Here is a 225570-nt window from a genome sequence, read left to right on the forward strand (position 1 = left end):
CTGCTCCATGTCGCGGGCTCGTACGGCGACGACTACAAGGTCCAGCTCACCAACGCCACCAGCATCTGGAAGCTGCGCCCCACCACCGCGGACGTGATCGAGGCCGGGGACGGGATGTACGCGCGCGGCGTTCCGATGCCCGACGGCACCATCGCGGCGGACGCGGTCTGGGTGAACATCGTCAACCTCGACTGCGTCATCCGCGGCCTCGGCAAGGACCGTATCGACCTCGCCCACAACAATCACGCGGTGCACGGACGCATCGTCAGGGACACCACCGCGGCCTCGTACCAGGGCAGCGCGCTCACCTCGGACCTGTCCCGGCTGCGCATCGGCCAGGCGGTCCAGGTGCTGGGCGCCTGGCGGCCGCACGACGGTTCGGTGGACATCGCCCGCGTGACGGCCGGGCACTGAGGCGGGAGGCCGGATGATCTCACTCGCCTGGAACCTCGCACCGGTGGCGGTCGGGGGCCTGCTCGCCTGGACCGGCGCGGCCAAGCTGCGCAGCCGGTCACTTCAGCGGCAGGCCGCCGACACGGCCCTGGCCCGCGTCCTGAACGACGTCCAACGCGCCGTGCTGGTGCTGCGGGCCGTCGGCACGCTCGAACTGCTCCTCGCCGCAGGGCTGTTGCTGCTTCCGGCAGCGGCGTTTCCCGGGTGGGCGACAGCGGCGCTCGGGACGGGCTTCCTCGGCTATCTCGCCCACGCCAAGGCGACGATGCCGGAGTCCTCGTGCGGTTGCAGCGCCAAGGACGACGACCGCATCACCTGGCGCTCGTTCGCACGGGCGGGCCTGGTGGTCCTCGGCGGCCTCGCCGCGCTCGCCTCGTCCACCCCGTGGTGGTCGCAGGCCGGCCGGCAGCCTCTGGCCTCGGTGGCCTTCCTCGCCGCCTGGGCGGCCGTGGTGACGGCGCTCAGCAGCGAGGTGGAACGCCGGCTGCTGATGCCGGTGCGCAGGCTCCGGGTACGGATCTTCGGCCACCCGCTCGTCGCGTACGGGGACCAGGTACCGGTCGCCGCGTCCGTCGAGCTGCTGGAGAACTCCCTGGCCTGGGAGGCCGCTTCGCCCGTCGTCCGGTCGGCGCTGGTCGACCACTGGGACGACGGCGGCTGGCGCATCCTGCGGTTCACGGGCGTGCACGGATCGGGGGCCAAGGCCCGCCCCGTCTCCGTCCTGTTCGCCCTGGACGCGAGCTCCTCGATGGACACCACCGACAACCCGGCGGTACGGGTCACCGTCGTCGACGACGACACCGACGAGGTGGTGGCGGCGGACCTCCTCACCGGCCGCCCGTCCCGCCCGGCACTCCCCCTGGTGACCTGAGCCAAGGCACGGCCCTCGCAGGGACGGACACGGGTCCGCCCCTGCGAGGCCGGAACGTCACGCCATGCCGTCGGCCCCGCCTGGGCTCTCTGCGACACCGAGGATGTGCGTGGAAGCGGGCGACGGAATCCGTGTCACCGGAAAAGCGAACTTCTCGACCTCCCGGATCCTCAACCCGGCCCGGACAATGGCGGCTTGGGTGTCATTACCGGTATGGCACCCCCCACGGAGCACCGGCCACAGCGTGGCATCGACCAACCGCTGCACCCGCCGCATGCCCGGACTGTCCGCCCGCCCACCGATCACCTCGACCGGCGCGGCCACCTCCCGAGCGGCCTCCTCGGCAAACCCCCGCAACCGCGCCTCCGGCTCCACGGCCACCACCTGCGTCACTTCAGCCGGCTAACGCGCGAAGTTCAATCCGTTCCCCGCCCCGACCTCCACCACCCGCCCCGCCAACCCGGCCAACAGCCGCTTCCGGTACGCCACTATCCCGGCCTTCTCGAGCGCGGGGCCGGCGACCTTGGCGTAGAAGGACGCGAAGACGGGATGACGTACGGGCTTTTGTGCCATGCGGGCCACCGGCTTTCCTCGCGGCGGATGTCCTGCGAATGTCCTGGGGTCCTGCTCCGATTATGGAGTCCCGCACAGACATCGACGGGACCACGCCCGACACGACGTATAGCCCCTCCCCATCACCACACCACCCGAAGCCCCGATAAACGCGTCGACACCGCCCCACCCCGCCCGGCAGAGTGGCCGTCCATGACGAGCAGCGAGCTGTGGGGCCGTGCGACTGCCGAGCGCTATGACGACGAGGTGACCGAGCGGTCCTCGGCCGCTTTTCTCGAACCGACTCTCGCCTTCCTCTCCGAACTGGCCGGGGACGGCAAGGCGCTGGAGTTCGCCATCGGGACCGGCCGTGTCGGCGTGCCGCTGCGGGAACGCGGGGTGCCCGTCGTGGGCATCGAACTGTCCGAACACATGGCGGCCGTGCTGCGCCGCAAGGCCGACGCCGACACGCTCCCGGTCACCCTCGGAGACATGGCCACGACGATCATCCCGGGCGAGTTCACGCTGGTCTACCTGGTCTACAACACGATCTCGAACCTGCTCACTCAGGACGAGCAGGTCGAGTGCTTCCGCAACGCGGCCCGCCATCTGGCACCTGGCGGCCGCTTCGTCATCGAGCTGGAGGTCCCGCCGCTACGTTCCCTGCCGCCCGGTCAGAGCGCGGTCCCGTTCGATGTGTCAGACCATCATCTCGGCTTCGACACCTTCGACCTGGTCGAGCAGATCCTCGTCTCGAACCACTTCACCCGCGACGGCACCGACGGCCGTTACCGCCGCGGCAACTCCCGTCACCGGTACGCCTGGCCGGCAGAGCTCGACCTGATGGCCCGCATCGCCGGACTCGAACTGGAACGACGGGTCGCGGACTGGGACGGCACACCGTTCACGCAGGACTCCACGCAACACATCTCCGTGTGGCGCAAGCCGGTCTGAGAAGCGGCCGGACAGGATGCGGGCGGGGCGTCCCTGGCGATAATGACGAGGTCTGGCGTCCCCGGTCGGCACAATGCCCGCCAGGACCGCCGCGGCAGGACACCCATGGCTTACGGCTCCTCGGGCGCCGCCACCTCCGCGGGCTCCTCCCGCGCCATGGCCACCCTCAGCACCGCGCACGTGACGATTTCGGCCACGAGGCCGCAGGTAAGGGCTGCCGGGACGCCGTTGCCGAGGTTCATGGACGCGTACAGGAGACCTCCGCTTCGAGCCACTGGGTCCACCGCGATCCGCACCAACTGGCACACCAGCAGGCCGACGACGGTCGCGCAGACCGTGCCGATCCCCCATCGCCGGGACGGTGGCCCGCGTGTTCCCCGACTCGAGTGAAACCCCGCTGCCGTCCGGACCGGTGCGCCGGGGCGGGGCGGCCGGGTGGGCATAGTGACGGGTCTGTGCACTGGACCCGTGGGAGGACATCGCATGCTCGGCACCGAGTTCCGTACCGGATCACCCAACTGGATCGACCTCGGCAGCCCCGACACGGACGCGGCCGCCGCCTTCTACGGCTCCGTGTTCGGGTGGCAGTTCGTGCCCGCGGGGCCGGAGGCGGGCGGGTACGGCTTCTTCCAGAAGGACGGGAAGACCGTCGCCGCCCTCGGGCCGCTCACCGAGGAGGGTGCCAAGTCGGCCTGGACGACGTACTTCCAGAGCGACGACATCCAGGCCACCGCCCGTGAGGTGGAGACCGGCGGCGGCACGGTGCGCGTGCCTCCGACGGACGTCGGCGACGGGTGGATCGCGCAGTTCACCGATCCGAACGGCGCCCAGTTCGCCGCGCTCCAGCCGGGCAGCGGCCTGGAGAAGACGTCCGAGGACAACACGCTGGTCTGGGTGGAGCTGCACGCCGGTGAGCCGGAGGAGGCCATCGGTTTCTACAACGGCCTGTTCGGCTGGCGGTCCGCGGAGATGCCGGCGCCCGGCATGACGTACAGGGTGCTGAGCATCAAGGACGGCGATCAGCAGGACGGATCCTTCGGCGGCGTGGCTCCGCTGCAGAGCGGGCAGCAAAGCCCCGGCTGGGTACCGTACTTCGCCGTGGCCGACGCCGATGCCACGGTCGAGGCGGCGCAGAGGAGCGGCGGTACGGTGCTGATGCCCGCCGCGGACGTGCCGGACGTCGGGCGCATCGCCTGGCTGGCGGACCCGGGCGGAGCGGCGTTCGCCGTGCTCCAGCCGAACCCTCGACAGGCCTGACGAGTCATCAACTCACGGGCCAAGAGCCCGTATCGGGCTACTTTCGAGGCCAAGTGGTTTTCAAGCGCGGTCGAAGATTGTCAGACTGCTCGCACACAGCAGCGAGCAGAGGAGCGCTCCATGACCGAGTACGTTGCCCGTCCGCTCGACACCAGTCGCCCGCACCCCGCCCGGGTTTACGACTGGCTTCTGGGAGGCAAGGACAACTACCCGGTAGACGAGGAACTCGGGAACCAGCTCACGGCGCTCGAACCGCGGGCGAAGCAACTGGCCACCCAGAACCGGTGGTTCATGCACCGCGCCGTCCGCAAGCTGGTGGGCGGCGAGGGGATCCGTCAGTTCCTCGACATCGGCACCGGCATTCCCACCGAGCCCAACCTCCACCAGATCGCCCAGAAGACGGCGCCCGAGTCGCGCGTGGTCTACGTCGACAACGACCCGATCGTGCTGGCCCACGCCGAGGCGCTGCTGCACGGTACGCCGGAGGGCGTGACGGAGTACGTGCAGGCGGATGTGCGCGAGCCGCACACGATCCTCGAACAGGCCCGAAAGGTCCTCGACTTCGACCGCCCGATCGGCCTCTCTCTCATCGCGCTCCTGCACTTCGTGCCCGACTCCGAAGGCGCGCACGACATCGTCGGGGAGCTCGTGGCGGCGCTTCCGGCGGGCAGCTTCCTGGCCCTGTCGAACGGCACCGCCGACTTCGACCCCGACACGATCGGCCGGGCGGCCGAGGCGTACAAGGCGCGCGGGGTCACCGTCGTGCCGCGCTCGCACGCCGAAGTCAGCCGTTTCTTCACGGGACTTGAGCTGCTGGAGCCCGGTGTCGTCTCCCCGCCCGAGTGGCATCCTGAGCTGGCCACCGGCGAGCCGCTCCTGGAGAGCGGTCAGGTGCCGATCTACTGCGGAGTGGCCCGCAAGCCGTAGCCCCACGAAGCGGGCAGAGCGCTCCGCCTGTTGCCCTACAGCCCCCCCTGCCGCTTCGGTCCGGCAGGGGGCGCGGCGCGCACGGCAGCGGGCACGCCCACCCTCCGAACCGCGCGCCGCGCACCATCACTTGAGGGTGACCACCAACGTCGTACGCCGTTCACCGCTCGGCGCGGAGGCGACGACCTCCTGGCCGCGCGCCGTCGCGACCGTCCTGTACGCCACCGGGTGACCGTCGAGCGTGACCGAACCGATCTCGGCGCCCGTCGGTACGACGTGACCGATGACGAGGTCCGCCTTCAGACGGTCCCGGGTGACCTCGGTTGAGTACTTCCTGCCCTCGTGCCGGGCGCGTACGTCGACGGAGCCCGCCGCCAGCCGGATGTCACGGCCGGCGATCCGCTCCTGGCCCGTCGGCACCTGCGGGACCACCGAGAGCCGGCTGCGGCCCAGGTCGGGCGAGACACCGAGCTGCTGGTGGACGACCGGCCACAGGACGCCGTACGCGCCCCAGGCCTGGAGCGCCATCGACCGCTCGGTCAGCGGGCGTTCGATGTTCGCGGGCGCGTCCGGGCTCGGCGCGGTCTCGGGCATCGCACCCGGCATCTCCCAGGCGGACGGGTCGAGTTGGATGCGGGCGTTCGCCGTGGTGTAGCGCTGCTGCTCGTCGCTGCCCAGGCGGCCGTAGTTCCCTTCGGCGACCGCCATGATCGCGCTGTTGAGGGAGTAGATGACGCGCTCGCTCTGCACGGCGGACACGGCGCTGTCGCAGGCGGCTCCCTTGTTGCCGCCCTCGGCGGAGGTGGGGCCGGTTCCGGTGTGGTAGAGCCCGAACTCGCCCGAGTAGCAGTTCTGTTGCCGCCTCTGCAGCGCGGCTCGGCCGTGTTCTGGGGAGGCCAGGGGGAGGGTGGGGCGGCCGGGGCGGACCAGTTCCGCGTCCATCGGGGTCACGCCGATCCAATGGCGTTGCAGGATGGGGCGGTTGTCGGGGTCGTGCAGCGAGTCACCGTACTGGTCGGTGTCGCCGCCGGCCCACCAGGTGCTCTCGAAGCGCTGCTCCAGCGCCTCGGCGCGCCGCGTCGCCCAGGACTCCGTCGCGGTGTCGTGCCTGCTGCGCGCCATGTCCGCGAGGTCGCGCAGGCCGCGGACGGTGTAGACCGCGTTGTCGAGCTTCTCCTCGCCCATGCCGGTGCGCTCGACGTTGCCCGTGCCCTCGGGCCATCCGTCGCCGTCCTGGTCGAGCGTGCGGTAGACGGACTTCATGTTGCGCACGGTGAAGTCGTACATCTCGTCGCGGAAGGCGTCGTCCCCCGTCCAGCGCCACACCAGGGCGACGGCGCTCGGGAACTTCGCGGTCTCGTCGGTGTTGCCCGGGTCGCCGTTGGCGCCGTAGTAGACCGAGCCGTCCGGCGTCACCTCGTGGACGACCTTGCCGCTGCGCTCGTTGACGACCTCGCTGACGTCGCGCAGCGACCGCAGATGGGTCTTCACGTCCTCGAACCGGCCCGCGGCCAGCGCAGCGAACGCGGTGTACTCGCCGTCGGTCCCGAAGAGCCACGGGTAGTCCGGCCAGCCGGCGCCCAGCCACCGTGCGGACCTCAGCTCGCCGGCCGGCGCGGGATACGCCTTGCCCTCGTCGACGAGCCGCAGGCGCAGGTCATGGGACTCCTGGGCGGAGTCGGCGAGGTTCTGCTTGGACCACTCGACACTGCGCTCCAGCAGCCGGTCGCCCGGCAGTTCGACCGACGTCCGGGCGGCCACGGCGCGACGCTCGGCGATCCTCTTCCGGAGCAGCGCCTCCGGGTCGGCGAGCACCCGCTCGTACTGGGTGCGCGCCTGCCGCGGCCCCTGGTCCGAGCCGGCGACGGCGAACCACAGTGTCATCGGTGTACCGGCCTTGAGCTCGACGCCGTAGTTCAGCCGTCCGCCGGTGCCCTTGCCGAACGCGGTGTCGTCGCACCGCTTCGGCGCGTCACCGGTGGCCGGGCAGATCACGGGATCGCTCTGCGGACCGCGATGGTCCGGACCCAACTCATGGGTGTTCGGAGCGAGTTTGCTGCCGACGACGGCCGCGTAGTCATGGGGGTCGGTGTGAGGGACGTCGGGGGTGCCCTGCTCGCGGAAGACGAGCGCGTCGCCGGAGTAGGAGCCCTTGTCCGGGAGGTTGAACGCGAGTTGGTCCGGCTGCGTCCAGCCCCAGGGGTAGGAGTCCATCAGCTCGGAGTGGGCGTCGAGGGCGAGCTTCACCTTCGTGTCCCGCTGCGCGGTGAGAGTGAGGCCCACCAGCCCGGCACGCAGCCCGTCGGGGGCGAAGTCGGTCCGGCTCGCTCCGACGCCGCCGGTGGCCGCGTAGTCGACACGGGTGTAGCCCCAACCGCTGGTGAACTTCCGCGCCTTGGCCGTCCCGTCCCCCAGCCAGTGGCCGTCCAGGCCGAACCACATGCCGTCGAGCAGCTTGATCGGCTGGGTCCACATGCCGCCCATCTCGCCGCGGATGTGCCAGCCGGCGGCGGGATAGAGGCCGTCCTCGGTGCTCATGGAGTAGAACCGGTCACCGATGCTCACCGCGCGCCGGTCGGCCAGCCGGTTCGTCTCCGACAGCTCGGACAGGCGCGGAAGTTGGGACAGCCGCGACAGTTGAGTGGGGGCCTCGCGATCAGGCTGGGCCTGGGTGGCGGGTGCGCAGAGCATGCCGGACGCGAGGGCCGCGGTGGCCGCCAGGAAAAGTGCTGTTCGTGGCCGCATCATCACCCCGAAGGTCTTCCACTCACCGCCGGCCGCTGTCCTGTGCACCCTGCGGAGGGGTGAGAGGGGAATGGCTGGAACGTCGCGTGAACGCCGGAAGTCAACCAGCGCTGACGTGCACGGGTCAATCACCCTGACCGGATCACTCCCAAGGGCACGAGTGCGGGACGTCTGTCCTGGCGAGGCCTGCTGCTCGCCCCTCCGATGCGCCGAGGCGCCCCCGCTCTAGGATCGACGCCAGTCGCCGCCGGGGGCCGGGTGGTTCCCCGCTACGAGGGAGGGCAACGTGAGGTACGCCGACGGGCCGAGTGTGAGCTGTGACGTGTACGTCGAGGCGGATCCGGAGCGGGTGTGGGAGTTGGTCACCGACATCGGTCTGCCGGCCCGGCTGAGCCCTGAACTCCAGCGCGCGGAATGGCTCGAAGGCGCGGCGGGGCCCGCGGTGGGGGCGCGCTTCGCGGGCTACAACCGCCACCGGATGATCGGCGAGTGGCGGACCGTCTCGCATGTCGTCGAGCTGGTCGAGGGGCGGGTGTTCGGCTGGGCCGTGGTGGATCCGGACGGCCGGTACGGGGACCCGGTGAGCGATCCCGAGAAGCGCATGGCCACGTGGCGCTTCGAGTTGGCGCCCGAGGGGTCGGGCACCACGCTGCGGCAGGTCGCCGAGATCGGGCCGGGGCGCTCCGGGCTCAGCGCGGCGATCGACCGGGCGCCGGAGCGCGAGGAGGAGATCATGGCCTTCCGACTCGGGGAGCTCCGTACGAACATGGAGGCGACGTTGGGCGGCATCAAGTCGCTTGCGGAGGAAGCCGAGTAGCGACGGCGTCGCCGGCACACCCCACGCCGTTGCACCATCAAGGGTGTCGGCGCCGATGGGATGATGATCGAAAGCAAGGCGACGGCGGTCCGAGGAAGCCGGTGTGAATCCGGCGCGGTCCCGCCACTGTGATCGGCTCGTCGCGGCTCGGGCGGCAACTGCCCGAGCCGCGACGAGCCGAGAGCCAGGAGACTCACGCCGTCGCCTCCTCGAAGCGATACCGGGGCGGATCTCCCCGGGAGAGGAGTTGATGGGCATGCCCGAAACGCCGGCGGAAGCAGCGGACGTACCGGATGCGGCGGACGTAGCGAACGTAGCCCTCGCACAAGAGGCCGGGCCGGTGCCGTGCCGGGTCGTCGTGTGCCGGGACTGCTGCTGCGGCAGCCCGAAGGTGCCCGGCGTCGATCACGCCGCGCAGACCGCGCGCCTGCGCGCCGAGGTGCCGGTCCGCATCTCCGAGTGCCTCGACGCGTGCGACCAGGCCAATGTGATCGTCGTCCAGCCGTCGGCTGAGGGCCGGGCCGTGGGTGGCCGACCGGTGTGGCTGGGCCTGGTGAACGATTCCGCGGCGACCGAGGACGTCATGGAGTGGGTACGTGCGGGCGGCCCCGGCATCGCGCCGCTTCCGGAGATCCTGGGGCTGTACGCGTTCACGCCGACGCGGCGGCTCGACCGGCCGGCCGGCTGAGAGTGATGAACGAGAGTGATGTGACGTCGTGTTCTCCTCACCGAGGAGGACGTCGCGGCGTTCGCAGACCTCGTGGGCGACAAGGACCGTCACCACCTGCTGCGGCACGTCTGTGCCGGTTCACATGCCATGCCCCTGCCCCTCCCCCTGCCCCGTCCCGTGTCGCGGGTACCCCACGCGGGCAACATAGCCGTCATGGTGACCTACGACCGTATCGGCGCGACCTACAGCGCCACGAGACGGCCGGATCCGCGGGTCGCCGACCGGATCGAGCGGGCCCTGGGTGATGCCGCGACAGTGGTCAACGTGGGTGGGAGCCGGGTTGGGCCGGACTCGGGGCGTCCGCAGGTCAGTCGCGTCCGCGCCACCGGATGAATTCGAGGGCGGCCGCGACGTCGAGGGTGTGAGCGGCGAGCGGGAGCGGCAGCAGTTGGTCGGCGCGGGCGAGGCGCCGGAGCAGGGTGTTGCGGTGGGTGAAGAGACGGGCGGCGGCGCGGGAGGCGTTGCACTGTTCGGCGACGAAGACACGTACCGTCTCGGTGAGTTCGGCCGGCGCCGACGCCAGGTCGCCGAGAGTGCGGGTGACGAAGCGGTCGGCGCGTTCGGGGTCCTGGGTGAGGAGCGTGACGAGTTCGACCTCGTCGTAGGAGGCCAGGCGCTGCGTGGACGAGAGCCGGGCCAGCATCTGCTGGGTGGTGAGCGCGTCGAGGTGACTGCGGCGGAAGCCGTCGATGCCGGGGGCCGTCGAGCCGAGCGCGACGCGTACGGCTGGCAACCGGTCCAGGCCGACCCGCACTTGGTCCGCGTCGGGGCTACCGTGGACCCACACCCAGCGGGTCGCGGCGCTGGCGATGACGCTCAACGGCCGTGACTGGTCAGCCGCGTTGGCGAGGGAGTCGGCGGCACGGTCGAGTTGATGGAGATCGGTGTCGGGATCGTCGGTCCACACGACGGCCGCGGTGTGCGTCGGGTCCAGCGCGTAGCCCAGCCGGTTCTCGGCATGCTGCCGGGTGATCGGTGCGCCGTCCAGGAGGAGGGTGACGATCTCGCGGCGTTCGGCGTGGGTGCCGCGGGTGAGCTCGCCGCGCTCGATGTGCATCCGCGCGGCGAGGGCGGCCACGGTGTCGTCGACGAAGGCGGAGATGGAGCGCAGCGACACGTCGAGCAGTTCGCGCAGCTCCTCGGTGTCGTCGGTGAGCGAGCAGGCGATCTGGGTCCACAGGCGCACGGCGACGCCCTGGCCGACCCGATAGGTGTCGAGGGCGGATTCGTCGAGGCCACGCCGCACGAGGTCCCGGGCGATGGCCAAGGGCGCGTCTCCCACGTTCGCCGGCACCGGTTCACCCGGGGCGCGGACGTTGGACGCGGCCCAGAACAGCAGGTTGGACCGGTTGGTCCGACGCGTCCCGGCGGCGAGCACGGGGTCGGCGGCGATCGTTTGCTGCGCGTCGCCGGCGAGTGTGGCCGCGTCGAGTTCGTCGATCCACTCCTGCCGGGGGTTGAGCGCGATCTCCGCGCCTCGGCGGATCAGTTCCCGTACCCGGGGTGACGGCGGGTTCCACAGCGGCATACGAGGACTGTAGCGGTGCACAGTGCACCATGCACACGCGCATCTGGTGCACACTGCGCCTGGCCGCCCTCTTCGCCACACCTCACCATGGTCGAGCCGCACGTCGCCCTCTGGAGTCGCCGCCCATGTCTGCTGCCTCAGCCTCACCCGCCCCTGCTTCGTCCGCCCCGGCCTCGTCCGCCGTCGAACATCTCGACGTCCTGATCATCGGCGCCGGCATCTCCGGTATCGGGGCCGGTCGCTATCTGAAGACCGAACTGCCGTCGAAGAGCTTCGCGATCCTGGAGGCACGGGAGGCCTCCGGCGGGACCTGGGACCTGTTCCGCTACCCGGGCATCCGGTCCGACTCGGACCTGCACACCTTCGGTTACGAGTTCAAGCCGTGGCGGGACGAGGAGTCCATCGCCTCCGCGCCGCGCATCCTGACGTACCTGCGCGAGACCGCGACCGAGAACGGCCTGGACAGCCACATCCGCTACCACCACAAGGTGGTCTCCGTGTCCTGGTCGACCGACCGGGCGCGGTGGACGGTGCTCGTCGAGCGCGCCGACACCGGCGAGCGGACGACGCTCACGTGCGCCTGGCTCTTCTGCGCCGGCGGCTACTACCGCTACGAGGAGGGATTCACCCCGCACTTCGAGGGCCGCGAACGCTTCCGCGGCACGATCGTGCACCCGCAGCAGTGGCCCGAGGACCTGGACTACGCGGGCAAGCGGGTCCTGGTGATCGGCAGCGGCGCCACAGCCGTCACGCTGCTCCCCGCGATGGCCGAGACCGCCGCGCACGTGACGATGCTCCAGCGGACGCCGTCGTACATCCTGCCGGTCCCGAGGAAGGACGTCGTCGCCAACGCGTTGAAGAAGTTCCTCGGGCAGGAGCGGGGCTACGCGCTCACCCGGCGCAAGAACATCGCCCAGCAGCGCCTCATCTGGGCCCTCTGCCAGCGGTACCCCAAGGCCGCGCGCCGGTTGATCCGGTGGGTCAACGCCCGTCTGCTGCCCGCCGGTTATCCGGTCGACGAGCACTTCAACCCTCCGTACGACCCCTGGGACCAGCGCCTGTGCGCGGTGCCCGACGGTGACCTCTTCAAGACCATCCGCGCCGGAAAGGCCTCGGTCGTCACCGACCGGATCACCACGTTCACCGAGAACGGCGTACGACTCGCATCCGGGCGCAAACTCGACGCCGACATCGTCGTCACCGCGACCGGCCTGAGCGTGCAGGCGTTCGGCGGCATCCAGGTCACCGTCGACGGCGAGGAGATCCGCCTGGCCGACACCGTCGCCTACAAGGGCATGATGCTCTCCGGGATCCCCAACCTGGCCTTCTCGATCGGCTACACCAACAGCTCCTGGACGCTGAAGGTCGGCCTGCTGTGCGAGCACTTCTGCCGGCTGCTCGCCCACATGGACACTCATGGTCACGACATCTGCCGCCCCGAGGTGGCCGATCCGGCGATGCCGACCCGGCCGTTCCTCGACTTCGCCGCCGGGTACATCCAGCGCGCGGTCGACCAGCTGCCCCGCCAGGGCGACCGGATGCCCTGGCTGACGTCGATGGACTACCACTCCGACGTCAAGCTGCTGCGCGCCGACAGCGTCGTCGACCCGGAGCTGCATTTCACCCGGGTCGAGGCCGCTCCGGCTACGGCTACGGAAACGGCGGTCGCGCGGTGAGCGCCGAGAGCGAGCTGACCGGCACGACGCCTCCGGATGCGTCCGAGGACCGGTTCGTCGACCTCCCGGGCGACGTCCGGATCCGCTACCGCGTGAAGGGTCCGGCCGACGGGCCCCCGCTTCTCCTCGTCGCCGGCCTGGGTCTCGACCTCACCTCCTGGCCGCAGCGGATGGTCCGCGGCTTCATCGAGCGCGGTTTCCGGGTGATCCGGTACGACAACCGGGACGCCGGACGCTCCAGCCGGATCGGCACACCGCCTCCGGGACGGCTGCGGCAGCTGCTGGCCCGACCCCGGCCGGACTCCTACGACCTGGGCGACATGGCCACCGACGCCCACGGCCTCCTCGACCACCTCGGCGTCGACCGCGCCCATCTGGTCGGCATGTCCATGGGCGGCATGATCGCGCAGACGGTGGCGGCCCGGCACCCTGACCGCACCGCCACCCTGACCTCGATCTTCTCCACCACCGGCAACCGGCGGGTGGGGCAGCCGGCGCCGTCGACCCTGCTCCGGATGGCTCGGCCGCCCGCCCGCACTGTCGAGGAGTCCGTCGAGCGGCATCTGGCGATGCTCGCGCACGTCGGATCGACGACGTACGCGCCCGACGAGGACCTGGAACGCGCCTGGGCGACCGCCGTATGGCACCGCGGCGGCGTCTCGAAGGGGGCGGCGGTGGCCCGCCAGATCGCTGCCATCCAGGCGTCCGGCGACCGCCCCGCGCGTCCGTGCTCGCGCTACGCGCCCCGGCGTACCCGGGCGGCCTTGCGGGCCTCCGCGATCTGGCGGGCCTCGGCAGAGCGGCGGGACTCGCCGCCGCCGCGACCGGGCTGCCCCCGGCGGGTGCCCATGCCGCGGAAGGGCGCACCGCCGCGCTGGGGGCGCTCCGCGACGGCGCCACTGCCGGCGACGGGGACGTTGGAGGGAGCCTGGGCGCCGGTGATGCGGCTCAACTCGGCCTCGCCGGAGCGGACCTGCGTCACCTGCGGCCTGATGCCCGCGTCGGACAGGAGGCGGGCCATGTCCCTGCGCTGGTCGGGCAGGACCAACGTGACGACACTGCCGGACGCGCCGGCGCGGGCGGTACGGCCGCCGCGGTGCAGGTAGTCCTTGGGATCGCTGGGCGGGTCGACGTTGACGACGAGGTCGAGGTCCTCGACGTGGATACCCCGGGCCGCGACGTTGGTGGCCACCAGCGTCGTGATGTCACCGGTCTTGAACCGGGCCAGGGTGTGGGTGCGCTGGGGCTGCGACTTGCCCCCGTGCAGTGCCGCTGCCTTCACACCGCTGCTCAGCAGGTGCTTGGTGAACCGGTCGACGGCGTGCTTGGTGTCCAGGAACATGAGCACGCGCCCGTCGCGGGCGGCGATCTCGGTTGCGGTGGCGTACTTGTCGGCGCCGTGCACGTGCAGCACGTGATGCTCCATCGTCGCCACCGAGCCTGCCGACGGGTCGACCGAGTGGACCACCGGATCACGGAGGTAACGGCGGACCAGCAGGTCGACGTCGTCGTCCAGCGTGGCCGAGAACAGCATGCGCTGACCGTCGGGGCGTACCTGGTCCAGCAGTTCGGTGACCTGGGGCATGAAGCCCATGTCGGCCATCTGGTCGGCCTCGTCCAGGACGGTGATGTTCACACGGTCCAGGCGGCAGTGCCTGCTCTCGACGAGATCGATGAGGCGACCAGGCGTCGCGACGACCACCTCGGCTCCGTCGCGCAGCACACCGGCCTGCTTGTTGATGGGCATGCCCCCGACCGCGGTGGCCAGCCGCAGCTTCAGCAACCGGGCGTACGGGGTGAGGACATCGGTGACCTGCTGGGCCAGCTCGCGCGTGGGGACGAGGACCAGGGCCAGCGGCTTGCGCGACTCGGCACGCTGCCCGGCCGTGCGTACGAGGAGCGCCAGACCGAAGGCGAGCGTCTTGCCCGATCCGGTGCGCCCGCGTCCCAGGACGTCGCGCCCGGCGAGGGCGTTCGGCAGCGTGGCCGCCTGGATCGGGAACGGCTCGTGCACACCGAGCGTGGGGAGCATCTTCAACAACTCGGCGGGCATGGCCAGTTCGTCGAAGGTCGAGACCGCGGGGAGGACCGGCGTGGCGGTGGACGGCAGCGCGACCTCACCCTGTGGGCGCGAACGGTCGTTCGCGGGAGTTGACTGGTCCATGGAGAACCTTCCTCGAAAGGGCGCGCCTCGAGGAATTCCCGACAGGAACAAGCCGGATAGTCGCAAGAACGAGCCGAACGTAATGTGAAACAAAAATTATCGGAAAGCATAAACAACCGGCTGGGGCCTCACATGGAAAGTGAGACCCCAGCCGACTCATCGACGCGACGTCAGCGCGACATCAGGCGGGAGTGATGTTCTCCGCCTGCGGACCCTTGGGTCCCTGCGTGACGTCGAAATTCACCTTCTGACCTTCCTGGAGCTCACGATAGCCCTGGCTGGCGATGTTGGAGTAGTGGGCGAAGACGTCCGGGCCTCCGCCGTCCTGCTCGATGAAGCCGAAGCCCTTTTCCGCGTTGAACCACTTGACGGTGCCAGTAGCCATTCCATATCCCCTTCGGGGCCGTACCCGGGATCGCATTCTTGCGATCCCCTACGTTGCCACAATGAACCCCGTCCGGATGAGCACCGGAGACACGAAAGCGCCCGACGGTATACGACCGCCAGAGCACTTGAAGTTTCGGGAACCACAACTGCAACTTAGGTCAATTTTAACACGGATCCGCATCTGCGCGACTTTTCCCCCGCGACGGCATCGATCATCTGTTCGCATAAACGCGCCCTTTCATCGCCTTATAAAACCAGTCTCATATTCCGGCCCGAATTCCCGGGGCGCAGCCTCAGCGGTAGGTGAGCAGCCCTGGGGGCAGCAGGGCGCCGCCCGAAGTCACGGCGACGGCACCGTTGCCCCGGCCGAGTGCGGTGGACAGCCCGGTCAGCGCGGCTGCGATCGGTGACAGCGGGCCGCTCCACGACCCGCGCGGGCCCCTCCCCCGCCTTCCGCGACCACCGTCCTCCACCCCTATGCTCTGCTGCCACCCGAAGGCGAAGCCGCCTCCGAGCGTGAAGGAGCCGCACATGCCCACCGTCGACGTCAACGGTGCGTCCATCTTCTACACCGACACCGGCGCTCCTCCCGGAAATCCCGACGCACCCGCCGTCGTCTTCGGCCACGGACTGCTCTTCAGCGGCTGGATGTTCCACCCTCAGGTCGAGGCGCTCCGCCGGGAGTACCGGTGTGTGACCCTGGACTGGCGCGGCCAGGGCGACACACCCGCCACGCGCTCCGGGTACGACATGGACACCCTCACCGCCGACGCCGTCGCACTGATCGGACGTCTCGGCCTCGGGCCGGTCCACTACGTCGGCCTCTCGATGGGCGGTTTCGTGGGCCAACGCATCGCGGCCCGCCACGGCGAACTGCTCCGATCCCTCACCCTGCTCGACACGAGCGCGGACGAGGAGGACCCCGGCAAGGCCGGCGAGTACCGCCTGCTGGCCAACGTCTACCGGATCGCGGGGGTCCGGCCGACCCTGGGGAAGGTGAAGGCCGCCATGTTCGGTCCCGCCTTCCTCGGCTCCGAGGCAAGCGGGACCGTCATCGACGAGTGGATACGACGCCTGCGACGCTGCGAACGGTCAGGCATACGCAAGGCCGTGCTCGGGGTCGTCCACCGCCCGCCCGTCCACGACGAGCTCGCCCGCGTGTCCGTACCCACGCTGGTCGCCGTCGGAGCCGACGACGTGGCCACACCGCACGCCAACGCTGAACGCATCGCAAACGCCATCACCGGGGCCCGCCTGGAGGTCATAGCGGACTCAGGACACAGCAGCACCCTCGAACAGCCGGAAGCCCTGAGCACGTTGATCCGCGGTTTCGTGACATCGGCCGACCACGGCTGAGCGCAGCCGGGGTCGACCGGCCGCCGTCGCCGCGCGCCAGCGAGCCATCGACCTCGCGGGGCGCGAGGGAATGACGCACTGAGTTTCTACTTAGCGTTCGTTAGAATACAGTCCACAACCTGGCGACAGCGGCGGAGGAGCAGGCAAGTGGCGGCGAAAGCGACTGGCGAGGCCAAGCAGCGCGCGACTTCCGACGCCGAGGTGCGGATCGACGACTGGCGCGCGTTCGCACCGCTCGAGCTGCACCCGATCCTGGCGGCCGCCCTGGAGGAGTTCCGTGAGCACGGGTACCACGGGACATCCGTGCGGGACGTCGCACGCCGGGCCGGGGTCAGCCTGCCGATGATCTACTACCGGTTCGACAACAAGCAAGGGCTGCTCGTGGCGCTGCTCGAGGGCGCGATGAGCGAGGTGCTGCGGCGGGCACGACTGGCCGACGCGGAGGCCGAGGGCCGGGTGCTGGAGCGGTTCGCCCATGTCGTCGAGTGCGTCGTGCTGCACATGACCCACCGGGCGGCCACGGCCGGGCTCGACGCCGAACTGCGCTACCTGGAGCCCGGCAACCGGAAGAAGTACGCGGCCCTGCGGAAGAACTGGAGGAACTGCTCCTGGAGATCGTCGAAGAGGGCGTGACCGAGGGACTGTTCGAGGTGGACAGTGCCCCCGACACCACGCGGGCGCTGCTCGGCATGTGTCAGGCGGTGAGCGGCTGGTACCGCACCGACGGATCGCTGCCGCCCGAGGAGATCGCCGATCGCTATGTGGCGATCTCGCTGCGCACCGTCGGGGCGCGGGTCAGGCCCGCTCCGCGCGGCCGGGCGAAGTAAGCCTTCGAGGCATCTCCAGGACACCACTTCGGCGCGGTCAACTCCCCTGCGCCGTGGCCCTGTTCATTCCGGCCAGGATCGTGTCCTCCAGTTCGTTCGAGATAAGTGTCCGCACGGGCGCGGGCCTTCTCCGCATGGAGACCGGCGCCGCGTCGACGACATCGACGGCGGCCCGATCCAACGCGGCCGTCGCACCCAGGCGGAGTGTCAGTTCACGCCCCGTCCGGGCGCGTACCGGGCGCGTTCAGCTCGCCGAGCCGCGCGCGGTACGCGATGCGTCGCAGTACGCGATGCGTCCCGCCCGGCAGTGCTCGCACGCGCCGCAGTGCCGGTAGCTGAGCACCACCCGGCCGCCCCGGTCGGATCCCGGTGACGCCCGGGCCGGTCTCCTCGACGATGCCCGCACCTTCGTGGCCGAGGACATACGGACCGCGCCCGTACGACAGCACGGACCGGTAGTGCGGGTCGGTGTGGCAGACGCCGCTCGCCACCATCCGGACGAGCACTTCGCGCCCGGGCGTGGGGCGGCGAGCGTGACGCGCTCCAGGGCGAACCGCCCGTCGAGAGAGGGCAGCGACGACGTCCCTCATGCCTCCGATTCCTCGGCGGAGACGGCCGCGGCGTTGCCCGCGTGCGGCACCGGGCAGGAACCCGGCGCGAACGTGCCGAGTTCAGCGACGCGGTAACCGTCCTTGTAGCCCCGCACGTTGGGCGACCGACGGGCGGGGAAGGGCTTGCGGCGCGGGGGCAGCAGGCGCACCGCGCGTCCACGCAGGCGCAGTGCGCCGCGCGCCGCCGACCGCAGCAGCCGATGCGGGGGCCGGTAGCCGAAGGCCTTCAGCAGCGCATCGTCCATCAGACAGACCGACACGGCGCGCATGACCTTCCTGAGCGGGCCCGGATACCAGGAGGCGATCAGGACCAGCGTGGCATCGGAGACGGCCACCGCGCCCTCGTCGTAGGTGAAGTGTTCGCGCTCGTAAGCGTCGAGGAAGTACTCGAACTCCTCGTACGTCTCCGGGATGTCCTGGATGTTCATGTGCTTGCCCAGCGCCCGGTAGTAGTTGGTGAGCCCGCTGATCTCCTTCGGGCCGTGGGGGCGCCAGCCGTAGCTGTCCATCCAGCGCTTGGGGACGACGACGAAGGTGGCGAGCACGTAGCGGAAGTCGTCGTTGGAGATGTCGTAGCGGCGGTGCATCTGGTTCATGCGGCGCACCGCCTCACGGCCCTGCTGCGAGGCGAAGCCGTGTTCGACGATGGCGTCGAGGATCAGGACCGTGTCGTCGTACCGCTTCTGCGAGCGCTTCGTCAGTTCCGCGGTCTCGGCGAGGAGCCGGCCGATGCTCGGCACGGCGTAGGTACGGTAGAGGGCGAAGCCGAGGGCCTGGATGGTGTCCCAGGGGAACTCGTGGTAGACGGAGATGCGGTGGATCTCCTCGAAGTCCCTCTCGGGATCGAGGCGTTCGATGTGCCTCAGCCAGTGGTCGCGTTTCATCGGCCTGCCTTTCCGCTGCTCGCCAGGGACCGGCCGATGATCTCCTTCGTGATCTCGGTGGTCCCACCGTAGATGGTCTGGATGCGAGCGTCGAGGTAGGCTCGCCCGATCGGGTATTCCGCCATGTAGCCGTAGCCGCCGTGCAGTTGAAGCAGGCATCGACGGTCTTGGTCTGGAGTTCAATGGCCCACCACTTCGCCTTGGCCGCGTCGACGGCGGTGCGGTCGCCCATCGCCGCACCGCCGCCGCCCGAGACTCCGAGCGTGTGCAGCGCGATCGAACGGTGGCTGTAGGCGACGCCCTTGGGGTCGCCGGTGGTGCCGGTGGTGTAGCACAGGGCGGCGGCGGAACGTTCGTCGACCGTCGACCACGCGAAGCCGGGCCGCTCGTCGGCGACCAGGTCGTCCCAGCGGTGTACGGCGATGTGGTCGGGCAGATCCGGCAGTTCACCGTCACCGCTGACATCGCCGCTGGCGTCGCCGATGACCACGACGTGCCGGACGGTGCCGAGCCGCTCCCGGACCTGGCCGAGCAGGCCCAGCAGGGTGGAGTCCACCAGCAGGACGCGGTCCTCGGCGTGCTCGATGACGTAGCCGAGCTGGTCGGGGTGGAGGCGCAGGTTCAGGGTGTGCAGTACGGCGCCCATGGAGGCTGCACCTTCGCATCACCGATGCGTTCGTATCCAACCTCGAGGCCACCGACAGCGTGCGGAGCACCATCAGGGCCCTGCTGGACGCCCTGGAAGGCGACGCCGGTCTGCTCCGCGTTGTCTACGAGCAGCTGCCTCGCAGCGCCAATCCGCAGCGAGCCGAGTTCGTCCGGCGCATCGACGACCTCGTCACCACCGCGCTCCTGTTCCAGCACCAGCACCGTCCCGCCGCGAGGCCGGTGCATTCGGCCGCCTGGATCCTCGTGCGCACCATCGAGTCCGTGACGGTCGGCTACGTCCTCGATCCCCCACCGCTCGACCGTGAGTCGATCATCGACGAACTCACCCGACTCATCGAGGTGTACCTCACCCCCCTTCCACTCCCTGAGGCTACCTAGCGTTCGTTAGAATGCGGTCAGATGCCCGTCGACAGCGGTGGCGAGGAGTAATGGACTGATGGCGACGAAGGCGCCTCGCGCGGCCAAGCAGAACGCGACTCCCGGTTCCGGGGCACGGATCGACGACTGGCGCGTGTTCGCGCCACTCGACCTGCACCCGATCCTGGCGGCCGCCCTCGAGGAGTTCCGCGAGCACGGCTACCACGGGACGTCGGTGCGGGACGTCGCACGTCGGGCCGGGGTCAGTCTGCCGATGATCTACTACCGCTTCGACAACAAGCAGGGACTGCTCGTGGCGCTGCTCGAGGGCGCGATGGGCGAGGTGCTGCGGCGGGCGCGGGTGGCGGACGCGGAGGCCGAGGGCCGGGTGCTGGAGCGGTTCGCCCGCGTGGTCGAGTGCATCGTGCTGCACATGACTCACCGGGCGGCGACAGCCGTACTCGACGCCGAACTGCGCTATCTGGAACCGGACAACCGGAAACAGTACGCGGCGCTGCGGAAGGAACTGGAGGAGCTGCTCCTGGAGATCGTCGAAGAAGGCGTGACCCAGGGGCTGTTCGAGGTGGACAGCGCTCCCGACACCACACGGGCGCTGCTCGGCATGTGCCAGGCAGTGAGCGGCTGGTACCGCGCCGACGGGTCGCTGTCGCCCGAGGAGATCGCCGACCGCTATGTCGCGATCTCGCTGCGCACCGTGGGGGCTCGGGTGTGGCCCACTCCGCACGGCCGCGTGAAGTGAGCACTCAAGCCCCTCGACCTCCCTGCGCTGTCGCCCTGTTCATGCCGGCCAGGATCGTGTCGACGAGTTCGTCGAGGTAGTCGTCCGCGCGGGCACGGGCCTTGTCGCGCATCGAGACCGGTGTGACCGTGGCATGCATCATCGTGGCTCCGAAGAGGAGGTCCATGAGCACTGTCGGACTGCTTCCGGGTGGCAGGTCGCCCCGGTCCACGGCGTTGTGCACCAGGCGCCGGGCGGCGAGCACCGTCGGGCTGCCCTCGCGATGGCGGAAGCCGAAGACCTCGGGGTGGACGGTGGCGTCCACGACGCGGCGCATGAACGCGAGCCCAATGTCGCTCCAGAACATCTCCAGCATCTGCTGCGCGAGGCGGCGCAGATCGGCCCGTAGGTCCCCGGTGTCGATGTGAGTGTCGAGCACGATGCGCGCGTCGAGCGCCTCCCTCAGCAGGGTCTCCCGGTCGGGCCAGCGCAGGTACAGGGAGGCCTTGCCCACCCGGGCGCGGCGTGCGACGGCTCCGATCGAGAAGCCGTCCAGCCCGGCGTAGCCGTAGACCTGCACCGCCGCGTCGTAGACCCGGTCCTCGAAGTCCGGGTCCCGGGGCCGTCCGCGCTGCGCCCCCTCACCGGTCGTGGCGGCCATGTCCCGCTTCCTCCTGCCGGATAGATGCCTCTTGCACACAGTGGTTGTCCACGCCATCATGGCATCGCGATTTTGAGACCGATGCGGTCTGTATTTCGGGAGGGCTGCTGCCGGCCCTCCTGTCCCCACCTTCGGGAGTACGTCCATGAGCTCATCCGGTGCCGCCTCCACGCCGCCGCCCACGTCACCTCCGCCGCCCGCCGCTCTCACCGAGCGCCACGGGCACACGCTGCTGGTGACGCTGAACCGGCCTCACGTCATGAACGCCGTCGACGCCGCCCTCAGCGCCGCCGTCGGCGGCGCGCTGGAGGAGGCCGAGCACGATCCAGACGTGTGGGCCGTCGTCCTCACCGGCGCCGGGGACCGTGCCTTCTGCGCGGGCGCCGACCTGAAGGCACTGGCCCGCGGCGAGTCTCTGCACGCCCCCGGCCACCCGGAGTGGGGCTTCGCCGGCTATGTACGGCACGCCATCGGCAAGCCCACCATCGCCGCCGTCAACGGCCTCGCCCTCGGCGGAGGAACCGAGCTGACTCTGGCCAGCGATCTGGCCGTCGCCGCCGATACCGCCGCCTTCGGGCTGCCCGAGGTCTCGCGGGGCATCTTCGCCGCGGCGGGTGGCGTCTTCCGCCTCGCCCAGCAGCTGCCGCGCAAGGCCGCCATGGAGATGATCCTCACCGGCGAGCCCGTCACCGCCGCCCGCGCCCTCGAACTCGACCTGGTCAACCGGGTCGTGCCCGCCGCCGAGGTGGTGGACGCGGCCCTCGCCCTCGCCGAGCGGATCTGCGCCAACGCCCCGCTCGCCGTGCAGGCGAGCAAGCGCGTGGCCCTCGGCATCCTCGATGGCCGGATTCCCGACGAGGAGAGCGCGTGGGCGCACAGCGACCGTGAGATCCGCGCGCTCCTCGCCACCCACGACGCCCAAGAGGGCCCGCGCGCCTTCGCCGAGAAGAGGAGCCCGCAGTGGCAGGCCCGCTGACCGCACGTCCCGCACGCCGGCCCGCCATCGCGGGGCTCGGCATCACCGAGATGGGCCGCGTCTACGGCCGTAGCGCCGAGGACTTCGCCGCCGAGGCCGTCCGCCTCGCCGTCGCCGACGCGGGCCTGAGCCTCGCCGACGTCGACGGAATGCTGACCAACACCGGCCTGACCGGTGGCATGGGCCTCGGCCTCCAGCGCCGCCTCCAACTGCGCGACCTGCGGCTGTCGTCCGAGATCCAGGCATACGGCGCCTCGGCGGGCGCCATGGTGAGCTACGCGTCCATGGCAGTCCAGGCGGGCATGGCGGAGACGGTCGTCTGCGTCTTCGCCGACGCGCCCCTGACCGAGGGCAGGCGCAGCTCGGCCGCGTACGCGGGGCGGCGCGCCCCCGTCGGCTTCGACGCTCTGCTCCCGGCCGCCGGGCTCACCAGCGTCAACGCGCTCTACGCCCTCGCCGCCCGCCGCCACATGGAGACGTACGGCACGACCTCCGAGCAGCTCGGCGCCATCGCCGTGGCCCAGCGGCAGTGGGCGGCCAAGAACCCGCGCGCCCAGCTGCGCGACCCGATCACCCTGGACGACCACCAGAACTCCCGGTGGATCGCCGAGCCCCTGCGGCTGCTCGACTGCTGCCTGGTCAGCAACGGGGGCGTGGCCGTCGTCGTCACCACCGCCGAGCGCGCCGCCCACCTACCCAAACCGCCGGTGCACGTGCGCGGTTGGGCGCAGAGCCACCCCGGCTACCCCGAGCACCGCGACAGCGAACTGGGGCTGAGGAGCGGCGCCGCCCAGTCGGGTCCCGCCGCGCTGAAGATGGCGGGGCTGAGCATCGCGGACGTGACCGTGGCAGAACTGTACGACTGCTACACCTTCACCGCGCTGCTCTCGCTGGAGGACTACGGCTTCTGCGAGAAGGGCGAGGGCGGCCCGTTCGCGGCCTCCGGGGCGCTGGCTCCGGGCGGGGGAAGGCTGGCCGTGAACACCGGGGGCGGCCAGCTCTCCTCGTACTACATGTGGGGCATGACCCCGCTCTCCGAGGCCGTCATCCAGGCCCGGGGCAAGGGCGGTGAGCGGCAGGCGCCGGCCAACGACGTGGTTCTGGTCAGCGGCAACGGCGGCATCCTCGACCACCACTCGACGCTCGTCCTCAGCCCCCATGCCGACAACGACTGACCGCCGGGAGGTTCCTGTGCCCACCCACACCGTCACCCGTGACGACGCCTCGGCGCCGTTCTACGACGCCACCGCACGCGGCGAGTTGCTCCTGCGCCGCTGCGCGGACTGCCCCGCCTGGGCCGCGCCGCGCACGCTCACCTGTCCCTCCTGCGGCGGCGACCGGCTGAACTGGCAGGTCGCCTCCGGCTCCGCCGCGCTGGTCAGCTGGACCGTGGTGCACGGCCGTCCGGCCGCCGACGGAGGCGAAGTCCCACAGGCGATCGCCGCGTTGGTGGAGTCGGCGGAGGGGCCGTGGCTGCACGGCCGCCTCGTAGGCGCCGAGCCGGCCTCGCTCGCCGCCGGGCTGCCGCTGTCCCTCGCCTTCGAACGGCCCGGGGACGGTGAAGCCGTCCCTGTCTTCCGTCCCGTCGACTGATCGCCCTGTCGCCTGACCGTCTGCCCACAGGAGAGCCGCATGACCGACCACCCCCGCCCGCTGGACGGCTACCGCGTCCTCGACTTCACCCAGAACGTGGCCGGCCCGCTGGCCGGAACCGTCCTCGCCGACCTCGGCGCCGAGGTCGTCAAGATCGAGGCACCCGGCGGTGAGGCCGCCCGCCGCATCACCTCAACCACGCCCGGCCTGGAGCACATCGCGCCGTACTTCCTGCCGAACAACAGGGGCAAGAAGTCGGTGATGGTGGATTTGCGCACGGACGAGGGCCGGGAGCAGGTCCTCACCCTGGCCGACACCACTGACGTGATCCTCGACGCCTTCCGCCCCGGGGTTCTGGACCGCCTGGGCCTCGGGGCGAAGGCCGTCCAGGCGCGCAATCCGCGATGTGTCTACGCCTCACTCTCGGCGTACGGAGGTGACGGCGAGCAGGGGCGTCGCCCCGGCATCGACATCCTCGTCCAGGCCGAATCGGGCCTGATGACCGGGCTGACCACGGAGGACGGCCGCCCGCTGCCGGTCCGCTCCACCATCGTCGACGCGGCCAGCGGACATGTACTCGCGCAGGCGGTGCTCGCCGCGCTGCTGGGACGGGAGCGACACGGCACGGCGGACGTCGTCCGCGTCGCGATGTACGACGTGGCGTGCAGCCTCCAGTCGAACAGCCTGACCATGGCACTGAACTCCGCCGGCGTGTCCCGGCCGCCGTCCGACGGCCGCACCCCGTACGCCACCGCGCCCTCCGGCGTGTTCCCGGCCGCCGAGGGCACCTACCTGATGGTCGCCGCCTACGTCCCCAAGCACTGGTCGCTGCTCACCGAGCTCCTGGAGCGCCCCGACCTGGCCGCCGACCCGCGCTTCGCCGACCAGGCACAGCGCTCCCTGCACAACGCGGACCTCACCCGGGAACTGAGCGCGACCTTCGCCACCCGCACCGCCGCGGCCTGGGAGAAGCTGCTGCGCGACGCCGGGTTGATGGCGGCCAAGGTCAACAACTGGAGAGAGGCGGTCGCGTCCGAGGTCTTCGCCGAAAGCTCTCTCGCCGTCACGGTCACGGACGGCGCCCGGTCCGAGACAGTGGTGCGCACCCCGGCCCGGTACGCGGGCTTCGGTCCGGCGGGTGTCACACCCACGCCGCTGCCGGGTGAGCACAACGAGGAGCTGCTGAACCTCGGTTGAGCGCACGGCACATGCCGGAGCGGGCCCTGTCCTTGGGGGGACAAGGCCCGCTCTGCGCGCGTGACGCACGTGGCTGTCAGAAGACCAGGACCGGCTTGACCGTGACGCCCGAGTGAGAGTCGGCGACCGCGCGGTCGATGTCCGCGAAGGGGTAGGTCGTGATGATCTCTTCGAGTGGCAGCAGCCCCTTGGCGCGCATCCGGAGCAGGTACGGGATGAACTCCTGGGGGCGGGCATCACCCTCGATGCAGCCGCGCAGCGTCTTGCCGCACCGCATGATGTCATCGACGTCCACGGTGAGTTGGGGCTTGCCGAGGCCCACCAGGACGAGGACGCCGGCCCGGCCGAGAGCGAGGGCCGCATCGGCGATCACCGAGGGTACGCCGGAGGTGTCAAAGGCGTGCGAGGCGCCGCCGCCGGTCAACTCCCGTACCGCTGCGACGATATCGTCGGAGGCCGGGTCGAGTACGGCGGTCGCGCCCAGGCGAAGCGCCAGTTCACGCCGGCCCGGCACCGGGTCCACGGCGACGACGGTGCCCACCTCCTCGGCACGCGCGGCCATCAGCGCCGCGCACCCCACCGCGCCCGCCCCGTACACCACGAGGCTGGAACTCGGCTCCGGGCGCAGCACGTTGAGTACCGCGCCCACCCCCGTCTGCACCCCGCAGCCGAGCGGCGCGGCGGTCAGCAGGTCGGTGTCCGCGTCGACGACCACCGTGTTGTCGGCGGACGCGAGCACGTGCGTGGCGAAGCTGGACTGCCCGAAGAAGCCGCCCGTGACCCGCTTGCCGTCCTGGCGCAGGGTGTACGTGCCGTCCGGGCGCGGGCCCGGCGCGTTCAGCTCGCCGAGACGCGCGCAGTAGGCGGGACGCCCGGCCCGGCACTGGGCGCACGCGCCGCAGTGCCGGTAGCTCAGGACCACCCGGTCGCCTGGCCGGATGCCCGTGACACCGGAGCCGGTCTCCTCCACGATGCCCGTGCCCTCGTGACCGAGGACGTACGGTCCGCCCTCCGGCGGCAGCAGCGACCTGTAGTGCAGGTCGGTATGGCAGATGCCGCTCGCCACCATGCGGACGAGTACCTCGCCCTCGCCCGGGGTGTCGAGCGTGACACGCTCCAGTGCGAACGGCTTGTCCGGGTGATGGGAGAGGGCGGCGGTGATGTCCTTCATGCCTCTGGTCTGCCTTCCTGGGGTTCCTGGAGTTCCCTGGGGGCCCGCTCAGGGTCAGGGCGACGATGAGCTCTGCGGTGTCCTCGCTGGTGATCGTCCCGGTCGGCGGGACACGACCGTGGTTCCACGCGCTCATGTCGGAGTCCACATAACCGGGCAGGATCGCAGTCGCCGACACGCCGCCGGCCGACGCCGTGGTATTGACGGCCTCGCACAGCGCCGGATGCTCGTCACCATCCGCGCCCAAGAGCGGAGAGGCCGGCCCACACCAGCTCCGGCACGGAGTCGCCCGCGCCGGCGAAGCGCTCCCCCACCGTGACGCCTTGCAGATAGCGGGCGTGGACGCCCTCCGCGATCACTGCGATCTTGAAGTAGGCGTTCGACGACGGCGTCGAGGATGAGGACCGTGTCGTCGTACCGCTTCTGCGAACGCCCCGTCAGTTCCGCCGTCCTGGCGAGGAGCCGGCCGATACTGGGCACGGCGTAGGTGCGGTAGAGGGCGAAGCCGAGGGCCTGGACCGTGTCCCAGGGGAACTCGTGGTACACGGAGATGCGGTGTATCTCCTCGAAGTCCCGCGCCGGGTCGAGTCGTTCTATGTGCCTCAGCCAGTGGTCGCGGTTCATCAGCTCGCCTTTCCGCTGGTCCCCAGGGACCGTCCGATGATCTCCTTCATGATCTCGGTGGTCCCGCCGTAGATGGTCTGGATGCGGGCATCGAGGTAGGCGCGCGCGATGGGGTACTCGGTCATGTAGCCGTATCCGCCGTGGAGTTGCAGGCAGCGGTCGACGGTCTTCGTCTGGAGTTCGGTGGTCCACCACTTGGCCTTGGCCGCGTCGACGGCGGTCAGTGTGCCGTCATTGAGTGCTTCGATGGCGCGGTCGATGTAGACGCGGGTGACGTCGGACTGGGTGGTCAGCTCGGCAAGCAGGAACCGGCTGTGCTGGAAGTCGGCGACCGGCTTACCGAAGGCGGTGCGCTCGGTGCAGTACTCCAGGGTCTGTTCCAGTGCCGTCTCGGTGACGCACTGGGCCCACACCGCGATCGCCATGCGCTCGCGCGGCAGCCGCTCCATGAGGTGCATGAAGCCGCGCCCCTCGGTGCCCAGCAGGTTGGTGGCCGGCACGCGCACGGAGTCGAAGAACAGCTCCGCGGTGTCCTGGGCATGCAGGCCGATCTTGTCGAGCTTGCGGCCCCGGGTGAAGCCGGGCATCCCGCGTTCGACGACGAACAGGCTCATGCCGCGCGCCCCGGCGGCCGGGTCGGTGCGGGCGAGGACGATGACCAGGTCGGACTGGATGCCGTTGGTGATGAAGGTCTTGGCACCGTCGAGCACCCAGTGGTCGCCGTCGCGGACGGCCGTGGTGCGGATGCCCTGGAGGTCGCTTCCCGCGCCGGGCTCCGTCATCGCGATGGCGGAGACGGTCTCCCCCGTGCACATGCCGGGCACCCAGCACCGCTTCTGCTCCTCGGTGCCCAGGTCGAGCAGATACGGCAGCACGATGTCGTCGTGGACGCTGATCGCCGACTCCAGCGACGCGGCACCGATCCTGGCGAACTCCTCCATCATCACGGTGCGGTAGCGGAAGTCCGCCTGGCCGCCCCCGCCGTACCCCTCCGGGGCCGCGAGCCCCAGCAGACCCTGCTTGCCGGCGGCGGTCCACACCTCCCGGCCGATGAGGCGATCCGTCTCCCAGCGCTCCTGGTGCGGGACAACCTCGCGGGCGACGAACTCCCGTACGACGTCCCGGAAGTCCTCGTGGTCCTGGTCGTAGAGCGTGCGCTGCACGATGACTCTCCTCGAATGCTCAGATGTTCGCGCGGTCGAGCGCTTCGGCGACGGTGGCGAGCGTGGCCGCCTTCTCCTCGTAGGTGTCGCCGTACGGGATGACGGACAGGGTGGTGACCCCGCTCGCGGCGAAGGCGGCGAGGCGGTCGGCGATCCGGTCCACCGGTCCGAGCAGGCTGGTCTCGTCGATGAACCCGAACGGCATCTCGGTGGCCGCCGCCTTGGGGTCACCGGAGAGGTAGAGGTCCTGGACGGTCCGGACCTCCTTCTCGTAACCGAGCGCGCACGCCTGGGCGTTGTAGAAGTTCGTCTCCCGGCTTCCCATGCCGCCGACGTACAGCGCCGCGTAGTCGCGCACCCGGTCGGCGCAGGCGTCGAGGTCGTCCCCGACCGACACCGGCACGTTCGCGACGACGTCGAAGCCGTCGAGCCCGCGCTCGCCGCGTCCCTCGCGCAGCTGCGCGAGGTTGCCGTCCGCGTGGGACGGCGCGTGGAAGAGGGCCAACCAGCCGTCCGCGATCTCGCCGGCGAGCCGGATGTTGCGCGGCCCGACAGCCGCCAGATAGACGGGGATCTCCGCCCGGACGGGGTGGATGATCAGCTGGAGCGGCTTGCCTGGGCTGCCGTCGGGGCCTGACAGGGGCAGGGGGTAGTGCTCGCCCTCATGACGGAGTCGTTCGCGGTGTACGACGGCTCGTACGACGTCGATGTACTCGCGGGTGCGGGCCAGCGGCTTGGAGAACGCGACGCCGTGCCAGCCGGCCGAGACCTGCGGGCCCGAGACGCCGAGGCCGAGGTGGAAACGGCCCTCCGAGAGGGCGTCCAGGGTCGCGGCCGTCATACCGGTCATCGCCGGGGTGCGGGCCGGGATCTGCATCACCGCCGAGCCGAGGCCGATGCGCGTCGTCCGGGCGGCGAGCCAGGACAGCACGGTGACGGCGTCCGAGCCGTACGCCTCCGCCGCCCACACGACGTCGTAGCCGAGGCGTTCCGCCTCCAGGGCCAGCCGCAGCGGTTCGGCGCCGCCGTCGCGGCCCCAGTGGCCCATGCTCAGGCCCAGTCTCATCGCTTCTCTCCTGTGTTCTCACCGGTGTTCTCGCCTGTGTGCGGGTGCTGGACGACCGCTGCTGCGGCGAGCAGGTAGTCGGCTTCGTTCACGTCGACTCCCCAATCCGCGAGAGCGGTACGGCTGTCCTGCCCCGGCACCGGCGGCGGCCCCTGGATCTCCCCCGGCGTGCGCTCGAAGCGGGGCGCCGGCGCGGGCTGGCGCATCCCTCCCGACTCGGTGAAGACCGAACGGGCCGCGTTGTGCGGGTGGTTGTGGGCTTCCCAGGGACTCAGTACGGGGGCCACGCAGGCGTCGGTGTGCTCGAAGACGGCCGTCCACTCGTCGCGCGTGCGCTCCTTGAACACGGCGGCCAGCCACTGCCGTAGCTCGGGCCAGCGCACGCGGTCGTACTGCGCGGGCAGGTCCGGGTCGTCCGCCAGGCCGAGGCCGTCCAGGAGCTGGGCGTAGAACTTCTCCTCCAGCGGGCCGACCGCCACGTACCCGCCGTCGGCGGTCTCGTACGTCGTGTAGAAGGGCGCCCCGCCGTCGAGGAGGTTCTCGCCCCGGCCGCCCGGCCACTGGCCCGCCGCGCGCAGCCCGTGCAGCGCGGTGGTGAGCAGCGCGGCTCCGTCGGCCATGGCGGCGTCGACGACCTGGCCCCGGCCCGAACGCTCCCGTTCGTACAGCGCGGCGAGGACGCCCACCGCCAGCAGCATCCCTCCCCCGCCGAAGTCCCCGACGAGGTTCACCGGGGGCACCGGCGGCCGGTCGTGCGGGCCGATCAGGCCGAGGGCGCCGGAGACGGCGGCGTAGGTGATGTCGTGCCCGGCGCGCGGGGCGAGCGGTCCGGTCTGCCCCCAGCCGGTCATCCGCCCGTACACCAGACGCCGGTTGACGGCGCGGCAGTCCTCGGGCCCGATGCCCAGGCGCTCGGCGACGCCGGGGCGGAAGCCCTCCACCAGTACGTCCGCGGTGCTGGCGAGCCGTCTGACCAGGGCGGCGCCGTCGGGGTGCTTGAGGTCGACGGCGATCGAGCGCCGCCCGCGCGCCAGGGGGTCGGTGGAGCGGTACGTCTCCGGGTCGACGTCCGAGGCCCGGTCGACGCGCAGTACTTCCGCGCCGAGATCGGCGAGCAGGGTGCAGGCGAAGGGGGCCGGGGCCATGCTGGCGATCTCCAGCACGCGCAGACCGGCCAGCGGGCCGCACGCAGGCTGCCTTCGGGGGGTGCTCACGCGTCCGCCGTCCCATCGCTCTCGATGGGCAGCTCGCCGTCGTGGTACATCCGCCGCACGGCGCGCTTGTCATACTTGCCGACACTGGTCTTGGGGACCGCCTCCAGGAACGTCCAGCGCTCCGGGATCCACCATCGAGCCACCCGTCCCTCCAGGAACTCCCGCAGATCGGCGGGGGTGACGACGGCACCGTCGGCGAGGGCGACGACAGCCAGCGGGCGCTCGTCCCACGTGGGGTCGGGTACACCGACGACGGTGGCCTCGACCACGTCCGGGTGCTCGGCGATGGCGTTCTCCAGCTCGACCGTGGAGATCCACTCGCCGCCGCTCTTGATGCCGTCCTTGAGCCGGTCGCGTACGACGATCCAGCCGCCCGGCTCGATGATGCCGAGGTCTCCGGTGCGCAGCCAGCCGTCGTCGAACCTGTCGGGGGTGTTCTCGGTGTGCAGATAGGAACCGGTCACCCACGGCCCGCGCAGCTGGAGTTCGCCGACCGACTCCCCGTCCCAGGGCTGCTCGGCGCCGTCCATGCCCATGAGGCGGACGTCGACCAGTGGCATGACCCGGCCGCTCTTGACCAGCCAGTCGACGTCGTCGTCCCCGTTCTCGGCCGCCTGGCGCGGCGGGGCCGACCAGCTGGCGAGCGGGCTGGTCTCGGTCATGCCCCAGCCCTGGATGAGCTGGACGCCGTAGCGCTCCTTGAACGCGGCGATCAGGGCGCGTGAGGGGCTGGAGCCGCCGCAGCCGGCCAGCCGGACGGAGGAGAGGTCGAGAGGGTGCTCCTCACCGTGACGGAGGAGGCCGTTCCAGAGGGTGGGGACGGCAGCGACGGCGGTGGGATGTTCCTCGTTGATGATGCGGGCCAAGTCGGGGATGTGCAGGTGACGGCCGTTCATGATGAGGTCGGCACCGGCCAACCAGGCGGCGTACGGCCAGCCCCAGGCGTTGGCGTGGAACATCGGCACGATCGGCAGCACCCGGTCGCGGTCGCCCATCGCGGCGCCACCGCCGCCCGAGATGCCGAGCGTGTGCAGCACGATCGAACGGTGGCTGTACGCAACGCCCTTGGGGTCGCCGGTGGTGCCGGTGGTGTAGCACAGGGCGGCGGCGGAACGTTCGTCGACCGTCGGCCACGCGAAACCGGGCCGCTCGTCGGCGAGCAGGTCGTCCCAGCGGTGTACGGCGATGTGGCCGGGCAGATCCGGCAGTTCACCGTCACCGCTGACATCGCCGCTGACGTCGCCGCTGACATCGCCGCTGACATCGCCGCTGACATCGCCGCTGAAGTCGCCGATGACCACGACGTGCCGGACGGTGCCGAGCCGCTCCCGGACCTGGCCGAGCAGGCCCAGCAGGGTGGAGTCCACCAGCAGGACGCGGTCCTCGGCGTGCTCGATGACGTAGCCGAGCTGGTCGGGGTGGAGGCGCAGGTTCAGGGTGTGCAGGACGGCGCCCATGGAGGGGATCGCGAAGTAGGCGGCCAGGTGCTCGGGGGTGTTCCAGGCCAGGGTGGCGACGCGGTCGCCGCGACCGACGCCGAGCCGGGAGAGGGCGGCGGCCAGCAGCTCGGCCGTCTCGGCGGTCTCGGCGAAGGTTCCGTGCTCCGAGCCGTCCTGCGAGCAGCGCACCACGCGGCTGCTCGCGTGCACCCGCTGCCCGTGCCGCAGCAGGTCGCTGACCTGGAGTTCGCGGTCCATCATCGTGCTCTTCATCGGCCGGCTCCTTCGAATGTGCGCAGCGCCCGGCGGGCGATCGACCAGCGGTGGGTCTCGGACGGACCGTCGTAGATGCGGAAGGGGCGCACCTCGCGCAGGTACGCCGCCAGGGGAAGGTCTCCGGAGATGCCGAGCGCGCCGCACACCTGGACCGCGCGGTCGACGATCCGGCCGACGGCCTCGGCGGTGAAGGTCTTGGCCACGGACGACTCGTGCTTGCCGGAGCGACCCTGGCCTCCCAGGTCGAGGGTCCAGGCGGCCTCGCGGATCAGGGCGCGGGAGGCGGCGAGGTCGATCTCGTTGTCCGCCAACTGCTGCTGGACCATGCCCAGTTCGCCGAGCCGGCTGCCGAAGGCGGTGCGCTCGGCCGCATAGCCGAGGGCGAGGTCGTGCGCCCGGCGGGCGAGGCCGAGCCAGCGCATGCAGTGCGTGAGCCGGGCCGGGGCCAGCCGCACCTGCGCGTAGGCGAAACCCTTGTCGACCTCGCCGAGGACGGCGTCGTCACCGACCTCGCAGCCCTCCAGCTCGATTTCGCAGTGCCCGCCGGTGAATCCCTGGTCGAGACTCGGGACGTGCCGGACGATGCGGAACCCGGGGGTGTCCGCCGGTACGAGAAACATGGTCGCCGTCGGCTCCGTACCCGTGCTGGTCCGCGCCATGACGATGGCGAAGGCGGCTCCGTCGGCGCCGGTGATGAACCACTTGCGGCCGTCCAGCACCCAGCCGACGTCCGTCCGGCGGGCGACGGTGGTCAACTGTGAGGGGTCCGAACCGGCGCCCGGGGCTGGTTCGGTCATCGCGAAGCAGGACCGTACGTCCCCGGCTGCGAGCGGCTTCAGGAAGCGGTCGCGCTGTGTCGCGTCGGCGACCTTCTCCAGCAGCAGCATGTTGCCCTCGTCCGGCGCCGCGCAGTGCAGGGCGAGCGGGCCGAGCAGGCTGTACCCGGCCTCCTGCAGGATCACGGACTGCCCGCGCAGATCGAGGCCGAGGCCCCCGAGCTCCTTCGGGACGGTCGGGGCGAAGACCCCGGCATCACGGGCGCCCCGCTGGAGCGTGCGGCGCAGGGTGTCGTCGGGCGCGCCCGGCCCCCGCAGCATCTCCACCTCGGCGGGGAACACGGTTGCCCGGATGAACTCGGCGGTTCTCTCGCGGAGTTCATCGAGTTCGGGCTCAAGGGTGAAATCGATCGCCATGCGGTCCTCGCGGCTCTGGGAGAGGCGACTACTTAACGCTCGTTAGAAGCTAGGAGTGAGGCTGCATGAGGTCAATACGCCGGGTCTCGATTTTTGGTGTTCGGGTCCGCCCGGCACGCCCGGCGCCCGAAGCGCGACGAAGCGGTTATCCCGCATCACTCAACCGCTTGACGCGCCACCGCCATCGCCCTAACTTTCCTAACGTTCGTTAGATACGGCTGTGAGCAGTGCACAGCAAGCCAGGGAGGCGAGCCCATGCCGGACGGAGCACCGCCGGCCACGCTGGAACGGCGTGGCACCACCGCTCTGATCACCCTCAACCGACCTGATGCCCTGAACGCGGTGAACTCCGAGGTCTCCGCCGCCGTCGGCGCGGCCCTGGAGGAGTTCGCCGCCGACCCGGACCTGCGGGTCGCGGTGGTCACCGGTGCCGGGCGCGCCTTCTGCGCCGGCATGGACCTCAAGGAGGCGGCGGCCGGCCGGGACGTCCTGGATCCACGGCACCCCGAGTGGGGCTTCGCGGGCCTGGTCCGCCATCCGCTCGACAAGCCGCTGATCGCCGCCGTCAACGGCCCGGCGCTCGGCGGCGGCGCCGAGATCGTCCTCGCCTGCGACCTCGTCGTCGCCGACGAGAATGCCACGATCGGCCAGCCCGAGGTGCGCCACGGTCTCTTCCCGGCCGCCGGTGGTGTGCTGCGGCTCCAGCAGCGCGTTCCGCGCAACATCGCCCTGGAGATCGCCCTCACCGGCGCTCCCCTCGACGCCGCCACGGCCGCCCGCTGGGGCCTGGTCAACCGGGTCGCACCGGCCGGCAAGTCGGTCGACGTCGCCCTGGAGCTGGCCGAACAGGTGGCGGCCGGGGCGCCCCTGGCCCTGCGCGCCGTCAAGCACCTCATGACCTACGGCGAGAACGCCGACGAGGCGCGGGCCTGGGCGGAGAACGACCGCGTCTGGCAGGAGATCAGCGCGAGCCACGACGCGCTGGAAGGCCCGCGCGCGTTCACGGAGAAGCGTGCACCGCGCTGGACCGGCCGCTGATTCCGGCCTCACGAGCCCGGTCCCACAGGCCTCTGCCTCGCCAATCCCCTGGTGGCCAGTCGACTTGAGCAGTGAAGGAACCCGCATGCCCAGCATGAACGACGCCGTCATCGTCGACGTGGTGCGCACCGCGTCCGGCAAGGGCAAGCCCGGTGGCGCCCTGTCCGGCCACCACCCCGTCGACCTCCTGGCCACGGTGCTCGCCGCACTCGTCGAGCGCAACGGCCTCGACCCGGCCCTGGTCGACGACGTGATCGGCGGCTGTGTCTCGCAGTCCGGCGAACAGGCCCTCAACATCACCCGTACCGCGCTGCTGGCGGCCGGCTTCCCCGAGTCGGTGCCGGCGACGACCGTCGACCGGCAGTGCGGCTCCAGCCAGCAGGCGGGCCACTTCGCGGCGCAAGGCGTGCTGGCGGGGGCGTACGACATCGTGATCGCCTGCGGAGTGGAGTCGATGAGCCGGGTGCCGCTGGGCGCGAGCGCGGCCGGCGCCGACACCTCCGGTGAGGGGCTGCGCCGCCGTTACCCGGACGGCTTGATCCCGCAGGGGCTGTCCGCCGAACTCCTGGCAGTGCGTTGGAAGTTGGAGCGCGATGAGCTGGACGCCTTCGCCGCCCGCTCCCACCAGCGCGCCTCGGCGACCGCAGAAACGGGCGGCTTCGCGAACGAGATCATCCCGGTCGGCGGCCACACAGCGGACGAGACCGTCCGGGCGACGACCACCGCCGAGGGCCTGGCCGCGCTCAAGCCCGCGTTCACCGGGGTGCCCGGCGCCGAGCGTTTCCCGGAGATCGACTGGCGTATCACGCCCGGCAACTCCTCCCCGCTCACCGACGGCGCCTCCGCCGCCCTCATCATGAGCGCGGCCGCCGCCGAGCGTCTCGGTCTGCGCCCGCGGGCCCGCTTCCACTCCTTCGCGGTCACCGGCTCCGACCCGCTACTGATGCTCGACGGAGTCGTCCCGGCCACCCGCAAGGTCCTCGAACGCTCCGGGCTGTCCCTCGACGCCATAGACGCGTACGAGGTCAACGAGGCCTTCGCCCCCGTACCGCTGGTGTGGCAGCGGGAGTTCGGGGCCGACCCCGAGCGCCTGAACCCGCGCGGCGGCGCCATCGCCCTCGGTCACCCGCTCGGCGCTTCCGGTACGCGACTGCTCGCCACACTCGTGAACCACCTGGAGGCGACGGGCGGACGCTACGGTCTTCAGACCATGTGCGAGGGCGCCGGCATGGCCAACGCCACGATCACCGAACGACTCTGACGCCACGTCACTGATCTGTTTCAGGAGAACGTCAACCATGGACATCGCAGGTAGCGTCGCACTCATCACCGGTGGCGCCTCGGGCCTCGGCCTCGCCACGGCCCGACGGCTGCTCGACGCCGGAGCGTCGGTGGTACTCGCCGACCTTCCCTCCTCCGACGGCAAGGCGGTCGCCGCCGAACTGGGCGACCGGGCCGTCTTCGCACCCACCGACGTCACCTCGGAAGCCGACGTCGCCGCCGCCCTCGACGCGGCGTCGGCACTTGGCGAGCTGCGGATCGCCGTCAACTGCGCCGGCATCGGCACCGCCGCCCGCACCCTCGGCAAGAAGGGCCCCTTCCCCCTGGCCGACTTCACCCGCACCATCCAGATCAACCTCGTCGGCACCTTCAACGTCATCCGGCTGGCGGCTGAGCGCATGGCCGCGCAGGAGCCGGTCGCGGGCGGCGAGGAGCGCGGCATCATCGTCAACACCGCCTCCGTGGCGGCGTACGACGGACAGATCGGGCAGGCCGCGTACTCCGCTTCCAAGGGCGGCGTGGTCGGCCTCACGCTGCCCGTTGCCCGGGACCTGGCGAGCAGCCGCATCCGCGTCATGACCATCGCCCCGGGACTGTTCGAGACGCCGATGCTCGTCGGTCTGCCCGAGGAGGCGAAGGCCTCGCTCGGCGCGCAGGTCCCGCACCCCAGCCGCCTGGGCCGCCCCGCCGAGTACGCCGCCCTCGTCCAGCACATCGCCGAGAACCCGATGCTCAATGGCGAGGTAATCCGGCTCGACGGCGCCATCCGCATGGCTCCCCGCTGACACCCTCCCGCCTCACCGAGCCGACCAACCCCAGGGACACCGACATGGACACGTACACAGAGCACACCTCCCTCTACATCGACGGCGACCAACAACAGCCGCTCAGCACGGACACGTACACCGTCGTCTCGCCCTCCACCGAGGAGGAGATCGGCCGCGTACCCGTGGCGGGCGCGAAGGACGTCGACCTGGCGGTGGCCGCGGCCCGCCGCGCCCTCGACACCCCGGGCGCCGCCTGGGCCGCTTCGACCCCGGCCGAACGCGCTGACGTCATGGAGCGGTTCGCGGCCGCCATCGAGGCCCGCGCCGACGAACTGGGCCGCCTGGTCAGCCGTCAGAACGGCATGCCCATCGCGATGTCCCCGCTGGTCAACGCCTACAGCCCGGCCGCCATCCTGCGCTACTACGCGGGACTCGCCCGGACCCTGGAGTGGGAGGAGCGGCGCCCCTCCTTCACCGGCACCACCACCCTTGTACGCCGTGAACGGGTCGGTGTGGTGGCGGCGATCGTGCCGTGGAACTACCCTCAGGCCCTCGCGATGATGAAGATCGCCCCCGCACTGGCTGCGGGCTGCGCTGTCGTCCTCAAGCCCGCGCTGGAAACTTCCCTGGATGCTTACATCCTCGCCGAGGCCGCCGCCGAGGCGGGCCTTCCGCCCGGTGTGCTGAACATCGTGCCCGGCGGCCTCGAAGCGGGCGAGGCCCTGGTCGCGCACCCCGGTGTCGACAAGGTGGCCTTCACCGGCTCCACCCCGGCCGGCCGCGCCATCGCCGAGGTCTGCGGGCGGCTGCTGCGCCCCGTCACGCTGGAGCTGGGCGGCAAGTCCGCGGCCATCGTCCTGGACGACGCGGATCTCACGGCCGTCGCAGCGGGCCTGGCGGGCGCCTCCTTCGCCAACAACGGCCAGACCTGCTACCTCAGCACCCGCATCCTGGCCCCGGTCAGCCGCTACGACGAGGTCCTCGACGCGGTCTCCACTCTCGCCTCCAACCTCCCGGTCGGCGATCCGCTGGACCCGGCCACCGCCGTCGGCCCACTCGTCTCCGCCCGCCAGCGCGAGCGCGTCGAGGGCTACATCGCCTCCGCCCGTTCAGACGGGGCCCGTCTCACCGCGGGCGGCGGCCGCCCCGCGCACACCGAGCGCGGCTGGTACGTCGAACCGACGGTCTTCGGCGACGTACGCCCGGAGATGACCATCGCCCGCGAGGAAATCTTCGGCCCCGTCCTCACCGTCACTCCGTACGCCTCCGACGACGAGGCGGTGGCCCTCGCCAACGACTCCGAGTTCGGCCTCGGCGGCACCGTCTGGTCCGCCGACGAAGAGCGGGGCACGGCCATCGCCCGCCGGGTCCGCACCGGCACCATCGGCGTCAACGGCTACGGCCTGGACCTCCACTCCCCCTTCGGCGGCCGGGGCGCCAGCGGCCTGGGCCGCGAACTCGGCCCCGAGGGCCTCAGCGCCTACCTGGAGTGGAAGTCGGTCTACCTGCCGTCCTGAGCGGTGACGGCGGTGACGGCGGTGACGGCGGTGACGGCGGTGACGGCTCAACCGATGACGGTCAGCCGAGGAAGCCCAGCCGCACCTGACGGTTCGTATTGTCGACATTCGTGTCCACCAGACACACCGACTGCCACGTCCCCAGCTCCAGTTGCCCGCCCAGGACCGGCAGCGTCGCGTACGGGGGGACGATCGCCGGGAGGACGTGGTCGCGACCGTGGCCGGGGCTGCCGTGGCGGTGTTGCCAGCGGTCGTCGGCCGGGAGCAGGGTGTGCAGGGCGGTCAGGAGGTCGTCGTCGCTGCCGGCGCCGGTTTCGATCACGGCGATTCCGGCCGTCGCGTGCGGGACGAAGATGTTGAGGAGGCCGTCACGGCCGGACGCCGCCTCGCGCAGGAAGGCCTCGCAGTCGGCGGTGATGTCGACGACGCGCTCGCGGGAGCCGGTGGCGACGTTCAGCACTCGGGTGGTGAAGGAATCTGGCATGAGCCCATCCTGAACCATCCGCCCTGCTGAGCGGATCACCCTCCGCCTTCCGCTCCGCTGCCGTCACGCTCCTCGGCGGAGGCGGGAAGAGTGACGGCCACCCCTCTGTTAGTGGAGGCGTGAACAACATGCGCGAGGTCGAGGTGGTCGTCGTCGGCGCCGGGCAGGCAGGGCTGTCCAGCGCCTTTCATCTGCGGCGCGTCGGCTTCCGGCCCGATCGGGACTTCGTCGTGTTCGACCACTCCCCCGGCCCGGGCGGCGCCTGGCAGTTCCGGTGGCCGACGCTGACGTACGGCAAGGTCCACGGGATGCACGCGCTCCCGGGGATGGAGTTGGCCGGCGCCGATCCGGACCGGCCCTCCGCCGAGGTCATCGGCACGTACTTCGACACGTACGAGCGGACCTTCGAGCTGCGGGTACGGCGGCCCGTCGACGTGCGCGCGGTGCGTGAGGGGGAGGGTGGGCGGCTACTCGTGGAGACTTCGGACGGTACGTGGTCGACACGGGCGCTGATCAACGCCACCGGCACCTGGGACCGACCGTTCTGGCCGCGCTATCCGGGCCAGGAGACCTTCCTCGGGCGGCAGTCGCACACGGCCCAGTACGCCGGACCCGGGGAGTTCGCCGGGCAGCGGGTCATCGTGGTGGGCGGGGGCGCGTCCGGCACTCAGCATCTGCTGGAGATCGCCTCGTATGCGGCGCGGACCACCTGGGTCACGAGGCGGCCGCCCGTCTTCCGCGAGGGGCCGTTCGACGAGGGCGCGGGCCGGGCCGCGGTCGCGCTGGTCGAGGAACGGGTGCGGCAGGGACTGCCGCCCAGGAGCGTGGTCTCGGTCACCGGGCTACCCCTCACCGACGCCGTCCGGCAAGGGCTGGAGGACGGCGTGCTCCAGCGGCTGCCGATGTTCGATCGGATCACCCCGTATGGAGTGGAGTGGCGCGGGGTCGAGTCCGGCGGGCGTTCGGTCGAGGCGGGGCGACAGGTGGATGCCGACGTCATCCTCTGGGCAACCGGGTTCCGGGCGGCCCTCGATCACCTGACGCCGATGCGGCTGCGCGAACCGGGCGGGGGCATCCGGGTCGAAAGGACGCGCGTGGTCGCCGATCCGCGAATCCACCTGGTCGGTTACGGCCCCTCGGCGAGCACGGTCGGCGCCAACCGGGCCGGGCGCGCGGCCGTGACGGACATCAGGCGGTTGCTGGACAGGGGCACCGAGGCCGCCGCTGCGTGAGGCCGATGCCCGGTCGGACCGCTTCCGTGCCGCGCCGCACGCCTCACTTCGCCGGCTGAGGCGAACGCGGCGACGTCGACGTCGGGGACTGCGGCGCGGCCCCGCTCGGGCTCTGCTGCTGCGCACTGTTCTTCTGCTGGGCGGCGTTGAACTCCGCCACGTTGCGCTGGTGTTGCGCGTAGTCGGCGGTGAAGCGGGTGTCGCCCGGCTTGACGGTGACGAAGTACAGCCAGTCGCCGGGCGTCGGGTTGAGCGCGGCGTGCATGGCGTCCTCGCCCGGGTTGTCGATCGGGGTGGGCGGCAGCCCCATGCGCTGGTACGAGTTGTAGGGGCTGTCGATCTGTGTGTCGCTCAGGGTCGTTCTGAGGGCGTTGCGGTTGAGGGCGTAGTTGAGGGTGGAGTCCATCTGGAGCGGCATGCCGCGCTCCAGGCGGTTGAGGATGACCCGGGCCACCTTCCCCATCTCGGCCTTCGTGGTGGCCTCGGCCTGGACGACGCTCGCGATGGTGACGGCCTGGTAGGCGTTCATCGCGTCGCGCTGCGCTCCTGCCGCGACGGGAGCTGCGTCGAACTTCTTGTTGGCGGTGTCGACCATGAACTGGAGCACCGACTGCGGAGTCGCCTTCGCGTCGATCGGATACGTCGCCGGGAAGAGGTAACCCTCCGGGTTGCCCTCGGCCTCGTTCGGCAACTTCAGGGGGGACTTGCCGATGGACTTCCTGGTGGTGCCGGCGGGCAGCGCGAGCGCCTTGTCGATGGCGTCGTAGACCTGGCCGGACCGCCAGCCCTCGGGGATCACCAGAGACCTGGTCTCAGCGCCCCGTTCACCGCCCTGGCTCAGCAGTGGCACCGCCACGGCAGTGGCGGCAACGACGGCGCCGGTCACGACGAGGGCGAGCTTGCCCCGACGCGTCAGTCGAATCGTGCTCCGTGGCGGAGTGTTCATCTGCATGCGGGCACGTTAACCCTTTGATCACCTCAATCTCGGCATATCGTCAGCTTGTCTGCTCCAGTCGTGCGTCGCGGCGTACGAGGGCCGCGTACCGTCCGTCCAGCTCCAACAGCTCCTCGTGCGTGCCCCGTTCGGCCACCCGCCCGGAGTCGAGGACCACGATCTGGTCGGCTTCCCGGACCGTGGACAGGCGATGCGCGATGGTGAGCGTCGTCCGGTTGGCCGACAGCGCGTCGATGGCCTTCTGGACGGCCTGTTCCGTCCGGGTGTCGAGGGCGCTGGTCGCCTCGTCGAGGATGAGGACCGGCGGGTCGCGCAGGATCGTACGGGCTATCGCGAGGCGCTGCTTCTCCCCACCGGAGAAGCGGTGGCCGCGTTCGCCGACGACGGTGTCGTAGCCGTCGGGCAGTGCGGCGATGTGGTCGTGGATCTGGGCCGCCTGCGCCGCGGCGTACAGCTCTTCGTCGGTGGCGTCGGGCTTGGCGAAGCGGAGGTTGTCGGCGACCGAGGCGTGGAAGAGGTACGTCTCCTGCGAGACGACGCCGACCGCCCGGGCGAGGGTGTCGAAGTCGAGGTCGCGTACGTCGACGCCGTCGAGGGTGACGCGGCCGCCGGTGACGTCGTACAGCCGGGGCACCAGGCAGCCGAGCGTGGACTTGCCCGCGCCGGTCGTCCCGACGACGGCCAGGCCGGCTCCCGCGGGCACGGTGATGTCGATGCCGTCGAGGACCGGGTCACCCTTGCGGTCGTAGCGGAACTCGACGTCCTCGAAACGGACCTCACCCTTGACACGGTCCAGCCGGACGGGGCGTTCGCGCTCGGTGATGTCGACAGGCAGGTCGAGGTACTCGAAGATGCGCTGGAAGAGGGCGAGCGAGGTCTGGATCTGCACGCCGGTCGCCAGCAGGCTGACGGCGGGCCGGAACAGGCCCTGCTGGAGGGAGACGAAGGCGACCACCGTGCCGAGCGAGACCTCCGGTCCGCCGACCTGGAGGGCCAGTCCCGCGGTCCAGTAGATGACGGCGGGCATGGCGGCCATCACGATGGTGATCACGGCCATGCGCCAGCGGCCGGCCATGCTCGATCTCACTTCCAGGTCGACCAGTCGCTCGGACTCGTCGGCGAAGGATGCGGTGAGCGAGTCGGAGCGGCCCATCGTGCGGCCGAGCAGGATGCCGCTGACGGAGAGCGACTCGGTGACGGTGGCGGCCATCGCGGCCAGCTGTTTCTGGCGCTGGGTGGTGATCTTCTTGCGCTCGTTGCCGACGCGGCGGCTGATCCACACGAACGCCGGCAGCAGGAGCAGTGAGACGACGGTCAGCCGCCAGTCGAGGGCGATCATCGCGACGACGGTGGCGACCACGCTGGTGAGGTTGGAGACCAGGGAGGTGGCGGTGGACGTGACCGTGGCCTGCATGCCGCCGATGTCGTTGGCGATGCGGGACTGTACTTCGCCGGTGCGGGTGCGGGTGAAGAAGGCGAGCGACATGCGCTGGAGGCGCCCGTAGACGGCGGTGCGCAGGTCGTGCATGACGCGCTGGCCGACGGTCGTCGAGATCAGGGTCTGCAACACGCCGAAGACGCTGGTCAGGACGGCGCTCAGGATCATGCCGAGCGCGAGCAGGCTCAGCAGTCCGGTGCGGCCGTCGGGGATCGCGACGTCGAGGATCTCCTTGAGGAGGAACGGCGTGGCGACCGAGGCCAGCGACGAGGCGCCGACCAGCAGGCCGACGAGCGCGAGCCGACCGCGATAGGGGCGGAACAGGCTCAGGATGCGGCGCACCTGCCGGGGCCGCTCCTTGGCGTCGGGAGGCGGGGTCCAGGTGGGCTGGGGATCGGGGTGCATGGGCTCCTACGGATATGGGTGAGGTACGGATGCGAGTCGGCTGTCCGTGGGATACGCGGGCAGGGGCGTCATGAGCGGCAGACCGTGCGAGTGGGCGATACCTGGCGCGTACGCCCCCCGCGCGGCGGCGTGGACATCGAGCCGACGTGCTTCACGGAGCATAGCTCATTGTTACCTATGCTCACAATGAACTGCATCCTGATATTGTTCCGTCATGACCACGCCGGATCCGGACAGTGTGCTCGCCGAGCAGCTGCTGCGCCTCACCCGCCGGGTGCACCGCATTCAGAAGCGTCACCTTCAGCAGCGCGAACTGGGCATAACCCCGGCCCAGTCCCGTCTGCTGCGCACGCTGGTGTGCTACAGCTCGCCGCCGCGCATGGCGGACCTAGCCGAGCGCCTGGAGGTCGTACCGCGCGCCGTGACGACGCTGGTCGACGGGCTGGAGGCGAGCGGGAAGGTGCGTCGGGTGCCCGACCCGACGAACCGCCGGGTGACCCGGATCGAGCTCACCGCCGAGGGGCGCACGACCCTCGGCGAGCTGCGTGACGCGCGCCGGTCGGCCGCCCACGAGATCCTCGCGCCGCTGACCTCCGACCAGCGGGAGGCGTTGGGCGGACTGCTGGACACACTGATCGACGGAACGACGGCCACGCACTGCTGACGCTTCGCCTGCACGGGCGTGCGGCTCTGCGACGGCAGCGCGTGACCGTCGAGGTGGGTCGGAGCCCTGAAGCGCTGACCTCAGCAGCCGTCGGTGTCGTCGGTGAGCGCCCCCTGGACCGTGGTCAGCGTGCGGTCGTAGCAGCCGGTCTCCGAGCCGTGGAGCCGGTAGCGCTCGCTCGTCGTACCGACCGCGTGCCGCTGGTCCCTGGGCACGTTCAGGGTGTAGGCCGCGTCGCCGGTGTACGTGTCGTCGAGCCTCGACCAGGAGGTGCGCCGGCCGTCGCGCAGCTCCGTGACCAGTGCCCGGTCGCCGAGCGTCAGTACGGTGCGCAGCCGGTCGTCCTGGCCGATCGTCGTCGCGCCGTCCATGGTGTACGTCCGGTGCGTCCGCACCGTCCTGGCCGGCCCGTGGCCTTCGGTCGTCACGGACGCGTCGTCCGTCCAGGTGGCGTCGAGTCCGTCCGTCGTCTCACCCTCGGTCCAACGATGCGCCGAGGCGTGCGCGAGCGTCCGCCGGACCGTGGTCGTCACCCGGCCGTGGGAGGTGTCGAGGTATCCGGCGATGGTCAGCCGGTGACCGGCCTTGGTGTCGAGCCGGTCCTCCGGCGAACCGGGCGTGTAGGACGGGGAATTGGTGAGGTCGGTCGCCTGGTGACGGGTGAGGCCGCCGGTCACGTGCGCGCGGTGTGGGTCCTGCCAGACCAGCACGTTCACGGAGGTGCTCCAGCCCGACTGCCCCTCGGGGAGTCCGGCGACCTCGATGTCGACGCGATGCGGACGGCCGTCGTTGAGCAGCCCCGCGTAGGGCGTCAGGTCGTACTCGATCGGCTTGACGTCGAAGGCGCGCGGCGCCGGAAGGACGTACCAGAGGAAGGGGTTGGACCAGCCGCCGGTCCACACGTTGGGGAACGGCGCGGCGATTCCGGCCAGTTGGCCATCGATCTTGACCTGCACCTCGCGGTAGGGGCCTCGGTCGGCCTTGCAGGAGTACGGTGCCGGATCGGGCACGGTCAGGTACCAGAACTCCTCGCAACCGCCACCCGATCCGGTGGCGTACACCTCGGCGACGATGCGCTCGCTGTTGCGTGGGGTGGTCACTGTTGCGCCGGAGGCGGCGGTGGTGACGGGCAGGACGCGGTCGGGCGGTGCGGCCGTCGCCTCGGCGCGGGGATGGGCGGCGTAGAAGGTCAGGGTGGCGCGGACGTCGATCACGCCCGTGTACGTGCCGTCGACGACGTTTCCGATGAACATCTCGACGTCCTGCGGGTCGCGGAGGGTGTCGCTGTAGCGCGTGACGTCCTTCTCGACGGACCACTCGATGCCGTCCGGGGAAGGCTCCGGCGTCGATGTTCGGAGGACTTCGACGCCGCCGACCCGCAGATAGCCGAGCCGGTCGAACTGCCGCCCCTTGACCTTGCCGTCGAGTCGCAGCACGACCTTGCTCCAGCGCTCGCCGCAGCCGTCGGGGGGCGTGTAGGTGCCTTTGTACGGCGTGTAGTCCCGGAACTGGGCAGCGGCGAGGGTGACTTGGCAGGACTTGGTGGCCGGCCCCGGCTTGGCGACGGGCGGCGCGGCGGTCACCGGGTCGTGCCAGTCGGTACCGAACTCGGCGGGAGCGTCGGCGGAAACACCGCTGGCAGCGGCTTCGGCTCGAGCGGGGGCTGGTTGGCCTCCGAGGAGAGCGCTCGCCAGAAGGGTCGCTCCGGCAAGCATGGACATGACTATCCGGCTTCTCATGGCCGCTGTTCTACGTGGAGTTTCCTCTCCCGACAATGGCGCCTCGCTTCGGCCTGACCGCTACGCCGGCCGCTAGGGTCTGTCGTTTGGATCAGGCCGGCTGTGAGGTGCGGTACTTCTCGACCGACCCGAGCGGGGTCTGGTGCGTGCAGCTGCAAGGCGGAGGAGGGCGTCAACGCGATGGGGGTCCCCCCGCGCGAGCGGAGCCGAGCGTGGGGGAGTTGGCAACCGACGACAACGCGGCAGATGTGCGTGCCAGACCCCGCGACACCGGGATGATCCAAACGACAGGCCCTAGGCCTCCAGATCCGCGCGGTCGCCCATGACCACCACGGGGTGCTGGTGCGGGTCGAGCACCCGGAGCAGGTACTCCATGTCCTGCTTGGACATGGACACGCAGGCCGAGGTGCCGCTGCCGTGGTCCATGTGCAGCCAGATGCTGCCGCCCTTCGCGTCGCCCTCGGGGCGCGCCGGGTTGTTGGGCGGGGTGCCCTTGACGCGGTTGTAGTCGATGGCGATGACGTAGTCGAAGTCGTGCCAGTGCGACTTGGCCCACCAGTGGGGTGCGGCGAAGGCGGGGTCCCGCGTGTACGGCAGCTTGGCCCCCGGATCCGGGAGGACGCCGCCCGCGTCCGAGAGCGTGAACACGCCGACGGGGCTGCGCCGGTCGCCGTTGTGGTGGTGGGTGGTCCACCCCTTCTTGCCATTGTGCGCGGCCCAACTGCGCTGCCGCTCCCAAACCTTGCCGCGCTTGGTGTAGAGCACGACCTCGGCATCCGCCGAGTTCCTGTCCGCGCCATAGACCGCGACGACCTGGCCGGACTCGGCTGGAATGCGCCGCTGGAGCCGGTCTCCGACGTCCGGGATGCGGGTCGGGTCTGCGGCAGGCTTGGTGTGTCCTGGCCGCGCGTCGCCGCGCGCCTTGTGGTCGCCGCCGGCGCCGCCCGGGCCACCGCATGAGGACAGGGCCGCCAGGATGGATCCCACGGCCGCCACCGCGACTGTCACACGCCGTACACCTTCTAGCCGAACCCGCCGTACACCTTCTATTCGCACCGGACCATCCTGACACCATCCGACCGATGCCTGAGCACCGGGCGGATCGTTCGAGCCGCGGTTGAACGGCTCGAGTTGCTGCTCAGTGCCGTCGTGCTGGGCGAGTTGACTCCCGGCCGAGCGATGACGGGCGTGAAGTCAGAGATCACTTGCGGTTCTGCGGCAGCCCGGCCACCGGACGCCGAATCGGGGGCCTCCCAGCCAATCTGCCCACCGCGCCGGAAAACCGGTTGAATTCCCCCTCGCTCCGACGTCACCCTTTCACGGCTTGCTGCCGCCGCTCTCCCGTCGACACTGACACGAGCCACTGGGACGTCATGCAGATTCAAGACCTTCCGTATCCCGACCCTGGTGTGCCTGACGCACGTTCGGGTCCTCGCTTCCTGTGGTGGCTGGGGCGGAATCAGCTGGGCGGGCAGATGAAGGCGCTGGCCTGGGGACTGCTGCACTTCGTGTCCGTCTCAGCGCTCCCGTTCTGCGTGGGTCTCGCCGTCCAGGCCGTCTTCGAGCGCTCCGGCACGCGGCTCGCGCTGACCGGGCTGCTGATGGTGGTGTGCGGGATCGGTATCGCGGTGGGTGACACCTACCTGCACCGGGCCGCCGTCACCAACTGGATCACCGCGGCCGCTCGCGTCCAGCAGCTGCTGGCTCGCAAGGCCGCGCACCTGGGGTCGGGGCTGACCCGGCGGGTCGCCGCAGGCGAGGTGGTGGCCGTGTCGACGGGCGACGTCGAGAAGATCGGCTGGATGGTCGAGAGCGTGTCACGCTTCACCTCGGCCGCGGCGGCGGTCGTCGTGGTCTGCGTCAGCCTGCTCGTCTACCAACCGGCCCTCGGTGTGGTCGTGGCGGTCGGCATGCCCCTGCTGGCACTCGCGGTACTGCCGCTGCTGCCCCGGGCGACCCGGCGCGCCGACCACCAGCGCGAGAAGGCCGGCCGCGCCACCGAGCTGGCCTCGGACACCGTCGCCGGTCTGCGCGTGCTGCGCGGCATCGGCGGCGAGGAACTGTTCCTCGACCGCTACCGCCGCGCCTCGCAGGAGGTACGACACGCGGCCGTACGCAGCGCCCGGATGTGGTCCCTGATCTCGGCGATCCAGGTGCTGCTGCCAGGGCTGTTGATGATCGCGGTCGTCTGGCAGGGCGTCCACCTCGCCCGCCAGGGCCGGATCACCGTCGGCGAACTGGTCACCGTCTACAGCGCGGTCATGGTGCTCGCCTATCCGCTGCGGCACTTCGAGGAGATCGCCATGGCGTACTCCTTCTCGCGCCCGTCGGCGAAGCGGGCCGCCCACGTGCTTTCCCTGGAGCGGTCCACGGACGCCGGCGGCTCGCGCGCGACCGACGCGCCGCCGAGCGGTGATCTGTACGACCCGGCGACCGGTCTGCTCGCCCCCGCAGGTTGTCTCACCGCTGTGGTCTGCGGCGACCCGGACGCGGCCGGTCGGCTCGCCGAACGGCTGGGCGGCCACCCCGCCGAGCCCGGTCCGTCCGTGTTGCTCGGTGGCGTGCCGCTGGACGAGTTGCCCCTCGACCACGCCCGCAGCGCCGTCCTCGTCCAGGACAAGGACCCGGTCCTGCTGTCGGGTTCCCTGCGCGAACTCCTCGACGTCCCCGCCTCCGGTGACGTCCACGCGCAGGCGGCGCTCGCGGCCGCGCAGTGCGACGACGTCCTGGAGGCTCTCGTCCAGGGGTCGTTGAGCGCACCGGACCCGATGGAGGCACGGATCACCGAGCGGGGGCGCTCCCTCTCGGGCGGCCAGCGCCAGCGACTGGCCCTGGCCCGATCCCTGATCACCGACCCCGAGGTGCTCGTCCTCGACGGACCGACCTCGGCCGTCGACTCGCACACCGAGGCTCGGATCGCCGAGGGGGTACGGCGGCTGCGGACGGGACGGACGACGGTCGTGTTCACGTCGTCCCCACTGCTTCTGGACCGCGCGGACCGGGTCGTCCTCGTGCACGACAGCGAGGTCGTGGCCGTCGGTGCGCACCGCGAGCTGGTGCACACCGAGCCCCGGTACCGGGCCGTCGTGACCCGGGAGACCGAGGAAGAGACGGCGGCGCGCACCGCGTCGGGCGGCAACGAGGCGGCCGCCTCGCGGGGCACGGGGGACGGCCTCGCCACCACAGCGGACGCCGCGGATGGCATCAATGCCATGACGGACATCGGCGCCCTGGAAGAGATCGACGCCTTGGAAGAGATCGAGGAGAGCGCATGATCGGCGTTGCGCCACCGGCGTACGACCCGGCTGCCCCGACGACGGCGACCACCCTGCCCGTGGGCGCCACCGCGACCGTGCGCGCCTACGTGGCCGAACTGTTCCGCCGGCATCACCGCGCCTTCCTGCTCCTCATCGGCGTCAACACCATGGCCGTCGTCGCCTCCATGGCAGGGCCGTACCTCCTGGGCGGCCTCGTCGACCGCGTGGCCGACGAGGCACGGGATCCGCAACTGGGCCTGACGATCGGCCTGTTCATCGCCGCTCTCCTCGTACAGGCCGTGTTCGTGCGCGAGGTGCGGCTGCGTGGGGCGATGCTCGGCGAACGGATGCTGGCCGATCTGCGCGAGGACTTCCTCGTACGGTCGGTAGGACTGCCCCCGGGCATCCTGGAACGCGCGGGCACGGGCGACCTGCTGTCCCGCATCACCACCGACATCGACCGGCTCTCCAACGCCATGCGCGAGGCGGTGCCGCAGCTGTCGATCGGTGTCGTCTGGGTCGCCCTGCTGCTCGGCGGCCTCGTGATCACCGCTCCCCCGCTGGCGGCTGCCGTGCTGCTTGGCGTACCGCTGCTGGTGGCGGGCTGCCGTTGGTACTTCAAGCGGGCGCCGTCCGGCTACCGCTCCGAGGCCGCGGGGTACGCCGCCGTCGCCGCCGCGCTCGCCGAGACCGTGGACGCCGGACGCACCGTCGAGGCTCACCGTCTCGGCGACCGCCGCGTCGCCCTCTCGGAGCGCCGGATCGAGGAATGGACACGCTGGGAGCGCTACACGCTCTGGCTGCGGTCGGTTCTCTTCCCGGTCATCAACATCACCCATGTCACGGTCCTCGGATCGGTCCTGATGGTCGGCGGTGTCTTCGTCCTGCACGGCTGGATCGACGTCGGGCAACTGACGACGGGCGCGCTCATCGCACAGATGCTCGTCGATCCGGTGAACCTGATCCTGCGCTGGTACGACGAGGCCCAGGTCGCCCAGGTCTCGCTGGCCCGCCTGGTCGGCGTACGCGACATCGAGCCGGACGCCGGGGACGACACACTCGCGCCCGACGGTCACGACGTCCACGCCGACCAGGTGCACTTCGGCTACCGCGAGGGCGTCGACGTGCTGCGCAAGGTGTCGCTCGAGGTCGCACCCGGCACCCGGCTGGCCCTGGTCGGCCCGTCCGGCGCGGGCAAGTCCACGCTGGGCAGGCTGCTCGCCGGTATCTACGCACCCCGGGAAGGTCGGGTCACCCTGGGCGGTGCCGAACTGTCCCGGATGCCCGCGGAGCGCGTCCGCTCCCACGTCGCCCTCGTCAACCAGGAGCACCACGTCTTCGTGGGTTCCCTGCGCGACAACCTCCTGCTCGCCCGCACCGGGGCGCAGGACGCCGAGCTGTGGGCAGCGCTCGCCGCGGTCGACGCGGACGGCTGGGCCCGGGCGCTGGACGACGGCCTGGACACCGAGGTCGGCTCCGGCGCCCTGACGCTCACCCCCGCCCAGGCCCAGCAGATCGCGCTGGCCCGTCTGGTCCTGGCCGATCCGCACACCCTGGTCCTGGACGAGGCGACCTCGCTCCTCGACCCGCGCGCGGCCCGCCACCTCGAGCGCTCCCTGGCCCGCGTCCTCGACGGCCGTACCGTCGTCGCCATCGCCCACCGCCTCCACACCGCCCACGACGCCGACGTCATCGCCGTCGTCGAGAACGGCCGCATCAGCGAGCTGGGCAACCACGATCACCTCGTGGCGGCGAACGGGGCCTATGCGGCGCTCTGGCGGTCCTGGCACGGGTGAGGGGCGGGACGTGCTGCTTGTGCGGGCACCGCCCCGCGTGGCGGCCCGGCTCCGCGCACCCGCAGGCCAGAGGCCGTGGCGTTGCGCGGTCCCGAACCGGGGTGGAAGGCTGGAAAGCGGCACCGGTTCGGGGACTGCCCGCGAGCCGCCTGGCTCGCGCCGGGTGGGAGCTGTGTCCCGCGTGCCGGCGGTCCGCCGCCCGCCGCGGTGAGAGCGGGCCGTGCCCATGACCTGGAGGTACCCGTGAACAGCGCCGACGGATGGGGAGACGACGTCTACCAGCCCGATGGATCCGAGGTTCAGGACGATGCCGGGCTGCTCGACTCCGAGGACACGCTGGTCGACGACGGCGTGAGCGACCCTCTCGACCGGGGCTGGTCGCCTCCGGAGCGGCCATGGGCGGTGGAGCACGAGGGGGTGACGGCGGAAGAGCGCCACCGCGGCGAGACCCTCGACCAGCGGCTCGCCGAGGAGCTGCCCGAGCCGTCCGTCCCCGACGGCGACGGCATCGGCGACTGTCAGGGCACCGATGGTGAGGCACTCGACGACGAGGTCGGCGACCGCCGGTCCGGCCGGCTCGTCGCGCCGGACGAGGGGGCTCACGAGGACCAGGAGAGCGCGCTGGTCGCCACGGACGTGGGCATCGACGGCGCGGGCGCCTCCGCCGAGGAGGCCGCCGTGCACATCGTGGACGAGGACGCCCTGTCCGGCTGACGGCCCGACCGTCCCGGCGCCCCGTGCCCAGCCCCGGCCAGTGCCTCGCACGCACGAGGAGCAGCCATGCAGCAGAACAAGCACCCCGAGTACCGGACTGTGGTTTTCCGCGACCGCGCCGCCGGTTACGCCTTCCTGACCCGGTCCACCGCCACCAGTGACCGGACCATCGACTGGGACGACGGCGGGACGTACCCGGTGATCGATGTCGAGATCTCCTCGGAGAGCCACCCCTTCTACACCGGCAAGGCCCGCACGGTGGACTCGGAGGGCCGCATCGCGCACTTCGAGCGGCGCTACGGTGCGGCCGCGCCGCGATCCGGCAAGGCGACGGGGACCTGACCCGCCGCCCGACCGCGGGCCATCTCGGCCGGTCGTCCCCCGCCGCCCTCCCGGGCCGCCCGCTCGGGTTGCCGCTAGATCATGTTCAGAGCCGCCGCGCAGCCCACTCCCCCGAGGATCATGAAGACGGGCATCAGCACCTTGACCTCGATCCAGCTGCCCGCCCGGAACCGCATGCTCTTCGGCGGCCCCAGCGGGTACCAGCGCTTGCGGCCCACCGGGATGGGCCACAGGATGGGGCAGCCGGAGACGGTCAACGCGTCCCCGATGCAGTGCACGAGCGCGCCCAGCACGATCGGGAGACCCAGCCACAGGTACCCCTGGCCGGGCTCGGTGAACAGCCAGTGAGAGCCGTTGCCGGGCTTGTCCAGTACACCCGCGATGATCCACGAGCTGGTCGCGGCCAGCAGCCAGACCAGGACGTCGCTGCTGGAACCGCGAGCCGCCCGCCACAGCAGTCCTTCGATCGCCAGCACCATGTGCGCGAAAAGGATCGCCAGCACCGCCCAGCGGCCACCGGCGACGGCCAGGGCGGATGCGCCCGCGCCGATCACCACCGCCCACACCCAGGTGTGCGTCAGCGTGCGGTGTCCGCCGGAGCGACGCGGGTCGCCCGGCTTCCTGGTCCCCTTGTAGACGGCGTAGGACAAGGAGTCCACGAACTCGCACAGCCATCGCGACAGCGGGCCGAAGGCGCGCGAGATGGTGGCCGCCTTGTGGTCCAGGTCCGGGGCGAGGGCGGCGCCGGCGCAGATCAGTGCGCCGGTCAGGACGACCGGCCAGGGCATCGGGCTGCCGGCTGCGGCGGCGGCCGCTCCGACCCCGAGCCAGGCAGCGGCCCCCGACAGTGAGTGTGCTGGTCCCATCATGGCCGTAGCCCGCCCCATTCCTCGTATACCGCAGTCCAGTTGACCAGGTGCGTTGACGTTCTGTCGGCGACACAGCGTAGCGGTCGTGATCTTCGGATCCACAGCCGATTCCCGGATCGACCAGGAGGCCAGGCAAGATGGGTGCGTGACCCTCATCGATCAGCTGCCGCCGACCGCCGACCCCGACGCCCTCTACGAAGCCTTCGAGTCGTGGGCCGAGGATCGCGGTCTCACGCTCTACTCCCACCAGGAGGAGGCGCTGATCGAGGTGGTCTCCGGTGCGAACGTGATCGTGTCGACGCCCACCGGCTCCGGCAAGAGCATGATCGCGGCGGGCGCCCACTTCGCCGCGCTGGCCCGCGACGAGGTCACCTTCTACACCGCCCCGATCAAGGCACTGGTCTCCGAGAAGTTCTTCGAACTGTGCAAGATCTTCGGCACCGAGAACGTCGGCATGCTGACCGGCGACGCCTCCGTCAACGCCGATGCCCCGGTGATCTGCTGCACCGCCGAGGTGCTCGCGTCCATCGCGCTGCGCGACGGCAAGGACGCGGACATCGGCCAGGTGGTCATGGACGAGTTCCACTTCTACGCGGAGGGCGACCGCGGCTGGGCCTGGCAGATCCCGTTGCTCGAACTGCCCCAGGCGCAGTTCATCCTGATGTCGGCCACGCTCGGCGACGTCACCTTCTTCGAGGAGGACCTCACCCGGCGCACCCAGCGCCCCACGGCAGTGGTCCGCTCCGCTACCCGCCCGGTGCCCCTCTCCTACGAGTACAAGTTCACTCCGCTCACGGAGACCCTGACCGACCTCCTCGAGACCAAGCAGGCGCCGGTCTACATCGTGCACTTCACGCAGGCGCAGGCCGTGGAGCGGGCACAGGCGCTGATGAGCATCAACATGTGCACGCGCGAGGAGAAGGAGCAGATCGCCGAGCTGATCGGCAACTTCCGCTTCACCACCAAGTTCGGCCGCAACCTCTCCCGTTACGTCCGCCACGGCATCGGCGTGCACCACGCCGGCATGCTGCCCAAGTACCGGCGCCTGGTGGAGAAGCTCGCGCAGGCGGGCCTGCTGAAGGTGATCTGCGGTACGGACACGCTCGGCGTGGGCGTCAACGTCCCCATTCGTACGGTGCTGTTCACGGCACTGACCAAGTACGACGGCAACCGCGTCCGTACGCTGCGCGCCCGCGAGTTCCACCAGATCGCCGGCCGTGCGGGCCGGGCCGGCTTCGACACGGCTGGACTGGTCGTCGCGCAGGCACCCGAGCATGTCATCGAGAACGAGAAGGCGCTGGCCAAGGCGGGAGACGACCCGAAGAAGCGCCGCAAGGTGGTGCGCAAGAAGGCTCCCGAGGGCTTCGTCGGCTGGACCGAGAACACCTTCGAGAAGCTGATCACCTCCGAGCCGGAGCCGCTGTCCTCCCGTTTCCGGGTGACGCACACGATGCTGCTGTCGGTCATCGCCCGGCCCGGCAACGCCTTCGAGGCGATGCGCCACCTGCTGGAGGACAACCACGAGCCGCGCAAGCAGCAGCTCAGGCACATCCGGCGGGCCATCGCCATCTACCGCTCGCTGCTGGACGGCGGCATCGTCGAGAAACTCGACAAGCCGGACGCGAGAGGGTCGCATCGTCCGCCTCACCGTGGACCTTCAGCAGGACTTCGCACTCAACCAGCCGCTGTCCACGTTCGCTCTGGCCGCGTTCGAGCTGCTGGACCCGGAGTCGCCGTCGTACGCGCTGGACATGGTGTCGGTCGTGGAGTCCACGCTGGACGACCCGAGGCAGATCCTGGCCGCCCAGCAGAACAAGGCGCGCGGTGAGGCCGTGGCAGCGATGAAGGCGGACGGCGTCGAGTACGAGGAGCGCATGGAGCGGCTCCAGGACATCTCGTACCCGAAGCCCCTGGAGGAGCTGCTCTTCCACGCGTACAACACCTACCGCAAGAGCCACCCGTGGGTCGGCGACCATCCGCTGTCGCCGAAGTCGGTCATCCGTGACATGTACGAACGCGCGATGTCCTTCACCGAGTTGGTGTCCCACTACGAGCTGGCCCGCACCGAGGGCATCGTGCTGCGCTACCTCGCCAGCGCCTACAAGGCCCTCGAGCACACGATCCCGGACGACCTCAAGTCGGAGGACCTTCAGGACCTGATCGCCTGGCTCGGCGAGATGGTGCGCCAGGTCGACTCCAGCCTGCTGGACGAGTGGGAGCAGCTGGCCAACCCGGAGGAGATGACCGCCGAGCAGGCCCAGGAGCGGGCCGACGAGGTGAAGCCGGTCACCACCAACGCGCGCGCCTTCCGGGTGCTGGTCCGCAACGCGATGTTCCGTCGCGTGGAACTCGCCGCCCTCGACCAAGTCGAGGAGCTGGGCGAGATGGACGCCGACGTCGGCTGGGACGCGCAGACCTGGGGCGAGGCGATGGACAAGTACTGGGACGAGTACGAGGACCTCGGCACCGGACCGGACGCCCGTGGCCCCAAGCTGCTCGTCATCCAGGAGGAGCCGCAGAACGGGCTGTGGCGCGTCCGCCAGATCTTCGACGACCCGAACGGCGACCACGACTGGGGCATCAGCGCGGAGGTCGACCTCGCGGCCTCTGACGCGGAGGGCCGTGCGGTCGTCCGTGTCACCGATGTCGGCCAGCTGTGAGCACAGGAGAAACACACCCATGACTAACCCGGCCGAAAGGCTCGTCGACCTGCTCGACCTGGAGCAGATCGAGGTCAACATCTTCCGCGGCCTGAGCCCGCACGAGTCCCTCCAGCGGGTCTTCGGCGGCCAGGTGGCTGGCCAGGCGCTCGTCGCCGCCGGACGCACCACGGAGGGCGACCGCCCGGTGCACTCGCTGCACGCGTACTTCCTGCGCCCCGGGCGACCGGGCGTGCCGATCGTGTACCAGGTGGAACGAGTCCGCGACGGGCGGTCGTTCACCACGCGCCGGGTCACCGCCGTGCAGCAGGGCCGCACGATCTTCAATCTGACCGCCTCCTTTCACAAGCCTGAGGAAGGACCGTTCGAGCACCAGCTGCCGCCGGGCCGAGAGCTGCCGGACCCCGAGTCGCTGCCGCCGGTCGCGGAGGAGATCCGCAAGCACCTGGGCGCCCTGCCGGAGCAGTTGGAGCGGATGGCCCGTCGCCAGCCCTTCGACATCCGTTATGTGGACCGGCTGCGGTGGACCCCCGAGGAGATCGACGGCGCCGAGCCGCGCAGCGCGGTGTGGATGCGCGCGGTCGGTCCGCTGGGAGACGACCCGCTGGTGCACACCTGCGCGCTCACGTACGCCAGCGACATGACCCTTCTCGACGCGGTCCGTATCCCGGTCGAGCCCCTGTGGGGCACGCGCCACTTCGATCTGGCCTCCCTGGACCACGCGATGTGGTTCCACCGGCCGTTCCGCGCGGACGAGTGGTTCCTCTACGACCAGGAGTCCCCGATCGCGATCGGCGGCCGTGGTCTGGCCCGGGGCCGCATCTACAACCGCGAAGGTCAACTGCTCGTGTCCGTGGTGCAGGAGGGCCTGTTCCGCGAACTGGGCTGACCCGCCCGGAGTTCGGGGTCCCCCCGCCCGGCCTTCACCGAGCTACGGGCCGGGGGCTTCTGCGACGCAGCCAGCCCCGGAGTCGATGGGGTGGCCGTCCTGGTTTTCCAGGCGTTGATGCTCGGTGTCGGGTAGCCGTGGTGTCGCATGGCACCACGGTGACGTCACGCACGGGCTCGGGCGGCTGCGGCACTAGCGCGTCCGGGACTTGCCGCGGCGTCGGTCGCGGGGCGGAACGGTCCCCGCGTGCCTCGTCCAGCGCTAGCGCGAGGTCGTGGCGCAGCCACTCGATCTCGTCGGCGTCGTCCGCCCTCATGATTCTCTCGGCGAGCAGTACGGAGGGCGATCCGGGCGCGCCGTGCGAAGGGGGTCCCGGCCGGAACCGGTTCAAGTGGGCGCGCTCGTAAGGATCCTTGACGACGTCTGCGACATGAACGGGGTCCAGAAAGGCAGCCACGGCGCCGGCGCGCTCCCAGGGATCCGTGGCCTGCCGGAGCAGGAACCCGAGCCGGCGTCCGCGCCAATTGCGGGCGCGCAGGTCGAGGCCCGTCCGCAGCTGGTCGCGCAGCGTCTCAGGTGTACGGCCGGTCAGCAGGCGGGAGTTCTTCTCGTCGCTCGAGAACTGCCGTAGTTCCTCGGCGAGATAGAGCCAGACCACCGCTCGATACCGGTTGAGGTAGAAGGTCACCGGCGTCACCAGCCCCAGCCGCGCGAGGCGGGTGAACCTGCCGACCGGTACGCCCATGAGCTTGGCGCCTTCAGTGGCGCCGACAGCCCTGACGCTCTCCTTGAGTGCTTGGCAAGGGCCACCCTCTCCCTCTTCCGCGCGCAGCCGGTCGATCTCCGCGTGCTCGACCCGGCGACCGCCACCTCCCTCGTCGAACACCGTCCGAATGCGTCCGAGGTGCACGGCGAGGTCGAACTCGCGCCGCTTGAGACCCAGTTCGCGTGCGGCGCGGCTCAGCGTGCAGGTGAGGCGGGGCGTTTGCGTGATGGTGTCGCCGGACATGGTCGTACTCCCCCGTGCAGTCGATGCTCACGCTCTGTGCGTTCGCTGTGACACACACCGTAGCCGCTGGAAAGAATTGCGGTTCGGGGCTGTGGATAACTCCACGGGGCGGGTCGAAGACGCAGGTCAGAGCTCCGCGGCCGGGGTGCGCTCAGGCTGTCTCGCGTCCACGTCGAGGTGCTCGCCGACCCGGTTGACGAGCAGCGTCATCTCGTAGGCGATCTGACCGATGTCGGCCTCCGCGCCGCTGAAGACGCACAGGCAACTGCCGCCGCCCGCCGCGGTGACGAAGAGCACGGCATCGTCGTACTCGATCATCGTCTGGCGCACTCCGCCCGTGCCGAAGTGGCGTCCGGAGCCCTTGGCCAGACTGTGCAGTCCGGAGGCTACGGCGGCGAGATGCTCCGCGTCCTCACGGCGAAGGCCCGTGCTCGATCCCCTCACCAGCCCGTCGTTCGACAGGACCAGCGCGTGCCGTACGTGCGGCACACGCTCGGTCAGGTCGTCGAGCAGCCAGCCCAGTCCCTGGTTCTGCGCCATGTTCCGTCTCCCCGTGCGGTGTCTCCCCCTGACCGGAGGACTCTCCGCCAGCCTTCCCCACGGCCGCCGTCCCGGCAAGGAGGATGGAGACATGGCAGAGAAGATGACCGACGAGGAATGGCGGGCGTTCGTCTCGCAGGGCACCCGCACCGGAAAACTGGCGACCGTTCGGGCCGATGGCAGTCCCCACGTGGCACCTGTCTGGTTCCTGCTGGTCGGGGACGAGGTGGTCTTCAACACGGGCAAGGACACCGTCAAGGGACGGAATCTGGCCCGTGACGGGCGGGTTGCCCTGTGCGTGGACGACGACCGGCCGCCGTTCCATTTCGTGGTGATGAACGGCCGCGCCCGGCTGTCGGAGGACCTCGACGAGGTCCGCCACTGGGCCACCCGGATCGCGGCCCGGTACATGGGCGAGGACCGGGCCGAGGAGTTCGGTGCGCGCAACGGCGTTCCGGGTGAACTGCTGGTCCGTGTTCCCATCGACAAGGTGGTGGCACTGAAAGACCTGGCGGACTGAGACCGCCTCCGCCGGTCAGCTCACGGAGTCGAGCAGCCGGGCGGTGTGCATCCGCCCGGCGTACTCGACCAGCTGGATCAGGACCTCCTTCCCCGAGTTCCGCTCGCGGGCGTCGCAGAGGACCACGGGCGTTCCCTGGTCGAGGTCGAGCGCGCGGGACACGTCCTGGGCGTCGTAGGAGCGGGCGCCGGCGAAGCAGTTGACGGCCACGACGAACGGGATGCGGCGGTGCTCGAAGTAGTCGACCGCGGGGAAGCAGTCCTGCAGTCGCCGGGTGTCGGCGAGGACCACGGCGCCGAGGGCCCCTTGCGACAGTTCGTCCCACAGGAACCAGAAGCGGTCCTGGCCCGGGGTGCCGAAGAGGTACAGCGAGAGGCCGGAGCGGATGGTGATGCGGCCGAAGTCCATGGCGACGGTCGTGGTGACCTTCTGGTCGACGCCGTCGGTGTCGTCCACCAACTGACCCACCTCGCTCAGGAGTTCCTCCGTCCTGAGCGGCTTGATCTCGCTGACGGCCCCCACCAGGGTGGTCTTGCCCACGCCGAAGCCGCCGGCGACCAGAATCTTCAACGCCAGGGCGGACGTGTCGCCGGTGGCTTCGGAATGCTCAGAGACCATGATCACTTCTCTCGGAAGGGCATCGTCGTGCCCGATCGGTTCTGATTCCTCATCTACAGTGCCCGCAGCCCCTCGATGACTTCGCGCAGAATCCGTTCGTCGGGCAGATGTGCTGGCGGCACCGGGCGGCTGACCGTCACCCAGCCCAGTTCCAGGAGGTCGCCGAGCAGCACCCGCACCACTCCCACGGGGAGGTCGGTGCCGGCGGCGAGTTCGGCCACGGACTGTGTCTCCGTGCGGCACCGGTCGATGATCGACCTGTGCTCGGGGCCCAGCGCGGTGTCGTCGTCGACGGCGGAGATGCCGGGGTCGAGCGTGACGAGTGCGATCAGGTCGAAACGCACCCCGGTGGAGCCTGGTTCGGTACGGCCGCCGGTCATGGCGTAGGGGCGGACCAGGGGCCCGGCCTCACCGTCGTACCACTGGCTGCCCTGTTCCCAGGGCGCGCCCGTCGTGTCCTTGGTCATCGGTGCCGATCGCCCTCCCGGCTCAACCGGCGGCGGGCGGCTGCGCACTCACGCGCGGGGCCGTCCGGAGGTGCTCGCCGACGCGCTTGACGAGACGGGCCATTTCATACGCGACGAGCCCGATGTCGGCGGTGACGGCCGTGAGGACCGCGAGGCACGAACCGTCCCCGGCCGCGGCCACGAAGAGGAAGGCGTCGTCCATCTCCACCATGGTCTGGCGGACGCCACCCGCTCCGAAGTGCCGGCCCGCGCCCTTGGCCAGGCTGTTGAAGCCGGAGGCCACGGCGGCTAGATGCTCCGCGTCCTCCCGTTCGAGACCGGTCGAGGCGCCTACGGCGAGGCCGTCGTTGGAGAGCACCACGACGTGCCGTACTTCGCCCACGTGCATCACCAGGTCGTCCAGCAGCCAGTCGAGTTCGCCGGACCGCTGCGCGCCTCTCGTGCTCGAGTCGTGGATCATGCGGGGTCTCCTTCGCTGCTGTGTCGTCCCGCTTCGCGGCCGGGGGCGGCTCCGCGACCGGGTTGCCTGCCGCCGCCGCGCACCCAGCCGGCGCGGTAGGCGGCCATGCGGTCCCGTACGAGTTCGGGGGTGCGCTGGCCGTCTTCCTGGGAGTCGTGTTGCCGGGCGGGCTCCTCGGGCCGCTGCTCGCGCAGTTGCGGGGCGATGTGCGACTGCCGTACCCGGCGTGGGAGATCGTCGTTGCCCTCGGAGCCGTGCGGTGGACGGTTCGGCCGCAGGGCGGTGACTCCCGGAGGCGGGGTTTCGGTGCGGGGCTCCGGTGGTGTCTCGGCCGTGGCCACCAGGGCGGGACGGTCGGCCGACACGGAAACCACCTCCTGGGGTGGAACGCCGGGCACGCGCGCGTAGGCGCGTTCGTCCGCTGGCCCCGCCTCCGCCGCAGGGCGGGCGCGGAGCTCCGCCGTGCCTCTGTGCAGCAGGGCACTGGGCACCAGGACGACGGCGGTGGTGCCTCCGTAGGGCGAGGTCCGCAGGTGCACCTTGATGCTGTGGCGCGCCGCGAGCCTGCTGACCACGAAGAGGCCGAGGCGGTCGCTGTCGAACAGGTCGAGTGCCTCGGACTGCTCGATTCGCCGGTTGGCCTCCGCGAGGGTCTCCGCGCCCATGCCGAGCCCCCTGTCCTCTACTTCGAGGACGTATCCGTTGCCGACGGGCTCGCCCGTGACGCGCACGCGCGTGTGGGGCGGCGAGAACTGGGCGGCGTTCTCCACGATCTCGGCGAGCAGATGGGTGAGGTCGGCGACGGCGGCGCCGACAATGGACGCCTCGGGAAGCTGACGTACCTCCACGCGCGCGTAGTCCTCGACTTCGGAGACGGCCGCGCGGACGACGTTCGTCAGGGACACCGGCATGCGCCAGGCCCGGCCGGGCGCCGCTCCCGAGAGGATGATGAGACTCTCGGCGTGGCGTCGCATGCGGGTGGTGAGGTGGTCGAGCCGGAAGAGGTCGCTCAGTTCACCCGGATCGTCGGAGCGGCGCTCCATGCTGTCCAGCAGGCTCAGTTGGCGGTGGACCAGGACCTGGCTGCGCCGCGCGAGGTTGACGAACACGCCCGAGATGCCGCTGGCGAGTTCGGCGCGCTCCACGGCGGCGCGCAGGGCGGCGCGGTGCACGGTGCTGAGGGCCTCGGCGACCTGTCCGGTCTCGTCCTCCGCGGGCGGTCCCGAAGGCGCCTCCACCCGGATGTCGATCTCCTGCCCCGCTCGCAGCCGGCTCATGGCCTCGGGAAGTTTGCGCCGCGCGATCTCCAGGGCGCCGTTGCGGAGGCTGACCAGTTCCACGACGAGGGTGCGTCCGATGCGCACGGAGATGACGAGCGAGGCGGTGACGGCGGCCAGTCCGAGGAGGACCGCAGCGCCGGCCGGGGTGAGCAGACCACGTGTGAACGGGTCGGACCGGCCCGCCACGGCGTTGCCCGTCTGCGTCTCGACGTCCCGCATTGCGTCCTGCACGCGCGCGTGGGTCGTGGTCCAGCCCGCCTCGGGAACCGCATTGAGCGCGCCGCCGGCACCCGGGGTACCCGCGAGGGCCCTGCCCTCAAGCGTGCCGAGCGTGTTGTAAGTGGGGCCGTCCGCGAAGTCTCGCCAGGTCGCGCGCGGGGTTGCGGGCAGATCCTGAGCGGCTGCGTCGGTGAGCGTGCGACGCGTGCCGACGGCTCCGGCGAACAGCTTCAGACGCCGTCCTTCGAGTCCTCCGGACAGACGGGCGCTCGCCAGAAGGGCGCCCTCCTGTGCCAGTGCCTCCCGCGCGCGGGAGAACTCGAGCAGCACGCGCGCGTCGGCGCCGAGATCGTCGGCCTGAATGCCGGTGAGGGCGCCGTCGACGCCGAAGGCCGCCGCGATGATCTTGGTGTACTGCCCGTACGTCGCGTTCCAGTCGGCCCTGTTGTCGAGCACGGCCTTCCGCAGCGTGCGCAGGTGCTCGGCTCCGTTGACGAAGGTCTGCATGCGCTCGGCGACACCGCGCGGGAGTTCTTCGCTGTCCGCCACGGTGTTGTCGCCGCCGAGCCGCAGTCTGGCCACGGCACGGTCCGTGTGTGCGGCGAGCTCCCTGAGGTCGCCGCTCCGTGCGACGGCGGGGTGGGTCGCGTAGGCCACGGCGGCCGTGCGCTCGGCCTGGAGCGCATCGGCGGCGGCGACGAGGGGCTCCCGCAGTTGGGCGTCGACGCGCTGCGCCTGACGGAGGCGGGAGACGTCCTGGGCGGTGCTGACGGTGGCGTACGCCCAGAGGACGAGCAGGGAGACGACAGGCACCATCAGCAGGCAGACGACCTTGGCCCGTACGGTCCGGGGGCGTATCCGCCACCGTCCCGCGCGCGCGGGCATGTTGTCCGCCACCGCGCCGAGCGATTCGTCGGGCGCTTCGTCAGCCGGCGGTCCGGCGTGTGCGCGACGGCCGCGCACGGGCGGCGGGGTGGAGGCGGAGGTCGTCTCCACCCCGCCGTTGGGGGTCCTACGGGGTGTGCGCATGGCTCCTCGCTCGGTGTGGTTCGGTGCGCGCTCTGCCGGACCCACTAGCGGGTGGCGGCTCTCTCGACCGGCAGCTGGGCCGAGGCGGACGCTTGGCGTTCGCCCGCCGTGGGCGAGAGCGCGACGAAGGCCGAGGTGAGGAACAGATAGGACCCGAGACCGACGGCGAGGGGGAAGATGAACTGCATCGCCGTGGCCCCGGGTAGGACGGAGCCGGAAGGGGAGACCCGTACGCTGACGGCGAACATCCCCGTGTAGTGCATGCTGCTGACGGCTGCCCCCATGACGAGGGAGGCGAGCGTGACCGCGAGCGGCGACTTGATGTTCAGCGCCGCCCACAGAGCGGCGGTCGCCGCGGCCACTGCGATCACGACGGAGAGCCCGACGAGCAGCGGGTCGTAGCTCACGTCCCCGTGCAGCCGTACCGCCGCCATGCCCAGGTAGTGCATGCTCGCGACGCCCAGTCCCGTGGTGAGACCGCCGAGGAGGAGGGCCCGGGTGCGGTCACGGCCGTAGCCGACGGCGAACACGCCGGTGCAGACGACGACCATGGCGACGAGGAGGCTGAGGATGGTCAGCGGTACGTCGTAGCGGATGTCGGTACCGGTGACGCTGAAGCCGAGCATGGCCACGAAGTGCATGGTCCAGATGCCGGTGCCGATCGCGGAGGCCGCGGTGACGAGCCAGTTCCGGCGCGATCGGCCGGTGGTGCCGAGCGCGCGGACGGTGCAGCGCAGTCCCAGCGCGGCGCCGATGCAGGCCATGGCGTACGACAGCACGGGGGTGAGCCAGCCGAAGGTGGCGTGGTGCAGGTGTCCCATGGCCAGGGGACGCTAGCGGGGGCACGGTCGCACAAGAGGGGCGTATTTCGAAAGGTGTTGGGATATGACGCAGCCGTGCGCCGGAACGATCGCGTCCCGCTCGAACATGTGCGCCGCAGCGTCCTTCTTTCCAGTGAGGGATCATGTGGAACATGAGCGACAACCACACACATGTCCAGGAGTTCTTCGGCGCGCGGGCGGCCGACTGGGACAGCAGGTTCCCCGACGACGGCCCCGCCTACGCGGCGGCCATCGCCGACATGGGGCTGCGCCCGGGTGATCGTGTGCTGGACGCGGGCTGCGGCACGGGGCGCGCGCTGCCGCCCCTGCGGGCGGCGGTGGGCCCATCGGGCACGGTCGTGGGCGTCGACCTGACCCCGGAGATGCTCCAGGCCGCCGTGAACGCCGGACGGGACCGCGACGGGCAGCTCCTGCTCGGCGACGTGGCCACTTTGCCGGTGCGGTCGGAGTCCCTCGACGCCGTCTTCGGAGCGGGGCTCGTCTCGCATCTGCACGACCCCGCCGAGAATCTGCGGGAGTTGGCGCGGGTGGTGCGGGCGGGCGGCACGCTGGCGCTGTTCCACCCGATCGGTCGCGCGGCCCTGGCCGCCAGGCACGGGAGGCAGCTCACCCCGGACGACCTGCGCGCGGAGGCGAACCTCCGTCCGCTGCTCGCCGGTTCCGGGTGGCGCATGACGTCGTATGTCGACGAGGACGACCGCTTCCTCGTCCTGGCGGTCCGGGAGGGCTGAGAGCGGCCTCGCCCCGCGAACCGGCCTCCTCTCAGAGCCGGCCCGCGACCGCCGCCGCGAAGGCGTCGGGATTGTCGAACATGATGTTGTGGCCGGCGCGGGGCACGGTCACGACATGTACGCCGGCGGCTTCCAGTCGATCTCTGCCGCACAGTTCACCGCTGAGCTCGCCCTGGAGATACACGCGGTCGATCGTCAGCGCTTCCAGGATCGTGCGCATGACGGGGTCCGAGCCCCGCACCAGCCCGACCGCGGTCCGGTGCAGCGCACGCGGATCTGCAAGCCGCATCGTGGCCGCCCACAGGGGGCCGACCTTGTCCAGCACGCGCGCGTACCCGCCTGCGAGGAACTCGTCCTCCTCATAGGCGGTGATTCCGCTGCTTCCGGCGGTCGGCGGCGGGAAGGCGTCGAGGTTGGCCTCCGTGAGGACCAGCCGGGAGACGAGATCGGGCCGCCGGTGGGCGAGCACGATGGCGACCGCGCCACCCATGCTGTGCGCGATCAGCTCGGCGCCGGTGAGCCCCGCCGTGTCCAGAGCGGCCGCAAGGGCGTCGGCGTTGTCCTCAAGCGTGTAGCCGAAGTCCTCCGGCCGGTCGCTGATGCCGTGCCCTGGCAGATCGACGAACAGGCTGCGCCGGCCCGTGAGTCCAGGCCGAGCTGCGATGTGCGCGTGGTACACGGACGACACCGACCCCAGTCCGTGTACGTACACGCGCGCGGGTTCTTCCCCCGGCAGCTCCGTCCAGCGGATGCAGTTCCCCTTGCCGTCGAACTCGGCCTGCTTCATGACGCCCTCCCCAGTGACGTGGGTGCTTCGGTCAGCACACCGAGACAATACATCGGCGCCGAGGTACCAGTAAGTCGAAGTATCAATGTCTCGATGTACAACGACCATGAGAGAAGATGAGGGCATGCTGGAGCTCGCCATCCTCGGATTCCTGTACGACGCCCCGTTGCACGGCTACGTCCTGCGCAAGCACATCGCCGCGCTGACCGGGCACGTCCGACCCGTCGCCGAGAGCACGCTCTACCCCGCGATCAAACGCCTGGAGAAGGCCGGCCTGCTGGCGCGGACCACCGAGCCGGGCGCGGTGGCCGCGCCGCGCCACGTGCTCACCCTCACCGAGAAGGGAAAGCACGAACTCCGCCGACGACTCGCCGAACCGTCGCAGCGCGACATCACCGACGAGAACCGCTGGTTCACGCTGCTCGCCTTCCTCAGGCACCTCGAGGATCCCGCGGCCGAGGCGACGGTGCTGCGACGCCGACTCGCCTTTCTGGAAGAGCCGGCGAGCTTCTTCTACGACGGCGACCGGCCGCTGAGCGCCGAGGAGCTGGACGACCCGTTCCGCCGCGGGATCCTGACCATCGCGCGCGCCACGAGCCGAGCCGAACTGACTTGGCTGCGCGAGACGATCGCCTCGCTCGACGACACCGACCGCTGACGCTTCACCGCGGCGCCCCTCTTCTGTCGCCGAGGCTCCAACTCTACGTTGAGTAGCGACAGATGAACGATCGAGGACGACGCCATGCAGGGGAAGGCGGTTCACATGTTCACCAGAATCCGCACCTACGTCGCCAGATTCCGTGACCCCTCACGCGCGGAGGCGGCTCCTGACCGGCAGAAGCGCGCACACAACTTGTTCGAGGCCGCGGCCGCCTACGTCGCGGCCTGCGCGGAGGACGACCAGGACCGGATCGACGAGGCCGCGGCCTGGGTCCCCCCGGAGGCACTGTCGTTCGGGGTGAACGAGCTGGCCTGCCGGGCCGTCATCGCTCTGGCGCGGGAACGCGACGAATCGCCGCGCGTGGTGGCCCGTGACCTCCTCGGGCTTCCGGTTGCCTGAGCCGTCGGCGGTCCGATCCGGCCGTTTCGCCCCTGCCAGGGTGGATAACTGCAGGTCCGGGTGTGGCGGCGTGTGGTGACAAGCGCGTTCCGTTCGCACTAGGGTGCGCGCCGTTGAACGAACGACTGGGGAGGCTGAGATGGGCGAGACGGATGAGGAGGCCGTCGCCACGGCGGACGATGCGCTCTACGTGCTCACGGCGGTACTGCTGACGCCGGCGCAGTTCCCGAGCGTGCTGGGCGACGACTATCCAGAAGCCTGTTCCGCGCTCGGCCTCGTGCCGCTCGCCGACGGATACGGCCTGGTACTCGGGCAGGACGGCAGCGGTGCGCGCTGGACCGTCGTCATCGACGACGTCTCGCTCGTCGCCGTCGCGATCGCGTCCTGGGACTGCGGCATGGAGTACGAGCTGTCGCCGCCCGAGCGCAGCGTGGTGGCCGCGCTGCCGGGCTGGCCGCTCGCGGTCGCCGTCGCCGCTCCGGGCGTGCCCGCGCCGCACGATCCAGAGCCCGAGGTCGCCGACGGCCCGCTGCTGTGCCCGCCGGACACCAGCACGTGGGGCCCGCCCCAGCGACGCCTGGGCGCCGACGAGATCGCCCTCCAGTGGGCGGTCTGGCGGGAGCAGATCGACGACGCCGACTTCCCGGTGCAGGACGGCGACAAGGAGCCTGACGCGGACGTGGCGCCGGATGGCGAGCAGGAACCCCCCAAGGGGCACCCCGGGATCCGCCGCGTCCTGGCCGAGGCGCGCGCGTACGTCGACGCACCCCCGCCCCTGGGACGGGTGCGCTCGTCGTTCGCCCCGGGTGACGCCCGCACCCTGCGTGCCGACGGTCCCGGCTGGTCGATGGTGGCCCGCACCGACGACATCGCGTTCGTACTGCTCGATGAGGAGCCGGGCGAGGTCCTGCCGGTAGGCCGCGGCCCGGAACTGCCCGCTCTCCTTGAGGCGCTCGACAAGATGGCGGTTCGGCCTAGCTGAGCTGCGGTGGTCTGGGCGGCCTGCCCTGGGTTCGCCACCGGAGGCTGCAGATCGCCCTGTGCGGCGGCCTCGGCGCGGCTCATGAGCAGGCCTTGAGCTCCGGCTCTCGCTCCGCCGTGCGGCGGGCTGGACCCGTGCGCGCAACGCACAGTTCTCGTCGCCACCCCCGGGGCCGCCGTCAGGCCCGAGAACGCTGACGCAGCGGCCCCTGCACCCTGAGCGGACGAGTACAGGCGGACGCCCCAGGGCGCAGCACCTCAGCGACCGAGCTCCTTGCGCGTCACACGGCGCAGCCTGCGCCGCTGCGAGGGGTCCAGGGCCAGGTATGCGGCCGCGGGTACGCCCAGCACGATCAGAACCGCCACCCACCAGGGCAGCCATATGAGCAGGATGAGCCCCACGGCCACACCCCCTGCGGCGATCTTCGCGTTCTTCGACATGAGCGTCGCCTCCTTCGCGGCCACTGCCAGTCTCTGCTCTGAGAACGGGCCCGCGCTCCCGACGGTTCCGCACTACGACCCTGAGACGTCCCTGATGCTCGCCCCTGACTCGACCCTGCGTGACGCCTGCCTGGACGCCCCTCTGCGGGCAGATACCTGGTCCAGCAGACACCTGGTCCAGCCGAGAGTCGACACCTGGGCCAGCAATTCGAACACCTGGTGAAGTAGCTCGGTCACAGACTAAGCCGATTCCGGCCCGCGAGCGGGCGCCGGCTCCTCCAGACGGGCGCCGCCCCTCCCTCTCCCCCCACCGCCCGACAAATGATCGACGTCATGCGTTCACCCGAGGGCCACATCACCTTCCCCCAGGAGCCCAAGTCTGGCCGCTGTCACCGCGCTTGTCCCGTACCTGCCTCAAGGAGGCTCGATGATCTCCCCGCACGCCGCCGGTCGGCGCCACGTTCACCGTCTCGTCGCGACGGGTCTGCCCGTGGCCCTCATGGCCGCCCTCGCGACGGCCGGCCCGGCAACCGCGTCGTCGTCGGCAGACGCGCGCGTCGTGCACACGGCGACGTTGGGAGACCTCCCGCTCGGCACGTTCAGCAACGGCCTGCTGCCGGGCAGCGTCGACAACGACCGCGGCGTGGACCTGGGCGGCATCGGCAGCGACATCTACCCGGCGGCCCGCAAGGGCGAGTACTGGACAGTGACCGACCGCGGACCCAACGGTCAGATCAAGGTGGACGGCCAGAAGCGCCGCACGTTCCCGGTGCCCGGCTTCGACCCGGCGATCGTGAAGATCCAGGTGTCCGGGGACGCCGTCAAGGTGATCGACGCGATTCCGCTCACCACCTCGTCGGGCCAGGCCGTCACCGGGCTGCCCGACCAGAAGGGCCGCGACGAGGCGCCGTACACCTACGACGCCGGGACCTCGCTGCCGTACGACCCGAACGGTGTGGACACCGAGGGCATCGTGCGGGCCGCGGACGGGACGTTCTGGCTCGTGGACGAGTACGGGCCGTCGCTGATTCACGTCTCCGCGCGCGGGGAGGTCCTCACCCGCTACGTGCCCAAGGGGCTGCACCTGACCGGTGCCGAGTACCCGGTGGTGGAGGCGCTGCCCTCCGTCCTGCTGCACCGCAAGATCAACCGCGGGTTCGAGGGGCTGGCCCAACTGCCCGACGGCAACCTGGTGATGGCCCTGCAGAGCCCACTCTCCCTGCCGGACGCGGACGCCGGGGACACCTCGCGCACGACCCGTCTGCTGCGGTTCTCGCCGCGGAAGAAGGCGGTCACCGCGGAGTACGCCTACCGGTTCGACCCGGTGAACGTGGTCGATCCGAGCGAGGACGACACGGCCGAGCTCAAGGTCTCGTCCGTGGTGGCCGTCGGCCGCGACCGGCTGCTGGTCGAGGAACGCACCGACAAGACGGCGCGAATCCAGCTGGTGAAGCTTGAGCGCCGAGCAGACATCCTCGGCGGGCCCTGGGACGACGACACCACGTCGCCGTCCCCGGAGCAGTTGGACGACCCGGCGGCCGCGGGCGTCCCGGTCCTGGCGAAGCGACTCGTCGTCGACCTGGGCAAGGTGAGCGGCGTACCGGGGAAGATCGAGGGCATCGCGCGCGTGGACCGCGACACGCTCGCGCTGATCAACGACAACGACTTCGGGATGACGGACGGTGCCGGCGCCTTCGACGCGCAGGGCCGCCTCGTCGACAGCGGCATCGAGACGACCGTGACGTACGTACGACTGCCGAAGGCGATCTGACAGCGGTCGGCGTCCGGCGCCCTCGCCGCACGGCCTCCGCTCGACGCGATCCCACGCGCGCGTGAAGCCCAGCCGATCCCGGGCCGACGCCACGCGCGCGTGGGTGCGCAGTGAGGCCCCTGCCTCACGGGCACGCACTCAGCCGTGCGCCGCGAGCAGATGGTCCATGGCGAGCTGGTCGAGCCGTTCGAAGGCCATCCCGCGCGCGGCGGCCGCCTCCACGTCGAAGTCCTCGAAGGCCGTACGGTCGGCGAGCAGCGCCTCGAGGCCGTCCGCCGCTGTCGGCCGGGCCAGGTCGTCGAGGCGTGAGGCCCGCAGCGCCTCCCGGACCTCCGGGTCCGCGCGGAAGGCGGCCGAACGCTCCTTGAGGATGAGGTAGTTGCGCATGCAGCCGGCGGCCGACGCCCACACACCGTCGAGGTCCTCGGTCCGCGGCGGCTTGAAGTCGAAGTGGCGGGGGCCGTCGTAGCCGGCGCGCTCCAGGAGGTCGACGAGCCAGAAGGCGGCGCGCAGATCACCGGCACCGAAGCGCAGGTCCTGGTCGTACTTGATACCGGACTGACCGTTGAGATCGATGTGGAAGAGCTTGCCCGCCCACAAGGCCTGCGCGATGCCGTGCGGGAAGTTCAGACCTGCCATCTGCTCATGGCCGACCTCGGGGTTGACGCCGTACAACTCGGGCCGCTCCAGGCGCTCGATGAACGCCAATGCATGACCGACTGTCGGCAGCAGGATGTCGCCACGGGGCTCGTTCGGCTTGGGCTCGATGGCGAAGCGCAGGTCATGGCCCTGAGAGGAAACGTACTCGCCGAGGAGGTCGAAGGCCTCCTTCATCCGGTCGAGGGCCGCGCGCACGTCCTTGGCAGCGCCGGACTCGGCACCCTCCCGGCCGCCCCACGCGACATACGTCTTCGCCCCGAGTTCGACGGCCAGGTCGATGTTGCGGATGGTCTTGCGCAGCGCGTAGCGGCGCACATCGCGGTCGTTGGCGGTGAACGCGCCGTCCTTGAAGACGGGGTGGGTGAAGAGGTTGGTGGTGGCCATCGGCACGGTCATGCCGGTGGCGTCCAGCGCCTGGCGGAAGCGCTTGATGTGCGATTCGCGCTCGGTCTCCGAGGCACCGAAGGGGATCAGGTCGTCGTCGTGGAACGTCACTCCGTGGGCGCCGAGTTCCGACAGCCGCCGTACCGTCTCAACAGGGTCGAGGGCGCGGCGGGTGGCGTCGCCGAACGGGTCCCTGCCCTGCCAGCCGACGGTCCACAGGCCGAAGGTGAACTTGTCCTCGGGGGTGGGCTGGTAGCTCATGCCGCGGCTCCTCGCTCGCTCGGGACTTCCACTACGACTACGACTGCGGCCATTTCGTCATGGCGATTTACAAATTAGTCTGCCGTCGCACCTCTGGGAAGGGACAAGATGTCCTCGACAGGGGTCGTCCGGGTTCCTTCGCCCGGGCACACCGAAGACACCAGGTCAGATCCCGCGAGCCGCGGAAGAGGGAGTGCCCGATGTCAGCAGCCGAGGGTCCGCTCGTCGTCGGCGTGGACACATCCACCCAGTCCACCAAGGTTCTTGTCGTCGACGCGGCCACCGGGCAGGTGGTGGCCAGCGGCCGGGCGCCGCACACCGTCTCTTCAGGAGCGGGCCGGGAGAGCGATCCGCGCCAGTGGTGGGACGCCCTGTGCGAGGCGCTGCACCAGTGCGGCGAGGCGGCCCACGAGGCTGCCGCCGTGTCGATCGGCGGCCAGCAGCACGGCCTGGTCACCCTGGACGCCGATGGCGAACCGGTACGCCCGGCACTGCTGTGGAACGACGTTCGCTCGGCGCCGCAGGCCCGCCGTCTCGTCCAGGAGCTGGGCGGCCCCAAGGCCTGGGCGGAGCGCACCGGCAGCGTCCCCGGCGCATCCTTCACCGTCGCCAAGTGGGCGTGGCTGGCCGAACACGAGCCGCACGCGGCCCGCGCCACGAAGGCGGTACGCCTCCCCCACGACTACCTCACCGAGCGTCTCACCGGTCAGGGAACGACCGACCGCGGCGACGTCTCCGGCACCGGCTGGTGGGCCTCCGGAACCGAGACGTACGACGAGGAGACTCTCGCCCATGTGGGCCTCGACCCGGCGCTGCTGCCTCACGTGGTGCGGCCGGGCGAAGTGGCCGGCACCGTCCGCGACAGCCACGACCTGCCGTTCTCCAAGGGCACCCTGGTAGCACCCGGCACCGGTGACAACGCCGCGGCCGCGCTCGGCCTCGGGCTGCGTCCAGGCACCCCGGTGCTGAGCCTTGGAACCTCGGGCACGGTGTACGCCGTGTCCCGGAACCGCCCCACCGATCCGACCGGTACGGTCGCGGGCTTCGCCGACGCGCACGGCGACTGGCTGCCGCTGGCATGTACCCTGAACTGCACCCTGGCTGTCGATCGCGTCGCCGCCCTGCTGAGCCTGGACCGCGAGGCCGTCGACACCGACACTGCCGTCACCCTCCTCCCCTACCTGGACGGCGAACGCACCCCGAACCTGCCGAACGCCTCCGGCATGCTGCACGGCCTGCGCCACGACACGACTCCCGGGCAGATTCTGCAGGCCGCGTACGACGGTGCTGTCCACTCGCTGCTCGGCGCCCTCGACCTGGTGCTCGACGAGGACGCGGACCGCAGCACGCCACTGCTGCTGATCGGCGGCGGGGCGCGCGGGACGGCCTGGCAGCAGACCGTACGCCGGCTTTCGGGTCGGGCGGTCCAGGTACCGAAGGCGAAGGAACTGGTGGCGCTCGGCGCTGCGGCCCAGGCGGCCGGGCTGCTCACCGGCGAGTCCCCGGCGGCGGTAGCCCGCCGTTGGGACACGGCCGCGGGCCCGGTCCTCGACGCGGTGGAACGGGACGAGGCGACGCTGGCGCGGATCACCGGGGTACTCTCCGACGCGGCCACACTGCTGGAACGCGGATCGGAAGCACACTGACCGAAGGAACCGCCGGTCGCCGCGCGAGAGGCGCGCCACAATCTCCGGTGAGCGGTCCGGCCCACGTTCACCGGCGAGGCGTAGAGAGTCCGAGGGCCGACCACAGACCGAGGATTCACGCAGGCATGAGCGCACCACTGCCCGAGGACCACCGGTCCGGATCCGGTCACCCTACGCTGGAGGACGCCAGACGCCGCGGCCAACTGCATCAGGAGCGTCCATCCGGGTCAGGCCAAGCCCCGCCCGACACCCAGCAGGGCATACGCCGCCGCAACCTTGCCCGGGTCATGCATGCCGTCAGCGCCGAGGGCCTGCTCTCACGTGCTGCGATCGCCTCGCGTATCGGCTTGACGCGGGCGGCGGTCTCGACGCTCGTGGACGACCTCATCCGCTGGAAACTTCTGGAGGAACTCGGGCCCGAACGGCCAGGCCGGGTGGGCCGCCCCGGGTCGGCGCTGGCTGTCAGCGGGCGCGGGCCGGCCGGGATCGGGGCGGAGGTCGGCGTCGATCATCTCGCGGTGTGCGCGGTCGATCTGCGCGGTGAGGTACGCGCACGGGCGGTGCGGCGCGTCGCCAACCGGGGCCGCTCCCCCGAGGCGGTGGTCAAGGAGCTCGCCGCGTTGGTACGCCGGGTTGCCGGCGAGGCCGAGCCTGAGGGACTGTGGTCGGCCGGGCTGGCGATCGCCGTCCCCGGTCTGGTGGCTCGCGACGCCCGTACGGTCGTCCGCGCTCCGAACCTCGACTGGCGCGACGCGGACCTCGGCGCCCTGCTGCACGTCGCCGTACCGGTGACCGTGGACAACGAAGCCAACTTCGGCGCCCTCGCCGAGCTCTGGCTCGGGGGTGCGGACGGTCCACGGGACTTCCTGCACGTGTCGGCCGAGATCGGCATCGGCGCCGCCCTCATCGTCGACGGGCAACTGCTGTGCGGAAGCCGCGGGTTCGCGGGCGAGCTCGGGCATGTGCCCGTGCGGCCTGACGGACCCCGGTGCCCTTGCGGTGGGCGCGGTTGTCTGGAGCAGTACGCGGGCGAGGAGGCGGTGTTGCGTGCGGCCGGCCTGGAGCCGGGCGAGGACCGGGTCGGGCTGCTGGCCCACTGCACCGAGACAGGCGACGAGCGTGTACGGCGTGCGCTGTACGACGCCGGCACCGCCCTCGGCATCGCACTGACCGGGGCGGTCAACCTGCTGGATCCTGCGGCCGTTGTCCTGGGCGGCTCGTTGGCGAGGCTCTCTCCTTGGCTTCTGCCCTCGCTCACCCGCGAATTGGGCGACCGAACCGCCGGTCCGGCGTGTCCGGTCTCGGTGTCGCGGCTCGGTCCCGAGGGCCCGTTGCTCGGTGCCGCGCACTCGGTGGTACGGGCTGTGCTCGACGATCCTGCGACGATGGCCGAGCGCGCCTGAACCGACGGAACACATCTCGTCTCGGTGGGTTCCGCTCGAACGGGTGACGCAGTTATCCACAGTTCTGGCCTCGTCCACGGAACCACGCCGCGCTCTTCTGCCCAACCCTCAGGCGCCGTACCGTGATTCGCGTGAGGCACAGCGGCCGGGCCGTCCCGGCGACCGGTTATGCCGGAGTGGACGAGGGGGGTTCACGCATGTCGGAGGATACGAGTGGGAGTCTTCGGCGCGACGCCATCGGGTTGCGCGAGGTCCTGTTCCAGAGCATCACGGCCATGGCACCCGCCGCCGCGGTCGCCGCGTCCATTCCATCGGGTGCCGCCTTCGCGGGCGGCAGTCTGCCGCTCGCCGTGCTGATCGCGCTCGTGGCCTGCCTGTTCACGGCGTCCTGCGTGGCTGAGCTGGCCAGAGAACTCCCGGCGGCCGGCTCGGTCGCCACGTACGCGGCACAGGGGCTGCACCCCGCAGTGGGCTTCCTCGTCGGCTGGGGTTACGTCTTCGTGGAGGCGCTGGTCCCACCGCTGCTCCTCCTTCAACTGGGGTTCACGACGGCGGGCACGCTGCATCAGGAATGGCCGTCGTATCCGGCGGATCTGTGGTGGCCGTGGTCGCTCGCGGGCGCCGCGGTGATAGCCGCCGCCGGCTACCTGGGAGTACGCGCCTCGGCCCGCTTCGGCACGATCCTCGGTGTCTTCGAGGTCCTGGTCTTCCTGGTGTTCGCGGTGTGGCTCATCGGCAAAGCCGGAGGGGACAACACCCTCTCCGTGTTCACCACTTCGCACACGGCCGAAGGACACACGGGCGTCAGCGGGGTCTTCGCGGGATCCGTCTACACGGTGCTGGCGTTCGCCGGGTTCGAAGCGGCTGCTCCGCTCGCCGAGGAGACACGCGATCCGCGCCGGACGATGCACCGAGCGGTGCTGGGCGCGGCCCTCGGCATCGGGGTGTTCTACGTGGTGACGACGTACGCGATGACCGTCTACTTCGGCCCGGACCGATTCGGGACGTTCGGTGCCTCAGGTGACGCGTCCTGGGAGGGAGTCGCACGCGCCTCGTACGGGCTGTTCTGGGTGTTGATCTTCCTGGCAGTGGTCAACTCGACGATCGCCAACGCCAACGCATGCGCCAACGTGTCCACACGAACTGCCTTCGCACTCGCCCGCATCCGCGTCCTCCCCCGCTTCCTCGCGGTGCTCCACCCTCGTCATCGCTCCCCTGTCGTCGGCATAGCGGTGCAGACCGTGGTCGCGGTCGGCGCGGTGCTGGGACTCGGTTTCGGCTACGACCCGGTGACCGCGTTCCTGCTTCTGGCAACGGTGATCGTCACGGTCGTCATCGGCGTCTACATCGTCGTGAACCTCGCCTGCGCGGGTTACTTCCTGCGCCGTGGGCGTGCGGCACTCAAGCCGGTACGGCATGTGATGTTCCCGCTGCTGGGCATCGCGGCGTTCGTCCCCGCCCTGCTGACCGCGGCCGGGCTGCCGGTGTTCGACTTCGTGAGCCGCCTGACCGCGCCTGTGTCGTACGCCGGCCCTGTCGTGGGCGTCTGGATGGCCGTCGGCGTCGTGGCCCTGCTCGTGCTGCTACGGCGTCACCCCGACCGAATAGCCGACACCGCCCGTGTCCACCTTGACGAGCCCTCTTCCCCGGGCCTTCTGGAGAACGGAGCCGTGCAGCGATGAGCGACCCGCGAATCGTCACCATGCGCCCTCGACCGGGTGACTACGCCTGGACGTTCGGGGGAGCACCGCCGGTGGCGCGGATCGCACCCGGGACGGTCCTCGACCTGTACACGGAGGACTGCTTCGCCGGCCGGGTGCGGTCCGAGAAGGACCTGGTGTCCGAGGTGTGCGAGTTCCCGTACCTGAATCCGCAGACCGGGCCCTTCCACATCGAGGGCGCCGAGCCGGGCGACACGGTCGCGGTGCACTTCGTGTCGATCGAACCCGCACGGGACTGGGCGGCCTCGACCACTGTCCCCCTGTTCGGCGCGCTCACCTCGACGCACACCACCGCCACGCTCCAGCCTCCCCTCCCGGAGACGGTGTGGATCTGGCAGCTGGACCGGGCCCGGCGCACCGCGCTGTTCCGGGCGCACTACGGCGACTTCGAGGCCGAGCTGCCTATGGACCCGATGCACGGCACCGTGGGTGTCGCGCCGGCCAACCTGGAAGTGCGCTCAGCTCTGGTGCCCGACGCGCACGGCGGGAACATGGACACCCCCGAGATGCGGGCCGGGGTCACCTGCTACCTCGGGGTGAATGTCGACGGGGCGTTGCTCAGCCTCGGTGACGGACACGCTCGGCAGGGCGAAGGCGAGACGTGCGGGGTGGCCGTCGAGTGCGCGATGAACACCGTGGTGATCGTCGAACTCCTCAAGGGTGTCGCCACTACGTGGCCCCGGCTGGAGTCCGACACCCACATCATCTCGACGGGTTCGGCACGCCCGTTGGAGGACGCCTTCCGGATATCCCAGCTCGACCTGGTGCAGTGGCTGGTGCACGACTACGGGTTCGGTGAGCTGGACGCGTATCAGTTCGCGACTCAGACGGTCGAGTCCCCGCTGGCCAACGTGTGCGACACCAACTACACGTGTGTGGCCAAACTCCGTAAGAAATGGCTGCCACCGAGCGAGCCGTACCGCGCAGCGCACGCGCGACTGCGCGAGACGGCGGCGGCACTACGCCGTGACAGCACTGAATCGACCGCGCTGAATCCCTTGTCCCAACTCCCCCACTCCTGAAGGGCATCCCCATCATGGACCAGGAAAGACCGCTCCCCAGCAGGCGGCTACTCCTGAAGGGCACAGCCCTCGCCGCCGTCCCCTACGCGTTACTCCCCGCAACGCAGGCCGGCGCGCAGGCGCAGACCAGCGACTACCCGCCCGCGGAATGGCAACCGGCGAGCACCTCCAACTACACGGCCTCGACCCGGCCGTCGGCCTATCGCATCGACCGCGTGATCATCCACGTCACGCAGGAGACCTACAACACCACCCTGTCCATCTTCCAGAACCCGGCCAAGCAGGTATCGGCCCACTACGTGGTGCGCTCCGCCGACGGGCACGTCGCGCAGTGCGTACGCGAGGCGGACATCGCCTGGCACGCAGGGGACTGGAGCTACAACACTCGCAGCATCGGCATCGAACACGAGGGCTGGGTGGACCAGCCCGCCTACTTCACCAATGCCCTGTACGAGCAGTCGGCGCGGCTGACGGCGGCGATCTGCAACAAGTACGGCATTCCCAAGGACCGGGAGCACATCCTCGGGCACTACCAAGTGCCGGGTACCGATCACACCGACCCGGGACCGAACTGGGACTGGGTCCGCTACATAAGAATGGTCAACTTCGCGTGATGGCGGCCTGAAGAGCAGTGCGGGGGCCGGACGTTACCCAACGGTGGCTCTGGCGCCAGCCGTTCCACCTCAGCACGGGGGTGTCGGTCGCTCCGATTCCAGCGAGGCCGGTCACAACGGTTGTCCGCGCGGCCACTCCGAGTGACGATGTTCGAGTCCGCATCGCCGTCCGGGGAGGCCGAGTTGTCCGATCCATGGGTGGCCCTGGAGCCGGGAGCCGACCCTGCCGAACGTGTACGGGTGCTGCGCCGGGCGCACGAGACGTTCACCACCGGCGGCACGGTGCCGCGGCCGGTGCGGTCGGTGGTGGCGGAATCGTGGCGGCGTTCCGCGCGGGCCGGCGTGGGGCCGGAGAGCACCGCGAGCGTGGGGCTCATGGGCGGGGACCTCGGTGCGTATCGCGCGGAGCATCCGCTGGCGCGGGTGATGCCGCTGTTCCGTGAGTTGCTGGGCACGTTCGCGGCGGACGGCGAGCATCTGCTCGCCGTGTGCGACGCGAGCGGCACGATGCTGTGGGTCGAGGGTCACCCGGCGACGCGGCGCAAGGCGGACCGGATGAACTTCGTCCCCGGTGCGCGCTGGGCGGAGTCCGCGGTGGGAACGAACGCGCCGGGCACGGCGGTAGCCGTCGACCGACCGGTGCAGGTCTTCGCGGCGGAGCACTTCGTCCGGCAGGTGCAGCCGTGGACGTGCGCGGCCGCGCCGGTGCACGATCCGCACACGGGGCGGGTGCTCGGCGCCGTGGACATCACCGGCGGCGACCGGCTGGCCCATCCGCACAGCCTGGGCTTCGTGCAGGCGGTGGCCCGTGCGGCCGAGTCCCACCTCGCGCTGCTCGCACCGCCCCCTCCCGCCGACGCGACGCCCAGCCTGACCGTACTGGGGCACGACGAGGCCCAACTCCGGCTGGACGGGAGGCGGATCAGACTGAGTCGTCGGCACAGTGAACTCCTGGTGCTGCTCGCCCGGCATCCGGAGGGACTGACCGGCGACGAGCTGCTGTGCGCGCTGTACGAGGACGAGAGGGTGACACCGGTGACCTTGCGCGCCGAGTTGGTCCGGTTGCGCAGGCTGCTCGGACCGGCGCTGCTCGCGTCACGGCCGTACCGGCTGACGGTACCGGTCGAGTCCGATGCCGCCGCGGTCGAGCGGCGTCTGGCGGCGGGAGCGGTCACCGCGGCGGCGGCGGCGTACACGGGCCCGCTACTGCCCGGCTCGCAGGCGCCGGAGGTGGCACGGCTCCGGCGGCGGCTGGCCGACAGCCTGCGAGCGGCGCTGATCACCCGCCGCGATCCCGACCTGCTGGCGGACTGGGCGCACGCGCCCTGGGGAGGGGACGACCTGCCGGTGTGGCGGGCACTGGCGGCGGTCCGGCCGACGGCACCGGTGCGGGCGCGGCTGGCGGAGCTGGAGTGCGAACTGGCGGCGCACCAGGAACGGAGGCCGCGCTGACCGGCGGCGCAACGTAGTCGCAACATTCGCGTTCCTACCCTCCAGGCGAGAGCTGCCCAACGGCGGGCAGCGCATCACCGGGAGGCAGACCAGCATGACCCGTTACGCGGCGCCCGGCACCGAGGGCGCGATCGTCTCCTACCAGCCGCGCTACGACCACTTCATCGGCGGCGAGTACGTGCCGCCGGCGCGCGGGCAGTACTTCGAGAACCCGTCGCCGGTGAACGGGCAGCCGTTCACCGAGATCGCGCGCGGCACCGAGGAGGACGTGGAGCGGGCGCTCGACGCGGCGCACGCGGCCGCTCCCGCCTGGGGCCGTACGTCGGTGGCGGAGCGCTCCGACATCCTGCTCAAGATCGCCGACCGTATGGAGGCCAACCTCGAGCAGCTGGCGGTCGCCGAGAGCTGGGAGAACGGCAAGCCGGTGCGCGAGACACTGGCGGCCGACATCCCGCTCGCCATCGACCACTTCCGCTACTTCGCGGGTGCGATCCGTGCGCAGGAGGGTTCGCTGAGCGAGGTCGACGACGACACGATCGCGTACCACTTCCACGAGCCGCTCGGTGTCGTCGCGCAGATCATCCCGTGGAACTTCCCGATCCTGATGGCCACGTGGAAGCTGGCGCCCGCTCTCGCCGCGGGCAACGCGGTCGTCATCAAGCCGGCCGAGCAGACGCCGGCCTCCATCCACTACTGGATGAGCCTGATCGCGGACCTGCTGCCACCGGGCGTCGTGAACATCGTCAACGGCTTCGGCGTGGAGGCGGGCAAGCCGCTGGCGTCCAGCCCGCGGGTGGCGAAGGTCGCGTTCACCGGCGAGACGACGACGGGGCGGCTGATCATGCAGTACGCCTCCGAGAACATCAAGCCGGTCACACTCGAGCTCGGCGGCAAGTCGCCCAACATCTTCTTCGACGACGTCTGGGCCCACGACGACGACTTCCGGGACAAGGCCCTCGAAGGCTTCACGATGTTCGCGCTCAACCAGGGTGAGGTCTGCACCTGCCCGTCCCGGGCGCTCGTCCAGCGCGGCCACTACGCCGAGTTCATGGAGGCGGTCGTCGCCCGCACCCGCCAGATCAAGCCGGGCCACCCCCTCGACACCGACACGATGATCGGCGCCCAGGCCTCCAACGACCAGCTGGAGAAGATCCTCTCCTACCTGGACATCGGCCGCCAGGAGGGCGCGAAGGTCCTCACGGGCGGCGAACGCATCGAGCACGACGGCGAGTTGAAGGGCGGCTACTACGTCCAGCCGACCATCTTCGAGGGCCACAACCGCATGCGGATCTTCCAGGAGGAGATCTTCGGCCCGGTGGTCTCGGTGACGTCCTTCGACGACTTCGACGACGCCATCAAGATCGCCAACGACACCCTCTACGGCCTCGGTGCCGGCGTCTGGACCCGCGACATCAACACCGCCTACCGCGCGGGCCGTTCCATCCAGGCGGGCCGCGTCTGGACCAACTGCTACCACGCCTACCCGGCCCACGCGGCCTTCGGCGGCTACAAGCAGTCCGGAATCGGTCGCGAGACGCACAAGATGATGCTGGACCACTACCAGCAGACGAAGAACATTCTTTGTTCATACAGCCCTAAGAAACTTGGGTTCTTCTAGAGCCTCAAGTTGAGTGCCTGGAAGGGGCTTTACTCTTCCAGGCACTCACAGGGCGAGCCACTATCCGTGACCGCTCAGCAACTTTCCGGACCCGTTCACCATGAATCTGCGCCCGTCCCGGACCAGCCACGGACCAGCTGGGGCGCTACGCTGCCAGCCGCTTCAACCGGGCCCGCGCCCCCTCGACCCGGGAGGCGGACGCGCTGTCCCACCCCAGCACTAGCGCCGCCCGCCGAGCACCCAGCCCGTCGTCTCCGGCCTCCACCGCGGCGGCCATCAACGTCTGGTAGTCCACCGACAATCCCTCGACACCGGCCGCGTTCTGACGGTGACGCACCGCTCGACGCGGTCCCACCGGCCTCGCCGGCGACACCCCGTCGGCAAGCCCGGAGGGCGCATCCTCCTGGGCCAGCGCCTCCAGATACTGCTCCAGGCCGATCACACGACGCCTGAGCACGTCCTCTGCATCCGCCAGAGCCAGCCGCACCCGCTCCAGCTCGGCCCCGAGTTCCTCCACCAGCACCGCCGCGGCCTTCTGCCGCCCTTCCAGGACCGCCCGCATCGACGGCATCCGCCACCCCCACGACAGCTCGGCCAACAACGACCCGAGACTTCCGCGACAGCCGCGATCAACGCCAAACCGTTCCAACCGCGCGACCTCTCCCGTCTCAAGGGCCACCCATAGGGCGCCGTCGGCACCCATGGTGATGCCGTGCGGCTCGGACGACGGTGACGGCAGGCTGAACTCGGCGATCTTGCCACTACCCGCGCCGGCTCCACCGGTTACCGACGCGGCTGTGGTGGCAGAACCACACAGCCGCGTCGGACGCGACCTGCCGATGTGACGGGGTCTCAGAACGAGCGTCATGCGAGCGTCAGAATCCCGAGGAACGCACGGACACGGCTGCGATCTCCAAGATCCGGACCAACTACCGTCACCCCGTCCAATGCCCGTGGCAAGGGGCTGGGCCCGTCACCGCATAAGAAGCGACAGGCCCAGCCAGGACTGTACAGTCCCACACTTTCAGCAGAGACGCACGATCGATCGGCGAAAAGCGAGCACCGAGTTCAGTGGACTACCGGCATATGCCACGCGTGCGGGACGATATAGGTCACCAGACCTCTGGCTCTTGCCATTGGACACACACTGGACGCTGCCCCCCGGTGGACAAGAACTCCTTTACAGCCTGACGCACAAGAGCGATGGGAATTTCGGAGCTAATCGGAAACTCGGTCACATTTCCCATAATGGAATAGGAGATATCCCCCTCCCCCTTCGATGGACCAAGCGACACAAAATTTGCATCGTCCATGAAGCCGAGGACTCCCACCTGACGGTCTCCATCTGCCCCAATCAGCAACTCGTGATCGGGAACCCCTGCAGGCACGAGTGAACGATCCAAGCTGTGCAGCGCGGCCAGGTTCTCCGATGACCGACTTGCAAGAAGCGCGTCGATCAAAGCATCAACGTCACTTGGGTTTTGAAGCAGAACCGGGTTATCTCCGTGCTCGCGCCGATAGTACGCTTGCACCCGACCGTGCGTCACTTCGCGCCTCCATAGGTCCACTGGTCGTAGCCACCTTTTCCGTCGGGCCAGTGTACCGTGAGCCTCCTTTTACCAAGAATGGCGTCGAGTGTCTTATGGCACCCCAATGGCTGTGAGGACGGTCCGTTCGGATTATTGATGACGATCTCCGCTCTCTCTATGTCATCCCGAATCATGATGCCAGCCATCTTTTGCTCGGCGAACGACGACGCCTCCACCGTTACCCACTCCAAGGGCGCCGACAACGGTGACGACGACGGCGAGTACTGGACTGTCACCACCGGCAATGGCACCAAGTACGTCTTCGATCTGAACAAGCTCGACGGCGCCGGCACCGACGACCGCACCGAATCCGTACGGACCGTGCCGGTCTTCGGCGACGACGATACGGAACCCGGCTACGACGCCGGCACCTCCTTCTCCGGCCGGGACTTGAAGCAGGCATGGCGGTGGAATCTCGACTACGTCGAGGACACCCACGGCAACGCCATGTCGTACTGGTACACGGCCGAGCACAACAGCTACGACAAACTCGGCGACGACACCACCGGCACCGACTACGTCCGCGGCGGCTACCTGAAGGAGATCCGCTACGGCCAGCGCGCCGGAGCCCTGTTCTCCGGATCGCCGCCAGTTCCGACAAGGTGGTCTTCGACTACGCCGAGCGCTGCCTGGCCTCCGGAACCGGCTGCGACTCCCTGACCGAAGACACGCGGGACAACTGGCCGGACGTACCGTTCGACGCGATCTGCAAGGGCGGTGACAAGTGCACCGGCGACGTCGGCCCGACGTTCTTCACACGCAAGCGACTGACCACGGTCACCACCTACGCGTGGAACGCGACAGCCACCCCCACACCTTCCCACCCCAGGCACAGTGTTCACATAGGTTCCGCAAAGTAAATGCCTCGTAACGGCACGGGGTCAATCGACCGTGATTCAGGTCACATCGGTATGTCCGAGTAGCACCTCACCTGCACGGATAGCCATATGTGAGGCGGAAGACCCAGGACCTGTAGATCACTCCAGAGACGCTCACCTTCCCATGCGATTGACCGATAGGTCTCCCAGCAAAGCCAGTGAACACGACACCCAGTTCGCCAGGAGCGGGTTTCCGTCGGCTTCGTCCTCCCCGCAGGCGTCGGGGTGTTCCGCCCTCTGTCGATCCGTCTACGGGACCACTAATCCATCCGACTACGCCGTGGTCGTAAGCCCTGAGCACGTCCTGGCGTGGGAAATGGCGCTCGTTGCCACCGCTCGACTGATCGACCGCGCTCTCTGCTCTATCTGACCGAGACGATTCGGCGCGCCCATGCCACGGTGACGGGTTGGGCGAACGACCACGAACCTACGGAACTGGCGAACCTGTTCCGTGCCGCAGCTCAGAACATTCGCGACGACAAGAAGTAGCCCCACCCGAAACGGTGCCCCGCCTGAAGGAAGCAGGCGGGGCACCATCGCGCAGGCTACTTGAACGAGGCGACGAGAAGGGACCTCTGCGCCTCGCAGGCGCACATATGCTCAGCCACCACATCCAAATCAGGGGGACGCCATGGCCAACCAGGACGGCCGGAACAACCACCCCAGAGATGCTGACAGCGAAGATGCATCGCCCGCGTTTCAGCCGCTCAGCGACGACGAGATACCCGCTGCCGAGCGTCGCCTGACCATCGGCGAACTCGCTGCGGTTGCAGGGGTCGGCACAGCAGGATCCACCCCCCTGGCCACCGCGCTCGGGCCCACCACAGCACGCCTACTTCAGCAGGTTCTCCCGGCCGTGGTGAATCCGGGGCCACCAGCCTGGCTAGCAGAAGCCGTCCGGACCACGATGCCGCACTCGTATCTGACGGGGCTCATTCCGCAGTCCGTAACGAGCCAGCTCGCGGAAGTGGTATTCGCGGGCTCGGGGTTGTCTGGCCGACATCTCGGTGATCTGTACGCAAGTCTCGGGGCGTTCCCAGGGCTACCGGAAAGACTCAGGGACCTGGATGCAATCCCTGACGACACGGTGGACGCGCCCGACGAGGCTCTGGTCGCCTTCGAAGAGTCCGCCCGCAGGTTCGCCGCGTCCGAACGGGGGCGGAGTTGGGAGGACCAGCAGCGCATCTTCGCTGGCGCCATCGCAGCGCTCGTGCTGTTGCTGCTCCTTCAGGCGATGGTGACCAGCGAGGCTTTCAAGGAGTTGACCGAGGACACGGCAACCGTTTCGGGTGCCATCGTCGGTACGTACTTGTGCTCCAAGCGGGCGTGGGCTGCCTGGAATCCGAAGCCTGACGACACCGATGAGGACGGGCACCCCGAGTAGCTGCGGGCTGGTGGGAGGCTACCGAGCGAGGTCCAGGACAGCCCACATCTGGCGGCCCTCCGGCGTGGCTTCGTGTGGCCACGCCCAGACTGCCCAGTTCCGTCAGCACCCGGGCTTCGAGCTCAGGGGCCTGCAGTCGGTGGCTGAGGTCGACAATGAGGGCCTGCTGGTCCTGCTCGGCAAGGTGGAGACTGACGTGCCGGCCGCTGTCGCTGAGTCCTCCCCGCAGGCGCGGGGGTGTTCCATCCGCCGGGCCTCAGTCTTGCTGTTTCAGCATGTCCTCCCCGCAGGCGCGGGGGTGTTCCGCGGCGTCCATGGTCCGCGAGAGGGATCGCAACCGCACCCGAATCTGCATTGTGTACGTCTGGCCCGAAAATGACAGTCGCCCTCCGGGGCGGCCGAGGATCGCAACAGGTCCAGGACGTTGTACAGGTTGGTCCTGGAAGCAGTGGCGGTCACCCTTCGAGGCGGCAGAGGATCGCAACCTGGGAGCTACCACCCTCACCCCCCTCCTCCTCAACTGGATGGCGGTCACCCTTGGATGCGGCCGAGGAGGGCAACCAAGTAGATGGCTACCTGTTCGGTGCCCTGATCCGGTTCGGCGGTCATCCTCCAGAGTGATCAAGGATCGCAACTCCGTGCGGGCCACGCATGAGGACGGGTGTGTGCGGTGGCGGTCGTCCTTCGGCGCGGCAGAGGACCGCAACGGTAAGGCCCGGGTTATCGACCTGTGCACGGGAATGTGGCGATCGCCTTTCGAGGTGGCCGAGGGCCGCAACGGCGCGTGCGGATAGCGTGCCGCGAAAATCCGCGAGGTGGCGGTCACCCTTCGGGGTGGCCGGCACCGCGTCATTCCGAAGGAATGCGGAACTCGAATTCGGGACGGTCCCACGGCACGGCGGGCGGGTTCGCGAGCGCGGTCCCGGTCCGTATTGCACCGGCACGGTGGTAGAAGCCCTCGGCGGGAGCATGCGACACGACCTTGACACGGTCGAGCCCGGCGGCGCGTGCCTCGGACCGCATGTGCGCGACGAGCCGTCGTCCAATACCCCGTCGTTGCGCTTCGTCGGCGACGAACAACAGGTCGAGCTCCGGTGGCGCGAGGACGAGCGAGTAGAATCCGAGCACCCGGCTCCCATGCTCGTCGGCGCCCACGGCGACGAAGGTGCGGTGAGCCTCGATGTAATCAGGACCAACCCGGTAGCCCGCGACTGCGGCCGCGTACTTACCCTCGTAGGCGCCTGAGCCACGCACCAGCCGCGTGAGCCGTTTGGCATCCCGCGCGACGGCCCTCCGTATCGTGATCGGCTGGCTGATCGGCGAAGTGCGTGAACTCATCGGAAGAGTATCTCGCAGCGGAGAGTGACTTTCTGCGGCGGGTCGGCTGCTCCGGCAGGCGTTCCTGCACCACTCCCAGGAACCACTCGTGCGAGCGCAACCGACCTCACACCGAAGCCGCACCGGAGCGCTCCGGTGCGGCTTCGGCATCTCCCAACTCCGCGCGGGCGGCCCCCGCCGGAACGGCTTCTGACCGGCCTCGCCATGTCACACAGGAATCACAGACCCCATAGACGCTTCCCTTGTACAAGGCCCTTACCTGAACATACGCGCCCCCACTGAACCAGCCGGACGCCCCTGGACGGCTTCTACGACATGTGCCATGCGGTACCTCACACGCTGGCGTCTCCCATGAAGGCGTCGCCCTTCCAGACTGCCCTCAGTCCTCCCGCGCTCACAAAGCCACGGGGCAGGAAAGATCCGGACCATACGCGGACCAACCGATTCACAAAGGCCCTCTCTTACGCCATCACCGCAGTTCAGGGGCTCGTAAGCGCTGTACCACCAGCAGACGAAGAACCTCCTCGTCTCGTACTCCCCGAAGAAGCTCGGCTTCTTCTAGGGGCACTAGAGAAGGCGCCTGACCTGGGGTTTTGCACGTCAGGCGCCTTCCGCTCGGCCCGCTCAACACAGGGGCTCGTTTACGGCATAGCTCCCAGTTTCTCCCACTCCTATCCCGCTCCTGACCAGCTCTTCCGGACCAGTCACGGACCAAAATCCCGACTCACCCCGCAGGCGCCCCTCCCTGACTGACGCGGTCCCACTCCTGCATGGACTGCTCGATGAGGCGATTGGCCTGATCCCGGACACCATCCAGGAACTTGGCGTAGTGACGAAAGAGGACCTCGATGCTCTGGCCCGCGCGGCGAGCACATTCGGCTGGGTCCACACCGGAGTACAGCCAGAACGAGATCCCTGCGTGGCGGAGATCATAGGGCCGCTTGGCCAGCCCAGAGGTGAGTTCCGTGCGGGTCAGGACGTGCTTCCGTGCCCGCGCCCACGTCGCGCCATAGGCCGCTGCGTCCACATAGTTGCCTGCCTGATTCCGGAACAGCCGGCCGTCCGGCATCACACCGAACCGCTCGATGTGCGCACGCAGGATGCGCACAAACTGCGGCGGGATGGGCACAGGCCGTGTCGCGGTAGCCGCGCGGCGCTTGAGTGAGTGCACCTCGTGCACCGCGCCGTCGTCCGTCCACCCCTTACCTGCGGTCACGACGCCGCCCGACAGTTTGAGCAGCCCCCAGCCGGTCTCAGGCAGATGACACTGTTCGAGTCGGAGGTGAATCACCTCCGCCGGCCTCATCGCCGCGTAGTACATGCAGCCGAAGAACGCCTCCAGGTGAGGGCCGCGCCCACGCTGCTGAGCGACGGCCGCGAGCAGCCGGGCGACCTGAGCCGGATTGGGGACGGCAGCCGGGTCCACCTCCTCGTTGACTGCCGGAGCGTTCCATCTGAGCCCGTTCAGCGGGTTCTCCGCGAAGTAACCTTTCTCCACTGCAGAGTTGACTACTTCATTGAGCTTTTTCAGCGTTGCCTCTCCAGGGTGAGGACGGCTTTGGCGATGACGCTCATGCGGTTCGGGCTGCAGCGGCTTCTGCGGAAGATCTGCCAGGACTTCAAACGGGCGACGCCTCGTTCGACGGGAGCGCGAGCGTGGGCGAGCGCGCGGTTCAGCGTCAGCTGGGTCGGTGACAATTCTCCGCTGGGCGGGCGGCGGATCGCGGTGGTGACCCAGGGGCCTGCGCCGATGTAGGCGCGATCGGCCACGATCGGGACGCCCTGGCGTTCGCAGATCCGGATGATGCGATGGGTGCGGGCGGCGGTCAGGTCGTGGGTCCGGCCCGGCAGGGCCGGTGAGATCCACAGCAGCCGGCCTTCGGGATCGGTGACGACCTGTAGGTTCACGCCGTGACGTCGGTGTTTGTGTGAGTAGTCGGCCCGGCCGTCGCCCAGGCGGTCGCACTCGCTGAGGGTGCCGTCCAGCAGCACGTAGTCGGGGTCGTACTCGCGCAGGGACTTGAGCAGGCCCGGTGCTCGGTTGGCCAGAAGCCGCACGACTGCGGTGGTGTAGGCGTGGGCGGTGCCCACGGATATACCGAAGCCCGCGGCGATCTGGGCGAGGGTGTCGTGCTTGCGCAGGTAGGCAAGAGCGACGAGGGCACGCTGGTGCGGCGGGAGTTTGCAGCGGCGGTCACCCTCACGGGTGACGATGAGCATCGTGACCCACTCGACCAGCGCATGAGGCAGGTCGAGTGCGGCAGGATAGGGAACCAACAGGGCTCCTGGACCGGCAGGTTGAGACGTCGAACACCTCGCCCAACGGCACAGGAGCCCTGTGCGTTGCGCGCACCGAGGCCATCACCCGATCGGTGGTCGCGCTGAAAACGCTCATTGAGCCTCTTCGAGTTGGCCACCGATCGGGTGATGGGCCGTGTAGCGCAACGAGCGAGGCCCCCGGGCTGTTGATCGAGATGTCTGACGTCTCAATCACGTTGCTCGGGGGCCTCGTTGGTCATCCATGCTGCCGCACTCGACCTGCCGCATGCACTCGTGGAGTGGGTCACCATGCTGATCATCACCCGTGAGGGCGACCGGCGCTGCAAGCTTCGTCCGTCCCAGCGCGCGATGGTGGCACTGGTGTACCTGCGCGAGCACACCACTCTTGCGAAGATCGCCGCCGGGTTCGGGATCAGCGAGTCCACCGCCCACGCCTACACCAGCGCGGTCATCGACCTGCTCGCCGAACGTGCACCAGGCCTCCTGAAGACGCTGCGCGAGCACGAACCCGAGTTCGTCCTGCTTGACGGCACCCTCGCCGAGTGCGACCGGGTCGGCGACGGCCGGGCCGACTACTCCCACAAACACCGGCGCCACGGCGTGAACGTGCAGGTCGTCACCGACCCCGGCGGCCAGTTGCTGTGGCTCTCGCCCGCCCTGCCGGGCCGCACCCATGACCTGACTGCCGCCCGCACCCACCGGATCATCCGGATCTGCGAACGCCAAGGCGTTCCCATCCTGGCCGATCTCGCCTACCAGGGCGCCGGCCCATGGCTGACCACCGGCATCAAACGCAGGCCCCTGCAGGAACTCACCCCCACCGAAAAGTCCCGCAACCAGGCACTGGCCGCAGCGCGAGCGCCCGTCGAACGCGGCGTCGCGAGGCTGAAGTCCTGGCGGATCTTCCGCAGGTCCCGGTGCAGCCCCAACCGCATGACGTCAATCGCCAAGGCCATCCTCACGCTGGAGCGGCAACGCTGAAGAAGCTCATTGAACGCAGCCCGTTTGCGCCGTGCTGTCTTGGCCGCAGCTGCCTTGCCATCCAGCTTGCGACATAGGGCGTCCAGTACCCGTCGCAGCACGTCCGCTTCCGCGACAGCGCTGACGGGCAACGAGTTCCGCTTCATCCAGTCCAGGGCCTTCTGCCACTCCTCGGTCGGCTCCTGGGCCCATGCGTTTTTGTTGAATGCCCACGAGTACAAGGCGCGCCGAAGCGCCCGCGGCTCCGGATAGGTTACGCCCGGGTTCACCAAGGCAGGCGTGATGGTGGCGAATGCGTCGGCCAGCGTACGGCGGGTGTTGCCTGGCGTGCGGTCCCACCGTTGGTCGAGGTATTCGTGGGCGAGGTCGTACCACGTCGTCCGCTGCTTGATGGCTCGCAATTCGGACGCCGGCAAACCTGTGTGCACATCGAATGCCTCACCGTCGCGCGCCGCCGTCATCAGCTTTGAACGCCTACTGTCGGCAAGCCCGAAGGTCATGAACGACTCTGATTTTTCACGCCCACCGACCGTCCACCGGACCATAAACGGCTTGCGTCGATTGGGGCGCTCGCGTATGTCCCAGAAGCGGACGTTGTAACTCATCGCCAAGTATCAGAATCCCTCTCGCACATGTCCCACCAGGCATCCAGGTCAGCGCGACGGCACCGGAGTTCACCATTGGGCAACTTGATCATGCGGGGTGCCTCCCCGCGAGCGCGCATTCGGTAGAACGCTGACGGACTCATACGGATCTCCGCCAAAACTTCGGCTAGCTTCAGCGCCGACGGACGGGCCATGTAATATCACCTTCGCATCAGGAACGGCTTCACGCCTGAGCTCAGGCGTATAGATGCACAGTTGGCATAGCAGCCGGTGGCAGCAGTCGCTCCGTTACCTCCTCGCGGATGCGTGCGACCTCACCAACTGCGTCCGCCACGGCTCCACCGCCAAGCGCAGCCGAGTGCGAACACCTCAATGGTCGCGACGATCGCCGGTTTGGCTAACCGGCGATCGTCGTCTATGTTGCGCTCGCCGTCCGCAGGTCCACGCGTTCAGTACGTCGCAAACGGAGAGGCGACGAGAGCAGGTGGACAGACAGGTGGCATGCATGTACAGAGAGAGCTCCTGATCGGGGCAGGGGCGGACCGGACCGACCACGCCGTACAGGGGTGTTGCACGTTGACATAGAACTGCGGGGGGCCAGCTTTTCCAGGGTCTTTTTCGTCTGCCGTGGGCGAATGCCCGGCTTTCCCGGCAAGGGGCCACGAAAAACAGTGGTGTAGCAGAAAACAAGCCTGGCCAAGTCTGGCTATCCAGCGGCCTACGCATTCCGTTCGCCAAGGCAGGCGCATCGCCACTAAAACTAAAAGCTGCCCCGTAAATGATCTTCGGGTCGCTCGGACATGCTTGGCCGCCCTGGGGCCCGCCGGTCTATCCGGCAAGGGTGAGGTTGTGCATGCGGGCGATGCCGAGCATGGCGTGGTGGACGCCGTCGCCTTTGAGGCGGCAGTCGCGGAGGATCTTCCAGGTCTTCATACGGGCGAAGACGTGCTCGACGCGGGCGCGGACCTGCTTGTGGGACTTGTTGTGTTCCTCTTTCCAGGCCGGGAGTTTGGCCTGGCCGCGATCGCGGCGGTGCGGGATGACGAGTCCGGTGCCCGGATAGCCGCCGTCGGCGATCGTGAGAGTCCTGCCGACGGCGGCCTTGGCGCCGGACTCCTCCCACGCCTTGCAGTCGTTGCGGTTTCCGGCGAGCGGTCGGCCGACTACGACGACCAGGCGGGTGTCGGCGTCGATGACGACCTGGTGGTTGGTGGAGTACCGGTAGTTCTTCGACCGCTGGGCAATGGTGTGGTCGCGGGTGGGCACCAGGGTGCCGTCCACGATGAGCACGGTGTCCTTGGCGAACCGCTTGCGGGGCTGGAGCGCCAGCATCGGCCCCAGATGGTCGATGATCCGGTCCGCCGCCGACTTGGACACCCCGAACAGCGGGGCGAGCTGCCGCATCGTCAAGTTCGTGCGCCAGTACGCCGCGACCAGCAGCGCCCGATCCTCCAGCGGAAGGCTCCACGGCCGGCCCTTGCGAACGGCATCCGCACCCTCGCGCCGCAGAGCCGCCACCAGCTTCCCGAAAGCACGCGGACTCAGCCCGGAGAACGGGGCTATCCAGGACGGCTCCGACGCCGTGATCACACCAGCCACACGGAGATCATCCCAGGACGGTTTAGGGTGCTTCGTCGAGCCGACGGACTGGAGACGGATGATGGAGCAGGACGAAGCCCTGCAGCTCGCGGTGGCGTTTCTCGCGCGTAGCCAGCGCGATGACGAGCCGCCCCTTGCCATCGACGCAGAGCGGGTCCGCGAGAGCAATGGGCTCCTGATCGTGCCCTACAACTCCGTGCAGTACCTGGCCTCCCGCGATGCGAGACAGCAGCTGTTGGACTGCTGGCCCATCCTCGTCGACCTGGAACGTGGAGATGTGCGATTCGGGACCCTGGACGAGCGACATCTGTGGAGGAACCCGAGCACCTGACGAGGCTGTGGCTGTCCGCGACCACACTTACGGGACAGCTCTTCGGGAATGTTCACGAGATATAGCTCTGCTGCAGCCTCTGTGATGTGCCGCCAGGCTGACCGACCAACAGGCGTCGGCGGCTGCGGCTTGAGCGTGACCTATCATCCCGGCAGGAGGGGATGATGAGCTGGTTGATGACGGTGTTGAAGCGGACCTGGGTTGACTGGGTGGTCTGTGTGTTGATGGCGGCAACCGCTGCCAACTGCAAGAGCTCGATTTTCGTTGTCTTCTTTACGGCCATGGCGTTGACGGCCGCAGGCGTCGGTGGCCGCAAGACCTGGCGGATGGTGATGGCCGCCAAGTCCGCCGCTTGAACTGAGCCTGGGACACAGCTGCTGCAGAAGCTGAGCCAGGATCCGAGAAGTGACGTCAGCGCGGGGGTCGGCCCAGCGCCGGTGAGGGCGCCGGGCCGTCGAGCCAAGACCCGCAGGAGTCAGCTGGCCTTGGCGGGCTCTTCTGCCCGGGCCCGGGTGCTGGCGAGGCGGTAGGAGTCGGTGCCGGTCTCGATGATGGTGCCGTTGAAGGTGAGGCGGTCGACGATGGCCGCGCAGAGCCGTGGGTCGGTAAAGGTCTTGGTCCAGCCGCCGAAGGACTCGTTGGAGGCGTTGGCGACGCTGTTCTTCTCCTCGCGTTCGGTCAGCACCTGGAAGAGGAGTTCGGCGCCGCGGCGGTCGAGTTCCATGTAGCCGAGCTCGTCGATGCAGAGAAGATCGACACGTCCGTAGCGGGCGATGGTCTTGTTCAGCTGCTTCTCGTCGGCGGCCTCGACCAGCTCGTTCACCAGCTTCGTGGCGAGCGTGTAGCGGACGCGGTAGCCCTTCATAGCGGCCTCGGTGCCCAGCGCGATGAGCATGTGGGACTTGCCGGTGCCGGAGTCGCCGATCAGGCAGAGCGGCTGGCTCTTCTTGATCCATTCACAGCTGGCGAGGGTATGGACGGTGGCCGCGTCGATGTTCGGGTTGGCATCGAAGTCGAAGGCGCGAAGCGATTTCTCCCGCGGGAAGCCCGCCGCCTTGATCCGTCGTTCCGACCGGCGGCGGGCCCGGTCGTCGCACTCGGTCATCAGCAGCTCGGCGAGGAAGGTCGTCCCCGCGCCCGCGGGGGTTGCTCGGAGATGATGCGCGGGAGCACGAGGGTGCCGAGCGTCGTCCCCGCGCCCGCGGGGGTTGCTCGGGCGGGATCCGCGGCGTGCGGCCGTAGTGGCCGTCGTCCCCGCGCCCGCGGAGGTTGCTCGATGTGACCGCCCTTGACCGGGTCAAGGGCCATGTCGTCCCCGCGCCCGCGGGGGTTGCTCGATCCCTCGACTTTCCACGGACTCAGGATTGGTGTCGTCCCCGCGCCTCGCGGGGGCCCACGCCCGTGGGGCGACGGAACCCCTGATCGGTATGTGCGATTCGGCGCGTTGCCCTCAAGCCACCCACCATGCCGGGCACCGCCCGGTCTGGGCAGCCAGCGCGGAGAGCAAGAAGGTCTTCATCGCCACCATCGGGCGCGCGCAGCGGACGGAGAAGGTCCGGCTGTGCGCGGAACTCGCCCGCGATGATAACGGGTGTTGTCCGAGATTGACGTCAACTCCGGAACGGGGGCATGACGTAGCCCGCATCAGCGACGAGACCCGACGGGACAACGAGGCGGCCATTCGGCACGTCATGGACCGGCTTCTTGCTGGTGACGTTCCCGGAGGCAGCAAGTGCGACATCAAGACCCTCGCGGCCCAAGCCGGGGTCGCCCGCACCGGCTTCTATCCCAAGAAACACCGCAACGGCTCGCCGCGGCCAGGTCCCTACCAACACCTGGCGGAGGAGTTCGAGCGACGGCTGGCCGAGCTCCGGGCAACCGGTGTGATTCCGGATCCGCGGGCCGCTCAGATCGAGCGCCTCAAAGAACAGGTCTCCGGACTGAAGGAGCGCCTCGCCGCGCGTGACACGCAGATCGATGGACTCACTGACTTCAGGGAGCGGGCTCTCTCGCAGATCGCCGCCCAGCGGATGGAGATCGAGCGGCTTCGCGATGCCTTGGCCGAGCCGTCGAATGTCCGCGCTCTGTCGAACAGTTCGAAAGCGAGTGCACCGTACGGATCGTGCATCTGAGCACAATCGCAGGCCGGGGGCGGCCGCCCGGCTGAAGAATGTCGGCCAGCCGCCCCCTGCCTTGCTCCGGGGATCTACTTGTCTGCCCGAGGACGCACAGCTGGCGCCCATCGCCGTCCGGGTTTCACCAGCCGATGGTCAGGCGGGTCTCAGGCCGGGTGACGTGGACACCGGCGTGTCAACGGCCATCAGGATGCCCAGGTGGGCGGCCGGGGATTCTCCCGGCTCGTGGCCATCAGAATTCCAGGCTGATGGCCAGTGGTGTTCCTGGGGTGGGGTCAGCTCAGGGGGACGACGCCCTGGCCGGCGAGGGCCTGGGAGAGTCGGTGGGAGTCCCCCTTGGTGACCACGAGGTGAGCGTGGTGGAGGAGGCGGTCGACGGTCGCCGTGGCGAGGGTCTTAGGCATGATTGTGTCGAATCCAGACGGATGAATATTGCTGGTCACGGCGATGGAGCGGCGTTCGTACGCGGCATCGACGATGCGGTAGAAGGCTTCGGCTGCGTCCTCGCCGGCGGGGAGCGTGCCTATGTGCTGGAGAAGCGGGGCTGGCTGCTGCGGGAGAAGAACGGACGGTTCATGCCCGCGCCCGGGGCCGTCGGCCGGGGCGCTTCTCCGGCCAGCGCGGAGCGTCTGCGGCCAGGCGCCGGGACGATCTGATCGTGGCTGCCCACCACACCATCTGCTGGTGGTGGTCGGGGCGGCGTTCGTGGTCGCGGTTGAGGCGGCGTGAGCGGGAGAGCCAGCTCAGCGTTCGCTCCACGACCCACCTGAGGGCAAGTACGACAAAGCCGCGTTGTCCGTCGGATCGGCGCACGACCTCGGTCCGGACTCCGTGGCTGGCGAACGCTTTCGCCAGCGCCGGACCTTGGTAGGCGCTGTCGACCCACACCAGTTTCAGCAGCCGGCCCGGCTGGTCCATGAACGTCTCCAGCAGCGCGGGGGCGGCCTTGGAGTCGTGGACGTCGGCCGTGGTCACGGTCACTTCCAGGAGCAGGCCCTCGGTGTCGGTCAGGATGTGGCGCTTGCGTCCGTCACGTGACTTGCGGCCGTCGTATCCGCGACTGTCCTCGCCGACGGTCTCGGAGGCGTCCACCGACTGTCAGACGATGGTGCGCCCCTTTGTGTCGGCTCACTGAAATGAAACTGCAGAGATAGGGTGCGCAGTGCGAAAACCGCTGTAAATGCGTGTCGGCTCTTTGCGGTCGCCTGCGCAGCTTGTTGCCATCGGAGGAAAGTAGCCGTGCAGATCTGTGTAGTGGCGCTCGGAAAGATCGGCCTGCCACTGGCTGTCCAATTCGCTGCAAAAGGCCACCACGTCATCGGCGCCGACGTGGACGAACGCGTCGTGCATCTGGTCAATGAGGGCGTTGAGCCGTTCCCCGGCGAGGCCGGACTCCCTGAGAGGCTGAAGGGCGTCGTCGCGGAGGGGCGGCTGCTGGCCACCACCGACACGACCTCGGCGGTCACGCAGGCCGAGGCGGTAGTCCTGGTCGTTCCGGTATACGTCGACGCCCGGGGCATCCCCGACTTCGGCTGGATGGATACAGCGACGCAGGCTGTGGCACGCGGGCTGCGGCCCGGCACACTCGTGTCGTACGAGACGACGCTGCCCGTCGGTACCACGCGAGGGCGCTGGGCGCCCATGCTCGAGCAGGGCAGCGGACTGACCGCGGGCCGGGACTTCGCTCTCGTCTTCAGCCCCGAACGGGTGCTGACCGGGCGGGTATTCGCCGACCTGCGCCGCTACCCCAAGCTGCTCGGCGGCATCGACGCGGCCTCCGCGCGCCGAGGTGTCGAGTTCTACGAGTCCCTCCTCGACTTCGACGTACGCGACGAGCTGCCTCGCCCCAACGGTGTCTGGGACCTCGGCTCGGCAGAGGCCGCGGAGTTCGCGAAGCTGGCCGAGACGACCTACCGCGACGTGAACATCGGGCTGGCGAACCAGTTCGCACGGTTCGCGGACCGCATCGGCATCGACGTGGACCGGGTGATCGACGCCTGCAACTCGCAGCCCTACAGCCATATCCACCGGCCCGGCATCGCCGTAGGCGGTCATTGCATTCCCGTCTATCCGCGGATGTACCTGTGGAACGACTCGGACGCGACGGTCGTACGAGAGGCCCGGGCGACCAATGCCTCGATGCCCGAGTACGCGGTACGGCGGCTTGCGGAGGTGTACGGCGACCTGACCGGCGCAGGCGTGCTGGTATTGGGCGCGGCCTATCGGGGCGGCGTCAGGGAGACCGCGTTCTCCGGAGTGTTCCCCGTCGTCGAGGCGCTGCGGTCGCGGGGCGCCGAGCCGTACGTGTCCGACCCGCTGTACAGGGCCGATGAGCTGAGCGCACTCGGCCTGCCGCCGTACAGCGGCCAGACAGTCACCGCCGCCGTCATCCAAGCCGACCACGGCGAGTACCGGGAGCTCGGCTCCGATCAGTTCCCGGAGGTGCGCGTCGTGGTCGACGGGCGGCGGATCACTGACCCCGATCGATGGGCCGGGGCCGAGGTGATCGTGCTTGGTGCGCCGTCGCAGACAGCTCAGCGGGCCTGAGATTCGCGCACGTGATCTTCCAGCGCCCGCACCACACGGAGTGGTGCTTTGCCGTCGCCATACGGCATGCCGCGTGCGCTCTTGGGCGCAGGGCGCAGGACAGTGTCGGGCCATGCCTGGGAGCCCAGTTCACGAGGATCCGGCACAAGTGTGTTCCAGCCGCCCCGGAGCGTTTCAGGCCATTCCGTCTCCGTACGGAGTGTCGTGCAGACGCGTTCCAGAAGGAACGCCTCTTTCTGGAGTCCTCCCGAGTCTGTGATCACGCCGCGCGAGCCGAGCACCGTGCGGATCAGCTCGGCGTAGGGAAGGGGGCGGCTGATATGGAGAGAGCCGCGGTCGAGTTTGATGCCGAAGTCCTCGGCACGTGCGAGCAGCCGGGGATGGGCGGCCAAGGCGACGGGAACTGACAGACTGGCCAGGGCGTCTACGAGAGCCGCCAGGCGATCGGGATGATCCGTGTTCTCGGCCCGGTGCAATGTGGCGAAGAGGTAGGGCTCCTGGGCGTCGAGGAAGGCCGGAGGCCCGGCGGTGGCTTTGTCCCTCAGCACCTTGTCCCTGATGCGCAGGCAAACATCCACCATGACGTCCCCTGTCAGGACCGCACGGTCGGCCAGGCCCTCGGCTGCCAGGTGGCGCACCGCCTCCTGGGTGGGTGCGAGCAGCAGATCGGCAGCGTGGTCGGTGAGGACGCGGTTGTGCTCCTCGGGCATCCGCCGGTTGAAGGAGCGCAGGCCCGCTTCCAGGTGGGCGACGGGGATGTGCTGTTTGGCCGCGGAAAGGGCACCGGCAAGAGTTGAGTTGGTGTCTCCGTAAACCAGCACCCATTCGGGGTGTGCGGCGGCGATGACGGGATCGAGGGCCGCCAAAATGGTACCGGTCTGCACGCCGTGGGTGCCTGAGCCCATGCCCAGGTGCACGTGGGGCTCAGGGATGGAGAGGCCGGTGAAGAAGACGTCGGACAGATCGGCGTCGTAGTGCTGGCCGGTGTGGACGATCGTATGATGGTGCTCCGTGTCGCCGAACGCTGCGGCGACTGCGGCAAGCTTGACGAATTGGGGGCGTGCCCCCACTACGCTCATGACCTTCACGGGCTCGACTTTTCTCGGTATTGAGCTGGAAGCTCCGTCAGAATTCCGTCTTTCTCCGCGTAGAGAATCCCATTGATCGGGCACTCCCGGAATCCGGCCCGGTCCGGCAGTGCGCGCAGACGCTCGCCGGCTCGTCCCACCCATCCGATCTGATGGGCAGGGACACCGGCGACGAGGGCGAAATCCGGCACGTCCTTGGTGACGACGGCCCCGGCGGCGACCATCGCCCAGCGGCCGATGCTGACCGGAGCCACACACACTGAGCGCGCGCCGAGTGACGCGCCCTCAGCGACCCGGACGCCGACCGCCTCCCAGTCACCGGCGCGTTTCAGACGTCCGTCCGCCTCGACGGCGCGAGGACTGCGGTCGTTCGTGAGGACGACCGCAGGCCCGACGAAGACGCCGTCAGCCAGCTCGGCAGGCTCATACACCAGCGCATGGTTCTGAATCTTGACCCTGTGACCGATCTTCACCCCAGGTCCCACGTAGACACCCCGGCCCACGACGCAGTCACAGCCGAGTACGGCCTCCTCGCGGATCTGCGCCAGTTCCCACACGGTGGTACCAGGGCCCAGTACGGCTGACTCGTCGACCTGCGCACCCGGTGCGATCCGCACCTGCGGAAACGCCGCCTTCCCGCTTTGGTTCATGTGCTGAGCAACGAGCACAGGCCGCTCCGGGTACGGCTCTCTGATCCCTTGCCAACTCGGCTCGCAGAGTGGCCAGTTGGCCTGACAAGCGAACGAATCCCCTGGTAGATGGGTTCTCGACCAAGCGAACCGTCTCCACCAGAGGCTTCGCGCCTGTCCACTGGACTTCCTGCATCGGGTGACCGGCTCGCCGAACGGGCTGGTTCCTGGCGCTCGGCAGGTGCTCGTCACGACCGCTGGGTGACCATCGACAGGGCCGGCGTGCGCGGGCGTCGCAGGCTCACGGACACCTTCCTCCGTGCCGAGTCGAGGACCGCCTCCGCCACCTCGACCGTCCTCAGCCCCTGATCAAGGGTGATGATGTCCGTTGCCTTGCCCTCCACGGCATCACGGAACCGCTCGTGCTCGACGAGGAGCGGCTCGCGCTTGGGGATGGCGTAGCGGACCATGTCGCCTTCGGCTACGCCGCGGAAGGCGCGCAGGGCCTCCCATTCGGTGGCCACCGCTGCGTTGGCATGGAAGGTCAGGTCTGCCGTGAGAGTGTCGGCGACGAGGCAGCCACGCTCGCCGGTCACCGCCGTGTAGCGCTCCTTGTGGGGACTGAGCCAGTTGACGAGATGGCTGACCAGGGTGCCGTCGCTGAGGTCGCCGACCACGGAGACCATGTCCTCATGGGGGCGGCCGCTCTTGGACACCGTGCGCGCCGAGACCGAGACGTAGTGGTGGCCGGTGACCCAACTGGTGAGGTCGATGTCGTGGGTTGCCAGGTCCTTGACGACCCCGACGTCGGCGATGCGGTGTGGGAAGGGTCCCTGGCGGCGCGTGACGACTTGGAAGACCTCCCCGAGTTCTCCCGCCTCGAGGCGGGAACGCAGGCTCTGCAGTGCCGGGTTGAACCGCTCGATGTGTCCGACACCGGCGACCAGTCCTGCTCTGCCGAAAGCGTCGACCAGTCGTTGCGCGGCCGTCGCTGAGTGGGCGAGCGGCTTCTCGATCAGCGCGGGCACGCCGTTCTCGGCCAAGACCAGACCGACCTCCTCGTGCAACGCCGTGGGACAGGCGACCACCGCGTAGTCGAGTGCAAGCGCGAGCAGCTCAGCCAGGGTGGCGACGACGGGGGTGCTCCGGCCGGCACCCGTGGAATCGCCTGCCGGGTCCATGACGCCCACCAGCTCGACACCGTCAAGCGACGACAGCACCCGGGCGTGGTTGTGCCCCATGGCTCCAAGTCCGATGAGCCCGGCCCGCAGGGTACGCCGACTCACCGTACTCCTCTGGCATCGCTCACGGCCTGTGCGATCCGCTCCAGCTCGGCCTGCCCCAGGGTCGGGTGAACCGGGAGGGACAGAACCTCGGCAGCTGCCCGGTCGGTCTCGGGCAGGGACGGCCTGCCCTGGTCCTGATAGGGCCTGAGTCGGTGGATCGGGGTCGGGTAGTACACCGTGCTGCCGATGCCCTGTCGCGCCAGGTCCTGCTGCACGGAATCCCGAAGACCGCCCGGGACGCGGACCGTGTACTGGTGGTAGACGTGCCGCGCGCCGTCCGCCTCGTGCGGAACAGACAGCCCCTCGATGCGGGAGTCGAGCACCTTGGCGTTGGCCCTCCGCTGCTCCGTCCAGGCCGGTAGCTGCTTCAGCTGCTCACGGCCGACGGCCGCCGCGACGTCGGTCATCCGCATGTTGGCCCCGACGATCTCGTTCTCGTACCGCTGCTCCATGCCCTGGTTCCGCAAAAGCCGAAGTGTGCGGGCGAGGTGCGGATCGCCGGTCGAAACCATGCCGCCCTCGAGAGCGTGCATGTTCTTCGTCGGATAGAAGCTGAAGCATCCTGCCTCACCGAAGCTGCCGACGGGGCGTCCGTGCAGCGTGGCTCCGTGCGCCTGGCAGGCGTCCTCCACTACGGCGAGCCCATGGCGTGCGGCAAGCTCCATCAGCTGATCCATGGGCGCGGGGTGCCCGTACAGATGCACCGGCACGAGGGCGGCGGTGCGCGGACCGATCATCGCTGATGCGGCGAGCGGGTCGAGGCAGTAGGTGCCGGGCGTGATGTCGGCGAAGACGGGATCGGCGCCTACCAGACGTACTGCGTTGGCGGTCGCCGCGAACGAGAACGAGGGCACCACGACCTCGTCTCCCGGTCCGATGCCCAGGGCCATGAGGCTCAGCTGCAGGGCGGAGGTGCCGGCGTTGACCGCTACGCAGGCGCGTCCGGCGACCAACTTGGAGAACTCGTCTTCGAACGCGGCCACTTCTGGGCCCTGGACGACACGGCCACTACGCAGAACGCGTACGGCCGCAGCGATCTCGGCTTCACCGATCACGGGTCTGGCCGCCGGGATCGATGGAAGGGAGCGGGTCATTGGACTTCTCCGTTCGGGGGGCGAAAGAGAGTCGACCTACGTTCAACTTCTGCTCACCCCACCTGGTTTTCCTGCGCGTCACATATCCACCCTTATGGACGATCAGGAGCGATGCGCGTCGCTTAATTCAGGAACGCATCGAGTACGCGCGCCATAATCGGCGCCATCATGGTAAGTGCGCGCCTTGGGCGCGGTGCCGATTTTCACCGCCTTTTCGTGATCGTCAATCAAAGATTCGGCGGCCTCACGCAGTGCTTCCCAATGCGGTTTGAAGGCTTGAGTTGGCGTTCTGTGGTGAGGTCAGACTGCTGCGTGGCGGCGTGCGGGCGGATCGGCGGTAAAGGCCCGTTGGCCGCGGACCAGGGCCCATAGGGCGTCGAGGCGGCGTCGGGCCGGAGCGAGGACGGCTTGCTTGTGCGTCGTCCCCTCGCTGCGCCGGCGGATCGGATCTCCCCCCGCACGTTCCGGCAGGATCGCCGAGACGGTGCGGGCGTTCTGCCCGCGGCCCGCATCGATGCTTGCAGGAGATCGCCGGCACGCAGCTCGGGCGCTGCTCGGCCGGCCATCCGCGCAGCACCGGGTGCCGGCCGTGGACCTCGTCGCCGGTCACCCGGCGAAACGGCGGCTTCGCGGCAACCGCTCGCCCCGGCATCGCGCGGGCCAGCGCGGGGCTTGGTGCGGAAGGTGACGTCGTCGCCGATCCTCGCGTCGCCCGGCGGGCCGGATCCGCGAACCAGGGGGGGGAGGTACAACTCCCGGTCGGTCAACGCCCGCCCCTCATCCCGCCCATGCTCAGTCCACGAGCAGCCCGACCACCCGTCACGCCAATGACAGCTGCAGTACTAATGACGCATCGCCCACAGCCGGAACAGCCCGCTCACCGCCCTGTCGATCTCCAGGGCACACTCGTACAGCTCCTCACGGGGCCTGCTCCAGGGGTCCGGGATGTCGTCCTCGGCCGGCGGAACTGGGGCCGCGGCACCGCGGCGGGTGGCAGCCGCTGCCACCACGGCCTCGAATCCGCCCCCACCACCCCCCGCGGCTCCCCCATCCGCGAGCCGCACGAACTCCTTCAGGGTGAAGCAGTGCCGCATCGCCGCCGGCGCGAGGCGCACGGCCGCCTCGCGGTGCTCGCGCGCGAGCCCGAGGACCAGCGGGGCGCCCGCCATGAGCTGTGCGGTGAGCGGGCGGGAGACGAATCCGGAGCCGTCACCGCCCAGCTCCTCCAGGACCGCCCGGGTGGTGTCCTCCATACGGAAACGGTGCCACGCCTCCGTGCCGGCGCTCTCCGGCCGCAGGGCCGAGCCCGGCGGCAGCTTCGCCGCCAGCAGGCGCTCGGCGAGCACCGAGCGGTGCACGTTGCCCGTGCAGACGAACAGGATCCGAGTCATTTCCCGTCCGTGGGACGCGTCACCGCGGAGGCGGCCGTCCCCTCCGGCGTGGCCGACGTACGCGGAGCTGGCAGCTCGCCGTACTGCCCGTAGGCGCCGTAACGGCCGTAACAGCCGCCCTTGGGAACCGGAGCCATGCTGAACACGGTGCCGAGCACACGAGCGCCCACGCGCTCCAGCGATTCCGCGGCGGTGCGCACCTGGTCCCGGTTGGTCCTCCCGGCCCGTACGACGAGCAGCGCACCCTGGGAGAAAGAGGCGAGCCCCACGGTGTCCGCGACCGGCAGCAGCGGCGCGGTGTCGACGATCACGATGTCGTACATGTCCGCGAGCTCGCGCAGCACCTCTTTCATACGCGCCGAGGCGAGCAGTTCCGCGGGGTTCGGCGGCACAGCACCGCTGGCGAGCACCGAGAGCCCGCCGTCGACCTGCTGCATCACATCCTCAATACGGGCTTGTCCGATGAGCACCGTGGTCAGGCCCCCGTCCTGGATGAGGCCGAAAGCCGGCGCCACGCACGGGCGACGCAGGTCGCCGTCCACAAGGCAGGTGGAGACGCCGGTCTCGGCGAGGGAGCGGGCGAGGTTCATCGCGATGCTCGTCTTGCCCTCACCGGGCACCGAGCTCGTCACCACGATGATCCGCGGCGGATCGTCGACCTGCGAGAACTGCAGGTTGGTGCGCAGCTTGCGGAACGCCTCGGCTCGCTTGGAGTGCCCGTCGGCACTGACCAGCGGCTGCCTTGGGGCGTTCCTGTCGTACGGGATGGTGCCGAGGCCGGGCAGAGCGAGGAACGCGCCCAGTGCCTCGCTCGTCTTGAACGTGGTGTCGAGCGTCTCGCGGAGGGCGACCAGCCCGGCAGCGAACAGCAGGCCGCCGACCACACCCGCGGCCAGGTTCGGCAATGGGCGGGGCGATGTAGGAGAGGTCGGGGCGACGGCTTCCTCGGTGACGCCCAGGGAGACGGGGGAGACCGGTGGTACAGGCGCGGCATCCTCGGTCTTGTCACGCGCCTCAGGCAGTGTCGAGGGGACCGGCCGCTTGGGGGTCTCCAACTGCTCGACGACCAAACTGAACCGCTTTGCGACGGCGTTGGCGATGCGCGCCGCGCGCCTGGGCGCGGTGTCCCGGACGGTGATGTCGATGAGCACGGTCTTGAGCGGAACGTCGGCGGCGATCCGGGACGCCAGCTCCTCCGGGGTGGTGCGCAGCCGCAGCTGTTTCACCACGGGAGCGGTGATCTGGCGGGTCGTCACGATCTCGGCGTACGACTGCACGCGCGCCTGTGAGAACGTCTGCCCCTCGTTCAGATCGATGGTGTTCTCACCGGTGCGGGTGGCAACGAAGAGCTGCGTCCTCGCCTCGTAGACGGGGGTGCTCACGCTTGTCACGGCGAGCGCCGCCCCGACCGCGAGAACCAGACAGACCACGACCGTCGGCCATCGCCTGGCAAGAGCCTTCAGGAATCCTTGGAGATCCAAGCTGCTGCACCCCTCACGGGACTGAGGGAACCACCCGAATTGAGGCTTTCTGTTCCCTATGGACGAAGTCGACCATAGGGACTCGGACTCTTCGGGCGGGGGAGCCACCCCCTGTGCCACCCCCCGGGCGACCCTCGCGACGCACGCCGTGTGAGCCGGGACTAGACCAAACCGATGACTTCTTGCGCCATCAGGCCAATGTACGTCGTTATGTTCTATTTGATCCATGTATCCAGGTTTTGGTGTCTACACCGAATCACGGCCGCCGCACGACCAGGCCCGGACCCAAGTCGAGGAGATCGAAGAAGATGACAACATCGCGCAGATGGCGGGCCGCTCTGGCATCGGCGGCATCGACTGCCATTCTCATCGCAGCACCGCTGATCGGGGCGCAGGCCGCCTCGGCACAGCCGTACCCGCCGTCGACCCCGCCCCTGTCCGTCAGCACCACCACGGTGACAGCCGGGGAGGAGTTGAGCTTCAGCACCACCCCCGGCGTGTTCGAGCCCGGGTCGCTCGTCACGGCGCTGCTGGAATCAAGGCCGGTTGTGCTCGGCCACTTCCGGGCCCGGGCCGACGGCTCGGTTGCGGGGACCGTGACCATCCCGGCGGACACCACTACCGGCTGGCACGTCTTCCGGCTCACCTCGAAGCACCCCCACGTGAGTGTCGGCGTCAGCATCTACGTGCTGGGCCGCATGACGCCCACCCCCACCCCAAAGCCGCCCCACCACCCGGGCAAGCCCGGGCACCACGACGAGCCAGGGCACGGTGGGCACTACGGACATGACGACAGCCGCAACGTTTCCCACGAACTCCCCACAGCCGTCGAGCCGTCGAATTCCCCGCACTCGGACCGGAACGGCAAGGGGCTCGCGGCGACGGGCAGTGATAAGGCGCTGGTGATCGGCGGCACGGCTGCCGCCCTGCTCATGGCGGGCGGGGGCACGATGCTGGCCGTACGCCGTGGTCGCCGTACCTGAAAGATCAGTACGACCACGGCGTCCCGGCCCGGGCCAGGACACCGTCCGCTTGCCTGGAACCAGTCGTTCCGGCAACCGGGCGGCGGGCCGCCGCCGCGCACTGGGACACACCCTGCCGGCCATCGCGGCACTCCTGGTCACCGGCTCCGTCTGGATCGCGGCCACCGGGCTGCTCACCCGGTCGGAGCCGCTCGCGGCCCGGCGGGACGTCGAAGCAGTGTCCGGCGATCCGGCCGGCCGAAGCCGTACACACTGGCGGCAGGTCAGCCCCCACCAGGTCGAACGCCTGCGAGTGAAGGTCCTCGAAACCCTCCCCCACGACCCGGAATCGTTCACTCAGGGCCTGGAGATGGCTGGCGGCACGCTCTACGAGGGCACCGGGCTGTCCGGTCAGTCCTCCGTACGGTCCGGGGCCCCCGGCAAGCCACCCATGGTGCACACCAGCCTTCCCGCTCCTCTCTTCGGTGAGGGGATCACCCTGGGCCGAACCCTGTGGCAGCTGACCTGGCGGGACCGAATCGCCATCGAGCGGGACGCGACGACACTGAGGGAGCTGCGCCGCGTCCCCTACCCCGACGAAGGCTGGGGCATCTGCTTCGACCGCGGCAGGCGGCAGTCGGTGACGAGCGACGGCTCGGCACGACTCACCTTCCGCGATCCGCGCACCCTCGCGAAGACCGGTGAGGTCACCGTGACCGAAGACGGCCGGCCGGTGACGGGAGTGAACGAGCTGGAGCGGGCCGACCACGCCGTCTACGCCAACGTGCTGCCCACCGAACGCATCGTGCGCATCGACCCCGTCACCGGCGCGATGACGGCGAGCATCGGCGCCTCGGGCCTCCTGCACGCCGACGAACTCGTCCCCGGCGCCACCCGGAACGGCATCGCGGCCGTCCCCGCAACGGACCAGTTCCTCCTCACGGGCAAGTTCTGGCCCAAGATGTTCCACGTCGCCCGTGTTCCGGCACAGCCGCCGAGCCGCACCGCCCGCTGAACCGGACAGTGGGCGGTGGTGCCTTCCGGCACGAGGTGCTCGCTCCTCGTTGCCCCTGCGCATAAACGGGTCCTGATCACACCGCCCCCGCGCGGGCCACATCCCTGTACAGCCGTTCGAGTTCTGCGACCTTCAGGGAGCCGCGCTCGGCCTGGCTGATCAGCTTCCGATTGGACAGGCGATCCTTCGCGTTCAGCGGTCCCGCGTGTGAGAGGGCGTCAGCCAACGAGCCGACCAGTGGATCGGGGAGCAGATTCGCCAGCAGGCCCTCCGCCACCAGTTCTCGGTAGGGCGCGATGTCGGCGAGCAGCAGCCGGCACCCGGCAGCTGCGGCTTCGAGTACCGATGAGCTCCGCTGGTCGGCCTGGGGAACCGAAATCGCCGCATCGCTTGCGCGCATCAGGCTGAACATCTCGGCCTGGCCGAGTGGCTGATCGATGACGGCGACCCGGCCGGCCAGATCTCGTGCCCGGGCGCGCAGAAGCGCGAGGTATTCCTGCTGCGCGCGTCTGGCGGCGGCATGAGCCGGCTGGTGACCCGCCACCAACACGAGGAACAGGTCGGGCCGGACTCGCGCGGCACGGGTGAATGCCGCGAGAATCTCGTGGGTCCGGTAGACCTCCGACGTGCTGCGGACCGACAGCGCGACCGTGGCTCCGGCCGGAATGCCGTACTTCGCGCGCGTCAACCGGGGATCGGCGTCGTTTCCGGCATCCAGCAGCGCGTCCGGTACCCCCCAGGAAAGGACCGTGATCCGTGAAGAGAGGACCCGGTATCGGCTCGCGACCAGCTCAGCCACCTCCCGGGAGGTCGGCACCACGCGTGCGGCCCGCCGGAGCGCCAGCCGAGCGACCAGCGCCCGGCCGGAATGCCGACCGGCCGCACGCAGTTCGGATCCCCAGGGTGTGATCACGACCGGCACTGCCGGGTGGGCCGGCAGCAGAAGGGAGAGCGCCCCGTGCACGCCGAGCGAATGGACGTGGATGACATCCGGCCGCGCCCGGTGTAGCTCGCGCCGCAGCCAGTGCATGGCGCGCAGCACGCGCAACGGTCGGCACGCTCCGCCGGGAGCGGACGCGGCTCGCCAGCCATCGAAACCCAGACCCGGCTCATGCCAGCTGCAGACCGTCACCTCATGCCCGAGCGCGGCCAGATCGTCCGCCCAGCGCCGGGTGTGCGCCGACGTGGCCGACGCGAGCAGGACGACGCGCAGCGGCACGATCGGCGCATCGGACATGCCCAGCCTTCGCGGGGCCTGGTCATGACCGGGCACGGCGCTCCTTGAGTACGAACCGCCCCTTGCCCGCCGCAGCCCGCAGCCGGCCGGCCGGACTGCGCGTGTAGCGGTCCCACCCGATGGCCACCGCCGGCCATCGCGGGTCGGCGAGCACTTCTCCGGCCGCGGTCAGCAACGCGACGTGCAGGCAGTGGTACGCGAAACTGGCGGGCGCGGTGTGCCGGAGGTCGTACCTGGTCCAGTACCCCAGGTCGAACGCGGCCAGCGAGTCGCGGATCCGGTCCGCCACACGCTCGTGGGCAGTCCCGCTCTGATGCCGGCTCAGCTCGCAGAGACCGAAGAGGGCGAAGACCGCACCGTTGAGAATGTGACTGACCGGGTCCGACGGGCACTCCTCGGGGAAAGGGCGCCCCAGGTGGTCGTAGTGCGAGCAACCGCCCGCGTCCAGCGGCCGGAGCATCAGTTCCACCGCACCCTCGCTCGCGTCGAGAAAGGACCGCTGGCCGGTCGTGGCGTATCCGCGCAGCATCACCGACATCGCCAGGCCCTGGGCCATGGCCGAGTACCAGCCCGGGCGCACCCCGTACCGGGGCACTGGTACCGGATAGCGCCAGCCGCCGTTGCTGTCCTGGCTGGCACGCAGCCATGCTGCCTGGGTTAGCAGAGCCTGCACGCCCGGCGGCCGTTCGTCCCCAGTGGCCGGGTGCCGGCCGGTGGCGAGCGCGCCGGTGTGCTGTGCGAGCGCATACAGGCTGACCGAGACCGGGTTCCGGTAGGTCTCGCCGGTCGCGGCGCGGGTCACCACCACGCGCTCGTGGTCGAGCATGCTCCTGGCCGTCATCGGCCGCAGGTCGAGCGGGTATCTGCCCGGCTGGTCGGTGGTCATGTCACCCGGCGGCGTCGTCGCGTCGACCGGGAAGCTCGGCCGCCGCAGATCGCGTACCGCTTTCCCCGCCATGCCGGCCAGCGTCGTTCTGGTCCGCGTCCTGTTGTCCTTCACGCCGGACTCTCCCTGCGGAGCATCCTGCGACGTCCCCGCGCGGCCAGTGCCTCGTGGTACAGCTCGTTCACCTGGCCGACCGTCCCGGCGATGTCGAACTGCCGGAGCGCGAGTTCACGGCCCCGGCAGGCCATGCGCAGACGCGCTGCGGGATCGGCGAGCAACGCATTCACGGCCTGTGCCAGTGCCGGGGGATCGGCGGGCGGGATCAACAGGCCGGTGCGGCCGTGCTGGACGGTGTCCGGCAGGCCACCGACGTCGGTCGCCACCACACCCTTTCGCATGAGCAACGCCTCCACCACGGTATAGCAGGCGGACTCGTCCATGGACGGGTTCACCAGGACGTCCAGCCCGGCCATGACCGAGCTGATGTCGGACCGGAAACCGGTGAACCGGATCCGGTCGGCGATGCCGAGCCGGGCGGCGCGGCGTTCCAGCTCGCGCCGGTACTTCCCGTCACCGACCAGCTCATCCCCGACCACGAAGAACCTGGCCTCGGGGTTCTGACGCAGGATCAGCGGGATCGCGTCGAGGAAGACTTCATGCCCCTTGACACCGACCTGGCGGAACTCTCGCAACTTGCTCGCGTACATGTAGGCGACCATGCCGACAGCCGGGGTGTCGTCGGTGAGGCCGAACTCACGGCGGAACGCGTCCGGCGAGGTTGCCGGATCGAAGCGGTGTACGTCGCAGCCGTAGTAGCTGACCGCGACCGACCGCGCTCCCATGGCCTGGTAGCGGCGCGCGATCGCCCGGCACGATCCGAGCACCAGATCGTCCCGGCGCAGCGAAAGCCGCTCCAGGATCCGGAACGGCGCGATCCGAAGATGCACCAGTCCGGGAACCTGCGACACGACCAGCGCCGACGGGCAGGCGGCCGACACCACTCGGGCCACGAGTTTCGCGATGATCAGATGCGAATGGATGACATCCGGCCTGTATGCCCTGACGAATCTCATCAGCCGCCAGTGCCCAGCCATCAGCACTGGTAGTTGTCCGATCCGATGAGGCACTCCGAACGGGATGATTTCCACCCTGACGCCGCGGACCTCGCGCAGCCGGTCGGCGAGCGGGCCCTCTCGGGGCAGCACCGCGCACACCTCGTTGCCCAGCTCGGCGAGGCCCCGCACCTGGTCGTGGAACCAGTTTCCGCCGACGGCGGCCGAGGTGATCTGCAGGATGCGCAGCGGTCGCGGCTTCCCGATCGCGGACGTGCTCATCGCGCCACCGGTACCGGTGCGTTGTCCGGAGCCGGCTTCGCGGCCAGGATGATCAGCATCAGACCGGCCAGCAGGGGTGGGACCAGCAGGACCTCGCCGAACAGCGAGCAGACCCCGGCACCGACCATGGCCAGCAGCGCCGGCTCGCCCGCAGGATCACCGGATCGAGCCGCGCGCCACGCCCGGCGGACGCCGAGCACGACAAGCGTGCCGATCCCGGCCGCGCCCACCAGGCCGGTCTGCGAGAGGACTGTCAGGTAGGTGTTGTGAGCGAAATGCAGGAGCGGGAACTGGAGGAGCATGACCTCGTAATCACCTGTGGCGTGGTAGTAGGCGGGCAAATGGTTGGCGAAGTTCAGATATCCGACACCGAAAGCAGGGTGCGCCTCGAACATCCGTAGTGCGCTGCTCCACAGATCGAGCCGTACCGCAGAGTTGACGTCCGGCGCGCCGCCGACGATCGAGTCGAACCGGGCCGCGATCGCGGCGGGCAGCAGCGGTACCAGGCAGGCCACGCCGACGCTCAGGGCCAGGACGCCGCGCAGCGATCTACGGGCGGCGTAGAGCGCGATCACCGCGATTCCCGCCAGATAGGCTGCGCGGCTCAGCGAGTACGCAACCCCGAGGGCGAGCACGACGACCCCCGCGCCGATTGCCAGCCGCAGCAGGGGCGCCCGGACGGCCGGATAGCGCCTGAGCAGGACTGCGGCCGCCATGACGAACAGGGCACCCACGGTGTTGTGGTTGGCTGCGTCCTCTTGGGTGATGGCCAGAACGGCGGTGTCAGCAGGGGCGAGACCCGCCTTCGCCGCGAAGACGGAGCCGATCTGAACGATGTTGATCAAGGCCACAATCACGCTGCCGCAACAGAACACCACGAGCGCCCGGTCGAGAGCCCGTCCAGGTTCGGCGACCAGCGGCAGCAGCAGCAGCGGCGCGCACATCAGCAGGAGGTACTGCCATTTGTCGGCACCCGGCAGATCGGTGTCGCCGATCAGGACGCTGGTGGCCACCAGGTAACCGACCGTGCCAACGGTGATCAGGACACCGACAGACTTCGGCCGCGCGATCCCCCGGTCGGCGATGACGCGGCCCAGCAGGCAGACGAGCATGAGAGCGATCAGCACACTTGGGGTGATCAGCGAGTCGCCGATGTCGGACTGTGAGAGCGGGATGGCCGCCGCGAGTACACACAGACCCACCTCCGGGATCAGGGCCAGCACAATGACCACGAGCGTGGCGGCGGCGCCGACGGCACTGAGGGCGGGGCTGTACGCCGTCGCGAGACAGCCGGCACCCGCCACGGTCAGGAGTCCCGCCGCGACCATGAGCCCTCTGCTGGCCAGGATGGGCCTCACCTGCCTCGGGTACGCCCCCCGCCGGCGGTGGCCGACCGTCTTGACCGACAGGCACCCGATGGGCGGGCGCGCCGGTACGGCCGCCGTCTCGTCGCCGGCGTGCTCAGCCGGATGGCGTCGGCGGGCACGGACAGCCGAGCGCACGCCGTGGGCGAGCAGCACCGCGAGCACCAGGTATCCGGCCGAGTCGGCGGCGCCGGCACCGACCGCGGCATGGTGGGGGGTCAAGGCCACGAGCAGCCCGATGTTGACCATCGCACCGATCACAGTGGCCGTGATCACCGGCCGGAGCAGGCCGGCGGCCGCCAGGTAGGGCTGGACCGAGCGGGCCGCGCTGAACAGCACGAGGCCGGGGAGCATCGCCCAGATCACCGGCACGGCACCGGAGTACGGCCGCCCGTAGACCACTGGGATCAGGATGGGCGCAGTCGCCGCCGCCACGACGGCAGCCGTGGCGGCGGCAAGGAACACGGTCCGGGCGATCCTGGCCGCTGCCCGCGCATCCACGGCACCGGAGGTCACGGCGGGAAACATCACCAGCGCGACCGTCGTCGACAGCAGGAGCAGCCCCTCTGCCAGGGGCAGCGCCACCGCGTACACGGCCACGGCCGTCGCCCCGGCGAGCGTCTGGATCACCGGCACGTCCAGGCGCAGCAATCCGTAATGGATGAGGTTCGGGAGATAGGAGCTGATGGCGAAGCTGCCGAAGGTACGCACAGCGACGGGTTCACCATCGGTGTGGACGCGGGTGGTGGACCCGATCAACAGCATCGCGGCGCAAACCAGCTGGCCGGCCAGCACCGCCAGGAAGCAGCTGATGGGGGTCAGCGATCCCGCGGCGAGCAGACCGCAGACACCGACGAGGTAGCCGGCCGAAGGGACAGTGCTAAGCAGGTTGTACCTCGCGACCCGGCCGCGACCGAGTTCAGCCATACCGAGCAGCGTGGTCAGCAAGCTCACCGGGCATATGGCGGCCACGAGCAGCGCGAGCCGGTACGGCACGCCGAGCAGCACGGCCGGCCAGAGATGACCGAGCAGCAGCCACAGCCCCGCCAGGGTGGAACTCGAAATCATGGAGAACACCAGGCTCCACCGGACAATCTGCCGGAATGCGGTGTGCGAGGTCCCGGCGAACCGGGCGTTGGCGTTGTCCACACCCAGGACCGTGACGACGCTCAGCACGGAGGGGACCGAGATCATGACCGCGAACGTGGCCCTGCCTCCCACCCCGAGAGCCCTCGCGGTGATGACGCCCGCCGCGAAGCTCATCGCCGTGGCCAGCAATCGCGTGGCCAGTGTTGCCCCGATCGCCGCCGGACTTACCCCCGGCAGCCGGGCTCGGAGACTTTTCGTGATCGACAGCACCAGGGAACGGCCTCCGGAGTCGCGAGTCGGATCGTGCGGCTGGGAGCGGCGGATGTTCTCGCCGCCTCGGCAGCAGGCACAATGTAGCGGCACTGGTAGCGGAAAGTAGTGACAGTTGCACGTTGAGTAGTAGATTTCTGGTCGCCGGGCCGGATATCACCGCCTTGGCCAGCGCCGGGAGAAGGCTTTTCCGGCGCGGACGACCTGGTAGGACAGGAGAACGCGGCTGTGAAGGTGCTCAGCGTGGTCGGCGCACGTCCGCAGATCGTCCAGTCGGCGCCGATCGCGTGGCAACTCGCCCGCCGCGGCGACGAGCACCTGATCGTGCACACCGGCCGGCACTGTCACCACCTGCTGTCGCCATCATTCGGCGACGAGATCGGCGTCCCTCCTCCGGACGTGAACCTGGATACGGGCTCGGCCCGTCAGGCCGAGCAGACGGCGAGGACGCTCGCCGCGCTCGATCCGGTACTCGCGCGGGAGCGCCCGGACTGGGTACTGACCTACGGCGACACCAACTCCCCCCTCGCCGGAACGCTCGCGGCGGCGGCACGAGAACTGCCCATCGCGCACCTGTCGGCGGGCCTGCGCTCTTTCGACCGGACAATGTCCGCGGAACGCAACCGGATCGTGGCCGATCATCTGGCCGGCCTGCTGCTCGCTCCGACCACGGTGGCGATGGCCGCTCTGGCCGCCGAGGGTCTGACCACTCGCTCGCTGCTGGTCGGCGATCTGACGGTGGACACGCTCCGGGTGATCAGGGACCAGTGGGCGGGGTCGGGCGAGGAGCGGCATTCACCGTTCCTGACCGGGCATCCCTTCACCGCTCCTGACCGGGCATCAAGGGCCCTACGGCTCGCCACCGTGGGCCGGCAGGTCACCACCGACGCTCCGGACCGGCCGGCCTCGACGGTTGCCGGGCTCGCCGCCTGCCCCAAGCCCGTCCGGCTGCCGGTACACCACAGCTCGCCGCCAGAGCCCGGCAGTTCGACACCGACCTGTCGGGCGGCCGACCCTCTGCCCTGCCGGAGCATGATCGCCGCGCTGGCCGGAGCCGACGGGCTGATCACCGACTCCGGCGGCCTGCGGAAGGAGGCGTTGGTGCTCGGGGTCCCGTGCAGCACACTGCGCGCCGAGACGGAGGCCGGAGACTCTTCAGGACGGCTGGGACGTCCTGGTTCCCGATCCCCGAAAGTCGCCGGCGGCAGTGGCCGGGCCGCGGCCGACCGGGCAGGCCACCAACATCCTTCGGTGACGGTGAAGCCGCCGTCAGGATCATCGATGTACTGGCGTCACGGGCCCACGACGAGCCCATTGCTCAGCACGCCGCCAGTTACGGCAGGGCGGCTTCGGCGGAGGTGAGGACATGAGGATCTGGATCTTCAACCACTACGCGGCGCCACCGGACTGCGCCGCCGGCACCCGGCACTACGAGCTGGGCCGAGTGCTGGCGGCGAAGGGACACGACGTCACCATCTTCGCCAGCAGCTTCAGCCATTTCAGCGGGCGTGAGGAACGGCTCGCGCCCGGCGAGAAGGTGGCCACCCGGACGATCGACGGCGTCCGCTTCGTCTGGGTCCGCACGCCGCCCTACACCGGCAACGGATACCGCCGCGTGCTCAACATGGCCCACTATGCGGCCCGGGTGCTCTCGGCGCAGCGCGGCCTGAACCGGCCGGATGTGATCGTCGGCTCATCAGTACACCTGGCCGCGGTGCTCGCCGCCTGGCTGGCGGCCCGCGTCCGCCGCGCCCGCTTCGTCTTCGAGGTACGCGATCTGTGGCCGCAGACACTGATCGACATGGGCGCGCTGCGCGCGAACGGGCTGCCTGCCCGGCTGCTCCGGCTGGTCGAGTCCTTCTGCTGCCGGCGTGCGTCCGCCGTGATCTGCCTGCTGCCCGGTGCCGCCGACTACCTGAGGGCCCGCGGTCTCCCGGCCGACAAAATCCATTATGTGCCGAACGGGATCGCCGACTTCCCCCGGCCGATGGAACCGGGTGAGCCGGCCGACCCGAACGTTGCGGACCCCGGGGACCGGGCCGCCGACCTGATCGAGCGGATCAGGCGCTTTCGCAAGGACGGTTGTCTCACCGCCGGCTACATCGGCTCGCACGGACCGGCCAACGGGGTGGCGACCATTGTCGCGGCCGCGGCGGAGTTGCGAGCCCCCGGCCATCCGCGGGTCGCTGTGGTGATGGTCGGCGACGGCCAGGAGAAGGCCGCGTGCCAACGGCTCGCTCACCAGCATGGCCTGGACAACGTGCTGTTCTGGCCGCCGGTGCCCAAGCAGGCCGTACCGGCCGTGCTGGCCGAGCTGGATGTGACGCTGTTCTGCCTGCGCGATGTCGCGGTCTTCAAGTACGGCCTGAGCAGCAACAAGCTGTTCGACTACTTGGCGTCCGGCAAGCCCGTGCTGTTCGCGAGCAACGCGCCCGGCGGCCCGGTGCGCGAGTCCGGCGGCGGCGTGTGCGTGCCCGCCGAGTCACCGGCGGACATGGCGGGCGCGCTGGCCGGGCTGGCTTCGATGAGCGAGACCGAACGGGAGCGGATGGGCGAGCGCGGCCGCCGCTGGGTCTACCGGCATCACGGCATGACCGCGCTGGCAGGCGCATTCCTCGCCGCGGTCTCGGAACCGGCGCGGCGCGGGGGTCCGGCTACGGAGGCACGGCTGTGACGCTGCACATCGTGGGCGCTGGCGGCTTCGGCAGGGAGACGCTGGACGCGGTGCGGGCGACAGCCGCGGCACCCGAGGTTGTTTTCGTGGACGAGCACCCGGCAGCCACCACGGTGAACGGCTGTCCGGTGCTGCTGCCCGGGCAGCTGGCTTCGTCTGGCGGGCAGCGGAACGAGTTCGTGGTCGCGATCGCCGACGCCGACGCGCGCCGCAGGTTGGCCCGGGAGCTCGAAGACCGCGGCCTGCGAGCGGTGACAGTGATCGACCCGCGTGCGGTTGTCTCCCCCGGCGCCAGGATCGGGCGTGGCTGCGTTGTGCTGGGTCAGGCGTTCATCTCCACCGGCACCGTCACCGGCGCACACGTCCAGGTCAACTACCAGGCCAGCATCGGTCACGACACGGTGCTCGAGGATTTCGTGACGATCCTGCCGGGGGCCAACATCGCCGGCAACGTCACCATCGGCGCCGGGTCCACGGTGGGCAGTAATGCCGCCGTGCTGCAGGGCCGGCGGATCGGGCCGTCCGTTATGGTCGGCGCCGCGGCTCTGGTGACCCGCGATGTCGGCGTCGGTCAGGTGGTCGTCGGCGTCCCCGCCAGGGCCCGGGAGCCCTGACCGTCGGTTCGATCACGGGATCCCGGGCACCCGGCGTCGGCGCAGCTCCCCTGCAGAAGGCCACGTCCAGCGCGAGCGACTGGTGCAGGTCCGGCAGCACGGGCAGGCTGGGCACCGCCGTGCCGCCGGTCAGGTCATCGCGGGCCGCGACCAGGCGTACACCGGGCAGCGCGGCCAGGACCTGGGCGCGGTTGCGGCCCATCGCGCCGAAGTCGGGACGCCCGCTCGTGATGCGTGGTCACCGGGCACCAGCCGGCATCGCCTGATCCGTGGCATTCGGCTGCGCGGTTGCCCGGCCGACGGCGGTGGTCACTGCGTCGGCGATCTCGGTCACCTCGGCCTCGGTCACCCGGTGGTGCACCGGCAGCGAGAGCATCGCCCGGGCGACGGCCTCGGTCACCGGCAGTGCCGCGGCGTCCCCGGTGCCGCCGTCCCGCCGGGCGAAGATCGGCTGCCGGTGTACCGGCGGGAAGTAGATCCGTGCCTCGATGCCCTGGTCCAACAGGTCAGCGAGCACCTGGTCGCGGACGCCGGGAAGCAGGCAGGTGTAGAGCATCCAGCTTCCCCGGGCATCGGGTACCTGATGCGGCGTCGTCAGGCCGGGCAGCCCGGCCAGCCGCCGGGTCAGTGATTCCGCGATCAGCTGTTTGCGCCCCAGGATGCCGTCCAGCTTGCGCAGCTGCACCCGGCCGATCGCGGCCTGCATCTCGGTCAGCCGCCAGTTGTACCCGAGGCTCTCATGCTGGTACAGCCCGGTCTGACCATGGTTGCGGAGCAGTCTCAGCCGCTCCGCGACGCCCGGGTCGTTGGTCAGCACCATGCCGCCCTCACCGGTGGTGATGTTCTTGGTAGGGGTGAAGCTGAACATTGCCGACCGGCCGATGGCGCCGACCGGTCTGCCGCGGTACTCGGCGCCGGCCGCCTGCGCGGCGTCCTCCAGCAACAGCACGCCGGCCGCGCCGCATACCCGTGCCAGCCCGTCGAGGTCACCGGGCTGCCCGGCATAGTGGACGGTCATGACGGCCCGCGTGGCCGGGGTGATCCGGGCCGCGACCGATTGCGGGTCGAGGTTGAACGTCCGTGGGTCGATGTCGGCGAACACCGGGGTGGCGCCGACGTGGCACACCGATGTCGCCGTGGAGACGAAGGTCATCGACGGGACGATCACCTCGTCGCCGGGGCCGATGCCCTCGGCGAGCAACATCGCCTGCAGCGCGGCCGTGCCGGTGCAGAACGTCACACCGAACCGCGCCTGGTGCCGCTCGGCGAACTCATGCGCGAAGGCTTCGTTCTCCGCGCCGTTGGTGAGAACGCCGCTGCGCAGGACCCTGCGTACCGCCTCCCCTTCCTCCTCACCGAGATCGGGACTGGCAAGCCGGATCCGGACGTTGCTGTCAGGCACCTGTGAGCATCCTTTGTGGTTTGCGGGCGATCGGATCGTTGTCGTGGCTGGCGGTGGCTCCGCGCCCGGCCAGGACCGTCCAGACGGTGAGGAACAAGATGGCCAGGTCCAGCCGGAAGCTCGAGCGGAGGACGTAACGCAGATCCCACTCGATGCGCTCCGGCCAGCTCAGCCGCTGTCGCCCGTGCACCTGCGCCAGGCCGGTCAGCCCTGGGGTGGCCAGCAGCCGCAACTGCTGACGATCGGTGTACCGGCTTACCTGGTAGGGCAAGGTCGGCCGAGGCCCGACCAGGCTCATCTGTCCGCGCAGCACATTGGCCAGCTGCGGCAACTCGTCAAGGGACATGCGGCGCAGCACCCGGCCGACGGCGGTCACCCGGGCGGTGTCGGCGTCACCCGGACTCTCCGGGCTGGCCGGAACATTCACCATCGTGCGCAGCTTCAGCAGGACGAACAGACAGCCGTCGCGGCCGACCCGCTGCTGCCGGAACAGGACGGGTCTGCCATGCGCGAGCAGGTGCGCCAGCGCGGCGATCGCGCAGAGCAGCGCGGCCGGCACGATGATCAGGCTGACCACGACCAGGTCCAGCAGTCGCTTGCCGCGGTACGACCTGCGGCGGGGCTCCTGGTTGTCGACCCGGGCACCGCCGGGCACTGCGGTGGGCGCCTCCGGGATCACCGGGTCGGCCGGGTGCCGGCCCGACAGAGGTGGGGCGGTCATCTGCTGGCCTCCGCTTTTCCGGGCTGGCCGGGCAGCACGGGCTGGCCGGCCGGTTGCTCGGGGCCGGGCGCGGCGGCGAGGCGCGCCAGGGCGGCGCGTACCTCATCTGGATCGGTGAGGTGACCGATGCCGGTGACCTCGCCGACATCGAGTACGGGCACCGGCACCTGTCTGACCAGCGGATGCCTCGGCCGGTGGCCCGGCTCCTCCTTGCCCAGCAGGTCCTCGGTCAGCTTTTCGCCGGGTCGCAAGCCGGTGAAGACGATCTCGACGTGCCGCGACGTCGCGGCGGCCATACGACGGGCGAGGTCGACGATGCGGACCTGGTCTCCCATGTCGAGGACGAGGACCTCACCGCTCTCCCCGACGGCCACCGCCTGCAGTACCAGTTGGACTGCTTCCGTGGCTGTCATGAAGTAGCGAGCGACCTGCGGGTGTGTCACGGTGACCGGGCCGCCCGCAGCGATCTGCGCGGACATCGAGCCGAGCAGCGAACCCCGGCTGCCCAGGACATTGCCGAACCTGACGGACACCCAGGTTCCGGGGTATTCACCGGCCATGTGCGCGGTGAGCCGCTCGGTGATCCGCTTGGAGGTGCCCAGGACGCTCACCGGGTCGGCCGCCTTGTCGGTGGAGACGTTCACGAACGACCGCACGCCACAGGCCACAGCCGCTTGCAGCACGTTCAGCGTGCCGGTCACGTTTGTCTTCAGCGCCTCGGCCGGATACCGCTCGAGCAGCGGGAGATGTTTCACCGCCGCCGTGTGGAACACGATCTCGGGGCGGGTCTGCGCGAAGATCTCGCGGATGCGGGAGGCATCTCTGATGTCGGCGAGCACAACCTCGTCGGAATCGAGCAGCGCACGGCCGTGCAGCGCGAGCTGGATCGCGTGCAGAGCTGATTCGTCCCGGTCGAGCAACACCAGCGACGCGGGACCCAGCCGGTGCAACTGGCGGCACAGCTCCGAACCGATCGAGCCGCCAGCGCCGGTGACAAGGATGCGGCGTCCGGCGAATTGACCGGCAGCCGACGTCAGGTCCAGCCGGATCGGATCGCGGCCCAGCAACTGAGTGATCCGCGGGTCGCGGACGTCGTCGATCCGCGCCGGTCCGGCGACCAGTTCCTCGACGCGCGGAATCACCTTGGTGATCAGACCGATCGACTCGGCCAGTGTGATCAGCTCGCGGACCACCTGGCCGTCCCGGCACCCGCCGGCGATCGCGATCACCATGACCGTCGCCCCGGTCTCCGCAGCGACCTCCGCGAGCCGATCCCGCCCGCCGCGCACTCGGATACCACAGATCCGCAGGCGGCGCTTGCCTGGGTCGTCATCCAGCAGGGCAACCGGGTGGTACTGCGCGCCAGGCTGACCGATCAGCCGCTGCACCAGTTGCGTTCCGGCGCTGCCCGCACCGAACACGATCACCTTGACGGCGGTCGGCGCGGGCCGTCTCGGCCTGCGCCGGACGGCCGCGACTGCGGCCCTCACGGTGATCATGGCAAGCACGCCAACCAGGGCGGCGAGGCCGGCCACGCCCGTCTTGTCGCCCACCAGGGGAACCCCCGCCTGGCAGATGCCCTCCAGAAGGAGCCCGGTCAGCCCGGCGGAGACCAGCACCGCGCTCAACTCCGCGCCGGTATCCGCCTGATAGCGCCCGGAGTAGAGCCCGCACACGGCTCCGGCCAGTACTACTGCTGTCGATGTGACAGCACAGAGATTCACCAGAGCGCCAGGTCCGACGAGCAGAGCGGAAGCGCTGCTCGTGGTCAGGCCGGCAATCAACAGGCCGCAAGTCCAGGCGATCGCGTCGATGGCGGCTTGCACCGCCGACCGGCGACACCGGGCGGCAATCCCAGACCGACCACTCGGCAAAGCGCGGCTTTCCTGCGCGGTGTGAAACACCGCAGGATGAACCGCTGTCATCTTGTCGTTGCCCGCGCATTCCTCACACAAGGTGAACCCCGATCAGCAGGTCGTCATGTGCCAAAGACCTATTCCGGCACTTTGCTGACGGTATGTCCACGGACGCCGCCGCATCCTTTTGGGTGGATCAGAGAATATTTCTTGCGTTCTCGAACGCTTGATTTTCTGTGGGCACGATTTCGCTGCTCGGGCGGATGAGTCCCGCTGCACCCTTCTTGAGCGGGCGAGGGCCCCTTGAGGTTTACCTGAGCGGCCCGACTACTTCACGCACGGCTGGATACGCACCTTGGTGGTCTGCGGCCATGCCAACGGCTGCAAGGGCACCACGGGGGCGCGGTCCGAAGCCGGTTCCAGCAGACGAATGTCCACTTCTCGCGTCTGACCGGGCAGGAGTTCCACCTGCGTCCCGAGTACCGGGTGACCGCGCTCCTCGGTCGACGACAACAGAAGTCGCCGCCCGTCCAGGGTCCCACCGGTGAACCGCGCACCGGAACTGGCGTACAAGGAAAGCCAGATGCTTGTGGACCCCGGGGGGTGTGAGCGCCGGGGATCGTCGGAACGGAGAGTGACGAGGGCAGGCAGGCCCGTAGCGGGAGCGGCGTTTGTCAGCCTGATTCGCACTACGCTGGAACGGGTACCGCCCTCGCAAGGACCAAGTTCGTAGGTCAGCGACCGGCGCAGATAGTAGTCCATTTTGTTGCCTGCGGAATTGTTGACCACGAGATAGGCGAACGGTCCTGTTCTCTCGGGAACGTCGCCGGCCAGCCCGGCTTCTTCGAGTGCCGACTCGGTGGAGGCGTCTCTGCTCCACACGCGCAGTCGGCCGTCGTCGGCGTTCTGTCGCAGTGCGTGGAGGAGGGCCACCGAATCGTGGTGGTTGCCCAGCAAGGCAGTAGCTACTGACTGTGCGACCTGTACCAGGAAACGCTTTCGTTCGGTGTTGCTGTACGACGCGTAAAGGGTTCTCTCGGTGAACTCTACGGTGTTGTCCGCTGTCACATGCATTCCGTCCGGAAGGCGGACCGGCCCCGTGGCTTTGAGGACACGGGCGAGTCCCACAGGATCGGTCGCGATGGTCCCATCGAGACGCTGCCCCGTGTGTCGCTGCCACAAGCCCACCCAGATCTGCGCCGCATAGGGAAAATGAGCGGACAGATTGGAATTAGCCAGCCCCTGGGTGCTCTCAGCAGCTCCGTACCGGCGGTCGAACTCCGGACCGAAGTTCGCCACGGGGGTGGTGGTACGCGGCAGCGTGTCATCCGACGCGAAGTCGTGCAAAGTGATGCGACCACGGTCGGCGGTCAAGATGCCAAAGGTGCCTACGAGGCCACCGGTCCCCCGGGCCTCGGCATTGTTCTGAAAGGCAAGAAAGTAGGAGCGTGGCTCTGAGGCACCCAGAAGAGGCATCAGCAGCCGCATCGTCGCCTGCGCCTCGGAGACCGAGCCGGAAAGGCGCGCCACTCGGTCGGACAGCCGCTGCCGTTCCGTGTCGAGGCGACCGACCACCGTCGAGCCGGGCAGGCCATTCAAACTCGTCTCGATTCCGGTCAGCTGACGGTGCACATTCCCCAGCAGGTCCGTGGCAGCCGAAAGTCGGCGGAGGTCGACGCGACCCTGGTGCACCATCTGGCCGGACGCGAGCAGTTGATGTAGTCGCACCGCCTTCGGGAGCACCCCGGTGGCCATCTCGTCGGCGGCGACACTCAGTCCTCGGGCGGAACGGAGCGGTGGGCCCATCAGGGGGAGGTACTCGGCTACGCTCCACACCGGCGTGCCGGCCGCGCTCCGGGCGGCCGCTGTGTGTTTCCGGATGTCGCCCAGCACCTCGGCCGAGGGCTGGCGATGACGGGCCATCTCCGTTTGCAGTCGGTCGGTGGTCACCTGAGCCGCAGCGAGATTGCTCTGGACCGCGCGGACCTCCCACACCAGGAAACCGGCCGACGCGGCGGACAACAAACCGACGGCTCCGGCAACCCAAAGGAAGGCCCGATGGCGGCGCCTTAACACCAGAGTCGCGAATGCCCGCGCACCCTCCTCAGCGCCCTTCCAGCTGCACGTCGGGTCTTTGCCTGCCTTCATTGCCTACCCACGAATCGGAGGTCCCACCCGGAACCAAGCATTGGGATTGGATCAGTAATGTCAGTCACGGAGACGCGTTGCGAACTTCACCGCGCCAGGCAGCGGGAATCTCGGTCCGAACGGCCTAGCCTAGGGCTAGAGTGTGGGCTTCGTCACGTACTGGCCAAGAGAAAGCGACACGATGGGGGCTGATGCACGATCGGGTGACATTTGAACTGGCTTGCCCTGTAGGGCGGGTGGGAAGGATGTCGCTGTGCCCAAGCCTTATCCGGAAGAGTTCCGCCAGGACGTCGTGCGGGTCGCGCGGAACCGTGGCCCGGGGGTGACGGTGGAGCAGGTGGCCAACGACTTCGGGGTCCATCCGATGACGTTGTGGAAGTGGATGCGTCGCGCGGGCATCGACGACGGGACCAAGCCCGGTGTGACCAGCCAGGAGAGCGCCGAGCTTCGGGAAGCGCGTCGGCGGATCAAGCTGCTTGAGCAGGAGAACGAGGTTCTCCGGCGGGCCGCGGCCTATCTGTCGCAGGCGCAGCTGCCGGGAAAAGGATCTACCCGCTCGTGAAGGAGCTGGCTGGGGACGGGGTGCCCGTCACGGTTGCGTGCCGGGTGCTGAGGCTCGCCAGACAGCCGGGGCTTGACCCCGGATCTTGGGCACCCGAGACACTTGGATCTTGAGTCCAGGAGAACGGATGTCCCGTGGTCATGAAGCACTATCCGCCGGAGTTCAAGGCGGACGCGGTCGCGTTGTACGAGTCGCGGTCGGAGGCGACGATCAGGTCGGTCGCCGCTGATCTGGGGGTGAACCCGGAGACGTTGCGGAACTGGGTCCGGGCGGCTGGAGCGAGCCGGCCACTGGGACGCCGGGCGGAGGCGCCCGCCGAGCCGCCCACGCCGCTGGAGGCGGAGAACGCGGCCCTGCGCAAGAAGGTCCGCGAACTGGAGGAGGAACGCGAGATCCTGCGGAAGGCGGCCAAGTATTTCGCCGGGGAGACGCGCTGGTGAACCGCTTCCATTTCGTCGCCGACCACCAGCGCCGCTATGGCGTGAAGCGGCTGTGCACCACCCTCGGCATCGCCCGCTCCAGCTTTTATTACTGGCGCCGCACCGCTGCGGACCGGGCCGCCCGGCAGGCGGCCGACGCCGCTCTCGCCGCACGGATACGGGCCGTGCACCTTGAACCGGACGGCACCTACGGGGTCCCCAGGATCACCGCCGAGCTCCGCGACGACGGCGAGCGGGTTAACCACAAGCGGATCGCGCGCGTGATGCGGAGTATCGGCCTGGCAGGCGTGCGGCTGCGGCGCAGGCACCGCACCACTGTTGCGGACCCGGCAGCGGCGAAGGCCCCGGATCTGATCGGCCGCGACTTCACCGCGAATGAGCCGAACACGAAGCACGTCGGCGACATCACCTATCTCCCCGTGGACGGCGGAAAGTTCCTCTACCTGGCCACCGTCATCGACCTTGCCTCACGCCGCCTTGTCGGCTGGGCGATCGCAGATCACATGCGCACTGATCTCGTCATCGACGCCCTGGCCGCCGCCGAACGCACCCGCGGCAGCCTCGCCGGAGCGGTCATGCACACCGACCATGGCGCCCAATACACCAGCCGGGCGTTCGCCGACGCCTGCCGCCAAGCCGGCGTCCGTCAGTCCATGAGCGCGATCGGCAGCTCGGCGGACAACGCACTCGCCGAGTCCTTCAACGCGACGTTCAAACGCGAGACGCTCCAGGATCGCAAGCACTGGTCCAGCGAGCGCGAAGCCCGCCTCGACGCGTTCCGCTGGCTGCACCGCTACAACACCCGACGCCGTCACTCCCGCCTCGGACACCCCAGCCCGATCGCTTACGAGACAGCGTCCGAAACAACATCAACTACGCTGGCACCAGCCGCATAACCCGTGTCCAGGATTCGGGGTCAAGGCCCCTCCGGATCGCTGATCGTCACCTGGATCGAGCGGACCTACCACCGACGCCGCAGACAAGCCGCACTCGGCCGGCTGGCCGCCATCGAATTCGAAACCGTCATGACCACACCGGCCCTCCAGGCCGCGTGACCGGACTTGTCACCCGAACCTGCATCAGACCCCAGGATCAGGCTCTCGTTGTCAGTGTCTGGCCATAGTGTGCGGGCATGACATACGGACTCGTCACCAAGTTCCTCGCCCGTCCCGGTGGGCGTGATGCCCTGGCTGACTGCCTGCTACAAGCGGCGAAGCTGATGGAACGCGACTCGGGTTGCATCCATTACGTCGTCAGCACGTCGGATGAGCCCGAGGCCGTCTGGGTGTCCGAAGTGTGGACGGACCGGGCCGCGCATGATGCCTCTTTGGAACCAGAGGACATCAGGGCTGTTTTCGTCCAGGCAAGGCCGTTGATCGCGAGTGTGTCCGAGCAGACGCCGCTGGCTGTTCTTGGCGGTGTGGGTCTTCCGTCCTGAATGTGCCCCCTGGGGATCGATGACGGTCAGTTGTAGTCGCTGGAGTTGCCTGTCATGGCGGCGCCCTGGGGTCGACCGGATGAGTCCGAAGTGCCCGAGCCCGCTACGGGGGCGGGACGTGGTCGTGGACGCTCGCGACGACCTCGCTTCCACCAGGTGCCCGGCGATCTCGTCACGGAAGTCTTCCGGCAGACCCCGGATGAACTCGCCGAGGGCCGTCACGCAGTCCGGTCGGCAGCCGAACACCGGTCGCCGAATCGATGACCGCGACGATCCGGGAAGCGGTTACGGCCGCTTCGGTCCACGTCGCGGCGATCGCCTGCTGTCCCTCCGCGATCAAAGGCCGCCCGCTTCTCGGGGGTGCGGTCGCCGTTCACTCCGATCACCTCGCCTTCGCCGACTTGCGCGCCTGCTCAATGAGTTGCCACCGACCCCCGTCATCGGGCGCGGCAAGCTTCCGGGCGCGCAGGACGCCAAGAATCCGGCGGGTGCCCGGACCTCCGAGTTGATCGCGACCGAGATCCCGACTGTCAGGCGCCTTACTTTCAGTGCTTCGGAAGAGCCGACCGTCCGGCGCCACACCAAATCGCTCGATGTGAGAACGGGGGATGCTGGCGAATTGCGGCGGGATGGGCACCGGCCGGGTGGCGGTCGCTGCGCGCCGTTTCAGGGAGTGCACCCGGTCAGGGATCGACGCAAGGGCGACCGTCAGGCCAGGACGAGGCCGCCGTCCACCAGCATGTCGGTACCGGTCACGAACGAGGAGTCGTCCGAGGCCAGGAACAGCGCTGCGCGGGCGATCTCCTCCGGCCTGCCGCGAGGCGCAGGGCCCGATCCCCACCCGTACCCGCGACGACGAAACCCTTCCGCCCGGACAGCGTTCGGTGGCGGGCTGGCCCACGCGCCACTACGGCCCCGTCCCGAAGTTCAAGCCGGAGCGGTGGGAGTTCCGCGTCTTCGGCGCCACGGCCTCCGGCGACAAGTACATCTGGAACTTCGAGGAGTTCACCGAGCTGCCGCTGTCGACGGTCGTGGCCGACCTGCACTGCGTCTCCGGCAAGACCGTTCCGGACAACGAATGGTCGGGGGTGGCCACGTCGACCCTGCTGGCGCTCGCCCCTCCCGCGCCGGACGTCACCCACGTCATGGTCTGGGCCGAATACGGCTTCAGCGCCAACCTCCGCCTGCACGAATTCGCCTCCGACCAGTCGCTCCTGGCGCGGTTCCGCAACCGGGAGGCCCTGACACCAGAGCACGGATTCCCGGTCCGCCTGGTGGTACCTCCGCTGTACGGCTGGAAGGGCCCCAAGTGGGTCCGGGCCATCGAGTACATGACGCGCGACCGCCGGGGGTTCTGGGAGGAGCGCGGCTACCACAACATCGGCGAGGTCCGGCGCGAGCAGCGCTACAGCAATCAGGAGGAGCCGGGTGAAGGGCCGGTCCTATAAGGGCGCCTCACCCCACCGTCAGCACCGCGTTCCCCCGCACTCCTCTCCGGTGTGGCCAACGGCACGCCCTGGCCTTGGGTGACCACCTGGAGACCCAGTAGGGGATTACACCAGCACACCGGCGCCCGTGGGCAGGTTCAGTAATTGCCCCTCGTACGAGGTCCCAACGCGCCTCGATCGGTGCCCCTTCCCCTATGTTGGCGACCCCGTCGGGTGGTGCTGGAGTGGTGAAATACGCAGTGTCCGCACCGCAGGTCGACTTGCTGCGCGAGATCGCGGCGGCTTCCGATGCCGTGCATATCCCACCCGCCCATACACTCGTAATCGCGCACGCGCTGGTCGACCGTCTTGCGCAGGTCACAGGCGAGGGCGTTGATGTTGACCATGGCGGCCAAAGAGACCGGCAGCGGGCCCTGTCCGATCTCGACGGCCTGGACAGCCTCTGCGCCGGCCTGCCCACCAGAGCCCGCAGCGTGGCGCCCTGGGGCACGCTGCGGCACCGCTTGCCCGCCATGTGGCAGCCGCCAACTTGGACGTGCACCGCGGGACCGGTGCCGATGCCGGCCTCCAGCAGCCAGCCCGCTGCGAGCAGCCGGGCCTCCCGACCGTGCTGCCGGTCCCGCTCGCGTCTCCCAGGCACCTGCGATCGCTTGCCACACACCGGCACATCTCCAGCCTTCGGTGCGCGGCAGGTCGAGAGGGCAGGTCGGTCACGACTCCAGTTGCAAAACGAATCGAACAGGTGACCCCACACATGGGGTCACGGCAAATTCCCCGGCCGCAGGACGGTTTCGTCTGGCCTTGATGGTGCCACCGCAGGATCTTCGCTAACTGGTGGGAGGAGAAGACCGGAGACAAGGTCCACGAACTCGGCCACGCATCACCCACGAGCAGATCAGCCTGCTGTAACCCGCACCTAAAACGGCCAGGCCCGCTGAGTGGCTATGCGGCCTTCGACCTATGCCGCCAAACGGCATGCTCCAGTCCGCCCTTGTCGCGCCCGAGAAGCGCGGCGGCTTCCTCATACACTGCGCGCAACTGGTCGTATGGGAGATCCGGAACACCAGCATCCACGGCGAAGGCGCGCAGATGTACGTCAACGGCGACGTGCGAACGGCCGACGAGATTGCCGATGTAGTCGATGCTCTTCGGCCCCACCCCCTTCACCGTGCGCAGAGCGGCGCGATTGGCCTGATGATCGAGCCACCTGTGGAGGTCCTCGCGGGTATCGACCCCGTGGGCAGCGAGGAGGTCGGTGATGGCGTAGGCCGTCGCGACCTTCTGTGCGTGGTTGAACTTCATGGCCACGGCAAGGTCTTCCGTGACGAGCCGGCGCTGGAAGCCGCGGACTGTTCTTGCATCAGGCCAGCTCGATTGCAGATGGAGGAGCCGCGGTCGGAGAGTCCCCTCGTACTTGCACCGGGGCTGGAAGCTGACGTCGCAGATGACAGCACCCATGTGGGTCCATCCGCCGGGCTGGGGAAACGGACGGCTGCCAAGTAGGTGTTGAACGTGGTCGGCGAGCCGTTGGGCAGGGCTGGATGCGGGCATGATCAATGATGGCACTGCGATCTGACAATCTGGTTGGAAAGTTCAAAACTCTCGAATGGATGGAGCGGGGGGTGCCGTTCCATCGGGCAGCCCCCTCCATGATGGGAAGGCTGCCCATTTCGGCTACCGGGTCTCCGTCGAGACCGGGGCGAGGAGGAAGACGCACTGGACCGTGTTGAACTCGATCACCTCGGCGACGAAGCGGAACTTGTCGCCAACTGCAACGGTGGCAGGGACCTGCTTGCCGGTCAGGTGCAGGTTGCCGGTGTTGACGTCCTCGTACTTAAAGTTCGGGCCGTCCGTCGTCTGCGGCCCCTTGTCGCCCGGGCCGAGAAGGAAGTCGTAGCGCGTCTTGTCATCCCCGTAGGACGCCATGTACCTGATTGACCCGTCGAAGGCGACCGTCTGCCCCTCGTGCTTGGTTGCGAAGTTCACGTTCGCTTCGTCACACGGGTCCGCCTTCAACAACGCCGCGAACTCGCGATTGTTCTGCGCCGTGATCACCTCAGCGGCAGTCGGCTCGTCTACGGGCGGCGTAGCGGAAGGCTTCTCGCTGCTGGCCGTCGAACTGGCTGACGCGCCCTTCTCCTCGTCTCCGTCGCCGAGCGCAACGCCAGTGCCGATGATGGCGGCCAAGACCACGAGGACGGCAGCCCCCACCCCGATCAGACGCCACGGTAGTGGCCTCTTCGGCCGACGGAAGTTGAGGGTGGTGCGAAGTCTGCCTGGGAGCTGTTCCACGAGCTCCCATCCGTCCTTCTGCATCTTCGAGATCACCAAACCGTCGGTGCCCCGAACCGTCTGCACGGCCTGGTACTCGTACTTGGTCTCATCGGCCATGCGGCTCCCCGCCCCCTGAAGCGAACTCGTCATACCAACTGGGCGCGAGCATAGATGACTCCGCGAGGAGCCCGGCGTCACGAACTGTCGGCCCATCACCTGCATCCGCAGCACGCTGAACGCGTGTAACGGGAGACCGGAGTCGGCATGCACTACCGAGGGCACACCTCGGGCAACGAGTTGATCACCGTTGGTAGCCTCACGAGCGGCGCAAGTGTTCGCCCAGCTCAATGGCCTGCTGATGCAGCTGGAGGGGCAGATGGAGGGCCGTATAGTTCCAGCCCGTCGGCCTGTGTCATCGACATACAGTGCGTGAAGACTTCCACCAGCCTCCCCACCCGGAGCCAGGGAAGCGACGCCGGCAAGACGGTCGTGGGGCCTTCGTCGGCCGCCCCCGCTCTCCCGCCCGAGGTGATCGTTGAGTTCACCCTTAGGGCCCCTCGACCACCAGCTTCGTCAACTGTGCCAGCAGACCGCCCTCAACTGCCGACTCACTCGCACGCCTATTTTGCTTCATGCTGCTCTTCCGCGGGAGGCTCACCAGTTCTAAGACCGTGTCCTATGTGGTGAGGCGGACGAGTCGCTTGTAGCAGCAGAGGGCGGCGGCAAGTCCGAGGAAGGCCAGGTAGTTGCGGGGGTTGCGCTCATAGCGGGGGCTGAGAAGGCGGTAGCCGGAGAGCCAGGACATGGTCCGTTCGATCACCCATCGGCGGCGGCCGAGGCGTTCGCTGGACTCGACTCCTTTGCGGGCGATGCGCACACCGATGTGCTTTCCCCATAGCCATTTCCGCAGGTGGGGAATGTCGTACGCCTTGTCCGCATGTAGGCGCTTGGGCTTGAAGTAGCGGCCGTTGTGAGGGTCGTGTTTCGTTTGGTGACCCTCAACCATGGGCTTCAGCCCTTCGCTGTCGTGGGTGTTGCCGACCGAGACGCCGACGACCAGGGGCAGTCCGTTCGCGTCCGACAAGATGTGCATCTTGGAACCCGGCTTGCCCCGATCCACAGGGCTCGGACCTGTATGGTCGCCCCTTTTTTTCGCCCTGACGTGGGCGGTGTCGAGGACGACGCGGGAGACGTCGATCAGGCTGGCGTCATCGAGCCGATGCAGAACGGCCTCATGCAGACGGCCCCAGACGCCGGCTCTGGACCAGATCAGGAACCGGCGATGGGCGGTCGACTTCGATATCCCGAAGCAGGGCGGAAGTTGGCGCCAGGCGCAGCCGCTGACCAGCACGTAGATGATCGCCGCGAACAGCGTCTCATCAGGCGTGTCCTGGTTCCCGCCGCCCTGTGGCCGCACTCGTGACGGCGGGATCAACGGCTTCGCGATCTCCCACAGCCCGTCCGGAACAATCCAACTTCACGTTCCCCGCCCCATGCCCGGGCCAACGACCGCCTCACCACATAGGACACGGTCTTAGAGGTCGTTTTCTCCCGATGTTTCATCCCGGAATCTGTGGTTGATGCTGCTTTGCGGGGTCGCGCCAGGAGATGGTGGTCTCGCCGGCGAGGCGGCGGGCCATGAGGTCGGTCGTGGCCAGGTGGATCATGGCTTCGGAGCGGGCGGGGAGGGTTTCGTAGTCGCGGGCCAGGCGACGGTGGAGCATGAGCCAGCCGTAGGTCCGCTCGACTGTCCAGCGCTTCGGTATCGGGGTGAATCCCCTGGTCCCGGGCGTGCGTTGCGTGATTTCCATGTCGATGCCGAGGGTGGCGGCATGTTCGACGAGGTGCTTGCGGTAGCCGCCGTCGACCCACACCTTGCGGATGGTGGGGTGAGCAGCGGCGACCTGGTCGAGCAGGCGGGTGCCGGCCACGGAGTCCTGGACACTAGCCGCGGTGACCAGCACTGCGAGCAGGAGGCCGAGCGTGTCGGTCACGATGCTCCGCTTCCGGCCCACGATCTTCTTGCCCGCATCCGTGCCCTGACTTTTGGCGGGGACGCTGGTGGAGGTCTTGACGCTCTGCGCGTCGATCACACAGGCCGACGGGCTCGCGTTCCGGCCCTCCTTCTGCCGCACCAACTCCCTGAGCAGACCGTTGAGCTGGGCGAACACGCCGTCCTTCTGCCACTTCGCGAAGTAGCCGTAGACCGTCTCCCAGGGCGGGAAGTCGTGCGGCAGATAACGCCACTGCACCCCGGTGCGGTCCACGTACAAGATCGCGTCCGCGATCTCGCGGAGGTCGTGCTCGGGTGGCCGCCCGAAGTCCAGGGCCCGGCCGCGGCGTTCGAAGCGCCAAGCCGCCAGGACCGGCTCGATCAATTCCCAGCGGGCATCGGACAGATCACTCGGATACGGGCGTCGCTCACTCATGACCTCGACGTACCGCCCGGACGCGAGTGCGCCCAGGCGTGCGTCTTCAGCCGTGGAAGCGCAACCGCGAAACAGGGCGTCTTGGAATGAGACAGGCGCAAGCCTCATCCTGCCCCAGTCGCCACCCCATCCGACCGCCGAGACTCGACCGCATCAGCCGTCGCATCAACACCGCAACCCTGGACCTCGCAAATCGTCTGATATCAGGGCTTTCAAGAGGAAAACGACCTCTTAGAGGTCGTTTCCTTTGGCCAGGCGGCAGTCCGCTTCCCGTTGCAGCACCCCTACCCCGGCCAGGTGGACGCCGAGGCACGATGACGCGGTGACGTTTCCCACCGAACGCGCCCCCACCCCCAGGCGCGGCCCCGCGATCCTCACTCGGAGTGGGGCGCCTCATTCGTGCGAAGGTAGTCTAGGGCCACCCGGGCCGCAGTGCCGAGGACGTCCTCGCGGGTGGGTGCCCCGGGCGTCAGCGGCCGGGTGAGGACGGCGATCGCATACCGCCGCCCGTCGGGAAAAGCGACCACACCGACGTCGTTGCTGACGCCACCCGGCACGGTGCCCGACTTGGACGCGACCAGCACTTCGGGCCCGAAGCCGGTGGCGATCTTCCGGGTGAGCCGCTGCTGTCCTATCACCCGGCGCAGGTTCGAGCACGCTTCGGCAGGACCGGCCTCGTCCTGCCAGACCGCGCGGACCAGGGCGGCCAGGTCGTCGGCGGTCGCACTGCTGATCCGTCCCGGCCGCATCCCCGGCGATGCCAGCACCCGCTGCCACAGCGCCTCGCCTTCCTCCGGCGACGTGGCGTCCCGGATCGCGTCGGCCATCGCGCCCCAACCGGTGAATCCGGCATGGCGGGCCGCGGTGTCGAACTCATGCTGGATCGTGCCCGGCAGGTGAAAGCTGGTGAAGCCCAGCCGAGTGAGGCGCGCTCTGACCCGTTCGATGCCGATCCGGCGGATCAGCATGTCGGTCGCGGTGTTGTCGCTGATGGTCAGCATCAGCCGGGCAAGATCCCGCAGCGAGATCTCCACCGAGTCCTCGGTGATGCAGAGCCCCTGACCGCCCAGCGACGCTTCGGCCGGCGAGACAACCACTCGCTCGGTGGGGTCCAGCTTCCCCTCCGCCGCCTGGCAGAAGAACTCCAGGCCGATGGTGATTTTGAACGTGGAGGCCGCCACCGCGAGCTCTCCGCCCGCCACCGACAGCCGTCCTGGCCCGTCGATCTCCAGCGCGCTCAGGCTTCCCCGGCAGCCGCCGGCCGCGAATACCTCGTCAATCGTCTCTTCAATCATCCGCTCACGGTGGTACCCGGCGACCGCGCCAGGCAGAGATGTTCACCATGAGCGTGTCCGCTGTCGGCTTCATGGGCCACCGGGCGGACGACCTCCGTTCCCGGGCGGCACGGGTCCGCAGGGCGGTCTGGGAGGAGGTACATGATGCTTAGACGATGCTTCATCCGGTGAGGCGGCGGTAGTTGATCAGGCTGGTGGCGATCGCGGTGAAGGCGAGGAAGTGCTCGGCCCGGCGTTCGTATCGTCGGTGCAGTCGTCGGCAGCCGGACAGCCAGGACATGCTGCGCTCGACTACCCACCGGTGCCGACCGAGGCGTTGGGACGAGTCGGTGCCGCGGCGGGCGATGCGCGGGACGATGTTCCGTCCCCGGAGCCATCGGCGCAGATGGTTGTAGTCATAGCCCTTGTCACCATGGAGCTTGTCGGGTCGGCGGCGGCGCGGTCCGCGCGGGCTGCGGATCGGTGGGATGCCCTGGACCAAGGGCTGGAGTGCGAGGCTGTCGTGGGTGTTGGCGGCCGTGATCGCGACCGAGATCGGCAGGCCGTTGAGGTCCACGATGAGGTGGATTTTCGATCCGCTTTTGCCTCGGTCGGTCGGATTCGGTCCCGTCAGTGGCCCCCTTTGAGGGCCCTGATGCTGACGGAGTCGATCGCGCACCGCGACCAGTCCAGCTCGCCGGCGGCGCCGAGTTCATCGAGGATCACGCGGTGCAGCCGGGCCCAGACGCGGACTTGGGACCACTGGGCGAACCTGCGGTAGACCGTCGGCCAGCCGAACACCGGCGGTCAGGAGGCCTGGTGCACGTTCGGCGAGCAGGTCGACGACCGCGCTGGTGTAGGCGTGGGCGGTGGACTCGCTGATCCCGAACCCGGCGGCGATCTTCGCGAGAGTGGTGTGCTCGCGCAGGTACACCAGTGCCACCATCGCGCGCTGGGACGGACGGAGCTTGCAGCGCCGGTCGCCCTCACGGGTGATGATCAGCATGGTGACCCACTCCACGAGTGCATGCGGCAGGTCGAGTGCGGCAGCATGGATGACCAACGAGGCCCCCGAGCAACGTGATTAAGACGTCAGACATCTCGATCAACAGCCCGGGGGCCTCACTCGTTGCGCTTCACGGCCCATCACCCGATCGGTGGCCAACTCGAAGAGGCTCACTGTGTCATGCGTTCTCGATCCACCGGTCGAGGATCACGAGACGCTCACCCAGCGTGACAACCGTCGCCTGATCAATGGACCGCTCGCCGAAAGCCTGGTTCAGCTCATTGTGGATGTGACTGTGCGGCTTGCGCGTCATCCGACTCAGCTGCCCGACCTTGCGCTTGATGAGGTTCCGAATCTCCTTCTTCCGCTCGGAGAGGGTCTGCTCGACCTTCGGCTCGGGTGCAGCGCCCGGTTTTGCCGAGGTGCCGGTGAGACGGAGCAGCCGCGCGATGGCGGACGGCTCAGTGCCGGGGGGCAGGCCGGCCTGCTGGCCAAGGCGCCTAGCGTGCAAGAGCTCTTCCTCGTCAAAGGCATCCCCACTGTTGATCGTGAAGGCGTGAGCGGCCGTCGAAGAGCCGATGACCTCAGGCGCCCTGGGGAGCACCCGCTCATCTCCACTCCCCTCTGCTGTGGCGCGACGGACCTTGCTCTCTTCGTCGGCAAGGACGGCGTCGACGGTCCGCTCGATGGCGGCTGCGAAGCCGAGGAGTTGGCTGATGGAGGGGATAAAGACACGGGCACACATGTCGTCCTCGTCACCCTGCTTGCGGACGCAACGGCCAACGACCTGGCGGAAGAACAACTCGGTGCGAACCCGCGTGGCGTAGACGATGACGCCGATGCGGGGTATGTCCACGCCTTCGGACACCATCTGCACGGCCACGAGCCACCGTGAGTCGCCCTTCGAGAAGTTGTCTATGACCTTCGAGGCGTCCGGATCGTCTGAGACCGCAACGTCGACGTGTTCGCCGGTCTGCTGGCGCAAGATCTCGGCATAAGCGTGGGCTGCGGCCTGGTCGGTGGCCACCACAAGGCCACCGCAGTCAGGCTTGTCCATGCGCATGAGTTCGAGCTCTTCATGGGCCCGGAGCAGGACGGAAGGGATCCAGTCGCCGGTCGGGTCGAGAGCGGCCTTGAGTGCGGCGGCGATGGTACTCGGATCGGTCTCCGACAGTTTCTGCGCCATCGGGTGTTCCGACGCGAAGCGCCACCGAGCTTCGCCGTCCATCGCCGGGAAGGCGACCGGTCGGACTACCTCCTGATCCTGGAGGGCCATGCCGTAGTCGTAGTTGACGTCCGGGACTACGCGGCGGGCAGCATCGTAGTTGAGGAAGGGGATCGCCTTACCATCGCTACGGAAAGGCGTCCCGGACAGGGAGAGCCGACGGTAGGCGTCGCTGAAGGCTTCGGCGAGCACGGTTCCCCAAGCGAGGTGTTCGGCGTCCCCGGCGTGGTGGACCTCATCCAGGATGACGAGCGTTGGCTTCCGCGGATTACATGCCAGTTTCCTCCACAGGAGCGGGCTCGCGGCGACTGACTGGTACGTCGCAACGACACCGTCATAGTCGCGCGCGATCTGCTCGTTGCGGTTGACGAAGTTGGAGTCGAGCTTGATGCCGGCGCTGCGCTGGGCAGACTTGGCCCACTGGCCGCGGAGGTGCGCGGTGGGCACGATCACGATGACATTGGTGATCTCACCCCTGTCGATCATCGCCTTCGCTGCCTGGATCGCGAAGGTGGTCTTACCTGCTCCGGGTGTCGCCACCGTCAGGAAGTCGCCCGTGGCGCCGAGGAACTTGCGGAGGCCGTCTTCCTGCCACTTACGGAGCCTCATGAACGTGTCGCCCTTCTGCAGGTTACAACGAGGGCAAAGTGCCTGCCCGTTGAGGATTTCGGTTGGGCCACCGACGGAGTACGGCTCGATGTGGTCACCGTGCCAGCCGGGTTCGAGTGGATCTCCGCAGTGCTGGCAGCGGCCATCTGCGGCAAGGTACAACGCGATGCGTTCAGCGCCGTTGAAGCGGCGGCGCCGAGCGGGTGGTTCTGGGGATTCGGTCACCGAGGGTCCCGTCTTCTCGGGCTGTCATTGGCTAGTGGGTAACCAGATATTCACCATGATGACCATATGAAGATCAAGTGAATATCCCGTGCCGATGAACTCACAATTCGTCCATGTGTACGAGCCATTGCCGCCGCGTCTGACACAGCCGACCCCTCAGCGAGCGGCAGCCGGAGCGCCTCGCTGTGCCCGTTCTGCCCCGAGCAGGCGGGGCACCGGATGACGTCCCGCGTGATGGTGTAGGCGATCAATCGTCCGTAGTGTTTGGGGTGTTGGGGAGCGCGCGGGTGGTGTGGTCGGCGTGTTCATCGGCGTAGATGGCGGCCATGCTGGCCTCGGAGAGGTAGCGGCGGGGGAAGGCGATCCACTCGTCGTGCATCTCGCTGAGCACGGCGGTGGCCAGTCGTTCGAGGGCGGCCGAGTTCGGGAAGACCTGCACGACATCGGTCCGGCGTTTGATCTCGCGGTTGATCCGCTCCAAGGGGTTCGACGATTGGATCTTCTTCCAGTGGGAGACGGGAAAGGCGGCGAAGGCGGTCAGATCCTCCTTGGCCTCCAGCAGCATCTGTTTGACCTTGGGGAACTGCTGCCCGAGCATGTCGGCCACCGCGTCGAGCTGGTGATAGACGGCGTCCGCGGTGGGCTGGATGAAGAGGGTGCGGATCGTCGCCGCGACCATCTCGCCGGATCCCTTCGGGATCACCGAGAACACGTTTCGCAGGAAATGGACACGACAACGCTGCCAGGCGGCGCCGAGCATGACCTTGCGGATCGCGGCCACCAGACCGCTGTGACTGTCGGGGATGACCAGACGGACCCCGCCCAGGCCGCGTTCGCGCAAGGAGCGCAGGAACTCGCTCCAGAACGCCTCGCTCTCGCTGTCGCCGACCATCACATCCAGCACCTCACGGCCGCCGTCCTCGCTGATGCCGGTGGCGATGACCACGGCCTGGGAGACGATCCGGTGGTTCACCCGGGCCTTGCAGTAGGTGGCGTCCAGGTAGAGGTAGGGGAAGCGGCTGTGGTCCAGCGGTCGGCTGCGGAAGATGGTGAGCTGTTCGTCCAGGTCGCCGCAGATCCGTGAGACCTCGATCTTGGAGATGCCGCTGTCCGCGCCGAGCGCCTTGACCAGGTCGTCGACCGAGCGGGTGGACACGCCGTGGACATACGCCTCCATGATGACCGCGTAAAGGGCCTGGTCGATCCGGCGCCGCCGCTCCAGCAGGCTGGGGAAAGAAGCTGCCACTGCGCAGTTTCGGAATGGCCAGGTCCAGGTCGCCGGCCTGGGTGGCCAGGGTCTTGTCCCGGTGGCCGTTGCGGAAGGCGGTGCGGGCCTCGGTGTGCTCGTTCCACTCAGCGCCGATCCGGCCGCTGAGCTCGGCCTCGATCAGTTCCTGCAGCATCCGCTCGGCGACGTTGCGGACGAGCTCGATCCCGTCCGCCGTGCGTAGTGACTCCAGCAGGCGTTGTAGGTCAGACTGGGACAAGGCCACCGGCACCTCCTGGGTAGAACTGGCCGTTCACCAGGGAGATTTGCACGGTGGCCTGCCCTATGCGCAGGGAGCGGAAGCCGTTATCGGATGCACGCCCCGGGCACACGCCCGCGCACACCTGAACCGTGATCGCCTACACCATCACGCGGGACGCCATCGGGCACCGGATGCCAGTGGCGTCGAGAGTGACGCGCAGGGTGCGCTCACAGCCGCACTGGACGCCCATCCGGCGGGCCGACTTCTCGCCGCCGGCGGGGCCTCGCACCGCCACACCATGGTGGACGGCCCTCCTGGGAACTCGCCTAAGACTCCGTGCTGTTCGGCCGCCCACGGCAGCAGTACTCGCGTCCGCTTCACGATCCGATCGAGCTGCTGCTGGAGGTCACCTTCCCGTCGAGGGGCCGGTAGCCGAGCAGGTCGCGCCAATCCACCAGCCAGGTCTGCAAGATGGTCACAACGCCTCGGCGGGCTGCAAGTGAGGCGGGGGTGGTCCGGATAGGCGGTCGAATCAAGTACACGAAGTCAACGGCAGCACCGGATGCTTCAAGTCCTACCCTCCGGCGGCAGGCGCTCAACAGACGACCGCACGGAGCGAGAGGGGCCTCGCCTTCTCCGCACGTGACCGCCCAACAGGCAAGAGGCTCCTGAACGCCGCCCATACACCCCAAGATTCGGACCATTCCCGGACCACCAAACCGCTCCTCGCCTTGGCCGAGGCTCATTCAGCAGGTCAGCAGAATGCGAGCTGTGCACCACCAGCAGACGAAGAACATTCTTTTTTCCTACAGCCCAAAGAAACTGGGGTTCTTCTAGTACCTGAAGTCGGTTGCCTGGAGGCATTGTTGCGTTCCAGGCAACCCGACACGGTAGCCACACTCCGCGATCAACCCGACAGCTTGCGCCACCTTACGGACTCCAATCGGCTCGGTCACCCCCGCGTCGCGGATCGTCCGGGGCCTGGGGCGCCGCTACGGCGTGCGTAACTGATCGTTTCAGAATGAAGTCCGCAGGCGGCGGAGGCCTATGAGCCTGCAGGCCAGTTCGAACAGTCCCTGATGGAGATCGGCACGCCGCTCGTAGCGTTTGCGGAGTCGTTTGAATGGGTGGAGCCAGGCGGTGCCTGGTCCGTGATTACGAGCGGCGCACCGACACAGCGAGGCCGTCATCCTGTGGTCGATGACCATACTCAGGAGCCGCCGCCTGGCCGCCCAGCGTCGGCAGCGTCGTGCTCCGGCGCGGGCAGCGAAACGGTCGCACTACGGCTGGAGGCACTCGCGCATCCGGTACGGCTGCGGCTGCTGCGCACCCTGGCCCGCGGCCCGCACACCACCGGTGAGCTGGCCCACGCCTGGGAACTTTCACCCCCGGAGGTCTCCCGCCACCTCGCTGTCCTGCGCCGCGCGGGCCTGCTCACGGCCCGGCGGCACGGTCGTTACGTCCGTTACACCCTCAATCTGCCCGATCTGACGGCGCTGGGGGCCGACCTGCCGGCGGCCGTACTGCGCTGAGCAGCTTCGGTCTGCCAGAACACGGGCGACCGCCGCCCTCGCAACATCGTCCGGCTCGGCAGGCGCCGTGCAGTAACGGCGCGACCGCCGTGGCACGGACACGCTGACGGCCCCGCGGCCACAGTGTGTCCCTCACCCCCCGCCGTCCGGCCGGAACGGTCAGGCCACCGGCACCGAGCCTCGTCGAGCATTGCGCCGGCTTCCGTTGACCAGGTCGTTGAAACGGTCGACGGCCCAGATCGTGCGCAGTCCCAGCGGACCCGTCATCATCGGGCGAGGCAACCTCGGCTCCTTCGTCCACAGTCCCTCCAAGTCCTCGTGTCGCTCGCCGTCGACGATCAGATCGGCGATAAGGGACCCGACGTAGGGCGCCTGAGCCAGACCGTGGCCGTTGCAGGCGATCGAGTAGAAGACGTCGTCGTCGATCTGCCCGGCGAGCGGAAGCCAGGACGAGGTGATCGCGATCCACCCTCCCCACGCGCGATCGATCGCGACGTCGGACAGAGCCGGAAACCGCGTCGCGAAGGCCTCTGCGAGTTCTTCGACGAGCGCCGGGTGCGGCTTCTTTTGCGGAAGTGGATACGCCGTGCCGCGCTCGAGCCGCCGGACGCCGAACACGATGGTGTTGCGCGGCGTCAGACGGTAGTTCTCCATGATGTTGTGCTGGGTGACCAGCCCCGACCGACTGGTCCACCCCAGTGCCGTCAGACGGGCAGGATCGATGGGCTCGGTCTCCACCTCGATGCCCAAATGGGCACGGAGAGCCGTGGAGGAGTGATGTCCCACTCTCCCGCGTACGCGTTCGTCGCCAGAACCACTTTGTCCGCCCGCACCTCGCCCTGAGGAGTGGTGAGGACCACCTGACCGCCATCGCGCGTGACGTCGGTGACCTTCGTCTTCTCGAAGACTCGCGCGGACGAGCGGATCAGTGCGCGGCGCACACCCGTGGTGAACCTGCCGGGGTTCATGATTCCCCCGACTTCCTCGCGCATCCCGCCGAGGAATCCGCGGGGGATTCCGAGCTCTTCGCTCGTGCCCAGTGCCACGTGGCAGCCGGCGCGCTCAAGGATCTTGGTCACCCGGCGCACTTGGCCCATCTGTCCACGGGACACCGCCGCGCAGACGTTGCCCGTCTGCTCGTAGTCGCAGTCGATGTCGTGCGTCTTGATGAGGTCTTCCACGTGGTGCGCGGCGCGCTCGGCGAGTCGGATCATGCCGGGCATCTTCGTGCGGAAGAACAGATTGAGGAGCTGAGGGTCCATGTGTCCGGCTGGTCCGTGAGACGGCTTCCGCCGGAGTGATGAGGCTGCGATGAGTGAACTGGCGAAGCCCGAGGTCAACGTTCCGGAGGGTGACGCTCCTACCGAGCTGACCATCCGGGACCTGCTTGTCGGGGACGGGGCTGAGGTGAAGCCGGGCATGGTGGTCAGGGTCCACTATGTCGGCGTGTCCTTCGAGTCCGGGAAGGAGTTCGATGCCTCCTGGGACCGGGGCCAGCCGTACAAGTTCGCCCTGGGCAGTGGCAAGGCCATCAAGGGCTTGGACCGGGGGGTGAGGGGGATGAAGGTCGGCGGTCGGCGCCAGATCATCGTTCCCCCGCGTCTCGGCTACGGCAATCAGTCGCCCTCGCCCCTGATCCCGGCGGGCTCGACCCTGGTCTTCGTCGTGGACCTGCTGGACTCGTATTCCAGCACAACCGGGTGGAGCAACGCCTAGTGACCCTGGCCGCTCCTCCTCTATGACGTGCTGCATCGCCCCCCGAAGGTTGGCGCAGTCGTGCTCCTCGCTGCCGCTCCTGCTTCCGCCTCCGCAGCGTCCGAACGGTTCTGCTGCGACTCATTGACCGCCTTAAAGGCCACAAGGCGGCCGACTTCCTCACCGGCCTGCCCGGCGCCGCCGCCCGGGCGTCTGTGCCTGCGGGGCGTCCTGTACGTGCTCTACAACCACATCAGCCGGCACTGCTGGTGCTTGGGTACGGGTCCGGACGGACCTGCTGACGCCGGCTGGGCCGGTGGCAGCAGGCCGGCGTCTTCGAGAAACTGCACCGCCGAACTGCTTGCCGAGCTGCACGCCGCCGACGCGCTGGACTGGACCCAGGCCTGCGTGGATGCCTCCCACATCCGCGCGAAAAGGGGGCGACGCCACTGGCCCGTCACCGGTCGACCGCCGGAAAGCCCGGCGGACCGCGCAGGCACCCCGACGCGCTTCTGGGCGACAAGGGCTATGACAGCGACGCCAATCGGCGCGAGTTGCGCAGGTCGGCGCGAGTTGCGCAGGTCGGCGCGAGTTGCGCAGGCGCTCGGAGCACCGTCCGGTCGGGCCGTGCGGATCGATCGCAGGGCGGCCCAGGTGTGGTCGATGCCCTTGCGACTAGGGCCTGTTCGACGGGTCATGTTGGGAACCCAGCCCCTTGTCTTCTGGCTGCAGGGCCAGCCCTAGGCTGTAGCCATGCTGTTGATCTACGACGGAGAACCCGCCGCTGACGCGCCCGTGCTGCGTACCGGTGGTGTCCCACTGGTACCGGATGAGTTCGTCTGGCCGGGGTGCCGTGAATGCGGTGGGAGCATGCAGTTCCTCGCCCATCTGCCGCTCGGCACCGGCGTGTTCTCGGTGTTCGTCTGCCAGAACGACCCCGGCCTGTGTGACGACTGGGATGCCACGGCCGGTGCCAACCGCGCCTTCCTGTTCAACCGCGACCTCTCCCCAGCCGAGGTCCCCGCCGAGGGCACGACACTGCTCGGCGCGGTCACCGCTCTACGAGGCCATCCCGCTGACACGCCGACTGAACAGCCGGTGCTGGGCCGGCTGGGCGGTGAACCCGACTGGATCCAGGACGACGAGACCCCCGACTGTCCGACCTGCGCCAACCGCATGGCGTTCACGGCCGAGCTCGAAGAGGGCCACGACTTCGCCACCAAGGCGAACTTCGGCGGCGGGGGCCGCGGCTACCTCTTCAGCTGCCAACCCTGTGGTGAGGCCGCGTTCCTCTGGCAGAACTGAACACTGCCCTCAAGGGTCATGATCGAAGCCACAGCCGGATCGCTGCGACCGTGACGGTGCCGTGAAAGACGTACGCCCGCTTGTCGAACCGCATCGCCACAGCGCGGAATGCCTTGAGCGTGTTGATCGTTCGTTCCACTTCATTGCGGCGGGCATACTGCCCACGGTCAAAGCCGGTGGGTCTCCCGCCGCTGCTTCCGCGGCGTCGGCGGTTGGCCTTCTGGTTGGCTGGCTCCGGGATGGTGTGCTTGATCTGGCGTCGGCGCAGGTAGCGGCGGTTGCAGCGGGAACTGTAGGCCCGGTCAGCGCAGAGGTGTTCGGGCCGGGTGCGCGGGTGCCCGCCACCTGGCCGGGACACGCGGATGCGGGCCAGGACCTCGATCATCTGTGGGGCGTCGCCCCACTGGCCCGGGGTGATGACGAAGGCGAGCGGACGGCGACCGCCCTCACTGGCCAGATGGATCTTCGAAGTGAAGCCGCCGCGCGACCTCCCCAGGGCCTCATCCGGCCGGTGCTGGGCCGGACGGCGTCGTCTGCCCGGCACGAACGGCGCCCTCCTACGGGCCCCGGCGGCGTGTTGGTGGGCGCGGCAGACGGTGGAGTCCACGCTCACCACGGACCAGTCGATCCGCCCCTCGGCATCAGCCTCCGCCTGGACGGCACGAAACACCATCTCCCATGTTCCGTCCGCTGACCAGCGGCGATGCCGGTCGTAGATCGTCTGCCACTTCCCGAACCGCGACGGCAGGTCCCGCCATGGAACCCCGGTCCGCAGCCGGAACAGGATCCCGTTGATCACCATCCGGTGGCACTTCCAGCGCCCGCCGCGTCCGACGTTCATCGGCAGGTGCGGCTCCAGCCGCACCCACTCCCCATCACTAAGATCACCCCGCCCACACCAACCCTGAACGAGCGACCTTCTGGTCCGTCACCGACCCATCAGACACGCCCTAGTGACCACACGCCACAGTGAGCCTTTTCCAACCTCAGTTTGAGCAGGTCAGGTGGAGGGTGAGGACGGCCCGGACGAGGCTGGTGATGGGGATGGTGGAGCATCGCAGCTTGCCCAGGAGGCGCCTGCACTTGAGGGTGGCCATGGCTTGGCCAAGGCTTGCTCGACGAACGCGCGGGGCTTCGCACGGGAGCGGTTGACGTCGTGCTGACCTGGGGAGAGCTTGTCCGGACAACGCCCACCTCAACCACCCGCCAGACCAGCCAGGTTGGAGCTCACCCTCACTGTTCGGACCGAGAATGCCTATTCCCGGACCTGCCTCGGGTCGATCGGAATCTCCCGTGCCGTATTCTCGGCGCGCTCCTCGGCGCTCAACTGCCGCGCTACGGTGCCGCAGCAGCGGTCGTACTGGTTCTGCCAGTCCGCCATGAACGTGTCGTAGCTGGACCGGCCGATCAGCTTCAGGTCCGTCTCGTCGTTGTGCCAGACGCCGTTGCTCGTCCAGTTCGAGGAACCGACGAACACGAGCCTGGAGTCGGCCGCACCCGCGTAACTGCCGCTGACCATCATGTACTTGTCGTGCGTGTAGTGCAGGGCGTTGCCGTTCGCGTCGGTGCCGCGGGTGGTGTCGTGCACGTCGATATTCGGCCGGTCCTTCAGGTAGCTCTGCACGCTGTCATCGACCTGGCCGGCGGTGATAAGAATGTGGATCTTGACGCCGGTTCGTGCCAGGCTCACCAGCTTCTTCGGCAGCTCCAGATAGTTCCGGTCGCCCGGCTGCCCGTGAGAGGTCCACTGGAACATGGCGATGTTGATCGTGGCCGGCGCCTTGATGTTGTTCAGGAAGTCGACCCAGGTGTCGCTCCCGGAGCGCGCCTTGGGCCACTGATAGGAGGGCGGGGACAGTCTCCTGGCGGCCTTGGCACTGGTGGAGTTGTAGTAGTCGGGTGCCAGCGGACCGGGGCCATTGAGCGCCCCCTTGGCCATGGCGGTGAAGTAGCGGACGTAGGAGTTGTACAGGTCGACGTTGCCCTTGACGGTGGCGCTGCTGTTCCAAGCGGTGCTGGCCTGGGCACCGGTGGGGTTGGCGCTGCTGACGGTCACAGTCCTGTTCGCATCGCGCCCGCCGCTGAGCATGTAGTACTTCGCATGCAGGGCGGAGCCGCCGAAGTGGGACAGGCAACCGCCCGGGCACAGCGCGGCGAAGCTGGAGGCTCGCGGGTCGTTGCCCAACTCGGTGACCATCGACTGCCAGATCGCATTGTCGCTGTGAGCGTCCATCAGCGCCTTGACGATGACGCCACGCTGGTGCGCGGCGATCAGGGCGTTGGCGAAGTCCGGGCCGGGCTGTGCGCTGCTGATCGAGTACATGGCGACGCGGATGGTCTGCCCGCAGCTGGCGCTGTTGATCGATTCGATGATCGGGCCCATGATCTTCATCTGGGCGGCGGGGTCCTCCGGGTCGTTGAAGCGCGGGCCCGGGCTGGAGGTGAACGTCCGATACTCGCAACTGAGGGGGGACTTGGCCCTCTTGACCGCGGCGTGCGCCGGTGTCAGCGACAGCACGGTGACGACCAGCGCGGTGATCAACGTGATCGTTCGCTTCATGGGCGGCCTTTCGCTGGGCTGTTGATGATGAAGAGTCGGGTTGCCACGAGAGGCCCGCAGGAGCGATGCCGCCGCGAGCGGAATCTACTACTGTTCCACTGATTGTTCCGCTGTTCCACTGATTGTTCCGAAATCATCTTGCAGCCCCGCATTGCGCATCGCAAGATTCCTCAAGTGAGTGAGCGACCTTGGGGTGTTGCTCTGCTAGCCTCGCGCTTTCATGAAGCGGGCTGTCTGATGAATGGTCAGGCAAGCGAAAAGTGAGCCTTTTTCCATCCTCATCCGGGTGGTCGCGCATCGCAGTTTGCGAAGGAGCCACCAGGACTTGAAGGTGGCGATGGCCTGCCCGACGAGTGCTCTCTGGACCGCCACGACTTCTTCAGTCGTGCGACGCCGCGCTCGACCGGCGCGCCCGTGCTATGCGGTTCACAGGGCCTCGCCGCTCCTCGATGACAAGGGCGCCCAGGTGTACCAGACGCGCACGCCGTGGTCGTGGAGCCAGGCGGTCTCGCGGTGCCGGAGTTCATGCGCGGACTCCGGGGCGATGGCGCTGGGCCAGCGGACGAGTACAGCGGTGACGTGGCCTGTCTGAACCAGCTGGCGCACACGCCGCCAGCCTCTGCGCTGGGCCGGGTCGGGCTCACCGTACGTGTCGGTGACGACCTCGGCGATCGTCAGTCCGCGCTCCCGGGCGAACGCGTGGCCTTCTGTCCGCGCGCACTGCGTGGCCGCCCCGGGCGCGCCCGGGGCTCGGTCGGCGCATACGTACAACACAACAGGAGAAGCGGTTTCGCCGTGGGGGGTCATGGGCGCCTTCTGTAAGTGGATCGAGGAGAAGGGATTCCTCGCAGCGCGAAGGGGACGTAGCGGGGCCGTGCGGTGTCGACTGCGTTTCTGCCGTTGGACGGGGCAACAGGTCTGGTCCGGTGCACAGTCGGCCGGGCGTGGCCACGTTGCGTCCGGGCTGTCGCTGCCGGGCGAGCGCCATATTCAGCGCCGACGGGTGCCCATGGCATCAGGGATAGGCCGTCAACTCTGCCCAGACAACCTTTCCTTCGGCCCGCGTCGAGCATGCGGAGCCCCAGCGGTCGGCAAGTTGCTGGACGAGGAACAGGCCCCGCCCGCTCTCCTGGCCGGGGCCGGCGTGATACTCGGGCGGGCTGACCGGGGTGCGGCCGTCATCGTGGAGTTCGATACGCAGGCGCCGCTCGTCGCCGGTCAGCGTGAGGCCACACAGGACATGACCGCTGTCGGTGTGGAGTACAGCGTTCGTGGTCAGCTCGGAGACCAGCAGCACCGCGTCGCAGCAGGTGTCGCCGGGCACCTTCCAGGCACGGAGCCGGTCGCGCACGGTGTCGCGGGCGGATCTCACGCTGGTGCGCAGGGCGGGCAGGCCGAACCAGTACTCCCGACGAGGCACGGTCGTGGCTAAGGCGGGAGCCGGGGCCGGGGCTGAGGCCGGGGCTGAGGCCGGGGCTGAGGGCGTGGGCAGAGTCACGGATGTCGCCTTCCAGTGCCTTCTCGGGGGGTGGGCGCAATGTGGGGATGCGGGCTCCAGCTCGAGCGGTGAGAGGCGTATGACGAGGCGGGCGTCCTGCGGTTGGGGTGCCGACGACGGCATCGGCATCACGTGTCCCGCCCGGGCCGGATGCCGCGTCAGAGCTGTGACTTGACCGCTCACATGTCAACTATGCGCGTGATCGCGCTCACGCTGCAACCGACTCCCTGATAATTTCAGCAGCGCGGGTATCACTCTGGCGTCAACATCAAGTCACTGTCAGGATGGCGTTGTTGACTGCCCCTCAGGAGGTTGGGCGTGAGCGAAGCCCGTTCCAGCACCAGCGCACCGACCGTCCTGCGCATGATCCTCGGCCGTCGGCTGCAGGACATGCGGCGGGACGCCGGCGCCTCGCTGGAGGACGCGGCAAAAGCCCTGCGCGTGAAGACCCTGACGATCCGCCGGCTGGAAAAGGCCGAGGTCGCGCTGAAGCCTCTCTACGTGGAGAAGCTCCTGGAGACCTACGGGGCGGACCGCCAGGTGATCGACGAGTTCGTCGACCTGGCCGAACAGGCCAACGAGCCCGGCTGGTGGCACTCCTACCGCGACGCCGTCCCCAGCTGGTTCACCGCCTACGTCAGCCTGGAGACCAGCGCCAAGACCCTGCGCACCTATGAACCCCAGTACGTCACCGGCCTTCTGCAGACCCCCGACTACGCCCGCGCCGTACTGCGCGGCGGGTTGCCGAACGGCAGCGAGGAGGAGCTCGCGCGCCGTGTGGAGCTGCGGCTGCGCCGCCAGAGCCTGCTGGAGCGGGAGGACGCCCCCACGTTGTGGGTGGTCATGGAGGAAGCCGTCCTGCACAGGGAGGTGGGCAGCCCGGACGTGATGCGGGAGCAGATCGAGCGGCTCCTGGACGTGTCCGAGCTCGCGCACGTCAGCCTCGACGTCGTGCCCTTCGCCGCGGGTGCGCATTTCGGGGCGTGTGCCCCGTTCACTTATTTCCGGTTTGAGGAACCCGAACTCCCCGACATCGTCTACAGCGAACTTCTGTCCGCCTCGGTCTACCTGGACCAGCGCCCGGACGTCGTCGCCCATCTCGAGGCGCATTCCCGTATGGCGCTGCTGACGTCGTCGGAGGACAGCAGGGTGCTCTTGAACCGCATGCGCAAGGAGTACTCGTGACATTCACAGACGAGGGCGTCTACAACGGCATGCCGGCCCGCGACCTCGGGGAACAGGGCTGGGAGCGCCCCTGGAGCGGACCGAACGGCGGTCAGTGCGTCGAGACGAAACTACTCGCCGACGGCCGCGTGGCCGTACGGCAGTCGACCGACCCGGCCGGGCCGGCGCTGATCTACGCGCCGGAGGAGATCGCCGCGTTCGTCCGCGGGGTCAAAGAGGGCCTGGCCGATCACTTGGTCGCCGGGTGACCGACGGCAAACAGGTGGGACGACGACACCGGTCCCGCTCCTGGCCTGCGGGCCGACAGACACACGCGTGAAGGGGAGAACATGACCACCAGGCAGGCCGGCCGGGATCTCGACACGAGCAAGGCGCACTCGGCCCGGATGTACGACTACTTCCTCGGCGGCAAGGACCACTTCGAGATCGACAAGGAGGCGGCCCTGGTCGCCGCCGAAGCCCACCCCGGTATCTATGTGACCGCCCGCGAGAACCGGGCGTTCATGCACCGGGCCACCCGGGTCCTGGCGCAGGAGCACGGCATCCGCCAGTGGCTCGACATCGGCACGGGTATCCCGACCGAGCCCAACCTGCACCAGGTCGCTCAGTCCGTCGCGCTCGATGCCCGCGTCGTGTACGCCGACAACGACCCCCTCGTCCTGAAGTACGCCGAACGCCTCATGCGCAGCACGGCGCAGGGACGCACGGCCTACGTCGAAGCCGACGCCACAGACCCCGATGCGCTGATGAGCGCGGTGGAGGCCTCGGAGGTCCTGGACTTCGACCAGCCCTTCGCCCTCTCCCTCAACGCGCTCATGCACTTCATCACCGACCCGCACGACCCGTACGCCATCGTGCGCCGGCTGCTCGACCCGCTCCCGGTGGGCAGCGCCCTCGCCATGAACCACTGCACGCCCGACTTCGACCCCGTCACCTGGAACAAGGTCGCGGAGGTCTACACCAAGTCCGGTTCTCCGGTGCAGTTCCGTTCGCACAGCGACGTCCGCCGTTTCTTCGACGGACTCGACCTGATCGACCCCGGCATCGTGTGCTGCCACCGCTGGCGTCCCGCCGGACCGACCGACGGGACGGAGCCCACGGACGCCCAGATCAGCCTGTTGGCGGGCGTGGGCATCAAACGCTAGCCGGGGGCCGTCCGCGGCCGAATTCGACAAGATCAAGACGGTTCGCGTGCACGCCATGCCGCAGGAGGGGGCGGCAGTGTCCCGCCACGATGTGAAGCCGCCGTCCACCGTTCGTCCCGGCCTTGCTTCACCTATCGAAATTCGATAGATTCCCATCGCAATTCGATGGAAGGATGGGGCATGGGAAAGCTGACAGTGGGTGCGCTGCGCGCTGTGCTCGTGGTGGTGCTCACCGGCACCGTGTTCGTACAGGCATTGATGGTGTGGGCGTTGGTCACCGGGAGCGATCCGGAGGACGGGTCGCTCCCGCTGACCCCGCTGCGCGTGGTCACGATCCTGGGCATGGTGGCGGTCCAGGTCGCCCTGGTCTGCGTATGGCGGCTGGTGACGATGGTGCGACGCGGAACCGTGTTCTCCCACGCCGCCTTCCGGTACGTGGACGGCGTGATCGGCGCGATCGTGGCGGCTGCCCTCGTGTGGTTCGCGGTCACGGTCCTCAATGCGCCCGGCCAGCGGGCCGACCCGGGCGTCACCCTCATCATGGGCGGGGTCGGCGTGGCCATCCTGGGAGTCGCGCTCATCGTGCTCGTGCTGCGGATGCTGCTCGCCCAGGCCGTGGCGCGCGACGTCGAAGCGGCGCGGATGCAGGCCGAGTTGGACGAGGTGATCTGATGCCGATCGCCGTCGACATCGACGTGATGCTGGCCAGGCGGAAGATGTCCGTGGGCGAACTCGCGGACCGCGTAGGGATCACGCCCGCCAACCTCGCGGTACTCAAGAACGGCCGCGCCAAGGCGGTGCGCTTCGCCACGCTCGCCGCGCTCTGCGAGGTGCTCCAGTGCCAGCCGGGCGACCTGCTGCGCTGGGAGGCAGAGGACACCGAGGACGAGTGAACCGAGCCCGCCGACGCGTCATCGCCGATCCCGCCCGCCTTTGACCAACTCCGCGAGCATCCGGGAGCCGTGCCCGAGGGGATCCCGGGACTGCCGAGGTGCCCCACCCTCACCATCCGCGCGGCGTACAGAACGCCCTGGTCGTCGTGCTCGCGCTGACCGCCTGCGCGGTTCTGGCCGCAGCGACCTCCCTGCCGGCGATGGACGAGTGGATCACCGACCCGCCGCCGTCCGTCCAGAAACGCTCCCGCTCTGCGGGCAACGAAACGGCAGTCGCCGAACCCTCCACGAACCGCAGCCCGTCCGGGCCGCCCTCCGGCAGACCCGGCGCCCCTGTCCCGGCGTCGCACAGGGCTTCGCGGAGGCCCTGTGCGGTGGCGCCCTGCCCGCGAGCCTCCGGCGCCGCCCTGCGGCAGCGTCCGCGCCGCCGGGGTGCGCGGGCTAGTAGTGCTTCGTTAGGTTCTGCTTCTGTCTCTGCGGCTGTTTCTTGGCAGGGTTCGGCCGCAGGTGGTGCAGGTGCCGGTCCAGCACTTCAGCAGGTCCTGGAGTGTGTCGAGGACCTGGTAGAGGGTCAGGCCGGCGTCTGGGCTTTTGGGTCGAGCCGCCTGAGGGTGAGGAAGGCCTGGGCTGCGGTGACGAGGGTGACGTGGTGGTGCCAGCCGCGCCAGGTGCGGCCCTCGAAGTGGTCCAGGCCCAGGCCATGCTTGAGTTCGCGGTAGTCGTGCTCGATCCGCCAGCGCATCTTCGCCCACCGCACCAGGTCGGCGATCGGGGTGCTGGCGGGCAGGTTGCTCATCCAGTAGCCGGTCGGCTCCGACGCGTCTTCGGGCTGCTCGACAAGCAGGGTCCGCAGCGGCAGCACTCCGTCCCAGCGGCTGCGTCCGCCAGCCTGTTCCTGCGCGGTGCGGATGGCTTCCTTTCCCGACGGCCGCACTTTCAGCATGGCGAAACGCGAGGTCATCGCGCCTTTGCTGCCCTGCCGCCATGTGACCTCCTCGAAGCGGGTACCGGCGTCGATGAGGTCGGGCAGGGGCCGGGCAGGCCCGCGGTAACGGGGCAGGGTGGGCGGCCCCAGCCCGCCATAGGCAGGCTGAGACGGCTCAGCCGTCGCAGGCCGAGCGATCTCCTTGGGATCCACCGCCATCACGTAGGACCAGCCGCGTTCCTCCAGCGCGAGCCGGAAGGAGACGCTGCGGCCATAGCCTGCGTCCGCCACGATCACCGGCACCACCAGCCCCTGGCCGGCGAGCCGGTCCAGCAGGCCGAGTGCCAGACGTGTCTTGGACGCGTGCTCGACCTCGTCGGGCACCCCGGCCCGTCGGCGCCGCAGCTGGTCCCCCGCCCATTCCTCGGGCAGGAACAACTCCCACTCCAGCGGGCACGAGGCGGTGTCGGTGGCCGCGTGGACACTGACCGCGACCTGGCAGTTGGCCCGCTTGCCCAACGCTCCGCAGTACTGCCGGGCCACCCCGACCGACGCGGTGCCGCACTTGGGAAACGACACGTCGTCGACCACCCACACATCGGGAGCGATCACCTTGCACAGCCGCTCGGCGATCCGCCGCCGCACCGGCGACCACTCCCACGGCGATTGGTTCACGAACTGCTGCAGGGCCTGCATGTTCCCGTCCGGCAGCCGTTCCGCCATCGGCTGGACCGACTTCCGGCGGCCGTCCAGCATCAGACCCCGCAGATAACACTCGCCCCAGCGGCGTTGATCCCGCCGCGGCACCGACCCGAACACATCGGCGACGAACTCCGCTAACTCACCCCGGAGCCGTTCCACTTCCCTCAACCTCATACCGGAAAGGCTGCCCACCACCAGACGAGATCACCCGACGTAACGAAGCACTACTAGGGCCTGTCGTTTGGATCATCCCGGCGTCGCGGGGCCTGGCACGCACATCTGCCGCGTTGTCGTCGGTTGCCAACTCCCCCACCCTCGGCTCCGCTCGCGCGGGGGCACCCCCATCGCGTTGACGCCCTCCTCCGCCTTGCAGCTGCACGCACCAGACCCCACTCGGGTCGGTCGAGAAGTACCGCACCTCACAGCCAGCCTGATCCAAACGACAAACCCTAGAGAAGTCCCAGCAGCCGCAGGTCCGAGGCGTACTTGCCGATGAACTCCGGTGAGAGCGACGGCACCCGGCCCTCCCCCACGCCGAGTCGGTCCACCGCCGCGGTGAACCGTGCCGCCGGCACCGCCGAGGCCGGGCGGGGCTCGGCGGGGCGGGCGTAGGCGCTCATCAACGGCAGGAGAGACAGGCGGCGTTGGTGGTCCGGCAGGCCGCGCAGGGCCGCCTCGGTGCGGATGTGCCACTGCCGGTGGTCGTCGAACCGGGCGAGGGGATGCCCCGCGTCGGCGAGCCAGTCCACGAGGGTGTCCAGCGAGATGCCGTCGTCGTTCGCGTTGACGGTGTGGTACGTGACGTACCCGTCGCTGTCCGCGGCGTCAGCGCCGAGTGCGGTGATCGCCGCGGCGGTGAAGTCGACCGGCAGGCCCCGGTAGTGGGCCCGCCTGCGGTTGCCGTGCCCGTCGAGCCGGTAGAAGGAGCGCGGCGCCATGCCGGTCGCCAGGACGCTGAGGATCAGCCGGGTGAACCGGTCGGCCCGGTTCAGCCGCCCGGGCAGGCTGCTGTGGGCCAGGATCATGTCGGGCCGGAACACGGTGACCGGCAGGCCCGCCCGCTCGTGCGCCTCCCGCAGCAGGACCTCGCCGGCCCACTTGCTGGTGGCGTAGCCGTTCGCGTCGGAGTCGTTCAGCTGCCGGGTCGCCGCGGCGGAACGGATGTCGGCCGTTTCGTCGAGGAACGATCCGTCGGGCCGCATCGCGGCGGCCACCGTCGACACGTAGACGAACCGCTTCCTGCGGTGGGAGAGCGCCAGCGCGATCAGCTCGGCGGTCGCGGCCACGTTGGGGGCGAACAACTGGCGGTACGGAAGGACGTGGTTGACCAGGGCCGCCACGTGCACGATCTGGTCGGTGTCGGCGCCCAGCCGCTCCCAGACCGCCTCGTCAAGGCCGAGCCGGGGCGCCGAGACGTCCGCGGCCAGCACCTCGAGATGCCTTTCCGCGGTCGCGGCGAACCAGGCCCTGTCCGCCGACGCCTCACCCAGGCACGCGAGGACACGCTGCCGGGCGGCCGCGTCGTCGGCGGCGCGGGCGAGACAGGTGAGCGTGCCGCCGGTCTCGGCGACCCGGCGGAGCCATTCGACGGCCAGGAACCGGCCGAGGTACCCGGTGGCCCCGGTGAGCAGGACGTTGTGGACCATGTCGGGTGCCTTCGTCCCCTCGGTCAGAAGCCGTTCGTCGACGAAACGGTCCAGGGCCAGGTCGCTCGCCCGCACCTCCGTCGCGTCACGGCCGTGCACCGTGGCGAACGTGGGGCGTTCGGTCCGGGTCGCGTGCGCCGAGGCGAGGTGGTCCGCGATCCGGGCCAGCGTCGAGGCCGGCTGGAGGACGACCTGGATGGGCACCTCCACGTCGGTGATCTGCTCGAGAACGGCCACGAAGGTGTGCGCCGACAGGGAGTCACCGCCCAGATCCGTGAAGGCGGCCTGAGCCCGGACCAGCGAGGCGGGGCAGCCCAGGGTGATCTGGGCCGCGGTGAGGACTGCCGCCAGCGGTTCTACGTCCCCTGCGGCCCGCAGCGCCGCGATCTGGCCGTCTCTGCCGGTGGCGATGTCCGCGTACAGCCGCTCCAGCGGGGCGCCGTAGCGTTCCTTCAGGGCGGGGCGCAGCAGCTTGCCGACGCCCGAGAGCAGTCCGTTGTCGATGGTGAACGGCTGCCGTTCGACGAGGACGTCGTGCGGGATCTCGTACGCGTTGAGGCCCGCGTCGTGGGCGAGTTCGCGCATCGAGTCCAGGGTCCTCACGCGTATCGCGGCGTCGTCGGCCCCGGCCAGGTGCTCCGGGTCGGGGACGACCACCGCGAGCAGGAAGGCCTGCTCGCTGCTGCCGTGCACGTAGATCTGGGCGATGTACGGGCTGGTCGCGTACAGCGCCTCGAGGCCGGACACGGCGACGAACTCCCCCTGGGAGAGCTTGACGACGTTGTTGATCCGGTCGACGTAGACCAGGTGGTCGGGCGCGGTCTGGGCGAAGACGTCGCCCGTGCGGTAGAAACCGTCCTCGTCGAAGGCGCGGGCGGTGACCTCGGGCTGCCGGTAGTAGCCGGGGAACAGTCCGGTCGACTTCACCCGCAACTCGCCGCGGGGGAAGGGCTTGTCGGTGGCGAAGTAGCCGAGTTCGGGGACGTCGGCCAGCCGGTAGTCGGTGACCGGCGGGCGGCGCACCACCTGGTCGACGACGATGGCGCGGGTGGTCTCCGTCGAGCCGTAGCAGTCGACGATCCTCGTGCCGAGAACCTCGGCCATGAAGGTGTGCATCGCCTCCGACAGGGGCGCGCTGCCGCACAGCGCGACCACGATCCGGCCGCCGAGCATGTCGTCGCGGACCTGGAGCGACGCGGCCGCCTCGGCGTCCGGGCGGGCGGTGCCGGTGCGGCACAGGCGGTCGGCTTCGAGCAGGTACCGCTGGTACACCATGTCGCAGATCCTCGGCACCAGGCTGAGGATCGTCGGCCGCGACAGGCGGATGTCGTCGAACAGTGTCGACATGTCGCTCCGGGCGGAGAAGAAGCCGATGCCGCCGGCGGCGAGTCCGTTGATCAGATAGGCGCGGCCGTTGACGTGGCTCATCGGCATGTAGTGCAGGACCAGCACCGGAGTGCCGCTGCCCGCCGCGGTGTTGAGGCCACCGCGGCAGTTCTGCCACATACGGGTGATCATGGACGCGGTGTAGATGGCGCCCTTGGGCGTGCCGGTGCTGCCGGAGGTGTAGATCAGGCTGACCAGACGGTCCGGGTCGCCGTCGTCGTACGGCTGCACGGCGGGCAGCCGGGCCCCGCGGTCCAGCTGGTCCTGCAGCGGCACCACCTCGGCCCTCTCGCCCAGTTTGTCCGCGGCCGCCCTCAGGGCGTCTTTGTGGTCGTCCACCCGGGGGTCGTAGTCGAAGACGACGAGACGTTCGACGCAGTCGGAGGCGAGGACGGCGTCCACGGCGGTGCCGAGCGAGCCGATGTCGGCGGCGAGGAGCCGCGGGCGGGTCTCGGCGATGACCGGCGCCAGCCGGGGCGCGGAATGGCCGAGCGGCAGCGGGACCGCCACCGTGCCCAGGTACATGCAGGCCAGGTCGATGGTGGCGTAGTCGACGCCGGTGAAGCCCAGGGTCGCGACGAAGTCACCGGCGCGCAGGCCGCCTTGGCTCTCGTCGGACCAGGCGGTGGCGAGGCCGATCACTCGCTGCCACACCTCTGCGTAGGTCAACGTCTCGAAGTGGGGCAGGAGTTCACGGGTGGCCCGGCCGGTGGCGGGATCGCGGACGATGCGGTCGGCCCGGCGGGCGAGCGCCGGCCGGTCCGCATATCCGCCCATGGCGGCGGCGATGGTGCCGACGAGGCTCCCGTCGGCGCGGACGAGGGCGTCGGCGACGTCCGGCGACGGAACCGCCCGGGCGAATTCGGGGTCGTTCGCGTGCAGTGCCGCGATCCTGGACGCGACGTCGTGACCCGCCTGATGATCGGACATGAGAGCTCCGCGTGAGACGTGAGAGTGAGACGTGTGGCGTGTGGCGTGTGGCGTGTGGCGTGAGACGTGAGACGTGAGACGTGAGAAGAGTGCGAGGAACCGTGACGTCCCGGGGCCGATGTCGCCGCCCCCGGGACGTCACTTGGCGGCGTCGGCGGGCAGCCCCCGGCCACCGGTGAAGGCGGCCAGCGCCATCAGCACGTAGACGACGAGGACGACGAACGCCGGGGCGGCGATGCCGTTTCCGGACTGCAGCCCGGCGAGCAGGGCGACGCCGATCAGAGACCCCGTCGACCGGCCCGCCGACATCAGCCCGCCGGCGATGGCCGAGCGGTGCGCCGGGGCCGCCGCCATGACCAGGGTGATCTGCGGCACCGTCGCCAGACCGAAGCCGATGCCGACGAACACCAGGCCGAGGCACGTACCGAGCGGGGCCCGACTGCCCACCGCGACCAGCAGCAGCCCGCCGGCCAGGGACAGCGCGATGCCGGCGCCCAGCACCTTCCGGGCACCGAACTTGGCGTCGAAGCGCCCGGCGACCAGGGGCATGAAGGTGATCGGCAGCGCGGAGGACAGGAAGCACAGCCCGGTGGTGACCGGGTCGTAGCCGCGCACCTGCTGGAGGAACACGCTGAGCGTGAACATCAGCCCGTTGTACGCGACGAAGAGCAGCAGGCCCACGGTGACGAAGCCCCGGAACCCGGGGGCCCGGAACAGGTCGCCCGGTATGAGGGGGTAGGCGTACGTCCGCTGCCGGATCACGAAGGCGGCGAACGCGATCACGGCCACCGCCGCGGCCGCCACCGGCAGCGGACGGGTCCATCCCAGGTCCTGGCCCTCGGCGAGAGCCAGTGCCAGGGAGCCGAGGAAGACGATGGACAGCAGCTGGCCCGGCACGTCCTGGGGCTCCTTGGCCGCGGCCTGTTCGCCCCGGGGCATGTGCCGCGCCGACAGCCACAGGACGAGCAGCACGACGGGTACGTTGATCCAGAAGATGCTCCGCCAGCCCACCGTCTCGACCAGGGCGCCGCCGAGCGTGGGGCCGAAGGCGACCGGACTGCCCGCGCACATCGACCAGATGGACATGGCCTTGGCCCGCTTGGCCTGGTCCTGGTAGGTGTCGGTGAGCATCACCAGCACGGCGGGCATGAGCAGCACCGCTCCCAGCCCCTGCGAGGCGCGCATGGCGACGAGCACGGCTCCGTCGGGAGCCAGGCCGCACAGCACGGACGTCACGCCGAACAGGACGACGCCGAGGCGGAACATCCGCACCGCGCCGTACCGTCCGACCGCCGCGGCACCGGCAAGCAGCAGGCTGGCGATGACGACCACGTACGAGGTGACGACGAACTGCATCGTCGGCAGGCTCGCGTCCAGGTCGGCGCGTATGGACGGGATCGCCACGTGGACGATGCTGGTGTCGACGACGATCATCCCGTGTGCCAGGCAGGCCACCGCGAGGACGCGGCCGGGCCTGAGGGCCGATTCGCCCACGTCCGGCGCGCGGTTGTCGAGACGGGTCGATTCGGTCATGGGCCTGCCATTTCGCGGTGCGTCGTCGGTTCGTGCGTATGCCCTGAGACGTCAGTTCACTCCGGTGTCGGCCAAAGCCACGAGATCCTAGTCGCGCCGAAACCCACGGCGTCAATACGGAAGTTGGCCGAACCAGCGCGGGCGTCTGAATCGGGCCGCTTCCAGGGGTCGGCATATCGGCACAGAGGTCGGTCTTCTACTTCCCCGCAGGGTCGGAAGCCCGTAGCCTCGAAGCGCTGAGAACAGCGTGAGGGTGATCGTTGGGCCGTCCGGAACTCTCCCAGGAGTAAGAAACAGTGGAACCCACCTCGACGGCTGCACGGTCGGTCACCGCTACCGACCCCCGCCTGCTGCTCAACGCCTTCGACCACCAGTTCCGGGGCTTTCGCACCTTCTGGTTCGACCGGATCGCCCCCGCCGGGCCCGTCGTGCTCCCGGCGGCGCTCGGAGCCGAACTGGAGGAAGCGGTCGCCTACTTGGCCGATCTGCTGCGCAGGGCGGTACGGAGCCTGGGCGCCGACAGCCTGGCCCGGCACCGGGCCCTCGGCCTCGACGAGCGACTGACCGGCTTCTACGCCGACGAGGACTTCGAGACCACGTACGCGACGCTGATGGGGCGGCCGGACGTGATGCTCACGGAGTCCGGATGGAAGTTCATCGAGTTCAACTTCTGCTCCTCCACCGGCGGCCAGGTGTACGGCCACCTGCTCAACGAGCTGTGGCGACAGCTGCTCCCCGAGGACGTGGCGGCCCGTCTCACCCTCGCGGACCCCCTGCGGACGCGGACCGAGGTGCTGCGCACCGTGCTCGGCGACCTCGGCCTGGACCCGCACATCGCGCTCGTCGGCTATCTCCCCGACGTCTTCCTCACCGACGTCGGCAACAGCCGCCGGTACTACGAGATCGAGGTCGACTCGCTGCGCAAGGGAGGAATCCGGGCGGAGTACTTCGAAACAGGCGAGTTCGTCGCCGAACTCGGCTCCCGCCGGGGCGAGTTCCCGCTGGTGCTGGAGCGGACGGTGCCGCAGGAATGGCTCGACGCGGGGCGGGACATCGGTCCGCTGCTGCGGATCAGGAAGTGCGGCTCCAGCGTGCTGACGCCGCAGAGCTCCTACCAGGCGGCGAACAAGCAGCTGTTCGCGCTGCTGTCCCAGGGACAGGAGTGGATGACCGACCAGGACCGGGAGTTCGTGGACCGATACCTCCCCTGGTCACGCGTGATCGGCGACGAACTCGTCACCTACCAGGGCGAGTCGTGGAAGCTGGACGAACTGCTGAGGAGCAGGCGGGAGGACTTCGTCGTCAAGCGCTCCGACGGCGACCAGAACTTCGACGTGCACATCGGATCCCGGACCGAGCCGTCCGCCTGGGAGGGCGTCATCGCCAAGGCCAGGTCCGCCGGGACCTGGATAGCGCAGGAGACCGTCCGCAGCACCGGACTCGCCGCGCACGTGCTCGACGTGGAACAGGGCGAGTACCGGGACATCGTGACGCGTGCCGTGTTCGGACCGCTGTTCATGGGCGGACGCATGACCGGCTGCGTGGCGCGCTACGACGTGCCCGCCCCGCGCAACGCCCCTGCCGGGACGGCGGGTTCCAGCATCCTGGGCACCGTCGGCTGGCAGGCCGACTGAGCTCGCCGGGCCCGCCGGCGCCCGACGAGTGCCACCAGCCGGACCCGGGAACGTACCTGGCGCTTGCGGTGGATCCGGGTGAGCGCCGCCGGTGGCGCACCGTCACCGCGAGGCGGCCGTCCACGCCTCGACCTCGTCCGCACTGCGTGGCAGGCCCGAGGACAGGCAGTGCGCGCCGTCGGCCGTGATGACGAAGTCGTCCTCGATCCGTACGCCGATGCCGCGCAGCTCCTCGGGGATCGTCAGGTCGTCGGGCTGGAAGTACAGCCCCGGCTCGACGGTGAGGACGTGACCGGGTTCGAGGACGCCCTCCAGGTAGGCCTCGCTGCGGGCACTGGCGCAGTCGTGGCAGTCCAGGCCGAGCATGTGGCCGGTTCCGCAGACGGTGTACCGGCGGTACAGGGCCCGGTCGTGGGCCGCGTCGCCGCCGGGCCTCAGGCCCCAGTCGTCGAGACCCTCGGCGATCACCCGCATCGCCGCGTTGTGGAAGTCCCCGAACCGGGCGCCGGGCCGCAGCGCGGCGATGCCCGCCGACTGAGCGGCGAAGACCAGGTCGTAGACACGGCGTTGGGCCTCGGTGAAGCGTCCACTGACCGGCAGGGTCCGGGTGACGTCCCCGGTGTAGCAGGAGTCGGCCTCGACACCGGCGTCGAGCAGGAGCAGGTCGCCGTCGCGTACCGGGCCATCGTTGCGGACCCAGTGCAGGACGCAGGCGTGCGAGCCGGCCGCCGCGATGGTCTCGAAGCCCAGGCCGTAACCCTCAAGCCGAGCCCGCCGGTTGAAGGTGCCCTCGATCCAGCGCTCGCCCCGCTCGAGGTTCGTGGCGTGCCGCAGCTCTCCGGCGACGTCGTGGAAACCGGCGACCGTGTGGTCCACGGCAGCCCGCAGCTGCTCGAGTTCCCACTCGTCCTTGACCAGCCGCAACTCCGAGAGGAGCGTGCACAGTTCGGCATCGCGACCCGGGTCCGGCGGCACCAGCGCGTCGATGAACGCGTCCTCGCCGCGCACCACCCGGGTCGGGACGTTGCCGTGCAGAGCACGCTCCAGGTCGTCGCGCGCGGCGGCCTCGATGCCGAGGGCGTCGGCGGTCTCGGCCAGCGTGCGTCGCCGGCCGACCCAGAACTCGCCGTGCCTCCGGTCGCTGTAGAGCTCCGCGCCGTGCGGCCCACCGCCGCGCGGGGACCGGGGCCGGGTGAACAGAGTGACCGCGTGCCCGGTCCCGGTGGGTTCGAAGACCAGGACGCTGTCGGGGACCGCCTGGGTCCCCTGCTCGGCGGTGAGGTGGAGGAACGCGGAGTGCGGCCGGAAGTGGTAGTCGAAGTCGTTGCTGCGGACCTTGAGCCCGCCCGCGGGGACGACGACGCGTTCCCCGGGGAACCGCGCGGACACCGCCGCGCGCCGCTTGGCCGCGTACGCCGCCCCGGACACGGGCGGCAGCCTCAGGTTCGTGTCCGCCCAGCCCTGCCGAAACGACTCGGCCACCGCGGCCGGTACCGCCCGGTCGTGACTCTGCGCCCCGCGCAAGCCGTCCTGCCGTTCCATCGCACGCCTCCCCATCGTGTGGTGCTCCGCTGTCGCGGATGAGTCAACTGCTGTACGCCGCAGCCCGGTTGATGGGTCGCGGCGGACGGGGTCAGCCCCGCAGCCGGGCCATCCAGGCCTCGACATCGTCCGGGGTCCGGGGCAGGCCGGCCGAGAGATTCTCGTTGCCCTCCGGGGTGACGAGGATGTCGTCCTCGATCCGGATGCCGATGCCGCGCAGCTCCTCGGGGGCCGTGAGGTCGTCGGACTGGAAGTAGAGACCCGGCTCGACGGTGAGCACCATGCCGGCTTCCAGCGTGCCGCCCATGTACATCTCGGTCCGGGCCTTGGCGCAGTCGTGCACGTCCAGGCCGATCATGTGGCCGACGCCGGACAGCGTCCAGCGGCGGAACAGCCCGAGTTCGTAGGCCTCGTCCACCGTACGGCCGCCGAACAGCCCCCAGGCGTGCAGGTGTTCGGTCAGCACCCGCTGGGCGGCTTCGGGAAAGTCCCGGAACGACGCACCGGGCTTGACCGCGGCGATGCCGGCCTCCTGCGCCGCGAGCACCGCCTCGTACACCTTGCGCTGGACGGGCGTGAAGCGGCCGCTCACCGGCAGGGTGCGGGTGAGGTCGGCGGTGTAGAGGTTGCGGGTCTCCACACCGGCGTCGAGCAGCAGCAGGTCGCCGGGGCGGGCCTCGCCGTCGTTCCGGACCCAGTGCAGGGTCGTCGAGTGCGGGCCCGCGGCGCAGACCGAGGTGTAGCCGACGTCGTTGCCCTCGATCCGGGCGCGCGTCCAGAACGTGCCCTCGATGGCGCGCTCCGGCGTCGGCGAGTCGGTGCCGAGGACACGGACCACGTCCTCGAAGCCGCGGATAGTGGCGTCGCAGGCGTGACGCAGGTCGGCGATCTCGAACTCGTCCTTGATCAGACGCATTTCGGAGAGGAAGACGCGGAACTCGTGGTCACGCTCGGCGGTCACCTTGTCCGTCAGGACGGCGTCCACGGCCGCGTCGTAGCCGCGCAGCAGGCGGATGGGGCCGGTGGCCGCGGCCAGTCGCTCGGTCAGGGTGCGCACGTCGCGGCAGGGCAGGCCGAGCAACTGCTCGTTCTCGGCCAGGCTGTTGCGGCGCCCGTCCCAGAGTTCACCGTGGTAGTCGAGCCAGAACTCGCCGTTCTCGCGGTTGGAGCGCGGGAGCAGGTAGGCGACCGCCTGGTGCGAACCGTCCGGTTCCGGTTCCAGGACCAGGACGGCGTCCTGGGACTGGTCGCCGGTCAGGTAGACGAAGTCGGAGGAGGCCCGGAAGGGGTAGTCCGTGTCGTTGGAGCGGACCTTGGGGTTGCCGGACGGGATCACCAGCAGCTCGCCGGGGAAGCGGGCGGAGAGCTCGGCCCGGCGGCGCGCGGTGTGGGCGGCCTGCGGGATGGGGTCGAGGTCGCGCCGCTCGGTGTCCGCCCAGCCCTGCAACATGTTCTCGGCGAGTTCGTCGCTCACCCCCCGGGACCGGCCGCTCGCCCGCTTCCTGGCCTCGCCGCGTTCCTCACCCACAACCGCCTCCTGCTGCGAATCGGTCACGCACTGCCTCCTCGATGAAAGGGGATCGGCAGGCTATCCAACCAGCGGGGGAACGGACAGGGCGTGCCGAGTCAGCTGACCGTGAGCGCCCAAGTCGTACGTCCCCGTCCGTGCCGTCTCTGTCCGCGCACGGCACATGACGCATACGCCCGCCCGATCGGGGAACCCCACGCAGGTATGGGACTGAACCACGGTGAAACGCCCGTTCTGGACGCCCTGGCCCGGTATCACGAGGCTGGTGAGCTCGCGTTCACCCCGCCAGGGCACAAGCAGGCACGCGGGGCGGACCCGCGGGCGCGGGCGGTCCTCGGAGACGCCGTGTACCTCGGCGACGTGCTGGCCGACGGCGGACTCGACGACCGCCTGACACAGGGCCGCGTCCTGGAACGGGCCGAGGAGCTGATGGCCGACGCCGTACACGCGGAGCACACGTTCTTCTCCACCTGCGGCAGCTCGCTGTCGGTCAAGGCCGCCATGCTGACGGTGACCTGTCCCGGTCACAGCCTGCTCGTCGGGAGGGACGCCCACAAATCCGTCATCGCCGGGCTCATCCTCTCCGGCGTACGCCCTGTGTGGGTCGAGCCGGAGTGGGACGACGAGCGTCACCTCGCGCACCCGCCGGCGGCAGCGGCGTACGACAGGATGTTCACCGACCATCCCGAAGCCGACGGCGCGCTGGTCACGAGTCCGACGCCCTACGGGGCAGCGGCTGACCTGCGCGGCATCAGCGAGGTCTGTCACCGGCGGGGCAAGCCCCTGATCGTCGACGAGGCGTGGGGAGCGCATCTGCCGTTCCACGACGACCTGCCCTCCTGGGCCATGGACGCGGGCGCCGACATCTGTGTGACCAGCATCCACAAGATGGGCAGCGGCCTGGAACAGGGGTCGGTCTTCCACCTCCAGGGCGACCTCATCAACCCCGCCGAACTCGCCTCCCGCGCCGACCTGCTAGGGACCACCAGCCCCAACGTCCTGCTGTACGCCGGAATCGACGCATGGCGGCGGCAGATGATGGAGCACGGTCACGAACTCATCGACGCGGCCCTGAGCCTCGCTCACCGCACCCGTACGGCCATCGAGGACATCGACGGCATCCACGTGAACGACGCGCGGGACTTCTGCGGTCCCGGACTCGCCGACGACTTCGATCCGCTGCCGGTCGTCATGGACATCAGCGGCCTGGGCATCACCGGCTACCGCGCGGCTGACTGGCTGCGCGAGCGCCATCACGTCGACATGCACCTCGTCGACCACCGCCGTACAGGCGCCCAGCTCACCCATGCGGACGACACCGACACGGTCGGTGTTCTCCTCGCCGCCCTGAGCGACCTGGCCGACCACGCCGACGAGCTGCGGGACGCTCCCCGGGTCGACGTGCCCTCCTCGCGCGACCTGCGCATGGAGCAGGCCCGGCTTCCCCGCGACGCCTATTTCGCGGACCATGTGGACGTGCCTCCGGGCGAAGCCGCAGGGCGCGTCGCCGGTGAGATGGTCACGCCGTATCCGCCGGGCATTCCTGCTGTTCTTCCCGGTGAGCGCCTTACTGAGCCCGTTCTGCGCTACCTGACGACCGGTGTCGCCGCTGGCATGAACCTGCCCGACGCCGCCGACAGTCAACTGGCCACGATCCGGGTCGTGCGGGAAGCCTGAACCAGGGCGGCCCGCGCGGCCTATGGGGCCCCGTGCGGCCCGTGCGGTCACAGGCTGGTGAGCAGCTGCGGGGAGAGGGTCTTCAGCATGGTGTCGGTCCAGCTCATCTGGCGCACGGTCTGCGGACGGCACTCGGCGGCGAGGTCGACGAGACCGCTCTCCCCGGCGGCTTGCGCGGCCTGGCTCAGCATCTGCCAGTCGAGGGCGTTCTTCGCGGCCGCGAGATGCAGCTCGCGCAGGTCCAGCAGCAGGAGGACGCCCGGGTCGGCGGCCGCGTCATCGGGTGCCGGTGCCTGCCGCCGGGGCGTCAGTGGTGCGGTTTCCGGCAGGTGCAGTCCGTGCGACTCCGCAGCGCGGGCGACGCGTTCGGCGTGGTCGTGGGACCAGCGGGCGATGTCGGTGGCGACGTGGTGGACCTCGTGGTCGGCGCCGTGCCGGTCGGCGACGGTGAGCAGGCTCTGCTCCAGTCCTCGTTCCCCGTCGTACAGCGCGCGCAGGACGAGCGCGATGCCCTTCACGGCGTACCCCCTTCCTGAGCCGGCGTATCCCCTCCGTCGGCCGTCGTCGTCTGGTGAGCGACCGCCGAAGGGCCGCCCTCGGTGGAGGGGACGAAGCGTGGGTCCGCCGGGGCCGAGGCGGTGGTGGTGGGCGCGGGGGACACGGCGCCGTCGGCGCGCTCGACGAGGGTCAGCCGGGCGGCGGCGGTCTTGAACAGCGGCTGTTTGGAGACCGGGTCCCAGTCGGTGGCCGTCGCCTCGTTCGCGGCCCTGCCTCCGCCCGTTCCGGGGCGGTCGCCCGCCGGGGTGTCCCAGTAGCCGTAGTGGAACGGCAGGAACACCATGCCGTCACGGATGCCGGTGACGCGCAGCCGTCCGCGTACCGATCCTCGCGGGCTGGTGACTTCGACCAGGTCGCCCTCCGCGACGCCGTGCCGCAGCGCCTCGCCCGGGGAGAGTTCGACCCACATCTGCGGTGCGGCGGCGTTCAGTTGGGGGGCGCGGCCCGTCTTGGTGCGGGTGTGGAAGTGGTACAGGGTGCGGCCGGTGGTCAGCTGGAGCGGGTACTGCGGATCGGGCGTCTCGTGGGGCGGTACGTATGCGGCCGCCTTCAGCACCGCCCTGCCCTCGGGGTTCAGCGCTCGGTACTCGGTCTCGGACACGGACGCGCCGGTCTCCAGGTCCCTGCCGTACGTCTCGCAGTCGTCCGGCGCGGCCCAGGTGATGCCGTCGGTGTAGAGCCGCTCGGTGCCCTGCGGCGACTTCTCGGTGCACGGCCACTGGATGCCGCTCTCGCCCGCCAGCCGCTCGTAGCTCAGGCCCGAGTAGTCGCAGGGCCGGCCGCGGCTGCACTCCTTCCACGCCTCGAAGGCCGATTCGGGGTCGTGCCAGGTGACGAGCGGTCGGTCGTCCCGGTCGCGGAAGTCCATCCTGCGGGCGTAGTCGAGCAGGATGTCCAGGTCGGGCCGGGCGTCGCCGGGCGGGTCGACCGCCTTGCCGGAGAAGTGGACGGTGCGGTCGGCGTTGGTGAACGTGCCCGTCTTCTCCGCCCAGGTCGCCGCGGGCAGCACGACGTCCGCCAACTGGGCGGTCTCGGTGACGTACAGGTCCTGGACGACGGTGAACAGGCTGTCTTGGCCGAGGAGTTCGCGGATGCGGTGGAGCTCGGGCAGGGAGACGGCCGGGTTGGTGGCGGAGATCCACAGCATCCGGATCGAGCCCTGCTCGGCGTAGCGGAAGATCTGCATCGCGGGGGTGGGCGGGGCGTAGTGCGGGATGCGGGAGGGCTCGACGTTCCAGATGTCCGCGAGGTCGGCGACATGCGCCTCGTTCTGCCAGTTGCGGAAGCCCGGCAGGTCGCCGTTCGCGCCGCACTCGCGGGTGTTCTCGGCGGAGGGCTGGCCGTTCATCTGGAGGACGCCGCAGCCCGGCCGGCCGAGCATGCCGCGGATGAGCTGGAGGTTGTTGACCTGGCAGGCGGCCGCGGTGGCCTGGTGGGACTGGTAGACGCCCTGGAGCACGGTGGACAGCAGCCGTTCCGCGCCGCCGATGATCTCGGCCGCCTCGCCGATCCGCCGGGCCGGGACGTCGCAGATCCGGGCGGCCCAGGCGGGCGTGCAGCCGGCGACGTTCCGGGCGAGTTCCTCGAAGCCCACGGTGTGCGTGTCGATGTACGCGTGGTCGATCCGGTCCGTTCGGATGATCTCGTGGAGGAGCGCGTTGAGCAGGGCCACGTTCGTGCCGGTGCGCGGTGCCAGCGTGACGGTGGCCCGGCGGGCGACCGGCGTGGGGCGCGGGTCGACACAGACGAGACGTGGCGCATCGCTTCCCTCCAGCCGGTCCAGAACGCGCATCCAGAGCACCGGCTGGGTCTCGGCCATGTTGTGACCGAAGAGCGCGAGCACGTCGGCGTGGTCGATGTCGGTGTAGGACGCGGGCTGGCCGTCGCAGCCGAACGTCTCCTTCAGCGCCTCGGCGGCGGTCGCGGTGCACAGGCGGGTGTTGCCGTCCAGGTGGTTGGTGCCGATCCCGGCGCGGGCGATGACGGCCAGGGTGTAGTACTCCTCCAGGAACAGCTGGCCACTGGTGTAGAACCCGACGGAGCCGGGCCCGTCCTCGCTCAGCAACTGCCTGGTGCGCGTGACGATCCGGTCCATGGCGGTGTCCCAGTCGCAGGCGACCAGTCGCCCGTCCTTCCGGATCAGGGGCGTCGTCAGCCGGTCCGAGGATCCGCCGGCCTGCCAGCCGAAGAGGTCCTTGGGGCCGAGACGGCCGTGGTTGACCCGGTCGCCGGGCCTCCCGCGCACTCCGACGATGCGGCCGTCGGCGACTGCGACGTCCATCGCGTCCCCGTTGGAGTGCAGCAGGGACGCCGTCGGCACCCACCGCTCCACGCGGTCGGCCGTCACTCCGGGTTCCAGGAAGGAGTCGACCCGCACCGGCCACGGGTCTCCGGGACCGTACGGGGTGCGCTCCCCCCAGGGCCGCGCGATGCGGTCCACCTCCGGCTGCATCGTCCACCTCCACGATCGCCCTCAGGGACGCGTGGCGAATACCCCCTCGGTCGGGGGTTACGCGCCGGGCCGGCCGCGCTCCTGTTTCGGCGGCTTGCGTCGGGTACTCGAAGACGACAGGGCCCCAGGCGGTACCGATCGTGAGCGGAGGAGAGCACCGTGCAAGGCAGGCGGCGCGGCTGGGCGCGCCGGTGACGGACCGCAGTCCCGAGTCGCGCCGACGATGAAGGAGGGAGTCTCCCGTGACCGAGGATCCGACCCGCAAACACCCCCGGCCCGAGTTTCCGCGGCAGGACCAGCGGCATCCGGGCTGGACCGGCCCCATGGACCCGCCGCCCGACCACGGTGAGGCCTCCTACGAGGGCTGCGGGCTCCTCCAGGACCGCAAAGCGGTGATCACCGGCGGCGACTCCGGCATCGGCCGGGCCGTCGCGCTCGCCTTCGCACGCGAGGGGGCCGACGTGCTGTTCACGCATCTGCCGGAAGAGGCCGAGGACGCCGCGGAGACCGCACGCCTCGTCGAGGAGGCGGGCCGCAAGGCCGTGGCCGTGTCCTGCGACATCCGGGACGAAGAGCAGTGCCGCCGCCTGGTGGAACGCGCCGTCGCGGAGTTCGGGCACATCGACGTGCTGGTCAACAACGCGGCCTACCAGATGTCCCAGCCGGAGGGCATCCAGGCGATCTCCACCGAGCAGTTCGACCGGGTCATGCGTACCAACCTGTACGGGATGTTCTGGCTGTGCAAGATGGCGCTGCCGCACATTCCCGCCGGCGGCTCCATCATCAACTCCACGTCCGTGCAGGCGTACAAACCCAGTCCGCACCTCCTGGACTACGCGACGACCAAGGGGGCGATCGTGGCCTTCACGCAGGGACTCGCGCAGATGGTGGCCGACGACGGCATCCGCGTCAACGCCGTCGCCCCGGGCCCGGTCTGGACGCCGCTGATACCGGCGACGATGCCCGACACCGTGGAGTTCGGCAAGCAGTCGCCGCTCGGCCGGCCCGCCCAGCCCGCCGAACTGGCACCGGCGTACGTCTTCCTCGCCTCACCGCGGGCGAGCTTCGTCACCGCGGAGATCATGAACGTCACCGGCGGCACACCACTGCCCTGAGGGCGCGTGGGCCGTCTCGGCTCCCTCACCGGGTACGGCGTGTGCTTCTGTCCCGTCCGCCGAGCGATCGTCGCCGCGCAACAGCGCGAGGATGCAGTCGACTTGGCGGGCGTTCGTCGACTTGGCGGGCGTAGTCCGGGGGGGGGCGGCACGGCCGGCCGTAGTCCTGGGGGGCGCCTGGCTGGTGCAGCAGCTGTCGCTGGAGTTGGAAGCGTGGCGACCGACGCCGAAACCGGGCCACCTGCTCTGCCCCCGCGCCATGTTCGCGAGAGACGTATTTCCTATCGATTCACTAGGAAAGCGTTGACGGGCAACCGGCGGAGTACGCAGGATGGTGTGCCGGTAGTCAGCCGCCTTACTTGATAAGGAACTTGGCCCGAGCGCTCCCGTCCGGCCAACCGAAGGCCGCCGACACCAACCCTCGCCGTCGACCCTGAGGAGACCACCGCCATGGGCGTTGCCGCCGCGCCGTCCGGCCCCGCTCCGGAGTCCGAACGGACCGGGCCCGGCCGTGCGCACTGGCTGTGCGTGGCCCGTGAGACGGCGGACGACCTCGCCACGGACGCGGTGGGCCGCGAGCAGGCGGGCAAGGCGCCGTTCGACGAGGTGTCCCGCCTGCGCGAGGCGGGGCTGCTGTCACTCCTCGCGCCGGCCGAGTCCGGGGGCGGCGGCGCGGACTGGCGCACGGCCTACGCCGTCGTCCGCGAGATCGCCGCGGCAGACGGCGCGATCGGTCAACTGCTGGGCTGTCACTACTTCCTGTCGTGGAGCGCGCCGTTCTTCACCCTGCCTCAGCTCGCCGCCCGGATCGAGGCACGGTCCGTGGCGGAGCAGTGGTGCTGGGGTGGCGGGCTCGCCCACCAGGAACCCCCGCTGACCCTGACCGTGGCGGCCGGCGGGCAGGTGCTGAACGGCCGGCAGAGCTACGCCACGGGGGTCCTGGTCGCCGACCGCCTCGTCGTGCGTGCCGTGCGGGCGGACACCGGAGATCCGCTCGCCGTCGTCGTCGATTCCACCCAGCACGGCGTGGAGATCGACGGGGGCGCCGACACCTTCGGTCAGCGGCTCGCGGCGGGCGGAAGCGTCGAGTTCGATGCGGTACCGGTCGCCGCCGACGACGTACTCGGGTCGCTGTCCGCGGACGAGGACGTGCTGTCGCCCGCGGCCGCTCTGGTGTCGCCGGTGGGGCGTCTCCTCTCCGTCCAGCTCCGTCTCGGCATGACCGAGGGAGTGCTCGCCGAGGCCCGCGAGTACCGGCGTGCGGGCCACTCGTCCTGGCACCCCGCCTGGCCGGCCGGCTACCCCCAGGACCCGCAGGTGCTGGCCGTCTACGGGGAACTCACCGTCCTCACCCGCTCCGCGTCCGCGCTCGCCGATCAAGCGCTGGATGCCGTGCACGGCGGGCTGGCGCGCGGCGAGGACCTCACCTACGACGAGTACGCCGACATCGCCGTCCTCGTCGCCATGGCCGACGCCGCCGCCTGCCGCGCCGCACAGGAGTCCACCGCCCGCGCCCTCGACATCATCGGCGCCCACTCCACGTCCGCGCGGCTGGGCTTCGACCGCTTCTGGCGCAACGCCCGGACCCATACCTTGTACGAGCCCGTCACCCACCGGCTCCGCGATGTCGGGGACTACTTCCTCAACGGCGCGCACCCGCCGTTCGTCCTGCCCGTCTGACCATGACGGGCACCGCCGGCCCGAACGCCAAATGGGCGACTCGACTCGGCGACTCGGCGGCACGCCGGCACAGCGATTCAGCGACGCAGCGAATTCGCCATGCCTGCCGTCCAGCCATTCATGAACGCCGTGCTTCACGCACGTGTCGGCGGGTTGAGAACATGAGACGCGGGCACAAGTGCCATTGACCGAGCGGGATTTCACTGCAACGCTTTTACCTGTGAGCAAGTCCGAGTACCTCGCCGCGCGCCTGCACGTCGACCTGCGACGTCAGGCCAGCGCCCTCTGTGCCGCCGGTCGCCGTACCCGCTGACAGACGCGGCCTTCTCGCGCTCCATTCGGGCATTCCACCGCTATTTCGGGTGACGTGTGTTCCCCATTGCCCCGCGTTTGTCGCACCCCTTTTTTGACTGACCCTTTTTGACTGAACCGCAATACGCCCCCCAGTCGCCCCATCGATCTCGAACAGGATCCTTTATGGCCACGACGGCATCGTCCCGGCGCCAGTTCCTCTCTCTGCTCGGTCTATCGGCGGCGGCCGTGAGCTGCGGTACGACCGCGACCGGAGCCACGTCGGGGCAGGGCCAGACCAAGACGCTCCGGTACCAGGGCTGGGCGGGGAAGGTCATCCTGCCCGAACTGGCCGAGGACCTCGGCTACTTCGGCGAGGTGAAGCTGAAGTGGACCGGCAACACGATCAGCGGGCCGCAGGACATCCAATCGGCGGCCACGGGTCAGGTCGACTTCGGGGGCGCGTTCAACGGCGCGGTCGTCAAACTGGCGGCGAACGGGGCTCCCATCAAGTCCGTCATCAGCTACTACGGCTCCGACAAGTACGCCTACAACGGCTTCTACGTCCCCAAGGACAGCCCGATCCACTCGGCCAGGGACCTCATCGGCAAGAAGGTCGGCATGAACACCCTCGGCGCGCATGCGGAGGCCATGCTGGACATCTATCTGCAGCGAGGCGGCCTCTCTCGGGCGGAGGCCGGCAAGGTCGAACCCCTGGTGGTGCCTCCGGTGAACACCGAACAGGCCTTGCGTCAGAAGCAGATAGACGTAGCCGTCCTCGGCGACATCCTGCGGGACAAGGCCCTGGCGGTCGGCGGCATCCGCCCGCTGTTCACCGACTACCAGCTGCTCGGCGCGTTCAGCGCCGGCACCTACGTGATGACCGACCGCTTCCTGAAGCAGAACCCCGACACGGCCAGGGTCTTCGTCACCGGCGTGGGAAGAGCCGTCGAGTGGGCCCGTTCCACTCCGCGTGAGCAAGTCATCGCCCGGATGACGGACATCGTCGGCAAGCGCGGCCGCAACGAGGACACCGCACCGCTGAAGTACTGGCAGTCCTTCGGCGTCGCGGAGACCGCGGGCCGGATCACCGACAAGGAACTCCAGCTGTGGGACGACTGGTTGACCGAGCGCGGCGACATCAAGAAGGGCCAGGTGACGGTGGCCGACCTCTACACCAACGAATTCAACGCGGCTTCTTCCCCTTCGACGAGCGGGAGCTGACCGCCGTGCCCGAGCCCACCACCCCACCCAAGATCGCGCTGAAGCAGGTGCGGAAGGAGTTCACCGTCAAGGACCGAGCGGCACAACAGGCCCGCCAGACGACTCGGTTCACCGCCCTCGACGGAATCGACCTGGACATAGCCGCCGGCGAGTTCGTCGTCCTGGTCGGCCCCAGTGGCTGCGGAAAGTCGACCCTGCTCGACCTCCTCGGCGGCCTCGCCCGGCCCAGCAGCGGACAGATCCTGCTGGACGGCGAACCTGTCACCGGCCCGGGACTGGACCGCGGGATCGTGTTCCAGCAGTACGCGCTGCTGCCGTGGCGTACGGCGCAGGGCAACGTCGAGTTCGGCCTGGAGGCCACCGGCGTCCCACGGCGTCAACGTGGTGCACAAGCAAGGCAGTTCCTGGAGCTGGTCGGCCTGTCCGGGTTCGAGGACCGCCACCCCCACGAGCTGTCGGGCGGGATGCGGCAGCGGGTGGCGATCGCCCGCAGTCTCGCCTACGACCCCGATGTGCTCCTGATGGACGAGCCGTTCGCCGCGCTGGACGCCCAGACCCGCGAGTCGTTGCAGGACGAGCTGCTGCGCATCTGGCAACGCACGGGCAAGACCGTCGTCTTCATCACGCACGGCATCGACGAGGCCGTCTACCTGGGGCAGCGCGTGGCCGTCATGACCTCGAGGCCGGGCCGCATCAAGCAGATCGTGCCCGTCGCCTTCGACTCCCGTACCTCGACGGACGACCTCCGCTCCAGTCCCGAGTTCGCGCGCCACCGGCACGAGATCTGGTCGCTGCTGCACGACGAGGTGGCCAGGGCCCAGCAGTTGGAGAAGGAGGAGGCTTCCGTATGAGCCCCACCACCGGCACGACCGAGACGCGGGTCCCCGGGAGCGCCGCCGAGCCCGCTCCGGCCTCCTCCCCTCCTGCACGGGCTGGGACAGCCGCGTCGTACGGGCGTCGACCCCCCTCCCCGACGGCACCCGTCCGCCGGTCGGTCCACCAACTGCCGTACCTGCTGCTGAAGCTAGCCACGAAGTCCGCGGCGATCGTGGCCCTGTTGCTGCTGTGGGAGACCGCACCGCGACTCGGCCTGGTCGACCGGACCTTCCTGCCGCCGTTCAGCGAGGTCGCCCGCGCGTGGTGGGGACTGGCGGCCGACGGTCAACTCGTCGACAACGCTCGCGCCAGCCTCGTGCGCTCCTTCAGCGGATTCGGTCTCGCCGTGGTCGTCGCCGTGCCGCTCGGCCTGTTGATCGGCTGGTACCGGCCGGTCGCCGACCTGCTCGGACCGCTGCTGGAGGTCTTCCGCAACACCGCGGCGCTGGCCCTGCTGCCGGTGTTCGTGCTGCTGCTCGGCATCGGCGAGACCTCGAAGATCTCCATCGTCGTGTACGCGTGCACCTGGCCGATCCTGCTCAACACCGTCAGCGCGGTCCGCAACGTCGACCCCACCCTGCTGAAGCTGGCGAAGTCCATGGATCTGTCCGCACCCCGGCTGTTCCAGCAGGTCATCCTGCCGTCCTCGGTGCCGGTGATCTTCACCGGCATCCGGCTGGCCGGAGCGGCGTCCATTCTGGTGCTGGTCGCCGCCGAGATGATCGGCGCCAAGGCGGGCCTCGGCTACCTGATCAACGCCTCGCAGTACAACTTCGCGATCCCGCAGATGTATGCGGGCATCCTCACGATCTCCGCCATCGGCGTGGTCTTCAACCAGTTCCTGGTGACCGTGGAGCGCCGGCTCAGCTCCTGGCGCGTACCGGCGGGCGGTTGAGAGGGCCAGTGAACGCCGGCCACCACGAAGCGGCCTGACGACTCCCTCCGTACGCCCGTCCCGAGATCCGAACTCGAGCCCGCACACCCGGCCTTGTGCACCGTAGGCCCTCCCCCGGATCGCCGGGGTCCGGGACCACCTCCGCTGCCCCTCACCTCCCTGCCCCTCACCTCGCTGATCACTTCTCGAGAGGACACCAGCACATGACCACCAGCACCGGCTTCGACATCCGCAGGATCGGCGGCCGTATCGGCGTCGAGATCATCGGGGTGGATCTCTCCACCGATCTCGACCCCGCCGTCGTCTCGGAGATCAACTCCGCGCTCCTGGACCACAAGGCGCTCGTCTTCCGAGGCCAGGACCTCGACGACGCGGGCCAGCTCCGCTTCGCCTCCCTCTTCGGCGAGCTCACCACCGCGCACCCCACCGTGCCCTCCGTCGAGGACCAGCCGCAGATCCTGCCCGTCGACGGCGACGAGGGAATCCGCGCCAACCACTGGCACACGGACGTCACCTTCGTCCGCACGCCCCCGAAGGCGAGCACGCTGCGCGGCATCGTGATCCCGCCCTACGGCGGCAACACCCTCATCGCCAACTCGGCGGCCGCCTACCGCGATCTGCCCGAGCCGCTGCGCGAGCTGGCCGACAAGCTGTGGGCGGTGCACACCAACGACTACGACTACGCCGCCCCGAAGAGCGAGAAGGCCGCCGAGCACCGCCGGCGGTTCGTCTCCCGCAAGTACCGCACCGCGCACCCGGTCGTCCGCGTCCACCCCGAGACCGGGGAACGCGGGCTGTTCATCGGCGGCTTCGCCCAGAGCATCGTCGGCCTCGGCCCCGCCGACTCCCGCGACCTGCTGCGCCTCTTCCAGTCGTACGTCACCCGCCCGGAGAACATCGTGCGGGTGGCCTGGACGCCCGGTGACCTCGTCCTGTTCGACAACCGCATCACCCAGCACTACGCCCCCGACGACTACGGCGACCTTCCGCGCCTGCTGCACCGGGTGACCGTCGCGGGCGACGTCCCCACTGGTGTCGACGGCACCCGCAGCCATGTCATCGAGGGCGACGCCTCCCATTACACACCGGCCGCGGCCTGAACCACCCCCAACCGCCGGGCGAGGACAGGGGGCACCTGACATACCCCTGCCTCTGCCCGGCGGCCTTACGCGCCGAAGGGGTACGGGATAATGCCGGCATGCGGATCTCAGCCAGGGCGGACTACGCGGTACGTGCCGCGCTGCAGCTCGCCGCGTCGGGGGAGGACGGCGGGCCGATGAAGGCCGAGGCCATCGCTGCTGCCCAGGACATTCCGCACAAGTTCCTCGAGAGCATCCTGAACGACATGCGCCGGGGCGGTCTCGTTCTCAGCCAGCGCGGCGGCAACGGCGGATACCGGCTGGCCCGGGCCGCCGACTCCATCAGCATCGCCGACGTCATCCGCGTCGTGGACGGCCCGCTGGTCTCGGTGCGTGGAGTGCGCCCGCCGGAGCTGTCCTACACCGGCCCCGCCGAGTCACTGCTTCCGCTGTGGATAGCGCTCCGGTCCAACGTGCGCGAGATCCTGGACGGCGTGTCACTCGCCGACGTCGCCACCGCCCGACTGCCCGCGGAGGTGTCCGCGTTGACGGATACCCCGGGTGCGTGGGCGAACCCCTGACGACAACGAGGATGCCGCTCCATGTCGCTCCTCCCGCCGAGCCCCCCAGGACCGGTACGGCCTTCATCCTCAACTACGTGTCGCGCGAGCGCCTCCGTGGTGCCGCCGCCCGCCAGCCGAGCGGGAGCAGTTCCTGGACATGCTGTGGAGGATCAGCGGGGTGCGGTGATCCGGCGGAAGGCGCTGGGGCACCGCCGGGAGTGACGGTCTTTCCGCTAGTCGCTGCTGCCGTCCGAGTACAGACAGAAGGGATGACCGGCGAGGTCGAGCATCACTCTGACGTTGCCCTGCGGCTGACAGTCGGCCTGGCGCGCGCCCAGTTCGAGCGCGTGCGCCACGGCCGACTCCAGATCGACGACTTCGAAGTCGAGGTGCATCGTGATCCGCTGGGCTCCGTGCTGCGCCGGCCAGACCGGGGGAACGTAACCCTCCGAGAGTTGGAAGGCGATGTAGGCCACGCCCTCCGGCGGCGCGATGGCCGCCCCGTCCGCGTCCTCCTTGGTGATCTCCCAGCCCAGCAACTCCGAGTAGAAGCGTGCCAGCGCCTGCGGATCGGGCGCCTCGAGCACGACACCCCACCAGTCGTGCCTCGACATGCGAGGAGTACGGGGATCACTGCTGGGACGTCCGCGCATCTCGACGAGTACTCCCGATCGCTTCGCCACCACGGCCGTCCCGGGGGCCTGGTCCCAGGAGGCTACTGACCACATCCCGCCCGGAACATGCCGATCGGCATTCACGCACGTGGGCGAGGCCATCACCCTCCAGCGGCTGTCCGTCGGAGCGGGTGTACGCCCTGAAGCGCGCTGCGTTCGGCGCGAGTTGCGGTTGGCGGACTGCACAAGTGTGCTGGCGGATTCGGCTGGCGCGGTCCGGCCGGACCGGAGTCGCGGCCGCGGGTGACACGTGCACCCACTGCGGCACACACCAGCACCACCGTCGGTCTGGCCGAGGGCTTCATCGAGGACGCCGGTGAGCACTCACGCGGATACGCCCGCTGGATCGAGGGCGCGTTGCAGCGCGGACCCTTCGGGGGTGCCGAGCGGATGGGTCGGCCTCGGCGGCAGATCGAGGCGTTCCGCTGCCCCAAGTGCGGACACCTTGAGCTGTTCGCCACGGGCGCGGTGTAGTCGGCGGTCGGTGTCGCACCCCAGGTCGACGCCCGTCCTCCGGCTCCCCTCAGTCGGACAGGGCAGACCGGCGCCCCGGCTCATCCCCCAGGCGCGATCGAGAAGCTGCGCCACAGGCCCATGCCTCTGACCACCTCGTCCGCCCCGCCCATGTCGAGATAGATGCTCTGGCCACCGGGCGGCACGGTGCAGTTCGGGGTCGTGTACAGGAGCAGGTTGCTCTGCGTGTGGTTGTTGACGTGGGTCACGCCCTCGGGGAAGCGGTGGCATCCGTGGTTCGGCGGGTTGGAGACCGTTTCGACAACCTTGTCACCGTTGCGCGCCACGACCTGGCCGGCGGCGTTGTCCTCGCATGCCGTGAGCGCGACGCCGAGCGTCATGAGGCCGATGAGCGCGGCCAGCGACCGTGAAGGGGGCATCAGAGCCTCCTGAAGGACGGAAGGGCTGCCAGGGACATCGTCCTTCCCTCACTATCCGCCAGAACCGGCGAGCCCGCCTGCTGAGGGTGATCGCCGGACCGACGGAGCCGTGGCCCTGGCCCGGACGCCGGACGTACACGGAAGAGCGCGTACCTTCGGAGGCGGCCCGGACGCCGGACACGCACGGAAGAACGCGTACCGTCGAAGGCGGGGAACGCGTCGTACGAGGAACCGGAGCGCGCAGCGCGGTGCGGCGAGGAGGCGGCATGAGTGACGACGGCAACAGCGCGTACGGGCACAAGGCGTTCAAGCGGTCCAGGAGTCACTTCACGGACCGGATCACCGCCGACGGGCGGGACGGCTGGCCGGTGGAGGCCGGGCGCTACCGGCTGGTGGTCTCCCGGGCCTGTCCGTGGGCGAGCCGGGCGGTGGTCTCGCGCCGGCTGCTCGGGCTGGAGGAGGCGCTCCCCATGGCGATCGCCGACCCGATCCAGGACGACAGGAGCTGGCGGTTCACCCTGGACCCCGACGGCCGCGACCCGGTGCTCGGCATCCGGTACCTCGCCGAGGCCTACGACAAGCGGGAACCGGACGCGCCGGGCGGGGTGAGCGTGCCGGCCATCGTCGACGTACCCAGCGGGGAACTGGTCACGAACGACTACCAGCAGCTGACCCTGGACCTGGCGACCGAGTGGACCGCCCTGCACCGCGAGGGCGCGCCGGACCTCTACCCGGACCGGCTGCGCGACGAGATCGACGACGTGATGGCGGACGTCTACGAGGATCTCAACAACGGGGTGTACCGGGCCGGGTTCGCCCACACGCAGGAGGACTACGAGAAGGCGTGCGCCGGGGTCTTCCGGCGGCTGGAGTCGCTCGCCGAGCGGCTGGCCGGCCAGCGCTATCTGGTCGGCGACACGATCACCGAGGCGGACATCCGGCTGTTCACCACCCTGGTCCGGTTCGACCCCGTCTACCACGGCCACTTCAAGTGCAACCGCTGGAAGCTGGCGGAGAACCCGGTGCTGTGGGCGTACGCGCGCGACCTGTTCCAGACGCCTGGCTTCGGCGACACGGTCGACTTCGACCACATCAAGCGGCACTACTACCAGGTCCACTCCGGCATCAACCCGACCGGCATCGTGCCGCTCGGCCCGGACCTCGACGGCTGGCTCACCCCGCACCACCGCGAGGAGCTGGGCGGCCGGCCGTTCGGCGACGGGACGCCGCCCGGACCGGTGCCCGCGGGCGAGCAGGTGGGGCCGCGAGGGTTTCCCGTGTGAGGGCGCGGTCCCACCTGGATCCGGTCCCATTCGCTTCCGGTGTGAGGGTGGCGGTCCCATCCGCTTCCGGTGTGAGGACGCGGTCCCCATTCGCTTCCGGCTTACGCCGTCCTCTACGGCCGCCCTTCCCCTACGCCCACGTCCGTCACGGCACCTCCCGGAACGGCGGGAGCCCCGCCTCCGCGATGTCGCCCTTCGTCACCCTCACCACGGTCGCCGGAGGGCCGGTCACGCCCTTCGGCAGGTCCAGGGTGAGGAGGTAGACGCCGGGTTCCACATGGGCGAAGCCGAACCAGCCGGAGCCGTCGCTGAGCCGGGTGATCTTCTCACCCCGGGTGGCGAGCGGGTCGAGCGTCACCGGGACCTGGTCGAGCGGGGCGCCGCTCCGGAGGGCGAGAGTGCCGGTCACGTGGCCGTCCTGGGGCGCCGTCTTCCACGGCATGGCGGGCACCGCCGCCTTGTCCCTGAACGGCGCGTCCTCGCCCCGCGTCAGCGCCTGCACCAGCTTGGCCCGCTCCCCCGCCACGCCGCCCGTCGCCACGTTCATGCTGGGAGTGGCGTACGCGTAGCCGCTCCAGCCGGCGGCGGTGTGGCCCGCCGGGGTGGGGCGCAGCGCTTCCCTGGCCTGGCTGAGCGAGTCCGCGACGCTGTTCAGGTACAGCGCGGGTCCGTTGACCGCCTGGCGCTCGCCCTGGTGGTCGGCGAGGAACTCGGACCACTCGGAAAACATGAGCGCCTGGTCCGGATTCCAGTTGCGCTTGTAGTTCATGGTCATCGCGGTGTCCATGATCCCCTCGTCCAGCCACCCGGCCCAGTCCTGGAGGACCTCGGCGTAGGTGCGGGTGGCCTGCCAGCCGCCGACCGCCTGCGGCCCGTGCCCGTAGGTGATGGCGTCCATGGACAGGCGGACGTGCGGGTCGACGTCCCAGATCCCGAGGTAGATCCTGCGCACCAGGTTGGTGACCTGGTCGCGCCGCCAGTCGCTCCAGGCCTCGTCGGACGGGAGGGGGACGTCCGTACGGCCCGTCGCCTGCTGGAAGCGGGCGACCGAGACGTCGTTGTAGCCCCAGTCGCTGTGGGTGGGGGTGGAACTGCCGTCCGGGTAGCGGACGTAGTCGAGGTTGATGCCGTCCACGTCGTAGTTGCGGACGATGCTCTGTATGGCGCGCACGATGTAGTCGGCGGCGGCCGGATTGCCGGGGTCCACATAGGAGTTGGCGCCCACCAGCTCCTGGCCGTCGGCCTTCTTGTTGAGCCAGCGGTCGGCACCGGTGGCACTCGGGCCGTGCTGGTTGAAGACGTGGTCCGGGGAGCGGGGCGGAGTGGCACTGTTCCACATGGTGTTGACGTTGACCCAGGCGTGCACTTGGAGCCCGGCGGCGTGCCCCTGCCGGATGATCTCCGCCAGCGGGTCGTAGGGCGCCGGGGCGATCGCGGCGTCGGTGCGCGGGTACAGGGCGTTGTTGCAGAAGCAGTCGTAACGCCGCGCGGTCTGGACGATCAGGGCGTTGGCGTTGACGTCCAGCGCGTCCTTGACGAGGTTCGTGACCTGCGCGGGTGTGTAGATGCCCGGGTTGAAGGCGTCCACCCAGTAGCTGCGCCACTGGGCGGGTGCCGCCGTGCCGTCGTGGGCGTGGGCGTGGGCGGGCAGCGCCATGGCCGCACCGAGAAGCAGGCCGAGGACCGCCGCCAGGGTGGTGAGTACGCGAGGTAAACGCATGTGAGGTGTCCCCTGTGAGGTTCGTCGGTCACGGGCGTACGCCGCGCTCGAAGGCGGCGGACCCCGGCTGGTTGGGCCCTAGGCGAACGTGGCGCCCCAGGTGGCCGGCCCGACGATGCCGTCCACGCTCAGGCCGTTCTTGGACTGGAAGATGCGGCAGGCGGAGTCGGAACCCGGTCCGTACTGGCCGTCCACGGAGAGGGCGTAGCCGTGTGCGTTGTTCATCTGGTACTGCCACGTCGCCACGCTGGCGTGCACGAAGGTCGGCGGCTGGCGGAAGCTGACCCCGGGATAGGGCAGCGGGCCGCCGCCGGGGTTGACCTCGCCGCTGAGCACCCGGGAGTAGAGGTTGCCCGGGCAGTCGGTGGAGTGGTGGTCGCGGTGGCCGGTGATGGCCTGCGCGGCGCCACCCGACACTCGCAGACGGCTGATGCCGTAGCGGATGGCGTCGATCAGCGCGGCGGTGATCGTGTCGTAGTTGGTGCTGGTGCCGCCGGTCAGCGCGCAGACCGCGTACCAGTCGTCATTGCCCTGCGTGGTGCCCTGTGCGGCGGTACGGACGTGCTCGCCGCGGCCCTCGAAGAGGTAGCCGTGGACGCAGGCGAGGTGGCTGTAGGCGATGTCCGACCAGCCGTTGGAGTCCATGTGGAAGTTCTGGATGCCCCGCACCTGGCCCGCGCAGTCGGCGTGGTTGGTCTTCGCCACCTTCACGGCGTCGACGTGATGGACGACCACACCGCCCTCGGCCGGTGTGATGTTGTTGCTGACGCTCAGCGGTGCACGGGCGCCCCACTGGGCGCGGGTGACGAACGTGGCCATCAGCCTCGCCCTCCCCGGCCCAGGGCGCAGCCGACGGCGGCGTTCAGGGGCTCGGCGTGGGCGTGACGCGCCGCGTCGGGGGCGTAGACGGCGCCGGCGTCGCGGGGGTGCGTGACGATGGGGAGTTCGCGAGTGCCGAGCGGTGGGGCGGGGGTGGCGGCGTGCGCGGATCCGGAGCAGATGACGGGCAGCGCGAGCGCTCCGCCGGCTGCCGCCAGCAGCGTGGCGCGGCGCGAGGGGCCGTGGGTCACGGGGCCTCCAGGTGGGGTGTGAAGTGGGTGCGATTGTCCGGATGTTGACAGGGGCGCGTCAAGATGGCGGAAGCGTGGAGTACGGGGACAATCGGCTTGGGGTCGTGGCGAGTTGGGAGGGCGTTGGACGGAAGCGAGCCTCGGCCGGGGCACTTCCCGGGCCGAGTCGAGGAGTTGGCGCTGCGGGATGCTACCGGCCGCGACCCGTTGCCGACTGACCTCGCTGGCCGAAGTCGTTCAACTACCGGTCACCGGTCACCGGTTACCGGTTGTCAGGCATCAGTCGTCGTCGGCTCCGGGCTCCGCTCGTCGGCGTGGCGGCGGGTGCCGGTCGCGTGGTCGTCGGCGTGCGGGCGGTCCTCGCCGGGCGTGGCGGCCTGCGCGAGGCGTCCGGTGTTCGCGTCCACGGCCACCCGGTGCAGCGTTCCGCGGGTGTCGATGACGTCCACGTACCAGGCGACGGAGCCGTGGTGGTCGTCGAGTTCGGCGGCGGTCAGCGTTCCCGGTATCGAGCCGAGCGCGGTGGTCAGTGCCCCGGTGCTCCCGGTCCGAGTCCGAACTCCGGTCCAGGACGACCTCCGTCACGTCGCCCGCACGGACCGGACCGCCGCGGCGGCCGCCTGCCGAAGGCCAACCACCCTCGGAGCGGCGGATGTTGCCGCGCGTGGCCGGGAGCAGTCCGTGCCCGAGTCACGGTGACGGCCGTGGCCGTCGGCGCCCCGGTCGTCCGCCCCGTGCCAGCCTGGTCGGACCGCTGCTCGACGGCGCCGAGATCTGGCTGTTCAAACTCGTGGTCGACGACGTGCTCGTCCCACGCGACCTCGGCCCGCACACTGGTGATCCGCCGACTCGTGGTCGGCGGACGAGGTGGCGGCCACGGCCGTGACCGCGCCTCCGCCGATCACAGCGGCTGCCGCGAACACGGCGGCGACGGTGCGATGGCGGCCGGCGAGCTGGTACCTGGCGATGCTCATGACGTACAGGGCTGCAGCCACGTATGGCCGTTGACCCCTCCGGAATCCGCTCATCGGATCGCACCGGTTGCCGGCGCCGGGCGGTCCGGAGTCTTCCCGGAAGCGGCGCCCCGGTTTCGGTGTCGGCGACTGTGCCACCGGCACGATGGCGTCGGCGGCCACGGTCACGGCGGGCGACCCGGCCATCAAGGTGAACCACCCCGGGGGCCTGTGCTGGGGCGCGGGCGGCGGCCCTCAGGTGACGCCGACGCCACGACCCTCGATCTCGGCGTCCCCGGCGGCACGTTGGACGGCTACCCGGCGGAGCCGTACAAGGAAGGCAAGCGGACGCCGTACCGCGGCCTCCTGCGGCATGCAGCAGGAGGCCGACGGCACCTTTGCGGCGACGTGCGCGAGGCCCTGCTGGCCTGGTCGGCGGAGTCGACGGAGCAACTGCTGGGCGCGCTACGAGAGTCCGGCCCTGAGCGCGGTTGCTGGACGTGGTGGGGTGCGTCGGAGTCGCCGCAGACCTGCGGTGCCGTCGCCCAGCAACAGCTCCAGGAGGTCGCATTGCACACTTACGACGCCCAGATCACCGTGGGCTCCCCGCAGCCGCTGCCGGGCGAGGCGGCGCTCGACGGTGTCGACGAGTTCCTGTCCACCTGCTGCGCAGGGGCGTACCGCTGGCCGCACGAGCCCGCCGCCGTCGACTACCACGCCGCCGAGGGCCGCTCCTGGCGTCTCTCGCTCTCCGCCGACGGCGCACGGATCACCCGTCTTCCCATGCCCGGCACCGGCGAGGCCACGGACGGGGCCGACGCCTCCGCCCGGGGTACGGCCGGTGAGCTGGTCCTCGCCCTGTACGGCCGCATTCCGGTGGACTCCCTGAAACTCGACGGCGATCGGCGTCTCTTCGAACTGCTCCAGGCCTGGGACCCGGACGAGTAGGGCGTGGCTCCGGGCTCAGTCGCAGTCGTACGACGACGTGAACCCGGGACCCCGAGTCGGTATTCACCCCTCCGTGCTGGTGGGGTTGTCCTCGGGCGGTTGGTCCGGTGGCGGGGGGAAGAGGAGGCGTTCGAACGCGTCCAGTGCGAATGTGAGGAGAAGGAGCATCACCGGTACGAGCAGAGCCAAAGCGATCACGATGCCTCCTGGCCAAGCAGTGAGGAACGTTGCCGCGGTGTAGGGCCTGAGCCTTCAGCATGAGCCGAATGGGGGAATGCCGCATCCGCGCCCCGAAGGGGCGTCCGCCGATCGGGTGATATTCCCCGCGCCGCCCTCCACCTGACCCCCACCTGGACGGACTGGACCCCCCGGGCCCCCGAGCCCCCGGACTGCGATGACTCAGGTCAGAGTGTTGACCCGGTCAGCGCGGCGCAGCAGCGGTTCGGGCAGCGTGGCGTCGACGAAGGCGTCCCGCGGGTGCGCCATCTCGGGCAGGCCGACCGTCTCGCGCCGGAGGGGGACGGCGAGGGTCCAGTCGAGGAAGACCCGGATCTTGCGGTTCATGGTGGGGACGCGGCTGCCGTGGTACAGGCGGTGGAACCACCAGGCCGGGCGGCCCTTGAGCCGGTACTTGCCGAAGAGGATGGCCACGCCCTTGTGCACGCCGACGCTGGCCACGGCGCCGAGGTTCTTGTGCCGGTACTCCTTGAGCTTGCCGCCGCGCAGGGCGGCGACGATGTTGTCGGCGAGCACGACGGCCTGGCGGCAGGCGTGCTGGGCGTTCGGCGGGCACCAGGCGCCGTCGCCGACGGCGAGGTCGGGGACCTGCGCGTTGTCGCCCGCGGCCCAGACGTAGTCGAAGCCCTGGACCTGAAGGGTGGGGGCGGTGTCGACGTGACCTCGGGGGCCGAGGGGGATGCCGAAGTCGGCGAGCAGCGCCCTGGGCCGGACGCCCGCGGTCCAGACGATGGTGGAGGCCGGGGTCTCGACGCCGTTCTTCAGCACGACGTACCGGCCGATGCAGGAGTCCATCGAGGTGTTGAGGTAGACCTCGATGCCGCGCTCCTGGAGCTTCTCCATCGTCCAGACGCCCAGGTCGGGGCCCATTTCGGGGAGGATGCGATGGGCGGCCTCGACGAGGAGGAAGCGCATGTCGTCGCGGCTGACGTTGCCGTAGTTCTTCGCCGCGTCGCGGGCCATGTCCTCGACCTCGCCGATGGCCTCCACTCCGGCGAAGCCGCCACCGACGAAGACGAAGGTGAGGGCCCGGCGGCGCACCTCCGGGTCGGTGGTGGAGTCGGCCTTGTCGAGTTGCCACAGCACGTGGTTGCGCAGGCTGATGGCCTCCTCGATGGTCTTCAGGCCGATGGCCTCCTCGGCGAGGCCGGGTATGGAGAACGTGCGCGAGATGGAGCCGGTGGCGACGACGAGGTGGTCGAAGTCCAGTTCGTACTCGTCGCCGGCCGCGGGCACGATGGTCGCGGACTTGCGGGTGTGGTCCACCGAGACCACATGCCCGGTGACGACCTCCGCGTCCGGCAGCGCCGGGCGCAGCGGGGCGACGAGGTTGCGGGCGGCGACGTTGCCGCCGGCGGCCTCGGGGAGGAAGGGGAGGTACGTCATGTACGAGCGCGGGTCGACCACGGTGACCGTGGCCTCGTTCCTGCGCAGCTTCTTGAGCACGCGCATCGCGGTGTACAGGCCCGCGTAACCACCGCCGACGACAAGGATGCGCGGCGGCTTGGGGGTGCCGGAGTGGGACATGACGAGTCATTGGTCCTTTCTGGGAGGGACGGTCGGTCCGTCGGTCCGTCGGTCAGTCCGTCTTGGCGGGCCGGGCGGCGATGCCGTAGGCGACGCCGACGAGCAGGCCGCCGCCGACGAGGTTGCCGAGGCCGACGAAGAGCAGGTCGCGGGCGAAGGCGGCGACGGTCACGCCGGGGATGTGCGCGAACAGGCCGAGCGAGAAGTACGTCATGTTGGCGACGACGTGCTCGAAGCCGGAGCCGACGAAGGCCAGCAGGCACCAGAAGATCAGCGCGATCTTCGCACCCTCGGAGCGGGTCCGGCCGACCATCCACACGGCCAGACAGACCAGGAAGTTGCACAGGACGCCGCGGAAGAACAGGGCTTCGGTGCTCTCGTGCACCTTCGCCGTCAGCATGCCCGTCAGCAGCGTCGAGCCCGGCGCGGGCTTTCCGGGGACTCCCACCATGTCGAGTACGCCGGCGCAGTGGACGAGCCAGGCGAAGACGATCGAGCCGATCAGGTTACCGAGGAAGGAGAGGACGACGACGCCAGCCGCGCCGAGGACGGGCACGCGCCGCAGGCTCAGTCCCTGGACGACGGGCAGTACGTTGCCGGTGCAGAGTTCGGATCCGGCGAAGACCACGAGGATCAGGGCCACGCCGAAGACGACGCCCTGGACGAGTCTGGTCCACGCCGAGTGCTCGGCGCCGAGCGGCCCGCTCACCGTGAGCAGGAGCACCCCTGCCACACCGATGAAGGCTCCGGCGAGCGAGGAGAGCAGCAAGTAGCGTCCGGGGTTGCGGAGTTGGGACACCTTGGCCCGCGCTGCGGCGGCCTGCTCGGCCAAGGCTTCCTGAAGGGGAATGGGCACGTTGACTCTCTCGATACGGGCGCCCCGGCCGCTCCGACGGGCTCTCCCGCAGAACGCGCGGCCAGATAGGCAACACTTATGACTCCGTCCCGCCAGACGCCCGGGACGTAGTGTCTGATCAATCAATTCCTCGACCTCGGCCCCTGCCGAGAACGCTCGCACTCATTTCGGTGCGAGACCCGCGAGACACTCGCGGACAGAAATGCCGAGAGGTCGCTTTCTCCGGTGTTTCACCCTGGAGAAAACGACCTCTGATTCGGGCGGAATACCGTTCCGGTCTCAGCGGAATTCAGTCAGCTGACACCGGCCGTCGAAGCACTCCGGATGAGCTGGAGCTCGGCCCGCTCAGGCCTTCTTGTCGCCCGCGGTGTAGGAGGCGGCGCCGGTGCCAGCGAGCTTGCCGCCGTCGACGATCAGGTACTCGTCGCGGATCGGACGGCCGTCCAGGAAGCACTCCAGGATCTCCCGGGTGCCGGCCGCGTAGCGGGCCTGGGCGGTGAGGGAGGTGCCGGAGATGTGTGGCGTCATGCCGTTGAACGGCATGGTGCGCCACGGGTGGTCGGCCGGGGCCGGCTGCGGGTACCACACGTCACCGGCGTAACCGCCGAGCTGACCCGACTCCAGGGCGCGCACGACCGCGTCGCGGTCGACGATCTGGGCGCGGGCGGTGTTCACGATGTACGAGCCCTTGCGCATGCTGTTCAGGAGCTTCTCGTCGAACAGGTTCTGCGTCTCGGGGTGCAGCGGAGCGTGGATGGAGACCACGTCCACGTTCTTGGCCAGGTCCTGGGCGGTGGCGTGGAAGGTGAGGTTCAGCTCCTCCTCGATCTCGCGCGGCAGCCGGCGCTTGTCGGTGTAGTGGAGCTTGACGTCGAAGGGATTCAGGCGGCGCAGGACCGCGACACCGATACGGCCGGCGGCGATGACACCGACGTCCATGCCCTCGAGGTCGTAGGAGTGCGAGACGCAGTCGGCGATGTTCCAGCCTCCCTCGGCGGCGATCTTGTGCGAGGGCAGGTAGTTGCGGACCAGCGACAGGACCATCATCACCGCGTGCTCGGCGACGCTGATGCTGTTGCTGTAGGTGACCTCGGCGACCGTGATGCCGCGGGCGATCGCGGAGTCGAGGTCGACGTGGTCGGAGCCGATGCCGGCGGTGAGCGCGAGCTTCAGCCTGGGGGCCTTGGCGATGCGCTCGGGAGTGAGGTACGCGGGCCAGAACGGCTGGGAGATGACCACGTCCGCGTCGTGCAGGTGGCGCTCCAGCTCCGAGTTCGGGCCCTCCTTGTCGGAGGTCACGACCAGGGTGTGGCCACGGGACTCGAGGAACTCGCGCAGACCCAGTTCACCGGAGACGCTGCCCAGCAGCTCGCCGGGCGTGAAGTCCAGGCCCTGGGGCGTCGGCAGGGTCTGACCACCCGGGTAACCCTCGATCTTCGGAAGGCTCGTCCGGGCGTAGTTCGGCGGGAAACCCTCGACCGGGTCCGGGTAGAGAACACAGACTATCTTTGCCACGATTTCCTCCTGTGAAGAACACGGAATTTCGCCGGAATTTCTTTCCGGTTTCCGTTCTGAAAGCAACATTCCACCCGGGCGGCCAGGAGGGTCAAAGAGGACGGCGCGACCGCTTGATAGGCGCGAGCGATCGATTGCGGCTTTCAACTTGTTCACCCCGGCCCCGACGCACCGCTCCGAAGCGGTCGACGGCGACGGCCTCGTGCTCAACTCGCTTGCAACGCAAGGCACTTCAGTGAATCCTCGGGACAGTCTCCCGATCGCGACGACAGTGCGACATCGACTCAGACGCAACGCCGCTAACACCCCCGCGAGATCCACGACGTGATCGACACCACACGCCAAGGTGGCGCAGATGCAAGGCAAGGCGCCAACACAAGCCGCATCTGCGAGTAAACAAGCGCTCTTTGGCACGCAGATGCGGCCATCAAGACCGGATGGACACCCCTGATCGTCAGCGCACAACCAGCCGGTGCGGCCCCGCGGCCACCAGTTCCCCGACGATCGGAGCCCCCGGCACCTCCCCGGCAACGAGGAGGCCGCCCGAGGTCTGGGCGTCGGCGAGGAGGAGACGGGTCAGTTCATCGGTGTCGCCGAAGTCCGTGTACGGAGCGACCCAGTCGAGGTTGCGACGGGTTCCGCCACTGATGTACCCGGCGCGGGCGGCGTCCCAGGCGCCGTCGAGGAACGGGACCGCGGCGGAGTCGACGACCGCGGTCACCTCCGAGGCGCGCGCCAGCTTGTACAGGTGCCCCAGCAGGCCGAATCCGGTGACGTCGGTGGCGCACACGGCCCCCGCCGCCAACGCGGCCTGCGAGGCGTCACGGTTGAGCGCGGTCATCGTCTCGATCGCCTGCGGGAAGACCTCACCGGTCGTCTTGTGCCGGTTGTTGAGCACGCCGAGGCCCAGCGGCTTGGTCAGCGACAGCGGCACGCCCGGCCGCCCCGCGTCGTTGCGCAGCAGGCGTTCCGGGTCGACGGTGCCGGTCACCGCCATGCCGTACTTGGGCTCCGGGTCGTCCACGCTGTGGCCGCCCGCCACCAGACAGCCGGCCGCCGCGGCGACGTCCAGTCCGCCGCGCAGCACTTCCCTGGCAAGGTCGAAGGGCAGCACGTCCCGGGGCCAGCACAGGAGGTTGACCGCCACGAGCGGGGTGCCGCCCATGGCGTAGACGTCGGAGAGCGCGTTGGCGGCGGCGATGCGCCCCCAGTCGTACGGGTCGTCGACCACCGGCGTGAAGAAGTCCGCGGTGGCGACGGCGGCGGGCGCGCCGGGGCCGCCCGGCAGCCGGACGACCGCCGCGTCGTCGCCGTGGTCGAGCCCCACGAGCAGCTCACCGATCATGTTGCCGGCGGCCCCCGGCGGCAGCAGTCCGGCGACCATCTCCTCCAGTTCACCCGGCGGGATCTTGCAGGCGCAGCCGCCGCCGTGCGCGTACTGCGTGAGCCGCCGAGCACCCTGCCCGTTCGCCTGCCCAGTCGCCTGCCCGGCGTCGGTCCGCATGTCCGTCATGACGGGATCAATCCTTAGCTGTGGAGGAATGTGCCGTGTCGTGCGTTGACTTGTACGGGGAGGCGGCGGTTCGATGGCCGTATGTCCGGGGCCTCGCCCCCGTGACCGTCCGCGGGGAGACGTAAGGGAGCCTGGTGGCCCTCCCGGTCTTCAAAACCGAGGTGTCCGAGCAACTCGGGCAGGCGGGTTCGATTCCCGTCCGTCTCCGCCGACCCGCGCATGACTGGCTCCCCCTCACCCGGCCGTACGGCAGCGGCGCAGCGCGCCGTCCACGCGCACGGTGTGGCCGTGCTCGTCCAGGTACTCCAGCAACGGGATCGCGACGCGACGGGTGGTGTCCAGCGCCCGGCGCGCCTGGCTCGCGGTGAACGGCTGCTCCAGACGTGCGAGGACGGCCGTGGCCTCCGTGTCCGCGCCCGGCAGCAACACGATGCCCTGAGCGATCCGCAGCAGTGCCCCCGCGGTCTCGGCGGCGGCCAACAGCTTTGGGGTGAGCCCGAGTTCGTGCAGCCGCTCGGCCTCCGGGGCGCGGAACGGGGCGCCGGCGAGGTCCGCGCGGACGGCCTCGACGGCGGCCCGGACCTGGGGTGGCAGCGTGGGGCGGGCGTGGCGGCCGTGGATCCGGCCCTCGCTGGGCCGCAGGCCGGGCGACTGGGCCAGCAGCGCGTCGACGAGGGCGCGTTCCGGAACTCCGAGTGCCTGGCGGGCGGCCTCCAGGGGCATGCCGGGCTCCAGGGGGTTGCGGGCGGCGTGCTCCTCGACGGCTTCGGCGAGCCGCTCGCGCAGAGCCGCCCAGTGGTCCGGGTCCGCGAGCCATTCCCCGGCGACCGGTTCCGCCGGCGGGTGGACGCCCATGGCGAGCAGCTCCGAGCGGCGGATCAGGCCGCGCCGGCGCAGTTCCTCCGTCCCGTCGGCGCCGCCCGGCGCGGCCGCCCGCAGCTCCCGGTCCCGGGCCACCGCCGCGCCGCGCCGGGTCAGCCCCGGCGGGCGGACGTCGAGCACGGTGACCCCCGCCGGAACGCGGTGCTGTCCGGGGTCGCGCAGCAGCGCGCCGTCGCCGACGCGCAACGGGAGCGCTGCGGCCAGCCGCAGGCGTGCGGTGTCGTCGCCGAGCGGACGTACCGTCACCGGCACGGCCGCGGAGCCCGCGTGGAGGGTAAGTTCGCGCGGCAGGTCGCGGGCCGCGTCCCCGCGCAGCCGTACGTCCACGGTGTCGCTGGTCAGCCACCGGTCCGGAGTGAGCAGCGCGTCCCCGCGGCGCAGGGCCCCGGCACCCGGACCGCTCACGTTGACGGCGACGCGGGCGACCGCGCCGGCCTCCTGCCGTGACTCCTTGAGGCACTCCAGCCCGCGCACCCGAACTGCCCTGCTGCCGCGGGCGAGTTGGAGCCGGTCGCCGACGCGCAGGGTGCCCGCGCCGAGGGTGCCGGTGACGACCGTGCCGTGGCCGCGCACCGTGAACGCGCGGTCCACCCACAGGCGTACGTCCGCGTCGCGGTCGGGGTCGGGCAGCTCGCCGGTCAGCCGGGCGAGGGCCGTGCGCAGCTCGTCGAGGCCGGTTCCGGTGACCGCGCTGACGGCGACGCTCGGCAGTTTGCCCAGGGAGGACTCGGCGATCCGGGCGAGCGCCTGTTCTCGGGCGGCGCCTGGGTCGGCGAGGTCGCTGCGGGTGACGGCGAGCACGCCGTGGCGTACGCCGAGCGCGTCGAGGACGGACAGGTGCTCCTCGGACTGCGGTTGCCAGCCCTGGTCGGCTGCGACGACGAAGAGGACGGCGGGGACCGGGCCGACCCCGGCCAGCATGTTGCCGACGAGGCGTTCGTGCCCGGGTACGTCCACGAAGGCGAGGTCGCCCGCGCCGGGCAGCCGGGTCCATACGAAGCCGAGGTCGAGGGTCATGCCCCGGCGGCGTTCCTCCGCCCAGCGGTCGGGCTCCATGCCCGTCAGGGCGCGCAGCAGCGCGGACTTGCCGTGGTCGACGTGTCCGGCGGTGGCGATGACATGCACGGTCAGTTCTCCGTTCCGGGCCCGGGCGCCGCGCACCGGGGTGCGGCCTGACGTACCGCCTGTGCCAGGTGCGGGTCAGTGTCCTCGGGTACGGCCCGCAGGTCGAGCAGGCAGCGGCCGTCGTCGACGCGGGCCATGACGGCGGGGTCGCCGCCGCGCAGCAGGGGCGCGAACTCGGCGGGCAGGGAGACGGCGGCGCTCGGCAGGGTCACGCCCGGCGCTCCCCCGCCGCCGACGACCGCCTCGGTGTCGACGGCACGGCTGTCGAGGCCGTCGGCCCGCAGTTTCCCGGCGAGCCGCTCGGCGCGCTCCCGCAGTTCCGCGGGGTCAGCACGCAGCGCGGTCAGGGTCGGGGTGACGGGGCCGCGTACCGTCGCCTCCAGGGCGGCGAGGGTGATTTTGTCGACGCGCAGGGCGCGGGCCAGCGGGTGCCGGGCCAGCCGCCGTACCAATTCGGCGTCGCCCAGCAGCAGTCCGCACTGCGGTCCGCCGAGCAGCTTGTCGCCGCTGGCGGTGACGAGGGAGGCCCCGGCGCGCAGCCGGCTCGTGGCGTCGGGCTCGCCGGGAAGCGCCGGTTCCGGGGTGAGCAGTCCCGAGCCGATGTCGGCCACCACGGGCACGCCGAGCGGGGCCAGTTCGGCCACGGACGCTTCTCGTGTGAAGCCGGTGACGCGGAAGTTGGAGGGGTGGACCTTGAGGATGAAGCCGGTGTCCGGGCCGACGGCAGCCGCGTAGTCGGCGGGGGTGGTGCGGTTGGTGGTGCCGACCTCGCGCAGCCGGGCACCGGTGGACACCAGCAGGTCGGGCAGCCGGAAGCCGTCGCCGATCTCCACCATCTCGCCGCGGCTGACGATGATCTCGCGTCCCTGGGCGAGCGCGGTGGCGGCCAGGACGAGCGCCGCCGCCCCGTTGTTGACGACGTGGGCGGCCTCGGCGGCCGGGACGGCGCGCAGCAGGGCGTCGAGGACGGACCGGCCGCGCCGGGCGCGGACGCCGGTGGCGAGGTCGAGCTCCACGTCCGTGGTGCCGGAGGCGGCCAGGACGGCGTCGCGGGCCGCTTCGGAGAGCGCGGCGCGGCCGAGGTTGGTGTGGAGCAGGACTCCGGTGGCGTTGACGACCGGGCGCAGGGCGGCCGCGGTGGCCGGGAGGGCGGCGACGGCACGGTCGGCGATCTCGCTGACAGGCACCTCGCCGGCGCGTGCCCGCGCCTGTACTTCGGCGATCACGTCCTTGACCAGGTCCCGGCCCAGCCGGTGCGTCGCCGCGTCGAGCCGGGGATCGGCCAGGAGCACGTCGGTACGGGGCAGCCGCCTCCCCTCGTCGCCGCTCGGGGCGGCGGCCGCGGGGGCGGCGTGGTCGCGGTCCATCTCGGGCACCCTCGTTCTGGCGTTACCGGCTGAAACCCCTGACAGGCTACGGCCGTCGGCCGCCCCGGCAACCCCGCCACACCGGTCAGCGGGATGGCCGCCGGAACGAGGTCACTGACCGGCCGGTCCCTGGTCCGATCCCTGCTGCTGTTCCTGTTGCTCCCTCAGCGCACGCTCCTCCTGCTCCCGACGCCGGGCGTCGAGGCGTTCACGCTGGGGCTTCACCACGTAGATCGGGTCCTTCGTGGACTCCACGCCCGCCTCGAAGGTGCCGAAGCGCTGGTAGCCGCTGCCCGCGAGGAGGGCCAGGCCGCCGAGCACGGAGACGAAGCGGCTGCGCCGGGCGAAGGTGAGCGCGGCGAGCGCGCCGCCGATGGTGAGGTACTCCGAGATCTTCCGCAGCTTGTGCGGCTCGCCGTGGGTGAACGTGGAGGTCTCGAACGTCGGCAGGTGGTCGATTCTGTGGGCCGCCGCGATCTCGATGGCGGCGCCGAGGACGGCCAGCCGGCGGGCGGGGCCGGCCTGTGCCACCGGTGTGCAGACCATCGCGAAGCCCGCGCCGCTGGCGGCGGCGGAGCCGGTGAAGACGAACGGCATCTCCTTGTACGCACCGTGCCAGGCGGGCACCGCGGTGTCGGCGAGGAGGACGGCCGTGTAGGAGGCGAGCGCGGGGGCGACGGCGGCCGCGGAGATGCCGCTCACCCGGGCCACCCACTTCAGGGCGGTGCCGAGGGAGCCCTGGGTGCGCCAGGCTTTGGGCAGGAGTTCGACGATGCCGGCCAGCGAGCTGCCCGGGCCGTAGGACATCAGGATCCAGGTGCCCATCGACATCGGGGAGGTCGGCTTCGCCACCCGCATCATGTGGTGGAAGCGCAGGGGCCGGCCGAGGTCGCCGATGAGGAGGTAACTGCTCGCGAGCAGCGCCCCGAAGCTGCCGATGCGGGTGGAGCGGGCCAGGGCGGGCCGGCCGGTCAGGTCGGCGCCCACCGACAGCAGGGCGCAGCCCGCCGAGAGTCCGCCGGTGAGGAGGTAGGCGGGGACCATCCATTCCCACACCGGGGGCTTGAGCACCGGACGCCCGTAGTAGGACTTGAACTCGGCGTGCGGGACCATCGGCTCCTCGGCCCCGCCATGGCCCTTCTTCCCGCGCTTCCTGCCACCGTCGCCGGCCGCGGAGAACGTGGTGGCCATGGGGTCGCCGGCTCCCCCGGTCGTGTGCGGCGCGTGGTGCTTTCCGTCGCCCTCGGTCATCGACGGCCTCCCTTGATGAAGACGGCGGCGGATGCTGCCACCATGATCCCGGCGGCCGCGGCCGCGTGCTTCCACATGGACCCCACGTCCCGGGTGGTGACGATCGGGTCCGGCGGCAGTCCGTAGACCTCCGGCTCGTCGAGGAGCAGGAAGAAGGCGCCGTCGCCTCCGACTCCGTCCTCGGGATCACGGCCGTACAGCTGGGCGGACTCCACGCCCGCCTCGTGGAGTTGCTGGAGGCGCAGGTCGGCGCGCTCCCGCAGTTCGTCGAGCACGCCGAACTGGATGGAGTCGGTCGGGCAGGCCTTGGCGCAGGCCGGTTCGAGGCCGCCCTTGAGCCGGTCGTAGCACAGGGTGCACTTCCAGGCGCGGCCGTCTTCGGAGCTGCGGTCGATGACGCCGTAGGGGCAGGCCGAGACGCAGTAGCCGCAGCCGTTGCAGATGTCGGGCTGGACCACGACGGTGCCGAACTCGGTGCGGAAGAGGGCGCCGGTGGGGCAGACGTCGAGGCAGCCGGCGTGGGTGCAGTGCTTGCACACGTCGGAGGACATCAGCCAGCGGAAGTCGGTACGCGTCTCCACGCCGCTGGTGGCGCCGGGCAGTTCGAAGCTGGGGAAGCCCAGGTCCACCGGATCGGTGCCCAGTTCGCCGCCTGCCCGGTGGCCCTGGCTGATCGCTCCGGCGACGACGTCGGCCGCCGGCCCGGTGCCGGACGGTCCGGTGGGCAGGCCCACCAGACCGGCGTCCTGGTTACCGAGCCTGAGGTCCTGCTCGATGAAGGCGACGTGCCGCCAGCTGTTGGCGCCGAGGGAGCCGGTGTTGTCGTAGGACATGCCCAGCAGTTGGAAGCCGTCCGCCGGTACGCCGTTCCACTCCTTGCAGGCCACCTCGCAGGCCTTGCAGCCGATGCAGATGGAGGTGTCGGTGAAGAACCCCATCCTGGGCGGGTGGTCCTCCGGGTAGCCGGCGTCCCCGGACGGGTCCTCCAGCGGGCCGAAGAGACTGTTCTCGTTCCTTCTTCTCTCTTGCTTCTGTTGCGTCTCTTGCGTCTCTTGCTTCTTCTCGGTCATGAGGAGTCCTCCGACCCGTCCGTTCCGCCCGGTGACCCGTCGGGGACATCGACCGTCAGCTCGTGGGTGCCGGTGTCGAGGGTGATCCCGGCGCGGCGCCGGTAGTCCTCGACGTACGCCAGGAGTTCACGCCCGCGGGGGCGCCGGCCGGGCTGGATGTCGCAGGTGATGACCTTGCTCTCCTGGATCAGCACGTTGGAGTCGAGCACCACGGGGATCAGGTCGTTGACCACGTCGCCGACGGTGATGCCGAGGTTGCCCCAGTGGATGGGCATCCAGAGCTGGTGCACCGTACGGCCTTCGAGGTTCAGCGGCGCCAGCCGGTCGGTGACGACCACCTTGGCCTCCACCGCGGTACGGCTGGTGATCACATGGGCCCAGCCCATGTGGTGCAGGCCCCGCTCGGCGGCGAGTTCCGGCGACACCTCGACGGTCAGGCCGGGTTGCAGCTCCGTGAGGTAGGGCAGCGTGCGGCTCATCGCGCCGGCCGTGTGGTGCTCGGTGTACCGCGAGGCGGTGAACACGTACGGGAACACCTCGTGGTGGGGCTGGGGCGGCGAGGGGTTGTAGGGGTTGAAGGTCTTCTTGTAGATCGTCCGGGTCGGGTTGGACTGCTGCCCGTACAGGTGGTTGCGGGCGGGCGACTCCTCCGGCTCGTAGTGGGTGGGCAGGGGCCCGTCCACCAGGCCGGTCGGCGTGAACAGCGCCGCCTTGCCGTCGCCCATCATGATGAACGCGTCGTCGCCGGACAGTGCCTCGGGACCGTGCGCGTCCGGCTCGGCCTGGAAGTACGGCGGCTTGTGCCGCTGGAAGTCGGGCTTGTCGCCGCCGATCCACGTCCGGCTCTCCTCGTCCCACCAGACGAGCGCCTTGCGGGCGCTCCACGGACGCCCCTCGGGGTCGGCGGAGGCCCGGTTGTACAGGATCCGCCGGTTGAGCGGCCAGACGAAGGCCCACTCGCCGTCCGAGATCGGGTGCTCGAAGCGGGAGTTACGGCGCCGGGCGAAGTTGTACTCGTCCGCGTAGACGCCGGTGTAGATCCAGCAGCCGCACGCCGTGGAGCCGTCGTTCTTGAGGTACTCGTAACTGTCCAGCGTACGGCCGGTCTTCAGGTCGATGCCGTTGATGTGGCGCAGCACGTCCGCGGCCGAGGGTTCGTCGCCCTCCTCCATCTCGTAGTCCCAGGCCATGTCGAGGACGGGACGGTCGCGCTCGTCCTCCGAGTCCTGGAGCTTGGCCCGGATGATCCGGCCGAGGTGGTAGAAGAACCACAGGTCGGAGCGGCGGTCGTCGATGGGTTCGACGGCCAGGTCGCGCCACTGGATCATGCGCTGGGTCTGGGTGAACGTGCCGCACTTCTCCACGTGCGAGGCGGCCGGGAAGAAGAAGACCTCGGTGGGGCAGGTCTCGGTGGAGATCTCACCCCGCTCGATCTCCGGCGCGTCCTTCCAGACGGTCGCGCTCTCGATCATCGCGAGGTCGCGGACCACCAGCCACTCCAGATTGGCCAGGGCGAGCCGCTGGAGCTGTCCGTTCGCGGAGCCGACCGCGGGATTCTGCCCCATGAGGAAGTAGCCGTAGACCTTGCCGGCGATCATGTCCATGGTGGTCGCGTAGGTGCCATGGTCGCCGTCGATGCGCGGCAGGTAGTCGTAGCAGTAGTCGTTCTCCGCGGTGGCCGCGTCGCCCCAGTACTCCTTCAGCAGGGAGATCATGTAGGCGTCGGCGTTCCACCAGTAGCCCTTGCGGTAGACGTGCCGCACGTCCTCCACGAACTTTTCCAGCGTGTGGTGGGTGACGTTGGGCATCGGCATGTAGCCGGGCAGCAGGTTGTACAGGGTCGGGATGTCCGTGGAGCCCTGGATGCTGGCGTGTCCGCGCAGGGCGAGGATGCCGCTGCCGGGCCGCCCGAGGTTGCCGAGCAGCATCTGGACGATGGAGCCGGCCCGGATGTACTGGGCGCCGACGGTGTGCTGGGTCCAGCCCACGCTGTAGATGAGCGCGGTGGTGCGCTCGCGGCCGGAGTTCTCGGTCCAGGCACGGCAGACGTCGAGGAACTGCTGCTGGGTGATGCCGCAGATCCGCTCGACCATCTCCGGCGTGTACCGGGAGTAGTGCCGCTTGAGGATCTGGAGCACGCAGCGCGGGTGTTCCATGGTCGGGTCGGTCGCGATCGGGCCGGGTGGGCCGGTCGGGCCGGCAGGCTTCTCATGGCCGCCCTTCGCCTGTGCGGGGGTGGCGGAGATGAGCGTGCTGCCCTGCCGTCCGTCGCCTCCGCCGACCATCTCGTACGCCCAGCTGGAGCTGTCGTACGTGCCGGTCTCCGGGTCGTAGCCGCTGAACAGGCCGTCCAGGTCCTCGGTGTCCTGGAAGTTCTCGTTCACCAGGAACGTGGCGTTGGTGTACGCCTTCACGTACTCCTTGAAGTGCAGGTCGTTGGAGAGGATGTAGTTGACCACTCCGCCGAGGAAGGCGATGTCGGTGCCCACCCTGATCCGCACGTGCTGGTTGGAGTGCGCGCTGGTGCGGGTGAAGCGGGGATCGATGTGGATGATCCTCGTCCCGCGCACCTTGGCCTCGGTGACCCACTGGAAGGCCACCGGATGGGCTTCGGCCATGTTGGAGCCCATCAGGATGATGCAGTCGGAATTTGTCAGGTCCTCCGGGTAGTTGGTAGCGCCGCCACGTCCGACCGAGGTTCCCAGACCGGGAACGGTGGCGGAGTGTCAAATACGGGCCTGGTTCTCGATCTGCAGGGCGCCGAGGGCGGTGAACAACTTCTTGATCAGGTAGTTCTCTTCGTTGTCCAGCGCCGCGCCGCCGAGACCGGCGAAGCCCAGGGTCCGGCGCAGCGTCCGGCCCTGTTCGTCGGTGTCCTGCCAGCCCTTGCGCCGGGCGTCCAGGACCCGGTCGGCCACCATGTCCATGGCCGTGTCGAGCTCCATCTCCTGCCACTCGGTGCCGTACGGCGGCCGGTAGAGGACCTTGTTCTCACGCTGCGGCCCGTTGACGAGCTGCTCGCTGCAGGATCCCTTGGGGCACAGGCGGCCGCGGTTGACCGGACTGTTCGGGTTGCCCTCGATCTGGATGACCTTCTCGTCCTTCACGAAGACGTTCTGCGAGCAGCCGACGGCGCAGTAGGGGCACACCGAGTGCACCACCCGGTCGGCCTCGTCGACGCGTGGGATCAGATTGACCGATCGCTTGGACTGCACGGCCTTGCCGCGGCCCAGCCAGTCGGCACCGGTGATCTGCCGGTACACGGGCCACATGTCCAGCCACTTCTTGACGCCCATCCGCCCACTCCTTCGCGCACGCAGGGCCTGCCTAAGATCGACGCTACCGCCTTGCAGACACGCCGCAACTCCGGTGGAATGCCTGGCAATTCAGAGGGCATCACACCAGGAACGGCCGGGCGGCGCCGGGCTCAGCGCGTGTACGGCGCCGATCAGCATCCCGGCCGCCCGGTCGACGTCCGCCGCGGTCGTCCGGCGGCCGAGTGACAGCCGTACGGCGGCCGTCGCCCGGCCCTTGTCCAGGCCCATCGCGCTCAGTACGGGCGAGGGCGCCCCGGTTCCGTCGTGGCACGCGGAGCCGGTGGAGGCCGCGAGGTCCGGCACCGCGGCCAGCAGTTCGTGGCCCGTGGTGCCGTCGATACTGATGTTAAGTGTGCCGGGCAGACGGCGCTCGGCTCCATTCACGTACACCCGTCCGGGGAGGGCCTGGACGAGGTGCCGGTGCAGGCGGTCGCGCAGCTCCTGGACGTACGCGCCGCGGCCGGCCGCGAGGTCCTCGGCGGCGAGTTCGGCGGCGGCGCCGAGCGCCACGGCGAGGGCGACACTCTCGGTGCCGGCCCGCAGTCCGCCCTCCTGGCCGCCGCCGTACACCAGGGGTTCCAGCCGGACGCCCGTGCGGACGTAGAGGGCGGCGATGCCCTTCGGGGCGTGCATCTTGTGGCCCACCACGGTGAGCAGGTCGGCGCCGGTCTCCCGCACGTCCACCGGGATCTTTCCGGCCGCCTGAGCCGCGTCGCAGTGGAAGAGGGCGCCGTGCTCGTGGGCGAGGCGGGCCAGCTCGGCGACCGGCTGGAGGGTGCCGGTCTCGTTGTTGGCGGCCATCACCGAGACCAGGGCCGTACGGTCGTCCAGCGCCGCGGCCAGGTCGGCGGGATCGACCAGGCCGCTCTCGTCGACCGGCAGGTACGTCACCTCCGTCCCGTGCAGCCGGTGCAGCGCCCCGCACGTCTCCAGCACGGCCGGGTGCTCGGTGACCTGGGTGATCAAGCGCCGCCTGCCGTCCCCCGCGGCGAGGACGGCGCCGCGCAGCGCGAGGTTGTCCGCCTCGGAGCCGGAGCCCGTGAAGACGATCTCCTCGGCGTCGGCGCCGATGAGCGCGGCGACCTGGCGGCGGGCCCGGGCCAGCGCCTCGCGCGGTGCCGTGCCGTGGGTGTGTCCGCTGGAGGGGTTGCCGAAGTCGCCGGTCAGGAAGGGCAGCATCGCCTCCACCACCCGGGGGTCGACCGGGGTGGTGGCGTTGTGGTCCAGGTACACCGGACCGGGTTCGGGGACGGCGGCTCGGGGTCCGTTCACGGTGGTGCCTCACATGAAGTTACGGGTGTGCAGCGCGGACAGGGCGGCCGCCTCGTCGTCGGGGAACCCCAGGCGGGACAGGCGGTGGCGGCGCCCCTCGTCCATCTCGGCCTGGAGCCGTCGCACCGCCTGCCAGCCGTTCGCGATGGCCTGCGGTTCACCTTGGTGGGGAGTAGTTGCCAAATGTCCTATGCCGTCCCGTAGTCAAGCACTCCCTCCGGCGCAACCGGAAGCGCACGCGCCGCTGTTGGCCACGGGGTCGATCGCCGCACATGCGGGGAAATTTGACGGGGTGGCCGATTACCGACGGTGACCCGTCCACGAGTTGGTGATGCCCGTACGGCCGTTCTAAAGTCGATCTTGGTTGGCCCAGGCAACCTTTACCGGGCCCCACCCCCCACAGAAGTACGGCAACAAGACGCCGGCCCGCGACGACGTGCGCCGGCGCAGAAGGACCACAGATGCCCGACCTCGCCCCGCGCTTCCGCAGCCATGTCGAGGACATCCTCGACGCCCTGCGGGCGAACCCCGACCGCGAGGCACTTGTGCACGGCAACCGCCGTGTCACCGCCGGGGAGTTCCACGACCTGGTGCACCGGATGGCGTGGGCCCTGCACGCCCGGGGAGTCGAGCACGGCCAGACGGTCACACTGCTCAGCGGCAACCTGCCGGAGGCGATCGCCGCACGGTACGCCGCCCATCTGATCGGCGCTCAGGTCACGCACCTGTACAGCAAGCTCGCCGCCGACGTGCAGAGCACCATCATCCAGGACGTGGACACCCGGATCCTGCTCGTCGACCCCCGCATGGCCCGCCGGGCCGCCGAGATCGCCGGGGGCATCGACGTCAAGTCCGTGCTGATGCTCGGTCCCTCCGACATCGCCGAGGACCTGCCGGCGCTCGCCGCCGCCCAGTCCGGCGAGCCGTTCCCGAGCCAGGCGGGACCGGACGACATCTGCGCCATCCGCCACACCGGCGGCACCACCGGCCACCCCAAGGGCATCTGCACCACCTTCCGGCAGGTGCAGGAACAGCGCACCGCCCGCCCCGGCGGCACCGACACCGCGCCGCCCCGTCAGCTCCTCGTCACCACCATCGCCCACGCGGGCGGCATGCTCGCCGACGTCGTGCTGGAGACCGGCGGCACGGTCGTCCTGCACGACGACTTCGAGCCCGGCGAGGTGCTGCGCACCATCGAGCGCGAGCGCATCTCGCACCTGTGGCTGCTCCCGCCGCTCCTCTACCAGCTGGTCGACCAGCCGGACATGGAGCACACCGACACCTCGACGCTCCGTCAGGTCCTCTACGGCGGCTGCCAGTCCTCCCCGACCCGCATCGCCGACGCCGTACGGCGCCTTGGCCCGGTGCTGATGCAGGGGTACGGCCAGAACGAGGGCGGCATCATCAGCGTCCTCACCCCGGACGACCACGACCCGGACGACCTTCCGCGGCTGCGCACCGCCGGACGGATCGCGCCCGGCGTCGAGGTGGAGATCCGCGACCAGGACGGCAACGTCCTGCCCAACGGCGAGCACGGCGAGATCTGTGTCCGCTCCGGCATGGTCATGCAGGGCTACTGGAAGCAGCCGGAGCTGACCGCCGAGGTGCTCCGGGACGGCTGGCTGCACACCGGCGACATCGGCTTCCGCGACGACCACGGCTACCTGACCGTGGTGGACCGTCTCAAGGACATGATCGTCGTGGTCGGTGGCCACGTGTACACCACCGAGTTGGAGGACCTCCTCAACAGCCACCCGGACGTCCGGCAGAGCGCCGTCTTCGGCGTCCGCGACGCGGACCGCATGGAGCGGGTCCACGCCGCCGTGCTGCTCGCCCCCGGCGCCACCACCACGGCCGACGAGCTGCGCGCGATGGTGTGCGCCGAGCGTGGCGCGATGTACGAGCCCGCCGCCATCACCTTCCCGGCCGAGCTGCCCCTGACGGACGTGGGCAAGCCCGACAAGAAGGAGCTGCGCCGCCTCGCCACGAGCTGACCCTCACCGGGAAGCGAGTAAAGGGGGCTTGTCCGAGGCCGACACCACCTCGGCAAGCGCCCTTCGCGCAGGGGGGCCTTGGGGCGCTCGACCGAGGTCAGCGCTCCATGCCCGCGCGCCCGTCGGAGGCGCGGATGAAGCGGGTCATGCCGTAGCGGCTCGTGCGCGGCGGCCCCGGCGGTGCGGCTGGCGGGGGTTCGGTGGCGGCGACGTCGGAGGGAAGGACGTACGGGCGCCGGAAGACCTCGTCGAGGATGAAGACGGTCTCGGTGGCCCGCACCGCGGGGACGTTGGCGAGCCGCTCGGTGACCAGGCGGTGCACGGCCGCGACGCTGGGGACCCGGACCTGGATCATGGCGTCGTGCTGGCCGGTGGTGACCGCGCAGTACTCGACCTCGGGCATGGCCTCAAGGGTGGCGCGGAACTGCTTCCACATGTCCTGCCGGACCGTCACGAAGACCAGCGCGCAGACGTCCAGGCCGACTTGAGCCGAGTCGATGCGGGCACTGAAACCCCCGATCACGCCCTCCTCGCACAGCGCCTCGAAGCGGGTGTAGGCCCCGGCCCGGGAGATCCCGACCTGCTGCGCGAGAGCCGCGACGGAGATCCGGCCCCGGACGCGCAGGACTTCGAGGATCTTCAGGTGGACGCTGTCAAGGGCGAACCCCCTGCCTATTCGTCCAGACCCGTCACCGGACGAGGAGCCACCGCTGGATACATCTCCCATGAGAACCCCATTCCCGAGACATCCATCCAATGTCTTGCCAATTCCCTGGAACGTCTGTGTAGCTTCACCCCACCCTAGCGAGGAATTGTCCAGCGCCGCCGTCCAGTTGGGGCGGTGACGCAGCCCGGCGCCCGTCCCCCGCTCTGCCTCGAAGCTCGGAGACACACATGTCGAGACCAACCAGCAAGGCGTCCCCGGCAACTGCCCTTTCCCTGCTCACCATCGCGGCGCTGGCCCTGAGCGCCTGTTCCGGCGGTTCCCCTTCGGGGGCCGCGGGAGCAGCCGGCGGAAGGACCCTGGTGATCGACACCTCGTTCAACCTCAAGACCGCGGACCCGGGCCGGGAGTTCGAGCCGACCGGACAGATCGTCGACAAGGCCCTCTACCAGACGCTGCTGACGTTCAAGGGCGGTGACGTCACCAAGCCGGTGCCGGAGCTCGCGACGTACGAGCAGTCCGCGGACGGCAAGAAGCTCACGCTGCACCTGAAGGCGGGCGCCAGGTTCTCCGACGGCGGCGCGGTCACCGCCGACGACGTGGTGTTCTCGCTGAACCGGGTGATCGGGCTCAAGGGCAACCCGTCCTTCCTCCTGGACGGCGTGACCGTGACGAAGACCGCCCCCTCGACCGTCACCCTGACGTCGAAGAAGGCCAACCCGGCGCTGCCGTACATCCTGCCCAACCCGGCGCTGGGCATCCTGAACAGCAAGACGGTCAAGGCCAAGGCCGGCAGCGACACCCCCGGCGACAAGGCGGAGACCTACCTCAACGCCCACTCCGCGGGCTCCGGCCCCTACACGCTGACCTCGTTCAACACCAACACCCAGGTCGTGCTGGAGAAGAACCCGAAGTACACGGGTGCCGCGAGGCCCGCGTACGACAAGGTCGTCATCCGCAACGTCCAGGGCCCGACGCAGAAGCTGAACGTGCAGCGCGGCGACAGTCAGATCGCCCTCGACCTCACCTCCGACCAGGTGCAGGGGCTGACCGGCGGGCTGAAGGTGCTCGGCGGCACCTCCTCCGACGTGATCTTCCTGCTGCTCAACCAGGACAAGAAGATCAGCTCGGTCACCTCGAACGCGAAGTTCGCCGAGGCCGTGCGCAAGGGCGTCGACTACGCGAGCCTGCTCTCCCTCTCCGGCAAGGGCTCGGTCCAGGCCGCCGGCATCATTCCCTCGACGTTCGTCGGCTCCCTTCCCGCCGCGCGGAAGGCGGGCCGGGACGTCGCCGGGGCCAAGGCCGCCCTCGCCGCCAGCGGCGTCAAGAAGCCGTCGGTGACGCTCGGTTACCCCAGTGACCTGACCGTGGACGGCCTGTCCCTCCAGACGATCGCCGAGCGCGTCCAGGCCCAGCTGAAGGAGGTCGGCATCACCGTCGACCTCGCCCCCGCGCCGACGACCACGGAGCTGGACAAGTACCGCAACGGCAAGGAGGAGATGGGGCTCTGGTACTGGGGACCGGACTATCCGGACCCCAGCGACTACCTGGCCTTCCTGCCCGGCAACCTGGTCGGCCTGCGCGCCGGCTGGAAGACGGGCGCCGACGCGAAGCTGACGGACCTCGGCGAGAAGGCGGCCACCACGACGGACGACTCCGCCCGCGCGAAGCTGTACGAGGAGATCCAGACGCGGATGAACGCGTCCGGCCCGTTCGTCCCGCTGCTCCAGCCCAGCCGGAACACCGTCACCGCCGCCACCGTGACCGGTGTCGCGTACAACCCCGTGTGGACGATCGATGTCGCGGCCGTCGGCAGTAAGTGAGGGTGGGGCCAGGGGGCTGCGGCAGCGCGCCGCGGCCGCCCGGCACCGCCACCCGTTCGCGTACTTCCTGGCCCGGCGCACCGGCACGGCCGCCCTGCTCATGCTGGGCGTGACGCTGGTGACGTTCGTGCTCACCAACCTGGTCCCGGGCGATCCGGCCGCCGCCGCGCTCGGGCAGCGGGCGGTCGGCGACCCGGCGATCGTCGCCCAGTTCCGCCACCACTACGGACTCGACCAGCCGCTGCCGGTCCAGTACGTGACCTACCTCGGCAACCTGCTCCACGGTGACCTCGGCGAGTCGCAGCAGAGCCACCAGGCCGTCCTGGAGGACCTGCGGGCCGCGGTGCCGGCCACCGTCGAGCTGGCCGGTACGGCGATCGTGCTGTCCCTGGTCATCGGGGTCGCGTTCGGGGTGGTCGCGGCGCTGCGCCGGGACCGGTTCACCGACCAGGCGCTGCGCGTGCTGAGCCTGCTCGGGGTGTCCCTGCCCACGTTCTGGCTGGCCCTGCTCGCCTTCTACGTCTTCTTCTACCGCCTGGGCATCGCCCCGGGCAGCGGCCGGCTCGACCCCGGTACGGCCGCCCCGCCGCATGTGACGGGGCTGTTCACGCTCGACGCCGCGCTGGCCGGGCAGTGGCCGGTCTTCTGGAGCGCGCTCGGCCATCTCGCCCTGCCCGCCCTGGTGTTGACCGCCTACACGGTCGGCCTGCTCACCCGGTTCACCCGCTCCGCGGTGCTGGAGGTGCTGGGGCAGGACTACGTCCGCGCGGCCCGCGCCAAGGGCCTGCCCGGCCGGACGGTTCTGCTCCAGTACGTACTGAGGGCGGCCCTTGTCCCGGTCATCACGGTGGCCGGACTGGCCTTCGGCGCCCTGCTGTCCGGGACGGTCCTGGTGGAGGCCATCTTCGCGTGGCCGGGCCTGGGCGCGTACGCCTACCGCAGCGCGACCACGCTGGACCTGCCCGCCGTGATGGGGGTGGGTCTGGTGGTCGGCGTGATCTATCTGCTCGTCAACCTCGCCGTGGACGTGCTGTACGGCGTGATCGACCCGAGGGTGAGGGTGAGTTGATACTCAGCGGACACAGCGGACACAGCCGACACAGCGAACAGAGCAGACACACCAGACTCGGCATCCTGAAACGGCTGCCCCACGCCTGGCGCAGGCCGCTCGCGGTCACCGGCGCCGTGATCACCGCCTTCTGGCTGGTCGTCGTCCTGGCGGCGCCGCTGCTCGCCCCGCACGATCCGCTCGCGCAGGAGCTGCCCCGGCTGGCCTCCCCCGGCGCCGGGCACTGGCTCGGCACCGACGAGCTGGGCCGGGACGTGCTCAGCCGGGTGCTCTACGGGGCGCGCGTCTCGGTGCCGCTCGCGCTGCTGCTGGTGGTGCTGTCCCTGCTGATCGGCGGTGCGCTCGGCGCCTGCGCCGGGTTCTTCGGGCGGTGGGTGGACGAGACGGTGATGCGCGTCGCGGACCTCGTCTTCGCCTTCCCGACCGTGATCCTGGCGATGGTCGTCGCGGCGGCTCTCGGCGCCAGCCTGCAGAACGCCGTCCTGGCGGTGCTGGTGGTCGCCTGGCCGTCGTACGCCCGGGTCACGCGCGGTCTGGTCCTCGGCATCCGCTCGCGCGAGTTCGTGCTCAGCGGACGGCTGCTGGGCTTCTCGGCGTGGCGGTCGCTGCGGGTCGACGTGCTGCCGAACGTCCTCGGGCCGCTGCTGGTGCTGGCCACCCTGGACATCGGGACCGCGACGCTGCTGCTGTCGGGCCTGTCCTTCCTGGGGCTCGGCGCCAAGCCGCCCGCCCCGGAGTGGGGTTCGATGGTCGCCACCGGCACCCAGCAGTTCGACAAGTGGTGGATCGGGGTGTTCCCGGGGCTGGCCATCCTCACCGTGGTCCTGGCCTTCAACTTCCTCGGCGACACGCTGCGGGACGCCCTCGACCCCAACGCCGCCCGCACGATCGGCGCGGAGAAGGAGCGGGTGGCATGAGCGCCCTGGAGATCAGCGGGCTGACCGTCGACCTGCCGTCCGGCGGGCGGATCCTGCACGGCGTGGACCTCGCCCTGGAGACCGGCCGCATTCACGGGCTCGCCGGGGAGAGCGGCTCGGGCAAGACGATGACCGGGCTCGCCGTGCTCGGGCTGCTGCCGCAAGGGGCCCGCACCGGGGGGCGGATCGTCCTGGACGGTGGGCCCGCGGGCGGCAGCACCGACCTGCTCACGCTGGAGCCGAAGCGGCTCAACGCCCTGCGCGGCTCCGCGATCAGCATGGTCTTCCAGGACCCGGCCACGAGCCTGCACCCCATGCTCAGCGTCGGCCATCAGCTCACCGATCATCTGCGCCACCACCGCGGGCTGGACCGCAAGGCCGCCCGCGCCCGGGCCGCCGAGCTGCTCGGCCAGGTCCGCATCCCCAACCCCGCCCAGGCGCTGGGGCGTTACCCGCACCAGTTCTCCGGCGGCATGCGGCAGCGCATCGCCATCGCCGCAGCCCTGGCCTGCGATCCCACCATCCTCATCGCCGACGAACCGACCACCGCCCTCGACGTCACGGTGCAGGCCGGTGTCCTGCGGCTGCTGCGCCGGCTGTGCGACGAACTCGGCCTGGCCGTCCTGCTGGTCACCCACGATCTGGGGGTGATGTCGGCGGTCGCGGACACGGTGAGCGTCATGCGCGAGGGCCGGATCGTCGAGACCGGGCCCCGCGCCCGGATCCTCACCACGCCTGAACACGCCTACACCCGCACCCTGTTGGACGCCCTTCCGGGCCGCACCCCATCCGGGACCGACGCCCGCTTCCCGGCCGACGCCGAGTCCTCCAGGAGTACGTCATGAGCTCGCCCCTGCTGTCGGTCTCCGACCTCGTCGTCCAGTACCGCGGGTCCGGCGCGCCGCCGACCCGGGCGGTGGCGGGCGTCAGTCTTGACGTCCGTGCCGGGGAGGTCGTCGGGCTGGTCGGCGAGTCCGGCTGCGGCAAGTCGACGCTGGCCCGCGCGGTCTGCGGGCTCACCGCCCCGGCGGAGGGCCGGATCGATTTCGACGGAACTCCCGTGCGCCCGCTCGGTGTACGCCGCCGCGACCTCGCGCTCACCCGCATCCAGATGGTCTTCCAGGACCCGTACGGATCGCTCAACCCGCGCCGCCGGGTGGGCGCGCAGATCGCCGACGGCATCCGTACGGCCGTCGAGCGCGGTGAGAGCGGCGGGGGCGGCGAGTCGCCGCGGGAGTACCTGACCCGTGTCGGGCTGCCTGAGTCGGCCGCCGAGCGGTATCCGCACGAGTTCTCCGGCGGCCAGCGCCAACGCATCGCCGTCGCCCGCGCGTTGGCGGCCCGGCCGCGCCTGTTGGTCGGCGACGAGCCGATCTCCGCCCTGGACGCCTCGGCCCAGTCCAAGGTCGCCACGCTGATGCGGTCCCTGGCCGTGGAGTCCGGCGCGGGGCTGCTGTTCATCAGCCACGACCTGTCCGTCGTACGGCTGATCGCCGACCGGATCGCCGTGATGTACCTCGGCCGGATCGTGGAGACCGGGCCCACCGACGAGGTCTGGAACGACCCCCGTCACCCCTACACCCGGGCGCTGCTCGCCGCCGTGCCCCGGCCCGACGGCGCCGGGCTGCTGCCGGCCGAACTCCCGGGCGACGTACCCGATCCCGCCGCACCACCGAGCGGCTGCCGCTTCCATCCGCGCTGCCCGTCCGCGTTCGACGGCTGCGACCGTGAGGACCCGCAGCTGGTCGCGGGCGGCGTGGCGTGCCGCCTCTACGCGGCCTGAACCGGTGGCCGAGCGGCCACGCCTTGGCCTGGACCCCACGCCTTGTCATCCCCGAGCAACGGAGAAACCCCACCGTGACCACCACCGCTGTCCATCCTGCCGAGAGACTGGAACGCGCCCGGCAGGCCACCGCGGCCGCGGGGCTCGATGCGCTGCTGATCAGCCCCGGCGCCGACCTGCGCTACCTCACGGGCTACGACGCGCTGCCCCTGGAGCGCCTCACCTGTCTCGTACTGCCCGCCGAGGGCGAAGCCTTCCTCGTCGTACCGGAGTTGGAGCGTCCGGCCGCGCTGGCCTCACCGGCCGGGGGCCTCGGCATCGGCATCACGGGCTGGACCGAGACCGAGGACCCGTACGCCCTCGTCGCCGCCCGGCTGCCCGCGCGGCCGGCCTGTGTCGGCGTGGACAACCACATGTGGGCGGAGAAGACCATGGCCTTCCGCGCCGCGCTGCCCGGCACCCGCCAGGCGCTCGCCGGGACGGTGCTGAGCGCGCTGCGCAGGCGCAAGAGCGCGGCCGAGGTGGGGGCGTTGCGCCGGGCCGGGGCCGCCATCGACCGGGTGCACGCGCGGATGGGCGAGTGGCTGCGGCCGGGGCGCACCGAGCGCGAGGCGGGCCGGGACATCGCCGACGCGATCGTCGCCGAGGGCCATGTGCGGACCGACTTCGTCGTGGTCGGCTCCGGCCCCAACAGCGCCAGTCCGCACCACGACCTGTCCGACCGGGTGATGCGGCCCGGCGACACCGTGGTGGTCGACATCGGCGGCACCACCGAGGACGGCTACTGCTCCGACTCCACGCGCAACTACGTGCTCGGCGAGGCGCCGGCGGACTATCTGCGCCTGCACGAGGTACTGCTGGCCGCCCAGCGCCGGCAGACCGACGCCGTGCGCCCGGGGATCACCTCGGGCGAACTCGACGCGATCGGGCGGGACTTCATCGACGAGGCGGGCTTCGGCCCGTACTTCATCCACCGCACCGGCCACGGCATCGGCGTGGAGAGCCACGAGGAGCCGTACATCGTGACCGGCTCCGAGCTGGTGCTGGAACCCGGGATGGCGTTCTCGATCGAACCGGGCATCTACCTCCCCGGCCGGTTCGGGGCCCGGATCGAGGACATCGTGATCTGTACCGAGGACGGCGGTGAGCGGCTCAACCTCACCCCGCGCGACCTGACCGTGCTGCCATGACGAAACCCCGTGACGAACGGACCGCGCACCCGCCCGGCGGCGCCCGTCCCGGCGGGACGTCCGCCGACCTCGACGCCGTGTGGGGCGTGATCACCGGCATGTACCGGGCGTTCATGGCGGGCGACCGCCCCGGCATCGACTCCTCCCTGGACCCCGACGCGACCGTCTTCGACTCCGCGACTGCGGACCTCGTCTGCGGAAAGGCCGCGCTGGACGACGTACGCGAGCGGCGCCCGACCGACGCGGGCGCCCGGGAGACCGGTCTCGAAGCGCACGGCGAGATCATCGACGTGTTCGGCGACCTGGCCCTGGCGCGCTACTGGCTGCGGGTCGACTATCCCGCTCCCCCGTCCCTGATGATCCGCAACACCGCGGTCCTCCGCCGATCCCACGGCCGGTGGCACATCGTCCACCTGCACGAGGATCTCCAGCAGGAACTGGTGAGCCGCCGCCCATGAACGAGAGCAGCATCTGGTTCGAGGCCGACCCCGAGCTGGACCTCACGGAGGAGGGCGAGCGGTTCCTCGCCGTCCTCCGTGAGCGCGCGCAGGACGGGAGGTGGACCTGCGACGCCGAGGACACCTACGCGTCCTTCGCCGTCTTCGAGAACCGCACCGAGTTGATGGTCACCCTGGACATGTGGGACCCCAGCACGGAGCCCGAGAGGCACATCCTGACCGTCGGCGCGTTCTTCACGGGCTCGCAGCTCGTCGGCGGCGAGTTCCACGACCAGTTGTACACGCTGGAACGCACCCCGCAGACCGCTATCCAGCTCTCGGGCTCACCGGAGTTCCTCGCGGAGCGGGCCGCGCGGTGGTTCACCGCCATGCTCGCTCTGCCCCGCACGAGGAAGGACCGCGCCGGCGGGACACCCGGCGACTGAAGGCCGCGGGACCGTCGTCAGCTCGTCGTCTGCTCGTCGTCAGCTCTCGAAGGCCATCCGGATCCCGAGCGCGAGGAGCACGCCGCCGGAGATCTGCTCCAGGCGCTTGCGCACCGCGGCCCGGGAGATGACCTTCTTCAGCCGGCCGACGAACCAGACGTACAGGCCGTAGTAGCCGATCTCGTAGACGGCCCAGATCGCCGCCAGGCCGATCATGGTGGGCAGATGGGGCGCCCTCGCGGGCACGAACTGCGGGAGGAAGGACATCGCGAAGACGGCGGCCTTGGGGTTGGCCAGGTTCAGCAGCAGGCCCGAGCGGTACGAAGCCCAGCCCGAGCGCGGAGTCGCCGACTCCTCCGGGCTCTCCTCGCCCGGCCCCCGGCGGGCGTCCAGCAGCGCCTTGACGCCGAAGGCGATCAGGGTCAAGGCACCGGCGATCCGCATGATGTCGTACGCCAGCCGGGACGCCACGAGCAGTGCGGTCAGCCCGAGTGCGGCGACGACGCCCCAGATGAAGATGCCGGTCTCGTTGCCCAGCACCGTCAGGAACCCGGCGCGCCTGCTGCGCAGGGACTGCTTGATGATCAGCATCGTGCTCGGTCCGGGCGAGGCGGCTATCAGCGTGCAGGCGCCGAGGAAGACGAGGAGGGTGCTCAGCATGCGTCCCATCGTGGGGCTGGGGCGCCGGCGGTGTCCACAGGACCTTGCTGTATTGAGGCCCTGGGCGCGCCGACGATGATCGCGCGCGGACGCGCCGGGGGCGGCGGCCTGTCAGGTGGCCTGCCCCGGCGCGCCCATGGAGCGGGAGCAGGACGGCGTCAGCAGAACCAGCCGTCCTGGACCCAGCCGTGACGGTTGATGTTGCCGTAGGCGAAGCCGTACACCCAGCCGGACTGCTTGCTCTCCACCAGGAAGGTCTGGCCCTGGTAGAGGGTGCCCATCCAGGCGCCTCCCGGGTCGGTCCGGACGAAGAGGTCCTGGGCGCAGACGGTCTCACGTTCGCCGATGGTGCCGTTGGCGGCCTGGGCCGGGCCGGAGCCGAGCAGCACGGCGGCGCAGACCGAGGCCGCCACTGCCGCGAGACGGATGGTGCGGAGTACGGACATGACGTTGCCTCCCCGAGTCCGGCTCACCAGGAGCCGTAGCCGCCAATGCATTCGTAGCGCACGTAACCCCAGTCGTTGGGGCCGAAGTCGAAGGTGGCGGCCCACCCGTTGTAGACCGGGTGGACGCCGCGGGTGTGGCCGACCTTGTCCCCGTAGTACAGGGTGCGGACGAAGCCGGTGGGGCCGGAGGAGCTGTCGTAGTTGGCGTAGAAGCTGGCGCTCTGGCAGACGATGATCGCGTGCTCCGGGACGACGGTGGCGCGGGCCGGAGCCTGGAGCAGCGCGACGGTGGCGACCGCGGCCGCGCAGGTGGCGAGGGCACTTCTGAGATAGGGCATGGCGCATCGACTCCTCGTGGGTGATGGCTCAACGCGCGTATACCATAGCGGGATTGACATGAGCGCAACAGGGTGACCGTAAGGCCGGCCGCCCTGCCATCACGCGAAAGCGGCGTCCGGCCAGTAGCCCGCTCACCTCTATGCGCGTAGCCTGTCGAATTGTCATGCGCAACTCAGCCACTGGGAACTCGGAACTCGACCGCAGGGAAGAGGGCATTCCATGGACAGAACACCGCACCCGGACGCGCAGTCGGATCGTGGCGTGAACCGGCGCGCCGTATTGCGCACCGCGGCCGGCCTCACGGCGGCCCTCGGCGTCTCGGCCGTCACGATCGGGACGGCGGGCAGCGCGTAGGCGTACGGCTGGAGCCGCACCCTTCAGCAGGGGATGACCGGCGCCGACGTGAAGGAACTCCAGATCCGCGTCGGCGGCTGGGCCGCGTCCTCCGCGCAGCAGACCTACGTCGCGTGGGACGGCGACTTCGGCCCGGCGACGGCGGCCGCGGTCAAGCGGTTCCAGTCGGCGTACGGCCTGTCCGCGGACGGAGTCGTCGGCCCGCAGACCCAGAGCACGCTCAACAGCCTGGAGAGCGGCGACGGTTCGACCGCTCACTTCGAGTGGAGCGAGTTCACCTCGCACGACGGCTCCGGGTTCAGCGGCGGCAAGGTGGGGTCGGCTGAGGTCAAGGAGAACGTGCGCCGCCTCATGTACAAGCTGGAGGCGCTGCGCAAGAAGGCGGGCAACAGCGCGGTCACCATCAACTCCGGCTTCCGCAGCACCGCTTACAACTCCTCGGTGGGCGGCGCGTCGAACAGCATGCACTGCTACGGCGTCGCCGCGGACGTCGTGGTGTCCGGGTACACCACGCTCCAGGTCTACCGGATCGCCGAGACCTGCGGCTTCTCGGGCCTCGAGGCGTACACACACTCATGGCAACACGTCGACAGCCGGGTCCAGTACCCGTCGTACGGCTCCGGGTCCTGGTGGTGGGAGAGCGGCACCGTCTGAGACGCTCGCGGCCTTCCTCTGCGGTACCGCGGGTTCCGCCTGCGCGGGATCCGCGTGCCGCCGGTCCGCGCACGGGCGGGCGCGAGCCACAGTGGGCGACCCTCACCTCGCGGCGTCACGGCGAGCGAACCCCCCGGCCGCCGAAGGGGCCTTCACCTGTTGGCCCTCGAGATCGGGTAAGTGAGCGTAACCATGTATGGGTGAGTGTCGTTGTCAGAGTGTGAATCTGACGGAATGGGCGAAGACGCAGGGCGTGCATCCGCAGACCGCGTATCGCTGGTTTCGTGAGGGGACGTTGCCGGTGCCGGCTCAGCGAGTCGGGCCGCGCACGATCCTGGTGAACATCGAGACCAGCACCGCTCCGGGAGCGGTGGGCGGCCTGGGTCTGTATGCCCGCGTCTCCTCGCATGACCAGAAGGGCGATCCGGAGCGGCAGTTGGCCCGGTTGTCCACGTGGGCGGCCAGGGCGGGCGGCGTGGTCGTCCGGGTCGAGTCCGAGATCGCGTCGGGCATGAACGGGGCCCGCTCGAAGGCGCGTCGGCTGTTGGCCGACCCGAAGGTGACGGCCGTGGTGGTCGAGCACAAGGACAGGCTTGGGCGGATGAACGTCGAACTCGTCGAAGCCGCGTTGTCCGCCTCGGGCCGCCGCCTCGTCGTGCTCGACGGCGGTGAAGTCGAGGACGACTTGGTGCGGGACATGGTGGAGGTGCTGACGTCGTTCTGCGCGCTCGCCTGTACGGTCGCCAGTCGGCGAAGAACCGGGCCCGCAAGGCGTTGGAGGCTGCCGAGCATGGCTGACCGCCTACGTCCGGTCGAGGCGCCGCTTGTCGCTCTTGGGCCGTCCGGTGTGGCAGTACATACCCGTCTCAAGAACCTCACGCCCGGGGACGAGAAGGTGTTGCGGACGGTGGGCGCGCACCTTGGGTCGCTCGCGTCGAAGGACCTCAAGGCCCGCTGCGCTGACGCTCTGGAGCACTCCACCGAGTCGTGGGCGGCCCGTAAGCGGGAACTCACTGCCGGCTCGTCGTCGCGGTGGGCGGGCAGTATCACCAAGGCCACGCACGACCAATGGGCACTGGCCCGGCGCGGGCAGACAGCGCACCTTCTCTCTCTCGAAGCCGGCGTGAAGACGATCCGGCACCGCCTGTCGCTCCCGGTCGGCGAGAAAGGCAGCAAGCGCGCTCCGGGCGGCTACCGCTGCGCCCGCGAATGGTTCCACAAGACGCGCCGCCTGCATGTCCTCGAAGACCGGCTCGAACAGGTCCGCGCCGACCGTGGACACGGAATCGTCCACGTGGCACGGGGCGGTAAGCGTCTGCTGAACACCCGCCACAACCTCGAACACGCACAACTCACCGAGCCGCAGTGGCGACAGCGGTGGCAGGCATCGCGCTGGTTCCTCCAGGTAGACGGCGAGTCCGGTAAGCGGTACGGCAACGAGACGATCCGCGTCACGCCCGAGGGTGAGGTGTCGGTCAAGCTGCCCGCGCCGCTGGCCGGGTTGGCGAACGCCAAGCACGGCCGGTACGTCCTCGCCGTGACGGTGCGCTTCCCGCACCGAGGCACCCAGTGGGTCGACCGCGTGGAAGCGAACCGGTCCGTTGCCTACCGCATCCACTACGACGCGGAGCGCGGGCGCTGGTACCTGACCGCAGCGTGGACGATCCCGCCCACCAGGACCATCCCCGTCGAGGCCGCGCTCGCCGACGGTGTGATCGGCGTCGACATGAATGCCGACCACTTGGCCGCCTGGCGGCTCGATGTCCACGGCAACCCCGTCGGCAACCCACGCCGCTTCTCCTACGACCTCAGCGGATCGAGCGATCATCGTGACGCACAAGTGCGGCATGCGCTGGCGCGGCTGCTGAACTGGGCCAAGACCTGCGGCGTTGCCGCTGTCGCGGTCGAGGATCTGGACTTCGCGGCGGAGAAGACACGAGAGAAGCACGGGCGCAAGCGCCGCTTCCGCCAGTTGATCTCCGGCATGCCCACGGGCAGGCTTCGTGCCCGGCTGACCTCGATGGCCGACCAGACCGGCATCGCAATCATCGCCGTCGACCCGGCCTACACCTCCCGCTGGGGTGCCCAGCACTGACAGAAGCCCCTCACCAGCAAGACTCGCAAGACCACCCGTCACGATGCGGCGAGCATCGCGATCGGGCGACGCGCCCAAGGGCACCCGATCCGGCGACGGACGGCACCGCCCCGCGACGACCAGAGCGATCGTCGCGGGCATCGGACCGTCCAGGCCCGACCGGACATTCTTGGGCGCGAGGGAACCCGCCCCCGCGTCCCCGGACCACGGACACGATCCGTGCCACCGAACGCGGCGAGTACGCGGGCGACCAGGACACCCAAAACCGTTCGGGATGTCCGCAGTGACCAGGTATGGGCACAAGACTCACTCCTGCTCACTGATTAGGAACGGTGCGGCACCAGTCGATGACGCCACCCTCAAGACCGAGGCCTGAGTGAGCGCGCTGTGGTGTGATCGAATAAGGGATGACATCGTTCTGGACCGGCAAGCGCGTACGCCTGCGCGGCATCGAGCCCGACGACTGGGCCGCGTTCATGCAGTTCGCCGTGGACGAGGAGCGGTTGGGAGACCTGTTGCACCCTCCTCGTTCCGCCGAGGGCTTCCGGTCCTGGACGAGGGAACAGGCCGCCGCCAAGCCCGACGACGACTGCTTCGTGCTGGCGATCGAGGAGATGGACACGGGCGCCGTGGTCGGTGCCGTCGGCTCGCATCACGCGGATCCGCACGCGGGCTGGTTCGAGTACGGCGTCACGCTGGGCGCCGCGCATCGCCGCAAGGGCTACGCGGCCGAGGCGGTGGTCATGCTTTTGCGGTTCATGTTCGCGGAGCGGCGCTATCACCGGTGCGAGGCGCGGATATTCGCCTCCAACGACGGATCACTGGCCCTTCACCGGCGGCTGGGCTTCGCTGAGGAGGGGCGGTTGCGCGATCGCGTGTTCTTCGCCGGCGAGCACCACGATCTCGTCGTCATGGGCCTGCTTGCGGACGAGTTCGCGCAACTGCACTCGTAGGTGGGGACTTTGGGCTGGGAGAGGGGTGCGGCAGGAGCGGGACCCAGGCGGTTGGCGAAGGCGGCCTGGCGCGAGGGGGAGGAGTCGTCCGCGAACGGGGCGAAGCCGCAGTCGTCGCACGTTCCCAGCTGATCGACCGGGATGTAGCGGGGGACGGGGACGGCCTGCTCCTAGGCCTTGGCAAGTACCGCGTCACTCAACTGACCGGCGCGGGGCTGTGAGTTCACCGCATCGGTGTCCGGAGCGGGCGCGGCGTTGACCACGATTTCCGGAGCGGTCGTGCATGCCCAGGGCCTCGACTGAAGCGCCCCGGATAGGATCGCGACGGGACCACCCAAGGCGCGAATTCACTTCACGCGTATCGACCAGAGCAACACCAATAGAAACGATTTCCTGCTAGAATGATCCTTTCGCCGGGCAGCGGGCAGCGGGCAGCGGGCAGCGGGCAGCGGGCAGCGGGCAGCGGGCAGCGGGCAGCGGGTCGTGCTCGTGGCCGTTCGATCGGCCGGAGCACTGCATCGGCTTCTTGATGTGTTGCCCGTCTTCGAGGGCGACGAGCGTGTCAGTATCCGCTTCACCCTCGTCCCCGGATCAGACTTCGACGTGGACGCACTGGCGGCCCTGGAACGCTCCGGCGCCCGAACCGTCCCCTGGGACACGGCCTGTGACAGCAAGCACGACCTCATCCTGACCGCAAGCCCCAAGGGTTCCTTTCAGGCCCTCTCAGGCCCCCGCGCCCTGCTGCCCCACGGCGCCGGCTTCAACAAGGCGATCCACGGAGAAGGTACGCCACACCTTCCATCCGGCTTGGACCCCCATTACCTGCTCAAGGACGGCGCCCCCTGGGCCGATCTGTACGCCCTGGCCCACGATGACCAACTCGCCATCCTCGACCGGACCTGCACCCCGGCCGCCGCGCGGGCAACCGTGATCGGCGACCCCACCTTGGACCGACTGCTCGCCTCAGCCCGCCACCGTGAGCTGTATCGGGACGCCTTGGGGACAGGCGGCCGCCGACTGGTGGTCCTCACCTCCACCTGGGGGCCCGAGTCCCTCCTCGCCCGACGCCCGGGGCTGGCAGCCGAACTCGTGGCGCAACTGCCCTGCGACGCATACCAGTTCGCCCTGATCCTGCATCCGAACGAGTACAGCCGGATCGGCTCCTTCGATCTCTCCCGGCAGCTCTCCCCCGCCCTGGCCGCCGGTCTCCTGCTTCCCGACCCGCACGAGGAGTGGGCCGCCGTGCTGGTCGCGGCGGACGCCGTCGTCACCGACCACGGGTCGAGTGCCCTGTACGCCGCTGCCCTGGGCCGTCCTGTCATCGGCGCCTACGCCGGAGGAGAGGAGCTGATACCCGGCAGTACCATGGCCCAGCTCCTGCAGCACGTCCCTCAACTCGCCACTCCCAGCGACCTGGAGGACACCCTCGCCACCGCCACGTCGGTGGACACGGCCGACCTCGCACGGTCCGCCTTCGCGTGTCAGGGAGAGGCTCTCGGCCAACTGCGGCGGGAGTTGTACCGACTGCTCGAACTGCCGCCACGCGCCGCCGCCCCGGTAGCCCCGGCCACCTTGCGCACACCCACCACCCCGGCCCACCGTCCCTTCGCCTGGGCCGTACGGGCGGAGGTGTCGGAAAACCGGATCAGCACAGTACGCCTAGCCCCCCACACCTCCGAGGCCGTACATCACCTGGCGGCCGAGTACCCGGGCGCCGGACAGCGCCACGTGGAGAGCGCCGCCGTGCTGTGGCGTCAGGCGTCGGCCGCCCCCGCGGTTCCCAACAGCCGCACGTGGACCGCGGGTGGCTGGCTGAGCCGCGTTCTCGAAGACGCCCCTGGCTGCCGTACCGCCGCCGCGATCCTCAGCCGGACGCACTGCGTGATCCGGCATCGCACCACCGGCCGCGCCTACCGAGTCCACATCGAGCCGTGTCGCACCGGCGGACAGATCCTGCGTCCGGACCCGGCCGCCGTGGTCTCGGCAGTCCATGCCTGGCTCGGCAGCACCGCGCGACAGACGACGCCCACATCGCTGGTGTGCGACGTCGGGACGCTGACGGTCCGCGTCCACCTCGACGAGGCAGACGCGACCGACCTCGACTACGAGCTCTGACCGTCGTCCGCCAGGCCGACTTGTCGCGCCAACTCCCTTGCCGCTGAGCGGCACTGCTCCGCCTCCTCGATGCCGCCCCGCTCGGCGACGAGGAACGCCAGTTCCTCCAGGATCCGCGCCTCGTCGATGCCGGCGCCTCGCTCACGAGCACTGAGCAAAGCGGCGCGCACAAGCTCCTCCGCTTCAGCCTTGCGGCCGACGTGCCGCAGCGCACGGCCCAGCTCGAACCCCGACCGCGCCGTCATCCGTTCCCGACGCTGCTCCACGGCCATGTCATATGCCTCGCCCAGCAGTTGGAGGGCGCGCTCGGCGTTTCCCTGCTTCAGGGCGGTACGGCCCAGCAGGTAGGTCTGCAGCAGCACACCGTAGGCGTTGCCGATCTCGGCGTGGACCGCTCGCGAGGCCTCGAAGTCGATGGCGGCACCCGCCCAGTCGCCCCGCGCCGACTTCACCAGCCCCCTGAACTCCACCGTGGACGCTCGCAACTTGCGCTCGACGGTGGAGGTTCCGAGGGACTCGGACGCATGGAGCGCGTGGCGCATCTGCTCCTCGGCCTCGTCGTAGCGCTCCTGCTCCCACAGCGGCCTCGCCAGTTGGCAGCGCATGCGGATCATGGCCGGGAGGTACTCGGTCCGGTCGGCCGCCGCCACGCCCATACGGAAGGTGTCCGTGATGTCCGCGTAGTGCCGGTGGTCGAGGAAGTGCGTCCACAGCGGTTCGCACAGCGCCCAGGCATCGTCGTAGAGCCCGTCCTCAAAGGCGAGCCGGACACAGCCGTACAGTGCGAGGCGCTCCGACTGGAGCCACTTCAGAGCGTCGCCCTTGCCGGCGAACGTGATGTCGTCGGCTTCCTGACCGGTCGGTGCGGGTGGTTCGGCGAAGGTCATCCGGGGGCCGGCCGCCAGTAGGTCGGCGCGCGCGGCCTGGCGTCGGTACCAGCCGATCAGCGCGCAGCGGGCAGCCGCGCGCTCCGTCCCGTCCCGGTCGTCCTGCCCGGCACGGCGCTCGGCGTGGCCGCGGAGCAGGCCGTGCATCCGGTAGCCCTCGGGGCGGCTCTCCAGGAGACCCGCCGATTCCAGTTCCTCCAGTGCGTCGGCAGCTTCCTCCGGCCCGTCTCCCAGCAGCGCGGCCGTCACCGGAGCCGTGACGACGGGAGCGGGATGCTGGGGCAGCAGGCGATACAGGCGCGCGGCCTGCGGGCCGAGTCCCGCGTACGCGGCGTCCCAGACCGCCTCGACCATGGGAATGCCCTTCTGGTGGAGTTCCGCCGTCAGCTCGGAGACGAGCCGCGACAGGCTCCGCCGGCGGTACCTGCGGACCCAGTGCCCGGCCACCTGAAGCGCGGCGGGAAGTCCACCGCAGCCACGTGTGAGTTCAGCCACGGCCTCCGGCTCGGCCACGAAGCGCGGATCGTCCACGATGTTCGTCAGCAGCCGTAGGGCGTCTTCCGCCGACAACGGGTTCACGGCCACCTCGACGGCGGCCGTACCCTCAAGGTCGTACAGACGCCCCTGACTTGTGACGATGGCCAGACTGCCGGCGGAGGCGGGGAGCAGCGGGAGCGCCTCACTGCCGTACCGGGCGTTGTCGACGACTACGATGAGTCGCTTGTTCCGGGTCCTGGTCCAGTACTGCTTCGAGCGAGCTGCCGAGGATCGCTCCAGCCACTCCGGGGCGACGCCGAGGCCGGTCAGCAACTCGCCCATCGCATCGGTGACTTCCACTCCGCCGTCCCGGCGCAGGTCGTCGAGGTCCACGTACAGCACCCCGTCCGGATAGCGGTCGCTGAGCCGGCGGGCCATGTGAAAACCGAGCGCCGTCTTGCCGATTCCGCCGACTCCGCTCAACGCGACGACCAGCGGCCCTTCGTGATCCGCGTGACTCTCGACCGCCCTGGTGATGCGCTCCTGCTCCGCATGGCGGTTCTCGAACCGTGTCAGGGCCGGAGGCAGTTGGAAGGGGACGGGTTGAACGGTGGTGGGGGTAGTGCCGTTCCAGTGCTGGTGCAGTTCTCCGATGCGTCCGGCTTGGACCACCGCTTCCGCCCGCCCGTCCAGGCTGTTGCGCGTCTCCTCGACCATGACGTCAACACTATGACGTGACAGCGGATATGACAGCGCGCCAGGTAGTTCCGTGGCTTTGGTGGGGTATGGCTGTCACACGTCAACCCTAGGAGCGTTTCATGGAACCCATCACTGCCGCGGCCCTCACCGCACTGGCCGGAAGCCTCGGCGGCGAAGCCGGGCGCAGCGCGTGGCAGGCGCTCGCGACGCTCGTACGACGCCCCTTCCGGCGCGGCGAGCGGGGACAGTCAGCCGAGCTCGCCGGCGTGAGTTCGGGCGAGGCCGAGATCGCCCTGCTGGCGACCGACCCCGGCAGCGCCGCTCACGCGCAGGCCCTGGCGACCGCCCTGGGTGTACGAGCCGCTCTCGACACCGAGTTCAGAGGGCTTCTGGAGCAGTGGTGGCAGGGACGCACGCGACGCCATGGACGGGGACGGTGCCGTGCACAACGAGATCAGCGGCGGGACGCAGTACGGGCCGGTTCTCCAGGCAAAGAGCTTCTCCAGCATCACGTTCACCATGGGGCAGGCCACGCCGCCGCCCGGGAACATCCCGAACAACTAGATGATCAATTCCAAGGGATGCCTGCAGGGGGTGTGGGGTGGGCGGCGGCCGAAGCCACCGCAAGACAGTCAGGCGGCGGGCTGCCGACCCTGGTTGTCGAGGTGGCAGCGGGCGGTCAGGCGTCAGGGTCGACTTCGGGGTGCGTGAACCGCACGGGCTTGCCCAGCGACCGGGCGTAGGCGATTTCGGCTCGGGTGCTGTCTCCGATGTAGTCGCCGACTACGAGCACCTCATCAGCGAGCCGGATCTTCGCCCGGTGCAGATCGTCGAGTCGAACCTTCAGCGCCTCGGCCTCGACAGGATCGGACCAAAGTTCGTGCGGCGACTTCATGTCACAGCCCGGTTTGACGACAATCTTTCCGGCTTTGGTCTCCCGCAGATCGGCCTCGTTCATCTCGGTCATGAAGCGGGTGGAGCCGCAGATCACGACGATACGCGGGAGGCTCAGCTGCTTCTTCGCGTCGGCGAGCTTCTCCTCGGGGGTGAGCAGTTGCGGGTATGACACTGGTTCCTCCTGGTGGTGTGGTCCAAGGGGTGCCTGCGGAGACGAGAACGAGGCTGCGACGGGCGTGCCCATGGCAGATGTCAGGCGTTCGCTCCCCTGGCCGCCACCGCCCACCGGTCCACGATCTCCCCCTGCCGCGTGATCACCAGTTCGTCCACGAGGTTGACCGCTGAGCAGACGTGATTGGGGGCGACGGCGATTCGGGAGCCGAGGGGTGGGGTCTTGGTGCCCTCCGGGAGGACGACCGTGGCGTGGTGTTCCGAGAGGGCGGTGATCGAGGCGTCGGGGAAGTCCGGGAGATAGCCGTGGCCGGTGACCCACGGGGTGACGTCGGTGCCGAGGACCTTGCTGCCCGTGTCCAGTACGAAGCGGTCGGGGGCCGGGGTGCTGACGACCGTGGCCGCCGCGACGAGGGCGAGGTCGTCCGGGGTGCAGGAGCCGAGGGCGATCTGGGTGGCGTCGTTGAAGACGTAGACGCCAGGCCGGAGTTCGTTCACCGCGCCCTGGTCCGCGAGGGCGGCCGTGGGGGTCGAGCCGCCGCTGATCACGTCCGCCGCGAGGCCCGCGGCGCGCAGGGCCTCGGCGGCCTCGGTGAGGGCCCGTTCCTCGTCGCGGGCGGCCTGCGCGCGGGCCTGGGGACCGTACCCGTAGCCGTGGCCGGGGAAGGTGAAGACACCGCGGACGTCCAGTCCGGCGTCGGCCGCCGCCTTGCCGACCGCGGCCGCGTCGACCGGGGCGACGCCCGTGCGGTGGTGGCCGCTGTCGATCTCCACCAGCAACTCGACCGGCCGGTCGGCGCCGCGTACGGCCGCCCCCAACTGCCGTGCGCCGTCCGCCGAGTCCGCGGTCAGGCGCAGCGACACCGTCTCCGCGAGCCGTCGCAGCCGCCGGGCCTTGTCGCCGTCCGCCCACAGGGGGTAGGCGATGAAGAGGTCCGTGAAGCCCTGGCCCGCGAACACCTCCGCCTCACCGATCGTCGCGACCGTGAGGCCGACCGCGCCCGCCGCGCGCTGGCGTTCGGCTATCGGCGGGCACTTGTGGGTCTTGGCGTGCGGGCGCAGGGCGAATCCCCCACCGCGGCCCGCCTCCGCCATGCGCGCGATGTTGCCCTCCAGCACATCGACGTCGACCACCAGCGCGGGTGTGGTCAGGCCTTCGGGAAGACGTGAGATCACAGCGGACGTACCTCTCCGATCGTTGAGATGCCAGAGGCATCATCGCTGATCGGAGGAGGGGCGGGGCGGCGCGGGGTCTTCCGGCACAGACGTAGGCGCCAGGATCCACGGGCGCGGATCCTGGCGCCGTATCGCCTCCCCGTACGGGGCATGCCCGTTCGCCGGTGTCGTCCGCGACACCCGGCGCTCACCTGGTCGACGTCTCCTCAGGTCGTCCCAAGCACAGGGCCCAGATGATGAGCACGGAGACCGCGATCACCACGAACGACCACACCGGCGAGTACGGCAGCGCCATGAAGTGGGTGATGATGATCAGCACGGCGACGACCACGCCGAGGACGCGAGCCCAGGCGGCCCCCTGGAACAGCCCGACGCTGATGATCACGGCGATCGCGCCGAGGATCAGATGGATCCAGCCCCATCCGGTGAGGTCGAAGTGGAAGACGTAGTCGCGGGTGACGTAGAAGACGTCGTCGTTCGCGATCCCCATGATGCCCCGGAAGATGGACAGGAGTCCGGCGACCAGGAGCATGACCGCCCCGAAGGTGACCAGGCCCTCGGCCCACGCGTACTTCGCCGTGCTGTCCCGCTGGGGGGTAGGTGTCGCGGTCATCCTGCTGCCTCGTTTCGTCTCGCCCGGCCTCCTTCGAGAGCCGGAGGTGGATGAGAGGGAGGAGTTACGGTCGGGCCGGCCCGCTCATCGGCCCGAAGGGCCGGACGCGCCGGTGGAATCGGATCCGCCGGAGAAACCGGTGGAACCGGTGGAACCGGAGGACAGCACCAGTTCCTTCGCCCGCCGGAACTCGTCGTCCGTGATGTCGCCCCGGGAGCGCATCTCGGAGAGCTTGGTGAGTTCGTCGGCGCTGCTGGGCCGGCCGCCGGCGCCCGCGGTCTCGCGGACGTACGCGTCCACGGCCGACTGCTGGGCCCGCGCCTGCTTGATCTCGCGTTCACCCATGCTCGTACCGCGGACGATCAGATAGACGAAGACGCCCAGGAACGGCAGGAGGAGCACGAACAGCAGCCAGCCCGCCTTGCCCCAGCCGCCGAGGGAGTCGTCCCGGAAGATGTCGAAGACGATCCGGACGAGCAGGATGAACCACATCACCCACAGGAAGAACCACAGCATCGTCCAGAAGGCGCTCAGCAGCGGATAGTCGTACGCGAGGTACGTAGGCGGGCTCATCTCTCTCCTCCGTCCCAGGCGTGCGCCCGGCAGGTGATGTGCCGTCTTCAGCGTGCCGAGGGCGAGGGCGGGGCCGCCTCACCCGGGGCGGGTGATCGTGTCCGCGAGCGACGCGCTTCGTGGAAGGTGGAAGGGGAGGTCGCGGGACGTACGACTCGCGCTAGCCCCACCACAGCCCCACCACACTCCCGCCGTACGACGCCCCGCCGGATCACCCACGGCGGGTGATCCGGCGGGCTGCGGGAACCACGAGCCGCTCCTCACTCCGGCAGCGGACGCATCTCCACCACCCTCAGCCCCAGCGACTGGCAGCGGGCGAGCAGGCCGTACAGCTGGGCCTCGTCGACGACGGGGCCGTACAGGAGCGTCTGATCGGACATCACCACGTGGTCCAGCTCGGGGAAGGCATGGGTCAGCGTCTCCGACAGCTGCCCTTCGACGCGGATCTCATAGCGCATGAGCCGCTCCCTCATGCGGCCTGGGGCGGGCGGACGAGGCCCTTCTGCCTTCGATGGTCGGTCGCGGCGCAGCACGCGGCCTCACCCGACACAGGTGATCCGGCGCCGCGCTGGGCCATGGCCCAGGCGAACTGGGCGTCGTCGATGGCCGGTTTGATCGTGGCCAGCAGCCAGACGATGGCCGCCGTCAGGGTCGCGAGACCCAGCCGGATCATCCGTCGCGGACCCGCGATCCGAGCCAGCGGGGCACCGCACAGGGAGGTCGCGAGCATGGTGACGGTCCGTCCCCAGGACGAGCAGCGCGCGCCAGCGTTTCATCGGCGTCTTCACAGCAACCCCGACTCCCGCGCCCGGCGCACCGCTTCGCCGCGTCGGTTCACCGCCAGCTTGCGGTACACGCTCTTGAGGTGGGTCTTGACCGTGTTGACGGAGACGTGGAGGTCGGCGGCGATCTCCTCCGTCGACATCACGCGGGCGAGCCGTTCCAGGACGTCGCGCTCGCGCCGGCTCAGCTCCTCGACCAGGGCCGGCGGTGGGGCGGCGTCCTCGGGACCGGTCGGGCGTACCACCGGGACGGGGGCCGTACGGCGGCTCGCGGCCGGTTGCCACGGGGGAGCGCTGTCCAGCAGTCGCCGGGTCCATGGGCCGGCCTCGTGGAAGGGGCGGCGCAGGCTGTCGCGCCGTGCGCGGGACAGGGCTCGCGCGAGAAGTCCGCGGGCGGTGACGAGGTCGCCGGCCTGGGCCGCGGCCTCGGCCCGTACCAGCGTGGCGCGGACGGTGAGCGCCGGGCCGGTACGGCCCTGCGAGTGCGGGCCGCGCAGGGTGTCCAGCAGGTCGAGCGCGGCGCCGGGGTCGCGCTGGGCGAGCCGCACCCGCGCCTCCTGGAGCACGCACGCGGGCTGACGCTGACGGTCGGGCGCCTGTCCCAGCACCTCGGCCGCGGCCTCCGGCCGGCCCTCGGCCAGGTGTACGGCGGCGGCGATCGAGGCGGCCTGCCCCTGGGCCCAGGGCGACAACGGGTCGGCGGAGGCGGCGGGTTGGGCTGCCTGCGCGGCGGCGCGCAGGTGGCCGCGGGCCAGCAGCAGCCGGGCCGTGACCAGGGCCCGGGTCGCCGCCGTCAGCGGGTCCTGGTCCTCGCGCGCGTCCGCGTCCTCGCGCGCGTCCCGCTCGTCGTCGAGCAGCGCCTCGGCCCGGTCCAGCTCGTCGCGCTCCACGGCCACGGCGGCCAGGACCAGCCGCCCGATGCCGGAGCCCGGCCACCCGGGCAGTCCGAACCGTTCCGCACCGTTCGCGGCTTCCAGGGCACGGCGTTCCGCCCGGCCGATCCAGCCCTCCGCGTAGTCGATCAGCGCGAGATGACACAGGGCGGCCGCCGCGGGGAGGGCCGTCGCCGCGCCGTCGGGACGCTCGGCCACGGTGGACAGAGCGGCGCGCGCGTGGTCGAGGCGGCCGGCCCACAGCCGGGTCCCGCCCAGGTGGGTCAGCAGCAGCGCGTCGACTTCGGGGTGCTTGCCGACGAGGTCGGCGCGGACGTCGCGCCGCCATTCCTCGGCCGTCGCCGCCGCCCGCTCCGCCAGGTCGGGGGCGCCGGTCAGCCGGGCGGCGAACGACTCCAGCAGCGCCCGGCCGACCTGGGCCGCCGCCAGGCCGTACGCCGCGTCGCCGTCCGGGTCCGTACTCCCGGCATCGGGCCCAAGGCCGGCGTCACTTCGCCCACGATGGTCCAGGGCGTCAGCGGCACGGCGCAGCCAGCCGGTTCCCCGGTCGAGGTCGCCGCGGGCCAGGTCGCGGGCCGCCCGTACGAGGTCCGTCGCGGGGCTGACGGGTTCCGGCCCCATGCCCGCGAACAGCTCGGCGAGGTCGTGGGAGTGCAGGCCGGTGAGGAACCGGCCGAGCGCCAGGTCGTCGACCAGGGCGCGGGCGGTGAACTCCCAGTCGCCGGCGGCGGCGCCGTGGGCGAGCGTCTCCGGCAGGTGTCCCGAGGCCCGCAGCCACCGTGCGGCCCTGGCGTGCAGTTCCGGTTCGAGACCCGGGGCGCGCACCCGCAGATGGGCGCGGAGGATCTCGCCGAACAGGGGGTGCACGCGGTACCACGAGTGTCCGAGGTCCTCGACGAACGCGTTCTCGCGGTGCAGTTCGGCCAGGAGGGGCTCGGCGTCGGTCCGGCCGGTCAGGCGGTCGGCCAGGTCCGGGCGGAAACGTTCGAGGACGCTGACCCGCAGCAGGAGGTCCTGGGTCTCCACGGGCCGGCGCTTGAGCACCTCGGCCAGCAGGTAGTCGGCGACCGCGCTGCGCCCGGCCTCGAACTCCTTGAGATACGTCTCCGGGTCGGGCTGTCCCAGCGCCGCGAGGGCGCACAGGCGCAGCCCCGCGGCCCAGCCCCCGGTGCGCTCGACCAGGGCGCTGACGGCGGGCGCGGGAAGGCGCAGTCCGTGCGCCTCGAAGAGCTGTGCCGCCTCGTCCGGGGTGAAGGCCAGCTCGGCGCCGCGGATCTCGGTGAGGTCGCCCGCGGCGCGGTAGCGGTGCAGCGGCAGGAGCGGTTCGGTGCGGGTGACGATGATCAGGCGCAGGCCCTGGCCGGCGTGGTGCAGGACGAACTCCAGCTGCTCCGCGATCTCCGGGTCCGTGACGTGGTCGTACGCGTCGAGGACGACGAGCGCGGGCCGCTCGCGTCCGCTCAGCTCGGCGGCGAGCCGCGCCAGCAGCCCGTGGTCGACCCGTTCGGGGTCGGCGGGGAAGCCGATCTCGCCGGAGACCGGGGCGTCGCAGACGCGCAGGGCCTGGAGCACGTACGCCCAGAAGACCCCGCGGCGCTGGCCGGCGGCGTCGGTGGTGAGCCAGGCGACCGGCCGGCCGACGCTCGCGGCCCAGTCGGCGACCAGCAGGGTCTTGCCCGCGCCCGCGGCTCCGTTGACCAGGGTCAGGGGTGTGCGCAGGGCCTCGTCGAGGTGTGCGGCGAGGCGCTCGCGGCGCAGGAACGTGGCGGGCCGGAGCGGGAGGGCGAACCGGGTGCGCAGGAAGGGGTCGCCGGTCGGGTCGGCGCGCGGGACGGGTGGTTCCGGCCCCTCCTCGTCGATCGTGGCCAAGGCGCTCACCACCACTGTCCGTCATGTCATGCGCAGCGCTACCCCGCCTTTCACCATCGCAGTTTTCACGCGGACGCGCGCGCCGCGGGGGTCCGCGCGGGGCCTCGACCCCATGTCGCGCGGCCTGTTCAGGCCTCCGGCAACTTCCGCAGCTGGGCGTCGAGGCGGTCGAGGATCCAGGTCCAGGTCTCCTGCGAGCCGGGGGCGCTGTGGCTGAAGCCGCCGGCCAGTTCCAGGCTGACGTAACCGTGGAAGACGCTGACCAGCAGCCGGACGGCGTGCGTCTGGTCCGGCTCGGTGAGGTCGTAGCCGCGCAGGATCGCCCGCATCATCTGCGCGTGCCGGACCCCGGCGCTGGCGGCCGCCGTCTCGGGGTCGAGGCGGAGCTGGGCCGCGGCGTAGCGGCCGGGGTGTTCGCGGGCGTAGTCGCGGTAGACGTTCGCGAAGGCCACGAGGGCGTCGCGGCCGGCCCGCCCGGCGAGGGCGTCGGCGGCCCGGTCGGCGAGTTCCTCCAGGGCCAGCAGGGCGATCCCGGTCTTGAGGTCGTGCGAGTTCTTGACGTGCGAGTACAGGCTCGCGACCTTCACGTCGAACCGTCTGGCCAGGGCCGAGACGGTCACCTGGTCGAAGCCGACCTCGTCGGCCAACTCCGCTCCCGCCCGCACCAGTCGCTCGGTGCTCAGTCCCGCGCGCGCCATGCGCACCCCTTCCTTCGCCTGAAGAAATTATGCATTTGCCTAAAGGCATTAGGCAAATTAGCTTGGCGCTATGAATCCGCTGACCGAGCAAGAGATCCGTACCGCCTTCGTGAACTGCACCAAGGGCGAGGCGAAGCGCCTGAACGTCCCGCGTGATCTGGCCGACCGCCCCTGGGGCGACCTGGACTACCTCGGCTGGCGCGATCCACAGGCCCCCGACCGCGCCTACCTGGTCGTCGAACTGGACGGACAGCGCAAGGCGATCGCGCTGCGCTGCCCCAGTCCCGGGGCCGCGCAGACGCGGCGCAGCATGTGCACGATGTGCCTGACCACCCACACCGGCGGCGTCAGCCTGATGGTCGCCCCGAAAGCGGGCAAGGCCGGGCAGCAGGGCAACTCGGTGGGCGCCTACATCTGCAGTGACCTCGCCTGCTCGCTGTACGTGCGGGGCAAGCGGGACGCGGGCGTCGGCGCCCGGCTCCACGAGTCGCTCACCCTGGACGAGAAGATCCGGCGGACCGTGGACAACGTCGCCGCGTTCATCGCCAAGGTGACCGCTTAGGCATCAGACTGGTCCTATCCGACGCCCCACCCAGGACGGTGACCATGGATCAGGAAGTCTCCCGCGTCGAACTCACCGAGCAGGCCGCCGACTTGGTGCGGCGGCTGCACGCCTCCCACGGCCCGCTGATGTTCCACCAGTCCGGCGGCTGCTGCGACGGCAGTGCGCCCATGTGCTACCCGGACGGCGAGTTCCGCACCGGCGGCTCCGACGTGCTGCTGGCCGAACTCGAGGTCGAGGGCGTGGACAGGCCCGTCGCGTTCTGGATGTCCCGCAGCCAGTACGAGGTCTGGAGCCATACACGATTGATCGTGGACGTCGTGGCCGGACGGGGCAGCGGCTTCTCACTGGAGGCGCCCGAGGGGGTGCGTTTTCTCATCCGTTCCCGTGTCGTCGACGGCTAGCCTCCGCGGCGGAGAGCGTCGTCTGGTGCACTTCCCCTGAGTCCTGGGACAGTTGAGGTGACATCAGGGGGGGTACGGTGACGCGTCGTCATGGACGGTTCCCGGCAGGCAGACCGGTACGGACGGTACTGACGGTTCTCACAGCGGTCGGTGTGCTGGCCGGTGCGGCCCTGGCGGGGGCGGCACCCGCCGCCGCCGTCGCGGCGGGTACCGAGATCGCGCCGGGTGTCGTGTACGAGGAGTTCGACATCCAAGCGGTCAAGGGCCCGACACACGCCCATGTGCTCCGCGTCGACCTGCGCGATCCGCGTGTGCGCCTGGACCTGCTGCACCCCGGGGCGGTCGCCGCCCGCGCGCCCGTCTCCGCGCTGGCCGACTCGGCGGGCGCGGTCGCGGGGGTCAACGGCGACTTCTTCAACATCACCGAGACCCAGCACCCGGGCGTCGAGGCGACGGGCGCGACCGTCGGACCGGCCATCGCGCAGGGGCATGTGCTCAAGGCGGCGGTCCCGGCGGGTCAGCGGTTCGGGCCCGCGCTGCCGCCCGGCACGACGACGGAGGACGTGTTCGGCGTGGGCGTCGACCGCCGGGGCCGCCTGGACCGGCTCGCGCTCGACGGCTCCGTCCGCACACCGGAGGGCGCGCTGCCGCTCGGCGGCCTCAACCAGTACGCGCTGCCCGAGAACTCCGTCGGCGCGTTCACCGCGCAGTGGGGCAGCGTCTCACGGGTGCGCGCGACATGCGGGTCGGACAGCGAGCGGGCGGACCCCTGCAGTTCGGACACCTACGAGGTGACGGTGCGCCGGGGACGGGTCGTCTCGGCCTCGGACCTGCCCGGCAGCGGGCCCATCGCCGCCGACACCACCGTGCTCGTCGGGCGGGAGGCGGGGGCGCGGTGGCTGCGGAAGCTGTCCGCTGGTGAGCAGGTGGTGGTACGGCACCGGCTGGTGGCGTCCGCCTCCCGGATTCCTTACCGCTTCGCCCTCGCGGGCTATCCGGTGCTGCGTGGCGGGCAGCCGCTGCCCGGCCTCGACGGCGCCACCGGCGCCGTGCGCACCGCCGTCGGCATCGCGGACGGCGGCCGGCGCCTGCTGCTGTTCGCCGTGGACGGCGACCCTGCCTACCGCAGCGGACTGACTATCGCCGAAGTCGCCGACGAGATGCGGGCGTTGGGTTCGGTGGACGCCTTCAGTCTGGACGGGGGCGGGTCGACGACGCTGGTCGCCCGCGAGCCGGGAGCGACCACCGTCACCGTACGCAACCATCCTCAGGGCGGCGCCGAGCGCCCCGTGCCCAACGGCATCGGGGTCTTCTCGGCGCCCTGACTCCCCGGCGCCCCGGGCTCAGGGCCGCAGGCCGCTCACGAGGTCCGCGGTCGCGGTGAGCCCGTCGTGGATGGTGGGCGCCATGCTCGTGCTGGCCAGGTAGAAGCCCAGCAGCATGCAGACCAGGGCGTGGGAGAACTTCAGCGCGCCGTTGCGCATGAAGACCACGGCCAGGATCAGGAGCAGCAGCACCACAGAGATGGAAATGGCCATCGCGTACCTCCTCCGCCACGCCGTACGGCGGCGTTCGGCCGTAAGTGTGGCGTAGCGGAGGGTCCGTCCGAGCGACTGACGTGTCCCCTGATCGAGTGATGTCGCCCTCGGGTCCGCCCGGCGTCTACGCCGACGGACGGGCGTCCAGGAAGGCCTCCAGGCCCGCGAGGTCGTCCGTGTTGACGTAGTCGACGCCGGCGGCGAGCAGCTCGGCCCACAGGGCGTCCCGGGCCGGCCCCGCGGTGTCCGGGGTGGCCCACAGGCGGACCTGCTGCCCGCGGTCGTGCGCCTGCTGGACGATGCCGCGCAGCTTCTGCCGTTCGGCGTCCGGGAACGGCCCGTCGCCGAGCCAGGTGAAGTTGTTCGTCCAGTTGTCGCTGATGAGCGGGACGAAGGAGGCCGGCGCAGGACTGCCGAGGTCGGTGAGCCTGCCGTCGTAGAAGGCGCGCCGCACCGTCTGGGCCTCCATGGGCGCGCGGGCGGCCCGGTCCCCGGAGATCACGGCGGTGACCGGTCCCGGGAGGACGCGCCCGTCCGCGTACGTTGTGAACAGGCGGGCGTAGCGCCGCAGATGGCGGTCGAGTTCGAGGTACGTCGACGCGCCTTCCGTCTTGATGTCGACGAGGAGCTGGAGCGGTCGGCGCCAACCCCGGTACACCGCGCCCTGGTTGGCCCGGACGCGGGCGACGAGGGGTTCGAGGTAGAGGGACTCCAGGGTGCGGGACGGGTCCAGCTCGGTGGTGTCGTGGCCGACGAGGAGCTGGTCGCCGACGAGGAAGATGTCGGCCTCGACACTGCCGAAGCGGTGGTCGAGGGCGTCGAACAGGGGGCGCTGGTGGGCGTAGTCGTTGTGGGCGTGGGCGCGCCACAGCGGGGACGGGCCTCGGCCGCCGCCGTCCGCCCACGCCTGGGCGGCGGGCAGCGCGACCGCTCCGGCCAGTGCGGCACCGAAGGTGGTGAGGGCACTGCGGCGGGTGATGTGAACCATGGACTGCCTCCCTTGAGGAACGTGCGGGACCGGAGGGATTATGCGGGGGAACCCGCCCCAACCGTCCCTTTCGCGCACCGAGTTGGCCGGACCGCCCCCTCTGTTCACTTCACCGGTCCGGCCCGCACGGCGAAGCCCGCCCCAGGTGGGACGGGCTTCGTCTCTGCTTCACCAGGTGTACGTCAGGGGGCCTGGAGGTCGACCAGTTCGGCCAGCGCCTCGCGGTGGGCGCCCGCCGTGCCGTAGGCGATCGAGTCGGCCTTGGCCCGCTTGAGGTACAGGTGGACCGGGTGCTCCCAGGTCATGCCGAAACCGCCATGCAGTTGCAGCGCCTCCTCGGCGGCCCGGACGGCGACCGGAGCCGCGTATGCCTGGGCGACGGCGACCGCCACGTCGGCGTCCTCGCCGGTGGACAGGGCGTCGGCGGCGCCCCGCGCGGCCGCCCGGAGGCTGACGACCTCCAGCCACAGCTGGGCGAGCCGGTGCTTGAGCGCCTGGAAGCCGCCGACGGGCCGGTTGAACTGCTTGCGCTCCTTCAGGTATCGGACGGTTTCGGTCAACGTCCATTCAGCGACGCCGAGTTGCTCGGAGGCGAGCAGTCCGGCCCCGGCGCGCAGGGCCCGTCGTACGGCGGGTGCGGCGGCGCCGAGGCGCCGTCCCTGGGCGCCGCCGAGGGTGACGGTGGCGAGCGGCCGGGTCAGGTCCAGGGAGACCTGCGGGGTGACGGTCACGGCGTCGGCGGCCACGGCGTACAGGTCGCCGTCGTCGGCCGGGACGAGCAGGACGTCGGCGGCGGCCGCGTCCGCGATGCCGGTCAACTCGCCGCGCAGGGTGCCGTTCTCCTGCCGTACGGTCTTGAACTCACCGGCCGGGGCGACCTGCAGCCCGACGGCCAGGGCGGCGATGGTGCGCCCGGAGGCGAGCTGAGCGAGCAGTTCCTCGTCGGCGCAGGCCAGCAGGGCCTCGGTGGCCACGACCGCGCTCGTCAGATACGGCACCGGCGCGACCGCACGCCCCAACTCCTCCACGACGACCGCGACTTCCCGGTGCGTGGCGCCGTCCCCGCCCTGAGCCTCGGGGACGAGGAGGCCGGCGAGGCCCATGCCGTCCGCGAGCAGCTTCCACAGGGCGAGGTCGTGCGGGGCGTCCGACTCGGTGCGGGCGATCACGCCCGGCGCGTCGCAGTGGTCCGTGAGCAGGTCACGGACGGCGGCGCGCAGCGCCTCTTCCTCCGGCGAGTAGAGCAGATCCGGCTGTGCGCTCATCGGGCCAGGTCCTTCCAGGCGACGTCCTTGTCGGTGCGCGGCTCGGCGGGCAGGCCCAGGACGCGCTCGGCGACGATGTTCAGCAGGACCTCGCTGGTCCCGCCCTCGATGCTGTTGCCCTTGGCACGGAGGTAGCGGTAACCGGCGTCCCGGCCGGTGAAGTCGACCAGTTCGGGTCGGCGGAGCGTCCAGTCGTCGTACAGGAGCCCTTCCTCGCCCCGGAGTTCGACCTCCAGGCCGCTGATCTCCTGAGCGAGGCGGGCGAAGGCGAGCTTCATGCCGGAGCCCTCGGGGCCGGGTTCGCCGGCGACGAGCTGCTGGCGCAGGCGTTCGCCGGTGAGCCGGACGAC

204 protein-coding genes, 1 tRNA gene, 19 pseudogenes, 1 CRISPR repeat array and 1 riboswitch (2 of these 226 running past the window's edge) are annotated in these 225570 nt (G+C 69.9%); of the genes and pseudogenes, 100 read left to right on the top strand and 124 right to left on the bottom strand.

The genetic code is table 11. The features are described from left to right. Both QFZ74_RS02660 and QFZ74_RS02665 read left to right on the top strand, forming a co-directional pair. Positions 1-414, top strand: partial view of a cell wall protein gene (locus QFZ74_RS02660; protein WP_307619157.1) — the 3' portion only. The gene continues 219 nt to the left of window position 1, outside the view; 414 of the gene's 633 nt are visible here — the last part of the coding sequence; its start codon lies off the left edge, out of view; its stop codon occupies positions 412-414. A gap of 13 nt (positions 415-427) precedes the next feature. Beyond that, positions 428-1324 carry a MauE/DoxX family redox-associated membrane protein gene (locus QFZ74_RS02665; RefSeq protein WP_307619158.1) on the top strand — a complete coding sequence of 299 codons (897 nt, stop codon included), beginning with the start codon at positions 428-430 and terminating at the stop codon, positions 1322-1324. Between the two features lie 57 nt (positions 1325-1381). Here the strand turns inward: QFZ74_RS02665 and QFZ74_RS02670 are convergent, their stop codons facing one another. Both QFZ74_RS02670 and QFZ74_RS02675 read right to left on the bottom strand, forming a co-directional pair. After that, entirely contained in the window at positions 1382-1717 is a 336-nt protein-coding gene (locus QFZ74_RS02670) for a hypothetical protein (protein ID WP_307619159.1), read from the bottom strand. A 9-nt stretch (positions 1718-1726) separates the two neighbouring features. Next, a complete protein-coding gene (locus QFZ74_RS02675; protein WP_307619160.1) occupies positions 1727-1897 on the bottom strand; it encodes a hypothetical protein in 171 nt (56 codons plus the stop codon). Positions 1898-2089: 192 nt separating this feature from the next. Here QFZ74_RS02675 and QFZ74_RS02680 point away from each other — a divergent pair, with 192 nt between their 5' ends. From QFZ74_RS02680 to QFZ74_RS02690, 3 genes are all read left to right on the top strand, one after another. Continuing rightward, positions 2090-2830, top strand: coding sequence for a class I SAM-dependent methyltransferase (locus QFZ74_RS02680; RefSeq protein WP_307619161.1), 741 nt, complete (start codon positions 2090-2092; stop codon positions 2828-2830). Between the two features lie 483 nt (positions 2831-3313). Beyond that, positions 3314-4087 (top strand): VOC family protein, encoded by a 774-nt coding sequence (locus QFZ74_RS02685; RefSeq protein ID WP_307619162.1) that lies wholly within the window; start codon positions 3314-3316, stop codon positions 4085-4087. A 120-nt stretch (positions 4088-4207) separates the two neighbouring features. Continuing rightward, positions 4208-5014, top strand: a complete 807-nt coding sequence (locus tag QFZ74_RS02690) for an SAM-dependent methyltransferase (protein WP_307619163.1) — start codon at positions 4208-4210, stop codon at positions 5012-5014. 126 nt (positions 5015-5140) lie between these two features. Here the strand turns inward: QFZ74_RS02690 and QFZ74_RS02695 are convergent, their stop codons facing one another. Beyond that, positions 5141-7807 carry a hypothetical protein gene (locus QFZ74_RS02695; protein WP_307619164.1) on the bottom strand — a complete coding sequence of 889 codons (2667 nt, stop codon included), beginning with the start codon at positions 7805-7807 and terminating at the stop codon, positions 5141-5143. A 238-nt stretch (positions 7808-8045) separates the two neighbouring features. Here QFZ74_RS02695 and QFZ74_RS02700 point away from each other — a divergent pair, with 238 nt between their 5' ends. Both QFZ74_RS02700 and QFZ74_RS02705 read left to right on the top strand, forming a co-directional pair. Beyond that, positions 8046-8576 (top strand): SRPBCC family protein, encoded by a 531-nt coding sequence (locus QFZ74_RS02700; RefSeq protein ID WP_307619165.1) that lies wholly within the window; start codon positions 8046-8048, stop codon positions 8574-8576. Between the two features lie 91 nt (positions 8577-8667). Then, positions 8668-8771: riboswitch (cobalamin riboswitch) on the top strand. 61 nt (positions 8772-8832) lie between these two features. Further along, complete coding sequence (locus tag QFZ74_RS02705) at positions 8833-9264, top strand: (2Fe-2S) ferredoxin domain-containing protein (protein ID WP_307619166.1); 432 nt, start codon at positions 8833-8835, stop codon at positions 9262-9264. Positions 9265-9613: 349 nt separating this feature from the next. Here QFZ74_RS02705 and QFZ74_RS02710 read toward each other — a convergent pair whose 3' ends face one another. Beyond that, entirely contained in the window at positions 9614-10834 is a 1221-nt protein-coding gene (locus tag QFZ74_RS02710) for a CdaR family transcriptional regulator (protein ID WP_307619167.1), read from the bottom strand. Positions 10835-10959: 125 nt separating this feature from the next. Between QFZ74_RS02710 and QFZ74_RS02715 the strand changes: the two genes are divergently transcribed. Together QFZ74_RS02715 and QFZ74_RS02720 are read left to right on the top strand one after the other, a co-directional pair. Next, entirely contained in the window at positions 10960-12510 is a 1551-nt protein-coding gene (locus QFZ74_RS02715) for an NAD(P)/FAD-dependent oxidoreductase (protein ID WP_307619168.1), read from the top strand. Positions 12511-12602: 92 nt separating this feature from the next. Beyond that, positions 12603-12962 (top strand): annotated as a pseudogene (locus tag QFZ74_RS02720) (alpha/beta fold hydrolase); the annotation flags it as partial. Positions 12963-13246: 284 nt separating this feature from the next. Here QFZ74_RS02720 and QFZ74_RS02725 read toward each other — a convergent pair. From QFZ74_RS02725 to QFZ74_RS02735, 3 genes are all read right to left on the bottom strand, one after another. Then, positions 13247-14674 carry a DEAD/DEAH box helicase gene (locus QFZ74_RS02725; protein WP_307619169.1) on the bottom strand — a complete coding sequence of 476 codons (1428 nt, stop codon included), beginning with the start codon at positions 14672-14674 and terminating at the stop codon, positions 13247-13249. Positions 14675-14855: 181 nt separating this feature from the next. Beyond that, positions 14856-15059, bottom strand: coding sequence for a cold-shock protein (locus QFZ74_RS02730; protein WP_307619170.1), 204 nt, complete (start codon positions 15057-15059; stop codon positions 14856-14858). 295 nt (positions 15060-15354) lie between these two features. Further along, positions 15355-15612: a hypothetical protein gene (locus tag QFZ74_RS02735; protein WP_307619171.1), complete on the bottom strand. Its 258-nt coding sequence runs from the start codon at positions 15610-15612 to the stop codon at positions 15355-15357. Between QFZ74_RS02735 and QFZ74_RS02740 the strand changes: the two genes are divergently transcribed. The 3 genes from QFZ74_RS02740 to QFZ74_RS02750 all read left to right on the top strand — a co-directional run bounded on the left by QFZ74_RS02740 (position 15593) and on the right by QFZ74_RS02750 (position 17244). Beyond that, positions 15593-16417 (top strand): alpha/beta fold hydrolase, encoded by an 825-nt coding sequence (locus QFZ74_RS02740; RefSeq protein WP_307619172.1) that lies wholly within the window; start codon positions 15593-15595, stop codon positions 16415-16417. The two genes, QFZ74_RS02735 and QFZ74_RS02740, sit on opposite strands and share 20 nt — an antisense overlap. A 147-nt stretch (positions 16418-16564) precedes the next feature. Continuing rightward, positions 16565-17050, top strand: a complete 486-nt coding sequence (locus QFZ74_RS02745) for a TetR/AcrR family transcriptional regulator (RefSeq protein ID WP_307619173.1) — start codon at positions 16565-16567, stop codon at positions 17048-17050. Continuing rightward, complete coding sequence (locus QFZ74_RS02750; RefSeq protein WP_373462462.1) at positions 17020-17244, top strand: hypothetical protein; 225 nt, start codon at positions 17020-17022, stop codon at positions 17242-17244. Before QFZ74_RS02745 ends, QFZ74_RS02750 begins: the two co-directional genes overlap by 31 nt. Before the next feature lie 212 nt (positions 17245-17456). Here the strand turns inward: QFZ74_RS02750 and QFZ74_RS02755 are convergent, their stop codons facing one another. The 4 genes and pseudogenes from QFZ74_RS02755 to QFZ74_RS02770 all read right to left on the bottom strand — a co-directional run. Further along, positions 17457-17834, bottom strand: a complete 378-nt coding sequence (locus tag QFZ74_RS02755; RefSeq protein WP_373462337.1) for an alcohol dehydrogenase catalytic domain-containing protein — start codon at positions 17832-17834, stop codon at positions 17457-17459. Next, the gene (locus QFZ74_RS02760; RefSeq protein WP_307619175.1) at positions 17831-18739 is read right to left on the bottom strand and encodes an oxygenase MpaB family protein; all 909 of its coding nucleotides are present in this window, start codon (positions 18737-18739) and stop codon (positions 17831-17833) included. Before QFZ74_RS02760 ends, QFZ74_RS02755 begins: the two co-directional genes overlap by 4 nt. Further along, positions 18736-18968 (bottom strand): annotated as a pseudogene (locus tag QFZ74_RS02765) (acyl-CoA dehydrogenase family protein); the annotation flags it as partial. The gene QFZ74_RS02760 and the pseudogene QFZ74_RS02765, both read right to left, overlap by 4 nt. Before the next feature lie 84 nt (positions 18969-19052). Beyond that, positions 19053-19385, bottom strand: a pseudogene (locus QFZ74_RS02770) (AMP-binding protein); the annotation flags it as partial. Between the two features lie 59 nt (positions 19386-19444). Between QFZ74_RS02770 and QFZ74_RS02775 the strand changes: the two are divergent. Continuing rightward, positions 19445-19786 (top strand): hypothetical protein, encoded by a 342-nt coding sequence (locus tag QFZ74_RS02775; RefSeq protein ID WP_307619176.1) that lies wholly within the window; start codon positions 19445-19447, stop codon positions 19784-19786. A 58-nt stretch (positions 19787-19844) separates the two neighbouring features. Further along, positions 19845-20525, top strand: coding sequence for a TetR/AcrR family transcriptional regulator (locus tag QFZ74_RS02780; protein WP_307619177.1), 681 nt, complete (start codon positions 19845-19847; stop codon positions 20523-20525). Positions 20526-20529: 4 nt separating this feature from the next. On the opposite strand, the gene QFZ74_RS02785 is transcribed toward QFZ74_RS02780, so the two are convergent. After that, positions 20530-21165, bottom strand: a complete 636-nt coding sequence (locus tag QFZ74_RS02785; protein WP_307619178.1) for a TetR/AcrR family transcriptional regulator — start codon at positions 21163-21165, stop codon at positions 20530-20532. A gap of 145 nt (positions 21166-21310) precedes the next feature. On the opposite strand from QFZ74_RS02785, the gene QFZ74_RS02790 reads away from it, so the two are divergent. From QFZ74_RS02790 to QFZ74_RS02805, 4 genes are read left to right on the top strand one after another with little or no spacing between them, the layout of a single operon-like run. Then, complete coding sequence (locus QFZ74_RS02790) at positions 21311-22141, top strand: enoyl-CoA hydratase-related protein (protein ID WP_307619179.1); 831 nt, start codon at positions 21311-21313, stop codon at positions 22139-22141. Continuing rightward, positions 22126-23316, top strand: coding sequence for a thiolase family protein (locus QFZ74_RS02795; protein WP_307619180.1), 1191 nt, complete (start codon positions 22126-22128; stop codon positions 23314-23316). The genes QFZ74_RS02790 and QFZ74_RS02795 overlap by 16 nt, the downstream gene beginning before the upstream one ends. 16 nt (positions 23317-23332) lie before the next feature. Further along, positions 23333-23734, top strand: a complete 402-nt coding sequence (locus tag QFZ74_RS02800) for a Zn-ribbon domain-containing OB-fold protein (RefSeq protein WP_307619181.1) — start codon at positions 23333-23335, stop codon at positions 23732-23734. 39 nt (positions 23735-23773) lie between these two features. After that, entirely contained in the window at positions 23774-24931 is a 1158-nt protein-coding gene (locus tag QFZ74_RS02805; protein WP_307619182.1) for a CoA transferase, read from the top strand. 76 nt (positions 24932-25007) lie between these two features. On the opposite strand, the gene QFZ74_RS02810 is transcribed toward QFZ74_RS02805, so the two are convergent. The 8 genes and pseudogenes from QFZ74_RS02810 to QFZ74_RS02845 form a co-directional block, all read right to left on the bottom strand. Beyond that, entirely contained in the window at positions 25008-26102 is a 1095-nt protein-coding gene (locus tag QFZ74_RS02810; protein ID WP_307619183.1) for an NAD(P)-dependent alcohol dehydrogenase, read from the bottom strand. Between the two features lie 230 nt (positions 26103-26332). After that, a complete protein-coding gene (locus QFZ74_RS02815) occupies positions 26333-26461 on the bottom strand; it encodes a hypothetical protein (protein ID WP_307624323.1) in 129 nt (42 codons plus the stop codon). Between the two features lie 19 nt (positions 26462-26480). Further along, a pseudogene (locus tag QFZ74_RS02820) lies at positions 26481-26726 on the bottom strand (DUF2236 domain-containing protein); the annotation flags it as partial. Further along, the gene (locus QFZ74_RS02825; RefSeq protein ID WP_307619184.1) at positions 26726-27889 is read right to left on the bottom strand and encodes an acyl-CoA dehydrogenase family protein; all 1164 of its coding nucleotides are present in this window, start codon (positions 27887-27889) and stop codon (positions 26726-26728) included. The pseudogene QFZ74_RS02820 and the gene QFZ74_RS02825, both read right to left, overlap by 1 nt. A gap of 19 nt (positions 27890-27908) precedes the next feature. Continuing rightward, positions 27909-28955, bottom strand: coding sequence for an LLM class F420-dependent oxidoreductase (locus QFZ74_RS02830; RefSeq protein ID WP_307619185.1), 1047 nt, complete (start codon positions 28953-28955; stop codon positions 27909-27911). Further along, complete coding sequence (locus tag QFZ74_RS02835) at positions 28952-30169, bottom strand: CaiB/BaiF CoA-transferase family protein (protein ID WP_307619186.1); 1218 nt, start codon at positions 30167-30169, stop codon at positions 28952-28954. The genes QFZ74_RS02830 and QFZ74_RS02835 overlap by 4 nt, the downstream gene beginning before the upstream one ends. After that, positions 30166-31881 (bottom strand): long-chain fatty acid--CoA ligase, encoded by a 1716-nt coding sequence (locus tag QFZ74_RS02840; protein WP_307619187.1) that lies wholly within the window; start codon positions 31879-31881, stop codon positions 30166-30168. The genes QFZ74_RS02835 and QFZ74_RS02840 overlap by 4 nt, the downstream gene beginning before the upstream one ends. Continuing rightward, positions 31878-33077 carry an acyl-CoA dehydrogenase family protein gene (locus QFZ74_RS02845; RefSeq protein WP_307619188.1) on the bottom strand — a complete coding sequence of 400 codons (1200 nt, stop codon included), beginning with the start codon at positions 33075-33077 and terminating at the stop codon, positions 31878-31880. The genes QFZ74_RS02840 and QFZ74_RS02845 overlap by 4 nt, the downstream gene beginning before the upstream one ends. A 255-nt stretch (positions 33078-33332) precedes the next feature. Here QFZ74_RS02845 and QFZ74_RS02850 point away from each other — a divergent pair, with 255 nt between their 5' ends. From QFZ74_RS02850 to QFZ74_RS02865, 4 genes are all read left to right on the top strand, one after another. Continuing rightward, positions 33333-34115, top strand: a complete 783-nt coding sequence (locus QFZ74_RS02850; protein ID WP_307619189.1) for a crotonase/enoyl-CoA hydratase family protein — start codon at positions 33333-33335, stop codon at positions 34113-34115. A gap of 94 nt (positions 34116-34209) precedes the next feature. Next, positions 34210-35376: an acetyl-CoA C-acyltransferase gene (locus tag QFZ74_RS02855; RefSeq protein WP_307624028.1), complete on the top strand. Its 1167-nt coding sequence runs from the start codon at positions 34210-34212 to the stop codon at positions 35374-35376. 37 nt (positions 35377-35413) lie between these two features. Next, the gene (locus tag QFZ74_RS02860; RefSeq protein WP_307619190.1) at positions 35414-36181 is read left to right on the top strand and encodes a 3-hydroxyacyl-CoA dehydrogenase; all 768 of its coding nucleotides are present in this window, start codon (positions 35414-35416) and stop codon (positions 36179-36181) included. Between the two features lie 44 nt (positions 36182-36225). Next, positions 36226-37680 carry an aldehyde dehydrogenase gene (locus tag QFZ74_RS02865; protein WP_307619191.1) on the top strand — a complete coding sequence of 485 codons (1455 nt, stop codon included), beginning with the start codon at positions 36226-36228 and terminating at the stop codon, positions 37678-37680. 61 nt (positions 37681-37741) lie between these two features. Here QFZ74_RS02865 and QFZ74_RS02870 read toward each other — a convergent pair whose 3' ends face one another. After that, on the bottom strand, positions 37742-38164 hold the full coding sequence (locus tag QFZ74_RS02870) for a secondary thiamine-phosphate synthase enzyme YjbQ (RefSeq protein ID WP_307619192.1): 423 nt from the start codon (positions 38162-38164) through the stop codon (positions 37742-37744). A gap of 119 nt (positions 38165-38283) precedes the next feature. On the opposite strand from QFZ74_RS02870, the gene QFZ74_RS02875 reads away from it, so the two are divergent. Next, positions 38284-39396: an NAD(P)-binding domain-containing protein gene (locus QFZ74_RS02875; RefSeq protein WP_307619193.1), complete on the top strand. Its 1113-nt coding sequence runs from the start codon at positions 38284-38286 to the stop codon at positions 39394-39396. Between the two features lie 43 nt (positions 39397-39439). Here QFZ74_RS02875 and mltG read toward each other — a convergent pair whose 3' ends face one another. Together mltG and QFZ74_RS02885 are read right to left on the bottom strand one after the other, a co-directional pair. Further along, positions 39440-40348 (bottom strand): endolytic transglycosylase MltG, encoded by a 909-nt coding sequence (gene mltG / locus QFZ74_RS02880; RefSeq protein WP_307619194.1) that lies wholly within the window; start codon positions 40346-40348, stop codon positions 39440-39442. A 43-nt stretch (positions 40349-40391) separates the two neighbouring features. After that, positions 40392-42194: an ABC transporter ATP-binding protein gene (locus QFZ74_RS02885; protein ID WP_307619195.1), complete on the bottom strand. Its 1803-nt coding sequence runs from the start codon at positions 42192-42194 to the stop codon at positions 40392-40394. A 214-nt stretch (positions 42195-42408) separates the two neighbouring features. Between QFZ74_RS02885 and QFZ74_RS02890 the strand changes: the two genes are divergently transcribed. Continuing rightward, positions 42409-42858 carry a MarR family winged helix-turn-helix transcriptional regulator gene (locus QFZ74_RS02890; protein WP_307619196.1) on the top strand — a complete coding sequence of 150 codons (450 nt, stop codon included), beginning with the start codon at positions 42409-42411 and terminating at the stop codon, positions 42856-42858. Between the two features lie 80 nt (positions 42859-42938). Here the strand turns inward: QFZ74_RS02890 and QFZ74_RS02895 are convergent, their stop codons facing one another. Beyond that, positions 42939-44597, bottom strand: a complete 1659-nt coding sequence (locus QFZ74_RS02895) for a peptide-N4-asparagine amidase (protein ID WP_307619197.1) — start codon at positions 44595-44597, stop codon at positions 42939-42941. A 294-nt stretch (positions 44598-44891) separates the two neighbouring features. Further along, entirely contained in the window at positions 44892-45605 is a 714-nt protein-coding gene (locus QFZ74_RS02900; RefSeq protein WP_307619198.1) for a L,D-transpeptidase family protein, read from the bottom strand. A 365-nt stretch (positions 45606-45970) separates the two neighbouring features. Here QFZ74_RS02900 and QFZ74_RS02905 point away from each other — a divergent pair, with 365 nt between their 5' ends. From QFZ74_RS02905 to QFZ74_RS02920, 4 genes are all read left to right on the top strand, one after another. After that, positions 45971-47872 (top strand): ABC transporter ATP-binding protein, encoded by a 1902-nt coding sequence (locus QFZ74_RS02905; protein ID WP_307619199.1) that lies wholly within the window; start codon positions 45971-45973, stop codon positions 47870-47872. Next, positions 47869-49650, top strand: coding sequence for an ABC transporter ATP-binding protein (locus QFZ74_RS02910; RefSeq protein ID WP_307619200.1), 1782 nt, complete (start codon positions 47869-47871; stop codon positions 49648-49650). Before QFZ74_RS02905 ends, QFZ74_RS02910 begins: the two co-directional genes overlap by 4 nt. Positions 49651-49893: 243 nt before the next feature. Beyond that, positions 49894-50364: a DUF5709 domain-containing protein gene (locus QFZ74_RS02915; RefSeq protein ID WP_307619201.1), complete on the top strand. Its 471-nt coding sequence runs from the start codon at positions 49894-49896 to the stop codon at positions 50362-50364. Positions 50365-50430: 66 nt separating this feature from the next. Beyond that, positions 50431-50706, top strand: a complete 276-nt coding sequence (locus tag QFZ74_RS02920) for a type B 50S ribosomal protein L31 (RefSeq protein ID WP_307619202.1) — start codon at positions 50431-50433, stop codon at positions 50704-50706. Between the two features lie 74 nt (positions 50707-50780). Here the strand turns inward: QFZ74_RS02920 and QFZ74_RS02925 are convergent, their stop codons facing one another. Further along, positions 50781-51575, bottom strand: a complete 795-nt coding sequence (locus QFZ74_RS02925; protein WP_307619203.1) for a metal-dependent hydrolase — start codon at positions 51573-51575, stop codon at positions 50781-50783. 145 nt (positions 51576-51720) lie between these two features. Between QFZ74_RS02925 and QFZ74_RS02930 the strand changes: the two are divergent. Next, positions 51721-54235 (top strand): annotated as a pseudogene (locus QFZ74_RS02930) (DEAD/DEAH box helicase). Between the two features lie 19 nt (positions 54236-54254). After that, on the top strand, positions 54255-55124 hold the full coding sequence (locus QFZ74_RS02935) for an acyl-CoA thioesterase II (RefSeq protein ID WP_307619204.1): 870 nt from the start codon (positions 54255-54257) through the stop codon (positions 55122-55124). A gap of 34 nt (positions 55125-55158) precedes the next feature. Here the strand turns inward: QFZ74_RS02935 and QFZ74_RS02940 are convergent, their stop codons facing one another. After that, complete coding sequence (locus QFZ74_RS02940; RefSeq protein ID WP_307619205.1) at positions 55159-56133, bottom strand: DUF6397 family protein; 975 nt, start codon at positions 56131-56133, stop codon at positions 55159-55161. Positions 56134-56259: 126 nt separating this feature from the next. After that, positions 56260-56673 (bottom strand): roadblock/LC7 domain-containing protein, encoded by a 414-nt coding sequence (locus QFZ74_RS02945; protein WP_307619206.1) that lies wholly within the window; start codon positions 56671-56673, stop codon positions 56260-56262. 91 nt (positions 56674-56764) lie between these two features. On the opposite strand from QFZ74_RS02945, the gene QFZ74_RS02950 reads away from it, so the two are divergent. Beyond that, positions 56765-57193 carry a PPOX class F420-dependent oxidoreductase gene (locus tag QFZ74_RS02950; RefSeq protein ID WP_307619207.1) on the top strand — a complete coding sequence of 143 codons (429 nt, stop codon included), beginning with the start codon at positions 56765-56767 and terminating at the stop codon, positions 57191-57193. A gap of 15 nt (positions 57194-57208) precedes the next feature. Here the strand turns inward: QFZ74_RS02950 and QFZ74_RS02955 are convergent, their stop codons facing one another. The 5 genes from QFZ74_RS02955 to QFZ74_RS02975 are packed head-to-tail and all read right to left on the bottom strand — an operon-like array spanning position 57209 to position 62087. Beyond that, the gene (locus QFZ74_RS02955; protein WP_307619208.1) at positions 57209-57811 is read right to left on the bottom strand and encodes an ATP/GTP-binding protein; all 603 of its coding nucleotides are present in this window, start codon (positions 57809-57811) and stop codon (positions 57209-57211) included. 53 nt (positions 57812-57864) lie between these two features. Further along, complete coding sequence (locus QFZ74_RS02960) at positions 57865-58278, bottom strand: DUF742 domain-containing protein (protein ID WP_307619209.1); 414 nt, start codon at positions 58276-58278, stop codon at positions 57865-57867. 22 nt (positions 58279-58300) lie between these two features. Further along, positions 58301-58738, bottom strand: a complete 438-nt coding sequence (locus QFZ74_RS02965) for a roadblock/LC7 domain-containing protein (RefSeq protein WP_307619210.1) — start codon at positions 58736-58738, stop codon at positions 58301-58303. Next, positions 58735-61266, bottom strand: a complete 2532-nt coding sequence (locus QFZ74_RS02970) for a nitrate- and nitrite sensing domain-containing protein (RefSeq protein WP_307619211.1) — start codon at positions 61264-61266, stop codon at positions 58735-58737. Before QFZ74_RS02970 ends, QFZ74_RS02965 begins: the two co-directional genes overlap by 4 nt. A 44-nt stretch (positions 61267-61310) precedes the next feature. Next, on the bottom strand, positions 61311-62087 hold the full coding sequence (locus tag QFZ74_RS02975) for an MHYT domain-containing protein (protein WP_307619212.1): 777 nt from the start codon (positions 62085-62087) through the stop codon (positions 61311-61313). 152 nt (positions 62088-62239) lie between these two features. Here QFZ74_RS02975 and QFZ74_RS02980 point away from each other — a divergent pair, with 152 nt between their 5' ends. Then, positions 62240-62839, top strand: a complete 600-nt coding sequence (locus tag QFZ74_RS02980) for a class I SAM-dependent methyltransferase (RefSeq protein ID WP_307619213.1) — start codon at positions 62240-62242, stop codon at positions 62837-62839. Between the two features lie 31 nt (positions 62840-62870). Here QFZ74_RS02980 and QFZ74_RS02985 read toward each other — a convergent pair whose 3' ends face one another. Then, a complete protein-coding gene (locus QFZ74_RS02985; protein ID WP_307619214.1) occupies positions 62871-63626 on the bottom strand; it encodes an alpha/beta fold hydrolase in 756 nt (251 codons plus the stop codon). 124 nt (positions 63627-63750) lie between these two features. Here QFZ74_RS02985 and QFZ74_RS02990 point away from each other — a divergent pair, with 124 nt between their 5' ends. From QFZ74_RS02990 to QFZ74_RS03000, 3 genes are all read left to right on the top strand, one after another. Further along, entirely contained in the window at positions 63751-64284 is a 534-nt protein-coding gene (locus QFZ74_RS02990; RefSeq protein WP_307624029.1) for a PadR family transcriptional regulator, read from the top strand. 105 nt (positions 64285-64389) lie between these two features. Continuing rightward, positions 64390-64686, top strand: a complete 297-nt coding sequence (locus QFZ74_RS02995; RefSeq protein ID WP_307619215.1) for a hypothetical protein — start codon at positions 64390-64392, stop codon at positions 64684-64686. 139 nt (positions 64687-64825) lie between these two features. Then, positions 64826-65668, top strand: coding sequence for a hypothetical protein (locus QFZ74_RS03000; RefSeq protein ID WP_307619216.1), 843 nt, complete (start codon positions 64826-64828; stop codon positions 65666-65668). A 257-nt stretch (positions 65669-65925) separates the two neighbouring features. On the opposite strand, the gene QFZ74_RS03005 is transcribed toward QFZ74_RS03000, so the two are convergent. Next, complete coding sequence (locus QFZ74_RS03005) at positions 65926-66108, bottom strand: hypothetical protein (protein WP_100567433.1); 183 nt, start codon at positions 66106-66108, stop codon at positions 65926-65928. A 430-nt stretch (positions 66109-66538) separates the two neighbouring features. Here QFZ74_RS03005 and QFZ74_RS03010 point away from each other — a divergent pair, with 430 nt between their 5' ends. Beyond that, positions 66539-67879, top strand: coding sequence for an esterase-like activity of phytase family protein (locus tag QFZ74_RS03010; protein WP_307624030.1), 1341 nt, complete (start codon positions 66539-66541; stop codon positions 67877-67879). A gap of 138 nt (positions 67880-68017) precedes the next feature. Here the strand turns inward: QFZ74_RS03010 and xylA are convergent, their stop codons facing one another. Further along, entirely contained in the window at positions 68018-69184 is a 1167-nt protein-coding gene (gene xylA, locus QFZ74_RS03015) for a xylose isomerase (protein ID WP_307619217.1), read from the bottom strand. A gap of 200 nt (positions 69185-69384) precedes the next feature. Here xylA and xylB point away from each other — a divergent pair, with 200 nt between their 5' ends. From xylB to adh, 7 genes are all read left to right on the top strand, one after another. Then, positions 69385-70830, top strand: coding sequence for a xylulokinase (gene xylB, locus QFZ74_RS03020; protein WP_307619218.1), 1446 nt, complete (start codon positions 69385-69387; stop codon positions 70828-70830). A 287-nt stretch (positions 70831-71117) separates the two neighbouring features. Then, positions 71118-72233, top strand: coding sequence for an ROK family transcriptional regulator (locus tag QFZ74_RS03025; protein ID WP_307619219.1), 1116 nt, complete (start codon positions 71118-71120; stop codon positions 72231-72233). Positions 72234-72430: 197 nt separating this feature from the next. Continuing rightward, positions 72431-73915: an APC family permease gene (locus tag QFZ74_RS03030; RefSeq protein WP_307619220.1), complete on the top strand. Its 1485-nt coding sequence runs from the start codon at positions 72431-72433 to the stop codon at positions 73913-73915. After that, positions 73912-74976, top strand: coding sequence for an acetamidase/formamidase family protein (locus QFZ74_RS03035; protein ID WP_307619221.1), 1065 nt, complete (start codon positions 73912-73914; stop codon positions 74974-74976). The genes QFZ74_RS03030 and QFZ74_RS03035 overlap by 4 nt, the downstream gene beginning before the upstream one ends. Positions 74977-74990: 14 nt before the next feature. Beyond that, positions 74991-75590: an N-acetylmuramoyl-L-alanine amidase gene (locus tag QFZ74_RS03040; RefSeq protein ID WP_307619222.1), complete on the top strand. Its 600-nt coding sequence runs from the start codon at positions 74991-74993 to the stop codon at positions 75588-75590. 147 nt (positions 75591-75737) lie between these two features. Beyond that, the gene (locus tag QFZ74_RS03045; RefSeq protein WP_307619223.1) at positions 75738-77042 is read left to right on the top strand and encodes a GAF domain-containing protein; all 1305 of its coding nucleotides are present in this window, start codon (positions 75738-75740) and stop codon (positions 77040-77042) included. A 94-nt stretch (positions 77043-77136) separates the two neighbouring features. Next, positions 77137-78660, top strand: a complete 1524-nt coding sequence (gene adh / locus QFZ74_RS03050) for an aldehyde dehydrogenase (RefSeq protein WP_307619224.1) — start codon at positions 77137-77139, stop codon at positions 78658-78660. A 154-nt stretch (positions 78661-78814) separates the two neighbouring features. On the opposite strand, the pseudogene QFZ74_RS03055 reads toward adh, so the two are convergent. The 4 genes and pseudogenes from QFZ74_RS03055 to QFZ74_RS30385 all read right to left on the bottom strand — a co-directional run. Continuing rightward, positions 78815-79222: pseudogene (locus QFZ74_RS03055) on the bottom strand (hypothetical protein); the annotation flags it as partial. An 81-nt stretch (positions 79223-79303) separates the two neighbouring features. Beyond that, positions 79304-79426 (bottom strand): annotated as a pseudogene (locus QFZ74_RS03060) (virginiamycin B lyase); the annotation flags it as partial. A 346-nt stretch (positions 79427-79772) separates the two neighbouring features. After that, positions 79773-80207: an Imm1 family immunity protein gene (locus tag QFZ74_RS03065; RefSeq protein ID WP_307619225.1), complete on the bottom strand. Its 435-nt coding sequence runs from the start codon at positions 80205-80207 to the stop codon at positions 79773-79775. Continuing rightward, positions 80204-80395 carry a DddA-like double-stranded DNA deaminase toxin gene (locus QFZ74_RS30385; protein ID WP_373462338.1) on the bottom strand — a complete coding sequence of 64 codons (192 nt, stop codon included), beginning with the start codon at positions 80393-80395 and terminating at the stop codon, positions 80204-80206. The genes QFZ74_RS03065 and QFZ74_RS30385 overlap by 4 nt, the downstream gene beginning before the upstream one ends. Before the next feature lie 13 nt (positions 80396-80408). On the opposite strand from QFZ74_RS30385, the pseudogene QFZ74_RS03070 reads away from it, so the two are divergent. Further along, positions 80409-81061 (top strand): annotated as a pseudogene (locus QFZ74_RS03070) (SpvB/TcaC N-terminal domain-containing protein); the annotation flags it as partial. A gap of 697 nt (positions 81062-81758) precedes the next feature. Further along, positions 81759-82511: a hypothetical protein gene (locus tag QFZ74_RS03075; protein ID WP_307619226.1), complete on the top strand. Its 753-nt coding sequence runs from the start codon at positions 81759-81761 to the stop codon at positions 82509-82511. An 849-nt stretch (positions 82512-83360) separates the two neighbouring features. Here QFZ74_RS03075 and QFZ74_RS03080 read toward each other — a convergent pair. From QFZ74_RS03080 to QFZ74_RS03090, 3 genes are all read right to left on the bottom strand, one after another. Further along, a complete protein-coding gene (locus QFZ74_RS03080; RefSeq protein WP_307619227.1) occupies positions 83361-83849 on the bottom strand; it encodes a GNAT family N-acetyltransferase in 489 nt (162 codons plus the stop codon). 724 nt (positions 83850-84573) lie between these two features. Beyond that, complete coding sequence (locus QFZ74_RS03085; protein ID WP_307619228.1) at positions 84574-85347, bottom strand: hypothetical protein; 774 nt, start codon at positions 85345-85347, stop codon at positions 84574-84576. Positions 85348-85376: 29 nt separating this feature from the next. Continuing rightward, entirely contained in the window at positions 85377-86126 is a 750-nt protein-coding gene (locus QFZ74_RS03090) for a transposase family protein (protein WP_307619229.1), read from the bottom strand. 234 nt (positions 86127-86360) lie between these two features. On the opposite strand from QFZ74_RS03090, the gene QFZ74_RS03095 reads away from it, so the two are divergent. Further along, a complete protein-coding gene (locus tag QFZ74_RS03095; RefSeq protein WP_307618715.1) occupies positions 86361-87110 on the top strand; it encodes a transposase family protein in 750 nt (249 codons plus the stop codon). A gap of 601 nt (positions 87111-87711) precedes the next feature. On the opposite strand, the gene QFZ74_RS03100 is transcribed toward QFZ74_RS03095, so the two are convergent. Both QFZ74_RS03100 and QFZ74_RS03105 read right to left on the bottom strand, forming a co-directional pair. Next, positions 87712-87909, bottom strand: coding sequence for an AlpA family transcriptional regulator (locus tag QFZ74_RS03100; protein ID WP_307619230.1), 198 nt, complete (start codon positions 87907-87909; stop codon positions 87712-87714). 634 nt (positions 87910-88543) lie between these two features. Beyond that, positions 88544-89314 carry a transposase gene (locus QFZ74_RS03105; protein ID WP_307619231.1) on the bottom strand — a complete coding sequence of 257 codons (771 nt, stop codon included), beginning with the start codon at positions 89312-89314 and terminating at the stop codon, positions 88544-88546. Between the two features lie 61 nt (positions 89315-89375). Between QFZ74_RS03105 and QFZ74_RS03110 the strand changes: the two genes are divergently transcribed. Together QFZ74_RS03110 and QFZ74_RS03115 are read left to right on the top strand one after the other, a co-directional pair. After that, on the top strand, positions 89376-89645 hold the full coding sequence (locus QFZ74_RS03110; RefSeq protein ID WP_307619232.1) for a YrhB domain-containing protein: 270 nt from the start codon (positions 89376-89378) through the stop codon (positions 89643-89645). Between the two features lie 164 nt (positions 89646-89809). After that, positions 89810-90001: a hypothetical protein gene (locus tag QFZ74_RS03115; RefSeq protein WP_307619233.1), complete on the top strand. Its 192-nt coding sequence runs from the start codon at positions 89810-89812 to the stop codon at positions 89999-90001. Between the two features lie 119 nt (positions 90002-90120). Here QFZ74_RS03115 and istB read toward each other — a convergent pair. Beyond that, positions 90121-90768, bottom strand: a pseudogene (gene istB, locus QFZ74_RS03120) (IS21-like element helper ATPase IstB); the annotation flags it as partial. 1 nt (position 90769) lies between these two features. Next, positions 90770-91043: direct repeats of the CRISPR family, unit length 29 nt; unit sequence GTCGTCCCCGCGCCCGCGGGGGTTGCTCG. A 29-nt stretch (positions 91044-91072) separates the two neighbouring features. On the opposite strand from istB, the gene QFZ74_RS03125 reads away from it, so the two are divergent. Next, positions 91073-91777, top strand: a complete 705-nt coding sequence (locus tag QFZ74_RS03125) for a hypothetical protein (protein ID WP_307619234.1) — start codon at positions 91073-91075, stop codon at positions 91775-91777. A gap of 278 nt (positions 91778-92055) precedes the next feature. Here the strand turns inward: QFZ74_RS03125 and QFZ74_RS03130 are convergent. Continuing rightward, positions 92056-92307, bottom strand: a pseudogene (locus QFZ74_RS03130) (ATP-binding protein); the annotation flags it as partial. Positions 92308-92353: 46 nt separating this feature from the next. Further along, complete coding sequence (locus tag QFZ74_RS03135) at positions 92354-92872, bottom strand: transposase (protein ID WP_307619235.1); 519 nt, start codon at positions 92870-92872, stop codon at positions 92354-92356. Between the two features lie 147 nt (positions 92873-93019). Here QFZ74_RS03135 and QFZ74_RS03140 point away from each other — a divergent pair, with 147 nt between their 5' ends. After that, complete coding sequence (locus QFZ74_RS03140; protein ID WP_307619236.1) at positions 93020-94327, top strand: nucleotide sugar dehydrogenase; 1308 nt, start codon at positions 93020-93022, stop codon at positions 94325-94327. Here QFZ74_RS03140 and wecB read toward each other — a convergent pair. From wecB to QFZ74_RS03175, 7 genes are all read right to left on the bottom strand, one after another. Further along, on the bottom strand, positions 94315-95415 hold the full coding sequence (gene wecB / locus QFZ74_RS03145) for a non-hydrolyzing UDP-N-acetylglucosamine 2-epimerase (protein ID WP_307619237.1): 1101 nt from the start codon (positions 95413-95415) through the stop codon (positions 94315-94317). The genes QFZ74_RS03140 and wecB overlap by 13 nt on opposite strands. Beyond that, positions 95412-96065 carry an acyltransferase gene (locus QFZ74_RS03150; RefSeq protein WP_307624031.1) on the bottom strand — a complete coding sequence of 218 codons (654 nt, stop codon included), beginning with the start codon at positions 96063-96065 and terminating at the stop codon, positions 95412-95414. The genes wecB and QFZ74_RS03150 overlap by 4 nt, the downstream gene beginning before the upstream one ends. Before the next feature lie 227 nt (positions 96066-96292). Then, a complete protein-coding gene (locus QFZ74_RS03155) occupies positions 96293-97285 on the bottom strand; it encodes a Gfo/Idh/MocA family oxidoreductase (protein WP_373462464.1) in 993 nt (330 codons plus the stop codon). 41 nt (positions 97286-97326) lie between these two features. Then, positions 97327-98424 (bottom strand): DegT/DnrJ/EryC1/StrS aminotransferase family protein, encoded by a 1098-nt coding sequence (locus QFZ74_RS03160; RefSeq protein WP_307619239.1) that lies wholly within the window; start codon positions 98422-98424, stop codon positions 97327-97329. An 842-nt stretch (positions 98425-99266) separates the two neighbouring features. Beyond that, positions 99267-99815, bottom strand: a complete 549-nt coding sequence (locus QFZ74_RS03165; RefSeq protein ID WP_307619240.1) for a low molecular weight phosphatase family protein — start codon at positions 99813-99815, stop codon at positions 99267-99269. Then, positions 99812-101524, bottom strand: coding sequence for a polysaccharide biosynthesis tyrosine autokinase (locus QFZ74_RS03170; RefSeq protein ID WP_307619241.1), 1713 nt, complete (start codon positions 101522-101524; stop codon positions 99812-99814). The genes QFZ74_RS03165 and QFZ74_RS03170 overlap by 4 nt, the downstream gene beginning before the upstream one ends. A gap of 28 nt (positions 101525-101552) precedes the next feature. Beyond that, complete coding sequence (locus tag QFZ74_RS03175) at positions 101553-101783, bottom strand: hypothetical protein (protein ID WP_307619242.1); 231 nt, start codon at positions 101781-101783, stop codon at positions 101553-101555. Here QFZ74_RS03175 and QFZ74_RS03180 point away from each other — a divergent pair. Together QFZ74_RS03180 and QFZ74_RS03185 are read left to right on the top strand one after the other, a co-directional pair. Continuing rightward, positions 101770-102279 carry a hypothetical protein gene (locus tag QFZ74_RS03180; protein WP_307619243.1) on the top strand — a complete coding sequence of 170 codons (510 nt, stop codon included), beginning with the start codon at positions 101770-101772 and terminating at the stop codon, positions 102277-102279. The two genes, QFZ74_RS03175 and QFZ74_RS03180, sit on opposite strands and share 14 nt — an antisense overlap. Before the next feature lie 49 nt (positions 102280-102328). After that, entirely contained in the window at positions 102329-103273 is a 945-nt protein-coding gene (locus QFZ74_RS03185) for a glutaminyl-peptide cyclotransferase (RefSeq protein ID WP_307619244.1), read from the top strand. Between the two features lie 76 nt (positions 103274-103349). Here the strand turns inward: QFZ74_RS03185 and QFZ74_RS03190 are convergent, their stop codons facing one another. Genes QFZ74_RS03190 through QFZ74_RS03205 form a run of 4 tightly spaced genes read right to left on the bottom strand, consistent with a single transcriptional unit; the run spans position 103350 to position 109453 of the window. Beyond that, on the bottom strand, positions 103350-104510 hold the full coding sequence (locus QFZ74_RS03190) for a glycosyltransferase family 4 protein (RefSeq protein WP_307619245.1): 1161 nt from the start codon (positions 104508-104510) through the stop codon (positions 103350-103352). 22 nt (positions 104511-104532) lie between these two features. Further along, positions 104533-105510 carry a D-glucuronyl C5-epimerase family protein gene (locus tag QFZ74_RS03195; protein WP_307619246.1) on the bottom strand — a complete coding sequence of 326 codons (978 nt, stop codon included), beginning with the start codon at positions 105508-105510 and terminating at the stop codon, positions 104533-104535. Next, entirely contained in the window at positions 105507-106730 is a 1224-nt protein-coding gene (locus QFZ74_RS03200; protein WP_307619247.1) for a glycosyltransferase family 4 protein, read from the bottom strand. Before QFZ74_RS03200 ends, QFZ74_RS03195 begins: the two co-directional genes overlap by 4 nt. Next, positions 106727-109453 carry an O-antigen ligase family protein gene (locus QFZ74_RS03205; RefSeq protein ID WP_307619248.1) on the bottom strand — a complete coding sequence of 909 codons (2727 nt, stop codon included), beginning with the start codon at positions 109451-109453 and terminating at the stop codon, positions 106727-106729. Before QFZ74_RS03205 ends, QFZ74_RS03200 begins: the two co-directional genes overlap by 4 nt. A 234-nt stretch (positions 109454-109687) precedes the next feature. Here QFZ74_RS03205 and QFZ74_RS03210 point away from each other — a divergent pair, with 234 nt between their 5' ends. The 3 genes from QFZ74_RS03210 to QFZ74_RS03220 are packed head-to-tail and all read left to right on the top strand — an operon-like array spanning position 109688 to position 112741. Then, positions 109688-110815: a UDP-N-acetyl glucosamine 2-epimerase gene (locus QFZ74_RS03210; protein ID WP_307619249.1), complete on the top strand. Its 1128-nt coding sequence runs from the start codon at positions 109688-109690 to the stop codon at positions 110813-110815. 4 nt (positions 110816-110819) lie between these two features. Beyond that, positions 110820-112127, top strand: a complete 1308-nt coding sequence (locus tag QFZ74_RS03215) for a glycosyltransferase family 4 protein (protein WP_307619250.1) — start codon at positions 110820-110822, stop codon at positions 112125-112127. Then, positions 112124-112741 carry an acetyltransferase gene (locus tag QFZ74_RS03220; protein WP_307619251.1) on the top strand — a complete coding sequence of 206 codons (618 nt, stop codon included), beginning with the start codon at positions 112124-112126 and terminating at the stop codon, positions 112739-112741. Before QFZ74_RS03215 ends, QFZ74_RS03220 begins: the two co-directional genes overlap by 4 nt. 238 nt (positions 112742-112979) lie before the next feature. Here the strand turns inward: QFZ74_RS03220 and QFZ74_RS03225 are convergent, their stop codons facing one another. The 4 genes from QFZ74_RS03225 to QFZ74_RS03240 form a co-directional block, all read right to left on the bottom strand. Further along, on the bottom strand, positions 112980-114143 hold the full coding sequence (locus tag QFZ74_RS03225; protein WP_307619252.1) for a DegT/DnrJ/EryC1/StrS aminotransferase family protein: 1164 nt from the start codon (positions 114141-114143) through the stop codon (positions 112980-112982). Beyond that, positions 114136-114864 (bottom strand): sugar transferase, encoded by a 729-nt coding sequence (locus QFZ74_RS03230; protein WP_307619253.1) that lies wholly within the window; start codon positions 114862-114864, stop codon positions 114136-114138. Before QFZ74_RS03230 ends, QFZ74_RS03225 begins: the two co-directional genes overlap by 8 nt. Next, positions 114861-116690 (bottom strand): SDR family NAD(P)-dependent oxidoreductase, encoded by a 1830-nt coding sequence (locus QFZ74_RS03235; protein ID WP_307619254.1) that lies wholly within the window; start codon positions 116688-116690, stop codon positions 114861-114863. Before QFZ74_RS03235 ends, QFZ74_RS03230 begins: the two co-directional genes overlap by 4 nt. 357 nt (positions 116691-117047) lie before the next feature. Beyond that, positions 117048-118868: a DUF4012 domain-containing protein gene (locus tag QFZ74_RS03240; protein ID WP_307619255.1), complete on the bottom strand. Its 1821-nt coding sequence runs from the start codon at positions 118866-118868 to the stop codon at positions 117048-117050. 253 nt (positions 118869-119121) lie between these two features. Between QFZ74_RS03240 and QFZ74_RS03245 the strand changes: the two genes are divergently transcribed. The 3 genes from QFZ74_RS03245 to QFZ74_RS03255 all read left to right on the top strand — a co-directional run bounded on the left by QFZ74_RS03245 (position 119122) and on the right by QFZ74_RS03255 (position 121308). Further along, positions 119122-119430, top strand: coding sequence for a transposase (locus QFZ74_RS03245; RefSeq protein WP_307619256.1), 309 nt, complete (start codon positions 119122-119124; stop codon positions 119428-119430). 134 nt (positions 119431-119564) lie between these two features. Next, positions 119565-120766, top strand: a protein-coding gene (locus QFZ74_RS03250) for an IS3 family transposase (protein ID WP_307619257.1) whose coding sequence is annotated in 2 segments (ribosomal slippage) — positions 119565-119856 and positions 119856-120766 — 1203 coding nt in all. Because the reading frame shifts where the segments join, the coding sequence is not laid out codon by codon here. A gap of 236 nt (positions 120767-121002) precedes the next feature. Then, positions 121003-121308: a putative quinol monooxygenase gene (locus QFZ74_RS03255; protein WP_307619258.1), complete on the top strand. Its 306-nt coding sequence runs from the start codon at positions 121003-121005 to the stop codon at positions 121306-121308. 708 nt (positions 121309-122016) lie between these two features. Here QFZ74_RS03255 and QFZ74_RS03260 read toward each other — a convergent pair. Next, positions 122017-122109: an SDR family oxidoreductase gene (locus tag QFZ74_RS03260; protein ID WP_373462465.1), complete on the bottom strand. Its 93-nt coding sequence runs from the start codon at positions 122107-122109 to the stop codon at positions 122017-122019. A gap of 32 nt (positions 122110-122141) precedes the next feature. Between QFZ74_RS03260 and QFZ74_RS03265 the strand changes: the two genes are divergently transcribed. Further along, the gene (locus tag QFZ74_RS03265; protein WP_307624032.1) at positions 122142-122756 is read left to right on the top strand and encodes a molybdopterin-dependent oxidoreductase; all 615 of its coding nucleotides are present in this window, start codon (positions 122142-122144) and stop codon (positions 122754-122756) included. A 942-nt stretch (positions 122757-123698) separates the two neighbouring features. On the opposite strand, the gene QFZ74_RS03270 is transcribed toward QFZ74_RS03265, so the two are convergent. The 11 genes and pseudogenes from QFZ74_RS03270 to QFZ74_RS03325 all read right to left on the bottom strand — a co-directional run. Next, positions 123699-124064 (bottom strand): hypothetical protein, encoded by a 366-nt coding sequence (locus tag QFZ74_RS03270; RefSeq protein ID WP_307619259.1) that lies wholly within the window; start codon positions 124062-124064, stop codon positions 123699-123701. Positions 124065-124430: 366 nt separating this feature from the next. Continuing rightward, positions 124431-125147: a DUF4839 domain-containing protein gene (locus QFZ74_RS03275; RefSeq protein ID WP_307619260.1), complete on the bottom strand. Its 717-nt coding sequence runs from the start codon at positions 125145-125147 to the stop codon at positions 124431-124433. 559 nt (positions 125148-125706) lie between these two features. Continuing rightward, positions 125707-126501, bottom strand: a complete 795-nt coding sequence (locus QFZ74_RS03285; protein ID WP_307624033.1) for an IS5 family transposase — start codon at positions 126499-126501, stop codon at positions 125707-125709. Positions 126502-126589: 88 nt separating this feature from the next. Then, positions 126590-127459, bottom strand: coding sequence for an IS5 family transposase (locus tag QFZ74_RS03290; protein WP_307619261.1), 870 nt, complete (start codon positions 127457-127459; stop codon positions 126590-126592). Between the two features lie 374 nt (positions 127460-127833). Then, the gene (locus QFZ74_RS03295) at positions 127834-128754 is read right to left on the bottom strand and encodes a serine hydrolase (protein WP_307619262.1); all 921 of its coding nucleotides are present in this window, start codon (positions 128752-128754) and stop codon (positions 127834-127836) included. A gap of 160 nt (positions 128755-128914) precedes the next feature. After that, a pseudogene (locus QFZ74_RS03300) lies at positions 128915-129540 on the bottom strand (IS5 family transposase); the annotation flags it as partial. A 1-nt stretch (position 129541) separates the two neighbouring features. Beyond that, positions 129542-129796, bottom strand: a pseudogene (locus QFZ74_RS03305) (transposase family protein); the annotation flags it as partial. A 121-nt stretch (positions 129797-129917) separates the two neighbouring features. Then, on the bottom strand, positions 129918-131798 hold the full coding sequence (locus QFZ74_RS03310; RefSeq protein ID WP_307619263.1) for a DEAD/DEAH box helicase family protein: 1881 nt from the start codon (positions 131796-131798) through the stop codon (positions 129918-129920). 247 nt (positions 131799-132045) lie between these two features. Beyond that, positions 132046-133291 (bottom strand): annotated as a pseudogene (locus QFZ74_RS03315) (IS256 family transposase). Positions 133292-133424: 133 nt separating this feature from the next. After that, positions 133425-133556, bottom strand: coding sequence for a hypothetical protein (locus QFZ74_RS03320; RefSeq protein WP_307619264.1), 132 nt, complete (start codon positions 133554-133556; stop codon positions 133425-133427). A gap of 727 nt (positions 133557-134283) precedes the next feature. Then, positions 134284-134406: pseudogene (locus QFZ74_RS03325) on the bottom strand (IS5/IS1182 family transposase); the annotation flags it as partial. Between the two features lie 42 nt (positions 134407-134448). Between QFZ74_RS03325 and QFZ74_RS03330 the strand changes: the two are divergent. Then, positions 134449-134799: pseudogene (locus QFZ74_RS03330) on the top strand (ArsR/SmtB family transcription factor); the annotation flags it as partial. Between the two features lie 159 nt (positions 134800-134958). On the opposite strand, the gene QFZ74_RS03335 reads toward QFZ74_RS03330, so the two are convergent. Together QFZ74_RS03335 and QFZ74_RS03340 are read right to left on the bottom strand one after the other, a co-directional pair. After that, positions 134959-135549: an FAD-binding oxidoreductase gene (locus QFZ74_RS03335; RefSeq protein ID WP_307619265.1), complete on the bottom strand. Its 591-nt coding sequence runs from the start codon at positions 135547-135549 to the stop codon at positions 134959-134961. Then, positions 135504-136220, bottom strand: coding sequence for an FAD-binding oxidoreductase (locus tag QFZ74_RS03340; protein ID WP_307619266.1), 717 nt, complete (start codon positions 136218-136220; stop codon positions 135504-135506). Before QFZ74_RS03340 ends, QFZ74_RS03335 begins: the two co-directional genes overlap by 46 nt. On the opposite strand from QFZ74_RS03340, the gene QFZ74_RS03345 reads away from it, so the two are divergent. Both QFZ74_RS03345 and QFZ74_RS03350 read left to right on the top strand, forming a co-directional pair. Further along, positions 136111-136515, top strand: coding sequence for an FKBP-type peptidyl-prolyl cis-trans isomerase (locus tag QFZ74_RS03345; protein ID WP_307619267.1), 405 nt, complete (start codon positions 136111-136113; stop codon positions 136513-136515). The two genes, QFZ74_RS03340 and QFZ74_RS03345, sit on opposite strands and share 110 nt — an antisense overlap. A gap of 849 nt (positions 136516-137364) precedes the next feature. Continuing rightward, positions 137365-137799 (top strand): hypothetical protein, encoded by a 435-nt coding sequence (locus QFZ74_RS03350; RefSeq protein WP_307619268.1) that lies wholly within the window; start codon positions 137365-137367, stop codon positions 137797-137799. Positions 137800-137815: 16 nt separating this feature from the next. Here the strand turns inward: QFZ74_RS03350 and QFZ74_RS03355 are convergent. The 5 genes and pseudogenes from QFZ74_RS03355 to QFZ74_RS03375 all read right to left on the bottom strand — a co-directional run. Then, a pseudogene (locus QFZ74_RS03355) lies at positions 137816-138694 on the bottom strand (IS5 family transposase); the annotation flags it as partial. 91 nt (positions 138695-138785) lie between these two features. Beyond that, positions 138786-138979, bottom strand: a pseudogene (locus QFZ74_RS03360) (IS5/IS1182 family transposase); the annotation flags it as partial. Positions 138980-139054: 75 nt separating this feature from the next. Next, positions 139055-140359, bottom strand: a complete 1305-nt coding sequence (locus QFZ74_RS03365) for a phosphatidylserine/phosphatidylglycerophosphate/cardiolipin synthase family protein (RefSeq protein ID WP_307619269.1) — start codon at positions 140357-140359, stop codon at positions 139055-139057. 426 nt (positions 140360-140785) lie between these two features. Beyond that, entirely contained in the window at positions 140786-141166 is a 381-nt protein-coding gene (locus QFZ74_RS03370) for a hypothetical protein (protein WP_307619270.1), read from the bottom strand. Positions 141167-141374: 208 nt separating this feature from the next. Then, entirely contained in the window at positions 141375-141779 is a 405-nt protein-coding gene (locus QFZ74_RS03375) for an ATP-binding protein (RefSeq protein WP_307619271.1), read from the bottom strand. Positions 141780-142175: 396 nt separating this feature from the next. Between QFZ74_RS03375 and QFZ74_RS03380 the strand changes: the two genes are divergently transcribed. From QFZ74_RS03380 to QFZ74_RS03400, 5 genes are all read left to right on the top strand, one after another. Further along, complete coding sequence (locus tag QFZ74_RS03380) at positions 142176-143042, top strand: helix-turn-helix transcriptional regulator (RefSeq protein WP_307619272.1); 867 nt, start codon at positions 142176-142178, stop codon at positions 143040-143042. A 29-nt stretch (positions 143043-143071) separates the two neighbouring features. Continuing rightward, complete coding sequence (locus QFZ74_RS03385; protein ID WP_373462466.1) at positions 143072-143290, top strand: DUF397 domain-containing protein; 219 nt, start codon at positions 143072-143074, stop codon at positions 143288-143290. 81 nt (positions 143291-143371) lie between these two features. Continuing rightward, entirely contained in the window at positions 143372-144187 is an 816-nt protein-coding gene (locus QFZ74_RS03390; protein WP_307619274.1) for an SAM-dependent methyltransferase, read from the top strand. Between the two features lie 180 nt (positions 144188-144367). Then, entirely contained in the window at positions 144368-144859 is a 492-nt protein-coding gene (locus QFZ74_RS03395; protein WP_307619275.1) for a DUF2975 domain-containing protein, read from the top strand. Then, the gene (locus QFZ74_RS03400) at positions 144859-145080 is read left to right on the top strand and encodes a helix-turn-helix transcriptional regulator (RefSeq protein WP_307619276.1); all 222 of its coding nucleotides are present in this window, start codon (positions 144859-144861) and stop codon (positions 145078-145080) included. The genes QFZ74_RS03395 and QFZ74_RS03400 overlap by 1 nt, the downstream gene beginning before the upstream one ends. Before the next feature lie 571 nt (positions 145081-145651). On the opposite strand, the gene QFZ74_RS03405 is transcribed toward QFZ74_RS03400, so the two are convergent. The 3 genes from QFZ74_RS03405 to QFZ74_RS03415 all read right to left on the bottom strand — a co-directional run bounded on the left by QFZ74_RS03405 (position 145652) and on the right by QFZ74_RS03415 (position 152202). After that, positions 145652-146881 carry an IS701 family transposase gene (locus tag QFZ74_RS03405; protein WP_307619277.1) on the bottom strand — a complete coding sequence of 410 codons (1230 nt, stop codon included), beginning with the start codon at positions 146879-146881 and terminating at the stop codon, positions 145652-145654. 275 nt (positions 146882-147156) lie between these two features. Further along, positions 147157-150669: a carboxylic acid reductase gene (gene car / locus QFZ74_RS03410; protein ID WP_307619278.1), complete on the bottom strand. Its 3513-nt coding sequence runs from the start codon at positions 150667-150669 to the stop codon at positions 147157-147159. Positions 150670-150807: 138 nt separating this feature from the next. Continuing rightward, entirely contained in the window at positions 150808-152202 is a 1395-nt protein-coding gene (locus tag QFZ74_RS03415) for an MFS transporter (protein ID WP_307619279.1), read from the bottom strand. Between the two features lie 296 nt (positions 152203-152498). On the opposite strand from QFZ74_RS03415, the gene QFZ74_RS03420 reads away from it, so the two are divergent. Continuing rightward, on the top strand, positions 152499-153836 hold the full coding sequence (locus QFZ74_RS03420; protein ID WP_307619280.1) for a hypothetical protein: 1338 nt from the start codon (positions 152499-152501) through the stop codon (positions 153834-153836). Between the two features lie 102 nt (positions 153837-153938). On the opposite strand, the gene QFZ74_RS03425 is transcribed toward QFZ74_RS03420, so the two are convergent. Both QFZ74_RS03425 and QFZ74_RS03430 read right to left on the bottom strand, forming a co-directional pair. Further along, positions 153939-155378, bottom strand: a complete 1440-nt coding sequence (locus QFZ74_RS03425) for an aminopeptidase P family protein (RefSeq protein WP_307619281.1) — start codon at positions 155376-155378, stop codon at positions 153939-153941. Between the two features lie 91 nt (positions 155379-155469). Then, entirely contained in the window at positions 155470-156906 is a 1437-nt protein-coding gene (locus QFZ74_RS03430; RefSeq protein ID WP_307624034.1) for an aminopeptidase P family protein, read from the bottom strand. Positions 156907-157110: 204 nt separating this feature from the next. Here QFZ74_RS03430 and QFZ74_RS03435 point away from each other — a divergent pair, with 204 nt between their 5' ends. Continuing rightward, positions 157111-158583: an aminotransferase class I/II-fold pyridoxal phosphate-dependent enzyme gene (locus QFZ74_RS03435; protein WP_307619282.1), complete on the top strand. Its 1473-nt coding sequence runs from the start codon at positions 157111-157113 to the stop codon at positions 158581-158583. Between the two features lie 47 nt (positions 158584-158630). On the opposite strand, the gene QFZ74_RS03440 is transcribed toward QFZ74_RS03435, so the two are convergent. Together QFZ74_RS03440 and QFZ74_RS03445 are read right to left on the bottom strand one after the other, a co-directional pair. Continuing rightward, the gene (locus QFZ74_RS03440) at positions 158631-159101 is read right to left on the bottom strand and encodes a hypothetical protein (RefSeq protein WP_307619283.1); all 471 of its coding nucleotides are present in this window, start codon (positions 159099-159101) and stop codon (positions 158631-158633) included. Then, complete coding sequence (locus QFZ74_RS03445) at positions 159098-161593, bottom strand: molybdopterin oxidoreductase family protein (RefSeq protein ID WP_307619284.1); 2496 nt, start codon at positions 161591-161593, stop codon at positions 159098-159100. The genes QFZ74_RS03440 and QFZ74_RS03445 overlap by 4 nt, the downstream gene beginning before the upstream one ends. Before the next feature lie 242 nt (positions 161594-161835). On the opposite strand from QFZ74_RS03445, the gene QFZ74_RS03450 reads away from it, so the two are divergent. From QFZ74_RS03450 to QFZ74_RS03485, 8 genes are all read left to right on the top strand, one after another. Next, complete coding sequence (locus tag QFZ74_RS03450) at positions 161836-162708, top strand: SDR family oxidoreductase (protein WP_307619285.1); 873 nt, start codon at positions 161836-161838, stop codon at positions 162706-162708. 450 nt (positions 162709-163158) lie between these two features. Next, entirely contained in the window at positions 163159-164388 is a 1230-nt protein-coding gene (locus tag QFZ74_RS03460) for an acyl-CoA dehydrogenase family protein (RefSeq protein WP_307619286.1), read from the top strand. A gap of 220 nt (positions 164389-164608) precedes the next feature. Then, positions 164609-164701, top strand: a complete 93-nt coding sequence (locus QFZ74_RS30390) for a putative leader peptide (RefSeq protein ID WP_373462339.1) — start codon at positions 164609-164611, stop codon at positions 164699-164701. A gap of 164 nt (positions 164702-164865) precedes the next feature. Further along, positions 164866-165903 carry an ABC transporter substrate-binding protein gene (locus QFZ74_RS03465; protein ID WP_307619287.1) on the top strand — a complete coding sequence of 346 codons (1038 nt, stop codon included), beginning with the start codon at positions 164866-164868 and terminating at the stop codon, positions 165901-165903. Between the two features lie 5 nt (positions 165904-165908). Then, positions 165909-166754 carry an ABC transporter ATP-binding protein gene (locus QFZ74_RS03470; RefSeq protein WP_307619288.1) on the top strand — a complete coding sequence of 282 codons (846 nt, stop codon included), beginning with the start codon at positions 165909-165911 and terminating at the stop codon, positions 166752-166754. Beyond that, positions 166751-167674: an ABC transporter permease gene (locus QFZ74_RS03475; protein ID WP_307619289.1), complete on the top strand. Its 924-nt coding sequence runs from the start codon at positions 166751-166753 to the stop codon at positions 167672-167674. The genes QFZ74_RS03470 and QFZ74_RS03475 overlap by 4 nt, the downstream gene beginning before the upstream one ends. A 203-nt stretch (positions 167675-167877) precedes the next feature. Further along, positions 167878-168774 (top strand): TauD/TfdA family dioxygenase, encoded by an 897-nt coding sequence (locus QFZ74_RS03480; protein ID WP_307619290.1) that lies wholly within the window; start codon positions 167878-167880, stop codon positions 168772-168774. Positions 168775-168872: 98 nt separating this feature from the next. Next, the gene (locus tag QFZ74_RS03485) at positions 168873-169334 is read left to right on the top strand and encodes an Rrf2 family transcriptional regulator (protein WP_307619291.1); all 462 of its coding nucleotides are present in this window, start codon (positions 168873-168875) and stop codon (positions 169332-169334) included. A gap of 215 nt (positions 169335-169549) precedes the next feature. On the opposite strand, the gene QFZ74_RS03490 is transcribed toward QFZ74_RS03485, so the two are convergent. Further along, positions 169550-169930, bottom strand: a complete 381-nt coding sequence (locus tag QFZ74_RS03490; RefSeq protein WP_307619292.1) for a VOC family protein — start codon at positions 169928-169930, stop codon at positions 169550-169552. 303 nt (positions 169931-170233) lie between these two features. Between QFZ74_RS03490 and QFZ74_RS03495 the strand changes: the two genes are divergently transcribed. Beyond that, positions 170234-170464, top strand: a complete 231-nt coding sequence (locus tag QFZ74_RS03495) for a hypothetical protein (RefSeq protein WP_373462340.1) — start codon at positions 170234-170236, stop codon at positions 170462-170464. Between the two features lie 80 nt (positions 170465-170544). Here QFZ74_RS03495 and QFZ74_RS03500 read toward each other — a convergent pair whose 3' ends face one another. Beyond that, positions 170545-170883, bottom strand: a complete 339-nt coding sequence (locus QFZ74_RS03500) for a hypothetical protein (protein ID WP_307619293.1) — start codon at positions 170881-170883, stop codon at positions 170545-170547. Between the two features lie 266 nt (positions 170884-171149). On the opposite strand from QFZ74_RS03500, the gene QFZ74_RS03505 reads away from it, so the two are divergent. After that, complete coding sequence (locus QFZ74_RS03505) at positions 171150-172166, top strand: glutathione S-transferase family protein (protein WP_307619294.1); 1017 nt, start codon at positions 171150-171152, stop codon at positions 172164-172166. Between the two features lie 145 nt (positions 172167-172311). On the opposite strand, the gene QFZ74_RS03510 is transcribed toward QFZ74_RS03505, so the two are convergent. The 4 genes from QFZ74_RS03510 to QFZ74_RS03525 form a co-directional block, all read right to left on the bottom strand. After that, positions 172312-173886 (bottom strand): family 10 glycosylhydrolase, encoded by a 1575-nt coding sequence (locus tag QFZ74_RS03510; RefSeq protein ID WP_307619295.1) that lies wholly within the window; start codon positions 173884-173886, stop codon positions 172312-172314. 78 nt (positions 173887-173964) lie between these two features. Next, the gene (locus QFZ74_RS03515) at positions 173965-174705 is read right to left on the bottom strand and encodes a peptidoglycan-binding domain-containing protein (RefSeq protein WP_307619296.1); all 741 of its coding nucleotides are present in this window, start codon (positions 174703-174705) and stop codon (positions 173965-173967) included. Continuing rightward, positions 174705-174956, bottom strand: coding sequence for a hypothetical protein (locus QFZ74_RS03520; RefSeq protein WP_307619297.1), 252 nt, complete (start codon positions 174954-174956; stop codon positions 174705-174707). The genes QFZ74_RS03515 and QFZ74_RS03520 overlap by 1 nt, the downstream gene beginning before the upstream one ends. Before the next feature lie 272 nt (positions 174957-175228). Then, positions 175229-175486: a PepSY domain-containing protein gene (locus QFZ74_RS03525; protein WP_373462467.1), complete on the bottom strand. Its 258-nt coding sequence runs from the start codon at positions 175484-175486 to the stop codon at positions 175229-175231. Between the two features lie 654 nt (positions 175487-176140). Between QFZ74_RS03525 and QFZ74_RS03530 the strand changes: the two genes are divergently transcribed. After that, complete coding sequence (locus tag QFZ74_RS03530) at positions 176141-176857, top strand: maleylpyruvate isomerase N-terminal domain-containing protein (protein ID WP_307619299.1); 717 nt, start codon at positions 176141-176143, stop codon at positions 176855-176857. Between the two features lie 399 nt (positions 176858-177256). Here the strand turns inward: QFZ74_RS03530 and QFZ74_RS03535 are convergent, their stop codons facing one another. The 4 genes from QFZ74_RS03535 to selD all read right to left on the bottom strand — a co-directional run bounded on the left by QFZ74_RS03535 (position 177257) and on the right by selD (position 182496). Continuing rightward, complete coding sequence (locus QFZ74_RS03535) at positions 177257-178621, bottom strand: NAD(P)/FAD-dependent oxidoreductase (protein ID WP_307619300.1); 1365 nt, start codon at positions 178619-178621, stop codon at positions 177257-177259. A 52-nt stretch (positions 178622-178673) separates the two neighbouring features. Further along, positions 178674-179477: a formate/nitrite transporter family protein gene (locus QFZ74_RS03540; protein WP_307619301.1), complete on the bottom strand. Its 804-nt coding sequence runs from the start codon at positions 179475-179477 to the stop codon at positions 178674-178676. 345 nt (positions 179478-179822) lie between these two features. Then, the gene (locus QFZ74_RS03545) at positions 179823-180992 is read right to left on the bottom strand and encodes an NAD-dependent formate dehydrogenase (protein WP_307619302.1); all 1170 of its coding nucleotides are present in this window, start codon (positions 180990-180992) and stop codon (positions 179823-179825) included. A 454-nt stretch (positions 180993-181446) separates the two neighbouring features. Then, positions 181447-182496, bottom strand: a complete 1050-nt coding sequence (gene selD / locus QFZ74_RS03550) for a selenide, water dikinase SelD (RefSeq protein ID WP_307624035.1) — start codon at positions 182494-182496, stop codon at positions 181447-181449. Positions 182497-182620: 124 nt separating this feature from the next. On the opposite strand from selD, the gene QFZ74_RS03555 reads away from it, so the two are divergent. Continuing rightward, positions 182621-182713: transfer RNA gene (locus QFZ74_RS03555), tRNA-Sec, on the top strand. A 26-nt stretch (positions 182714-182739) separates the two neighbouring features. Here QFZ74_RS03555 and selB read toward each other — a convergent pair. The 7 genes from selB to QFZ74_RS03590 all read right to left on the bottom strand — a co-directional run bounded on the left by selB (position 182740) and on the right by QFZ74_RS03590 (position 192972). Beyond that, positions 182740-184512 (bottom strand): selenocysteine-specific translation elongation factor, encoded by a 1773-nt coding sequence (selB, locus tag QFZ74_RS03560; protein WP_307619303.1) that lies wholly within the window; start codon positions 184510-184512, stop codon positions 182740-182742. Positions 184513-184514: 2 nt separating this feature from the next. After that, complete coding sequence (gene selA / locus QFZ74_RS03565; protein WP_307619304.1) at positions 184515-185879, bottom strand: L-seryl-tRNA(Sec) selenium transferase; 1365 nt, start codon at positions 185877-185879, stop codon at positions 184515-184517. Between the two features lie 111 nt (positions 185880-185990). Next, complete coding sequence (nrfD, locus tag QFZ74_RS03570) at positions 185991-187130, bottom strand: NrfD/PsrC family molybdoenzyme membrane anchor subunit (RefSeq protein ID WP_307619305.1); 1140 nt, start codon at positions 187128-187130, stop codon at positions 185991-185993. Further along, on the bottom strand, positions 187127-188200 hold the full coding sequence (locus tag QFZ74_RS03575) for a 4Fe-4S dicluster domain-containing protein (protein WP_307619306.1): 1074 nt from the start codon (positions 188198-188200) through the stop codon (positions 187127-187129). Before QFZ74_RS03575 ends, nrfD begins: the two co-directional genes overlap by 4 nt. Next, a complete protein-coding gene (gene fdh, locus QFZ74_RS03580; RefSeq protein ID WP_307619307.1) occupies positions 188197-191496 on the bottom strand; it encodes a formate dehydrogenase in 3300 nt (1099 codons plus the stop codon). The genes QFZ74_RS03575 and fdh overlap by 4 nt, the downstream gene beginning before the upstream one ends. Positions 191497-191586: 90 nt before the next feature. Continuing rightward, positions 191587-192789 (bottom strand): cysteine desulfurase family protein, encoded by a 1203-nt coding sequence (locus QFZ74_RS03585; RefSeq protein WP_307619308.1) that lies wholly within the window; start codon positions 192787-192789, stop codon positions 191587-191589. A gap of 9 nt (positions 192790-192798) precedes the next feature. After that, positions 192799-192972, bottom strand: a complete 174-nt coding sequence (locus tag QFZ74_RS03590; protein ID WP_307619309.1) for a hypothetical protein — start codon at positions 192970-192972, stop codon at positions 192799-192801. A gap of 278 nt (positions 192973-193250) precedes the next feature. Here QFZ74_RS03590 and QFZ74_RS03595 point away from each other — a divergent pair, with 278 nt between their 5' ends. After that, the gene (locus QFZ74_RS03595) at positions 193251-194783 is read left to right on the top strand and encodes an AMP-binding protein (RefSeq protein WP_307619310.1); all 1533 of its coding nucleotides are present in this window, start codon (positions 193251-193253) and stop codon (positions 194781-194783) included. 97 nt (positions 194784-194880) lie between these two features. Here QFZ74_RS03595 and QFZ74_RS03600 read toward each other — a convergent pair whose 3' ends face one another. Then, positions 194881-195510, bottom strand: a complete 630-nt coding sequence (locus QFZ74_RS03600) for an Lrp/AsnC family transcriptional regulator (RefSeq protein WP_307619311.1) — start codon at positions 195508-195510, stop codon at positions 194881-194883. A 167-nt stretch (positions 195511-195677) separates the two neighbouring features. Between QFZ74_RS03600 and QFZ74_RS03605 the strand changes: the two genes are divergently transcribed. The 8 genes from QFZ74_RS03605 (at position 195678) to QFZ74_RS03640 (ending at position 203112) form a co-directional block, all read left to right on the top strand. Next, the gene (locus QFZ74_RS03605) at positions 195678-197270 is read left to right on the top strand and encodes an ABC transporter substrate-binding protein (protein WP_307619312.1); all 1593 of its coding nucleotides are present in this window, start codon (positions 195678-195680) and stop codon (positions 197268-197270) included. Continuing rightward, positions 197245-198339: an ABC transporter permease gene (locus QFZ74_RS03610; RefSeq protein WP_307619313.1), complete on the top strand. Its 1095-nt coding sequence runs from the start codon at positions 197245-197247 to the stop codon at positions 198337-198339. The genes QFZ74_RS03605 and QFZ74_RS03610 overlap by 26 nt, the downstream gene beginning before the upstream one ends. Next, positions 198336-199256, top strand: a complete 921-nt coding sequence (locus tag QFZ74_RS03615; RefSeq protein WP_307619314.1) for an ABC transporter permease — start codon at positions 198336-198338, stop codon at positions 199254-199256. The genes QFZ74_RS03610 and QFZ74_RS03615 overlap by 4 nt, the downstream gene beginning before the upstream one ends. After that, positions 199253-200101 (top strand): ABC transporter ATP-binding protein, encoded by an 849-nt coding sequence (locus tag QFZ74_RS03620; protein WP_307619315.1) that lies wholly within the window; start codon positions 199253-199255, stop codon positions 200099-200101. Before QFZ74_RS03615 ends, QFZ74_RS03620 begins: the two co-directional genes overlap by 4 nt. Continuing rightward, entirely contained in the window at positions 200098-201039 is a 942-nt protein-coding gene (locus QFZ74_RS03625; RefSeq protein ID WP_307619316.1) for an ABC transporter ATP-binding protein, read from the top strand. Before QFZ74_RS03620 ends, QFZ74_RS03625 begins: the two co-directional genes overlap by 4 nt. Positions 201040-201113: 74 nt before the next feature. Further along, a complete protein-coding gene (locus QFZ74_RS03630) occupies positions 201114-202229 on the top strand; it encodes a Xaa-Pro peptidase family protein (protein WP_307619317.1) in 1116 nt (371 codons plus the stop codon). Next, positions 202226-202687, top strand: coding sequence for a nuclear transport factor 2 family protein (locus QFZ74_RS03635; protein WP_307619318.1), 462 nt, complete (start codon positions 202226-202228; stop codon positions 202685-202687). Before QFZ74_RS03630 ends, QFZ74_RS03635 begins: the two co-directional genes overlap by 4 nt. Further along, on the top strand, positions 202684-203112 hold the full coding sequence (locus QFZ74_RS03640) for a hypothetical protein (protein WP_307619319.1): 429 nt from the start codon (positions 202684-202686) through the stop codon (positions 203110-203112). The genes QFZ74_RS03635 and QFZ74_RS03640 overlap by 4 nt, the downstream gene beginning before the upstream one ends. Before the next feature lie 39 nt (positions 203113-203151). Here the strand turns inward: QFZ74_RS03640 and QFZ74_RS03645 are convergent, their stop codons facing one another. From QFZ74_RS03645 to QFZ74_RS03655, 3 genes are all read right to left on the bottom strand, one after another. Then, a complete protein-coding gene (locus QFZ74_RS03645; protein WP_307619320.1) occupies positions 203152-203772 on the bottom strand; it encodes a LysE family translocator in 621 nt (206 codons plus the stop codon). A gap of 158 nt (positions 203773-203930) precedes the next feature. Then, positions 203931-204218 carry a hypothetical protein gene (locus tag QFZ74_RS03650; RefSeq protein ID WP_307619321.1) on the bottom strand — a complete coding sequence of 96 codons (288 nt, stop codon included), beginning with the start codon at positions 204216-204218 and terminating at the stop codon, positions 203931-203933. A 23-nt stretch (positions 204219-204241) separates the two neighbouring features. Next, a complete protein-coding gene (locus QFZ74_RS03655) occupies positions 204242-204556 on the bottom strand; it encodes a hypothetical protein (protein WP_307619322.1) in 315 nt (104 codons plus the stop codon). A gap of 220 nt (positions 204557-204776) precedes the next feature. Here QFZ74_RS03655 and QFZ74_RS03660 point away from each other — a divergent pair, with 220 nt between their 5' ends. From QFZ74_RS03660 to QFZ74_RS03685, 6 genes and pseudogenes are all read left to right on the top strand, one after another. Then, positions 204777-204911 carry a hypothetical protein gene (locus QFZ74_RS03660; protein ID WP_307619323.1) on the top strand — a complete coding sequence of 45 codons (135 nt, stop codon included), beginning with the start codon at positions 204777-204779 and terminating at the stop codon, positions 204909-204911. 33 nt (positions 204912-204944) lie between these two features. After that, positions 204945-205565 carry a D-Ala-D-Ala carboxypeptidase family metallohydrolase gene (locus QFZ74_RS03665; protein ID WP_307619324.1) on the top strand — a complete coding sequence of 207 codons (621 nt, stop codon included), beginning with the start codon at positions 204945-204947 and terminating at the stop codon, positions 205563-205565. Positions 205566-205785: 220 nt separating this feature from the next. Further along, a pseudogene (locus QFZ74_RS03670) lies at positions 205786-206363 on the top strand (IS607 family transposase). After that, positions 206356-207987: pseudogene (locus QFZ74_RS03675) on the top strand (IS200/IS605 family accessory protein TnpB-related protein). Before QFZ74_RS03670 ends, QFZ74_RS03675 begins: the two co-directional pseudogenes overlap by 8 nt. Positions 207988-208067: 80 nt before the next feature. Then, positions 208068-208613 (top strand): GNAT family N-acetyltransferase, encoded by a 546-nt coding sequence (locus tag QFZ74_RS03680; RefSeq protein ID WP_307619325.1) that lies wholly within the window; start codon positions 208068-208070, stop codon positions 208611-208613. A gap of 531 nt (positions 208614-209144) precedes the next feature. Further along, positions 209145-210728 (top strand): translation initiation factor 2, encoded by a 1584-nt coding sequence (locus QFZ74_RS03685; RefSeq protein ID WP_307619326.1) that lies wholly within the window; start codon positions 209145-209147, stop codon positions 210726-210728. Here the strand turns inward: QFZ74_RS03685 and QFZ74_RS03690 are convergent. Further along, on the bottom strand, positions 210716-212809 hold the full coding sequence (locus QFZ74_RS03690; RefSeq protein WP_307619327.1) for an NB-ARC domain-containing protein: 2094 nt from the start codon (positions 212807-212809) through the stop codon (positions 210716-210718). The genes QFZ74_RS03685 and QFZ74_RS03690 overlap by 13 nt on opposite strands. A gap of 230 nt (positions 212810-213039) precedes the next feature. Further along, on the bottom strand, positions 213040-213216 hold the full coding sequence (locus tag QFZ74_RS03695; RefSeq protein ID WP_307619328.1) for a hypothetical protein: 177 nt from the start codon (positions 213214-213216) through the stop codon (positions 213040-213042). Between QFZ74_RS03695 and QFZ74_RS03700 the strand changes: the two genes are divergently transcribed. After that, positions 213215-213355 (top strand): hypothetical protein, encoded by a 141-nt coding sequence (locus tag QFZ74_RS03700; RefSeq protein WP_307619329.1) that lies wholly within the window; start codon positions 213215-213217, stop codon positions 213353-213355. The genes QFZ74_RS03695 and QFZ74_RS03700 overlap by 2 nt on opposite strands. Positions 213356-213470: 115 nt before the next feature. Here QFZ74_RS03700 and QFZ74_RS03705 read toward each other — a convergent pair whose 3' ends face one another. From QFZ74_RS03705 to QFZ74_RS03740, 8 genes are all read right to left on the bottom strand, one after another. Beyond that, positions 213471-213860 carry a hypothetical protein gene (locus tag QFZ74_RS03705; RefSeq protein ID WP_307619330.1) on the bottom strand — a complete coding sequence of 130 codons (390 nt, stop codon included), beginning with the start codon at positions 213858-213860 and terminating at the stop codon, positions 213471-213473. A gap of 80 nt (positions 213861-213940) precedes the next feature. Further along, the gene (locus QFZ74_RS03710; protein ID WP_307619331.1) at positions 213941-215035 is read right to left on the bottom strand and encodes an alanine racemase; all 1095 of its coding nucleotides are present in this window, start codon (positions 215033-215035) and stop codon (positions 213941-213943) included. Positions 215036-215222: 187 nt separating this feature from the next. Next, positions 215223-215648: a hypothetical protein gene (locus QFZ74_RS03715; protein WP_307619332.1), complete on the bottom strand. Its 426-nt coding sequence runs from the start codon at positions 215646-215648 to the stop codon at positions 215223-215225. An 84-nt stretch (positions 215649-215732) separates the two neighbouring features. Continuing rightward, a complete protein-coding gene (locus tag QFZ74_RS03720) occupies positions 215733-216221 on the bottom strand; it encodes an SHOCT domain-containing protein (protein WP_307619333.1) in 489 nt (162 codons plus the stop codon). A gap of 260 nt (positions 216222-216481) precedes the next feature. Continuing rightward, on the bottom strand, positions 216482-216679 hold the full coding sequence (locus tag QFZ74_RS03725; RefSeq protein WP_307619334.1) for a hypothetical protein: 198 nt from the start codon (positions 216677-216679) through the stop codon (positions 216482-216484). An 11-nt stretch (positions 216680-216690) separates the two neighbouring features. Then, positions 216691-216951, bottom strand: a complete 261-nt coding sequence (locus QFZ74_RS30395; protein WP_373462341.1) for a hypothetical protein — start codon at positions 216949-216951, stop codon at positions 216691-216693. Positions 216952-217005: 54 nt separating this feature from the next. Next, on the bottom strand, positions 217006-219780 hold the full coding sequence (locus QFZ74_RS03735) for a LuxR C-terminal-related transcriptional regulator (protein ID WP_307619335.1): 2775 nt from the start codon (positions 219778-219780) through the stop codon (positions 217006-217008). Positions 219781-219893: 113 nt separating this feature from the next. Further along, positions 219894-220463 carry a TetR/AcrR family transcriptional regulator gene (locus QFZ74_RS03740; protein ID WP_307619337.1) on the bottom strand — a complete coding sequence of 190 codons (570 nt, stop codon included), beginning with the start codon at positions 220461-220463 and terminating at the stop codon, positions 219894-219896. A gap of 70 nt (positions 220464-220533) precedes the next feature. Here QFZ74_RS03740 and QFZ74_RS03745 point away from each other — a divergent pair, with 70 nt between their 5' ends. From QFZ74_RS03745 to QFZ74_RS03755, 3 genes are all read left to right on the top strand, one after another. Continuing rightward, a complete protein-coding gene (locus tag QFZ74_RS03745) occupies positions 220534-221025 on the top strand; it encodes an FBP domain-containing protein (RefSeq protein ID WP_307619338.1) in 492 nt (163 codons plus the stop codon). Between the two features lie 44 nt (positions 221026-221069). Beyond that, positions 221070-221429 (top strand): DUF779 domain-containing protein, encoded by a 360-nt coding sequence (locus QFZ74_RS03750; RefSeq protein WP_307619339.1) that lies wholly within the window; start codon positions 221070-221072, stop codon positions 221427-221429. Between the two features lie 77 nt (positions 221430-221506). Next, positions 221507-222754, top strand: a complete 1248-nt coding sequence (locus QFZ74_RS03755; RefSeq protein WP_373462342.1) for a phosphodiester glycosidase family protein — start codon at positions 221507-221509, stop codon at positions 222752-222754. Between the two features lie 18 nt (positions 222755-222772). On the opposite strand, the gene QFZ74_RS03760 is transcribed toward QFZ74_RS03755, so the two are convergent. The 4 genes from QFZ74_RS03760 to QFZ74_RS03775 all read right to left on the bottom strand — a co-directional run. Continuing rightward, on the bottom strand, positions 222773-222967 hold the full coding sequence (locus tag QFZ74_RS03760; RefSeq protein WP_307619341.1) for a hypothetical protein: 195 nt from the start codon (positions 222965-222967) through the stop codon (positions 222773-222775). Between the two features lie 124 nt (positions 222968-223091). Continuing rightward, positions 223092-223955 (bottom strand): phosphatidylinositol-specific phospholipase C/glycerophosphodiester phosphodiesterase family protein, encoded by an 864-nt coding sequence (locus QFZ74_RS03765; protein ID WP_307619342.1) that lies wholly within the window; start codon positions 223953-223955, stop codon positions 223092-223094. A 182-nt stretch (positions 223956-224137) separates the two neighbouring features. Next, positions 224138-225220: an acyl-CoA dehydrogenase family protein gene (locus tag QFZ74_RS03770; protein WP_307619343.1), complete on the bottom strand. Its 1083-nt coding sequence runs from the start codon at positions 225218-225220 to the stop codon at positions 224138-224140. Beyond that, positions 225217-225570, bottom strand: the end of a protein-coding gene (locus tag QFZ74_RS03775; RefSeq protein WP_307619344.1) for an acyl-CoA dehydrogenase family protein. Its footprint extends 831 nt past the window's final position; only the last 354 of its 1185 coding nucleotides appear in the window; its start codon lies off the right edge, out of view; the stop codon is at positions 225217-225219. The genes QFZ74_RS03770 and QFZ74_RS03775 overlap by 4 nt, the downstream gene beginning before the upstream one ends.

Source organism: Streptomyces sp. V3I7, assembly GCF_030817495.1.
In the GTDB taxonomy this organism is placed as follows: Bacteria; Actinomycetota; Actinomycetes; order Streptomycetales; family Streptomycetaceae; genus Streptomyces.

Coding starts and splice junctions, on each gene's coding strand:
- QFZ74_RS02665 (WP_307619158.1), top strand. CDS start 428: ATGATCTCACTCGCCTGGAACCTCGCACCGGTGGCGGTCGGGGGCCTG.
- QFZ74_RS30395 (WP_373462341.1), bottom strand. CDS start 216,951: ATGCTCGCGACCTCCCTGTGCGGTGCCCCGCTGGCTCGGATCGCGGGT.
- QFZ74_RS02940 (WP_307619205.1), bottom strand. CDS start 56,133: ATGTCCGGCGACACCATCACGCAAACGCCCCGCCTCACCTGCACGCTG.
- QFZ74_RS03535 (WP_307619300.1), bottom strand. CDS start 178,621: ATGTCCCACTCCGGCACCCCCAAGCCGCCGCGCATCCTTGTCGTCGGC.
- QFZ74_RS03005 (WP_100567433.1), bottom strand. CDS start 66,108: ATGTCGAAGAACGCGAAGATCGCCGCAGGGGGTGTGGCCGTGGGGCTC.
- QFZ74_RS03515 (WP_307619296.1), bottom strand. CDS start 174,705: ATGGCCACGTTCGTCACCCGCGCCCAGTGGGGCGCCCGTGCACCGCTG.
- QFZ74_RS03165 (WP_307619240.1), bottom strand. CDS start 99,815: ATGACTCGGATCCTGTTCGTCTGCACGGGCAACGTGCACCGCTCGGTG.
- QFZ74_RS03425 (WP_307619281.1), bottom strand. CDS start 155,378: ATGGAACGGCAGGACGGCTTGCGCGGGGCGCAGAGTCACGACCGGGCG.
- QFZ74_RS02870 (WP_307619192.1), bottom strand. CDS start 38,164: ATGCCAGATTCCTTCACCACCCGAGTGCTGAACGTCGCCACCGGCTCC.
- QFZ74_RS02990 (WP_307624029.1), top strand. CDS start 63,751: ATGCTGGAGCTCGCCATCCTCGGATTCCTGTACGACGCCCCGTTGCAC.
- QFZ74_RS03700 (WP_307619329.1), top strand. CDS start 213,215: ATGGACGGGGACGGTGCCGTGCACAACGAGATCAGCGGCGGGACGCAG.
- QFZ74_RS02840 (WP_307619187.1), bottom strand. CDS start 31,881: ATGAAGAGCACGATGATGGACCGCGAACTCCAGGTCAGCGACCTGCTG.
- QFZ74_RS02935 (WP_307619204.1), top strand. CDS start 54,255: ATGACTAACCCGGCCGAAAGGCTCGTCGACCTGCTCGACCTGGAGCAG.
- QFZ74_RS03275 (WP_307619260.1), bottom strand. CDS start 125,147: ATGGCCGATGAGACCAAGTACGAGTACCAGGCCGTGCAGACGGTTCGG.
- QFZ74_RS03605 (WP_307619312.1), top strand. CDS start 195,678: ATGTCGAGACCAACCAGCAAGGCGTCCCCGGCAACTGCCCTTTCCCTG.
- QFZ74_RS03690 (WP_307619327.1), bottom strand. CDS start 212,809: ATGGTCGAGGAGACGCGCAACAGCCTGGACGGGCGGGCGGAAGCGGTG.
- QFZ74_RS02950 (WP_307619207.1), top strand. CDS start 56,765: ATGGCAGAGAAGATGACCGACGAGGAATGGCGGGCGTTCGTCTCGCAG.
- selA (WP_307619304.1), bottom strand. CDS start 185,879: ATGGACCGCGACCACGCCGCCCCCGCGGCCGCCGCCCCGAGCGGCGAC.
- QFZ74_RS03510 (WP_307619295.1), bottom strand. CDS start 173,886: ATGCGTTTACCTCGCGTACTCACCACCCTGGCGGCGGTCCTCGGCCTG.
- QFZ74_RS02920 (WP_307619202.1), top strand. CDS start 50,431: ATGCAGCAGAACAAGCACCCCGAGTACCGGACTGTGGTTTTCCGCGAC.
- QFZ74_RS03720 (WP_307619333.1), bottom strand. CDS start 216,221: ATGAGCCCGCCTACGTACCTCGCGTACGACTATCCGCTGCTGAGCGCC.
- QFZ74_RS03045 (WP_307619223.1), top strand. CDS start 75,738: ATGTTCGAGTCCGCATCGCCGTCCGGGGAGGCCGAGTTGTCCGATCCA.
- QFZ74_RS02945 (WP_307619206.1), bottom strand. CDS start 56,673: ATGGCGCAGAACCAGGGACTGGGCTGGCTGCTCGACGACCTGACCGAG.
- QFZ74_RS02685 (WP_307619162.1), top strand. CDS start 3,314: ATGCTCGGCACCGAGTTCCGTACCGGATCACCCAACTGGATCGACCTC.
- QFZ74_RS03100 (WP_307619230.1), bottom strand. CDS start 87,909: ATGGCCCGTCCGTCGGCGCTGAAGCTAGCCGAAGTTTTGGCGGAGATC.
- QFZ74_RS03640 (WP_307619319.1), top strand. CDS start 202,684: ATGAACGAGAGCAGCATCTGGTTCGAGGCCGACCCCGAGCTGGACCTC.
- QFZ74_RS03575 (WP_307619306.1), bottom strand. CDS start 188,200: ATGACCGAGAAGAAGCAAGAGACGCAAGAGACGCAACAGAAGCAAGAG.
- car (WP_307619278.1), bottom strand. CDS start 150,669: ATGTCCGATCATCAGGCGGGTCACGACGTCGCGTCCAGGATCGCGGCA.
- QFZ74_RS03040 (WP_307619222.1), top strand. CDS start 74,991: ATGGACCAGGAAAGACCGCTCCCCAGCAGGCGGCTACTCCTGAAGGGC.
- QFZ74_RS03170 (WP_307619241.1), bottom strand. CDS start 101,524: ATGGATCAAATAGAACATAACGACGTACATTGGCCTGATGGCGCAAGA.
- QFZ74_RS03725 (WP_307619334.1), bottom strand. CDS start 216,679: ATGCGCTATGAGATCCGCGTCGAAGGGCAGCTGTCGGAGACGCTGACC.
- QFZ74_RS02905 (WP_307619199.1), top strand. CDS start 45,971: ATGCAGATTCAAGACCTTCCGTATCCCGACCCTGGTGTGCCTGACGCA.
- QFZ74_RS02855 (WP_307624028.1), top strand. CDS start 34,210: ATGAACGACGCCGTCATCGTCGACGTGGTGCGCACCGCGTCCGGCAAG.
- QFZ74_RS02975 (WP_307619212.1), bottom strand. CDS start 62,087: ATGGGACACCTGCACCACGCCACCTTCGGCTGGCTCACCCCCGTGCTG.
- QFZ74_RS03385 (WP_373462466.1), top strand. CDS start 143,072: ATGCCGGCCCGCGACCTCGGGGAACAGGGCTGGGAGCGCCCCTGGAGC.
- QFZ74_RS03395 (WP_307619275.1), top strand. CDS start 144,368: ATGGGAAAGCTGACAGTGGGTGCGCTGCGCGCTGTGCTCGTGGTGGTG.
- QFZ74_RS02675 (WP_307619160.1), bottom strand. CDS start 1,897: ATGGCACAAAAGCCCGTACGTCATCCCGTCTTCGCGTCCTTCTACGCC.
- QFZ74_RS02885 (WP_307619195.1), bottom strand. CDS start 42,194: ATGCACCCCGATCCCCAGCCCACCTGGACCCCGCCTCCCGACGCCAAG.
- QFZ74_RS30385 (WP_373462338.1), bottom strand. CDS start 80,395: ATGGCTGGCATCATGATTCGGGATGACATAGAGAGAGCGGAGATCGTC.
- QFZ74_RS03155 (WP_373462464.1), bottom strand. CDS start 97,285: ATGGGGCACAACCACGCCCGGGTGCTGTCGTCGCTTGACGGTGTCGAG.
- QFZ74_RS03760 (WP_307619341.1), bottom strand. CDS start 222,967: ATGGCCATTTCCATCTCTGTGGTGCTGCTGCTCCTGATCCTGGCCGTG.
- QFZ74_RS03750 (WP_307619339.1), top strand. CDS start 221,070: ATGGATCAGGAAGTCTCCCGCGTCGAACTCACCGAGCAGGCCGCCGAC.
- nrfD (WP_307619305.1), bottom strand. CDS start 187,130: ATGACCGAGGGCGACGGAAAGCACCACGCGCCGCACACGACCGGGGGA.
- QFZ74_RS02755 (WP_373462337.1), bottom strand. CDS start 17,834: ATGAGGGACGTCGTCGCTGCCCTCTCTCGACGGGCGGTTCGCCCTGGA.
- QFZ74_RS03340 (WP_307619266.1), bottom strand. CDS start 136,220: ATGCCCGGCTTCACCTCAGCCCCGTCCCCGACAAGCAGGTCCCGGATG.
- QFZ74_RS02890 (WP_307619196.1), top strand. CDS start 42,409: ATGACCACGCCGGATCCGGACAGTGTGCTCGCCGAGCAGCTGCTGCGC.
- QFZ74_RS02845 (WP_307619188.1), bottom strand. CDS start 33,077: ATGGCGATCGATTTCACCCTTGAGCCCGAACTCGATGAACTCCGCGAG.
- QFZ74_RS03635 (WP_307619318.1), top strand. CDS start 202,226: ATGACGAAACCCCGTGACGAACGGACCGCGCACCCGCCCGGCGGCGCC.
- QFZ74_RS02865 (WP_307619191.1), top strand. CDS start 36,226: ATGGACACGTACACAGAGCACACCTCCCTCTACATCGACGGCGACCAA.
- QFZ74_RS03240 (WP_307619255.1), bottom strand. CDS start 118,868: ATGAAGGCAGGCAAAGACCCGACGTGCAGCTGGAAGGGCGCTGAGGAG.
- QFZ74_RS03000 (WP_307619216.1), top strand. CDS start 64,826: ATGGGCGAGACGGATGAGGAGGCCGTCGCCACGGCGGACGATGCGCTC.
- QFZ74_RS02805 (WP_307619182.1), top strand. CDS start 23,774: ATGACCGACCACCCCCGCCCGCTGGACGGCTACCGCGTCCTCGACTTC.
- selD (WP_307624035.1), bottom strand. CDS start 182,496: ATGCGGACCGACGCCGGGCAGGCGACTGGGCAGGCGAACGGGCAGGGT.
- QFZ74_RS03035 (WP_307619221.1), top strand. CDS start 73,912: ATGAGCGACCCGCGAATCGTCACCATGCGCCCTCGACCGGGTGACTAC.
- QFZ74_RS03445 (WP_307619284.1), bottom strand. CDS start 161,593: ATGCAGCCGGAGGTGGACCGCATCGCGCGGCCCTGGGGGGAGCGCACC.
- QFZ74_RS03125 (WP_307619234.1), top strand. CDS start 91,073: ATGTGCGATTCGGCGCGTTGCCCTCAAGCCACCCACCATGCCGGGCAC.
- QFZ74_RS02895 (WP_307619197.1), bottom strand. CDS start 44,597: ATGAGAAGCCGGATAGTCATGTCCATGCTTGCCGGAGCGACCCTTCTG.
- QFZ74_RS03695 (WP_307619328.1), bottom strand. CDS start 213,216: ATGGCGTCGCGTGCGTCCCTGCCACCACTGCTCCAGAAGCCCTCTGAA.
- QFZ74_RS03620 (WP_307619315.1), top strand. CDS start 199,253: ATGAGCGCCCTGGAGATCAGCGGGCTGACCGTCGACCTGCCGTCCGGC.
- QFZ74_RS03610 (WP_307619313.1), top strand. CDS start 197,245: ATGTCGCGGCCGTCGGCAGTAAGTGAGGGTGGGGCCAGGGGGCTGCGG.
- QFZ74_RS03290 (WP_307619261.1), bottom strand. CDS start 127,459: ATGAGTGAGCGACGCCCGTATCCGAGTGATCTGTCCGATGCCCGCTGG.
- QFZ74_RS03400 (WP_307619276.1), top strand. CDS start 144,859: ATGCCGATCGCCGTCGACATCGACGTGATGCTGGCCAGGCGGAAGATG.
- xylA (WP_307619217.1), bottom strand. CDS start 69,184: ATGAGCTACCAGCCCACCCCCGAGGACAAGTTCACCTTCGGCCTGTGG.
- QFZ74_RS02860 (WP_307619190.1), top strand. CDS start 35,414: ATGGACATCGCAGGTAGCGTCGCACTCATCACCGGTGGCGCCTCGGGC.
- QFZ74_RS03625 (WP_307619316.1), top strand. CDS start 200,098: ATGAGCTCGCCCCTGCTGTCGGTCTCCGACCTCGTCGTCCAGTACCGC.
- QFZ74_RS02830 (WP_307619185.1), bottom strand. CDS start 28,955: ATGAGACTGGGCCTGAGCATGGGCCACTGGGGCCGCGACGGCGGCGCC.
- QFZ74_RS02710 (WP_307619167.1), bottom strand. CDS start 10,834: ATGCCGCTGTGGAACCCGCCGTCACCCCGGGTACGGGAACTGATCCGC.
- QFZ74_RS03490 (WP_307619292.1), bottom strand. CDS start 169,930: ATGTCGAGGCACGACTGGTGGGGTGTCGTGCTCGAGGCGCCCGATCCG.
- QFZ74_RS02740 (WP_307619172.1), top strand. CDS start 15,593: ATGCCCACCGTCGACGTCAACGGTGCGTCCATCTTCTACACCGACACC.
- QFZ74_RS03660 (WP_307619323.1), top strand. CDS start 204,777: ATGGACAGAACACCGCACCCGGACGCGCAGTCGGATCGTGGCGTGAAC.
- QFZ74_RS02980 (WP_307619213.1), top strand. CDS start 62,240: ATGAGCGACAACCACACACATGTCCAGGAGTTCTTCGGCGCGCGGGCG.
- QFZ74_RS02760 (WP_307619175.1), bottom strand. CDS start 18,739: ATGAAACGCGACCACTGGCTGAGGCACATCGAACGCCTCGATCCCGAG.
- adh (WP_307619224.1), top strand. CDS start 77,137: ATGACCCGTTACGCGGCGCCCGGCACCGAGGGCGCGATCGTCTCCTAC.
- QFZ74_RS03665 (WP_307619324.1), top strand. CDS start 204,945: ATGACCGGCGCCGACGTGAAGGAACTCCAGATCCGCGTCGGCGGCTGG.
- QFZ74_RS03080 (WP_307619227.1), bottom strand. CDS start 83,849: ATGAGTTCACGCACTTCGCCGATCAGCCAGCCGATCACGATACGGAGG.
- QFZ74_RS03200 (WP_307619247.1), bottom strand. CDS start 106,730: ATGAGCACGTCCGCGATCGGGAAGCCGCGACCGCTGCGCATCCTGCAG.
- QFZ74_RS03350 (WP_307619268.1), top strand. CDS start 137,365: ATGCAGTTCCTCGCCCATCTGCCGCTCGGCACCGGCGTGTTCTCGGTG.
- QFZ74_RS03075 (WP_307619226.1), top strand. CDS start 81,759: ATGGCCAACCAGGACGGCCGGAACAACCACCCCAGAGATGCTGACAGC.
- QFZ74_RS03110 (WP_307619232.1), top strand. CDS start 89,376: ATGGAGCAGGACGAAGCCCTGCAGCTCGCGGTGGCGTTTCTCGCGCGT.
- QFZ74_RS02790 (WP_307619179.1), top strand. CDS start 21,311: ATGAGCTCATCCGGTGCCGCCTCCACGCCGCCGCCCACGTCACCTCCG.
- QFZ74_RS03415 (WP_307619279.1), bottom strand. CDS start 152,202: ATGACCGAATCGACCCGTCTCGACAACCGCGCGCCGGACGTGGGCGAA.
- xylB (WP_307619218.1), top strand. CDS start 69,385: ATGTCAGCAGCCGAGGGTCCGCTCGTCGTCGGCGTGGACACATCCACC.
- QFZ74_RS03465 (WP_307619287.1), top strand. CDS start 164,866: ATGGCCACGACGGCATCGTCCCGGCGCCAGTTCCTCTCTCTGCTCGGT.
- QFZ74_RS02995 (WP_307619215.1), top strand. CDS start 64,390: ATGTTCACCAGAATCCGCACCTACGTCGCCAGATTCCGTGACCCCTCA.
- QFZ74_RS03025 (WP_307619219.1), top strand. CDS start 71,118: ATGCATGCCGTCAGCGCCGAGGGCCTGCTCTCACGTGCTGCGATCGCC.
- QFZ74_RS03030 (WP_307619220.1), top strand. CDS start 72,431: ATGTCGGAGGATACGAGTGGGAGTCTTCGGCGCGACGCCATCGGGTTG.
- QFZ74_RS03215 (WP_307619250.1), top strand. CDS start 110,820: ATGAGGATCTGGATCTTCAACCACTACGCGGCGCCACCGGACTGCGCC.
- QFZ74_RS02925 (WP_307619203.1), bottom strand. CDS start 51,575: ATGATGGGACCAGCACACTCACTGTCGGGGGCCGCTGCCTGGCTCGGG.
- QFZ74_RS03655 (WP_307619322.1), bottom strand. CDS start 204,556: ATGCCCTATCTCAGAAGTGCCCTCGCCACCTGCGCGGCCGCGGTCGCC.
- QFZ74_RS02955 (WP_307619208.1), bottom strand. CDS start 57,811: ATGGTCTCTGAGCATTCCGAAGCCACCGGCGACACGTCCGCCCTGGCG.
- QFZ74_RS02705 (WP_307619166.1), top strand. CDS start 8,833: ATGCCCGAAACGCCGGCGGAAGCAGCGGACGTACCGGATGCGGCGGAC.
- QFZ74_RS03365 (WP_307619269.1), bottom strand. CDS start 140,359: ATGAAGCGAACGATCACGTTGATCACCGCGCTGGTCGTCACCGTGCTG.
- QFZ74_RS02910 (WP_307619200.1), top strand. CDS start 47,869: ATGATCGGCGTTGCGCCACCGGCGTACGACCCGGCTGCCCCGACGACG.
- QFZ74_RS02780 (WP_307619177.1), top strand. CDS start 19,845: ATGGCGACGAAGGCGCCTCGCGCGGCCAAGCAGAACGCGACTCCCGGT.
- QFZ74_RS03500 (WP_307619293.1), bottom strand. CDS start 170,883: ATGCCCCCTTCACGGTCGCTGGCCGCGCTCATCGGCCTCATGACGCTC.
- QFZ74_RS03460 (WP_307619286.1), top strand. CDS start 163,159: ATGGGCGTTGCCGCCGCGCCGTCCGGCCCCGCTCCGGAGTCCGAACGG.
- QFZ74_RS03645 (WP_307619320.1), bottom strand. CDS start 203,772: ATGCTGAGCACCCTCCTCGTCTTCCTCGGCGCCTGCACGCTGATAGCC.
- QFZ74_RS03595 (WP_307619310.1), top strand. CDS start 193,251: ATGCCCGACCTCGCCCCGCGCTTCCGCAGCCATGTCGAGGACATCCTC.
- QFZ74_RS03435 (WP_307619282.1), top strand. CDS start 157,111: ATGGGACTGAACCACGGTGAAACGCCCGTTCTGGACGCCCTGGCCCGG.
- QFZ74_RS02725 (WP_307619169.1), bottom strand. CDS start 14,674: ATGGACCAGTCAACTCCCGCGAACGACCGTTCGCGCCCACAGGGTGAG.
- QFZ74_RS03405 (WP_307619277.1), bottom strand. CDS start 146,881: ATGAGGTTGAGGGAAGTGGAACGGCTCCGGGGTGAGTTAGCGGAGTTC.
- QFZ74_RS03650 (WP_307619321.1), bottom strand. CDS start 204,218: ATGTCCGTACTCCGCACCATCCGTCTCGCGGCAGTGGCGGCCTCGGTC.
- QFZ74_RS03770 (WP_307619343.1), bottom strand. CDS start 225,220: ATGAGCGCACAGCCGGATCTGCTCTACTCGCCGGAGGAAGAGGCGCTG.
- QFZ74_RS02850 (WP_307619189.1), top strand. CDS start 33,333: ATGCCGGACGGAGCACCGCCGGCCACGCTGGAACGGCGTGGCACCACC.
- QFZ74_RS02715 (WP_307619168.1), top strand. CDS start 10,960: ATGTCTGCTGCCTCAGCCTCACCCGCCCCTGCTTCGTCCGCCCCGGCC.
- QFZ74_RS02690 (WP_307619163.1), top strand. CDS start 4,208: ATGACCGAGTACGTTGCCCGTCCGCTCGACACCAGTCGCCCGCACCCC.
- QFZ74_RS03505 (WP_307619294.1), top strand. CDS start 171,150: ATGAGTGACGACGGCAACAGCGCGTACGGGCACAAGGCGTTCAAGCGG.
- QFZ74_RS03115 (WP_307619233.1), top strand. CDS start 89,810: ATGAGCTGGTTGATGACGGTGTTGAAGCGGACCTGGGTTGACTGGGTG.
- QFZ74_RS03475 (WP_307619289.1), top strand. CDS start 166,751: ATGAGCCCCACCACCGGCACGACCGAGACGCGGGTCCCCGGGAGCGCC.
- QFZ74_RS02960 (WP_307619209.1), bottom strand. CDS start 58,278: ATGACCAAGGACACGACGGGCGCGCCCTGGGAACAGGGCAGCCAGTGG.
- mltG (WP_307619194.1), bottom strand. CDS start 40,348: ATGCAGATGAACACTCCGCCACGGAGCACGATTCGACTGACGCGTCGG.
- QFZ74_RS02730 (WP_307619170.1), bottom strand. CDS start 15,059: ATGGCTACTGGCACCGTCAAGTGGTTCAACGCGGAAAAGGGCTTCGGC.
- QFZ74_RS02970 (WP_307619211.1), bottom strand. CDS start 61,266: ATGCGCACACCCCGTAGGACCCCCAACGGCGGGGTGGAGACGACCTCC.
- QFZ74_RS03740 (WP_307619337.1), bottom strand. CDS start 220,463: ATGGCGCGCGCGGGACTGAGCACCGAGCGACTGGTGCGGGCGGGAGCG.
- QFZ74_RS03255 (WP_307619258.1), top strand. CDS start 121,003: ATGACATACGGACTCGTCACCAAGTTCCTCGCCCGTCCCGGTGGGCGT.
- QFZ74_RS02810 (WP_307619183.1), bottom strand. CDS start 26,102: ATGAAGGACATCACCGCCGCCCTCTCCCATCACCCGGACAAGCCGTTC.
- QFZ74_RS03745 (WP_307619338.1), top strand. CDS start 220,534: ATGAATCCGCTGACCGAGCAAGAGATCCGTACCGCCTTCGTGAACTGC.
- QFZ74_RS02680 (WP_307619161.1), top strand. CDS start 2,090: ATGACGAGCAGCGAGCTGTGGGGCCGTGCGACTGCCGAGCGCTATGAC.
- QFZ74_RS03680 (WP_307619325.1), top strand. CDS start 208,068: ATGACATCGTTCTGGACCGGCAAGCGCGTACGCCTGCGCGGCATCGAG.
- QFZ74_RS03370 (WP_307619270.1), bottom strand. CDS start 141,166: ATGACCCCCCACGGCGAAACCGCTTCTCCTGTTGTGTTGTACGTATGC.
- QFZ74_RS03160 (WP_307619239.1), bottom strand. CDS start 98,424: ATGACCCGCTCCCTTCCATCGATCCCGGCGGCCAGACCCGTGATCGGT.
- QFZ74_RS03480 (WP_307619290.1), top strand. CDS start 167,878: ATGACCACCAGCACCGGCTTCGACATCCGCAGGATCGGCGGCCGTATC.
- QFZ74_RS02965 (WP_307619210.1), bottom strand. CDS start 58,738: ATGATCCACGACTCGAGCACGAGAGGCGCGCAGCGGTCCGGCGAACTC.
- QFZ74_RS03295 (WP_307619262.1), bottom strand. CDS start 128,754: ATGATTGAAGAGACGATTGACGAGGTATTCGCGGCCGGCGGCTGCCGG.
- QFZ74_RS03150 (WP_307624031.1), bottom strand. CDS start 96,065: ATGAACCAAAGCGGGAAGGCGGCGTTTCCGCAGGTGCGGATCGCACCG.
- QFZ74_RS03765 (WP_307619342.1), bottom strand. CDS start 223,955: ATGGTTCACATCACCCGCCGCAGTGCCCTCACCACCTTCGGTGCCGCA.
- QFZ74_RS03230 (WP_307619253.1), bottom strand. CDS start 114,864: ATGACCGCCCCACCTCTGTCGGGCCGGCACCCGGCCGACCCGGTGATC.
- QFZ74_RS03715 (WP_307619332.1), bottom strand. CDS start 215,648: ATGACCGCGACACCTACCCCCCAGCGGGACAGCACGGCGAAGTACGCG.
- QFZ74_RS03390 (WP_307619274.1), top strand. CDS start 143,372: ATGACCACCAGGCAGGCCGGCCGGGATCTCGACACGAGCAAGGCGCAC.
- QFZ74_RS03345 (WP_307619267.1), top strand. CDS start 136,111: ATGAGTGAACTGGCGAAGCCCGAGGTCAACGTTCCGGAGGGTGACGCT.
- QFZ74_RS03190 (WP_307619245.1), bottom strand. CDS start 104,510: ATGTCCGATGCGCCGATCGTGCCGCTGCGCGTCGTCCTGCTCGCGTCG.
- QFZ74_RS03485 (WP_307619291.1), top strand. CDS start 168,873: ATGCGGATCTCAGCCAGGGCGGACTACGCGGTACGTGCCGCGCTGCAG.
- QFZ74_RS03600 (WP_307619311.1), bottom strand. CDS start 195,510: ATGGGAGATGTATCCAGCGGTGGCTCCTCGTCCGGTGACGGGTCTGGA.
- QFZ74_RS02985 (WP_307619214.1), bottom strand. CDS start 63,626: ATGAAGCAGGCCGAGTTCGACGGCAAGGGGAACTGCATCCGCTGGACG.
- QFZ74_RS02785 (WP_307619178.1), bottom strand. CDS start 21,165: ATGGCCGCCACGACCGGTGAGGGGGCGCAGCGCGGACGGCCCCGGGAC.